The sequence below is a fragment of the Pseudomonas sp. S31 genome, from assembly GCF_016648105.1.
Taxonomy (GTDB): domain Bacteria; phylum Pseudomonadota; class Gammaproteobacteria; order Pseudomonadales; family Pseudomonadaceae; genus Aquipseudomonas.
Map to the genome: position 1 here is coordinate 113,648 of NZ_JACVVE010000001.1, position 230,686 is coordinate 344,333.

Below are 230,686 nucleotides of genomic sequence, written 5' to 3' on the forward strand. Positions count from 1 at the left end.
CTGGTGGTAGGCCAGCATCGCTTCCAGGTTGCGCGCCTCGGCAGCGATGCGGACCTGGCCCTTGCGTGCATCCGGGGTCAGGCTGAGCAGCGCCACGTCTTCCTGTGGCTGTGCTTCGAGCATGGCGAACAATTGCTGCCAGGGCCGTTGCAACTGCTGCGAGACGCTGCGCATCTGCGCCAGGCGCTCGGCCTGCTCGCGGCTGGCGGCGGTGCTTTGCGGCGCGGCGGTGGCCGGCCGGCGGCCGAGTTTCAGTTCGAGGCCGTGGACGCGGTCTTCGAGGGCGACCTGCTCGGCCTGGAGCTGCTGTTGCAGCACGATCAGCGCCACCAGCACGGCGCCGCTCAGGGCCAGCAGCGACCAGGCCAACGGGCCGCTGCGACGGGGCTGGAATTCCAGGTCGAGGCGGCGCATGTCAGGCCACCGCCCGCCACATGGCGCACAGCGGGTCGCTGTCGGCAGCCGGTTGGCACAGCTGCACCGCCGCCAGTTGCGCCACATCAGCGCGGCCTGGGGCATGCAGGTAGACCCGCGGCAGGCGCTCGCCGTAGAGCTCGCAAGTGCGCTCGATCAGCGCTTGCAAGGCCTGGTCGGTGTCTGCGCAACCCTGGGCCAGGACCTGCTGCCAGGCGCCGCCTGCCGCCAGCAGCAGCACGCTGCGGCGCGGTTCGGCGAGCACGAAGAGGAAGTCGCCCTGCTCCAGTTGCCCCGAGCAGCGGTTGTAGGCGGCCATCAAGTAGGGCTGCACCGAACGCAGGCGCAAGTGGCTTTGCCGGCCCAGGGCCTGCAGGCCATGCAGCAGCGCCTCGGGCAGCGCCGTGGCGATGCGCGCGGCACCGGCGGCCTCGGGCGAGAGCACGATGCGCCAGTCGTCCAGCGGCTGGCCGTAAAGGTTCTCGAAGCAGCCCCGGGCATAGGCGTCCAGCTCGCGCGGGTGGCCGATGGCGTCACTCCACGGCACCAGGCAGAAGCGGCTGTAGCGGGCCGACAGCAGGACCCGCAGTTGACCGCTGCGCACGGCATGTTCGGCCAGCAGCTCGGCGAGCGCCTGCAAGGCGGCCTCCCAGGCCGGTTGCGCGGTGTCGCCTGCGAACCCACGACTGCCTAGCCAGTGGTGTCGATGGTTGTGCCAGAGCCCCAGGCCGACGCCCTCGGCACCCAGTACGGCGCTGTACTTGTAAGCGCCACGATCAAGCGATAAATGTGACACGGTTGATCTCCTCAAGAGTGGTGCGGCCGTCACGGACCAGGTCCAGGGCCGAGGCACGCAGCAGGCGCAGGCCGCGCTGGCAGGCCAGCGACTTGATCTGCGACAGGGGGCGGCGTTCGACGATCATCTGCCGCAGGTCGTCGTCCAGGTGCAGCAGTTCGGCGATGGCGCTGCGCCCGCGATAGCCACTGCCGCGGCATTGGCCACAGCCCTGGGCGCGAACGAAGGTCCAGCCGGCCACCGCTTCACGGCTCAGGCCCGAGGCGGCCAGGGTGTCGTCATCGACCTCGCAGGGCGTGCAGCAGTGCGCACAGGCCAGGCGAATCAGGCGCTGGGCCAGCACGGCGTTGAGCGCCGAAACGAAGCTGTAGGGGTCGACCTGCATCTGGCTGAAGCGGCCGATCACATCGAACACGTTGTTGGCGTGGATCGTGGTGAACACCAGGTGACCGGTCAGGGCCGATTGCACGGCGATCTGCGCGGTGTCCGGGTCGCGGATCTCGCCGACCAGGATCTTGTCCGGGTCATGGCGCAGGATCGAGCGCAGGCCACGGGCGAAGGTCAGGCCCTTCTTCTCGTTGACCGGGATCTGCAGCACGCCGGGCAACTGGTACTCGACCGGGTCCTCGATGGTGATGATCTTGTCCACGCCGTGGTTGATCTCGCTGATCATGGCGTACAGGGTGGTGGTCTTGCCGCTGCCGGTGGGGCCGGTCACCAGGATCATGCCGTAGGGTTCGGCGGCCAGCCGGCGCAGGGCCTTGAGGGTTTCCTCGGCAAAGCCCAGGGCCTGCAGCTGGACGCCGCTGACACGGTCGGACAGATCCTGCTTGTCGAGTACCCGCAGCACCGCGTCCTCGCCGAAGATGCTGGGCATGATCGACACGCGGAAGTCGATCTGGCGGTCCCCCACGGCAACCTTGAAGCGGCCGTCCTGGGGCACGCGCTTTTCGCCGATGTCGAGTTCGGCCATGACCTTGATGCGCGAGATCACCTGGTCGGCGAAGGCGCTGCCACTGGCCTTGCCGGCACCGTTGAGCACGCCGTCGATGCGGTACTTGATGGTCAGGCCCTGGCCGGTCATGCCCAGGTGGATGTCACTGGCGTGCTGCTTGAGGGCGTCGTAGAGGGTCGAGTTCACCAGCTTGACCACGCGGCTCTGGTCTTCGCTGATGCTGGTCAGCGACAGGCGTTGCAGAGGGTCGCTCTCGTTGCCGGCCTCGGCCTCGTGGTCGAGGGCGTCGACGGCATGGAAGGTTTCTTCGTGGCGGGCCAGGAAGGTGGCGATGTCGGCGGCGTGGGCCAGGTACAACGGCGCGCCCTGCAGCACATCGTCGATCCAGGCCAGGCGGGCGTGGTCGAAGGGGTCGGCGAACACGCCGAGCACCTGCCCGCCCTGCTCGACCAGGATGAATTCGCGCTTCAGGCACTGGGCCAGGCTGACCCTGTCGAAGCATGGGCTGCTGCCCAGCAGTGCCTGGCTGTCCAGCACCGGGTAATGCAGGCTGGCGCCCAGGCGGCGGGTGAAGGTGTCGGGGGTATCGGCTGCCAGGCGTTCGAGGCAGTTGAGCAGGCGTTCGTCGGTGGCTTGCAGGCGGGCCTGGGCCAGCAGTTCACGCGGGTAGGCCGGGAGCTGCTGGGCCGCCACATTGCTTGCGAATACTTCGGACATGGCCTGCGACTCCGCTCAGGGGCGCGTCGCAGGCTGGCTCAGTCAGGGCTGCGGGCGCCGCTATTCCCCAGTGAGCAGTTGGTCGTCGTCGGGTCCAGGGGGGCTGGCGCCATTACGGCGGCGGTCGGCCAGGACCCAGCTACCATCGAACAACTGCAAGGGGAACGATTCGTTCCTGTTCTGGCGTCGTTCGACGTACCCTTCGGCCGGGGTGTCCGTGGCCCTGCGCTGGCGCTCGATGCCCATCAGGTCGAAGACTGCGCGGGCCAGTTCCGCCAAGGGGAACGGCTTGAACAGGACATGGCTCACACCCAGTTCCGCGGCCCGCTCACGGACCTCGGCGGTCGGGTGGGCGGTTATCAGCACGAAGTGGCACTGCCTGTTCCTGCGCACGGTCTCGAGGACCTGAAAGCCCTCCATGTCGGGCAAGCGATAATCCAGCACAATTACATCCGGTGTCAGGTTTTCAGCCTGGCTGATTCCACTGGCACCATCGTGGGCGACATGAACATCCAGGCCTTGCGCCTGCAGGTACGCTTGCAGGTTCTGCGCAAGGGTCTGTTCGTCATCGACTACCAATACTCTGTTCACCAAGGCCCACTCCCTAGTACTTCCCGGTTACCCGGTCTGCGAAGTGCTGCCTTGTACAGGCTTGAGCAGGCTTCGTGCCAGGCATGAATAGTCATCTTGCACCACTTGTAACGTGTTGATTCGCTTGCACTTACTCAAGTAGAAAGGAAATCCCCCAAAAACGGCGAGCGCTCGCTTCCCCCACTTCCGGGGAGATGATGGCACATTGCCAATTCGTTATTCCCCAGTAGTGGGGAAACCGCGTCACAGGGCTCAGTTGGCGATTTCCACTGTAGCGGATTCACGCAAACGTTGACGCACGGCCTTGCGGGCTTGCCCTTGCAATTGGCCGATGAGCGCGGCCCTGGCCACATCCAGGCCCTGTTCTGGTATGACAGAAGCGCTATCACTTTGGTTCTGCATTCCTTGCAACATTTCCCGATTGGCCTGATAGAAGGCCGCCACGTCCGCCTGCGTGGGCTCGACCACCTCGCTGAGCTGCGCATAGACCTGCTGGGCAGCCAGCTCGTGGCGAGTGTAGTCAGCGTACTCTGCCCGAGTGAAACCCGCTTGCGCCAGTCTTCGCTCGAAAATCGCCGGGCTGCCGAACGCGGCTTCCAACTGGCCGACCTGGGCCGAGACCTGGTCGTCGCTGATGGCAATGCCGCGGCGCTGGGCCTCCTGCCAGAGCAGTTCCTTGTCGATCAGCTCGTCCAGGGCCTGGTCGCGCAGGCGTTTATACAGCGTCGGGTTGCGGATGCTGGCCGGTGCCCGCCCCTGGGCGTCGAGGTATTCGCTGAAATAGCGCTCCAGGCGCAGCACGCCGATTTCCACGCCATTGACCCGCGCTGCAGCCACTTCATTGGCGCAACCGACGTTGGCCACCAACAGCAACAGGCACAGCATCAAGATACGCATGGCTAGCTCCATTCAGGGCGCGTCCGGCAACGGCCGGTACGGGGTGACGGATGTGAAACCTGGCCCAGGCAGCGACACGCTCACCACGTGGGCCCCGGCCAGCCCCTGGCGGCGACCAGGGCCGAAACCCAAGGCCGGGGTAAGGCCAGTGTCGATGTCGTGCAGGCCTTCGAGCGCGGCCACCAGGCGTTCACGGCTGGCATCACGGCCGATCTGCTTGAGCGCCTCGGTCAGCACGCGCAGGGCGCACAGGGTGTTGACCTGCAACGCCGCCTGGCGCCGGTCCAGCCCCTGGCGCTGCTGCACGGCAGCCAGGTTGGCCAGCCCCTGCTCGGTCCAGTCGCCGGGCACGTAGGGGTACGCCAGCAGGATTCGCTGCGACCATTGCTCCGCCAGCCCTCCCAGGGCCCCGGCCACTTGGCTGGAGGCTGCCAACAAGTAGGGCTCGCGGCCGGCTGCCTGCAGCGTCGCGGCCAGTTCGACGAAGGCCTGGGCATGCCCGAGGAAGACGATACCCGGGCTGTCGATGGCCTGGCCGTTGAAAGCTTCGACCGCAGCCACCGACCAGCCCTGCACTTGCAAGCCCTGGCGCACCTGTTCGGCGAGTGCGGCCTGCTCGGCGCCGGCGTAGACCACACGCAGCCCCTGGGGTGACAGGCCAAGGCCAGTGCGGGCGTAGGCCGCCAGGCTCAGCAGCTGGGTCGATAGTGCAGGCATGGGGTCGAAGATCTGCTTGCTGACGGCGCCCTGCGGCGCGCTGCCGACCAAGGGCACGTCGGTGCGTTCCAGCATCGCTGCCAGTCGCGTATCGAGCATCGGCGCCACCGGTGCCACCAACGCGAAGGCCTGCTGCTCCTGAATCAGGCGGTGCAAGGCCTGTTCGGCGCTGGCCGGGGTGTCGCCGGGGTCGAGCACCACCAGTTGCAGCCGGCGCCCATGGATACCGCCTTGCTGGTTGAGTTGGGCCAGGCCGTCTTCGAGCACTGCGCGCACCACCTGCCCGGCGCCGGCCAACGGGCCTTGGCTAGGCAGCAACGTGCCCAGACGCAACACGCCCTCCTCCACGCCCGGGTCGCGCTCGTCAGCCAGGCGCTTGAGGTAGGCGGTAAGGTTGCGCTGGTCGGCCAGGGTCAGATCGAACCGTGGCATGGCCGGGTCCAGGCGCTTGCCGGAGGGGTCGAGCCCTTGCTGGATGGCGCGGGCCAGGGTGCTGTCGGTGTAGGCGGGATAACGGCGGCCATTGACCTGCCGCTCGCCCTGCCCCTGCGCCAGGCGTTGCCAGTCGAGGCTCGGGGGACGCACGCCCCCTTCGGCGCGGCCGCGGCCGTCGCTGCCATGGCAGCTGGCGCAGGGCAGCACCGTGGCCGGCACGCTCATGTCGCTGGCGCCCACCCGGGCTTGCAGTTGCACGTCGCTGCTGGACACGCCTTCGCGGTACAGGCGCTTGCCGGCCTGTTCGTTGGCGGTCAGGTCCAGGGCAAAGACCGAGCCGTGGATCGCCAAGCAAAGGAAGGCTGCCGCCAACCTGAAATGGGTGCCCAGAATAGCCATGGCGACTACCGCCCCGCCAGGGGTTGGGTCAGCAACTGCATACGCTGGGCGATGGCCACGGGCGGTGCATCCGGGCGGATCTTGCTCCAGCGCTTGCCCGCAACGTCCCCGGCGATCAGCTGGGTCGAGTGCTGTTCGGGGCTCGGCAGGAACTGGCCGATGCGGCCCAGCACCAGGTCGACGTTGGCCTTGTCACCGGTGAGGAACAACCAGTTGGGGCCATCGACGCCCTGCTGCTCGGCAAACGCCTTGAGCACCGACGGGGTGTCGTTGAGCGGGTCGCTGCTGATCGACACGAACGTCACCTGGCCGGCCAGTGCCGGGCCCATCGCCTCGCGGACCTCGCGCAACTTGCGCGTGATCAGCGGGCAGGCGTCGGTGCAGTGGGTGAAAATCACGTTGAGCATGACCACCTTGTCCTTGAGCACATCGCTGTAGAAGCGCAACTCACGGCCGTTCTGGTCCTTGAGCAGGGTATCGGTGAACCAGGCCTGGGCATCGTGGGTGCCGCCGCCACTGGTGATGGCGGGCGGTGCCGGCTGTGGGCTCGGCGCGGCTTCGGAGCTGTGCCCGTCATGAGCGAAGGCCACCGAACTCAGGATCCACAGGCAGGCCACCAGGGCCAGCCAGTCGCTGCTGCGCATCGTGGTACGGCGGGTCACGCTGTTCATGGCTGCACCTCCTGCTGGTGTTCGACGATGGCGGTACTCTTGGCGTGCACTCGGCGGGCGCTGAGACGGTTGATTTCATCGACCAGCACCTTCGGGTCGGTGAAGCCGTAGTAGCGGGTCCAGTGGCCGCTACGCCCGTCTCCGACGAGAATCAGCGGCGGATGCTGGGTGAGGTCTGCGGTGAAGCTGCCGAGCCCCTTGAGCGTCTCGGTGATGGCATAGGGCGAGCCGGTCAGCCAGCTCCAGCCGGTCCCATGCTGGAAGGCCTTGGCATAGGCCTGCAAGCGCTTGGCGTCGTCGCGTTGCGGGTCGACGCTGATGGACACCAACTGGACCTCGCCCCCCACACGGCCACCCAGTCGTTGCTGGACCTTGCCCATGATCGACGAGACCACCGGGCAGACCGTGGTGCAGCTGGTATAGATGAAGCCCATCACCACCAGCCGGTCGCCCACCAGGTCTTTTTCCAGGCGCACCGGCATGCCGTCCTGGTCGAGCAGCGAGACATCGGCGAAGCGCACGCTGGCCTCTTCCTGGTGCAGCGCCGGCGGCTGCGACGCGGCGCCACCGTGGTCGTGTCCGGCGTGGGCCAGCGCCAGCTGGGCGGACAGCAGCAAGGGCAAGGTCAGGCTCAGGGACAGTCGCTTGCAGGCAGGCTTGATGTTCATCGCAGACTCCTGATTTCACTGGGGGCAGTGCCCTGGGCGGTGCTGGCAGCGGCCGGCAGGACACGCAGGCTGGTGTAGTTCTCTTCGGCGAACTTGCGCCCGAGCGAGGGCGATTGCACATGCAGGTACCAGGCGCCAGGGTCGGGCAAGCTCAACTGCGCCTGGTAGAGGCCGGCTTCCACTTCCACCAGTGGCAGGTCGCGCGGCATCGACGACGGCGCCAGGAAGTAGCGCAGGTGCAGGTCGCGCAGGCCCGCGCGCGGCCGGCCATCGTCGCCGACGATGCGTACCCGTGCGGTGAAGGCGCTGTGCTGTGCCTGGGGTTGGTCGATGCCAATGAACTCGGCGTGCGCGTTACGCCGGCTGGCCGCATCCGGGGCCACCGCCACGTCGGTGCTGAAGCAGTGGATGATCTGCGGCTGGTTGAGCAGAAAGGCCACGTCGAAGGTCCCGGCCGCCGGCATCTTCACTGTCGAGCCGTACACCCCAGGCGCCAGCTCGCGCAGGCTGCGGTCGACCACGAGCGCCGCGCGTGCCTGATGGCCGCGGTTGTTGTAGCCGGACATCGGCGCGTTCATGCCTTCGGCGTAGAAATAGGTGGTGTTGTCCACCGGGTTGACCACGAACACCGAGTTGTCGTCACGCGAGACCGAAAGCCCCTGGGCCAGCGGCAGATCGCCGGCCTGGCGCGGGGCGGCCGGGCCGGCCTCGAAGCCCTGGACGATCGGTTGGCGCCCTTCGCCCAGGCTGCCCAGGTTGATCATGCTGACCTTGGGTGATGCCAGGCCACGCACGTAGGCATAGCCCTTGGTGAAGGTCAGTTGGTAGGGCTCGGCCGCCACCGGAATACGATGGATCACCCGGTCGGTACTGGCATCGATGACCAATGCCTGGTTTTCCAGGGTATTGAGCACGATGCCGTAGCGCCCATCGCTGCTGAAGCGCATCGGCCCCAGGCCCTGCTCGGCCTTGACGATATGGCGCAGCTGATGGCTGCGGGCGTCGAGCACCCGCACCGTGCCCTCCCGGCCATCGGCCACGTATACCGCCTGGGACAGCGCCGAATAGGCCACCGACAACGGGTGTGGCCCCACCGGCACCGACTTCACCAGACGCATGTCGGGAATGTCGATGATGCTCAAGGTGCCGCTGTCGCGGTTGCTGACGAAGGCATAGCGCGAGTCGGCGCTGAAGGCGATCTCATGGTGCCCGCTGCCAGTGGCGAAGCTCTTGAGCAGGGTGCGCCCCGGCACATCGATCACCGTCACGCCGCTCTTGGCCGGATCGTCGCTGTTGTTGCCGACCCACAGTCGGTGCTGGTCCGGCTGCAAGGCGACGCGCAGCGGTTGCGCACCGGCGTCCAGGTCGGCCACGCGGGTGAAGGTCTCGGTATCGATCACCGCCACCTTGCCGCGCTCGGGAATCGACACGAACACCTGCTTGTCATCGCTGGTCGCCACCCAGTCCATCGGCTGGCCGGGCAGGTCGATGCGCGCCAGGGTGCTGGTGATACCCCCCACCGAGACCGTGGGGTCGATCACCGTCAGACTGGCGTCCTTGTTCAGTACCAACAGGAAGTAGCCATTGAGGTCCAGCATCGGCCGAGCGCCGATGCTGCTCTTGAGGAACAGCGCCACGCGAGCCTTGCAGCTCTGGTCGCGGGTGCTGCCCTGCGGCGCCGACTGTGCCGGGTCGATCCAGGCCCCAGGCGCCATGCCCGACAGCGGCTGGCCGCTGGCCTGGTCGCTGACCTTGAAGCGGATGTTGGCGAAGTCCCCCTCGCGCAACACCTCACCGGTCAAGGGCCGGGCCTCGAACTCCACGGTCAGTCCGTCCCGGCTGAGCCGGTGCAGGGCCTGAGGATCTTCAGGCTCCTGCAACAGCTCGCGCGGGTCGCACCAGAGCTTCTCGTAGGCCACCCCCAGGCCGATCAGCGCTACCCCCAACAACATCCCCAGGTACGCCGGGCGAGTCTTCTCGTTCATGCTCGCGTTCCCTCTTCCGTTACTGCGCCGCGGCGGTTGCCGGCGGTGCGTCATTGGTCACCCGCAGAATTCCCCACAGCCCCGAGAGGTTGCCGTAGGCGGCATAGTCGCGGAACAGGTAGTCCCCCGGTACCGCGTTGGCACCCCCGGCACTCGGCAGCATGAAGCTGAAGTGCGCCGCCGGCAGCACGCTTTCCTGGGCGCCGATGTACATGGCCATCGGGTTGTAGCCGAAGCGCACCGAGCCGATGCCAGGCAGGCCCATGGGGTAGCCATCGATGTCGTTCTTCTCGGCCTGGTAGTTGTGCAGCGGCCACAGGTGCCCGTCGAGCTGGTAGGTGATGCCGCGGCTGCCACCACTTGGCATCAGCACATGGCTGCGCACCGGCTGGCCAGGCTTGGCGTACAGCACCGGAGTTTGTGGATCGCCGCCCACCAGCGCGTTGCTGTAGGCCATATGGGCATTGGGCACATCGGCAAGGCCGAAGCCATCGGCATGGCCAAAGGGTGCATCGGGGGCTAGCCCGAAGCGCAGCCACAGCGGCTCGGTCTTGTAGTTGAGGGCCATGTTGCCGTTGTCCTTGGGATCGCCGGGCACACCATTGCCCTCGGTGGCGATCCCTTCCACCGGACGGCCATCGGCCCAACGCATGTTCATCGAGCGCTGCCAGACCGTCACCAGGTCGCGGTAGTCGGCTTGGCCGCTGACCTTGACCGTGGCCTGGGCACGGCTGGCGGTGTCCTCGGTCCAGGTCGCGGTTTGCGGCAGGATGCTCATGGCGCCGACCAGGCCTTTCTGCGGTTGCTTGATGACATCGGCAGGCGTCAGGTTGAGGCCACCGAACTCGATCGCCGTGGTGTTGATGTTGTCCACCGTGCGGCCCAGTTGCAGCACCGGCTTGCCTTCACGCTCCAAGTGCCCGGCGTAGTACTGGTACACCCGGCTCGGGTAGGCACCACTGTTACCCGCGCGCGGTGGCACGGTCTGCACGGGGTTGGCACCGACGTTGACGCCGTCGGACTTGGTGATGTCGTAGGCCAGCAACTGCGCATGCAGGCCCACATGGCTGGACGGGCGCATCAGGTTGTTGTTGAAGGCGGTGGAGCCTTCGCCATCGAAGCGATCGCGCTTGACCACGTTCTGCATGACCGCAGTGCTGGGCAGGTCCGGCATGACCATTGGCAGGCGGTTTTCCAGGGTGATGCTGACGCAATCACCGGCATTGGCGCGCAGTACCAAGGGCTCGACCGGCACGCCTGGCTTGAGCTTGCCGCTGATCGGGTCGAGGTCTGCCTTGCGCACGTACAGCACGGCCGTCGGGTCATGCAGTGGCGCGCTGTGGCCGCCGACGGTGAAGGTGGTGCCGTCCTCCTCGTCGACCACCGTTACCTGCGGGATGCTGGTCGCGCGGTTGTTGAACACCAACGTGCCACCGCTTGCCTTCAAGGGCCCACCCACGTGCTGGCCGACCCCGGCCGGGTCGCCAATGCTGACGCCGTTGCGGTTCTCGAGGATGTCGTTGGCCAGCGCGGCGACGATTTCGTAGCTGCGCTTGACCGTGGCACGGGTGCCGATGCCGTTGGGGTTGGCCGTGGTTTTCGGGCATATGCCGTCGAAATTCACGGTGTTGCGCATGGCCACCGGCTGCGGGTTGTTCGGCAGCGGGAACAGGTCGGCGCGCTGCGCGGTATAGTTGCGCATCACGCCCCAGATCCCGTTCCAGTAGCCTTCCAGGGCGGCGTCCATGGAGTACAGGTAGTCGCCGTTGGTGGCTGCCGAACTGGAAATCATCGACACCGGCGCCATGAAGCCCATCTGTTCGGAGATACCGATCATCTGCGACGCCTTCCAGCCCGAGTTGGAGCTGTTGCCGAAGCCAGAGCCATTCTGCAGCCACTTGACGCCATGCAAGGTAACGTTGTGCTCCTCTTCGTGGCCGCCGGCGTGCAGGCGCAGGCGCACGTTGTCCCCCGAGTAGGTTCGCAGCATCGGCGTGAAGGGGTCGCCGGGTTCGCTGCCGGCCTTGTTGATGTGGGGCGGGAACAGCGTGGTGCCGCCAGTCGGGCCGACCGCCGAGGTGATCGCCGAGGGTGCCAGGTTCATCGCCGGGATAGCACGGTCGGTACGGCTTTGCATCGCATAGCCCAGGTCCCCGCCCAAGCCGTCGGCCTGCATGCCGCGCTTGCCGTCCGGGCCGACCTTGTTCGGGTCGAACACGCGCAAGGCCAGCGGTTCGTTGCGGTAGTTGACGACGAACATGCCGGGGTCATCCACCGAAATCGCCTGCGGGCATGGCCGGGTTGGGCAACCTGGGCTGAGCCCGCCGCGCGACTCGACCACCGACTCGAGCAGGTTCGAGGCTTTCTGGCGCACGGGGGGGTTGATGGCGTAGCGGAAGCTGTCGGCGGTCGCCGGGTAAGCCTGGCCGTTGGGCACGCCATCGGGGCCGGCGCCCACGTAGACCCCCGCTTCGTATGCATGCTGGAAGTCGCTGTACTCCAGGAAGAACTCACGGTAGCTGTCATTCTTGCCATCGCCATCATGGTCGCCGGTCTTGATCACCGCTTGCCAGGAGGTAGGCCCGCCGTCGGCACGCAGTGCCGGGTTGTACAGCTGTTCGCCGGTCTCGGCGTGGTACCAGGTGGAGCCAGCGGGTTCGGCCAGCACGGTGGCGTACAGGCCCAGTTGCTGGTGAGTGGATGGGCCAAGGTGGTCATGGGTGAAGATGGTGCCCAGCCCCCGGTCGACGTTGTGCACGTTGACCAGCGGGTCGGCGAACCAACGTTGCATGGCGGTACGCGCACCCAACCAGTCGGCGCGGCCGAAGCGCCCGAAGTACGGGTGCTGCCTGGCCTTTGGACAGGCCGCCGTACCCTCGCGGCTGTCGCCTTCGCTGCAGCCATTGAAGGCACGAATGGCATGCACGCGTTCGACCACGCTGCCGGGCGAGAGGATACCGTCTTCGTAGTTCCAGCCGTTGGCCGAACCGTCGGCGGCGGTCAGGTCCCACTTGGGCAGGTGGATATGCTGGCCGATCACGTCGGTTGGGGTCCGCACCTGGTAGTCGTCCATTTCATAGAACGACGGGATCAGGTTGGTGTGGGTGTACATGGTGCAATCGAAGGTGTTCATGCGCATCACCAGTGGCTCTGGCGGACGCTGTTTGCTGATCACCGGCCAGGCGTCTTCCCAGAGCGCGATGATGCGGGCTTGCGGAAAGTGGTAGCCGACCTTGTTGTACACCGCGTCGAACTGGATGTTCGCGCCCTTGTAGATCCGTGGTCGATCGGCAGTGAAGGTGGAGGAACCGCGGAAGTTGATGCCAGTGAGGCTTTCACCACTGAAGAATTCGCCCGCACCCGAGCCTTGAGTCAGGCGTTTGCCGCGATCATCCATGCACGGTTCGTAATACGGGGCACCGGCAGTGGGCAACGCACCATTGGTGCGAAACGCCATGGGCACCGGTTGGCTGCCGGGGACCAAGGCATAGCTGGGGTGCTCGGCCTGGGCGTGGAACTGCATGGCCGCTTGTTCGACGTCGGTCCCCTCTTCGGGCAGGTAGATGGGCTTGGCCTTGTGCACCACCTTGGAGAAATCGAGCTTGGTGGTGGTGGTTTCGGCCTCGCCGCCAGCGGACACACCGTCCAGCGCGTGGCGACCCAGGCCGCCGTCCCAGCCATCGACCTGGTTCGGGTCGAGGTTGGCCCACAGGGCCTTGCCACTGTCCTTGAGCTGCCGGGCCAAGGCCGGATCGAGCATGTCCAGCGGCGGGGTCGGCGGACGGTTGCCGACACTGCTTTCCATGCCACCGATCCAGAACGGATAGCCTGGGTTCTTCAAGGAGCCGTCGGCGTTGCGGTTGCTTTCGCTGCGGTCGACCAGCGCCAGTGAGCCAACTGCCTTGGGTGCGGTGGATTCGCCTGGGTGATCGTCGTCCGCTTCCTCTGGGTCGTCATCGTCCTGCTGCGCGACTACGCGTTGATCGAGCTTGGGCACTACCACGACCTTGCCGGGCATCGGCGCCATGGCCTTGCCTGGCAGCGGCACGATGGCCGGAATCGGCGTACCGGCCACGATCTCACCATCGGGCAGTGCCCGCGCGCCGGCCGCCGGCTTGCCACTGCGCAGGGCGAAGGGTTGGCCATGGAAGCCGTTCTCGCCCTGCCCGCTGACCTCCAGCCGGGTCCCCTCCTCGAAGACATCGTGCACGCGCCACATGGCCCACATGCCTTGGGCGAAATGCGGGTAGAAATGGCAGTGATAGATGGCATCGCCGGCGACACGGTTGCGGTTGCCCGCACCACCGTTGGCGATTTCGTAGGTGTAGCCGATACCGGGGCCGATACCCTGGGCGTCGATGTAGTCGGAGTTGTCGTCGTTCGGGTTGAACAACCACTGGTGGCCGTGCAGGTGGAAGATATGTTGTTCGTGGCCGTTGTGGGTGTTGCGGAACTTGGTGAAGTCACCGATGTAGCTGTGGTGCACGTTGGCAGGTTCGGCCGGGTAGAGCGCCATGTTCGCCTTCACCCCGGTGGCGGAGGCTGGGGGCACCTCGCCCGGGCGAATGTGTTCGAGGCCGACGTTGGCGGGAACGTCGACCAAAGTACCGATATCGCCTACGGTATGGGCGCTCAGGAAGAACTCTTCGTAGGCGCACGACAGGCAATCATGCATGGGGCCGACGCCAAGGCGGTTGGCCACCACCTCCGCGCCCATCCCGCCGGAGCCGTAGTTGATCATGAACGAGTCGCGAGTCGGCTCGAGCACGTGCCCCATCACAGGGTCGGCCCAGTAGCCGGGAAATGCCTGGGTGGCGGCAACTTCATCGGCGAACTGCGAGGCGAAGTCGCGAAACGCCTCGAGCCGATTGGGCAATGCCGGGTTGCGCTTGTTGATGCTTTCCAGCGGATAGGTCGAGCGCGGGAAGCTGCCATCAGGGTTGGGGCCCATGACGACGGCATCGGTTTCACTATTGAGGATCTGGTTGCCATCGACCATGGCGATGATCGGCTTGCCCGCCTTGCCCTCGGCGATCCACGGCGCGGCCTGGGGGTAACGCGCCTGGTAGTCGATCACTGGCTGGCCGGTGGCGGTACGACCGGTGGTAGCCAGGCGCATTTCTTCTTCGGTGAGGGTGTTGCGGTAGGTGCGGCCACCCTTGGGCACCACGACCACCTGGCCGAACAAACCGTTGGCGACGTTGCCGGCCCCCCCCTGGCCACCGAAGGTCGCGCCCTGGCTGGTAGCAGCGAAAGCCCCTTCGCGCTCGGCATACAAGGTGTAGCTGCGGGTATTGCCTGGCGCTACCAGGAAGTTGCCATTGCGGCCGGTGTTGGCGGCGATGTCGCCGATGCTGTTGACCGCTTGCAGGCCATTGACCTGAAAGCCGACATGGCGATCGGTCACTTGTTCGTCAGCGACGAAGTGCTCACCGCCCTCGTTCTCGACCTCGGTTTCCAACCCCTCCTCTTCCTCGGTTTCGTTCTCTTCGTGATCCAGGCCGTGCTTGTTGGGGTTGGCCTGGTAGGCCAGCAGGTTGGTCAGGTTGACCGTAAGGCAGTCACCGGCGGCCACCCGCAGCACGATCGGCCGCGGCCGCTTGTCCGGACGCAAGGTGACCTTGCCCGGCATCGCGGCGCCGCCAATGCTCAACGGTACCTGCTTGTCGTCCACCACATCCTCGCGGAGGGCGAACATCATGCCGTTGGCGTTCTGCGCGCCAAGGCGGTTGAACATCAGAGGCTGGTCCAGCGCCACTACATCGGCCACCAGGGTGCGCTGGCACTGCACAGCCGCCTCGCTGGTAGCCTGCCAGCCCAGCAGGGCGAACATGAGTGACGTCAGGACGGGGCCTTTGTTCGGGGTCGACATGCTGCACCTCCGGGACGCAGGGAATATGCGAGGAGGTCAGCAAGGTGTGTGCCAGTTACTAAACACTCATAAAATCAGATAGTTACAGACCAAAACAAAACGAACTGGGGAGGATTCCCCAATGGGATTCCCCGAACAGGGGGGAGGATTGTCATTGCCAGTGGCCGGGCTTGGGAGTGTCCCGGCCTGTAGATCAGCGCCTGCAGCCACGCCGATGAACGTCAATGAAATATTTTGAACGTCCACGCGTGGCAAGCTTCAAAGCTTGATCCACGTCGCCCCTCGCACGGAGCCTGCCTTGACCCCACAGCCCTCCCCCCTGCGTACCAGCCCTGGAGCCCAGCGCATGAAAATGCCTTGCCGTGCACCTAACGCCAACGTGAAACTCGATTACGTCCGCGACACCCTGTTCGGCCCCGTGGCCCTGAGCGTGGAATGCCAGTGCCAGCTTGCCCCGGTGAACCTGCAAGGCCGTCCCGCGCTGCGTTTGCACATCTGTCCGCCTTTGCCAGACAAGGTCGACCGCGCCCATAGCGTCGCTTTCATCTTCGAAGGCTGCAGTTACCATGGTGTGGTACGTGATCGGGGGAAATGCGGCGATGGCGGGCTCAACTTGCTGCTCGAATTGCGATGAGTCGATGATCCTGTCGTGGTTCAACGTCCTGATACCTGAATACGTACGCCCGGCCAGCCTCGGCTGACCGGGCAGCGGCGACGTCAGGCGATGGCCTTGAGTGGCGCTGACTGGCTGGCCTGCATGGCATGCAGTTGCCCGACCAGGTTGACCAGGTCGCGGCAGCTGTTGAGGCTGTGCAGCGGTACACCGGCGAGGGTCACGCCCTCGTCGAGGTTGTTGCCCTGACCCAGGCGGATGGTCAGGGTGGCGCCGTCCAGGCAGCTGACTTCACAACGATCAGGCAGGCAGGCCTGTTCGATCATCTGCCGCATTTCCAGCATCGAAACTCCTATCAACGACATGGTATGACCCTCTCTGTACTGGATGGCCTATTGTGAGTGGTTACGCCTTTGTTCGGCGGAGTGCCAATTGATAATGCCCATGCCCAAGCGGCCGTCCATGCGCTTGAGCGATGATCGTGCGAAGAATCCCCTAGCACCTTAGTGGAAGAGGACTGCGCCCGGCGGGCGTTCGGTCGGGTCCCGGGACTTGGCGACGGGCGGTCAGTGCTCCGTCGCTGCCATCTGACCAAAGCGGCCGGCCTGGAAAGCCTCGAACGACTCGAGGATCTCCGCCTGGCTGTTCATCACGAACGGACCGTAGCCGACGATGGGCTCGTCGATGGGTTCGCCGCTGAGCAGCAACAGGCTGGAGTCCTGCACCCCTTCCAGCTCGACATCGGCGCCGTCGCGCTCCAGCAATACCAGGCTGGCCGGGCCGGCATCGCGCTCGGCATTGACCCGCACGCTACCGCACAGCACCACCAGGGCTGCGTTGCGCCCAGCCGCAACTGGCAGCTGCAGTTTCGCGCCCGCGTTCAGGCGCAGGTCCCAGACATCCATGGCGGTGAAGGTCCGAGCCGGGCCCTGGTGGCCCTCGTAGGCACCGGCGATCACCCGCAGGGTGCCGGCCCCCTGTGCCAGCGGCACCTGTGGAATGTCCGCCGAGAGCAGGGTCTGGTAGCCAGCCGCGGCACGTTTGTCTTGCGCCGGCAGGTTGACCCAGAGCTGCACCATTTCCAGCGTGCCCCCCGTGCGGGCAAAGGACGGTGCATGGAATTCCTCGTGGATGATGCCATTGGCGGCGGTCATCCACTGCACGTCACCGGGCCCGATCAGGCCGCCCGCGCCCGTAGAGTCGCGGTGTTCGAGCTCACCCTGGTAGACGATGGTCACCGTCTCGAATCCACGGTGCGGGTGCTCGCCCACGCCCCGGCGCTGGTGGGTGGGGCTGAAGTCGTGAGGGCCAGCGTAGTCGAGCAACAGGAACGGGCTGAGCTGGCTGGCCAGGTCGTCGTAGGTGAACAGGCTGCGCACCGGAAAGCCATCCCCGACCCAATGGGCGTGGGGGCTGCGGTGGATACCCAGGATCTTTTTCATGAGAAGTCTCCTCTCTTGGCTGGGTACCACCTTACCAATGCGGGCAATCAGCCGGTAGACGGCTCAAATGGCATGGATCGTTCCATCAGTAGAACAACAAGAGGCTTCGGGATGCAGAAAAGCCAGGACCTGCTCCGCCGCCGGGCCGGGTTGTTCCTGCATGAAGCAATGCCCGCCGGGCATCTCCAGCGTGCTCACGGCACCATTGAGCTGCGCCAGATGCTTCACCGATTGCGGCACGAACGGGTAGGTCTGCTCGCCATAGAGAATGCGCGTCGGTGTGCTGATGCTTTTCAGCGAGGCCCATAGCCGCGCCGGGAACGAGCTGAACACCTCCACCTCGCGACTCGGCCGACACTTGAGCACTACCCGCTCGCCGCAATCACCGATCGCATGTTCGATGTAGGCATGCAGGGCGGTTTCTGCCCACCCCTTGAAGATGCCCCGCCCTTGCAGCGAAGCCAAGGCGGCCTGGCGGTCCGGCCAATGGCTGCGCCGCCTTGCGGCCCCACGCGCCAGGCCATGGCGCCGATGCAGGCCGAGCAAACGGGCCGCGCCCATCACCCCGAGCATGCGCCTGCTGAACAGCACCGGGTCGAGCAATACCGCGCGGCGGAACAGCTGCGGCTCGCTGGCGACGATCAGGCTGGTGAGTACGCCGCCAAAACTGTGGCCCAGGGCGTACCGGTGAACCTCGCCATACTCGCCGCGCCCGGCCTCGAACGCCTCCACCGCCAACGCTGCGGTGCGATTCCAGCCACGAAACGGTCCGCCGTGGTCGCTGTCGCCATGGCCCTGGACATCGCTCAACCACAGGTCGAAATGCTCGGCCAGGCGCGCCAACAGCGGTTGGTAGGCCAGGCAGCAAAAGCCGTTGCCGTGCAAGAAATGCAGCAGCGGCTTGCCGCTGGCCGGCGAACGCCAGCCGCGCAAGGTGAAACCTTCAGAGCATTCGTGGGACCAGGGGATCAACTCCATCGGCAGTTGTACTCGACAGTTCAGGAAAGCCCCAATTCTACAAACAGCAGCGGGTCCAGCGGAATCACTGATTCAGGGCCATCAGGACATTGGCCAGCATCAGGTGACACGAAAGGGCGGATCAGCCCTGACAATTGCGGTAGATTAGCCGGCCGGATTCGCCGTTCCCATCCAAGGAAGCCCACCATGAGCCTGACCATCCGCCCAGCCGTACGCAGCGATGCCACGCAGATCCTCGCCTTCATCACCGAACTGGCCGACTACGAGCGCGCCCGTCATGAGGTGGTGGCCAGCATCGAGGACATCGAGCACAGCCTGTTCGACGAAGGCAGCACCGTGCACAGCCTGATCTGCGAACGCGATGGCCGGGCGATCGGCTTTGCCGTGTACTTCTACAGCTATTCGACCTGGCTGGGGCGCAATGGCATCTACCTGGAAGACCTGTACATCACCCCCGAACAACGGGGCGGCGGTGCTGGGCGCGACCTGTTGCGCCACATCGCCCGCGAGGCGGTGGAGAACCGCTGCGGCCGCCTGGAATGGAGCGTGCTGGACTGGAACGAACCGGCCATCGGCTTCTATCAGTCGCTGGGTGCCGAGGCGCAGGATGAGTGGGTGCGCTACCGGCTCGATGGCGACAAGCTGCTGGCGTTCGCCCAAGGGTGAGCGAGGTCGCTCAGCGTTTCACCCGCCGTTCATACGCCGCCAGCACGATGCGCTCGGACTGCACCAGGTAGTTCTCCAGCATGCGCGTGGCCTCCTCCGATCGCCCCTCTTCTACACAGCGCAGGATCGCCGCGTTCATGTCCAGGTACGGCAGGTGCAGGAACTCCGGGTCGTTGAGTACCCCGAACGCCAACCGCAGCTCGGCCGATATCTGCGAATAGAACACCAGCAACCGCGGGCTATCGGCCAACTCGACGATGGCCCGGTGAAACAGCATGTTGGCCGTCCCCACACCCACCCAGTCCTTCGCCTCACGCGCCTGCATGCCGGCGTCGACCGCCTCGCGCATGTTCAATGTGCCCGGATGCAGTGGAAAGCCCTGAGCGATGGCCTTGCACTCGATGAAGCGGCGTACGCGGTAGATGTCGATGATCGACGCCATGTCCGGTTCGGCCACGGTCACGCCGCGGTTGGGTTCGTGCTTGAGCAGGCCCTCGCGGGTCAGTACGCGGAACGCCTCGCGCAAGGTGTTACGGGAAATCTGCAGGGTCTCGGCCAGCGCCGCCTCGGACAGGCGCTGCCCTGGCACCAACTCGCCTTCGACCAGCATTCGGCGGATTTCCTGGGTAATGGATTCGCCCAGCGTGCGGGGAAGCGTGGCAGAAACGTCGGTCATGGGTAATCCAGAAGAAGGAGGACGCAAGGATATTCCCCGAGACCTCGTTACCTGGCAAGGCACAAAGCCGCGGCGTGCTTCATCAGGTAGCACGAATGAGTGGAAGTGTAACAATCCGGTGCATTATGCTCACCAATACAAAATAGATTGTTGAACAATCTAGGCCGCATGATTCATCGAATTGAAGCCTATTCTTGCTACATGGCATGGCACTTGCTCAGCGAAGTCATCTCTCATTGTAGGAATGCTGCTGTGACACAGACCGCTCTAGAGTTCAGCAAGGCCCGGCGATCGTCCCTGATCGCCGCGATCTTCATGATGGCCACCTCCGCCATCGGCCCGGGTTTCCTGACCCAGACCGCTACCTTCACCGCGACCCTGGGCGCTGCGTTCGCCTTCGGCATCCTTGCCTCGATCCTCATCGACTTCGTCGTGCAGTTGAACGTCTGGCGTATCGTCACCCTCACCCGCATGCGCGCCTCAGACCTGGCCAACGCGGCGATTCCCGGCAGTGGTTACGTGCTGGCGGTGCTGGTGATCTTCGGCGGCCTGGTGTTCAGCCTGGGCAACATCGCCGGCGCCGGTCTTGGCCTCAATGCGCTGATCGGCCTGGACCCGAAATGGGGGGGTGCGCTGAGCGCCCTGGTGGCCATCGGCATCTTCTCGTCGCACCGCGCCGGCGTGGCCATGGACCGCATCATGATCGTCCTCGGCACCCTGAAGATCAGCCTGATCGTGTTCGCGGCCTGTTCGACCCACCCGCCCCTGGGCGAGGCCTTGCGCCAGGCGGTATGGCCTGATTTCGTCGACTTCGCGGCGATCACCACCATCGTCGGCGGCACCGTGGGCGGCTATATCACCTATGCCGGCGCCCACCGCCTGCTGGACAAAGGCACCGTTGGCGTGGAAAACATCGACGTGGTGTCCAAGGCGGCCCTGACCGGCATCCTGGTTACCGGCATCGCGCGCTATGTGCTGTTCCTGGCCATCCTCGGCGTGGTCGCCAGCGGCGTGGTCATCGACGTCTCCGGCCAGGCTGCCAACCCGGCCGCCCAGGCATTCGGCGCCGCCGCCGGCCAGGCCGGGCTGATGGCCTTCGGCCTGGTACTGTGGGCCGCCGGGATCAGCAGCGTGATCGGCGCCTCGTACACCTCGATGTCGTTCATCACCGTGTTTTCCAAACGCATCACCGAGCGCACCCGCCACCTGGCGACCGTCGGTTTCATTCTGGTCGCACTGGCCGTATACCTGACAGCAGGCAAGCCGCCGGCAGCCCTGCTGGTGTTCGCCGGCGGCTTCAACGGCCTGATCCTGCCGCTGGGCCTGAGCATCTTCATGTACGTCGGCTGGCGCCGCTCCGACCTGATGGGCGGCTACCACTACCCGCGCTGGCTGCTGGTACTGGGCGTGCTGACCTGCCTGTTGTCGTGGTACATGGCATTCAAGTCGGCCGGTGCCATCTTCGCCTTCATCAACGCAGCCTGAGACTGCCACGGAGACCCTTTTCATGACTGCCATCGACCTCAACAGCGACCTCGGCGAAAGCTTCGGTGCCTGGAGCATGGGCGACGATTCGGCGATGCTCGAGATCGTCACCAGCGCCAACGTCGCCTGTGGTTTCCATGCCGGCGACCCCGCCGGTATCCTGCGTACCCTGGAGGCCGCAGCCGCCCGTGGCGTGGCCGTGGGTGCCCACGTGTCCTACCCCGACCTGGTCGGCTTCGGCCGCCGTAACATGAGCGTGCCCGCCGAACAGCTCAGCGCCGACGTGATCTACCAGATCGGTGCCCTGCAAGGCCTGGCGCGCAGCGTCGGGACCCAGGTGAGCTACGTCAAACCCCACGGCGCGCTGTACAACACCATCGCCGCCGACCCGGTCCAGGCCGCTGCGGTGATCCAGGGCGTGCTACGCATCGATCCGCAGCTCAAGCTGGTCTGCCTGGCCAACTCGCCGCTGATCGGCTGGGCCACCGAAGCAGGCCTTGCGTGTGTCGCGGAGGCCTTTGCCGACCGCGCCTATACCGCCCAGGGCACCCTGGTGTCGCGTGGCCGGCCCGGCGCCGTGCTGCACGACGTCGAGTTGATCGCCGAACGCATGCTGCGCCTGGTGCGCGATGGCGAGATCGAGGCCGAGGACGGCCAGGTCATCCGCCTGCAGGCCGACTCGATCTGCGTGCACGGCGATAGCCCCGATGCGGTCGGCATCGCCCGTACCGTCAGAAACCGCCTGCTCGAAGCCGGCACCACCCTTCGCGCATTCTCCTGAGGCCGACCATGAATCCATTCCAGCAAGCCCGCGAAGCCGCCGCTGCCGCCCGCGCCCGTTACCGTGACGGCCTGGTCTCCCCCACGGCCGGCCACGCCCCAGGCCTGACCCAGTGCAACATGATTTGCCTGCCGCGCGAGTGGGCCTACGACTTTTTGCTGTTCGCCCAGCGCAACCCGCAAGCCTGCCCGGTGCTGGACGTGACCGAGCCCGGCGATCACTCGACGTTCCTCGCCGCCGACGCCGACCTGCGCACCGACCTGCCGCTCTACCGCGTGTGGCGTGACGGCCAACTGGCCGAGGAAGTCAGCGATGCCCGCCAGCTGTGGGCCGAGCACGATGACCTGGTCAGCTTCCTGATCGGCTGCAGCTTCACCTTCGAGAACGACCTGCTCGAAGCCGGTATCGACGTGCGTCACATCAGCGAAGGCTGCAACGTGCCGATGTACCGCACCAACCGCGCCTGCCGGCCTGCCGGCCGCCTGCAAGGCAACATGGTGGTGTCGATGCGCCCGATCCCGGCCGACCGCGTGGCCGACGCCGCCAAGATCACCGGGCGCTACCCGGGCGTGCACGGCGCCCCGGTGCACGTCGGCGAGCCCGGCCTGCTCGGCATTGCCGATATCGCCCGCCCCGACTTCGGCGATGCGGTGACCCTCAAGCCGGGCGAGATCCCGGTGTTCTGGGCCTGTGGCGTGACCCCGCAGGCGGTGGTGATGGCATCGAAGGTACCGTTCGCGATTTCCCATGCGCCTGGCCACATGTTCATCACCGACGTTCCCGACAGCCATTACCACGTGTAGGAGTGGATCATGCGTTTCTATCCGGTCAGCCTGGATGCACTGTTGGTCGAGCTGGCGAACCTGGACGAGACCCTCGCCCTGTTCGATGCCCTGCAGCAGGCGCCCATCGCTGGCGTAGAAGATATCGTGCCCGCCGCCCGCACGCTGCTGGTGTACTTTCGCCCCAGTGCGCTCAGCCGCGAGGCGCTCGCCGCGCAGATTGCCGGGCGTGATGTCGGCGCCACGGCACGCCAGGCTGGCAAGCTCATCGAGATCCCGGTGCACTACGACGGCGAAGACCTCGACGACGTGGCGCGCGAACTGGGCATCGGCCGCGACGAAGTGATCCGCCGCCACACCGGCAGCGACTACAGCGTGGCCTTTTGCGGCTTCGCCCCCGGCTTTGCCTACCTCAGCGGCGGCGCCGGCTTCGTGGTCCCGCGGCGCAGCACACCGCGCACCCGCATTCCGGCTGGCGCGGTGGCGTTGGCCGGCGGCTTCAGCGGCATCTACCCGCAAGCCAGCCCCGGTGGCTGGCAGATCATTGGCGTGACCGCGACCCGTATGTGGGACCTCGACCGCGACGAGCCCGCCCTGTTGCAACCGGGCTACCGTGTGCGCTTCGTCGATGCCGGGCCGCAGGCCGCGGTGCAGGTCCAAGTGCCGGCTCCGGCCCTGCCGGTCGAACCGGCCGCTGACAATCACCTGGAGATCGTCTCGCCGGGCCTGCAGACCCTGTTCCAGGACCTCGGCCGCCCGGGCCGCGCTGGGCAAGGGGTATCGGCCTCCGGCGCGCTCGACCGCGGTGCGCTGCGTGCCGCCAACCGCGCCGTGGGCAACGACCCGGCCAGTGCCTGCCTGGAAGTGCTCATGGGTGGCCTGAGCTTCGTCTGCCGGGGCCACGCCGTGGCAGCCGTGACCGGTGCCACCAGCGTGGTCGAGGTGCGTACCCCCAGTGGCCAGGTGCTGCGCCCGGCCCTGTATGCGCCGTTCACCTTGCACGACGGTGACCAGGTCTGCGTCCAGGCGCCCAGCGCCGGGTTGCGCAACTACCTGGCCATTCGCGGTGGCTTCAGCGCTGCCCCGGTACTCGGCAGCCTGGCCACCGATACCCTCGCCCAGGTCGGCCCCAAGCCCCTGGCCGCAGGTGACCGCCTGGGTTTCAACGCGCGCGTCGGTGGCACCGCCGTATCGCTGGACGAACAGCCGGCCTTCGCCATGCCGCGCGCCGGCCAGGTCGTCACCCTCGACGTGGTGATGGGGCCGCGCAGCGACTGGTTCACGCCCGAGGCGCACACCGTGCTGGCCGAACAGCCATGGCAGGTGACGCCGCAATCCAACCGCATCGGTATTCGCCTGGCCGGCGAGCAACCGCTGCAACGCGCCATCGACGGTGAACTGCCCAGCGAAGGCACCAGCGTCGGCGCCATCCAGGTACCACCCAGCGGCCAGCCGGTGCTGTTCCTGGCCGACCACCCGCTGACCGGTGGCTATCCGGTGATTGGCGTGGTCGCTCCGTATCACCTGGACCTGGCCGGGCAGATCCCGGTCAACGCGCATATCCGCTTCAACCCGCTGGGCGCCTTCGAGCCCGTGCGGCCTGCCCATTCCGACGAGATCCAAGCCCGATGAAAAAGGTCCTGATTGCCAACCGTGGCGAAATCGCCGTGCGTATCGCCCGCGCCTGCCGTGACTATGGCGTCGCCAGCGTGGCGGTGTACGCCGACGCCGACATCGATGCCCTGCACGTGCGCCAGGCCGATGAAGCCTATGCACTGAATGGCCAGCGTCCGGCCGACAGCTACCTGAACATCGACAAGCTGCTGGCCGTGGCGGCCCGCGCCGGCGCCGATGCCGTGCACCCAGGCTACGGCTTCCTTTCCGAACGTGCCGATTTCGCCCGTGCCGTGCTGGCTGCCGGCCTGACCTGGATCGGCCCGAACCCCGACACCATCGACGCCCTGGGCGACAAGGTGCAGGCCCGACGTATCGCCCTCAAGGTCGGCGCGCCGCTGGTGGCCGGCACCGAAGACCCGGTCGAGGACGCCAGCGAAGTGCTGGCCTTCGCCGAGCAGCACGGCCTGCCGATCGCCATCAAGGCGGCCTTCGGTGGCGGTGGTCGCGGCCTCAAGGTGGCCTGGAAGCTCGATGAAGTCAGCGACCTGTACGCCTCTGCGGTGCGCGAAGCGGTCACCGCGTTTGGCCGTGGCGAGTGTTTCGTCGAACGCTTCCTCGACCGCCCGCGGCACATCGAGGCGCAGATCATCGCCGACCGTCATGGCCGCGTGGAGGTGGTCGGGACGCGCGACTGCTCGCTGCAGCGGCGCAACCAGAAACTCATCGAGGAAGCCCCGGCGCCGTACCTGGACGACGCCCTGCGCCAACGTATTCATGACTCGGCCCGTAACATCTGCGCCGAAGCCGGTTATGTCGGCGCCGGTACCGTCGAGTTCCTGCTGAGCAGCGATGGCACCCTGTCGTTCCTGGAGGTCAACACGCGCCTGCAGGTGGAGCACCCGGTGACCGAGGAAACCAGCGGCATCGACCTGGTCATCGAGCAGTTGCGCGTCGCCGATGGCCTGCCGCTGTCGTTCCAGGGCAGCCCTGCCCCGCGTGGCCACAGCTTCGAGTTTCGGATCAATGCCGAGGACGCTGGCAACGGCTTCCTGCCCACGCCGGGTGCCATCGAGGCGTTCCAGCCGCCGAGCGGCCCGGGTGTGCGCCTGGACACCGGCGTGGTCGAAGGTTCGCGGGTATCGCCCAACTTCGACTCGATGATCGCCAAGCTGATCGTCACCGGCGCCACCCGCGAGCAGGCCATTCGCCGCGCCCGTCGTGCCCTGGCCGAATTCCGCGTCGACGGCGTGGCCACCGTGCTTCCATTCCACCGGGCGGTGATGGATCACCCGGACTTCACGGCTGACGATACCTTCGCGGTGCACACCCGCTGGATCGAGACGGATTTCGCCGAACACGTGAGCATTGCCCCGCGCAGCGCCACCCTCGCGGATGCGGGCGTGCTGCGCACCTTCGTCGAGATCGATGGCAAGCGTCATGAGCTGGGCCTGCCGACCGGCCTGCTGGCAGGCATCAACCTCGGCGCCGCTGCGCCAGTGGCAGACACCCCAGCCGCCGCTGAAACCTTAGACGAGCATGCCGTGTTCACCCCCGTGGCTGGCAACCTGCACGCCTGGGTGGTGGAAGATGGCGCCAGCGTCGAAGCCGGCCAGGTCATCGCCGTGATGGAAGCGATGAAGATGGAAACCTCGATCCTGGCACCTCGCGCCGGCACCCTGCAGATCGCCGAGCAGCCGGGCAACTATCACGACGCCCGCGCCCGTATCGGCCGCATCGACTGATCCACCCCGCTTTACCTTGAAGTCACACGCGCACTCGGGCCTTCGCGCCCGAGGGGCCGCGTGCTGCCGGCATTCAGCCGCCGGCACCGTTGCGACCAAAACAAGAACGTTCTATCGACCCTCCTGCCAGTACCGGAGCATGCCAGGCATGTCGTCAAAAAAGACCCTTGCAACATTCAGTTCGTGCGCATTGCTGTTCCCCGTGGTGGCTTCGGCGGACTTTCTCGCCGACAGCACCGCCAACCTGGAATTGCGCAACTTCTACTTCAACCGCGACTTTCGTAACGGCCCACCCACCGCGCAGCGCCACTCGGCCGCCGAATGGGCCCAGGGCGCGCTGCTGCGCTTCACCTCCGGCTATACCGAAGGCACTGTCGGCTTCGGCCTCGATGCCTTGGGCATGTACGGATTCAAGCTCGACGGTGGCGATGGCTCGGGCGGCACCGGCCTGCTGCCGGCCGATCTGAGTTCCAACAATGGCCAGGGTTCGCAGGATGAGTACGCCAAGCTGGAGCTGACCGCCAAGGCGAAGGTGTCCCAGACGATCCTGAAGATCGGCTCGCTGGCCTTCCGCAACCCGGTGGCGCAGAGCAACGACACCCGCCTGCTGCCGTCCACCTTCGAAGGTGCGATGGTGACGTCCAGCGACATCGACAACCTGGCACTGCAAGCAGGCAAGCTGCGGCAGATCAAATTCAACAGTTCGTCGAACTACCAGGACTTCACCGGCAACCGCATTGGTGGCCAAAGCGATGACTTTCGCTTTGCCGGAGGCACCTACAGCTTCAGCAAGGGGCTGAGCACCAGCCTGTTCTACGGCAACCTGGAGGATGTGTACCGCCAGGTGTTCGCCGGTGTGGTCTATGAAGTGCCACTGGCCAAGGGGCAGTCGCTGAAGTTCGACCTGCGCTACGCGAAAAGCCAGGAGGACGGCAGCTTCCGCGACCTGGACAACCGCTCGGCCAACGGCCAGGTGGCCTACACCCTGGGCAGCCATACCTTCACCGCGGCCTACCAGCGCATGAGCGGCGACGATCCGTTCCCCTACATCGCCAACAGCGATCCGTTCCTGGTCAACTTCGTGCAGATCAACGACTTCGCCAACATCGACGAGCGTTCGTGGCAGTTACGCTATGACTACAACTTCGCGGCTATCGGATTGCCTGGGCTGACATTCATGACGCGGTACGTGAGCGGCGACAATGTGCAGGTCAACGGCGGGCACGCAGGCAAGGAATGGGAGCGCAATACCGATATCGGTTACACGGTGCAGAGCGGTGCCTTGAAGAACCTCGGGGTGAAAGTGCGCAACGCCACGGTGCGCTCGAACTTTGGCAATGACCTGGACGAAACGCGCTTGATCGTCAGCTACACCTGGGGGCTTTGGTAAGCGAGCGGCAGTGTCTGCTTCGCGGGTGAACCCGCTCCTCACAGAACAAACGCTAACCTATTGATTTGGCTAAAGCCCTGTGGGAACGGGCTTGCCCGCGAAAAGACACCGCGCTGCCTGGCACGGGCTACGCCCGTGTTCGCGGTAGTTGCTCCCATAGCGTGAGGCAGTCGGATCTGGGTGGCCGGAGCAGCACTACTGTTCGCCAGCCAACAATACTCCAACCCTGCTGGCCCTCTCCACGCCCGCTTCAGTAAAGGTGAAGGTCACGCTCTGGCCGCGGTAATCGCCGTCGGTGGGAAGCTCGCACACGTGGTTGTAGGTCTTTTTTTCCCACTCCAGCTTCACGTCAATCTTATCGAGTTTTTGGGTAGGGTCGCCGATGGTCAAGGTGAGCGAAGAGGCGCCGAAGCGCGCAATGAATGCCAAGGGCGCGTCAAAAATCAGTTTTACAACCCCGAGATCGACCACCTCTCCTGCTTTGAAGATCGCACCTGCAGCAACATCCTTTTTGCAGATGTACTGGGCCTGCTTAGTGCACACGAAAGTCGGTTTGACGACATCAGCCTCTCTCTTATGTATCGAATAAGCATAGGCATTGCCTCCGGACTTGGGATGGTTGATCCATAGTGAGAAGGTAGGGGCGCTCACCTCGTCAGCGGAAAGCGATTTATTGATTCCTCCCCAAGACCCGCGGGAGGTAGTCATTTCCATCGTCACACTCGCTGGCAGCAAAAACTCATACGCCAGGCCACCGTGTAAAACTCTAGTGAAATCCGACTGCGTCAACGTACCCGAATTTATGCTATTCGATCCGCTCTGATTCATACCCACCGCATACCCATCTTGCCAGCACTGATTAACGGTAGTGTGTACGCTGTACGTCGTGCCCGTTAGATCACCCGCCATGCCCAGGCAATACATTTCATTGGGTAACGTGATGATCGTCTTGTAAGATTCCTTGATGTTTTGCCGGGTCAGGATCATCGTTGCGACACCGTGGGAACCCTCGCTGATCACCCCAGAAAAATCATGACTTCCCCAGGCGCCTTGGCCCCACTCCACGAGTGGATAGTTAAACTTTGGAATTTTCTCCACGGTGCTACCCGGCAAATACTGCCAATGCCAAACAGGTTGGAGATTCTCATATTCCTTGCCATGGGTGTGCACGAAATAAGTGCCACATCCCATGTAATAGCCCATGAGATTCTCGCCGTTGCCGGTTTCTGTACCTACCGTCCGAGTAGACACGGTTTTACAGAACACAGCAAATCCCTCATTGATATGCGAAAGATAATCGTTGGTCCAGAAAGCACGCGTTCCTCGGAAGCTGGGCGAGGTCAAGACCTTGCCTGCGGCCAACGCTTTCAACTCTTCGAGCACATGAGGCTTGCTGGCGTTCTGGAGCAGGCCATCACACCACGTTGACCATCCAGAAATCCCCCCTTCATCCTGCCGCGCGATAGCCCTTCCAAGAGTATGAAAATCATACTTGCCCGCGTAAGCGAACCACCCAAGCCCCTCGGTAAGATGACCCTCGACTTGCCTCAGGCTTTCTGGCGTCAATGCGAGTACGCCTGTGAGCAAGCGATGCATCTTGAAGAATTTTGCGAGCAATACCTTACCGTACGTCCCGGGATACAACTGAGAGCAAACGTGCTCACCCATCCTTGGATTATGCTGGCTATAAGAAAAGTCTACCCTGATGCCCTCACCCTCGGCGGGGCCGGAGCGTGCCGAGAACTCCGTACACTGGGCCACCGCTCGCGATGCTGCATAGGCGTGAGCCAGATAGTGGCTTGCCTCAGGCCCCTTCCACCCCGCCAGGCTCCATAACAACTGGATATAGGCGAAGTCCGTCTGATTGGCACCACTGTGGCCCAAATCGACATTCGCGATACTCTCAATATAGGTGAGACTCTGCATGATCGCGGAGGATTGCCCCGCAGCTGCAAGAAGAATCAAGCACCGTCCGGTGCTCAACCCCAGCCCGAGTTCACGGTGCCACCAATTGGAGGTCGTATAATCGTTGCTCGTATAAAAGGCCAACGCAGCGCAGGCAGTGGCAAGATAAGCGCTGCGGTGCATCTCTTTCTCTTCCAAGCCCGCACTGGCCAACTTTCGCACCCGCTCAAGGTGCTCATACAATGGCGCTGTATTTTCTTTCGCTTCCGATGGCGGGTAATCGATATCTGCAAACTGTCCTCCTACGCAGCTATCGGCCCATTTCTGCAGGGTGGCTGAAGTTTCCCGAATGGATTCTTCGACAACCAATCTTCTGAACACAACTTCTGCATCGTGCGCCCAGATCGCGCCGTTGCTCTTTATTTGACCCGTTGCCAGAGTTACCCACCCATCACTGAGGCTCATCATCTTTCTCCACCATTGGTTGAGAATGTCAACTGCGCAAGATCCTCAGCCGGCCTGACGGCTGTCGGCAACTGGTAAAATTGCCAGTTGCACGCTATCGAAAACGGTCTTCCTCCATTGCTTTGTATTCCAACAGCCTGCTGGCAGTGCCAGGCACCTGACATTTTTGCCAGTTGTTCTAACTGTGCCCTGCCCTTATCAATGGTGCGTCCCTCACCTTGACGGAGTCGAGCCATGCCCATCAGCACATCTGCAAATGCTGTCACCAGCGACACACCCACCTGGCATCGTTGTCACGCGGGCGTTCCACTGAATGACAAGTGGAGCAAAATGGTACGGACTTTCGATGTGCATGACGGCATCACCGGCCTACCGCTACCGGGATCGCCCCTCTCGTTCATCTTTGGCGACCAGGATACCAAGGACAAGTGGCCTGCGTTGGTTCAGGCAAAACTCAAGGCCAGCGGCCTGGATGCCTACCTGCGCCTGGGCACTGAATCAGCGGTCGACGGGGACATCCAACAGGAAGGCACGGTCGACTTCTGGCAGATCGATCAACCATTGCGCGTGTTCATTGGCGGCTTTGAGGAAACCGAAAGGGCCGCACGCTGGTCATGTGCCTTGCGCGACGCCAGTGGCGCCGACATGACGCTGGCGCAAGCCTTGGAGGCATCGATCCAGCCGCCTACGGGCGGAAGTGGCAAATGCACCGTGCAATGTACTCTGCGGGACCAGGCCACCCGGCGCATCATTCGGCAGTGGAATTGCGAGTTGGCCTACGACGCTGCAGACAATCTGCTCGCTCGCATCGACACCCTCGCCAGCAGCATCGAAGCCAATATCCAGGTCAGGCATGCGGTTCATGACCACGGCAAAGCATTGAAGGCCAGGGGCAACATGGAAACCTGGACACTTCGATTGCCGACGGCCTTGGGCCTGGAGTTGACGCTGGCTAACGCACCGTCATTATGGACAGCTTGTCATTCGGGCATCCCCCTGAATGACAAGTGGAGCAAAATGGTACGGACTTTCGATGTGCATGACGGCCTCACCGGCCTACCGCTACCGGGATCGCCCCTCTCGTTCATCTTTGGCGACCAGGATACCAAGGACAAGTGGCCTGCGATGGTTCAGGCAAAACTCAAGGCCAGCGGTCTGGATGCCTATCTGCGCCTGGGCACTGAATCAGCGGTCGACGGGGACATCCAACAGGAAGGCACGGTCGACTTCTGGCAGATCGATCAACCATTGCGCGTGTTCATTGGCGGCTTTGAGGAAACCGAAAGGGCCGCACGCTGGTCATGTGCCTTGCGCGACGCCAGTGGCGCCGACATGACGCTGGCGCAAGCCATGGAGGCATCAATCCGGCCGCCTACGGGCGGAAGTGGCAAATGCACCGTGCAATGTACTCTGCGGGACCAGACTACCCAGGGCATCATTCGACAGTGGACTTGCGAATTGGCCTATGAGGCCTCAGACGATCCGCTCGCTCGCATCGGCACCCTCTCCAGCAGTATCGAAGCCAATATCCACGTCCGGCACGTCGTGCACGACTTTGGCAAGGCGCTGACATCCAAGAACGACAAGGCAAGTTGGACCCTGCAGTTGCCAGCAGACCTGCAACTGGAACTGACTCTGCATCCAGCCGGCACCGTCGCCACAGCCCCTCTCTACGAAGATCTGCCCGACATGACGGGCTTCGAGGATGACACCCTGGGGGCCGATGACTGTCTCTGGGCAAGCCGCACCTATGTGCTGGCGGACCGCGACCTGCTGGTGGGCGAGAAAATTCTTGCATGGGCTGTCGACCCAATCGATGGTCGCCTCCTGAAAAGCGTGACGGTGACGGGTACGGAGGAAAACCGAGCCCGCGCGGCCTGGCCAGCGGCGTTAGTGCGTGCGATTCAGGCCGATAAGACTTGGGTTGCACATTCAGTTCTGCTCCAAGCAGGCCATGTATCGCCGGATGCGGAACTTGCAGTTGCTGCCCAGTCCACATCCTCTACCCAGTTCGCAGCTTTCGACGTTGTCAAAAAAGCCACGGTGGACCGCCTATGGGCGTTCGATTCTCACTGCCGAGTGTTCAGTAACGCTCCCTTCAAGGCCAATCAGGTAGCTGCCGTGCGACTGCCGCAAGCGGCGCCAGCTGCTGGCGATCGGGTCTGTGTTCAAATCAGGCATCGAACCAGCCAGTGGCTGTACGAAAGCCACGTCTTTACTCCGCATCCGAAAGCTGACCAGGCTACATGGAGCGAGCCGCTGTGCGAATTCCTGAACACCCACAGTTCAATGCTGCGAGCCGGTCAGCTAGCGGCCGATGGCATTACCATTTCCCCAGGCAAAAACGACAACACGCTGTGGATCCCTCAGTTATCCGAATTGTCCGTTCATGTGGAGTCAATCGGTTGGCTCAAGCATGAGATTTTCACCCCGAGCACGGAGCTGACCACAGAGGTGGTGATCGCCGTGCACGATGACGTGACTGGCGCACCGCTGCCAGGTTCACCGTTTAAGTTCACCCCCTCAACTGAGTCTCAGTCTCTGGAAAATTGGCCCCCGGCACTGGCTGAGCAATTGGCGACCAGTGAGCTGGCCGAGTACCTGAAATTCGAGAAGACCAGTGCCGGACAATGGACCTGGTGGCGCGCAGGCGTGCCCCTGCGGATCTGGATGAATGCGCCGTTTGGCGCACCTGACGAGTGGGACGACTGGGGCCATGATGTCGACGAAGTGTTACGCCGGATGATTGAAAGTAAAGATGTCGAACTGGTCATTGAAAGCCACGACGCCCGGACAGGTTTACTTTGTCACCACTCGACCATCGCTCGAACTGCGCTCTCTTCGGACCCATCCGAGGAAAAAAAATTGGTCGAATTGAAGCGCTGTGTTGCGGAGCACTTGAAGGCCAATGGCATTTTTGGGGGGGCATCGTCGATTGGCAGCGGGCAAGGTAGCGGGCTGCCTCAGGGAGGATGCGGCGCAGGGGTGCCATTGGCACAGCTGGTGACAGCACTAACGGCAGACTCAACGAAGACTTCCGAGCTTGAAAAGCTTGAAATTATCGCTCCTAAGCACTTAGTCTCCGAACACATCAATACTCAACTTAAAGATGCAATATTCCGCCTAGGACTTTTTACATACACACCTTCAATAGGCACTGAAAGCTTTTTTAAAGCTGTAAGAGATTTTTTTACCGAATCATTCCCAAGAACTTGGAACACAACCGGCCTCGTCACACTCGAGGAAGCTAGAGCAGTTTTTCGCAAATCCTGGCACCTGTTATTTTGGCACGGACCCAAATGTCTCGATCTCTCAGATATAGCGGAGAGACTAGAAATCCTTAAAGAATTCACATCACAAAAATCGTCAAAGCACATTCCTGAAGACCAGCGCCTCTCTCTCGCCCAACAAAACACCCAAATAAGCATTAGACTAAAGGCGCACCTCACAGACCCGTACGATATACGTTTTATTAGACATGACACTGAGATTTCAGCCGCACGACAGGTGCAAGCCACTAACCGAATGGAAATAAGAAAGTACCTTCCCCCACACGCACATGTGAACTTCACGTCCGCCTCAATTGGCATACCCACAACAGAGCCAGTACCTAAGGCGCTGTCTATCTTGCTCGACGCAACCGCGGCTAGCCAAGGCTTTGGATTTATCTCGTGTCGTCCTGCCGAAGATGGTCTATCACTGGGCTTACATGCTTCTTTCGAAGCGGAACAGGACGGCACGACGGCAGGCATCAGGGTCGGGATCACGTCTTCAACCTCGCTGTGGGAGAAAATCCAAGCCTGTACAGCACATCAATACATTCCAACCACTCCGATCAGCAACGATACGCTCTGCGCCGACATGGCGAATACCCAAGGCTCAGCGTTGTTCGCCACGACGCCTTCACAACTGAGCGGTGTCTCTGCGCAAACGGGACTGTTCCACGCCCACTACCCTATTGCCACGCTCTGCGGCCTTTCTGGGAAAGGCCCGTCTATCGACCTCGGCCTCAACTATTCGCCACTGCGGGCCAATGAAAGTGGGCTGGGTGATGGCTGGGCATTCACCTTTTCTTCCTATGACAATCGCAGCCAGGTGCTGGCGCTGAGCAATGGAACAGTGGATGAACTGACCGCTAACGATATCAAGGTCCTGCTCGACCCCGCCCAGGGTTGCCTGACACGTGGGGGCTATACCATCAAGAACGCCGCAGGCAACTCCACGACACACAAGGCTGGCAGCCTCGAACAGGAGGTATACGCACTCACTGGACTCACCATCGAATAACTGAATGGCCGCCAAGAGACCCTGACACTCCCCCAAGATCGCGACGGGCTTGAAAGTGGCGTCGCTTACAAGAAGAAGATCACCGACAAGTTGAATGCGGCCATCAAAGCGGCTGATAAGGCCCTGGAAGGGTTAGCCGGTCCGCCCAGAGCTCTAGACCCTTTCGCGAGCATTTTCCAAGCTTTATTCATGCCATTGGCGATTCCAGACATCGTGAAAGAACAACTCAAAGCGGATAGCGACTCCGGCGTACTCCTCCGATCCGTTGCGACACTCATGAGCTCGACGGTAGCTGGCGTCGAGCTCATGAAGAAAGACCTGGAAAACCTAGCGCAAGTCAAAGAGGAAGGCAAAAAGCTAACTGAGCTGAAACGTAGACTTGAACTGCGTATCAAAGACATCGATCGCGAAGCGCTGACACTGGTAACCGAGAATATCGAGTCCCCTCAGGGCGGCACGCTGAAGCTGTCTTGGCAAGGCCTTAAGGGCCATGTGCGGCTTAAAGACATAAAAGATGGAAACAGGGTGCTGGTGCAAGTCAGGCACAGTGCTGACCCCGTACTAGAAGGGTCTATCGACAGTACGATCACTGTGTGGCCGGACACGCCGGAGTGTTTCGTCGTGAAGCTGGATATCACCAACTGCCTGCTCAGGACGCTGACCTACTCCAGCAGGCCCCAAGCGAACACTTTCGACAAGCGTGTTCACTTCAATTACGGCCTATCCCCCATCTTGGACTATGTGTTGATCGGCGTCGCCGAAGATGATGGTTCACTCGAGGTTGTCGATTACGAACACGGTCAACTAACAGCTCGTAAGGATAAGGAGCCCCGCTTCGAGTTATATAAATCATCGCCCCGCGTCGCATTGCACACGATCGTGCCCGGTGGCCATCAACCTAATGTGCACCACGCCTGGAAGTGGGAAGGCGGCCAATCTATCACTGCTGCCATCCGCTACCAGCACGCCCCCGTCGGCAGCGACCTGCAATACGTCCCGTTCACGCGGTGGGAGTGGTCGAGCAACGACAAGGGCCACCTGCAACTCCACCAACAGATCGACGAAATCCCCGGCGAACAGCGGCGCACCACGCGCCATGTCTATCAAACCGACAGCAGCGTGCCCTCACACCTGCGCCGCGCCCAGCAGACCAAACAGATCGTCACGTTGGAAGACCTGCGTGCCAGCAAACCCGCCGAGGAACAGCAGCCATGACCTCTACCACGAACAAAGCCAGCGCGCCTGAAACTGCCTTCACCGAAACCACGCGCATCTCCTACCGTGCCGGTGGCCTGGAACCCGTACTGCTCGTCACCGCTGACGGCTTGCATACCCGGCTCTGGTACTACGAAACCGACAAGCACCCACTGGATATCGACCCACTGGTCGAAGGTCTCACCTTGCAAAAGGCTCCCAGCGGCACCAACGCCACTACCGGTGCGTGCGGCAAGACGCTGGCCGATGCCGCCCAACTCACCTGCACTGAGCGCCCTGCAGCCGGCAAAGGCCTGCTGCCACTGTGCGCGCAATACCAATACCTGTTGCTCCCCGACGGCACCCGTCAAGCCCCGACACTGACGCTGTTCGGCTACGCCCTTTCACAGCGCGACGACCAAGGCACGTTGGTGCCCAACACCGTCCTGACCTTCGAGGGCCTCGAGGCGTTCGAAGACAGCGACACACTGGCGTTGAACGACGTGAAGCTGAAAAAGCTTGCGGGGCTATCAGTCGCTCTGGTGCAGGTCAACCACCAGCATCAGGCCAATGCAATCCGCAGCAGCGAGCGCATCGCCACACAGTGGTACCAGGACGACAACGCCCGCAACACGCAGACCGTGACGGAGGTCGTGGCCGCAGGCAAACAGACCGCCACCCACGAACTGCTGCGCACATCGCCCTATTCGACCGGCACGGCCACCTTGCAACGCCAAGTGCTGTCAGCCCGCACCGGTCGACTGCTGCGCGAGACCCAGCAGGACGGTGACGGCAAGCCGGTGGCGTTCATCTGCCATGAGTACGACAGCCTTGGCCGCGGCGTGCTTAGCACGACATACCGCTTCAGCGAAGCGGCCTTCACTTCTGGCGACGTATCGGGGCTCGAACCCGACCACACGCGAACCATCGGTTACGCCGAGTATGGCCACGGCAACCGGGTACGGGATTGCGATGCCCAGGGCCGTCACCAGCAATGCTATTACGATGGCTTGCAGCGCATCGTGCGCCGTGAACTGCAGCGCCTGCCGGGCAACGACCACAGTGCCGCCAATTACTGCGTGACCGAGCAGACCCACTGGGGCACCGACGGCCAGATTGCCATGCATGTGGCTTTCGACTACCTGCCGGGTGGATTGCGCATCGACGACATCAAGACACTGCCACAACGAAGCGAGGGCTGGTTCTGGCAAACGCATGGGCACGACACGCCGGTCACGGACGCTGAGCAGAACGAATCGCTCACCTCCCGCTCGACGCATGGCCTTTTCTCGAAAGGCGCGCTCACCACGCATCAGTCCACGCAAAACAACAACGCCGATGGTTCTGTAACGCTGGCCCACGAAGCTTGGGAAGGTGTGGAGCAGCCAGCATCGGGTCCTGCTATCAAGACTACGGAAACCATCAACAAGAAAGGCCAACGCGAGCGGTTGGTCGAGCAGATTCCGGGTTATGCCGCGAAAGAGCGGCAGTGGGATATCGGCTACGACGACCTCGGCCGCCAGGTCAGCGTCACCCGGCCAGACAAGTCGATCGTTTCATGGGCCTATCAAGGCTTGAACAACGTGCCAACCAGCGTCAGCGTGAAGCCATCGTCGACTGCAAAGGCAAAGGTTCTGGCCAGCCGGACGCTTGACGGCGGCGCCGTCGCCACGGTAATCAGGGGTAGCGACACGACCCAGACATTCAAGGCGCGACAAGGCGGTTGGGTGAAACCGGACGGCACAGCCGTCTACCGGGAGCCAAACGCTGACGGTAGCGTGTCCTGGTATGCCACAAGCGACGCGGGTACCACGACACCGCTGATGACGTTCAAGCTCTCCGCAGTATCGCAAGCCCTGCTTGCAGAGCGACCCAAGCAGGGTGACCAGCAGAGTCTGGTCACCAGTGAAACCTTGAAGCCCCTGCTGCTCGGCTCCTGGCACTACAACCGCACTGTACACGGTCGAAAGCAGCGTGAGGAAGGAGTGGCCTCTCTGCGTGGCAAGCTCTCAGGTGCCTGGAGCAGCGACGGCTTGGCCATGCAGGCCTGGGAGAATGCCCAAGGCTATCGCAGCCGCTTGCGCAGAGGGACGCTTGAGTACCGCTACCAGTACACCGCGTTGGGCCAGCTGGCCATGGTTTCGGTTGATGACATGCGCAGCGGCCAACGTCTGCAGGTGGACTACAGCTACGACGCGTTCGGTCGGGAGACCGAGCGCAGCTATCAATTGAACGGGCAGACCAAGGTGCGCTACATACAGACGTGGTCGGCCGGCAGCCAATTGCTGAGCAAGACCCTGTTCCGTGATGGCAGCCAGGTACGGAGCGAAACCTTCGTTTACAACACCAGCGTGACGGGCACCAGTGACGAGTTGCAGAAGTGGACGGTAGTGGCTGAAACCGGTGAAGAGGTCAAGGACGACGAAGGGTATGCCATCGAGGAGCAGAGCTACGAGTACGACGTGCTTGGCAGCCTGACCAAATGCACGTCCAAACGCAAGAAAGATGGAACGGTGGAAGACGTGGTCCGCACCTACACCTATGGCGACGAACAGCACCCGACGCGGCGCACCAAAGTCACCTGCGCTAACAAGACGATCAGGCTGACCTATGATCTGAACGGCAATCTGCTGACCAATGAGCTGGAACAAACCCTGGCCTATACCAACAGCGGCCGGCTCAGATCGGTGACAGCCAAAGGTGCGATAACGCCGCTGACCTACTACGAATATGACGAATATGACCGGCTGATCGCCCAATGGGACGCCGCCAGTAATCAGCGGCGCATTCTCAGCTACAGTGGCGACCGACTGAACGGCGAAACCTGGCTGAACAGTACGGGTAAAGTGCTCAAGCGCCAGTTATTGGACGATGAAGCGAGCCTCGCCGTGGCACTGAATGGTCAATGGCGTTTTGTACTCGGCGACCCACAAAACGGTGGCGGCGACGAATACTTATTCAAGGACGGCAACTGGGAGTACCAGTCCGTCGCCTTTACTCCGTGGGGCGAAACCCACCTAGCCAGCCTGAAGGCCCAGGGGGTGGGAGTGGGCTACAACGGCCAGCGGGTCGACCCGGTAACCGGCGGTTATCACCTGGGGGCCGGCTACCGGCTCTATGACCCCGTACACAAAGTGTTCTACCAACCCGACGATTGGAGCCCGCTGGGCGCTGGCGGCCTGAATGACCGCGCGTATTGCGCCAGTGGCGACCCGGTCAACTGGCACGACCCCAGCGGCCACATCATGCTCAACCGGCAAGCACAAGCCCACGCGCTGGCAAGGCTCGATGACGTCATCACAGCGCTCACACCCAACACGGAACAAGCGCCACCCGAGGCAGCCGGCCTCAAAGACTGGTTGATTTTTGGCGCCATCGTGATCATCGGTGCCATCGCGATCATCGCTTCGGCGGGCACGCTTGGCCCAGTTGTGGCAGGCGTGCTCTTGGCCGTTTTCGGAGCGGGGGCCGCAGTCACGGCCGCGGGCATGGCACTGAGACAGAAAGACCCTGAACTATCGGCAACGCTGGAGCCGATCGGGCAGGTGATGATGGCAGTGGCCAGTGCGCCGGCGATTGGCAGCCAGATGGCGACAGTTGCCAAATATGTGCTCTACGGCGCGACGCTGGCTTATGCAGGCCTTGAAATCGCGAGAGTCGCGGTGCAGAAAGATAATCCCGAGCTCGCCCAAAAATTGGGATGGGCCTCACTGGCTGTATCGCTCGTTTCAATGGTCTCGAGTCTACGCAGCGTCCAGCGCCTGTTCAGCAGAGTTGGACAAGCGCTACGTTCGCTGCGCGGGTCACTCAAATCTTTCCACTTCCGCGATCACATGAACCGCTCTCGTAGTTGGATGTACGCCCCAGGCAACACACAACGCCCGAGCTTCAACCAACGATTGGGCAAATTAACGATGCAGAAGCTGGGCATGCGCACCCCACAAAGGGTGAATGGCAGGATTGGCTACTATGCGGGAAACGATAAAGCGTCGGCCCTCCCGAGCACAAGCCAATCAAATACCGTTAATCAAATGCCAGGCAACGGGGCCAAGGGCAATTCATCTTTTCTATCTGGCACGTTAGAAACAGCGTGGAACTCTCTGATACGAGGACCGCACAATCTGCATACAGACCAGTTGCCAAATCGCACTGAACTGAGTTCAAGGCTTGGCGCCGCCAATAGCTCGCAACCCTTCAGCCAGGCAGTCGAAGTCGTCAACTCAAACTTGGCCTCCAACGCGGCTGCCGACATCTCCGCCGCAAAACTCGAACAGTACACACAACTGACCCGGGACGTAGACTCAGGGAGAATCAGTAATACCACTGCATTCTTTGCATCTTCAGGCGGCTGGGTAGGTGATAGTACTTCGTCGCGTAGTGATCGTCTGGTGGGGGCAGCATTCAACATCGCGGGCGCCGTGGTATCCGCTGGTTTGGAGGACAATGCCAGGAAGACGGGCAAGATATTTAGGTGAAACCCCAAATAGCGATTGACGTGTCGTACTGGTTAGCCTCCCGCTAACCAGTACGACCAGAACCGGCGCCACACGACTCGCGGGCCGCTGCAACCCTCAAGCTCTCACTGTGTCCCTGGCAACACCCACCCAACACATTGCCCCTGGCTCAACATCCGCGAACGCCCGACAACGCTCCAAGCCCCCGCCACTTGGCAGATGGCCACATGGCATGCCCCCTGCAACCGCATTGCCACACCTTCATTGGACTGGACTTAGCAATGCGTCTGAACACCCTCCCCCGCGCTTTCAAGGCCCTGAGTGCCGCCGGCCTGCTGGCCCTTACCTTTTCCTCCATCGCCCACGCCGAAACCGCGCCCAAGGAAGTGCGCCTGGACTACGCCTACTATTCGCCCGTGAGCCTGGTGCTCAAGCACTTCGGTTGGCTGGAACAAGCTCTGCCCGACTCCAAGGTCAGCTGGGTGTTCAGCCAGGGCAGCAACCGGTCGTTGGAATACCTCAACAGCGGCGGCGCCGACTTCGGCTCATCGGCCAGCCTCTCGGCCGTGCTGGCCCGCGCCAACGGCAGCCCGATCAAGTCGGTGTACGTGTACAGCCGTGCCGAATGGACCGCCCTGGTGGTGGCCAAGGACTCGCCGCTGAAAACCGTCGAAGACCTCAAGGGCAAGAAGATCGCCGCCACCAAGGGCACCGACCCCTACCTGTTCACCCTGCGCGCCCTGGAAAAGGCCGGCCTGAAGAAAGACGACGTGGAACTGCTGCACCTGCAGCACCCGGACGGGCGTACCGCGCTGGAAAAAGGCGACGTCGATGCCTGGGCCGGCCTCGACCCGCACATGGCCGCCAGCGAACTGCAGGCCGGTTCGCGCCTGCTGTACCGTAACAAGGACTTCAACAGCTACGGCGTGGTCAGCGTCACCGAAAGCTTCGCCAAGCAACACCCACAGACCATCGCCACGGTGATCAAAGCCTACGAGAAGGCCCGCCACTGGGCCGTCGCTCACCCCGACGAGTTCGCCAAGCTGCTGGCCGACGAATCCAAGCTGCCATTGGACGTGGCCAAGCTGCAACTGTCGCGCACCGACCTGTCCGCGCCCGCATTGACCGCCAAGGATGTGACCGCATCCAAGGCTGCAGCGCCGATCCTGGTATCCGAGGAGCTGGTCAAGCGCGGGGTCGACGTCAACCAGGTGATCGACCAACTGATCGACCCCACCTTTGGCCAGGCCAGTATCGAGTGATGAGCACTTCCAGCAAGACCCTCGTTGCCGGCGCCCCGCCGGCAACGGCCAAAACGAGCCAGTGGCCGCGCCGCCTCAAAGGCCTGGCGCTGCCACTGGCGTTGATTTTGCTGCTAGAAGCCGTGGTGCGCCTGGGTTGGATCGCCTCCTACCAGATGCCCGCGCCCAGCGAAGTGGCGCAGACCTTGGTGCAACTGGCCGATGGTGCCTTGTGGAAACACATCGGCGCGAGCCTGTCACGGGTGCTGGCCGGGTTCGCCATTGGCGCCCTGCTTGGCCTGTTGTTCGCCGCCTGGGTGGGGCTGAGCCGCGAAGCAGAGGCCTGGCTCGAACCCACCTTCGCCAGCCTGCGGGCGATCCCGAGCCTGGCCTGGGTGCCGCTGTTGCTGCTGTGGCTGGGCATCGGCGAGACCTCCAAGGTCACCTTGATCGCCATTGGCGCGTTCTTTCCGGTGTACCTCAACGGCGTGGCGGCGATCCGCAACATCGACCGCAAGCTGGTCGAAGTCGGCCGCATGTACGGCTTCGGGCCGCTGCGCCTGGCCCGCCGGATCCTGCTGCCAGCGGCCATTCCCGGCGTGTTCACCGGTTTGCGCAGCGCCTTGAGCCTGAGCTGGATGTTCCTCGTGGCGGCCGAGCTCATCGCCGCCACCCGTGGCCTGGGCTACCTGCTCAGCGATGGACGCGAGACCTCCCGGCCCGACCTGGTACTGGCGGCGATCATCGTCCTGGCGCTGCTGGGCAAACTCAGCGATGGCCTGCTGGCCGGGCTGGAACGGCGCTGGCTGGCCTGGCGCGACACCTTCGATGGCACGGACCAAGGAGCCTGAGCATGAACCAACCCCTGCGCGTCACCCCGCAAGCGGCGCCCCTGCTCGAGCTGCAGGTCGAGCGCAAGGCCTTCGGTGAGACCCCGGTACTCGGCCAGATCGACCTACGACTGCAACCGGGGGAAATCGTCAGCCTGCTAGGCCCCAGTGGTTGCGGCAAAAGCACGCTGCTGCGCCTGGTGGCCCAGCTCGACCGCGAATTCACCGGCACCCTGCGACGTCGCCCGGAGCAGGTCGGCTTCGTGTTCCAGGAGCCTCGGTTGATGCCGTGGCTGAACGTGGCCGACAACATCGGCTTCAGCCAGGACCAGGGCTACGACCCTGACCGCGTGGCCCGGCTGATCGACGAGGTGGGCCTGACGGGATTTGCCGACGCCCTGCCCAAAGCGCTGTCGGGCGGCATGGCGCAACGTGTGGCCATCGCCCGTGGGCTGTATGGCCAGCCGCAGTTGCTGCTGCTCGACGAACCCTTCAGCGCGGTGGATGCGTTCACCCGCTTCAAGCTCCAGGACCTGTTGCTGGAACTCGCCCGGCGACACCGCACGGCACTGCTGGTGGTGACCCACGACGTCGACGAGGCGCTGTACCTCAGCGACCGCGTGCTGGTGATCGGTAACCGCCCGGGCACTGTCTGCCGCGAGCTGCGGGTGGGCCTGCCGAGCCCGCGCGATCGGCGTGACGAGCGGCTCGGGCGCTTGCGCGCCGAGGCGCTCGAGGCACTGCACAGCGCCCGGGTGATTTGACCCTCAGCGCTTGCTCAAGGCCAGCCGGGCAGCGAACAGAACGAAGATCAGGCCGGTGGTGCGGTCCATCCACTGGATAACGCGCGGGCGCCGCAGCACACCAGCCAGGGGCTGGGTCGCGGCGATCAGGGCAATGGCCCAGAGCAGCCCGAGCGACACGTGGATGCCGACCAAGCCGAAGGTCCAGGCCACCAGCGGCTGGCCCTGGGGAATGAACTGCGGCAGGAACGACACGTAGAAGATCCCCACCTTGGGATTGAGCAGGTTGCCCAGCATGCCCTTGACGAACCAGTTGCTCCCCGCCCCGCCTGCGGCGACCGCCGGTGCCAACGACTGGCGCGGGCGCAGCAGCATGTTGACGCCGAGATAGGCCAGGTAACCGGCGCCGCAGTACTTCAGCACGTTGTAGGCCAACTCCGAGACCGCGATCAGCGCCCCCAGGCCAAACGCCACCGCCGCACCCCAGAGCAGGCAGCCCGCATTGATGCCCAGGGCCGCGCGCATGGCCTGCTGGCGAGTCTCCACCGCGGCAGTGCGCAGGATCAGCGCGGTGTCCAGGCCGGGGGTGAGCGTCAGTACGGTGGCAGCGAGGGTGAAGGCGATCAGGTTGTCGGCGATGGACATGTGCTCAGGTTCCCGGCAGGTCGATGCAGGCGATTATGCCGGGGCCGAGGCGGCAGGATCCAGCTGTACGCGTCGGCAGGCTCATTGCGGCCGGCGCATGACCATCAGCTTGCTGACCATGCGCTGGCAGACCTCTCCATGTTGGTTGAGGGTCAGGCACTCAGTGGTCACCATGCCGCGGTCCGGCTTGGAGCTGGAAGGCTGTATATCCAATATTTTGCAGACCACGTGCAAGCTGTCGTTGGGTCGGGTCGGGCGAGGCCACTGGATGTCGCCACCGGCGCCGATCACGCCGCTGCCAATGGGCACGCAACTGGTCAGCAGGCGCATGGTGATGGCGGCGGTATGCCAACCGCTGGCGGCCAAGCCCTTGAAGAAGGTATTTTGCGCGGCCGCGTCGTCCAAGTGGAAGGGCTGCGGGTCGAACTGGCGGGCAAAATCGATGATCTGCTGGGCATCGAGGGCGAACTCGCCGCTGGTGAAGGTCTGGCCTACGTGCAAATCGTCAAGGTAGATCGCGGTGCCAACGGACATGTCGTGCCTCTTCGAGTGGGGTCGTCGGCATTCAGGCTAGCGCAAAGTGCTGCCGGGTGGGGTCAATCGTTGGTGATGGGGCGCCTATGAGATCGCGCGCCGCGCGGGCGGCGCGCTCCACGCAACACTACAACTCTCAAGCCAAGCCCATACTTACAGCCGTGGCAGCCCGATCACTACCCGCAGCCCACCCTCAGCACCCGGCTGGGCAAAAATCTCGCCCTGGTGCAGGGCAATCGCCCGCTGGGCAATGGCCAGGCCGAGGCCGAAGCCGTCGGCGCCGGTGTCGCTACCGCGGTCGAAAGGCTCGAAAATGGCCTGCAAGCGGGCCGGATCCACACCCGGACCACAGTCACTGATACACACCTGCAAACGCTCACCGGCCTGCAACGTCGCCTCGACCCGCACCTCGGTCCCAGGCGCGGTATAGCGCACGGCGTTGCGAATGACGTTCTCGAAGGCCCGGTACAACAGCTCCTCATGGCCGTGGGTGAGGAATGGCCCCTGCGCCTGCAGCAGCACCCGGCACTGCTTGATCCCCGCCTCGAACCGCGCATCCTCGACGATCTGCGCCAGCAGCTCGACCACATCCAGCGCCACGCACGCCCCTTCACCCTGCTGCGCCTGAACACGCGCCAGGGTCAGCAACTGCTCGATCAGGTCGTCCATGCGCCGCGACTCGCGCTCGATACGCTCGAGCATCTCAGGCCGCTCCGGCTGCTGGCGCAACAAGCCGATGGCGGCGTGCAGACGAGTCAACGGCGAGCGCAGTTCGTGGGAGATATCGTGCAGCAGGTTCTGCTGCGCCTGGACCAGCGCCTTGAGCTGGCCAGCCATGCGGTCGCAGTCTTCGGCCAGGTCGACGATCTCGTCGCGGCGACGGCCCAGGCGTGGCCTGACGCGTACTTCGAAACGCCCTTGGGCGACCTGGGCCATGGCCGCACGCAACCAGGCCAGCGGGCGAGTCAGGTACAGGCTGCAGAGCAAGGCGAACAGCGCACTCATCAGCGTGCCGGTCACCAGTGGCCCCATGCCACGTGGTCGGGGTGCCTGGTCGACGCTGGTGGCCGCCGAAGCACGCAGGATCAGCGGTTGACCCTGGGCATCGAAGACGGCCTGTTCGAAACGCGCATGGCGCACGGCACGTCCCGCCAGCAAGCGCCCCTGCTCGTCATACAAACCGACCTGTACATCCGGGGCCTGCGGCGACACGTTGAGCAACTGCCGCCCGGCTTGCTCGCCATAGCGCTGCAGCATGTGCAACTCGGTGGCGAGCAGCGAGCGCAGCGCCGGGGTGTCGCCACGCAGCTCGTCAAGCATGAACGCCCCGGCCCCCACCAGGAAGGTCAGGCAGTTGGCCAGCCAGAAGGCCAGGAACAGCTTCCAGAACAGGCGCCGACGGATCATTCGACGATCAGCATGTAGCCCATGCCCCGCACGCTCTGGATCCAGCTGCTGCCATCGGCGCGTGGGCCTAGTTTCTGACGGATGCTGCTGACGTGCACATCGATGCGCCGGTCATAGCGGGTCAGGGGCCGGCCCAGGGCGTTGAGCGACAGGTCCTGCTTGCTCACCAGTTGCCCGGCATTGCGCGCCAGTGCCTCCAGCAAGCTGAACTCGGTTCCGGTCAGTTCCAGCCCGGTCGTGCCCCATTGGGCCTGGCGGCGGCCTGGCCAGAGTGTCAGCTGGCCGCTGCTGATCCGCTCGGGCACCAGGCTTTCCAGCACCACCTGCGGCTGCACCCGGCGCAGGATCGCCCGCAGCCGCGCCACCAGCTCGCCCGGCGAGCTGGGCTTGGGCACGTAGTCGTCGGCGCCCAGTTCCAGCCCGGCGATGCGGTCGATGTTGTCGCCACGCGCGGTCAGCAGGAGCACCGGCACCAGGCTGCGCGCACGAATACGCCGCAGCACCTCGATACCGGAGATGTCCGGCAGCATCACGTCCAGCACCACCAGTGAGTAGGCACCGCTCAGGGCCTGCATTTCGCCTTCCTCGCCGGTACCGACGGCGGTAGCCGCAAAACCCTCGCGGGCCAGGTAAAGGGCGAGCATTTCGGTGAGTTCGCGGTCGTCATCGACCAACAGCACGGGGGTCATGGTGGATTGGTTGCCAGTTTTTCGAAAGGCCAATGATCGCCCCCAGATGCGGGGCTGTCACCGCCGTCGACCGCAACTTTACACATCTTTACCCAGGGTTAACGGCGCCGTACACGGCCCGCCCTTATTCTCATCGCCCGCTTGCTGGCAGCCGCCGTGCGCCTTCGGTGACGCCTGTCACCTCCCCCACCCGCTCGTCTGGAACCCCCCATGAACTACCCGCGACTGTTGCTCTCCATCCTGCTGCTTAAAGCCTCCCTGGCCCAGGCCGAGTCGTTCAGGATCGCCGACATCCGCGTGAACGGCCTGCAGCGGGTGTCCGCCGGCAGCGTGTTCGGCGCCTTGCCCCTGAACGTGGGCGACCAGGCCGACGACAAGCGCCTGGTGGAGTCCACCCGCTCGCTGTTCAAGACCGGCTTCTTCCAGGACATCCAGCTCGACCGTGACGGCGACGTGCTGATCATCAACGTGGTCGAGCGCCCTTCAGTGTCGGGCATCGAGATCGAAGGCAACAAGGCGATCAGCACCGAAGACCTGATGAAAGGCCTGAAGCAATCGGGCCTGGCCGAAGGCGAGATCTTCCAGCGCGCCACCCTCGAAGGCGTGCGCAATGAATTGCAGCGCCAATACGTGGCCCAGGGCCGTTACTCGGCCGAGGTCGACGCCCAGGTGGTGCCGCAGCCACGCAACCGCGTCGCGTTGAAGATCAAGATCAACGAAGGCACCGTCGCCGCCATCCAGCACATCAACATCGTCGGCAACAACGTGTTCGACGACGATACCCTGGGCCAGCTGTTCGAACTGCACACCACCAATTGGCTGTCGTTCTTCAAGAACGACGACAAGTACGCCCGGGAAAAACTCTCCGGTGATCTGGAGCGCCTGCGTTCCTACTATCTGGACCGCGGCTACATCAACATGGACATCACCTCGACCCAGGTCTCGATCAGCCCGGACAAGAAGCATGTGTTCATCACCGTGAACATCAACGAGGGCGAGAAGTACACCGTCCGCGACGTGAAGCTGTCCGGCGACCTCAAGGTGCCGGAAGACCAGGTCCGTGCGTTGCTGCTGGTGCAGCCGGGCCAGGTGTTCTCGCGCAAGGTGATGACCAACACCTCCGACCTGATCACCCGCCGCCTGGGTAACGAGGGCTACACCTTCGCCAACGTCAACGGCGTGCCGCAGGCCAATGAACAGGATCATACCGTCGACATCATGTTCGTCGTCGACCCAGGCAAGCGAGCCTACGTCAACCGCATCAACTACCGCGGCAACACCAAGACCGAAGACGAAGTGCTGCGTCGCGAGATGCGCCAGATGGAAGGCGGCTGGGCCTCGACCTACCTGATCGACCAGTCCAAGACCCGCCTCGAGCGCCTGGGCTTCTTCAAGACGGTCAACGTCGAAACGCCGCAAGTCGCCGGTGTCGACGACCAGGTCGACGTCAACTACAGCGTCGAGGAACAGGCCTCCGGCTCGATCACCGCCAGCGTCGGCTTCGCCCAGAGCGCCGGCCTGATCCTCGGCGGCTCGATCAGCCAGAACAACTTCCTCGGCACGGGCAACAAGGTCTCCATCGGCCTGACCCGCTCGGAATACCAGACCAAGTACAACTTCGGCTTCACCGACCCCTACTTCACCGCCGATGGCGTGAGCCTGGGCTACAACGCCTTTTACAGCAGCACCGACTACAGCGATTACTACGACGACGGCGTGTCGTACTACGCCATCAACAGTTACGGCGCCGGCGTAAGCTTCGGCTACCCGATCAACGAAACCTCGCGCCTCAGCTTCGGCCTGACCTTGCAACACGACGACATCTCGCCGGGCACCTACAGCGCCGACGAGATCTACGACTTCATCGAGCGCGAGGGCGAGAGCTTCAACAACCTCAAGGCGTCGATCGGCTGGTCGGAATCGACCTTGAACAAGGGCGTGCTAGCCACCCGCGGCCACTCCCAGAGCCTGACGCTGATGGCGACCACGCCCGGCAGCGACCTGTCGTTCTACAAGATCGACTACAACGGCCAGACCTACCTGCCCGTGAGCAACGACACCAGCCTGCGCCTGCACACCAGCCTGGGCTACGGCAACGGCTACGGCTCGACCGACGGCCTGCCGTTCTACGAGAGCTACACCGCCGGCGGCCAGGGCTCGGTACGCGGCTTCAAGGACGGCACCCTCGGCCCACGCAGCACGCCGGCCACCGGTACCTACTCCAGCGCCGGGCAGGCCTACTACTCCGACCGCGACACCGATGTGCTGGGCGGCAACATCCTGATCACCGGCGGCGCGGAGTACATCTTCCCGATGCCGTTCATCAAGGACCAGAGCCAACTGCGCAGTTCGGTGTTCGTCGACGCGGGCAACGTCTATGCCGACACCTGCTACCTGTCCACTACCCAGGGCTGCGGCTCGGTGGACTTCACTCAGCTGGCAGTGTCGCTGGGCTTCGGGGTGACCTGGTACAGCCCGATGGGCCCGCTGAGCTTCAGCCTGGCGATGCCGATCAAAAAGCCGGAAAACGCAGAGACCCAGGTGTTCCAGTTCTCCTTGGGGCAGACATTCTAAGCAGCCCGGCCCTGTGTGGGCGCGAATTTACCCGCGAAGAAGACACCGCGTTGGATGGCACCGGCCATGCCGGTGTTCGCGGCGGTTCGGCGCCCCGATGAACCCGCTCCTACAAGGGTAGCGCGAGCCGCACAGGGTATTACCGGTTTTTACCCGCGCTTAACCCTCCTTGACCGTTGGCTCGCCTAATCTTGTAGCCATACGCAAACGCCATAGCAGAGACCCATCATGCCTCCATTCGCCCCCAACGTTCTGGCCACCGCGGTGCACGACGAGGTGCCCTTCTCGTTGCTCGACCTGGTGCAGCAGCGCCTCGCGAATCTGCTGGGCAGCGGCTACACCGTGGTGCTGGCCGGCAGCGGCGACGGGCTAACCGCCAACCAGTACCATCTGGCGATCCAGCACGGCCGCAGCGGGCTGTCGCTGGAAGACAACGGCCCGATCGGCCCAGGCACGGTCGAGTATCTGCTGGCCCTGGGCTGGCGCACCAAGGCCATGCTCGAATCGGAGACCTTCAAGCGCATGGGCGGTGATGACCCGACGCGCCTGGTCGCCTGGATCAGCGACCTGGATTGCCCCGAGACACTGAAGGCCAGTGCGCGCCAGCTGCAGGCTCAGAAGTCGTAACGCAGGTTCATCATCACGTTACGTGGCGCGCCATAGTGCGCGAAGCTCCCAGAAAACCCTGCGTAGTACTTCTCGTCGAACACGTTGTTCAGGTTGAGCGTGGTCGACAGGTGTTCGTTGAAGCGGTAGCGCGCCATCAGGTTGACCACGGTGTAGTCGTCCTGGCCGACCCAGGTGCCGTAGCGGCTGAAGTACAGCGAGTTGCTGGAGTTCCAGTTGACCCCGCCGCCCAGCGTCACGTTTTGCCAGTCGCCCGGCAGCTGGTAGGTGGTCCACAGGCGGAAGGTGTCCAGCGGCAGCTGGGTGGTCAGCCGGGTGCCCTCGGCGTCCTCGGTGCGTGAATGACTGTAGCCACCCTGCAGGTTCCAGCCTGGGGTGATCTCGCCGGCCAGCTCCATGTCGATGCCCTTGGTCTTGGCACCGCTGACGGCACGGTAGGCAGTCTCTTCCTCGCCGCCGTTGTTCTCGACGATACCGTCGGCTTCGGCAACGTTGTCTCGCTTGATCAGGTAGGCGGCGACGCTGGCATTGAGCCGGCCCTCGTAGAACTCACCCTTCCAGCCCATCTCGTAGTTCGTGCCAACCACCGGCTCGAGGATCTTGCCACTGCGGTCGCGGGCCGACTGCGGCTTGAAGATATCGGTGTAGCTGACGTAGACCGATTGCTCGGGAGTGAAGTCGTAGACCAGGCCAGCGTAGGGCGTGACCACGCCGCGCTCGGTCATGCGGTAGTCGGTCGGATCGCCGTTGGGCAGGCTGCGCAGGTAGTAGTGGTAGCGGTAGTTGCTGCCACGCGCACCGAGGATCAGGTGCAGGCTGTCGCTGAGGTTGAAGCGCCCGGCCACGAAGTAGCCGCTCTGCTGGGTGTCGACGTCGTAGTCCAGATTCGGCGTGTAGGTGTCCTTGTCCGGCTTGGGCAGTTCGTAGTCCCAGTTGTTGTAGTCGACCTGCACCGCACCGCCGGTGACCGCGTGGTGATGGTTGACGTAGTCGAGGTAGTTGCCCCCCAGGATCAACTCATGTTCGCGGCCGAACAGCTCGAACGGCCCCTGCAGGGTGGCATCGACGGCTTTCTGCCGCTGGGTGGCCCAGGAGTAGCTGCGGCCGATGGAGGCGATGCCTTCCGGGGAGATCGCCGAGTTGTTCGACGGCGCGGAGTACGCCCCGGTACGGGTGTCGCGGTCGACATCCATGTAGGTGGTGCCGACTTTCAACTGCCAGTCGCCGGCCAGTTGCTGCTCCAGGCCCAGGTTGTAGTTGGTGGTTTCGAAGCGATCTTCGTTCCAGCGCGCGCCGGCGCTCTTGGAGCGGGAGAAATCGGTCTGCTGGCCATTGTTGTAGATCAACGGCACGCCCTGGGCGCCCGTGGGCCGGTAGCGCTGGTGCTCGATGCTCACGCGCACCAGGGTGGTGTCGGTGAGGTCGGCTTCGAGCGCGCCATAGGCGATGTCGCGGTCCTGCTGGTACCAGTCCATGAACGAGTGGTTGGTCTGCTTGGCCGCCACCAGGCGCCCGCGCAGGGTATCGGCACTGTTCAACGGGCCGGACACGTCCGCCTCCAGGCGCTGGTAATTCCACGAGCCGAGGCCGCCTTGCACGTAGGCTTGCGGGGTATGGGTCGGGCGTTTGCGCACCACGTTGACCACGCCACTGGGGTCACCGGCGCCGGTCATCAAGCCGGTGGCGCCGCGCACCACCTCGACGCGGTCGTAGATCGCCATGTCCAGCAGGGTGCTGGGCATGGTGCGGGTCTGGTTTTCCTGGTAGGTGGTCACGCCGTCGAACTGATAGGTGTTCAGCGCGCTGCCACGCGAATAGATGTTGAAGCGCTCGCCGCCGTCCTGGGACATGGTGATGCCCGGCGTCTGCTTGAGCACGTCGGACATGCTGGTGAGCTGCTGGTCATCCATGAACTGGCGGGTGATTACGCTGATGCTTTGCGGGGTTTCGCGGATCGACAGGTTCATCTTGGTGGCGGTGCTGGTCACCCCGGTGGTGTAGGAGCCGGTGCCTTCGGTGGTCGCCCCCAGGCCGGCGGCATTGACGCTGGTGGCCCCCAGTTCCAGTGCGCCGCTTTCGCTGGTGCGCGGTATCAGCCGGTACTGGCCGCTACCGACCAGTACCGGTTGCAGCCCGGTGCCGGCCAACACGCTGGCCAATCCCTGCTCAACCGAGTATTGCCCTTGCAGGCCGGGGCTTCGCAGGCCGTGGGAAACCTGGGAGTCCACCGCCACCATCACGCCGGCCTGCTGGCCGAACTGGCCCAATACGCTATCGAGGCTACCCGCAGCGATGGCGTAGTGGCGCACACCGGCCTGTTCGGCACTGGCGGCCTGGGCCTGTAGCGGCATGTGCAAGGTGGCGACGGCCAGGCCCAGCATCAGGGAACGTACAGCGGTGGCAAGCGGGGTGAGGCGACAGTGCATCGGGACAGTCCTTGGCGAACAGTGGGAGGCAATACGCTGCTGATTCAGCGCTTTCTCCTGTCTTGATGCGTGACGAAGAAAAACCTGCCACCTGCCCTGAAAAAAATTTCAGGCCGGCAACACCGTCGCCCAGTAACCGAGCACGCGTTGCACGCGGATCGGCAGCACCTGGGTCAGCAAGTCCAGGCTGGCATCGGGCTGGTCGACCGAGAACGAACCGCTGACCAGAAGCCCAGCGACGCGCGGATCGCAGCGCAACAGGCCCGGCCGGTAGCGGTCCAGCTCCTGCAGCAACTGCCCCAGCGGCAGGCGCTCGGCCACCAGCAGGCCCTGGGTCCAGGCCGAAGCGCTGCTCGGCAGGGCCGCCAGCGCACCAGCGCCAGCACCATCGAAACGTTGCTGCCAACCCGCATCGAGTTCTGCGCGTGCACCTTGGCCGTAGTCGACCAGGACCTGGCCATCCAGCACCTGTACCAGCGTCGCGGTGGGCTGTTGCGCGACGATCAGGCGCGAAGCCCGCGCCGGACTGATCGACACCTGCGCCGTACGCAGGCTGAATCGTGCGCCCTGCCCGACTTCGAGCAGCACACGGCCGCGATTGAGGGTCAACACCTGGAGGCCGGCTAGCCGATCGTTGTCCAGAGCGCTGTGGGTGTCGAGTTGCAATGCCACCCCGCCATCCAGGCGCCAGGTGAGGCGTTGCCCAGTGGCAGTGGCAAAGTCGCTGAACAGGGTGGGCATGAAGCTGCGCTGGCTGGCGCCGAAACCGGCGAGCATCAGTACCCCGGCACCGGTCAGGCCACCCAGCACGGCTCGCCGGGAGACTTGGGTGCGCGCCTGCAACAAGCGCCGCGCCCGTGGCGCCGGCAGGCTGCAGGTGGCGTCACGCAGACCTTGGCCAAGCCCGGCCAGGCGCTGCCAGGCGCGCTCGTTGGCGGGGTTTTCCTGGCGCCATTGCAGACAAGCCAGCTGCTCGCCGTCACTGCTGGCGCCCGATTGCAGGCGCACCATCCACAGCATCGCCTGCTCCACCACTTCCGGGTCCAGGCGCGGTTCTTCCAGCGCGGCCTGCCTCATTCGCCGTAGACCTCCGCGTAGCAATGCCTGTAGGCCTTGAGCATGGCCTTCTGCACCACGTTTACCGTCAGCCCCTGGCGCTCGGCGATCTGCGCATAGGTCAGGCCATCGAGCTGCGACAGCAGGAACACCTCGCGCACCCGGCTCCCGAGCCCGTCGAGCACCCGGCCGATGGCATCCAGTGCCTCGAGCACGAGCAGACGGGTTTCCTCGCAAGGCTGATGATGCGGCTCGACGGCGGCCAGGCTTTCCAGGTAGGCGCGCTCCAGGGCCTGGCGGCGAAAATGCTGCAGGCACAAGCGGCTGGCGATCGTTCGCAGGTAGGCGCGGGGCTCATGCAGCGGCGCCGGCAACTCGCTGCGCAGCAGCCGCACGAAGGTGTCCTGGGCAATGTCCAGCGCCTGCTCGCGGTTGCCCAGCTGGCGCCGCAGCATGGTCACCACCCAACTGTGATGCTGCAGGTAGAGATCGCCGACGGCATGTCGGTTGGCTGGGGTCATCGCAAGGTCTCCGGAACCGGGCACAGGAAGGTGCTTATGATAATACTTATCATTTGGTTTCATCCAGCGTAGAACTGCGCTGGCGCTGACTTCGGGCCACGCAAGAGTCGCTCGCGCAAGAAAGAACGTTCTGCATCCGCTAATGTTCATGCAGTGGCGACCGGGTGGGATGGCGATGAAGATTCGCTGAACCAATCACCAGGCCCGCGCGTCCATCGCTAAATAGCAAGCGAGACCCCTTCATGGCGCATGACCAGGTTGCCGCCACCCTCGGCTATCTCAAGGCCAACCAACTACTGCTGACCACGGCCGAGTCCTGTACGGCTGGTTTCATGGTTGCCTTGCTGGCGGCCGAGCCCGGCACTGGGGAAGTGCTTGAAAGCGGATACGTGGTGTATTCGCCCAGCGCCAAGCAACGGCTGCTCGGGGTCAGCGAGGCGACCATCGAGCGCTACGGCCTGACCAGCGAAGCGGTGGCTTGGGAAATGGCCCGCGGCGCCCTCAAGGACAGCGCTGCGACGGTGGCCATCGCCACCACCGGCGTAGCGGGCCCTGCCCCGCAAGCCGGCATCGCCCCCGGCACGCTGTGTTTTGCCTGGGCCTTCGCGGGTGAGCCACTGGCTGTATTCACCCGCACCCAGCGGTTTTTCGGCGAACGCGACGAGGTCATGCGCCAGGGCGCGCTCTATGGTCTGTCGCGCCTGGCCCACTATCACCAGCGCTGGCTGCGTGGCGAGCGCGCCTAGGAGGCAGCCATGCATGACGATGAGTCCCGGCAGTACCCGGTCGAGGAAGACATGCCGATGCAGCGTCGGGTCTGGCGCTTCGAGCGCATCGGTTGGTACGTGCTGCTGCTGATCGTGTTGCTGGCGCTGGCCGGGGCGTTCGGCAACGGGCCGCTGAGCGAAGCCACGGCCGTCAGTGCCGACGGCCGGCTGCGGGTGGACTACCCACGCCTGAGCCGCGCAGGCACCACCGAGAGCCTGCGCATCACCGTCCATGGCACACCGGGGGAACCATTGCAGTTGCTGCTGGGCGGCTCGCTGCTGCGCGAGGCCAGCATCGAGACCCTGCAACCCGAACCACAGGCGTCGCTGTCACACGGCAAGTCGCTGTTGCTGGAGCTGGGCACCAGCGGCGATGGCATCGCCACGCTGTACCTGACCTTGCGCAGCGAGCACGTCGGCAGCCTGGAGGGCGTGGCAAGGATCGGCCCATCCAGCGCCGTGCGCTTCACCATCTTCCTCTACCCCTAGGAGCCCTCCATGGACTCGATCCTGCGCGCCGCAGGCATGTACCTGGCCCTGATGGTGCTGTTTCGCGTGGCTGGCCGGCGGTCGCTGGCCGACCTGACCACCTTCGACTTCGTGTTGTTGCTGATCATCGGTGAGGCCACCCAACAGGCGCTGCTGGGCGATGACTTTTCGTTCACCAACGCCATGCTGGTGATCGCCACGCTGATCGTGCTGGATGTCGGCCTGTCGCTGGCCAAGCTCAACTCCAAGCGCTTGGCCCGGCTGCTCGACGGCCATGCCACCCTGGTGGTCGAACAGGGGCGCTTTCTGCACCAGCGCATGCACCGTGCGCGCCTGACCGAAGACGACATCCTCGAATCGGCGCGCGATAGCCAAGGCATCGAGCGGGTCGAGCAGATCAAGTTCGCCATCGTCGAGCGCAACGGCAAGATTTCCATCATCCCGCAGGACTGAGCCTGCATTCGCACTCGAACTCTGGCGCCCGCGAACCGGTCGGAACTGGACACTATGGCTAGGAGGCAACCCGTGGACGACACTTCGATGGATGCAATACAACACGGCGAACCTCATCGTGACGCAGGCGGCTGGCTTGCCCTGGAGGCCTATGCAGCGCTAGGCGACGGGCGCTCGGTGGCGTTGATCGGCCTGGACGGTTCGATCGATTGGTGGTGCGTGCCGCACATGGATTCCCCACCCCTGTTCGACCGGATACTGGCACCACGCAGCGGCGGCTTCTTCGCCATCACCCCGCGCGAGCCCTTTACCGCCGAGCGCCGCTATCGGCCCGACAGCAATGTTCTCGAAACCCTGCTGATCACCGAGAGCGGCCGGGTCCGCCTGACCGAGTCGCTCAACAGTGGCCCAGCCGGACGTTTGCCCTGGGCGGAGCTGGCGCGGCGCATCGAGTGCCTGGAGGGGCATGTGGACCTGGACATCGCCATCGATTTCGGCACCCAGGCCGACACCGTCAGCCCCTACCTGGCAGCCAACGGCAATGGCTGCGTATTCCACGCCGGCGACATCCTGGGAATGTTCCTGCACGACGACCGCCTGCAGCTCGAACGCAAGGATGACATGGGCGTCAGGGCCGCCCTGAGGCTGGCACAAGGCGAGCGCAGCGTGATGGCGATGATCGCCGGGCGCAACGAACCGCTGGTGGTGCCGCCCCTGGAGCTGGTCGACCAACGTATCGACGGCTCCGACCGGGAATGGCGGCAGTGGTCGCAAAGCCTGGTCTACGACGGGCCGTACAAGACCTTCGTGGTGCGCAATGCCCTGGCCCTGAAGTTGCTGCTGTCGTCGCCCAGCGGCTCGATCATGGCAGCGGCCACCACTTCGCTGCCAGAGCGCATCGGCGGCCAGAAGAACTACGACTACCGCTTCGCCTGGGTGCGCGATGCCGGCTATACCATCGAGGCCTTCCTCGCCATCGGTGCGCAGCCCGAAGCCAAGGCCGCCTTCACCTGGTTGCTGCGACGCCTGGGCGAGCATGGCGCGCATGTGTTCTATACCCTGGACGGTGCCGTGGGGGACTGCACGCGGCCCATCGACCTGCCAGGCTACAAGAACTCCCCGCCAGTGGTCGGCAACGATGCCAGGGACCAGCTGCAGCATGGGGTGTTCGGCGACATCTTCGAAACTGCGCGCTGCTTCATCGACAGCGGCAACATCCTCGATGCACACAGCGCCGCGCTGCTGGCGAAGCTGGCCGACCAATGCGCCGATTGCTGGCGCCAGGCCGATGCCGGCATTTGGGAGCTGCCACAGACGCAGCACTACACCACATCCAAGATCAGCTGCTGGCAGGCCCTGAGCCGCGCCATCGAGCTGGCCGACGATGGGCACCTGCCAACCACCTGTCGCGAGCGCTGGGAGCGTGAGCGTCAACGGGTTCGCGACTGGATCGAACAGCATTGCTGGAGCGAGGCACACCAGGCCTACCTGTTCTACCCTGGCAGCGGTCGCGTGGATGCCTCCATCGCCCTCGCCGTGCGCTTCGGCTACCCCTCACGGGAGCGCCTGCGCAGCACCTTGGACGCCGTGCAGCGCGAGCTTGGCGCTGGTGCGTTCCATTACCGCTACAGCCAGGCCGCCGAGGAGGAAGGCTGCTTCCTGGCCTGCACCTTCTGGCTTATCGAAGCCTGGGCGTTGTTCGGCCAGCGTGAACGAGCAGAAAAGGCTCTGATGGAGGCAGTCGCCGGGCTGGCCCACGGCGTCGGTATCTACTCGGAAATGATCGACCCTGGCAACGGCCAGTACCTGGGCAACCTGCCCCAGGGTCTGTCGCATCTCGCGGCGCTGCGTGCAGCCCTGGCCATCGCCGGTCGGGGGCCCTCCCGCTGAAGCAAACCTGCGCGCCGGGATGCGGCGCGCAGGTAGCGGATCACTCGGTCGGCGACTCGGTGTTGACATAATCGGGCACATCGGCCAGAGGGAAGGTGCGGCGCTGCTCACGCTTGGGCAGGCTACGTTGCGGTAATGGCTCCAGGCGCTGTGGCTGGCCGCTTTCGAGCGCTTTTTCGATGGCCAGTACCACCCTCACATCGCGCCAGCCCTCCTCGCCGTCCGGTTCGGGGGCTCGGTCGCTGAGGATGCAGTCGGAGAAGTACGCCGTCTCTCCGGCGAACTGATCCACCACCGGGTTCACATGCACCCGCGTCTCGCCATCGAGGGTGGCGCGGTAGCTGATCGACACGCCTTCGCCATAGCCGAAGCACGGCGAGGCTTCGATCTCGCCCAATGTGCCCAATAGCTGAAAGCGCTCGGTATCCGGCAGGCTGTAGCTCAGGGTGAACTGCGCCAAGCGCTCGTCCGGAAAGCGCAGGCTCACCGTCACCGTGTCCCAGCTGTCCAACGGGCTGCCGGGGCTGCGCACGCCGACGGCGGACACTTCGATGGGCTCGGCATTGAATAGCTGGCGCACCATGTTCAGCGGGTAAGGCCCCATGTCCGGCACCGGGCCGGCGGCAAAGCCATTCTGGGTGCGATGATTGCTGGCCTTGACCGTCTGGGTGAAGGTCGAGGTGAACAGCCGAGGGTCGCCGAAGTTGCCGGCCTGGACCCGCCCGATCATGTCCAGCGTGCCCGGTTCGCTGTGCAGCCGGTAGGCGATCATCAACTTGGCACCGCTACGCTTGGCGGCTTCGATCATCGCCAGGCAATCGGCCTCGGTGGTGGCCATGGGCTTTTCCAGCAGCACATGGATCCCGGCCTCCAGGGCCGGCACCACGAACTCGCGATGGCGGAAGTTAGGGGTCGCGACATAGACCGCATCGATGTCACCCGAGGCCAGCAATGCCGGGTATTCGTCGTAGTCGTAGGCCTTCAGACCATAATGGCCGGCCAGCACACGGGCCTTTTCCGGATCACCGGTGACCAGCGCAGTCATCACCGAATTGTCGGTCTGGCCGACACCGGGCATGAACGCCCCCTGGGAAATCGACCCGCCGCCGACCACTGCATACCGTACCTTGCCTTGTGCGTTGGGCATTGACGCCTCCTCGTTCGTGGACAATTGCAAAACTCACAATGGAGTGGGCAAGCGCAGCCGTAGGAGGGTTCCATCTTTATTGGCAAAGGTGGCAGAGGGTAGCGGCTAGCGGACCGGACGTCGCTTGCTCCAGGCTGCCGGCAGAGGGCCTCGTTCGCCTGCCACGGGATCTTGTTCGGGCAGTGGCACCTGGGCGATGCGCATCAGGGTGCGGGCGTGGGAGCCTGAGCCAGGACGCAGGATCTCGTAGTCCTCCTGGCCATGGGGGTAGGCGCCGACCACCAGGAAATCATCGCTGTGCGCGACGCAGCGGTGGCCGGTGCCCGCGGGCAGCACCAGCACATCGCCCGCCTTGATCGTCAGGGTCTGGCCCGCCTGGCCGCCGAGCGTGACCCGGGCCTGCCCCCTGGCAACGCCGAGGGCTTCGTGGGCATTGGGGTGGAAATGGTGATAGTCGAAGATGCCCCCGCGCCATAACGGGCTCCAACCATGTTGCGAACACAGGGCCTCGAATTCCCCCGCCTTGTCTTGCGCCGCGCCAAGCCACGCCGGGTACAACAGGACCGGCAATGCGCTGTTGGGGGTGGCGCCGTCGTCACCGAAGTGCAGGGTTTGCACGGATTTTCCGGGAACCTGGGACATAGGCCTCTCCTTGCTTGCCAGTGAGTTAGGGTCTGTATGGCGGTTGGCAAGTCGGAAGCGGTGGCGGTTCCCTGTTTTTACATTGGCGGCAGGGCCAAACTGGCCGGCAGTTGCCCCTGTAGGAGCGGGTTTACCCGCGAAACAGCTACCTCGTTGGCTGGCACGGGCTTCGCCCGTGTTCGCGGGTGAACCCGCTCCTACAGGGGAATGCGCTGGCCTGTGGCTACGTAGGTAAAGGCGGTATCACTCGAACTCCAGGCTATACCCCACCCCATAAACCGACCGCAATGGATCCTGCCCCGGTGCGATCGCCGTGAGCTTGCGTCGCAGGTTCTTCACGTGGCTGTCCACTGTACGGTCCGCCACCACCCGGTGGTCCTGGTAGATATGGTTCATCAGCTGGTCGCGTGACAGTACCTGCCCAGGGCGGGCCGCCAGGGCGGCGAGCATGCGGAACTCCACGGGAGTGAGGTCCAGGGCTACGCCCTGGTAGCGTGCGTGAAAGGTGCGGGCATCCAGTTCAAGGCCTAACGTGGGCGCCTGCGCGCCGCTGCGGCGCAGCACCGCCTTGACCCGGGCGACCAGCTCGCGGGGCGAAAAGGGTTTGCAGATATAGTCGTCGGCGCCCAGCTCCAGGCCGAGCAAGCGGTCGATCTCGTCGACCCTGGCGGTCATCATGATCACCGGCATGTGGCTGAAACCGCGCAGCTCGCGGCAGATGTCCAGGCCATCGCGGCCCGGCAGCATCAGGTCGAGCAACAACAGGTCGTAGTGCTGCTGGCGGATCGCCGGGATCACGTCCAGGCCATCGGCCAGGTGCTCGGCCTGGTAGCCGCCAATACGCAGGTAATCGCCCACCAGCGCCGCCAGCTTGGGTTCGTCTTCCACCAGCAGAATTCGCGGCTGGGTCATTGATCGTCTCCTGCGACGGGAAGCGCCAGGGCCAGCAGCAGGCCGCCCATGGCTGAAGATTGCGCGGTGAGCTTGCCGCCATGCACCTCGGCGATACCGCGGCAGATCGCCAGACCCAGGCCGGTGCCGCCGCTGGCGCGGTTGCGCGAGCGTTCGGCGCGGTAGAAACGCTCGAACAGCCGCGCCAGCGACTCGGCATCGACACCCGGGGCGCTGTCTTCGCACTGCACCAGGATTTCGTCGCCGACCTGCAACGCCCGCAAGATCGTCTGCCCACCCCGGTCAGTGTAGCGCCGGCTGTTTTCCAACAGATTGTGCAGCAGCTGGTTGAGCCGCGATTCGTCACCCAACACCCACAAAGGCTGCCCAGGCAACTCCAGGTGCAGTTGCAGGCCGCGTTCGGCGAAGCTGGCGGCGAACGCCTCGGCCACCACCGGCAGCAGCACGCACAGGTCGATGCGATCGCGCCGGTAGGTAGGCCCGCCGACTTCCGCCAGCGACAGGTCGAACAGGTCGTCGACCAGCTTGCTCAACGACCCCACCTCGCCCTGCAACGAGCGCAGGGCCTGGCCATCGAGCGGGCGGATGCCGTCTTCCATGGCTTCCAGCTCGGCGCGCATCACCGCCAGCGGCGTGCGCAGTTCATGGGAAATATCGGCCATGAAGTCGCGGCGCATGCGCTCGTTGCTGGCCAGGGTCGCGGCCATGCGGTTGAAGTCGCCGGCCAGCTGCCCCGCCTCGTCTGCCGAGCGTACCGGCAGGTGGATGGCATAGTCGCCGGCGGCCAGCCGGTGGGTGGCACGGGCCACCTCGCGGATCGGCCGCAACAGCGCACGGCTGAGCCACCAGGCGATCACCGCCGTGGCCAGCAGGCAGGCCAGGCCGATCAGCAGGCTCGAACGCAGCTGGTTGAGCTGGAAACGCCGGTCGCCGACGCTGGCCACCGATTGCAACGGGGCCAGGGCCATCCAGCCCACCACCTGCCCCTGGTGGTGGATCGGGCGCAGCGTCATCTCTGCTTCGGGGGCCTGGTAGCCGATGATCGGCCGGCGCTCGGCGTCGAGCAGGGCAAAGCGCACGAAGGCACCGGTAAGGTCGGAAACCGTCAGCAGGCGCGGGTCGAAGGTCTTGTCCGGCGTGGCATCGTCAGGGCGCAGCAGCTCGAACCACTGGTCCTTGTCCTGGCGAATGAAGTCCCAGTTGCCATGCTGGGCATAGGCCTGCTCCACCCGCGGGACGATGCGTTCCATGCGCTCTTCGGCCTGCTGGTTGAGGTAGCCGAGAAAGCCATATTTCAAGCTCAGGTAGGCGGCGAACACCATGCCCAGCACGGCGAAGGTGCACACCGCGAGCATGGCGAGGAAGAACTTGCTGGAAAGGTTGATTCTCATGGCGGCGCCGGCGCTGCGAAATTGCCGACATTGAAGCGCGCCACTCCCCGGCTCGCAAGGCGCAGCGGGCAATCTCCACGCTTTCTGCACATTGCCTGCACAATTGCCGAGCACCCTGGCCACAGTCGTTCTCATGGCTTGGAGCCCTCGAATGCCCCTTTTATTCCAGACCCTGTTCCTTACCCGCTCGCCGTTGGCGCGCGGCTTGCTGCTGGGCGTCGGCCTGCTGGCCATGGCCGGTTGCCGCGAAGACACCCAGCCACCGTCCGCCCCTGTGCAGGAGGTGGCGGTGCTCACGGTGGGCAGCGAACCACTGGCCCTGAGCACCACCCTGCCCGGCCGCGCCACTGCCCACCTGATCGCTGAGATCCGCCCGCAGGTAGGCGGCATCATCCAGAAGCGCTTGTTCACCGAAGGTGACACGGTCAAGGCCGGCCAGGCGCTGTACCAGATCGATCCGAAGCCGTACGAGGCCACCCTGGCCCAGGCCGACGCCTCGGTCAATTCGGCCCGCGCCACGCTCAAGGCAGCCGAACTCAAGGCCAGGCGCGACGCCCAGCTGGTCAAGCTCGACGCGATCAGCGCCGAAGACAACGAAAGCGCCCAGGCCGCCCTCCTCGAAGCGCGCGCCAGCCTGCAATCGGCCCAGGCCAGCCAGCGCACGGCGAAGATCAACCTCGACTACACCCGCATCAACGCCCCAATCGCTGGCCGCACCGCCACGTCCTCGGTCACCCCAGGCGCCCTGGTCACGGCCGAGCAGACCACGGCGCTGACCACGGTTCAGCAGCTCGACCCGATCTACGTCGACTTCACCCAGCCCAGCGCCACCTTGCTGCGCCTCAAGCGCGAACTCGCCGAAGGCAAGCTGGCACCGGCGGCACAGAAGGATGCCACGCGCATCACCCTGCAGCTGGAAGACGGCAGCGCCTATGAGCACGAGGGCACGTTGACCTTCAACGGCGTCAGCGTGGACGAAAGCACCGGCAGCGTCACCTTGCGCGCCCTGGTGCCGAACCCGGATGGTCTGCTGCTGCCGGGCATGTACCTCAAGGCAAACCTGCAGGAGGGCGTGCAGCAAGGCGCGATCCTGGTGCCGCAGCAGGCCGTGAGCCGCGATGAGCGTGGCGGCGCCACCGCTCTGGTGGTGGTCGATGGCAAGGTCCAGCAACGCGAACTGACTCTCGACCGCGCCGTGGGCAACCGCTGGTGGGTCAGCAAGGGCCTGGCCGCAGGCGACCAGTTGATCGTCCAGGGCCTGCAGAAGGTGCAGGTCGGCCAACAGGTCCAGGTGCGCGACGCCAGCCTGGCCGCACACAACGACAGCCACTGAGGGCGCTCCGATGGCACGTTTCTTCATCGACCGGCCGATCTTCGCCTGGGTCATCGCGATCCTGGTGATGCTCGGCGGCGCCCTGGCGATCTTCAAGTTGCCGCTGGCGCAGTATCCCAACATCGCGCCGCCGCAGATCACCCTCAACGCCACCTACACTGGTGCCTCGGCCAAGACCATGGAAGACTCGGTCACCCAGGTCATCGAGCAGCAGATGACCGGCCTGGACGGCCTGACCTATATGTCGTCGAGCAGCAGTTCGGCCGGCAGCGCCACCATCACCCTGACCTTCGAGGCCGGCACCGACATCAATACTGCGCAGATGCTGGTGCAGACCAAGCTCGAACAGGCCAAGGCACGGCTGCCGGATACCGTGCAGCAGCAAGGCATCAAGATCCGCAACTCGGCCAGCGACTTCCTGATCATCGTCTCGCTGGTGTCGGACAACCCCAACGTCGGCGCCACCGACATCAGCGACTTCATCTCAAGTACCCTGTACGACCAGATCAGCCGGGTCACCGGTGTGGGTCAAGTGACCACCCTGGGCTCTAGCTACGCCATGCGCATCTGGCTCGACCCGGACAAGCTCAAGCAGTACTCGCTGATGCCCTCCGACGTCACCAGCGCGCTCGAAGCGCAGAACGTCGACACCTCCGCCGGCCAGCTCGGCGCCCTGCCCGCCCACACCGGCCAGCAGCTCAACGCCACCATCAGCGCGCGCAGCAAGCTGCAGACCACCGCGCAGTTTCGCGACGTGGTGCTCAAGCATGCCAGCTCCGGCGCGGTGGTGACCCTGGCCGACGTGGCCCAGGTCGAACTGGGCAGCGAAAGCTACGATGTGATCGCCGAGCACAACGGCCGGCCTTCCGGTGGCATGGCGGTGAGCCTGGCTACCGGCGCCAACGCCCTGGACGTGTCGGAAGCGGTGCAGGCCAAACTGGCCGAGCTGCAGCGTTTCTTCCCCAGCAATCTGCAATTGCGCACCGAGGTGGCGTACAACACCGCGCCATTCGTGAAGATCTCCATCGAGGAAGTGGTCAAGACGCTGTTCGAGGCCATCGCCCTGGTGGTGCTGATCATGTACCTGTTCATGCAGAACCTGCGCGCCACGTTGATCCCGGCGATCGCCGTGCCAGTGGTGTTGCTGGGCACCTTCGGGGTATTGGCGCTGCTGGGCTATTCGATCAACACCTTGACCATGTTCGGCATGGTGCTGGCCATCGGCCTGCTGGTGGACGATGCCATCGTGGTGGTGGAAAACGTCGAGCGCATCATCGCCGAGAAAGGCCTGCCGCCACGCGAGGCCACGCGCCAGTCGATGGGCGAGATCAGCGGCGCCCTGGTCGGCATCGCCGTGGTGCTGTCGGCGGTGTTCGTGCCAATGGCCTTCTTTGGCGGCTCCACCGGGGTCATCTATCGCCAGTTCTCGGTCACTCTGGTGGCGGCCATGACCCTGTCGGTGCTGGTGGCCATGACCCTCACCCCGGCGCTGTGCGCCACCCTGCTCAAGCCCGGCGCCGCCCACGGCGAGCCACGTGGCGGCTTCTTCGGCTGGTTCAACCGCCACTTCGAACGCACCGCGCAACGCTACCAGGGCGCAGTCGGCGCGGTACTGGCCAAGCCCCTGCGCAGCTTGCTGGTGTACGCGCTGGTACTCGGTGGCGTGGCGCTGATGTTCCACAAATTGCCGACTGCGTTTCTCCCCGAAGAGGACCAGGGCATGCTGATGATGCAGATGACCTTGCCAGTGGGCAGCACCGACGAGCGCCTGCAGGCGGTGACCCGCGAGGTGCAGGAATACATGCTGCAACAGCCGGAGGTCGCCTCGCTGCTGAGCGTACGCGGCCTGGGCAATGGCGGTAACGCGCAGAACGCCGGGCGTGGCTTCGTCAAGCTCAAGGACTGGAGCGAGCGCCAGGGCGAGCAACACAGCGCCGCCGCCGTGGCCCGCCGGGCCAACCAGGCGTTGTCGAAGATCCTCGACGCCAACGTCTTCGTGATCGCCCCACCCGCCATCCAGGGCCTGGGCCAGAGTTCGGGCTTCGACGTCCAGTTGCAGGACCTCGGCGGCCTGGGCCACGCACAATTGCTCAAGGCCCGCGACCAGTTCCTCGCGCTGGCCGCCAAGGACCCGCGCCTGGCCAATGTCCGCGCCCAGGGTTTGGAAGACACCCCGCAGCTCAACGTCGACATCGACGACCGCAAGGCCGGCGCCATGGGCGTGGCCGCCAGCGATATCAACGACACCCTGAGCACCGTCATGGGCGGCAGCTACGTCAACGATTTCCTCGATGCCGGGCGGGTGAAGAAGGTCTACCTGCAAGGCGCCGCCAGCAAGCGCATGCAGGCCGAGGACATCGGCGACTGGTACGTGCGCAACGACAGCGATGCCATGGTGCCGCTGTCGGTGTTCACCAGCAGCCACTGGACCACTGCCTCGCCACTGCTCGAGCGTTTCAACGGCTTCGGTTCCTACGAGCTGGTCGGCGAGCCGGCGTCGGGTGTGAGCTCGGGCGATGCCATGACGGCGGTCGAAGAAATCATGGCGCAATTGCCCGAAGGGATCGGCTACGCCTGGACCGGGCAGTCGTACCAGGAGCGCCTGGCCGGTAACCAGGCACCGCTGCTGTACGCCATTTCGATGCTGTTCGTATTCCTCTGCCTGGCAGCACTTTACGAAAGCTGGTCAGTGCCGTTCGCGGTGATGCTGGTGGTGCCGGTGGGCATACTCGGCGCCCTGCTGCTGACCGGCCTGCGCGGGCTGTCCAACGACGTGTACTTCCAGGTCGGACTTTTGACCACCGTGGGCCTGGCAGCGAAGAACGCGATCCTCATCGTCGAATTCGCCAAGGAAGGCTACGAACGTGGCCAGAGCCTGCTGGCGGCGACCCTGGAGGCCGTGCGCATCCGCCTGCGGCCGGTGCTGATGACCTCGCTGGCGTTCATCCTCGGCGTGCTGCCGCTGGCCCTGAGCAGCGGCGCCGGTGCCGGCGGGCGTCAGGCGATCGGCACCGGGGTATTGGGCGGCATGCTGGCCGCGACGCTGCTCGGTCTGTTCTTCATTCCCTTGTTCTATGTCCTGGTGCAACGCCTGGCGGCACGCCGCGGCAACCTCGAAGCACCGACCCCCGCTAGCGGAGAAGCCTGATGCGCCTGTCACCCCTTTACTTACTGTGTGCGCTGGCGCTGACCGGTTGTGTCAACCTGGCACCGGACTACCAGCAACCGGCGGCCCCGGTCGCCGAGCAGTGGCCGACCTACGCCAGCAGTGGCCAGCAGAGCGCCGATATCGCCTGGCAGTCGCTGTTCGTCGATACCCGCCTGCGCGAGACGGTGGCCCTGGCCCTGGCCAACAACCGCGACCTGCGGGTGGCGGCATTGAACGTCGAGTACCAGCGGGCGCAGTACCGCATCCAGCGGGCCGAGCTGTTCCCGGCGGTATCGGCCACGGCTGACGGCAGCCGCCAGCGCTCGGTGTCGAGCAGCAGTTCCGGGGTCAGCAGCCAGTACAGCGTGGGTCTCGGTGTGAGCAGCTATGAGCTGGACCTGTTCGGCCGCCTGGGCAACCTCAAGGACGCTGCCCTGGAAGATTACCTGGCGCTGGAACAGACCCGGCGCAGCACCCAGCTGAGCCTGGTGGCCGAGGTGGCCACCGCGTGGATGACCCTGGCCGCCGACCAGCAACTGCTGGCCCTGGCCAACGACACCTACGCCAGCCAGCAGAAAACCTACGCGCTGGTGCAGCAAAGCCACGCCCTGGGCGGCGAGTCCGGGCTGAGCCTGGCCCAGGCGCGCAGCACGGTGGAATCGGCGCGGGCCGATGCGGCCAACTACGCCAGCCAGGTCGAGCAGGACCGCAACGCCCTGGAGTTGCTGGTTGGTCAGCGCCTGGCAGACAAGCTGCTGCCCGACACTGCCAAGCTCGACACTACCGTGCTGGTGGGCGTGCCGGCGGGCCTGCCGTCGTCGCTGCTGCAGCGGCGGCCGGACGTGCTGGCCGCCGAGCATACGCTGAAGGCGGCGAATGCCGACATCGGCGCGGCACGCGCGGCGTTCTTCCCCAGCGTGACCCTGACCGCTACCGGGGGCAGCGCCAGCGGTGAGCTGTCCGGCTTGTTCAAGAGCGGCAGCAAGGCCTGGAGCTTCGCGCCCTCGATCAACCTGCCGATCTTCAACGCCGGCAGCAACCGCGCCAGCCTCGATGCAGCCAAGGTCACGCGCGAGATCGAAGTGGCAACCTACGAAAAGACCTTGCAGACCGCGTTCAGCGAAGTCGCCGATGCCTTGTCAGTAAGGGCGCATATCAACGAACGGCTCGACGCCCAGCGCAACCTGACCGAAGCGACGGACAAGGCCTACGCGCTGTCGTCGGCGCTGTACAAGCAAGGCTCGGAAAGCTTCCTGGAAGTGCTGGATGCACAGCGTTCGCTGTACTCGGCGCAGCAGTCGCTGATCAGCCTGGAATTGGCCGAGCAGGTGAACCGGGTGACCTTGTACAAGACCCTGGGAGGTGGCTGGCAAGGCTGATGCCAACCACCAATGCTGCAGATCGTGGGTTACTGTGACTCCGAGAACCGCTTCGGGTCCACCGGCAATGGCACGAACTCGGGGCCCTGCCCCGAAGGATGCCAGCGCACGTTGGCCACCCCGTAGCGCTCGGCCATGGGCCGGCTGACCTTCTTGATCTTGTGTTGCCCGAAGCGTGGGATGATGCCCACGCCAGCATCGCAGCTAGCCCAGTGCCACGCATCGGTGTTGTCCATGCGCTCGGAGCGCAGGATGAATGTCCGATACTCCCCATGAAGCTCGTATTCAATTACGTACAGGTTGGTTCCAGCCATCAGTGACTCCTCAGTCAGCACTCGCCTAATGGAGCCGTGCCGACCGGGAAAGATTCAATCGGATCGTCATGGGCCACCGTTTCCGCCTGATCGCCATGCCGCCGCAAGCGTTGTATCTGCACGCTAGCCTGCCAGGTTGATCAGGAAGGCCCTATGCTGAAAAGCAGCCACTGCCTTGGAGCCGACGATGCACGACCCTGAAAACGCCTTGCTGCAAAGCTGGCGACACAATGCCCAGGCGTGGATCGCCGCAGTGCGCGGCGGCGCCATCGAGAGCCGCCGGCAAGTCACCGACCAGGCCATGTTGCTGGCGATTCTCGGCCGCCAGCCCGAGCGGGTGCTCGATCTCGGCTGTGGCGAGGGTTGGTTGCTGCGGGCATTGGCCGAGCGCGGCATCGAGGCGAGCGGGGTGGACGGTGATGCCGCGCTGGTCGCTGCGGCCCAGGCGGCAGGTTCGCGCCAGGCGCTTCAAGCCAGCTACGCGCAGCTGGCCGAAGGCGAGCTGGACATCGGCAGCGGCTACGACCTGGTCTGCGCCAATTTCGCCCTGCTGCACCAGGACATCATTCCCCTGCTGGCCGCGATGAAAGCACGACTGCTGCCCAGCGGGGCGATGCTGATCCAGACCCTGCACCCTTGGAGCGTGGCGGATGGGGATTACCAGGATGGCTGGCGTCAGGAATCGTTTGCCGGCTTTCCCGGCGACTGGCAGCCGATGCCGTGGTACTTCCGCACCCTGGCCAGCTGGCTCAGCGCCCTGGACATGGCGGGGTTTCGCTTGCTGGGCCTGCAGGAACCGCAGCACCCGCAGAGCGCGGTACCGCAGTCGCTGCTGATGATCGCCGGTTGAACGTCAACGCTGGGCGGTGACCTTTTCCGATGGCGGGCTCAGGTGCAGTACTCGGTTGCGACCGCCTTCGGCCAGCAGGTAGCCGCCCCTGCCATCGGGCACGATAGCCTGCGGCGCCTTGAGGAACGACAACACCGTGTGCTGGCTGCCATCGGCATCGACCCGTACCAGGCGGGCGCGATGGGTATTGTCTTCGCTGATCCACAGGCCACGCTGGTCGCAGAGCAGGAAGGTGGGGTTGCGCAGGCCACTGACCACCACGGGGTCCTTGCCGTCGCCGGAAAGCGCACGCACCACGCCGCTGGCTTTTTCGGTGTACAGCAGCCGGCCATCGCCGCAGCGGGTGAGGCCTTCGGTTTCGCTCAGCCCCGAACGCAGCACGTCGAGCTGGCCGCTTTGCCAGTCATAGCGCAGCAGGCGGCCGTTGCCCTTGCGGTCCTCGATGGCGAACAGGTGATCGGCTTCGTTCCACAACCCTTGCACGCTATCGCCATCGAACAGGCGGGTGACCTGGCCACCACGGGACAGGCTCACCGGCGCATGGCCGCCTTCCTGACTGAACACCCATCCACCTGGCACCGCCACCATGCCGTCGGGCTTGGACAGGTTGCTCACCAGCACTACGCGATCGCCCTGTGCGGTGATCTTGAGGATGCTGCCGCGACCATCGTCGAGCTCGCGGCTGACGATCAGGCTGCCGTCGGGTTGGGGCAACAAGGACGCGGCCTTGTCCACCTTGCTGTGCAGCACCTCGACCTCCCAGCCAGCGGTGGCCTGGACTGGGTAGAACGTCTGCCAGGCGAAGAAGCCCAGGGTGGCGGCGAGCAAGCCAGCGGTGGTGGTCAGGGCGACGCGGACGCCGCGCCGGCGCAGGATGGGCATGTAGGGGCTCCTTGGTTGGCGCAGGGATCCTAGCAAGCTGATGTGAAAAAAATGTCGTGAACGGCCTCCACGCCTGGAAGTTGCTAGCGCGCTCACAGTACAGTCCTGTGATAAAACACAAAATGATATAAAGAGAACAAAACATTCTAACCAAATGGAATTAAAAAATTGAAAGCCAAGCGCCATCTCCTTAGGCTGAGGCTCTCTTTTTCTCGCCCCCAAGGAACTTCGTCCATGCCCTCCCGCGCCTTTTCTCCCCTGCGCCGCCTGCTCGTCGGCGGCCTGTTGGCCAGTGTCGCCAGCGCTCTGCTGCCCTGGTCCAGCGCCGTTGCCGACGAGGCCAAGACCCTGCGCATCGGCTACCAGAAATTCAATAGCATCAACATCCTCAAGGGCAGTGGCGCCCTGGAAAAGGCCTTGGCGCCACAGGGCGTGAAAGTCAGCTGGCATGAGTTCGCCGCCGGGCCACAGTTGCTCGAAGCTCTGAGCACCGGTGCCATCGACCTGGGCCATGCCGCCGACGCCCCCTCGGTGTTCGCCCAGGCGGCGGGAAAACCGGTCGTCTACCTGGCCGCCGAGCAGCCCTACCCGCGCGGCATAGGCCTGGTAGTGCGCGAGCAAGACCACCTCACCGGCGTGCAGGACCTCAAAGGCAAGCGCGTGGCCACCGGCCGTGGCTGGAATGCCCAGTACCTGCTGGCCGTGGCCCTGGAGCAGGCGAGCCTGAGCTACCAGGACATCACCCCGGCCTATGTCAATAACGCTGCCGACGCGGTGGCCGCCTTGCAATCGGGCAGCGTCCAGGCCGTGACCCTGTGGGACCCGTTCCTCGCCGCCGCCGAAAGCCAGTCTGGGCTGAAGAACCTGCGCGATGGCAGCGGGTTGTCGAACAACCGCACCTTCTACCTGTCCACCGCCGCCTTCGCCGACCACAACCGCGACCTGCTCAAGACCTTCTTCGGCGAACTGTCCAAGGTCAGCCAGTGGGCCAACGCCAAGCCCGCCGAGGTCGCTACCCTGCTGGCCCCGCAACTGGGGATCAACGCCGATGTGCTGGAAGTCGCCAGCGAGCGGCGCAACTACAACGCCGTGGCCATCACCCCGCAGATCGTCGCCGAGCAACAGAAGCTTGCCGACACCTTCCAGGGCTTGGGCCTGATCCCGCACAAGCTGCAAGTGGCCGATGCGGTCTACCCAGCCTCCGTTCTGCCCTGACAGGAGTTTGCCGGCAATGCCCCGCCCGATCCGCTTCAACGCTTTCAGCATGAACGCCGCCAGCCACCAGTCACCTGGCCTGTGGCGCCACCCGCGCAACACCAGCGTGGAATTCAACCGCCTGGACTACTGGACCGCTCTGGCCCGCCTGCTCGAGCGTGGGCGCTTCGATGCCCTGTTCATCGCCGACGTGCTGGGCATCTACGACGTCTATCAGGGCGGGCCCGAGGCAGCCCTGCGCGGCGGCGTGCAGGTGCCGGTCAATGATCCGCTGCTGCTGGTGCCGGCGATGGCCGGGGTGACCGAACACCTGGGCTTCGGCATCACCTTCTCGCTGACCTACGAACATCCGTACCCCTTCGCCCGGCGCATGTCCACGCTCGACCACCTGAGCAATGGCCGGGTGGGCTGGAACATCGTCACCGGCTACCTGGACAGCGCCGCCCGCAACCTCGGCCTGCCCCGCCAGCTGGGCCACGACCAACGCTACGACCTGGCCGAGGAGTACCTGGAGGTGCTGTACAAGCTCTGGGAAAAAAGCTGGGAGGACGACGCAGTGCTGCTCGAGCAAGAGACAGGCCGCTACATCGACCCCTCGCGGGTACACCCGATCGGCCATGTTGGCGAACACTTTCAGGTACCCGGCATGCACCTGTGCCAACCTTCACCGCAACGCACGCCGGTACTGTTCCAGGCCGGCGCCTCGGCCCGCGGCCAGCAGTTCGCCGCCCGCCACGCCGAATGCGTGTTCATCAGCGGGCCGACCCCCACGGTATTGCGCCGCTACGCCCAAGGCATCCGCCAGGCCAGCGAGGCGGCCGGACGTGGCGACCAGGAGATACTGATCTATGCCCAGGCGCTGCTGATCGTCGCCCCGACGCGCCAAGAAGCCGAAGCGCGTTTCGCCGAATACCGCCGCTACGTCGACCTTGACGCCGCCCTGGCGCTGCTCTCGGGCTGGACCGGCATCGACTTCGCCGGCCTGGACCCGGACGCCCCCATCGACTATGTGGAAAACGACGCTGGCCGCGCCGCCCTCGCGGCCTTCACCGCAGCGGATCCGAACCGCCGCTGGACGGTGCGCGAGGCCGCTGAGTTCATCGGCCTGGGTGGCCGTGGCCCGGTGCTGGTGGGCTCGCCGAGCGACATCGCCGATGAGTTGGAGCAATGGATCGAGCAGACGGGCATCGACGGTTTCAACCTGACCTACGCCGTGCAACCGGACGACCTGACGCAGGTCGTCGACCTGCTGGTGCCCGAGTTGCAACGGCGTGGCCGCTATCCCACCGAGTACCGCGACGGCACCTTGCGCCACAAGCTGTTCGGCCAGGGAGACCGGCTGCCGGAGATGCATGCAGGGCAGCAAGTCAGCATTCAGTAATCAAATACTCGGTATTTCAACATTTAATTTGTGGATGCCACGGGCAGGCTCTTATGCTGTCCGTACATCCCCTGCCCGCACCGGCCGGTGTGGTACCAGGCATGGGGAGAGAACAACAAGTCGAGATCGTCCATGTCGAACCATTCGTACTTCGCCCCCCACGGTGGGCACCCGGCTCAAACCGAGCTGCTGACTGACCGTGCCATGTTCACCGAAGCCTATGCCGTCATCCCCAAAGGAGTGATGCGTGACATCGTCACCAGCCACCTGCCGTTCTGGGACAAGATGCGCATGTGGGTCATCGCCCGCCCGCTGACCGGCTTCGCCGAGACCTTCTCCCAGTACATCGTCGAAGTCGCCCCGGAAGGCGGCAGCGAGCGCCCCGAGCTGGACCCGAACGCCGAAGCCGTGGTGTTCATCGTCGAAGGCGAACTGGACATCACCGTCGAAGGCAAGCACCACACCCTGGTACCGGGCGGCTATGCCTTCCTGGCGCCGGGCGCCGAGTGGAGCCTGCGCAACAACAGCAAGTCCAACGTCACCTTCCACTGGCTGCGCAAGCACTACCAGAAGGTCGAGGGCCTGGCTGCACCGGAGTCCTTCGTCACCCACCGCGACAACGCTACCGTCATCGAGATGCCGGGCACCGAAGGCCGTTGGGTCACCACCCGCTTCGTCGACATGGCCGATATGCGCCATGACATGCACGTCAACATCGTCACCTTCCAGCCGGGCGGCGTGATTCCGTTCGCCGAAACCCACGTGATGGAACACGGCCTCTACGTGCTCGAAGGCAAGGCGGTGTATCGCCTGAACCAGGACTGGGTGGAAGTGGAAGCCGGCGACTTCATGTGGTTGCGCGCCTTCTGCCCGCAAGCCTGCTACGCCGGCGGCCCAGGCAAGTTCAGCTACCTGCTGTACAAGGACGTCAACCGCCACGTGCACCTGACGCTCAATCCGCAGCGCTGATCGGCTTTGCGAGGGTACCCAAGCGGCTTGCCGCTTGGGTAACTTCAAGCCAGGTCAATCATTCGAAGCCGCATATTGGCTGGCTAAACAAGACCGGCGGTGGACTAGAGCTTTCTGATGCGTGGGCCGGTCGAGAGTTCGGTCGTTCAATCCCACTCGTCATCAGGCAAGCAGTATCCCTTGAGCGTTTCCCAGTAGCCTTCCGGGCAAGGCGGCAACTGTGCGTGCGCCAGTGGGGTCAGCGCTACCATTACCAACAATGTTATCCATCCAACAGATTTCATGCGTCGTTCCTTTCAGTGATGGGGACGCCTGCAAGGGGCTTGAGGTTTCCCAAGCGACTGCAGGCAATCTGAATGTACGCTGCGCCCCAGCGCTGGCGGGTTAGGCGAACCTTGCACAAGAGTTCTGAAACAGCTCCTTCGTGAGTAGGAACTCGGTCAGTTCACGGCCTGCAGGTAGCGCGCTTGCTACCCATCGCTGTCCATGGCACTGCTGACGTTTCTCGCGCATACTCGAAAAGTGCCATCACTGCGGTATTCGCCATGAACCGCTGCTTGCTGCTCTCTGCCTTTCTGCTCTCTTCGCTTGCCTACGCCGACGACTGGAACCTCGCCTACGACCGCGAAGGCATCCGTGTGTATCTGAGCGGCGTGGACGATTCGCCCTACCAGCAGTTTCGTGGCGTCAGTACGATCAAGGCCAGTGTGCGCACCCTGGTCGACCTCCAGGAAAACCTGCGGGTGGCCTGCAAATGGCTGTATGCCTGCGCGCAGATGCGCTTGGTGGAAGTCGATGGCGACAGCACCTGGGTGTACCTGACCACCGACCTGCCGTGGCCCACACTCCCCCGGGACATGATTCTCAAGGTCAGCACCGAGCGGCTGGATGACGGCACCCTGATCAGGCACCTGCAGGCCGAGCCGGCCAAGTTGCCCGAGCAGCCGGGGCTGATCCGCGTGCAGCACCTGAGCGGGACATGGATCATGAAGCCACTGGGCGAGCGGAAAACCGAAGTCACCTATCAGCTCAAGGCCGACCCGGCCGGGAACGTCCCCGGCTGGCTGGCCAATCGCTTCGTCGTCGACGCCCCGGTGGTGACCTTGCGAACCCTGCGCGCGGTGGCCGAGCGGCAACCGTGACGAGCCCCGCGCTCACCCTTCCGTCATGACGATTTTTCTGCCACTGTCTGCGCGCAGCGCGGACCAGCGCGTTGCGCCTTGCCAGGAAGTCGTATGAAAACACAAGAAAAAGGCCACACTCACAATGGCTATCGACGCATCATCCCGTCGATGACCGCGCTACTCGAGTTCGAGGCGGTTGCCCGTCTCAGCAGCTTCACCCTGGCCGCCCGCGAGCTGGGGGTGACCCAGGCGGCGGTGAGCAAGCAGGTCAAGCTGCTCGAGGAAAACCTCGGCGCCCAGTTGTTCCAGCGCCTGCATCGCGGCATCCGCCTGACCGGCGAGGGCCAGGCGCTGTTCGCGGTGATGTCCGAGTCGCTGCAGAACGTGGCGGCGGTGTTCGACCGCATCAGCGAAGGCAGCGGCGAACAGGAACTGGTGCTGAGCACCACTGCGACCTTCTCGCAACTGCGCGTGATGCCACGCCTGAGCAACCTGCGCGCCAGCATGCCCCATGTGCGCCTGCGCCTGGCCACGCAGATGTTCACCGGCGACCTGCGCCACCACGATGTCGACCTGCTGGTGCGCTATGGTAACGGCCGCTGGAAGGACGGCGAGGCGCTGCACCTGTTCGACGAGGAGATCTTCCCGGTGTGTTCACCGGCCTGGCTGGCTCGCAACGGCGTTCCCGCTTCGCTGGAAGCCCTGTACGGCGCCGACCTGCTCGATGCCGATGCCACCACCGAAGGCTGGATCACCTGGCCGACCTGGTTCCGTGAACTGGGCGAGCAGCCGCCGAAACTCCGCTATGGCCTGCGCTGCCACTTGTATACGGACACCATCCAGGCAGCGTTGCACGGGCATGGGGTAGCGCTGGGTTGGGGGCGGATGCTCGATCACCTGTTGGCGTCAGGCGAGCTGATACGCCTGACCGAACTCACGCTAAAACCGCGCGAAGCCTATTACCTGGTGGTGCCCCATGGGCGCGACATAACCCCGACCGTGCGCGGCCTGGTGGAGTGGCTGCGCGATTAGGTTCACGCAGCGAGGGAAACCAATGACGGCCCGGCCAGCGGGCCGCCCTGCGGGTTACTGCACGACCCCACAGGCCACGCGGGCGCCGCCGCCACCGAGTTTCTCGGGGTGATCGCTGTGGTTGTCGCCACCGGCATGGACCATCAGCGCATGCCCCTTGAAGTCCTCGGCCTTCAGGCGTGGCGCCAGTACCGGGTAGGTCGCTTTGCCATCGCTGCCGACATACAGCGCGGGCAGGTCCCCGCGATGGCCGCTGTCATCATAGGGGCCCTTGTGCGAGTTGGTCGAGTCCGGGTCCCAGTGCCCGCCTGCCGCACCCGCCGGTACGGCCTTGCCGTTCTCCTGGGCCGGGTCGCATGAGGCTTTCTGGTGCAGGTGGAAGCCATGCACGCCAGGTGGCAGGTCCTTCAGGTCGGGAGTGAGCAAGGTGCCGTACTTGTTCTGCTCGATGCTGATCGTCCCGATGGCCTTGCCGGGGCCGTCGGGCCCGGCCATCTTCAGCTCCACGGTCTGCGCGGCCTGAGCGAGGCCGGCGCTGGCCAGCAATGCGGTGAACACCACTGCTTTCATGTCGTATCTCCATGGCTTGGGGTTGGCGGGTGTCGTACCCACATAACAGCTGGGACCACACAGCATGCCAGCGATTCCCTCGCGCCACAGACTGAAACATTTCCCTATGGACGGGCCCCGGCAGATCAGATGCCACCAGCGGCCAGTAGTTGCTGCAGCACCTCGGCCAAGGCCTTGACCATGGTGTCGGCGGTGGGCCGATGGACGATGACGATTTCGTAACTGTCCACCTCCGGCAGCCCGTGCTCTACGCCCAGTACCCGATGTTCGCGGGTGGCTGCGCGTGGGGGTAACAGGCTGACCCCCATGCCATCTGCCACTGCAGCCTGGATGCCACTGAGGCTGGAGCTGGTGAAGCTGATGCGCCAGCGTCGGCCCATGCCTTCGATGGCGCTGATGATGTCATCGCGATACAAACCGCGTGGGGGGAAGGTCACGATGGGTACGGGATCGAGCTCGAAAGTCGGGCTGCTGGCGCTGTCGATCCATTGCAGGCGTTCTGGCCAGCAGGCCACGCCTTCGCGGCTGTTGCGCTTCTGCTTGAGCAGGATCAGGTCGAGTTCGCCATTGTCGTAGGCTTGGCTGAGATCGCGACACAGCCCGCTGGTGACCTCCAGCTTGACCTGTGGATGCAGGCGGCTGAAGGCTGACAAGGCATTGGTGGTGCGCCCGCCGACGAAATCTTCGGGCACGCCCAGGCGCACGGTGACGCCCACCATGGCCCCGGCGAGCGCTTCGAGCATCTGGTCGTTGAGGGCGAGCATGTGCCGGGCATAGCCGAGCAGGGTCTGCCCGGCGTCGGTCGGCAGCACGTCGCGGTTACCGCGTACCAGCAAACGGTGGCCCACCATGTCTTCCAGACGGCGTATCTTCTGGCTGATGGTCGATTGGGTGGAGTGCAAGCGTGCAGCGGCGGTGGTGAAGCTACCGCAATCGGCCACCACCACGATTGCACGCAGCAGGTCCAGGTCGAACAGGGCTCTATTCGATTTAACGCTATTGGACATCTTGGTATTTGGCTTATGAATGACGATTCAGCGTTTTTAACACGCTTTACCGCTTCTCCACAGCCAAATCCGCCGACACCTGCAAGCCAGAGCAGGGCTTACGCCACTTCCTCGTAGGGCAACCCGACATAGTTCTCGGCAATGTTGGTCAAACCCGCCTGCGACGACAGGAAGTACTCCCGATCCGCCTCCTGCATCTTCTGGTCCCAACCATCCTTGTGATCGCCGAAATCATGCAGCAGTTGGGTCATGAACCAGCTGAAACGCTCGCCCTTCCACACGCGACGCAAGGCCAACGGCGAATATTGCTCGAGCAGGTCGAGACGGCCCTCGCGATACACCTTGACCAGGATCCGGTACAGGTAGTTGACGTCGGAGGCCGCCAGGTTCAGGCCCTTGGCGCCAGTAGGCGGAACGATATGCGCCGCATCGCCGACCAGGAACAGATTGCCGTACTGCATCGGCTCGACCACCAGGCTGCGCAGCGGCGCGATGCTTTTTTCCAGCGACGGCCCGGTGACCAGCCGCTCGCCCACGTCCTCCGGCAAGCGCGCCTTGAGTTCGTCCCAGAAACGCTCGTCGGGCCAGGCCTCGACGCGGTCGTCCAGTGGCACCTGCAAGTAATAGCGACTGCGGGTGTTGGAGCGCTGGCTGCACAGCACGAAGCCACGCTCATGGTGCGCGTAGATCAGCTCGTGATTGACCGGCGGCGTGTCCGACAGCAGGCCCAGCCAGCCGAACGGGTAGATACGCTCGTACTGCTTGAGCACACCTTCGGGAATGCTCTGGCGCGATACGCCGTGGAAGCCATCGCACCCGGCGATATAGTCGCAATCCAGGCGATAGGTCTCGCCGTCCTTGTCGAAGGTGATATAGGGCTTCTCGCCTTTAAGCTCGTGGGGTTGCACGTTGCTGGCCGAGTAGAAGATCGGTGCACCGCTGGCCTCCCGCGCCTGCATCAGGTCACGGGTGACTTCGGTCTGGCCGTAGACCATGACCGTCTTGCCGCCGGTCAGGCCTTTCAGGTCCAGACGCTGACGGCGCCCGGCCACCAACAGTTCGACACCTTCATGGACCAGCCCTTCCTGGTCCATGCGGGCCGATACGCCAGCCTCGCGCAGCAGGTCGACGGTGCCCTGCTCGAGCACGCCGGCGCGGATGCGGCCAAGCACGTATTCGGCGCTCTGGCGCTCGAGGATCACCGTTTCGATCCCCGCCTTGTGCAGCAGCTGGCCAAGCAGCAGGCCGGACGGACCTGCACCGATGATTGCAACCTGAGTTTTCATTGTTGTTGTCTCGTTGTTTTGGCGATGCCGCCCAACCTCTGGCAGTGGCGGGCATCTGCTGATAGGGTTTGCCCTTGCATTTTTACTGGCAACCCCGGCCAATAAAGTGTGATATCCGATGCAAAAACTGCACTTTTACAAAAAACGTTCGATTAACGGACAGACAAGACACCATGAAATCCAGCTTACCCGGCGTGCCGCTGTTCCAGCTGTATGGCGAGAATCAGGCCTGGCCGAGCACCGACCTGCTGCACTGCGAGTCGATCCCGGCGCGTAGCCGCCTGCACCATTGGGAAATCAAGCCGCACCAGCATGCCGACTTGTGCCAGTTGCTGTACGTGCAGCGCGGCGAGGCGCAGGTGCAGATAGAAGGCGTGAATACGATCCTTCGCGAAGCTGCCATCCAGGTGGTGCCGCCCCTGGCCGTGCACGGGTTTCGCTTCAGCGCCGATATCGAAGGCTATGTGCTCACGTTCGGCCCGGCCCTGGTCGCCGACCTGGAACAGCGCCTCGGCACGCCACTGCAGGTGCTGACGACGCCCGGCTGCTATGCGTTGGGCAAGGACCGACGCTCGCTGCGCAGCCTGATCGAGACCCTGCAGCAGGAATACCAGGGCACGGCCCCGGCACGCGCGGCGATGCTCGAAGCCCTGGTAACGGCACTGATGGTGTGGATCAGCCGCCGCCAGCAATTGGGCCAGGCCCCGCGCAACCGCGACGAACGCGACCGCCAGCTGCTGGGCCAATACCTGCGCCTGGTCGAGGCGCACTATCGCGAGCACCTGAGCGTGGAGGCCTTTGCCGCGCGCCTGAACATCACCAGCCTGCAGCTCAACCAGCTGTGCCGGGCGCTGAGCGGCCAGACCGCGTTGCAGGTGATCCACCAACGTCTGCTGCTGGAGGCCCGGCGTAACCTGACTTACACCCAGATGAGCATCGGCCAGCTGTCCGACAACCTGGGTTTCAGCGACCCCACCTACTTCGCCCGGTTCTTCAAGCGCCTCAGTGGCCAGACGCCCAACCACTACCGTCGGGCGCAGCAGCCGGACTGAACCACAGGCCGCTGAAAGCGGCAGGCTCGGCCTCCACTTGACGTAAACGTCAACCTGCATTCAGGATAGTCGCATACCTTCCGTCGAGCGCCACCCATGAGCAGCCAGACCTACAGCATTTCCGACCTGTCCCGCGAGCTGGACATCACCACCCGGGCGATCCGTTTCTATGAGGAACAGGGCCTGCTCAGCCCTGAGCGGCGCGGCCTGGAACGTGTCTACTCGGCGCGGGACAAGGTCAGTCTGAAGCTGATCCTGCGCGGCAAGCGCATCGGGTTCTCGCTGGCCGAGTGCCGCGAACTGATCGAGCTGTACGACCCCAGCAGTGGCAACCTCAAGCAGCTCAACAGCATGCTGGGGAAAATCGCCGAACGTCGCAGCCAGCTCGAGCAGCAGATGCTCGACATCCACCAGATGCAGCTCGAACTCGACACCGCCCAGGAGCGCTGCGAACAGGCCCTGGCCGCCACCTTGAACAACAACCACACAGCCTGACCCGTCCCTGGAGCCTTGCCATGCCGTTGCCGAACAAAGTCCGCCTGGTCGAAGTGGGGCCACGCGATGGCCTACAGAACGAAGCCCAACCCATCAGCGTCGCCGACAAGGTACGCCTGGTCGACGACCTGAGTGCGGCGGGGCTGGGCTATATAGAAGTGGGCAGCTTCGTCTCGCCCAAGTGGGTACCGCAGATGGCCGGGTCCGCCGAGGTGTTCGCCGCCATCGAGCAGCACCCCGGCGTCACCTACGCGGCACTGGCGCCCAACCTGCGTGGCTTCGAGGATGCGCTGGCAGCCGGCGTGAAGGAAGTGGCGGTGTTCGCTGCAGCGTCCGAGGCGTTTTCCCAGCGCAACATCAATTGCTCGATCAGCGAAAGCCTCAAGCGGTTCGAACCGATCATGGACATGGCCCACAACCACGACGTACGCGTGCGCGGTTATGTTTCCTGCGTACTTGGCTGCCCTTACGAAGGCAAGATCAGCGCCGAGCAGGTAGCGCCGGTGGCGCAGGCCCTGCACGACATGGGCTGTTACGAGGTATCGCTGGGTGACACCATCGGCACCGGTACCGCCGGCGATACCCGTCGCCTGTTCGAAGTGGTGTCGGCCCGGGTACCGCGAGAGCAGTTGGCCGGGCACTTCCACGACACCTATGGCCAGGCCCTGGCCAACGTGTATGCCAGCCTGCTCGAAGGCATCGCCGTGTTCGACAGTTCGGTGGCGGGCCTGGGGGGCTGCCCCTATGCCAAGGGCGCCACCGGCAACATCGCCAGCGAGGATGTGGTGTACCTGCTGCAAGGGCTGGGTATCGAGACCGGGATCGACCTGGACCGGCTGATAGCTGCCGGCCAGCGCATCAGCGACGTGCTGGGGCGCGCCAATGGCTCGCGTGTGGCGCGGGCGCGCAGCGCGCACTGATTCACACGGCTGTCACACAGGTGTGGGTGGGAGTGTTACCGCCCCCGCCCATCGCCACAAAAAATCGGGTAACAGGGAAACAAATCGACAGAATTTCCCGACCTGGATTTTTCCACGAATCATCAAGTCATTGATTTTAAAGGGTTTTCAAAAGTTGGCACGGCACCTGCTATATCTTTGGTACAAGAACAACAAAAATGCGATACCCAATAAAAACAACAGGTAGCGGCTCTGACATAACAAGAACAACACGGCAGAGGCGTAGCAAGCAGATTTTTTTGGAGTCGACAGGTTTTCCAGGGGCTCGCCCCGCGGACTGACACAGAACAATAAAACTACCTTCAGGTAGCGACAGTCAGGACGGATCATTGGATGAAAACAGGTCAGCGCTCAAAAAAATACGTTTGCTCTTGACCCCGCATGGGGGTCGCTCGCGACACCGAGGCAGGCTGACAAAAACAACAAAAGGCCCGTCTCCAATAATAAGAAAAGAGCAGGCAACAACGCTTTGAGGGGAGCTTCGGCTCCCCTCAGTGCTTCCTGCCCTCCTCCTCCTCTTGCTTCTCTGCTTGCTCCTGCGCGTCCTGCGCCTCGATCTTCTCCACCAGCAACGGCATCGTCCCCAGCACCAACAGCGCCAGCACCGTGCTGATCAGCGCCGTGGCTTCACGCCCCATGCCTGCTGCCGTGCCGATCGCCGCCGTCATCCACAAGCCCGCCGCCGTGGTCAGGCCCTTGACGTGACTGGTGTCCTGGCCGTTGCCCTTGAGGATGGTGCCTGCGCCGAGAAAGCCGATACCGGCGACGATGCCCTGGATCACCCGGCTCAGCGCCTGGGCGTCGGCCCCGGCCATGCTCGGCGCCAGCACGAACAATGCCGCACCCAGCGACACCAGCATGTGGGTGCGCACGCCTGCCGACTTGCCCTTGTGCTCACGCTCGAAGCCCAGTACTGCGCCAAGTAACGCGGCCATCAGCAGGCGCACGAGGATCTGCGTGACTTCGCGTATATCGGCGATATCGGCGAACTCGGCCTCGATGGCTTGCCAGATCGACTCCCACCATGGGTCCATCGGAGGTCTCCTGCTGCGTTGGGTAAGCGGTTGACCGTTATTCTTCACTGTCTGTTCCGGCCTATTCGCGGCGGTTCGGCGCGAATAGGCCAGAACAGCCGATGCAGCAACCTGCCTGCTGCCGCGGTCTGAAGCTGTAACCGCCCCAGGAGGCCACGATCATGCCCATCGAAATCACCGGAACCACCTGCACCCTCATCGGCGACCACCTGCGCATCGAAGGCACCGGCCCGGAGATCGAAATCTTCACCGACGAACAACTGCGCATGTCGGTGGCGGTGCTGGCAGGTGAACGCATTCCGATCACCGAAGCCGAAGCCGATGCATTGACGGTCGCCGGGGCCAAGGATAGCCGTAAGCACCTGAAGGCCAGCACACCCGGCTCGGTCATCTGATACGGTCCAAATCACCCAACCTGCACCTGTATCGCAAACAGTTCAGGCGCCATACTGGGCCCACACCCTGGTCTGCCGAGCCCGTATGAAACGCTACGAACAATTTGCCGACGACATTGCCGAACTGATCCGCTCCGGGGTGCTCGGCCCCGGCCAGCGGTTGCCGTCGGTGCGTTACGCCAGCCAGACGCATCGGGTCAGCCCCTCCACGGTATTCCAGGCCTACTACCTGCTCGAGCGTCGTGGCCTGATTCGCGCGCGGCCGCGTTCGGGGTACTTCGTCAACGCCCATGCACCACGGCCGTTCCGCGAGCCTCAGGCCGAGCAGCCGCTCAGCGAATCGACCGACGTGGATGTCAGCGGCCTGGTGTTCTCGATCCTCGAGTCGATCAAGGACCCGAGCACAGTGCCGTTCGGCTCGGCCTTCCCCAGCCCGGAACTGTTCCCCCTGCAGCGCCTGTCACGTTCGCTGGCCAGCGCCAGCCGCGCCATGGACCCGCGCATGGTGGTCACCGACCTGTCGCCGGGCAACCCACAACTGCGCCGGCAGATCGCCCTGCGTTACATGGTTGGCGGGCTGATGCTGCCGATGGAGGAGTTGCTGATCACCAATGGCGCGCTCGAAGCCTTGAACTTGTGCCTGCAAGCGGTCACCGAACCCGGCGACCTGGTGGCGATCGAAGCCCCCGCGTTCTACGCCTGCCTGCAAGTACTGGAGCGCCTCAAGCTCAAGGCCGTCGAGATTCCGGTGCACCCTCGCGAAGGGATGGACCTGGGCGTTCTGGCGCAAACCCTGGAGAAGCACCCGGTCAAGGCGGTCTGGTGCATGACCAACTTCCAGAACCCGGTAGGCGCCAGCATGCCCGAGGCGAAGAAGCAGGCCTTGGTGGAAATGATCACACGCCACCAGGTGCCGCTGATCGAAGACGACGTGTATGCCGAGCTCTATTACGCCCAGCAGGCACCGAAACCGGCCAAGGCCTTCGATACCCAGGGCCTGGTGATGCATTGCGGGTCGTTCGCCAAGAGCCTGGCGCCCGGCTATCGGATCGGCTGGGTGGCCGCCGGGCGCTTCGCGCGCAAGATCGAACGGCTCAAGCTGATGACCTCGCTGTGTGCGTCAATGCCGGCCCAGGCCGCGATCGCGGACTACCTGCAACACGGTGGCTACGACCGCCACCTGCGCAAGCTGCGCTATGCCCTGGAAGGCCAGCAGGCCAACATGCTCGCGGCCATCACCCGCTATTTCCCGACACAGACGCGGGTCAGCCAACCTTCCGGCGGTTATTTTCTGTGGCTGGAGCTGCCTGAACAACTGGACGCGCTGAAATTGTTCCAGCTGGCCCTGGCCCAGGGCATCAGCATCGCCCCGGGGCCGATCTTTTCGGCGACCCAACGCTTTGGCAACTGCATCCGCCTGAATTACGGCGGCCCATGGAACGACAACGCCGAGAATGCCATGCAGACCTTGGGGCGGATCATCCGCTCGTTCTGACACTGCCTAGAATGCCGCATACCGGGCTCAAACCACCAAGCCTCTGGGCCAGAGGAATGGCGCGGAGCCAATACTCCCCTGAGACACGTACCGACTCAGCGCCCGCCGCCGAGGTCGATGAAACTGCCGGTGGAATACGAAGCCTTTTCCGACACCAGCCAGAGAATCGCCTCTGCCACCTCCTGGGGCTGGCCACCCCGGCCCATCGGCAGCCCCGGCTCGAGCTTGGCCACGCGATCGGCATCGCCGGACAGTGCATGGAAGCCGGTATGGATGTAGCCGGGCCGCACGCCATTGACCCGCACGCCCTCGCCCGCCACTTCCTTGGCCAGGCCAAGGGTGAAGGTGTCCAGCGCGCCCTTGGATGCCGCGTAGTCGACGTATTCGTTGGGCGAGCCCAGCCGCGCGGCCACCGAGGAAACGTTGACGATGGCACCACCCTGCCCACCATGGCGGCGCGACATGCGCAGCAAGGCGTGCTTGGCACAGAGCATCGGGCCAACGACATTGGTCTTCATGATTTTCAGCAAGCGGAACTCGGACATGCCCTCGACCCTGCTCTGCTGGCCGATGGTGCCGGCGTTGTTGACCAGTGCGGTGACCGGGCCGAGCTCCTGATCGACGCGCTGGAACAACTGGATCACTTCGTCCTCGACGCTGGCATCGGCACGCACCGCGATGGCCTCGGCGCCCAGTGCGCGCACCTGGGCCAAGATGCTCTCGGCGGCCTGGTCGTCGGCGTGGTAGTTGATGCAGATTCGGTAACCCTGGCGGGCCGCCAGCAGCGCCGTGGCCGCGCCGATGCCGCGGCTGGCACCGGTGATGACGATGACTTTCTCCATGGACCTACCCATCGCTGGTAACGGACCTTCGACAATAGGTGAAAAGCCGGCCCATGGGAATGTGGCTTTTGCCGGCCTGCGCGTCGCGCCCAGCTTGCAGGCCAGCTCACCCCACGTACGAACGGCCTCAGTGCCCGCCCGACCCGGCTGCCGCCTTGGCGGTGAACGGCGGTTTGGCGAACCAGACCAGGAGGATCAGGCCGGCGAACACCCAGGTCATCAGGGTGAAGTAGTCGACCGTGGACATCATGTACGCCTGCCCGTTGAGGATCTGCTCGAGCTTCGCATACCCCTCGGGCCCGGCCCCGCCCAGTTGCTCGAGGGAATGCCGGGTAGCCGGGTCGAACGTGCTGATGTGTTCGCTCAGGTAGGCGTGGTGCTGCTCGGCCCGGCGGATCCAGATCCAGGTCGTCAGGGAGGCTGCGAAGCTGCCGCCCAGGGTCCGCAGGAAAGTCGCCAGCCCAGAGCCATCGGCGATCTGGTGAGGCGGCAGGTCGGAGAGCAGGATGCTCAAGGTCGGCATGAAGAACAGCGCCACGCCGATCCCCATGAACAACTGCACCAGGGCGATGTGCTGGAAATCCACCTCGCTGGTGAACCCGGCGCGCATGAAGCAACTGCCGCCGATGGCAAGGAACGCCAGCCCCGCCAGGACCCGCAGGTCGAAACGGTGTGCGTACTTGCCCACGAATGGCGACATGAGCACTGGCAACAGGCCGATCGGCGCCACTGCCAGGCCTGCCCAGGTGGCGGTATAGCCCATTTGCGTCTGCAACCATTGCGGCAGGATCAGGTTGATCCCGAAAAAGCCCGCGTAACCGCCCACCAACACCATCGTGCCGATTCGGAAATTGCGATGCACGAACAACCGCAGGTTGACCACCGGATGGCGGTCGGTCAGCTCCCAGATGATGAAGATGGCCAGGAATACCACCGAGATCAAACTGCCGATGATGATGAACGACGATTCGAACCAGTCCAGGTCGTTGCCCTTGTCGAGCACCACCTGCAACGCCCCGACCCCGACGATCAGAGTCAGCAGCCCGATGTAGTCCATCGGTTGGCGGCTGGTGACCACTGGACGCGTGCGCATCTGCTGGCGCACCACCGCAGCGGCGAACAGGCCGATCGGCACGTTGATGAAGAAGATCCACGGCCAGCTGTAGCTGTCGGTGATCCAGCCCCCCAATATCGGCCCGGCAATCGGCGCCACCACCGTGACCATGGCCAGCAACGCCAGGGCCATGCCGCGCTTGGCCGGCGGGTACACCGCGATCAGCAAGGTCTGGGTCATCGGGTACAGCGGCCCCGCCACCACGCCCTGCAACACCCGGAAGCCGACCAGTTCCGGCATCGACTGGGCGATACCGCAAAGAAACGACGCCAGCACGAACAGCAAGGTCGCCCAGATGAACAGCTTGACCTCGCCGAACCTTCGGCTCAGCCAACCGGTAAGCGGCAAGGCGATGGCGTTGCTCACCGCGAACGAGGTGATCACCCAGGTGCCCTGCTCGTAGCTCACGCCCAGGTTGCCGGAAATGGTCGGCAAGGCCACGTTGGCGATGGTCGTGTCCAGCACCTGCATGAACGTTGCCAGGGACAACCCGATGGTGGTCAGCAACAGGCTCGGCGGGGTGAACTGGGCAGGCGCTTCCTTGCTCATCGCTGGGCCGTCTTGCCAGCGGCGCTGTTCATGTGGATCAGCCGCGCAATCAGTTCATCGGCCTCGACCAATTGGTGGTCGTACACCTGGGTGGTGAAGCTGGCCTGCTGCGGCGGCTGCTGTGCCAGGGTCGGGCCACTCTGGTCATGCAGGTCGACCTCGGTGATGGTCGACAGGCCGATGCGCAGCGGGTGGTCCTTGAGCTGATCGGGGTTGATGTGGATACGCACGGGCACGCGCTGGACGATCTTGATCCAGTTGCCGGTGGCGTTCTGCGCAGGCAACAGGGCGAAGGCGCTACCGGTACCGGCGCCCAGGCTATCGACCGTGCCGCTGTACTTGACCTCGCCGCCATAGAGGTCGGCGGTGATCTCCACCGGCTGGCCGATACGCATGTCGCGCAGCTGGGTTTCCTTGAAGTTGGCGTCGATCCACACCTGGTCCAGCGGGATCACTGCCATGGTCGCGGTGCCCGGCTGCAGGCGCTGTCCTAGCTGCACGGTGCGCTTGGCCACATATCCGGTGACCGGTGCCACCAGGGTGGTACGGGCGTGGTCGAGATAGGCCTGGCGCAGGTCGGCGGCGGCGGCCATGACCTCAGGGTGCGAGGAAATCTCGGTATCGTCGACCAACGCAGTGCTGGTGTTGAGCTCCTGACGGGCGCTGTTCACCGCCGCCTGGGCGACGGTGAGGTCGTCACGAGCGTGGGAGATTTCCTCGCCGGAGATCGCACCGCTCTCGGCCAGCACCTTGCGCCGGTTGTAGTTCTGCTGCGCCTTCTGCAGTTCGGCCTGGCGGGTCTGCAATTGCGCCTTCAGCGAGTCGACATTGCTGTACAGCCCGCGAACCTGGCGCACGGTCCGCGCCAGCTTGGCCTCGGCGGCCTGCAAGGCCACTTCGCTGTCGGCCGGGTCGAACCGCAGCAGCACCTGGCCGGCGTGCACCAGGTCGCCGTCATCGGCACCGATGCTGGTCACGGTGCCCGCCACCAGCGGGGTGATTTCCACCACGTTGCCGTTGACATAGGCATCGTCGGTACTCACCTGCCAGCGCCCGACCAGGGTGTACCAGGCCCAGGTACAGGCACCGGCAACGACCAGCAGCAACAGCAGGCCGAGCAGCCAGGCCTTGCGCTTGCGTGGCGAGCCCTGTTCGGAAGGATTCGGGGTGTCAGCGGGAGTGGCCATGATAATACCTTGGCTAGTACGTAACAGGGATCAACGATCGCCGAAGCGGCGGATCATCAGCGGGTCGCCGGCGTTCACCAGCAACTTGGTCAACAGGCTTTCGAGGGTGGCGAGCTCCTCGGGTTGCAGTACGCCGACCAGCTCGTTCATTGCCGCCGCACCGATCTCCGGCAGGCGATTGGCCACCCGCCGCCCTTCCTCGGTCAGCGCCAGGCGGACCTGGCGGCGGTCTTCGGCGCAGCGATCACGCAGAACCAGGCCCTTCTGCACCAGGCGGTCGAGCATGCGTGTCATCGAACCGCTGTCCAGGCCCAGGTAGCGGCACAGCTCGGCCGGCGTATCCACCTGGTACTGGGTGACGATGATCAGCACCTTGAACTGCGCGGCGGTGATGCCCTCGGACTCCAGGTGCGAGTCGAGAACACGGTCCTTGAGCAACGCAGCACGCCCCAGCAGCACGCCAATGGCACAGGTTTCGAAGTTTTCCGGGGTGAAGTGAGGCATCGGCAACGACTCGGACAATTGTGTGCAAATATTACTGCCTAGGCAGTGAATGTCAAAGCCTTGATTAGCAAGCTACGCAAATACCTCGCTGGCGGCCGCCGCACGGATTGGAATCACTCCCATTTCCGACGAAAAAACAGCCAACTGATAGTCATTCGCCATTACGACGTTTATCGATACACCCTTGCGAGGTTAGAATGCGCAAAACCCGGAGCCGCAATGAACCACGACCGCCTCAACAACAACCCCGACGATGCCGTCACCGATGCCGCCGCGCAGTGGTGCATGCGCCTGCACGCGGATGACTGCACGGCCGCCGAGCGCGAGGCGTTCGCGCATTGGCTCGCAGCCGATGCCAGGCACCGCGTCGAGTACGAGGCGATGCTGGAGATCTGGGACACCGCCGACCTGTTGCCGCGTACGGCCACGGTGGTCGAGTTCAACCCGCCGCGTGCGGTCGCCCGCGCGCGAAACTGGCGCCCTCTCGCCTCGGCGGCGGCCATCGCCCTGGCGGTCTTGCCCCTGGCTGGCTGGATGGGTTGGGAACAAGGCTGGCTGCCAAACCGTTACCAGCATTTCGAGGCTGGCGGCCAGCCGCAGACCGTGCAGCTGAGCGACGGCAGTATCGTCGAGCTGAACCTCAACACCGCGTTGAGCTTCCTCAACTACAAGGATCAGCGCAAGGTCACCCTCGACCACGGCGAGGCCTTCTTCAAGGTCACGCACGACAGCACGCACCCGTTCATCGTTCACGCCGGCACCGGCCAGACGCGGGTGACCGGTACCCAGTTCAACGTCTGGAAATACCAGGATCAGGTCAAGGTGACGCTGGTGGAAGGCTCGGTGCTGGTCAGCAGCACCGGCAGTGCCGGCGGCTATCGCCTGAGCCCGGGCATGCAGGCCAGCTACCATGCCGGCGACTTCGACCCGCAACTGGCCCAGAGCGACGACGACGGCAATAGCCTGGCCTGGCGCAGCGGCAAGCTGATCCTCGACAATCTCAGCCTCGACCAGGCCCTGCCAGTGATCAACCGCTACCTCGATGCACCGCTGTTGCTGGCCGACGAGGCCACCGGGCGCATTCGCATCAGCGGTGTCTACAACACCCGGGAAGTGGGCCGGCTGGTGGACAACCTGCCCAAGGTGCTACCGGTCTACCTGACCCGCAGCAACGACGGCAGTACCGTGCTCAACCGCATTTCCCCGCCGCCTGGCAAGGGTTGAACCGCTGCCCTACAACACCATCGCCGCCAGCCAGCCGAACGCCAGCAGCGGCAGGTTGTAATGGATGAAGGTCGGCACCACGGTGTCCCAGATGTGATGATGCTGCCCATCGACATTGAGCCCCGAGGTTGGCCCCAAGGTCGAGTCCGAAGCCGGTGAGCCGGCGTCCCCCAAGGCACCGGCGGTGCCGACGATGCACACCGTGGCCAGCGGGTCGAAGCCCAGTTGCACGCACAATGGCACGAAGATGGCGGCGAGGATCGGTACCGTCGAGAACGAAGAGCCGATGCCCATGGTAACCAGTAGCCCCACCAGCAGCATCAACAAGGCACCGACGGCCTGGCTGTGGCCGATCCACCGCGCTGCAGCCTCGACCAGGCTGTTGACCTCGCCGGTGGCTTTCATCACATCGGCGAAGCCGGAGGCGGCGATCATGATGAAGCCGATCATGGCCATCATCTTCATGCCTTCGGTGAACAGGTCGTCGGTGTCCTTCCAGCGCACGATGCCCGACAGCGAGAACACCAGAAACCCAACCATGGCGCCGACGATCATCGAGCCCAGCCACAGCTGGATGATGAACGCCAGGGCAATGGCCAGGCCGGCCACCAGGAGGGTCAGTGGGTTGTATGCCACGCTCACCTGCTCGACCTGCTCGATGCGGGCCAGGTCGTAGTCACGCTTGCGGCGGTAGCTGACGAATACTGCCAGCAACAGGCCGGCGAGCATGCCGGCCGCCGGGATGGCCATGGCGTGGGTGACATTGACCCCACTGATGTCGACTCCGGCACGGGCGACGTTGGCCAGCAGGATCTGGTTGAGGAAGATGTTACCGAAGCCCACCGGCAGGAACATGTACGGGGTGATCAGGCCGAAGGTGATCACGCAGGCCACCAGCCGCCGGTCGATGCGCAGGCGCGTCAGCACATACAGCAGCGGCGGCACCAGCAGCGGGATGAAGGCGATATGGATGGGCAGGACGTTCTGTGATGCAACGGCCACCACCAGCAGCAGGCCGATCAGCAACCATTTGACCCTGCCTCCCTCGGCATGGCCCTGGCGATCGATCATCTCCAGGGCGCGGTCGGCCAGCGCATGGGCCAGGCCGGATTTGGCGATGGCCACGGCGAAGGCGCCGAGCAAGGCGTAGGATAGCGCCACCGTAGCGCCGCCGCCGAGACCGCCATTGAAGGCCTTGAGCGTGCCCTCGATCCCCAATCCGCCCACCAGCCCACCGACCAGGGCGCCGATGATCAAAGCGATGACCACATGCACGCGTGAGAGGCTGAGGACCAGCATGATGCCGACGGCGGCGATCACTGCATTCATGGTTTGGCTTTCCTTGTTGCGACAGAAAAAAAGCGCGCACTCTGCAGGAGTGGGGGGTGGATGTCAAAGTAGCTGAGCGTGGCCGTGAAGCGGCGGCGCCCCTTGTGATTACTTAAAGTTAAAAAAAGCCCAGCCAAACACCAGCCAGGTGAAGCCTATCAGATTCAGCCAGAACGCAACCGATAGTCTTCGTTTTAAGTTTGCGGGGAACGCTTCCAATTCAGCCGTATCGATTGTTCCCGTGCATGAAATCAACCAAGGAAACCCCACGTAACCACTTATCGTGCAGACAACCAACCAACGCCACTTAAAACCTCCATCGCCCCAAGCGCTTTTGATAGATTCCAAATAAACATTACTGGTAATAGCCGAACACGCAACATCGTAGTCCTTTGTAAGCGTCGTATAGGCAGTCATCATAAACGCGGAAGTGGTCAAGATGAACGGTGTGATGAGGACAAATAGTTTAGCAGTCACTGACCATTGCGAAATATCAATCATTGGTGGCCTCGTAGAGCGTTTCGCCTGTCCACTCCCCGACTGCAGCACCAGCGTTACTACCTGCGAAGCCAGCTCCCCCCACCAAAACAATTCCGCACATCGGCGCCGCCAACCCCCTTGTGCCGATCGTCAACACGCTACACAAAGTACCCGATACAAGTGATGTGAGCGCTGCACCGGCACTCGCCCCTGCAACTCCGCCTGTAAAATTTCCCGCTTCGGTCAAGCGTATTTTCTTGCATTCTTCAGTCTCACCATAACGGCAAACTTCCTGCACCTTCAAATAAGACGACGCGCCACCCAGGCCAACAGCAGCGTAACCTCCATACTTGATATACTTACCGAGCTTAGCAACTCTCTCCAAGTGTGTGGCGTAGCCAGGAATCTGCCCCGGCGCACCGGCTTTGCTCCAATGGTGAACAAGGCTTTTGGTAGAAATATTCAAACTCTTTCTGAGTCGCTCGTAGCTTCCGAGATTCAATCGCTTGTTGAGGAATGCCGATCTCAGCTGTTTGTCCAGCGTCGCTAACAATTCACGTCGCTGAGCGAAGAACCCAGCACTATTCAGATGACCATGCTGCCGAAACTCCCGCTGATGCAGTTGCTCTATCTTCTTCAACGTCTCTTGGACCTGTTTAAGCCCCTGTTCCAGCCCATCCTTCCCCACACCCATTGACTGACTGGCATCACTGAGCAACCCGGCAATCTCCGCCTGGTGCCGCATCATGAAATCGGATTCGGCAAAATCGAGGGCAGCCAGGGCACGCCGTGCGTGCTCGGCAGCCGCCATCAGTTCACCCTCCTCGCGGGTGCAGGCATCTCCGTAGTCCGGGTCACCGATGACGAAGATCTCCCCAGCCTTGAAGCCATGTTCGAATGTGGGGTTCAGACGCCGCAGATACGAAATCGGCAGGGTGGAGTCGTATTCTGCGAGCTCCAGCAATACGTGCTGGAACGACATGCTCCGAGGCACTATGTAGAAACCTGGTTGCACAATACCGCGTGCCGATTCCATTCGCGCCAACGGGAGCTCGGGGCTCAGGCTGCCGCTGCCTGCCGCCAGCTGGTTAGAGCGGGCGACAATCGGCTGCCTGGCTGGAGGCATTTCACCCAGTGGCGCGACGACCCGATTGGTGCCCTCTGGGCAGCCGCAATTCACCAGGGCGCCATCAACGGCCACTGGCTGGCCATCGGAAATGAAATGCCATACCCCTTCCGCGACCCTGCCTTCCAGCCCGCATAACGGACAAGGGGTGGTCAGGTCTCCCTGCCTCAGTACCAGACGCCCCTCACAGATGTATCCCTCTCCTGTGGCGATGCAGACGGCCCCTGTGGTGGTGTGGTCACCGTCTACTGCCTGACCCAGACCGTCTATGTTGACGCGCATTGGCATGTTCCCTTTGCATGGATGGATGCCGGGAACCTAGCAGTTGCAGTGGGGTATTTAGTGCGGCGAACAGCAATTAGGAGTAGTCCTACAAATCATAAGGAACTGTCTTTCAGAACGAGGCGGATTTGAGGGCCTCTTCGCGGGTAAACCCGCTCCTACAGGTACACCGCCGAACTCGGAAACTCAGGAAATCCTGTAGGAGCGGGTTTACCCGCGAAGGGGCCAGCGAGGCAGCAAAATTAATACGTACGTACCAATAAAGTAGCCACCGCCGCCGCCGATACACAGGCAAGCCACCTTCCAATTCCAAGGGTCCACCCCATGCCTCTGCGCCAACTTTCCATCCAATGGAAGATCACGCTGCTCGCCGGCCTCTGCCTGGCCGGTATCGTCACCCTGCTCGTCGGCCTTTCGCTGTACCGCATGGACCACAGCTCCGACTTGGTCAAGGCGAGCAGTTCGCAGATGCTTTCCGAAGCAGCCCAGTCACGGATCGAGTCGCAAGGCCAGGTGCAGGCGCTGAACATCCGTCGCCAGTTCATGGATGCCTACCAGTACGGGGCTGGTTTCGCCCGGCAGGTGCTGTTCCTGCGCGAACAGGCGGAGAAACGCTTCATCGATGCCTTCGACCTGCGCGAGGACATGACTCGCCAGGTGCACGCCGCCCTGCAAGCCAACCCGGAGCTGCTTGGCCTGTCGCTGACCTTCGAGCGCAATGCCCTGGACAACAAAGACAGCCTGTTCGCCAACCAGGAAGCGCTTGGCAGCAACGAGACCGGTCGCTTCGCCCTGTATTGGTCGCAGCCTCACGCCGGCAAGCTGACCGCCATGGCGCTGCCCGAGCGCGACATGGCCAACACCGAGATCGGCGCGGGCGATCAACCTGCCAACGCCTGGTGGGCCTGCCCACGCGAGACCGCCAAGGTGTGCGTCACAGAGCCGTATTTCTACGACATCGAGGGCCAACGCGTACTGATGACCAGCATCGCGTTCCCGCTGGTAGCCGAGGGCAAGGTCATCGCCGTGCTCTCGGTCGACATCAATCTCAATAGTCTGCAGGCCTTGAGCCAGGAAGCCAGCCGCGGGTTGTACGAAGGCCGCACCACGGTGAGCATTCTCAGCCCGGCGGGCCTGCTTGCCGGCTACAGTGCCGATGCCAGCAAGCTGGCCCAACGCTTGGAACAGGTCGACCCGCGGCAGGGGGCCGAGCTGGTGCGCAAACTGGCCGAGGGCAAGCTGAGCATCACTCACGATCAGCAGCGGATGAAAGTGCTGGGCGCCTTCTCGCCGATCCCGGGCAGCAAGCCTTGGGGGGTGTTGCTGGATGTTCCGGAGGATGCCCTCACCGGCCCGGCCGACGCCCTCAAGCACGAACTCGATGAGCTGAACACCAGCGGCACCCTGCTCGAACTGGGCCTGGGCCTGGCTGCGGCGGTGCTCGGCCTGCTGATGATCTGGCTGATGGCCCGCGGCGTGACCCGGCCGATCCTCGGTGTGGCCGCCATGCTCAAGGACATCGCCAGCGGCGAAGGCGACCTGACCCGCCGCCTCGACTACACCAAGCAGGACGAACTGGGCGAGCTGGCCAGCTGGTTCAACCGCTTCCTCGACAAGCTGCAACCGACCATCGCCGAGGTCAAGCGTTCGGTACAGGATGCCCGTGGCACCGCCGACCGCTCATCGGCCATCGCCACCGAGACCAGCGCCGGCATGGAGCAGCAGTACCGTCAGGTCGACCAGGTGGCCACGGCGTCCAACGAGATGAGCGCCACCGCCCAGGACGTCGCCCGCAGTGCCGCTCAAGCCGCCCAGGCAGCCCGTGAAGCCGACCAGGCGACCCGCGAAGGCCTGGCGGTGATAGAACGCACCACCCGCAGCATCGACAGCCTGGCTGCGGAAATGGCCAATGCCATGGCCGAGGTGGAGGGCCTGGCGCACAACAGCGAGCGCATCGGCTCGGTGCTCGAGGTGATCCGCTCGATCGCCGAGCAGACCAACCTGCTGGCCCTCAACGCCGCCATCGAGGCGGCCCGTGCCGGTGAAGCCGGGCGCGGCTTCGCCGTGGTCGCCGACGAGGTGCGCAACCTGGCACGCCGCACCCAGGAATCGGTGGAGGAAACCCGCCAGGTCATCGAGACCCTGCAGAGCGGTACCCGCGAAGTGGTCGACGCGATGGACAACAGCCACCGCCAGGCCCAAGGCGGCGTCGAGCAGGTCGGCCAGGCGGTTAGCGCATTGCAGCGCATCGGCCAGGCCGTGACGGTGATCACCGACATGAACCTGCAGATCGCTTCGGCCGCCGAGGAGCAGAGCGCGGTGGCCGAGGAGATCAACAACAATGTCGCAACCATCCGCGATGTCACCGAGTCGCTGTCGGGCCAGGCCAACGAGTCGGCACGCGTCAGCCAGTCGCTGAACAGCCTGGCCAACCAACAGCAGGCGCTGATGGACCAGTTCCGCGTCTGATGCGTCCCGCGGGGCCCGCGCGGCCCCGCAACCCTCGTCGTCTACACTTTTTCGGACCGCAAGGATCCGCAAGCGACGAGGGCTCATGAAAACGATTCCCACCCTGCTGGCCGGCCTGCTGCTGGGCGTCGGCCTGGCCAGCACCGACACCGCCGCCTCGAAAGACCCAGCTGCCCCCATCCACTTCGGCGCCATCGGCTGGGAAAGCGGCGCCTTCACCACTGAAATCCTGCGCTTGATCGCCGAGCACGGCTACGGCTATGCAACCGACACTCTCCCCGGCAGCACCGTGAGCATGGAAGTCGCCCTCGCGCGCAACGATCTGCAAGTCATTGCCGAGGAATGGGCCGGACGCAGCCCCGCCTGGGTCAAGGCCGAGCAGGCCGGCCAGGTGTTCGCCCTGGGCGACACGGTGAAAAACGCCGAGGAAGGCTGGTGGGTGCCTACCTATGTGATCAAGGGCGACCCCGCCCGTGGCCTCAAGCCGCTTGCGCCCGAGCTGCGCAGCGTCGATGACCTCAAGCGCTACCCACAGGTGTTCCGTGACCCCGAATCGCCTGACAGGGGCCGCTTTCTCAACAGCCCGAGCGGCTGGACCTCGGAAACGGTCAACAGCCAGAAACTCAAGGCCTACGGGCTCGACGGCCTGTACAACAACTTTCGCAGCGGTTCCGGCGCCGCGCTGGATGCCGAGATCGCCTCCTCCATCCGCCGCGGCCAGCCGGTGCTGTTCTACTACTGGAGCCCTTCACCGTTGATCGGCCGCTACGACCTGATGCGCCTGGCAGAGCCTGCCTATGATGCCAAAGCCTGGGCCACCCTGATGGATGCCAGAAACCCGAACCCGCAGGGCAGCCAATCGCTGCCGGCAAAACTGTCGATCGGCGTGTCCAAGGCGTTTCGCGAGGGCTACCCAGACCTGGTGGCCGTGTTCGAGAACGTCGACCTGCCCATCGATCGCCTGAACAAGGCGTTGGCACAGATGAACGAAACCCGCCAACCACCGCGAGAAGCCGCGAAGGCCTTCCTGCGTGCCAACCCGGACGTGTGGAAGCCCTGGCTGCCGGCCGAGCACGCGGCCAAGGTGGAGGCCGGCCTATGAGTGGCGGCTTCCCCGAAGCCTTCACGTTGTCGTTTGCCGACACCATCAATGGCTGGGTCGACTGGCTGGTCGTGCACTATGGCGACCAGCTGCGCAGTGTCTCCGATCGGTTGCTGGCACTGCTGGTAGGCCTGGAAAACCTGCTGCGCCTGCTGCCCTGGTGGCTGCTGTTGCTGCTGGTCGGGCTGCTGGCCTGGCATGCCAGCCGCAGCCTCTTGCGCAGCATCGGGCTGGTCGCCTTGCTGGGATTCATCGGCACGCTCGGGCTGTGGGACAAGCTGTTGCAGACCTTGGCCCTGGTACTGGTGAGCACGGGTTTGTGCGTGCTGGTGGGCGTGCCACTGGGCATTCTCCTGGCCACCCGCCCGCTGGCCCGGCGCCTGGTGCTGCCGGTGCTGGACGTCATGCAGACCTTGCCGGCGTTCGTCTACCTGATCCCGGTGCTGATGCTGTTTGGCCTGGGCAAGGTGCCGGCGGTTTTCGCCACGCTCATCTACGCCCTGCCGCCACTGGTACGGCTGACCGAACTGGGCCTTGGGCAAATCGACCCATCACTGCTCAAGGCCGCCCACGGCCTTGGCGCCAATCGCTGGCAGCGCCTGCGCCGGGTAGCCTTGCCCCTGGCGTTGCCAAGTATCATGGCTGGGCTCAACCAGTCGGTGATGATGGCGCTGTCGATGGTGGTGGTGGCATCGATGATTGGCGCCCGCGGCCTGGGCGAAGATGTGCTGGCCGGCATCCAGACGCTCAACGTCGGCCAGGGCGTGGAGGCTGGGCTGGCGATCGTCGCGCTGGCCATGGTCATCGACCGCATCAGCCAGGCCTATGGCCGCACGCGGCACTGAGTCGTCAATCATGCCCGGGCAGGCCAAGTCGATTGCGTTTGGCTAGACTGTGATTCAGCCCACAGTTCGAGAGCTCGACCATGCGCCTGACGGGGATGGTGATCGGCTTGACCGCAGCCTTGCTGGCTACCCCCCTGGCCGCCGCCGAGACGGCCAAGGCGGCTGTCGCCGAAGACAAGGCCGAGGCCCTCGAGGAAAAGGTGGTGGAAGACGCCGCGCCACCCAAGCCGCGGGAAAAACTGACCACGGGCGAGGTGCACGCCGTGGACCCGGCTGGCCAGTCGCCGCTGGATGACAGCATCACCTGCCTGGCCCGGACCATCTACTGGGAAGCCAAGGGCGCCGACGACAAGGACATGGGCGCGGTGGCCAGCGTGGTGCTCAATCGGCTGGGGCACGACGGTTTCCCCGACACGGTCTGTGGTGTGGTCAAACAAGGCGTCGAGACCCGCGCGTGCCAATTTTCCTGGTGGTGCGACGGTCGCCCCGATCAGGTCGAGGAACCTCAGCGGTACGACATCGCCAAGGAGATCGCGCGCAAAGCGCTCAACCAGCAACTCAAGGACCCCACCGGGGGCGCCCTCTACTTCCACGACCGTCAGGTCCACCCGGACTGGACCAGGGCCTACCGCAAGACCGCCGAGACCCGCCACTTCATTTTCTACAAGCCGAACCAGGCCCTCGCCCGCTGATCCGCAACGCCAACGGAACAGCCAACCCCAGGCATGGTCGATGAAACAAGGCAGTGCGCCAGATAGCAACAAGAATGATTCAAAAAATGTCGCACTTTTCCTACCCTGGGTGGTCTACTCATGCTTTTGCCGCCAACACCCTTTGCCGGCCTTTCTTTTGCTTTGCACATGACCGGGGCCAAAAGCCACGGGCTTGTGTAGGATGAGCAGCGCACACCACGACGCTGCCAGTCATAGGGAGATCCACATGCGCGTCCTGTCATCCGTTGCCGCCTTGTCGGCAGGGCTGGTCGTCTCGACCGCGGCCCTGGCCATTACCGGCGAAGAGGCGCAACTGATCGATTCGATCAACGTCTACCGCAGCCAGGCCCAGCCCTGCGGCGGCGAAGCGTCGCTGGAACTGCCCCCGCTCAACAGTGACACCCGACTGGCCCTGTCGCCAGAGGGCACCCGTGACCTGCAGCAGGCCATGACCCGCGCCGCGTACCCGATGGTCAACGTCCAGGCCATCAGCCTGTCCGGCCCTCGCGACGCCCGCGCGGCCATGCATGCCATCGAGGAAAGCTTCTGCCAGGTGGTGCTCGACCCGCAATTCGTCGATATCGGCGTCAGCCAGGAAGGCCGCGACTGGCGCATCGTGCTGGCCCGCCCGCTGCTCAGCGGGCGCCTGGGCGACTGGCAGGCCGAGGGGCAGAAAGTGCTGCAAGAGGTCAACGCCGCACGCAAGGTCCCACGCCAATGCGGTGGCCAGCCGTTCGCCGCCGCCCCGGCCCTGACCTGGAACACCACCCTGGCCGGCGTGGCGGCCAACCACACCCGGGCCATGGCGAACCAGAACTTCTTCGACCATATCGACCACGACAACCGCACGCCGGGTGATCGCGCCGAGCTGGCCGGCTACCTGTACCAGCAGATCGGCGAGAACATCGCCGCCGGCCGCGACACCGCGCGCAAGGTGGTCGATGGCTGGCTGGCCAGCCCAGGCCACTGCGCCACCCTGATGAATCCTGATTACCGGGAAATGGGCGCTGCCTACGCAACCGACCCGAAAAGCGACGCAGGTATCTATTGGACCGGCCTGTTCGGTACGCCACAATGACCACGCCGGGCACTCGCCCGGTCTTCATTGGCCGTACATGACCGCAAAGGGCTGACCGCACATGGCACTCGACACCTGGCTCATCTACCTGCTCGCCAGCATTGGCTTGTCCCTCACCCCAGGCCCCAACAGCTTGCTGGCCCTGACCCACGGCGCGATCTACGGGGCGCGGCGCACGCTGTTCACCATCGCGGGCGGGATGATCGGCTTCAGTGCCCTGATCGCCCTGGCCATGTTCGGCCTGACCGCCCTGCTGCAAACCAGCGCCTCGGTGCTGACCGTCCTCAAGTGGGTGGGCGGCGCCTACCTGGTGTGGCTCGGTATCCAGCTGTGGCGCAGCCCCGCCCTGCACCTGGAAAGCACCGCGCAGGCGGCCCAGTTGAGCAATGCCGGGCTGCTACGCCAGGGCCTGCTGTCGGCCATGGCCAACCCCAAGGTCCTGCTGTTCTACGGTGCGTTCCTGCCACAGTTCATCGACCCGCAACGCGGCCTGCTGGTGCAGTTCGTGGTAATGGCGGCGACCTTCGCCGGCGTGGAATGCCTGGTCGAGTACCTGCTGGCACGCATGGCCTTCCGTATCCGGCCCTGGCTGGCCCGAGGTGGCAAGCGCTTCAACCGCTGCTGCGGCAGTCTTTTCGCGCTGATCGGGGTGGCGCTGCCGCTGGGGCGCTGAGCCTGCGGGAAGATGCTGGCCTTGTGCTCAGGCATCCGCCGAGGCAGGGTCAGCGCCAGCAGCAGGATGATCCCGAGCATGATCGCCGCCGCACCTATGCCCAGTATCCAAATCAGAGAACGGTCCTACAATCAGCGTGGACGGTCAAGGAGCGCGGCCGAGGGGCAACGCGTCCATAGTGGAATACCACCTTCCTAGTGAGCTTCCCAATGACACCCACCAACTTGCTGACTCCCCACCCCACCCGCGATCCCGCAGCCGCCGAATGGATCGACACCCTGCTGCAACGCCCCGGCCTGCGCATCGAGCGCATCATCTCTCATGGCCAGGCCAGTCCGCCCGGACTCTGGTACGACCAGCCCGAAGGCGAATGGATCCTCCTGCTCAGCGGCAGCGCTGGCCTGCGTTTCGACGGGGCCGAACACACCTGCCTGTTGGTCGCCGGTGATTGCCTCGACATCCCTGCCCACTGCCGTCATCGCGTCGAGTGGACTGCCCAGGATACCCCGACCGTGTGGCTGGCAGTGTTCTATGGCGGCGAAGCCCCCGACGCCTGAAACGCCTTCAACCACACGGTCCTCGGCCATCGAGTACGGCGATGGCCGCGCGGTCCATGGTCACTGCCGGCTACAGATTCTGACCACGCCGGGCCTGCATGTCGCTTGCCAGCAGACAGCGAGCCCTGTGATAGACAAAAGTCTAAGTCGTCCCACATACGCAATTGAATCCGTTCATGAACAAACGTGCATTTTTAGCCGCTTGATCTAGAGTTTTCAGTGCCTCTTGGTAAGTTCAACTCTGCGACAATCAGCCTCACAAGATTATGTACCAACTTGTTAATTAGCTTGCTAAGAGCTTAAACTGCGCCGATTCCACCTGCTGAGATTCCTGGCATGAACGAAACACAGCGCGCCTCTGGCGCCACCACTTTCATCCTGGCCGGCCTGGGCGTGATCATCGCCCTGCTTGGCCTTCTCCTCGCCGCCGGCGGCATCAAGCTCGCTGGCCTGGGCGGTTCCTGGTACTTCCTGATCGGCGGCCTGGCCATGGCCATTGCCGGCGTGCTGATTGCCCGACGCAAGCGTGCCGGGGCGTGGCTGTATGGCGTGTTCCTGCTCGGCACCGTCATCTGGGCACTGATCGACGCAGGTCTGGTGTTCTGGCCGCTGTTCTCGCGCCTGTTCATGTTCGCCGCCATCGGCATGGTCGTGGCCCTGGTCTACCCAATGCTGGCGCGTGCCAGCGGTGGCAGTGCCGGCCGTGGCGCCTATGGTCTGGCCGGTGTGCTGGCCGTGGCGCTGGTGATCGCCGCCGGCAACATGTTCGTCGCACACCCGAGCGTCGCGCCCAACGGCAAGGGCCCAGGCATGACCCCGGTCGAAGCCGGCAAGCAGCAAAAGGACTGGGCCCACTACGGCAACACCGAAGGTGGCAGCCGCTTCGCCGCGCTCGATCAGATCAACCGCGACAACGTCGACAAGCTCAAGGTGGCCTGGACCTACCACACCGGTGATGTCGCCATCAGTGACGGCAACGGTGCCGAAGACCAGCTGACCCCCCTGCAGATCGGCAGCAAGGTGTTCATCTGCACCCCGCACAACAACCTCATCGCCCTCGATGCCGACACCGGCAAGGAGCTGTGGAAGAACGAGATCAACGCCCAGTCCAAGGTCTGGCAGCGTTGCCGCGGCATGGCCTACTTCGACGCCACCACCGCCATTGCCCAGCCGACCCAGCCGAACAGCTCGCCGATCACCGGCGGTAGCGTGGCGGCCGGTGCCAACTGCCAGCGTCGCCTGCTGACCAACACCATCGACGGCCGCCTGATCGCCGTCGACGCGGACAACGGCGAGTTCTGCCAGGGCTTTGGCAACAATGGCCAAGTCGACCTCAAGGCGGGCCTGGGTGACGTACCCGACTCCTACTACCAGCTGTCTTCCGCGCCATTGATGGCCGGCACCACCGTGGTGGTCGGCGGCCGTGTCGCCGACAACGTCCAGACCGACATGCCAGGCGGTGTGATTCGTGGTTTCGATGTGATCACGGGGGCCATGAAATGGGCCTTCGACCCGGGCAACCCGGAAGACCGCAAAGCGCCAACCGACGGCAGCACCTATGTGCGCAGCACCCCCAATAGCTGGGCGCCGATGTCCTACGATCCGGACATGAACACCGTATTCCTGCCGATGGGCTCATCGTCCACCGACATCTATGGTGTCGAACGCAGCCAGCTCGACCACACCTACGGTGCCTCGGTACTGGCCCTGGACGCTACCACCGGCAACCAGAAGTGGGTGTTCCAGACCGTGCACAACGATCTCTGGGACTTCGACCTGCCCATGCAGCCGAGCCTGATCGACTTCACCAAGGACGACGGCAAGACCGTGCCTGCGGTAGTGATCGGCACCAAGGCCGGGCAGATCTACGTGCTCGACCGCGCCACCGGCAAGCCACTGACCCAGGTCGACGAGGTTCCGGTCAAGCCAAGCAATATCCCCAACGAGCCTTACTCCCCGACCCAGCCGAAATCGGTGGGCATGCCGCAGATCGGGGCGCAAACCCTGACCGAGTCGGACATGTGGGGCGCCACCCCGTACGATCAGTTGCTGTGCCGCATCGACTTCAAGAAGATGCGCTACGACGGCCTGTACACAGCGCCGGGCTCGGACCTGTCGTTGAGCTTCCCGGGTTCGCTGGGCGGCATGAACTGGGGCAGCATCTCCACTGACCCGGTACACGGCTTCATTTTCGTCAATGACATGCGCCTGGGCCTGTGGATCCAGATGATCCCGTCGCAGAACAAGGGTGACGCCGCCTCCGGTGGCGAGGCGCTGAATACCGGCATGGGCGCCGTGCCGCTCAAGGGCACGCCTTATGCCGTGAACAAGAACCGCTTCCTGTCGGTCGCCGGTATTCCTTGCCAGGCACCGCCATTCGGTACCCTGACCGCCGTCGACATGAAGACCCGCCAGATCGCCTGGCAGGTGCCGGTCGGTACCGTCGAAGACACCGGTCCACTGGGCATCCGCATGCACCTGCCGATCAAGATCGGCCTGCCGACCCTCGGCGGCACCCTGTCCACCCAAGGCGGCCTGGTATTCATCGCCGGCACCCAGGACTTCTACCTGCGCGCCTACGACAGCAGCAACGGTAACGAAATCTGGAAAGCCCGCCTGCCCGTCGGTAGCCAGGGTGGCCCGATGACCTACGTTTCGCCGAAGACCGGCAAACAGTATGTAGTGATCACCGCCGGCGGTGCGCGCCAGTCGACTGATCGTGGCGACTACGTGATTTCTTACGCTCTGCCGTAATACCGCGTCGCTCCGTTGGCGGGTGAACCCGCTCCCACAGGATCTACACTGCCCATGCTGATGGCGCAGTTCCTGTGGGGGCGGGTTCACCCGCGAACAGCCCCCAAGAACAACACGAGACATAGCAATGCCATCCGCTATCCGCATCACCCCTACCCTGCTGCTGGCCCTTGCCAGCACTTCTGCCCTGGCCGACGGCGACCTCATGAACCGCAGCACCATGACCGGTGACTGGGGCGGCCTGCGCCATCAGCTCGAAGAAGACGGCGTCAAGTTCACTGGCGACTACAGCGGTGAAACCGCCTACAACGCCCACGGCGGCTTGCACCGCTCGGCGCGCTATTCACAGAACCTCAAGCTTGGCGTGCAGTTCGACCTGTCGAAACTGTATGGCCTGGAGAACGGCGGCAAGGTCCAGCTGACCATCAACGACCGGCGCGGCAACAGCGCCTCCGAAGACCTGGTCGGCAACCGCCTGCCGATCCAGGAAAACTACGGTGGCCTCTACACCCGCCTGACCGAACTGAGCTACGAGCGCACCCTGTTCACCCCGGCGCTCAACGTCAAGCTTGGCTACATGGCCATGGGCAACGACCTCGGCGGCCTCGACAGCGGCATCCTGTGCAACTTCATGAACGCCGGGTTCTGCGGTCACCCGCTGAACATGTCCGGCGGCAGTGGCTGGACCAACTACCCCAACGCCCACTTGGGCGTGCGCGTGAAGTACGATCTTTCGCCGTCCTGGCAACTGCGCGTGGCAGCGTTCAACGTCGACCCCGAGAGCAACGGCAACTCCAGCCGCGCGTGGCACCTGGGGCCCAAGCACACCACCGGTACCGTGGTACCTGTGGAGCTGGTGTACAAGCTGCAGGGCGAGCTGCCGGGCGAGTACAAGCTGGGCTACTACTACGACAGCTCCGACGTGAAGCGCATCGGCAGCGACAAGCAAGTGTCCGGCCGCAGTGGCCACTACCTGTTGGTCGACCAGGCGGTGTGGAGCGACGATGCCTCGCCAGGTCGCAGCCTGCATGCCTTTGGCCAGTACTCGGCATCGAGCGAGGCGGCCTCGCCGTTCACCAAGTGGTACGGCGCTGGCGTGGTCCTGTACAAACCATTCGAAGGTCGCCCGCGCGATACCCTGGCCCTGGGCTATGGCCGCGCCGTGCCAAATCCACGCAGCCGTGACCTGCTGGAAGACGCCGCGCTCAATGCCGGCGAGCAGTTCCCCAACATCGACAGCGCCGAGCAGCTGATCGAACTGAGCTATGGCTACCAGGCCACACCGTGGCTGAACCTGCGCCCTGATGTGCAATACATCATCGAGCCGGGAGCCTTCTCCGGCCAGGACATCGACAATGCCCTGGTGGTCGGCCTGCAAGTCAAGGCCACCTTCTGACATCCGCAGGGCCGCGGTGCGGCCCTATCGCGGGCAACCGGTTCCTGCAGGGGCCGGTACCACCAAAACGCAAACTGGCAGCTGCCCCGCCCTCGGTCTTTACTGAACCCTTCTAATCTGGGGAAACACGACCGATGAGCAGCGCAACGGAAAGCAAACTCAATGTCTGGTCGCTCACCGCTCTGGTGGTGGGCTCGATGGTCGGTGCCGGGATCTTCTCCTTGCCGGCCACTTTCGGCCGCGCCACCGGCGGGCTCGGCGCGATCATCGCCTGGTGCATCGCTGGCGCCGGCATGCTCATGCTGGCATTCGTCTTCCAGACCCTGGCGCGTCGCAGGCCCGACCTGGACTCCGGCATCTACGCCTACGCCAATGCCGGCTTCGGCAGCTATCTGGGCTTCGCCTCGGCATTCGGCTTCTGGGCGGGCACCTGCATCGGCAACGTGTCCTATTTCATTCTGATCAAATCGACCCTCGGGGCGTTCTTCCCGGTGTTCGGTGATGGCAACACCGTGGTGGCCATTGCCGTGTCGTCGGTGCTGCTGTGGGGCTTTCACTTCCTGGTGCTGCGCGGCGTGCAGGGGGCGGCGGTGATCAATACCATCGCGACGGTGGCCAAGATGATCCCGATCCTGGTGTTCATCGTGGTCATCATCGCCGCCTTCGACAGCGACCTGTTCAGCCAGAACTTCTGGGGCAGCGCGGCCGCCGGCCCGGCGGCCGACCTTGCGCATCTGGACGACTACGGCCGGGTCGGCCATGCCGCCGTGGACATGGTTGCACCGAGCGAATCACTGTTCGACCAGGTGCGCAGCACCATGCTGGTCACGGTCTTCGTATTTCTCGGTATCGAAGGCGCCAGCGTCTATTCGCGTTATGCGCGCAATCGCCGCGACGTGGGCATCGCTACGGTGCTGGGCTTCATCGGTGTACTGTGCCTGCTGGTGCTGATCACCCTGCTCAGCTATGGCGTGATGCTGCGCCCGGAACTCGCCGGCCTGCGCCAGCCATCGATGGCGGGCGTGCTGGAAGCCATTGTCGGCCGCTGGGGCGCGATCTTCATCAGCATCGGGCTGATCATCTCGGTACTCGGCGCCTATCTGTCGTGGACCCTGCTGGCGGCCGAAGTGCTTTACTCTGCGGCCCACGACCAGGCCATGCCGACCTTCCTCACCCAGGAGAACGACCATCGGGTGCCGTCCTCGGCGCTATGGCTGACCACCTTGTTCGTCCAGCTGTTCCTGCTGCTCACCTGGTTCACCGAGTACGCCTTCACCCTTGCCCTGGAGCTCACCAGCTCGCTGACGCTGATCCCCTACCTGCTGGTTGCGGCCTATGGGCTGAAGTTGGCTGCAAACCGCGAAACCTACGAAAACGCACCCGGCGAGCGCAGCAAGGACCTGCTGATCGCCTTGCTGGCCACAGCCTACGCGGCACTGATGGTCTGGGCCGGCGGGCTGAAGTACCTGCTGCTGTCGGCACTGATCTACGGGCCAGGCACGCTGCTGTATATCAAGGCGCGCCGCGAACGGCAGCGCCAGGTGTTCAATGGCTTCGAGCGGGTGGTGTTCGGCGTGGTGCTGCTGGGCGCCCTGATCGCGCTGTATGGCCTGGTCAGCGGCGCGATCGGGATCTGACTGACGCGCGCCGCTCAGGCGCCCCGGAGGCAACCCGTCTCGCTGGTGAAATGGGCCAGAACGTCTTTACTTGTTGAGTAAGGTCTCCAGGAAGGTGTGCGCCTATGAAGATCGTAGTCACCAGTATCCTCGTCGACGACCAGGCCAAGGCCCTGGCTTTCTACCACTACGTGCTCGGTTTCGAGCCAAAGCATGATATCGCCATGGGCCAGCATCGCTGGCTGACCCTCACCTCACCCAAGGACCCTGACGGCGTCGAACTGCTGCTCGAGCCCGATGCGCACCCTGCGGCAAGGACCTACAAGGCAGCCTTGAAGCACGACGGCATACCAGCCGCCTCGTTTGGCGTGCGCGACATTCAGGCGGAGTACACGCGGCTGTGCAAGGCGGGCGTGAGGTTCACAAAGGAGCCCACCGCCCTTGGCCCGGTGACGATCGCAGTGTTCGACGACACCTGCGGCAACCTGATCCAGATCGCCCAGAAGCACTGAACATCGGCCTGTGGCAGGCCGCGGTTCGGTTCGCTACATTTGCAGCTGTTACCCGTGCGCCACGACAAGGAAAACAAATGCGCCACGAATTCAGCGAAGTCCTCAACGACCTGGTCGACTATTTCCTGCTTGGCGACATTCAGTTGCTCGACCACTTCAAGCACGAACATCACCTCCCCGACGACCTGGCCACCGAGTTCACCCATACCGACAGTGGTGACCGCGCGGTGCGCGAGGGTGTGGTGGTGCCCTTGGCCGGGATCGACAACCTGCCCTATCACATCATCTTCACCCTCGACGGCCACCCCCCCGCCCTGGGCGAACCCGGCAGCCGCCTGAAACACCATCGTACAGGGTACGTACTACGTATCGAGAACCGCGCCGTGATGCTGTACACCTGGCGCATCCTTCAGCACTTCACCAACAAGACCCTGGGCGATCTGTTGGCGCGCTACCAAGTGCCGGGAAGGCCGATCATCGAGCTGGACAACGGCTGGTACGATGTGGAGGTGCTCGCGGGCGCAGTGGTGCGTGACGGCTTGTACGAGCCGGCGTTCGAGTTCGTGCTGAACAAACGTTGGAGCCGGGGTGAGGCAGATGTGGATACCGGCTACGCGTTCAGCCTGCGCGGGTATTTCTTTTTATTCGGGCCCGACCGGCCCTCTCCGCCCCCACCCGCCGCGAAGAGGCCACTACCGGCTACCTCACCCTCACGCGTGGTTGATATCCCGATCCTTGGTCTCCGGCAGGAAGAAAATCCCCAACACGGCCGTCATCACCGCAATCACGATCGGATACCACAACCCGTAGTAGATATCACCAGTCGCCGCCACCATGGCAAATGCCACCGTCGGCAGGAAGCCACCGAACCAACCGTTACCGATGTGATACGGCAGCGACATGGAGGTATAGCGGATACGTGCCGGGAACAACTCCACCAGCCAGGCGGCGATCGGGCCATAGACCATGGTCACGTAGATCACCAACACGGTCAGCAGCAACAGCACCATCGGGTAGTGGATCTTCGCCGGGTCGGCCTTCTCTGGATACCCTGCTTCCTTGAGTGCGCCGCCCAGGGTGGCGGTGAAGGCATCGTTCTGCACCTTGAAGTCGGCCGCCGCCAGGCGGCTGCCATCGAAGCTCGGCAGCACCCGCTCACCAATGCGAATCTGCGTCAGGCTACCGGGTTCGGCTGCTTCGTTGGTGTAAGGAATCGCCCGTTTGGCCAACAGGCTCTTGGCGATGTCGCAAGAGCTGGTGAATTTGGCCTTGCCCACCGGATCGAACTGGAAGGCGCATTGGCCAGGGTCTGCCACCACTACCACCGGGTTCTGTTCCTGAGCCACGAACACGTTGGGGTTGCCGTACTCGGTCAGCGCCTTGAAGATCGGAAAGTAAGTGAGCGCGGCGATGATGCAGCCGGCCATGATGATCTTCTTGCGGCCGATACGGTCCGACAGGCTGCCGAAGAAGATGAAGAACGGAGTGCCGATCAGCAACGATCCGGCAATCAGCAGGTTGGCGGTCTGCGGGTCGATCTTGAGCGTCTGCAACAGGAAGAACAGCGCATAGAACTGCCCGGTGTACCACACCACCGCCTGACCGGCGGTGCCGCCCAGCAGCGACATGATCACCACCTTGAGGTTCTCCCAGCGGGCGAAGGACTCGGTCAGCGGCGCTTTGGACGCCTTGCCCTCGGCCTTCATCTTCAGGAACACCGGCGACTCGTTGAGCTGCATGCGGATGTACACCGAGATCGCCAGCAGCAGGATCGACAGCAGAAACGGAATGCGCCAGCCCCAGGCCTCGAAGGCCTCGGTGCCCATCGCCGTGCGGCAGGCGAGGATCACCAGCAGGGAGAGAAACAGGCCGAGTGTCGCGGTGGTCTGGATCCAGGCAGTGAAGAACCCTCGCCGCCCTTTGGGCGCATGCTCCGCCACGTAGGTGGCCGCGCCGCCGTACTCGCCGCCCAGCGCCAGCCCCTGGAGCAGACGCAGAGTGATGAGGATCACTGGCGCAGCCACGCCGATGGCCGCGTAGCTGGGCAGCAGCCCCACCACTGCAGTGGACAGGCCCATGATGACAATGGTGATCAGAAAGGTGTACTTGCGCCCGATCATGTCCCCCAGCCGGCCGAACACGATGGCACCGAACGGTCGTACGGCAAAGCCTGCGGCGAACGCCAGCAAGGCGAAGATGAACGAGGTGGTTTCATTGACCCCGGCGAAGAAGTGCTTGGCGATGATCGCCGCCAGCGAGCCGTACAGGTAGAAGTCGTACCATTCGAACACCGTGCCCAGGGACGAAGCAAAAATGACCTTGCGCTCCTCCTTGGTGATACCGCGTTGGGGCGCGCTACTGCCCGTGGATGCGCTGTCGAGAACCGCCATGGGATGCCTCCGTCGTGTCGTTATCGCAGGCCGGAGCACCTCATACCCATTCAACCGTCGTACCCGGGCCTCAGGGCTTGCCTCGGATCGAGACAAGGTATCTGAAGCATAATCGGCTTTGCCGGGATATCCACTGGCCAGTACGCGCGCTGACACGAACGGCGCCTTCACTGCAGGACCGTGGTTCACCCGCGAAGGCCGTAAAACCGATCAACCCAGCAAGCAAAACGCCTGAACGCCCTTCATTCGTTGACTCGACGCAACAGCCCGCTGCCTTCGTGCCGGGCGAGGATACGCAGGAGCTGGTCGACCAGGGCGCGCTCCGGCGCCTCCAGGTGGAAATGGTGCCCGCCCGGATGCCAGGACACCTTGGCCTGGCTTGGCAAGGCGCCTTGGCGTCGGGCGAAACCCGCCTCGGCGAACGCACCCTGGCGCCCCAGCATCAGGTACAGCGGGCAGCGGATCTGGCGCAGCAAGTCGCAGGCCTCGCGCTCGGTCAGTGGCATAGGCTCAGGCAGCACCAGGCGCGGATCGTGGCGCCAGCAATAGCCATCGCCCAGTTGTAACAGGTCGCGCAGGACCAGCAGCCGCGCGGCATCGTCCGACAACGCGTGGTCCAGGCGCGTGCGCCGCTGCCCGAGGGCAGCCTCAAGGTCATCGAATCGGCTGCCGTGGGCGTCGCTGAAGCCGTGCGCCTGGCTGCGTTGAACCATGCGCTTGAGCCGATAGGCCCGCGCCAGATGCTGCACACGGTCGTCGTCGGCCACGGTGAACGGCGCCCCCATGCCATCGAGGAAAGTCATGCTGGCGATACCGCTGGTCATCGCCGCCAGCAACGACGCGATACCGGTACCCATGCCATGGGCCAATACATGGAATTGCGTCAGGCCCAGGCTGTCGGTAACGGCCAGCATGTCTTCGGCATGTTCCCAAAGGTAGTAGCCACTGTCGTGGCGTCGGTGATCGGAGCGCCCATGACCGACCAGGTCGGGGGCCACAACGAAACAGCCATCGAGCATCGGCGCCAGGCGCTCGAACGAGGCGGCGTTGTCCAGCCAGCCATGCAAGGCCAATAGCGGAATACCGTCTTCCGGGCCCCAGGTGCGTACGGCCACCTCGATACCATTCAAATCCAGCAGATGGTCCCTGGGACCGAGCCGCGAGTGCATACGCTTTCTCCCTGGCGTGCGCCTGGCGCCCGCGCGTCAGGCTGGCAACCTACAGTGGCGCGGCCAGCCGGGCTACGCTGGCCCGACACCGACCGTCACATGCGCGTCACCGACCCCGGCAACTGCAACTACCTGGCTACCACCCTGCCCCGAGCGGGTCGCGCTCAAATAGGCGCTCCATTGACCAAGGAGTGTCCTATGCCCCTGCCATTGCACCACGCACAGATCGTGCGCACCCTACCCGCCTGGAGTAAAGCGCTGAATCCCAAGCACGTTCCCATGCTGCTTGGCAGCCTGCGTGCGGAATACCTCGATGCCCAAGGCCAACCCCGTGCCTGGTTCAGCCAGGCCAGCGCCGCGCAGCAAGCGGCATTGCGCAGCGTCATCGGCCAACGCAACGATCGACGCCAGGCCTTGCAGGCCGCGCTCACCCCGCTCAAAGGCATCGTCGAGTATTGCGAGCCGTTGCTACAAGCGCGCCTGGGCAAGGCCATCGAGGTCAACCAGGCCTGCCTCGTCCAGCAGCCCTACGAGGTGAAGAAACCCATCGATAACCTGACGCCGCTGGGGTCGCAGCCACCACGCGAGCGGCAACCGCTGGTGCCCACGGGTCAGGCGCGAGTGCGCACGCTGCTGGAAGCGGCTCTGCACAACTTCAGCGGTGAAAACGACATTCGCCCCTTCGACCGACTGCAGCGCAGCGCGACGGACATCCAACCACCACCGGGTCTGAGCTTGCCTGCGTTCGTCGGGCACTGCCGCCAGCTCGACCTTGGCCAGGCCTACCAAAACCACCTGGAAAGCGTGTTCGACCAGCCGCAGTCTGGCCTCGAAGCCCTGTGGGCCAACGCCCAAGGGGCCGAGCTGCGTGTGCAGGCGCATATCGCCAGCCTGCGCGACCACCTCAGCGAGGTCGGCCTGGCGGCAATCGACCAGCTCTGCGCAGGCCACTCCGCGCCCCGCTATGGCCAGCACGCGCTTCGCTGCTGGCGCCTGAGCCTGGAATCGATCCCACTGCACGAGTTGCTGCTGATAGGGCCCGAAGACGGCAACAGTGCGAGCCCCGTCATCATCTACCTACCCGGCGGCGAGGACGGCAGCTTGCGTGAGTATGCTTCGCGTGCAGAGGCGGCTCGCACGCTGCGCCAACAGCTTGCCAATGCTACTTTCCGCCGACAAGTCACCGCCCTGGCGCCACAGCCATTACAGGCCACCCTGGAGCGAGCCCTGCGCAACAGGCTGTTCGACAAGCCCAGCACTGCCGAGGGGTTGAGGGCCAAGGCCCATATCGAGTTCTCCGCCACCGACCTGCCCCCGCAGCCCTGGCAGCAACTGCACACCCTGCATGTGCAGCGACTCAAGGGCGATGCCAGGACCATTGCCGTGCCCACCGCCGATGTCGATGCCAAAGTGCGTATGGAGCGCCTGGAGCACTGGCTGGATATCGGCCTGACGGTGCTCAATGTCGCTGCGATGTTCGTCCCGGCACTGAACCCATTGATGCTAGCCATCGGCGCTGCGCAGCTCATGGGCAGCGTGTTCCATGGCATCGAGGCCTGGGAGGACGACGACAACGCCCAGGCGCTGGCCCAGGTCGAATCGATCCTGCTCAACCTGGCGACTGTCGCGGCACTGGCGGGCTCCGGTGTCGTCCTCAAGCAGTCAGGCTTCGTCGATGCGATGAGCAGCGTCTGGGACGCCGGCAAGGAGCGGCTGTGGTCCGCCAGTTTGAAGGCCTATCGTAGTGGCCGCACGCTCGCCGGCAGCGCCCTGCCCGATGCCCAGGGCCTTTATGGCCCTGGCGATCGACGCCTGCTACGGATCGAAGGCGAGGTCTTCGAAGTGCAAGAAGCCCCGGATGGGCAATGGCGACTCCAGGCCTCAGGTTCAGCCTATGCCCCCCGCCTGCGCAGCAATGGCCAGGGCGCCTGGCGCCTCAGCGAGGAAACCCCGCTGGACTGGAGCGATCATCAATTGCTGCGGCGTTTCGGGCCGATCAGCGAACCGCTCGACGAAGCCGACCTGGACTTTGCCCTGCGCTGCACCGCCACCGACGCCGACATCCTGCGCTACGCCCACATCAACGACCAGCCACCTCCGGCGCTTTTGGCCGATGTGCTGATACGCCTGGGCTGCGACCGCGAGGCAGGCGCGATCATCGACGCCGTGCGCCATGGCACACCCTTGGCAGCCTACAAGCACTATGCCCTGGCGCAGTTGCCACAGCTGCCCGGCTGGCCCGAAGACTACGTGCTCAAGGTGTTCGAAGGCCCCGAGCCATGGGGCCGCTCGGCCCAGTACGGGGTTCCTGGCTCACGCGCCCATGCGCAGGTGGTGGTCACACTGAGCGATGTGGAGAGCGGTAACTTGAGCAAAGTGGTCCTCGAACAGCTTGACCAGCCATCACTCGCTCGGTTACGCGGCGACGCCAACGAGTTCAATGCCCGCGACCTGGACGCAATGCTCGCCGAGCATCTACAAGCCCGGCGCGACGACCTGTTCGCCAGCTTGTACCAGCAACGCCAGCCGCCGCTTGGCGCCGACCAGGCCTTGCTCGTTCGCCTATACCCAGGCCTGCCAGCCCAGGCGGCAGTCGAACTTCACGCCAACGCAACCGCCGCCGAACGCCTGCGTCTGGACGCAGGTCGGGTTCCGCTGCACATCGGCGAGGAGGCCCGCCTGATGCAAGCGCGGGCACGCCTTGATCGTGCCTTGGTCGGGCTCTATCGACCGCGGCTGGCCAACGCCGATACGGCCCAACTGCGCCAAGCCCTGCTTGTCGACCAGCCTGGGGCAACGCCCGAGACGCTGCTCCAGGCCGCCGTGGGCGACCGTCAACGCAGCGCCACTTCGATCGGGCAGCAATCTCCCAGGCCTGGCTTCCGCTCACCGATGCGTCTGAGTGACGGGCGCGTGGGCTACCCGCTGAGTGGACGCCCACGCTGGTTCGAGCGGCTGCGCAACAGCGTGCGCAACGTACCCGACGAGCGCGCCCAAGCGCTGTACCCAAGCCTCACGCCTTCACAACGCACGGCACTGCTCGACCGCCTGCGCGAGCGTGGCGACATCGGCGAGCAGTTGACCGCCCTGGAGCGCGAGCAGCAGACCCTCGATGCCAGCCTGCTGGCCTGGGAACAGGCCGCCGACGAACCACAACGCGCCCAGCGTCGTGCCTTGCGCGAGCAACTGAATCGGGCCTGGCGCATGGAGGGTGATGGCCAAGCCAGCAACAGCGCCGTCGAACTGCGCCTGGACAACCTGTACCGCTTGCCCGAGCAACTGCCAGCCCGCTTCGATCACGTCACCTCGCTGTCGGTGCACGGGCGTGAGCTGAGAGTCTTCCCGAGCGGGTTTCTCCAGAGCTTTCCGTCACTGACCCGGCTGCGGATGAGTTTCGTCAGCGAGGAGTTCGAGCCAGATGCCTTGTTCCACGCTCTGCGCGACACCCCACAGCTGCGCGAACTCAGCCTGCGCAGAAACCTCCTGACCGAACTTTCCGCCGACGCGCGCCAGGCGCTGGCGCAGTTGCGCCAGCTCCGCCGTCTCGACCTCAGCCGCAACGCTCTGCGCCTGACACTCGCTGATGTGGAACTGCTGGCCAGCCTGCCGCTGGAACACCTGCACCTGGGCAGCAATCAGATCGTGCTGGACCCGGCCATGGCGGCGCGCCTGGGCCAGATGACCCGGCTGCACAGCCTGGACCTGTCGTTCAACCCCGAACTCGGTGAGCCGCCGCAAATGTCCGGCCTGCTGCAGCTGCTGTCGATCAATCTCAACGAGTGTGGGTTGACCCAGTGGCCGACAAGCCTCGGCGAGCTGATGACCAATCCCGAGGCGCAACTGCGGATCATCGAGCTGAGCGACAACCACATTACCGATATCGCTGAACTCGATAGCCTGCTGGCTTCACCTTACTTCAACACGCAGGGAGAGACCGGACGTGCCCAGCCCTGGAACTTCGAATTCAACTTCAATCCGCTGCAGGCACGCACCAGGCAACGGCTCAGGGCCATCGGCGTCGGCGTTGAACAAGCCGAGCATTTTCTGGCCGACGACGCTGCGGTCGACTGGCGCGACTACGCAACGGACACGCAAGCACAGACTTGGCGTGACTTGTTCGACGACGAAGCCAACACCGCCTTGCGCGAGGTGATCGAGCGTCTGGGCCGTTCGGCACAAGCACGAGGCAACCCACAGAGGCTGGCGAACCAGGTCTGGCGGCTGCTGACCCAGGCCAGCGAGGACACCCGGCTGCGTACTCGCCTGAACGACGTCGCCGGTGAGTTTCCGGCCACCTGCGGCGATGCCGGGGCCGACGGTTTCAGCACCTTGGAGATGGAAGCGCTGGCCTACAAGGAAAGCACCACTGACGAGGTGTATGGGCCGTACCTGTTCAACGTCTATCAACGCCTGTTCCGCCGCGAGCAGGTCAATGTGATGGCCAGCCGCATCCACGACGCCCGCGCTGCCCGTCAGGCGGCCTACCAGCGCTGGCTGGACCAGCCCAGCGAGCTGGGCAGCGCGATGCCCGAGCTGCCCCCGCTGGATGTCCTGGATGACCTGACGTTGGAAGAGCTTGAGCACGGCATGGTGGACGAAATCGAAATTCGCCTGGCCTTGCGCCAGGCCTTGGCCAGCGCTCTGGAGTTTCCCGAGCCGAGCCAGGACATGCTCTACCGGCAAACCGCACAAGTCTCACGGGTGGTCGAAGACAACGTGGCAGAAGCGGTTCGCCTGATCGACGACAACGCCAAGGCGCGCCGTCGCTGGATTGCCCACCAACCCAGCTGGATGCGTTTTCTCGAACAGCGCTTCGCGACACGTTTCGAGGCCGTCAAGGCTGAGTGGAGCGATGCCCAGGAGTACCTGGATCACTGCGCGGACCGGAGCAACGAGCCCCCCACCCGCCTTACTCCAAGGATCGCCGCGCAGTTGCAGCGATTGCTGAATCGCGCGCCAACGGATGGCAGTGGTCGGCCCCAGCGCGTGGAGCTGAACTCCAGTCGCTACGACGAGTTGTCCCGTGCCATCGCCCGCGATCGCCAGACCGCCCTCGATGATCTCTATCTGCAACTGACCGGCGAGCAGGACCCCAACCGCTGACCCGGCTACTGGCCGCGCAAGTCCTCGAAAAAGGCTTGGCGGCCATCCACCTGGCTCGATGCGCGAGGCGCGCCCTGCGCCTCGCTGTTGGCCGCCTCCACATGCCAGTAGCAATGGCTGACCGCGCGGGTCACCGCGACGTAGGCCAGGCGCTGCACCTCTTCCTTCTGCGCCGTGTCGAACGGCTGGGCATCGCCGGCCCGGCCCAGGCCGGCAAGGCGATAGACCTGGTTCTTGTAGGGCGAGCTGGTCAAGTACTGGCAATCGCCGAGCATGAACACCGCGTCGGCCTGCAGGCCCTTGGCGCTGTGGTAAGTCAGCTGACGCAGACGGCGCTGGTCGGCCGGCAGCAAAGCCTCGGCCTGCAGCACGCTTTGCAGATGATCATTCATCAGCGCTTTGTCACTGCCCTTGCGGTACAGCATCATCACCGACTCGCCGCGCTGGTAGTGCTCGACCAGCGTCTGGCCGAGTGCGGCCTCGTCTCGTTCGAACACCCGCACCGGCACCCCTGGCAACCGCGCAGCCGGCCCGCTGGCCCTGGCCTTCTTGCCGGCGATCGACGGCGTGCCCTTGACCAGGTATTCGGCGGCGTCGATCACCTGCTGCTGGCAGCGGTAGTTGTCGACCAGCATCACCCGGGTATTGGCCGGCGACGGGAAGGCCTTGGCGAACTCCATGAAGTACTTGGGCGAACTACCGCGCCAACCGTAGATCGACTGCCAGTCGTCACCCACGCACATCAGCGAGGAATGCTGCGCGTTACGCCCGACGTGCAGGGTCGGGCCTCGGCGGCGGATTTCCACGAGGCTGGCACGCAGCCAGCTGACGATCTGCGGTGAAACGTCCTGGAACTCGTCGATCATCAGGTGCGCCAGCGGTCGCAACAGCGGGTCGGGCAATAGCTGCAGGTTCTCCGGGTTGTTCTCGCCGAACAGGGCGAACATGCGGTTGTAGCTCATCACCGGCGGCGACAGCCCCAGCAGGTGTGCCTCCAGCGCCTTCCAGAACAACGCCAGGGCCTCGAAGAACAGTGCATCGCTGTCGCCGGAGGGGAAGCTCATGCCAGCGACGCCGGTATTCACGTCCAGGCCGAGGTTCTCGATGAAATTGGCCGCCGCGACGAAGGCATCGAGCAACGGCGCTGGAGCCAGCTCGCCCTTGACCTTGTACTCGAAGCCGGGCCCGGCCACCGCATCGCCCGCCAGGGAAGCGGCCAGGCGCCGAGCCATGGCGTAGTTGTCGAGCCAGATCAACGGTTTGTCGCAGAATGCCTGCAACAGGGTACGTTTGACCGCCCACTCGGCACGCACGGCAAGCTTGGCGCCAGGGCGCTGGTACTGCGCGCCTTGCGCTGGATCGAAGCCCAGCACCACCCAAGCGTCGGTGCCTTCCAGGCGACCATGGACGTGGAAGCGGCTGCCCCGGATCTCGACCGTCTCGCGGCAAGGCTCGATGCCTTTGATCGGCCAGGCGCCTGCGGCGAACCACAGGTCTTCGATCACGTCGCATAGCTCTTCATCGCGCTGGGCCGCCAACTGGGTCACCTGTACACGCTTCTGCACATCGGGGTGGTCCGGGTCCAGCGGTTTGAGCTGCAGGGCCTCGCGGCGCAAGGTGGTGATGATCTCGGCGAAACGCGGGTTTGCCTGCAGCAGGTCACGGTAGCAGAGGTTGAGCTGCTGGCGCTGGGCATCGTTCAGGCGCAGGTCGAACGGGTTGCTCTCGCCCTCCGCTTCGCGCCCGGCAGGCAGCTCGTTGCCCAGGGTCTCGAAGGCCCGCACCTGGCCGAAGCCCGGCAGGCTGCGTACCAGCGGCAGGATGCGCGAGTGAAAGGTTCGCACCAGCTCACGGGCCTGGGGCGGTGGCAGGTTGAGCTGCCACAGGGCGAAGACCTGCACCAGGCGTTTGATGAAGTCCTTGCGCGACTCGCGGGTGAAGGTCACCACGGTCATCGCATCGAGCTCATAGCCCAGGTAGTGACGCAGCAGGAGGATGCGCAGCACCAGCGAGGTCGACTTGCCCGCGCCCGCCCCGGCCACCACGCAGGTGGACGGCGTATCGCTGAAAATCAGCTTCCATTGCGCTGCACTGGGCTGGGCTTCAGCAGGCAGGCGCTGGGCCACATCGGCCTTGAAGCGTTTTTTCAGCTCCGCTGACAGCGGCAGGCGCCAATCGTCGAACAGATTGTCGTCGCAACCCGGCACGGCGGCAGCCTCCGGGCGCGTATCACGGATCACCAACACCTGGCGCCCGGCTTCATAGCCCTCGACCCGCCCTTGCTCCAGCCCCTCGCGCAGGCCGTCGGCGTGGCCGCTGCGCTGGCCACTGACATGGCCGAGGAACCAGGAGTCGCGATGCTGCGCCTGCAAGTGGGTCAGGCCTCGGCCCAGCTGGCGCGCGGCAAAGCGGCGCAACCAAGGCAACTGGGCAGGCGGGGTCAATTCTGCAGGGGATTGGGGATGCTCGTGAGCCACGGTCACTCCGGTGAATATCAAGACAGCGGGCATGTTCGCCCCATCGGCAGAAAATCACCAGCTAATGCTTGCATATCAGTGCATTAGGTGACGAAACGAAAGCATATGGCGAGATTAATTAATCTATTAGCTCGATCTATTTAAGCCGAAATTTACGCTTATTTTCGATCTTTCCTTGGCGTATCATGGCCTCATTCCACTGATTGAGGAGCACGATCATGCTGCAACTGCGACCGTTCGAAAAACTCGGCCATGCCAATCACGGCTGGCTCGATGCCCACCACCATTTCTCGTTCGCCGAGTACTACGACCCGGCACGCATGCACTGGGGCAACCTGCGCGTGTGGAACGATGACCTGATCGCCGCTGGCAGTGGCTTCCCGCCGCACCCGCACCGTGACATGGAAATCATCACCTATGTGCGCGAAGGCGCCATTACCCACGAGGACAGCCTGGGCAACAAGGGCCGTACCGAGGCCGGCGACGTGCAGGTGATGAGTGCCGGGACCGGCATCGTGCACAGCGAGTACAACCTGGAGAAGGTCGATACACGGATCTTCCAGATCTGGATCGTACCTGAGCGAGTGGGCGATGCGCCGAGCTGGGGTACCCGCCCCTTCCCCAAAGGCGAACGTGGCGAAGGCTTCGTGACCCTGGCCAGCGGCCGCACCGGCGATGAACAGAGCCTGCGTATTCGGACCGATGCGCGCCTGGTCGCCGCTACCCTGCGCGCTGGCGAAAGCGCCGAATACCGCTTCGATGCCGGACGCCGAGGTTATCTGGTGCCCGCCAAGGGGCTTGTCGAGGTGAACGGCCTGCAGGCCAAAGCCCGCGATGGCGTGGCGATCGAGCAGGAAGCGGTGTTGCGGGTGACGGCGCTCGAGGACAGCGAGATCGTGTTGGTCGACGTGGCTTGAGGCATCGGTCAAGGAGCTGCTGCGCAGCCCGATCGCGGCACAAGGCCGCTCCTACACGGCATCAGGACCGCGCTACGTGTAGGAGCGGCCTTGTGCCGCGATCGGGCCGCAAAGCGGCCCCAACGGTCGATCAAGCGATCGCGGCGTCGACCAGTACCTGCGCCTCTTCCACCAGGCGCTGCAGGTGCGCCTCGTCGACGAAGCTCTCGGCATAGATCTTGTAGATGTCCTCGGTGCCCGAAGGTCGTGCGGCGAACCAGCCATTGGCGGTCATCACCTTCAGCCCGCCAATCGCCTGGCCGTTGCCTGGCGCGTGGCTGAGGATCTGCTCGATCGGCTCGCCAGCCAGTTGCGTCGACTGGACCTGCTCGGGCGACAGCTTGCTCAACAGCGCCTTCTGCCGCGCATCGGCCTTGGCCTCGACACGCGTTGCGTGGGGCTTGCCCAGTACGTCGGTCAGGTCGGCATAGGCCTGGCTCGGGTTGCGCCCGGTGCGCGCTGTCATTTCCGCAGCCAGCAGCGCCGGGATCAGGCCATCCTTGTCGGTGGCCCATACCGAGCCGTCCATGCGCAGGAACGACGCCCCGGCGCTCTCCTCACCCCCAAAGCCCAGCGCGCCGTCGAACAGCCCCTGAGCGAAGAACTTGAAGCCCACCGGCACTTCGTACAGGTCACGGCCCAGGCGTGCCGTGACGCGGTCGATCAGGCCACTGGACACCACGGTCTTGCCCACTGCGGCGTCGCTGCGCCATTGCGGACGATGGCGGAACAGGTAGTCGATGGCCACGGCCAGGTAGTTGTTGGGTTGCAGCAGGCCGTCGGCGGTGACGATGCCGTGGCGGTCGTGGTCCGGGTCGCAGGCGAACGCCACATCGAAGCGCTCGCGCAGGCCGATCAGGCCCTGCATGGCGTAGGGTGAGGATGGGTCCATACGGATCTGCCCGTCCCAGTCGACGCACATGAAACGGAAGGTCGGATCGACCTCGGTGTTCACCACTTCCAGGTTCAGCTGGTAGCGCTCGGCGATCGCCGACCAGTAGCGCACGCCCGCACCGCCCAATGGGTCGACGCCCAGGCGCAGGTTGGCGGCGCGGATCACTTCGAAGTCGATGACATTCTGCAGGTCGTCGACGTAATGACCGATGTAGTCGTGACGCTCGGTGGTGGGCGCCTTAAGGGCCTGGGCGTGGTCCATGCGCTGGACGCCGTCCAGGTTGGCGGCCAGCAGCTCGTTGGCCTTGGCTTCGATCCACTTGGTCACATCGCTGTCGGCTGGGCCGCCATTGGGCGGGTTGTACTTGAAACCACCGCTTTGTGGCGGGTTGTGCGACGGGGTGATGACGATACCGTCGGCCAGGCCCTGGTCACGGTCGCGGTTGTAGCAGAGGATGGCGTGGGACACCGCCGGGGTCGGCGTGTACTCGTCGTCCTTGGACAGCATCACCCGCACGCCGTTGGCGGCCAGCACCTGCAGCGCGCTGGCGGCGGCTGGCGCAGACAACGCATGGGTGTCGGTGCCGATGAAGATCGGGCCGTCGATGCCCTTCTCCCGGCGGTACAGGCAAATGGCCTGGGTGATGGCCAGCACATGATATTCGTTGAAGCTCAGCTCCAGCGATGTGCCCCGGTGCCCCGAGGTGCCGAAGGCCACGCGCTGGGCCGCCACGGCGGCGTCTGGCCGGCCGGTGTAGTAAGCGGTGAGCAGGCGGGGAATATCGACCAGCACGCTGGCCGGAGCCGGCTTGCCTGCCAAAGGACTGAGCGTCATGCAAAAACCTCGAGTTCAACGAATGTAGGTGTTGGAACACGCAGTGTACTGGGAGTTGCAGCGGCGTGCGATGGGCCGCGCCTGGCATTTTGCCAATGCAAGGCGCAGCTTACTGAACCTGCCACCAGGCCGGGAACATCTGTTGCACCCGCGCGTCGGCGAACCGCTCGTCGATCAGCACCAGCACTCCGCGATCCTGGTCACCGCGGATCACTCTCCCCGCGGCCTGGATCACCTTGCGCACACCAGGGTACAGGTAGGCGTAGTCGAAGCCGGCGCCGAACTGCCGGCCCAGGCGTTGCTTGAACTGCTCATTGACCGGATTGACCTGGGGCAGCCCCAGCGTGGCCACGAAGGCGCCGATCAGGCGCGTGCCCGGCAGGTCCACACCCTCGCCGAAGGCTCCGCCCAGCACGGCGAAGCCGACACCCTCGCCGTCGGCCACGAAGCGCGCGAGAAAGGCCTGACGCGCCGCTTCGTCCATGCCTGGCGCCTGGGCCCACGTGGGAATGCCCGGATGCCGCTCGGCCAGCAGCGCCGCCACCTGCTGCAAGTACTCGAAGCTGCTGAAGAACGCCAGGTAGTTGCCCGCCTGGCGCAGGTACTGCGCGGCGATCAACTCGACGATCGGTGCCAGTGAAGCCTGGCGCTCGCGGTAACGGGTCGATACCTGGCTGGCGATGCGCACCTCCAGCTGCTCGGCGCGAAACGGTGCCGCCACTTCCAGCCATGCCGTGTCGGCAGGCATGCCCAGCAGGTCGGCATAGAAGCGCCGCGGGCTCAGGGTCGCGGAGAACAGCGTCACGCTGCGCGCCGCCTGCATGCGCGGCGCCAACAGCCGCGCCGGGTTGACGTTGCGCAGGCACAAGGTGGCCAGACGCCGCTTGCGACCTCCCTCGCGCTGGCTGATATCGAACAGGAAATGCTCGTCGAACAGCTCCGCTACCCGGCTGAACTGCAATGCCTGGTAGAAGAACTGCAAGACCTGCCCATCCACCTCGGCGGGTGTTTCGTTGAGCCGCGCCTGGATCAGGCCGATGCACTGCTGCAAGGCCCGCAGGAAGGCCTCCGGCACGTGTTCGCTGGCCTGGTACGGGCCGCGCTGCTCCTTGTACAGCGCGTTCCACTGGCGGTTGAGCCGATCCAGGGCACTGACCAGCCCCTGCGGCTTGCTTTGCCGCAAAGCGAGCAACTGGCCCTGGTCGAGGCTGGCGCTGTACATGCCACGCCCGCGCTCGACCAGGTTGTGCGCCTCGTCCACCAGCACCGCTACCCGCCATTGGTTGGCCTGGGCCAGGCCGAACAGCAAGGCATGGGCGTCGAAGTAGTAGTTGTAGTCAGCCACCAGCACATCGACCCAGCGGGCCATCTCCTGCCCCAGGTAGTAGGGGCAGACCTGGTGTGCCAGCGCGACCTCGCGCAGGCCTGCGCGGTCGAGCATGGGCTGTTGCGCGGCCGCCTCGCGCGCGGCGGGCAAGCGGTCGTAGAAGCCTTGGGCCAGCGGGCATGACTCACCGTGGCAGGCCTTGTCGGGATGCTCGCAGGCCTTGTCGCGGGCGATCAGTTCCAGCGTACGCAGCGCAGGTTGCGGCGTAGCATCGGTGATCTGGCGCAGGGCATCGAGGGCCAGTGCCCGGCCCGGGGTCTTGGCGGTGAGGAAGAACACCTTGTCGAGCCCCTGCGGGACCATGGCCTTGAGCAGCGGGAACAGCGTCCCCAGGGTCTTGCCGATACCGGTACTGGCCTGGGCCATCAGGCAACGGCCGGTGCTCACCGCCTTGTACAGGGTCTCGGCCAGTTGCCGCTGGCCCTGGCGAAACTGCGGATAGGGGAAGCCCAAGGCCTGCAGCGCGCCGTTGCGTGCAGCAAGGCGTTGCTCCTGGGCCTGCGCCCAGCCGAGAAAGCGCTGGCACTGGGCGTGGAAGAACACCTCCAGTTCGCCGGCGCCGTACGCTTGGCTGATCAGCGTCTGGGCATCGTTGTCGACATCCAGGTAAACCAGCGCCACCTCGATGCTCGGCAAGCCCCGGGCCTGGCACATCAGCCAGGCGTAGACCTTGGCCTGGGCCCAGTGCAACTGCCGGTGGTTGGGCGGCTGACGGGCGAGGTCGCCGCGGTAGGTCTTGATTTCCTCCAGGCGATTGGCGACCGGATCGTAGCCATCGGCACGACCACGGACCTTCAAGCCCTGGTACTCACCCTCCAGAGCGATTTCCGCCTGGTACTGCGCGCCTCTCCTGGCCACCACCCGGCGATGGCCCTCCATGCCCTCCTGGGCGGTGGGCGACGGGGTGAAACGCAAGTCGAGGTCACCGACCTTGGCGCTGAACTCGCACAGGGCGCGCACGGCCACGCGGTAACTCATGCCGCCTCGCTCCAGCGTACATGACAGACCGCAACCGCCAGGCCCTGCTCACGGCAGAAATCCAGCCAGCGCAGCTGGTTGTCCTGCAGACGGTCACCCGGCCCCTTGACCTCGACCATGCGGTAGGTGCCGTGCTCCGGCCAGAACTGGATGAGGTCGGGCATGCCGGCGCGGTTGCTGCGGATGTCTTGCAGCAGGCGCAGGAAGCACTGTTTCAGTTGTGCCGCCGGCAGGCAGGCCAGCGCCTGCTCGAGCAAGTCTTCGCTGAGCGACGGCCAGAACACGAACGGCGATTGCAGACCGTGCTTGGCCGCATAGCAGTCGCGCATGGCCTGGCGGTAGCTGCCATCGTCCAGGCGCGCGAAGCAGGCGTCGAACAACGCGGCGCGGCGCAACTGGAAGTCACTGTCGTGCAAGTCTTGGGGAGCGGCCTGGAAGGGATGGAAGAACGCCCCCGGCACCGGGGCGAAGATGGCTTCCCAGCACAACAGGCCGAACAGGCTGTTGAACAGCGTGTTCTCCACGTAATGCGCCTCACCACCGGCCTCGGCCAGGTGAAGGCGCACGGCCTCCTCGACACCCAGTGCGGCGTGCTCACGGGGCAACTCCAGCTCGATCAGTTCCAGCGGCGGGCTGCGCCGACGGCGTTGCGCTGGCCCACCAAGCTTGCGCGCCAGGCGTGGCAGCATACGTTCCAGCGCCTGGACTTCGAGGGCGTTGGCCGGCGCGGCGGCCAGTTGCAAGGCCAAGGCATGGGCTTGCGGCCAGCGCTCGCAGCGCTCCAATACCCGCACCTGGCGGATGCGCGCCTGGGCATGGCTGCAGTCGGCGTACAACGCCAAGGCCTGGTCCCACTCGCCCTGGCGCTCGCACTGCTGGCCGAGGGCAAACAGCAGACGCGCATGGCGGCGGGCGAGCCAGGGGTTGTCGCTGCGCAGCCCGTGCAAGGTGGCGAGGATCTGCCTCGGCGCCTCACCTTGCTCGAGGCCCTCGGCACACTGGTGCAGGGCCATGGCCAGGTCGACTTCCTGGCGGTGGCGCAAGGCCCGCGAGTCGTCGCTGAACGTCACTTGTTCAAAGCGCAGCAGGCCCAGGTCGGTGAGCACGAACTCCGACCAGTCCTGATACAGATTGCCGAAGAACAACAGGCGCATGCGGTCGCATAGAGCCTGCCGGTGCCACTGCACGATGGCCACGGGCGCCGCCGGAAACCATTGCGCCAGGGGCCTGGCGTCGAGCGCCAAGGGCTCGAGCTGGGCCAGCATCTCGCGCTTGCTGGCCCGCGGCTTGGCCAGGTAGTCGGCAAAGCAGCCGGCCAATTCGTCCTTGCGCAGCAGGTGGAACAACTGGGCCAGGCTCAGTTGCTCGGGCTCGGCCACCCAGCCCAGCGCCAACAAGGGCTGCAAGACCTGTTCGGGGGCACCGATCTCGGCATACGCCAGGCGATCGAGGCGAAACAGCTCGCCCTTGCGCATGACCATGCGCACCATCAGGGCCTGGGCGGGCTGCTCGAGCTGGGCGAATTGCTGCAGGAAGGCCAGTTCCTGCACGTCGAGCAGGTCGGCATAACGGTGTTCGACCCACGCCAGTACCTGGCGGAAATTGTGCAGGTAATAGAACGGGTCATCGACAGAGTGAGCGATCACGGCGAGGTCAGCTTGCGAGATTTGCCACTGGTTATACATACAGACCCAGGTGCTGGCAAGCGGGATGGATCAACGGTCGAGCGCTAGCGCTCCCCACCCGGTTCGAGCACCGATGCCAAGCGCTGCAGGGCGGCCTGCAACGAGGCTGGTTGCCGATCGAGCCAGACCACGGCCAGCCACTGAGCATGGTGCCCCTGGGCGCTGAACCTGGCACCGGGGATGGCCTGCAGCGTCGAGCCCACCAGTGCCGCCACCGCCTGGCGAACGGCGGTGGCGTCAGCCAGGCGGATCCATACCGCGCCCCCACCCTCGGGTTCCACGAACGCCATATGCTGCCCGCAGTGCGCCCTGAGCTGTTGGCACAGCAAGCCCGTGGCCCCTTGCATCTCCCCACGCCAACGGCGCAGGTGGGCATCGGCCTCGCCCTTGGCCAACAGACAGGCCAGCGCATGCTGGCGCACTGGCGCAAGCTCGAAGCAGCGCCGATCGAACGCACGGGCGACCTCGGCATGGCGACTCAACACATAGGCATAGGGTGCCTCGGCCCCCACCGTGGCTGCCAAGGAGCCCAGCACCAGCAGCCAGCTCGGGTTGACCAGGTCGCGCAGGCGCACCATAGGCGGGGTGTTGAAGCAACGCTCGCTGTCCAGGTCGTTCTCCAGCACCCACACGGGGTGCTCGGCGAGCAGCCCGGCAATCGCTCGCTGCTCGTCCTCGGCCAGCACGCGCCCCTGCGGCATACCCAGGCAAGAGGGCAACACCACGGCGTGCACCGGCTCGCTGAGGAGCAACCGGGCCATCGCCGCCAGGTCCACCTGCCCAGACGCCGCGCAGGGGACCTCGAGCACCCGCACGCCCATGTCGTGCAATACAGTCAACAGCCGCCAGCAACACGGCGATGTAACCAACGCCGTGCGGCCAGTAAGACCGATGGCGGCCAGCAACGTTGCCAGAACCGCCTGCACATCTGGCCCGAGGTGGACATCCTCGGCACGCCAGGTGTGCCGGGACGAACGGATATAGCGCTTGGCCACCACTGCGCGCAGCCGCTCCGCCCCCACATTCGCGGCCGAGCCCGAGTACTGTGCGCTCAGGCGTGTCAAACGCCGCTCATGGCGGTGCAGCGCATGCTCGAGACACGAGTCCTCGGGCATGCTCGCTCCCTGCCCCAGCAAAACCGGCAAGGCCGCCCCCCGCCGCCCTTCCGCGTCATCACCGGCGCGTACGAAATAGCCACGTTTGGGCACCGAGACCACCCGACCTTCATGCTCCAGCAGGCCATAGGCGCTCTGTACCGTGGCCAGTGACACGCGCAGGCTCCGGGCCAGCACCCGCAGCGAGGGCAAGCGCAACTGGCCACTGCGCGGTGCACCTTCGATCAGATCGTGCAGATAGCGATAGACGACCTGATAGGCGAATTTTCCCGGCGTCGAGCGGCCCATCAACGCTTGGCCTCGGCGCTCGGCCGCAGCACCAAGCTGGAGTCGCGTCGCGACAGGATTTCCATCAGCTTGCGCACCCCGAGTGGCACGCGACCGTCGAAGATCGCCCGCAACTCCATGAGCGGCAAGCCACTGACGTTGACCAGCCAGTCCTTCACCGCCTCCGGACAGGGTTGCCCTTGCAGGGCCCGAAACAGATAAGGGAGGGCCACCAGCATGTCGGGATGTCGGCATTCGAGAAACGCCTCGAGCATTCGCCCGCGGTTGACGAATGGCCGGAACAGCAGGCAACCGACATGGGCAGGCTCCAGCCCATAGGCGTTGGGATAACGCGCCAGCAGTGCCCGTGCAGCCTGCAGAGGCTCAGCGAGTCCGGCGAGACTCAGTGGTTGCAGTGGGTCGACCGACAGAGCACAGCGGTGTTGCAGGTCGTCCATTCGGCTCAACCCCATGGGATCGAGGAAGGCGGCCATTGGCGAGCAGTCCAGCGCCGTCTCGCCCGAACACTCGAGCATGACGTCGAGCAGGCTCTCGTCACGCAGATGGTTCAGCAGATCGTCGAGGTTGAGGCTGCACAACGGCATCTGTTTGTCGGCGCTCACCTTGACTGGCGGATGAGGTGGATCCAGCGGCGCCTCGGCGATCGCGCTCAACTGGCTCAGGCCGCCCATCAGAGCAGCCACGCACTTCTGCACGGCCTGCGCACCGTGGGCGTCCGCCTGGCGCAGCAGCCTGCGCGCCCAAGCCAGGTAACGCCGGCGCAGGTGTTCAGGCAAGGCCGTGACCACTGCATCGACAGGCGCGTCGGTGTCCTCGACGACCCGGTATACGGCGGCCGCCAGCTCCAGATGCAGGCGGCTACCCAGCAAGGCCTGGCAGTGGTTGTCACGCAGGTGGCCGAACAGCAACAGCGACCGACGGTGCACAACCCAGTCATCGGCGTGAAACGGCGTGCGGCAATCGAACGGCACCGCTTCGGCACCTTCGATGATCTGCAACTGCACACGGGGGTCATCGGCCATGAACAGGGCATTGAAACAGCGCTCGTGCTGCTGCATCACGGCGGTACCGGCCCCTGGCAGACAGGCCACCAGCACCCGCAACTGAAAGGTGTGCGGCGCACGCAGGGCAATGCACAACTGGGCTGCACGCAGCACTGCCAGCAGCCTGGCACTGCGCCTGTCGTTGCCGTGCACCACCAGCAGGCGGAACGTGCCGATGTGATCGGGGCCCCCTGCCGACACCAGCAAACGCTGCACGAGCAATTGCATCGAGGCCCGCTGCGCCGGGGACATGTGCCCCATCAAGCGGTCGAGCACTTGCTCGTAGATGAAGTTCATGGACTGTTCGTGCGTTATTGTCATTGGGCCACCTCGCCAACTTTCGTTCGTTCACCTCGGCCCTTGCCAACAACACCGACACAGAGCATCCAAGCAAAGAAACTTCCTACAAATATTTAAGGAACCTGTAAGAGATAAAACATCGTCATCAGATTGATAAGTCCCCCATCGCTGGTCGGCCAGGCACCGCAGAAACACGGCGCCGGCATGCCAGGCGCAAAGGCTTGACCGAATATCATCGGGCCATTATCGAGCGTTATCGAAAGAATAAAAGATACAGATAAAAGTAAAAAAGCCATGCACCCAACAAGGAAAGCCACCTTGCGTTCAATATCAAGTTCTGATCAAGCGAAAAAGTGTTCCAACAGATGACTCAGATCAACTATCGATCAATAAGAATTGTAGGAAATTGCACTTTCAACCTGTAGGAATTGGAGACATCTTTATGGATTGGCGGGTGAGTTGTAGGGTCGCGTAGATCGCGATGCGCCGCCCGGCAGGCGCGCGGTCTCATAGGCACCCCATCACTACCGGCGAACTCCGCCGGACAATCCACCAACCACAAAAAAGCCCAGGCCATAAGCCCGGGCTTGTCGAAAACCATCCTGCTATCGCTGGCTACGGCTTGGCGAGATCCAACACGATCCGTCCGCCGCAAGGGCACTCATCCATGTAGCGGTGCGCCTCGACCACCTGGCTGAACGGGTAGACCTTGATGATCTGCGGCGTCAGCAACTGGTCCGCGGTGAACTGGTTGATGTCACGCAGAGCCCGGTGCAACGCCACCTGATCCTGGCTGATGCCCAGCTCCGGCTTGCCGGTGAAATTGCTGACACAGTGCACATGGAACTGGATGTTCTTCTGGAATGCCGCACAGGCCGGGAACGGCGTCTGGTTGCCGCCCTGCAAGCCATACAGCACCAGGCTGCCCCGTGGCGCCAGGACATCGCCGAGCAACGACATCTGCGGCCCGCCCATGCCATCGAGAACCATGTCGACGCCACGGCCGCCGGTGTACTTGCCGATCTGCAGCAGCAGGTCCTGCTCCTCGGTCACGATCACCTTGTCGGCGCCCAGGCCCAGCAGGTACTCGCGCTGCTCGGGCTCCTTGGTGGCGGCGAACACGGTCAGGCCCAGGGCCTTGCCCAATTGCACGAAGGCCGGCCCGGCGCAGTGGCTGGCATCGGTCACCAGCGCGGTCTGCCCGGACTTGGCCCGCGCCAGGTCGACGTAGGCGAAATAGGCGATCAGCAGCGGCGTGTAGTGCACGCTGGCCTCGATCGGCGTCAGCAGGTCGGGATAACGGGTGATGGCCGTGCGCGGCAGCACGATGACATCGCCATACACCGGGTGTTCGTTGGGGCTGGTGGCCGGGAAGCTGGCGACCCGGTCGCCCACCGCGATATCCTCGACGCCCTCGCCAACCGCCATGACCACCCCGGCCATCTCATGGCCGATCCCGGCCGGCAGGCGGGCCTGGGACGGCGCCAGATTCTGCCGCCAGAGCACGTCGTACCAGCTGACGCCGATGGCTTCGACGCGGATCTGCAGCTCGCCGGCAGCGGGCGTCGGTTCGGCCTGCTCCTCTAGACGGAGCACGTCGGCCGCGCCGAACTTGTGGAACCGGATGATGCGGGACATCGCATACCTCGCCTGTGTGAATCTGGTATTACCACGAACTTTATCCGGGCTTTGCCCGTTAGACCATCAGCAGCCATTAATAGTCGACATGCTTATGATCGATAGGCCCCGAGCACATCGTTGCCCGGAAACCGGTGCAGGGTACCAGCCTTTGGCCTTAAGATTCACCCCTGCCCCACTTTAGGCGAAGTGCACCGATGAATCGAAACGACCTGCGTCGCGTAGACCTCAACCTGCTGATCGTGTTCGAAACCCTGATGCATGAGCGCAGCGTGACCCGTGCTGCCGAAAAACTCTTCCTCGGCCAGCCGGCGATCAGCGCAGCCTTGTCGCGCCTGCGCAACCTGTTCGACGACCCGCTGTTCGTGCGCACAGGCCGCAGCATGGAACCCTCGGCCCGTGCCCATGAAATCTTCGCCCTGCTGTCACCGGCGCTGGATTCGATTTCCACTGCGGTCAGCCGCGCCGCCGAGTTCGACCCGGCGACCAGCAACGCGGTATTTCGTATCGGCCTGTCGGACGACGCCGAGTTCGCCCTGCTGCCGCAACTGCTCAAGCGCATCCGCGCCGAAGCGCCGGGCATCGTGCTGGTGGTGCGACGGGTCAACTACCTGTTGATGCCGACGCTGCTGGCCTCGGGTGAGATCTCGGTGGGCGTCAGCTATACCAGTGAACTGCCAGCCAACGCCAAGCGCAAGGTACTGCGCCGGAGCAAGCCCAAGCTGCTGCGCGCCGACAGCATGCCGGGGAGCATCAGCCTGGACGACTTCTGTGCCCGGCCACATGCGCTGGTCTCGTTTGCCGGGGATCTGTCCGGGTTCATCGACGAGGCGCTCGAAGAGATCGGCCGCAAGCGCCATGTGGTGCTGGCGGTGCCGCAGTTCAATGGGTTGGGGAGTTTGCTCGCGGGGACCGACATCGTCGCCACCGTGCCGGACTATACGGCGGACGTGCTGACGGCTGCCGGCGGGTTGCGGGCTGAGGACTTGCCGATGGAAGTGCGTAGCTTCGAGTTGCACATGGCATGGCGGGGGGCGCAGGATAATGATCCGGCGGAGCGGTGGTTGCGGTCGCGGATACAGATGTTCTTTGGGGATCCCGATAGCTTGTGACTGAATTTCACCGAGATCCATAAACCCCAATAAAATCAGTATTTATTCTGGATTCAAGTCCAAGACCCTCCGTCGCACTCCAGTCATTTCCTACGCGCCTGCGGGTACATTTTTAGCAAGGGATGCCTGGCTATTTCAGACCATCGCTAGCGAGCCGCTACCAGTCAATCGTAACGGCTCGACCGCAAGGGTTGCGACACAGGTAATGACCCGCGACGCCCAATCGACAGCGTTAGTGTTCGCCGGCCAGCGCATGTGCGCCCGCCACCGCGATCGGGTCATCGTGGGCACCGACCGGGGTGCTCACGCCCACCGCACCGATCACCTTGCCCTCTACCAGGATCGGCTGGCCGCCGGCCAGGGTGGTGATGTCCAGTGCCAGCAGCGACGGATGACCGTCGTTGACACGATTTTCAAAGTTCACGCTGGGGGCGCCAAACAGGGCCGACGCCTTGGCCTTGCGCATGGCAAGGTCCGCACTGATGGCGGTGGCGCCATCCATGCGACGGACCACGATGGGATAGCCGGCGTTGTCGACCACGGCGATCGAACCTACCCAGCCCTGTTGCTTGGCATACTGGTCGGCGGCCTGGGCGATGCGCTCGGCGGCGGCCAGGTCCAGTTGCCTGGTCGAAGGCAGCGCAACCTTGTCGGCGGCCTCGGCGGCACCGGCGACGCCCAGGACGAGCACGGCGGACAGCAGGAATCTTACGGACATGAGGTTCTCCTGATGATGTAGCGAAAGCGCCCGGCATGCCGGGCACGTGACTGAAGGGCTTCAGCGCAACTTGGCCACTTGCGCGGCGGTGACCTGCACCTGGGAGTTACCGAACTGCTTGAACAAGAAGGTGCTCAAGGTCGCCAACTGGGCATCGCTCAGGTTGGCGAAGCCAGGCATGAACACTTCCTGGTCATCGACCTTGCGGTGCACGCCGCGCAGCAATACCGACACCAGGTTGGTCGGTTCGGCTGCGCCCAGCACGCTATTGCCGAACAGCCGTGGGTATTCGCCCACGCCCTTGCCGGTGACCGCATGGCAGGTGGCGCAGTTGGCGTTGAACATTACCTCGCCGCCCAACGCGTCGCTGTCCGGGTCGTATTGCGGATGTCTGGCGCGCAGCGTGGTGGTGCCGGTGTAGGCCTGGCCCTGGCCGGTGCGGGCCGGCGCGCTGCTCGGGGTGCCACTGACGGGCAGGTCCCGCAGGTAGGTGACCATGGCATGCAGGTCGGCGTCGGGCAGGTGGTTCAGGCTATTTTCCACCGCTTCGGCCATGGGGCCAGCAGCGTTGGCCTTGCCGTGCACCGCACCGGTCTTGAGGTAGGTGAACAGCTCCTCAGCGCTCCAACTGCCGATACCACTCTGGCCGCTGCTGATATCGTAGGCCTTCCACGTCCCCAGGTCGCCACCACCGAGGTTCGGATGGCTCAGGCCCTGGATGAAGTTACGCGGGGTGTGGCATTCGCCACAGTGCTCCAGGCTCTGTACCAGATAGGCGCCGCGGTTCCATTCATCGCTCTTGCCGGCCACCGGCAACTGGCGGCCAGCCTGGAAGTTCATGACGTTCCAAAAGGCCATGGCCCAACGCTGGTTGAATGGAAACGCCATGGTGTTTTCCGGCGGCTTGCTATCGATCGGCTCGATCGTGCGCAGGTAGGCGACCAGTGCCAGCGCGTCGTCGTCGGACATGCCGGTGTACGAGGTGTACGGCATGGCAGGGTACAGGCGCCGGCCGTGCTGGGAGATCCCGTTGCGCACGGAGCCGACGATCTCGGCGTCGGTGAAGGTGCCGATGCCGTTGACCGGGTCCTGGGTGATGTTGGTCGAGTACAGCTTGCCGAACGGCGTATCGAAGGCCATGCCGCCGGCGAAAGGTTTGCTCGCCTCGGAGGTGTGGCAGGCCACGCAGTCCGAGGCCAGAGCCACGGCGCGGCCGCGTTCGACCAACGCCGCGTTGTCCTGCCCGGGCTTGGCTATCGGCATGTCGATCTGCGATTGTTTCCAGATCACGCTGCCGGCGCCGACACCCACGGCGACCGCCACGGCAAGGCCGGTCCAGACCAGCGCGCGCCAGCGAGCGCGGGCTTTTGTCGATCCTGTCTTGGTCATCTTGCGTAGGTCCTCACACCGAAGCCTTGATGATGCTGTCGGCGGCCAGCAGCGACAGCGCCACCCCGGTCAGCGTCGAGTTGACCAGCGCAGCGGTCGGCATCACGCCGGTGCCGCCGAAGTACAGGTTCTCGTGGTCGTGGGCCTGGGCCAGCTTGTTGCACACCGAAGTGTGCGGGTCGCTGCCCATGCTCAAGGTGCCGGTGATGTGCTGGCTGTTGGTGTACTGGCCACGCTCGGAGAACTTCACCTCGGTGCCGCCGGAGGCCTTCACGCAGTCGGCGAAGTGCTCGCGACAGACGTCATAGCCACGGTGCACGTACTCGGGGAAGCGGTAGTGGATCTCCATCCTGGGGATGCCCCAGGCGTCCTTCTGATCGCTCAGGACGATACGGTTCTCCGGGTCTGGCAGCATCTCGAACATCGATTTGAGTAGCACGAAGCGTTCGCCGTCGCGCTTGATCTTCTCGTTCAGCTCCTTGCCGTAGTAACCCTGGGCCAGGTACTTCTCGGTCAGGTAACGGGTCGGGTTGTCGTTATGCACGTCGATGCGCAAGGCCGAACGCTCGCTGCGGAAAGCACCATCGCGGGTGTTGTTGATGCTGCCCGGGCACATCGGGCCACGACCGACGTACAGTGGCTCGTCCGCCAGGTATTCCACGGCGCTGGCCGGGTGGTCCATCAGGCGGCGACCGACCTGGTCGGTGGCGTTGGCCACGCCGTTGGGGTTGCGCTCATCCTTGGACATCAATAGGACCTTGACGCTTTCCATGGCATTGGCAGTGAGCAGGAAGTGCTTGCCGGTAACCCGGTGGACTTCTTTGTTCTGGTCGATGAAGTGGGCGGCGACGATGCGGTTGCCCTCCCCGGTCTCGAGCTTGAACACCACCGCGTTGCTGATCAGGTTCAGCCCCAGACCTTGGGCGCGGCGCACCGACATGCTGCCGTTGTACTGGGCACCGATCGGGCAGATCGGCATGCAGTTGTTGTTACCGCAGCAGGCCGGGCGATCGTCGTAGGTGGTGCTGTTGCGCGCCTGTGGGCCAGGCAGCAGTTCCAGGCCGACCGACTCGTAGCGCTGGCGCAGGCGCTCGAAGGCGTAGGGCAGAGGCAGGACGTCCATGGGGTACGGCATCGAGCGCGGCGAGCCGTAGTCACCGGCCAACGCACCGCCACCAGAAACCCCCATCTCGATCTCCGCTTCGCAGTAGTAGGGCTCGAGGTCGTCGTAGCCGATCGGCCAGTCGACCGACTGGCCGTACAGGGACTGCATGCGGAAATCGTTGGGGATCAGGCGCCAGGCCTGGCCCGCCCAGTGCCAGGTGGTACCGCCCACGCCGCGGATGTATTGCGCGGTGTAGGGGGCCGGGCCCTTCTGGATCAGGTAGCCGTTGTCGTGGGGAACGAAGTTCGGATGGGGTGCCCATGGCATCATCGGGTATGGCGCCATGTGGTTGTTCTTGTAGGCGCCATTGCGGTAGTTGGACACCAGCATGCCCTGATCCAACGGTGCGCCGGCTTCGAGCATCAGCACCGACAGGCCCTTGCGCAACAGCTTGACGGCAGCGGCGCCACCAGCGGCACCGGCACCGATGATGACCACATCGGCCGACATTGGGGAGGAATTCGAATCAGGCATGGCGTTCAGTATCTTTTTGCAGTGCGTAGGCAGGAGGATCGACCCAGAAGTTCGGACTTCCGGTGCAGTAGCTCGGGGGCTCGACGAAATCGGACACCGCCTGGTAGGCCACCACGCTCTCGAAAGCGACGCACTCACGCGTCCCTTCTGCGTCGTCGACGGTGCCCAGGTACAGCGCAGTGTTCAGGCGCAGGAACAGGCTCTTGAGGTCCGGGCTTTTGCTGGTCAGCAATTGCAGCCGCTCGGCGGGAGTATCCAAGGCGGACAGTTCGGGTAACGCTGCCAGCAACTTCTCGGCCAACTGGTCGAGGCCTGGAAGTGTCAGCTGAAGTTTCTGGTGCACGAGGTTGACCAGTTCGCGATCGACGCCGATCTGGCCGGAAAGTTGATCAGCCAGGGATACGAAAGGGACCGGAGCAGCAGGGATATCGAGTGCGCCGCCAGCCGCCAGGGCCTTGGGCAAAAGTGTGGGCGCACCCAGTGCCAGCAACATTGCGCCGGCGCCGCTGGAGACAAAGAAATCTCGTCTACTGAGCATGGGAAGTTCCTATGAATGAAAAGCTGCCCAAGCGGAATCGGCACATGCCCCTCCTGCTGAGCGGCGCCACCGTAGCATATGTTACTAAATATGTAGTTAATTTTTTAAGCACTGAAACGCGCCGTCTAGAGCGGCACGAACGCATCAGAATTAGACCTAAGGCGGATGGTTATCGAATGGAAAACGGGTTAATGAAAAGGGGCTTCGAGCGTGGTGCACAAGGCACTGCGCATCCACGCCAGCGTACTTTGCACGCTCGATAACCGCACACTTTCGTGTGGGTCGCCCCTCGAACAACCCCTACCCAGGCTAAAAATACGCTCGACGGCCGTTCAACCAGGCCCGGGTTACCCGTGCCGCCGCTTGCAGCCGCTGTTCTGCGGGCAGCCGGGCTGATGGCACTTCGACGCTCAAGCATAGGTCTGCGGGCAAGGCCGCGAGCAACTGCGCCAACGGCAGGTGCCCTTCACCTGGCAGCAAGCGGCCCTCGCGCGCTTCCTGGATGATCAACTCGTCTGCCGGCGCCTGCAGCGGTGCATCACATAACTGCGCGGCTCGCAAAAGACGTGGATCCAGCTGGGCGATATCAGCCACGTGTCCACCCGAGCGGAACAGATGCAAGGCGTCGACCAGCACGGCGCCATTGCCCTGCCCCGCCGCAGTCACCACTGCGACGGCCTGCTGCAGGTTCGCCACCGGCCGCCAACGCATGAATTCCAGATCCACCCGCAAGCCATGGCAGCGCGCCAGTTCACACAATGCCGCGAAATTGCCGGTCAACCGCGCGACATCCTCGTCATCGCCAGACACGGTCAGACTCACGGCCCCCAGCTCGGCACCAGCGGCCAACAGCGCTTCGTAGTCATCGACTCGTGTCTGCGCCGTCAACGAAACGAACTCGATGTCCGCGACACGCACCCCTTCTCCCGTCAGCACAGTCCGCAGTTCCCGCAGCCCCTGGCTACCGGCCGCGAGCGGATAGGCCAGCGCCCCTGGCAGCACCGGGTGCAGGCGTAATCCCACCGCGCTGAAGCCGGCGCGGCCCGCCTCGCGTACCAACTTCACCGGCGCCAGATCCAGCGCCGTCAGGTGCGCCACGCCCGGGCCATTCAATAGGTGGCCCTCCCCCCGCTGAGGTCGAACACGAAGCCCGTAGTGAAGCTGCACTCGGGCCCGGCGATCCAGCTGACCATGTTGGCGATCTCCTCGGCCTTGAGGAAGCGCCCCATAGGAATCTTGGCCTTGCTCGCGGCAATATGCTCGGCGGTCATCTCGGCCATCAGCGGTGTCTCGACCATGGCCGGTGCCACGCAGTTCAGCAGCACACCGTCCTGCGCCAGCTCCTTGGCCGCCGCCTTGGTGAAGGCGATGACCCCGGCCTTGGCCGCCGAATAGGCGCAAATGTATTGCACCCCATCCTTGCCGGCCATGGAGGCGATATTGACGATGCGCCCATAGCCACGTTCGCGCATGTGCGGTATAGCGGTACGGCAGCAATAGAACACACCGTTCAGGTCGATGGCGATGACTTTGTCCCAAGCCTCCGGCGGGTACTCCCACGATGCCACTACCGGGCCATTGATACCGGCGTTGTTGACCAGGATCTGTACTTGCCCCAGGCGCGCCAGCGCTTGGGCGAATGCCGCTTCCACCGAGGCCAGCGACGACACATCGACCGCCTGGCGTAGCACTGGTTCGAAGCCATTCTCGGCGGCGTCCCAGTCGTCGACGGCGAGGTCCCAGATCACTACCTGGGCGCCAGCGGCATGCAGCCGCTGGGCGATCGCCAGGCCGATGCCACGCATGCCACCGGTCACGATCGCGGTCTGGCCTTGCAAGTACTGGCTCATTGTTTAGCTCCATTTTCGACAGAAGGGATATCCGGCAAACGACGCAGGTCGCTGACCATGAACAGGTAGCACAGCGCACCGAGCACGGTGATCGACGACACGAACGCCAGGGCCCAGACGAACGAGCCGGTCAGCGAAACGATGACGCCGATGGTCAACGGGGTGACGATGCCCGCCGCGTTGGCGAACAGGTTGAACAGGCCACCACTGAGGCCCAGCAAACCTTTGGGTGCGATATCGGAAACGATCATCCAGGCCAGCGCCGACATGCCCTGGGCGAAGTAAGCGACGCACAGGATGGCGATGACCAGTGTGTCGGACTCGACATAGTTGGCCAGCACGATCACCGAAGCGGTGAGCAGTCCGGCGATCACCGGCAGCTTGCGCGCCACGTTCAGCGAATAACCACGGCGCAGCAAGGCGTCGGACAGCCAGCCACCGACCAGCGTACCCAGCGAGGCGGCAATGAAAGGCAACACCGCCACCCAGCCGACCTTGAGCCAAGGCATGTGCCGCTCGGTCACGAGGTAGGTGGGGAACCAGGTCAGGAAGAACACGTTGGTGGAGTTACAGGCGAACTGGCCCAGGCAAATGCCCAGCATGTTACGGTGCTTGAGCAATGCCGGGATCTGCGACCAGCGGAACACCGTGGCTTTCTGTCCACCGTCAACCACCCCACCACCGGCGGCGATGTAGTCGAGTTCGGCCTGGTTGGCCGTGGTCGACTGGTGTGGCTCATGGTACTTGCGCCACCACAGCAGGCCATAGACGATGCCCAGCAAACCAACGGCCAGCAGCAGGAATCGCCAGCCATAGGCATGCAGCACCCAGAACAGCAGTGGCGTCAGAAATGCCAACCCAGTGTACTCGGCGAAGGTATAGATACCCGTCGCCCTGGCCCGCTCGCTCTGCGGGAACCAGGTGGCTACCACCCGGCTGTTGGTGGGGAAGCACGGAGCTTCGGTCGCCCCCACCAGAAAACGCATCCCCAGCAACGACAGAAAGCCCTGCGCCAGCCCCTGCAGGCCAGTGAACAACGACCACAAGGTCAGCGCCAGCCAATAGGTGAGCTTGGTACCCAGCCGGTCGATCAGGATGCCGCCCGGTATCTGCGCGGCGGCGTAGGTCCACGAGAAGGCGGAGAAGATCACCCCCATCATCGCCGCGTTCAAGCCCAGGTCGGCACTGATGCTGGGCGCAGCAATGCCCATCACACTGCGGTCGAGGTAGTTGATCATGGTGCCACCGGAAATCAGCGCCAGGATCATGAAGCGGGTACGGGTACGTTGCTGCACGCGCGCCGGGGTATCGAACCTCCCGAGGCTGGCATTCTGGTCAGTATTCATGACGGGTGCTCTCTTGTTATTGGAATGGCAAAAACGGGGTCAGGCGAACCCGAACAGTCGGCGTGGCGTGTCCCACATCACCGAACGCCGCAACTGGGCATCCGGCATCAGGCGTTCGGCCAGTTTCAGCAGCGGGCCGTAATCCACTCGTGAGCGCTGGCGAATGAACGGCCAGTCCGACCCCCAGACACAGGCCTGCGGGCCAAAAGCTTCGAGCAGGGCATGAACGTAGACACTGCTCTGCTCCAGCAGCGCATCTTGCGCAGCGAACTTCTGCATGCCCGACAACTTCACGCTGGCACGGCCACTGTCGGCCAGGCGCAGCAATGCCTGGAAACCGGGCTGCTGCACCCCGGCCGCCACATCCGGGCGACCGCAATGGTCGATCAGCAAGCGCGCGCGCGAGCCTTGCAGCAGCCCGCGCAGCTCCAACAACTGGTCTTCGCACACCTGGATCTGGGCGAACAGGTCGAGTTCGGCGAGCTTGCCGAACAGCCCATCGGCCTGTCTGAGGCTGGCCACCCCGTACAACGCCGGGTTGAAGGCGATACCGACCACCCCTTGGGCCTGCAGCGCTGACAGCGCGTCAAGGCCGATATCCGGCTCGACCACTGCCACGCCCTTGAAGCGCCCCTGCCCGGTCGCCAGGGCGTGCAGCAGGCAACGGTTGTCGGTGTGGTAGCCGCTATTGGGCCCCACCAGCACGGCATGCTGCACGCCGTAAGCCTCCATCACCCGCGTGAACTGCTGCTGCGTGGCGACTTCCTGGCCGCAAGGCGCGTAAGGCGCGTTGGGGTGGTAGGGGAAACGTGCGGGATCAAACAGATGGTTATGGCAATCGATCTTCGGTTCATCAAAGATGTTCACGCAGCACTCCTGTCAAGCGCCACTGCGCTTGCCTGCAGATCTTGTTATTGTTCGCCGCAAGGGCGATCGAGCTGGGTTCAAGATACTGCCTGGCCGATGTTGACGCTCATACCCAGATAGCGCAGACCATAACCGAAGGTAATAGATATGTTGCCTGCTAACGAAGGCGCGGACACCAGCCCGATGGTGTTCAAACTGCGGCACATGGAAGTGTTCCGTGCGGTCATGCTGACCGGATCGATCAGCGCGGCGGCCAAGCTGCTGTATGTGTCGCAGCCGGCCGTGAGCAAACTGATCCAGTACATCGAAGGGCGCCTGGCCTACCGCCTGTTCGAGCGCATCAACAACCGTCTGGTGCCGACGGCCGAGGCCCAGGTGCTGTTCCGTGAAGTCGAACGGGTGTACCAGGCGGCGCTGGAGGTCAACGAATGCGCCCTGTCGCTGGGTGGCGGCGAGCACCGCAAACTGCGCATCTCCTGCAGTGCGTCGCTATCGACGGTGGTCATCCCGATCGCCCTGGCTCAGCTCAAGCGTGAGTCGCCCTCGCTGAACATCGAATGGCAGACTTCACTGATGGGCGAGATGCCCAACCAGATTCTGTCGAAGAAAGTCGACCTGTCGATCGCCGCCCTGCCGGTGGTGCACGACCACCTGCATTCGCAGGCGTTCATGCGTGGGCGCATGGTGGTGATCATGCCACCCGATCACCGCCTCGCCGGGCATGCCCCGCTGACCTTACGGCAACTGGAAGGCTATCCCTTGCTGCTGTTCCGGCCCGACATGCCGTTCGGCAAGCTACTGGCCGGACACATCGAGCGCCGCGGCCTGCAACTGGTGTCGCTGTTGTCGTTCACCAATGCCAACGAGGCCGTGGCCCTGGTCAAGCAAGGCATGGGCATCAGCTTGATCGACGAATTCGTGGCGCAGGACAGCGGCCTGGCGGTGGTGCCCCTGGCGGACGAGATCCACTTCGACGTCAGCTTCGTCTACTCGCGCTTCGAGCCGCCATCGCATGCAGCCCTGCACCTGATGCAGGTGTTGCAGGCCCAAGCGCAGCGGCTGGGAAGGGCCATTCCAAAATGACATTCCCAAATGAAACCTTGAGGTTGCAACGCTGGGCCGCAGCGGCCACGGTATCTGAAACGCAAACAGACCCGTCGTGAGCGCTTCCTGGCCGAGATGGAGCAGCACGACAGTCGGCAAGTGATCAGCCTTCGCGAAGAGCCTCAACCGCCTTGTGTATTCGGGCATGCGGTGATTGACGACCTGCAAAACCAATATCGATCTCCTTCAACGTGAGTTGCTGAAAGCGTACCTCCAACTCAGGAAGAGGTCGTCCCTGAAAAGCATGCTGCTGAACATCCCTCATCAGGCTGCGACTGAATGGATTACCGTCAGCGAACTCGCACAACGTCAGGGTCTGTTCGACTCGCGTCATACCCCACGTTCTGAGTGGTGCTCAGCGACTCGATGATCGATTTCCATGACTCCTCGCTGGTCGCCAGCTTGAGCACGTCCTCCCGCCCATTAAAATGCCGCTTGATGAACGCCTGCTTGGAGTCGGTGAAGTAATTCAGCACCAGGCGCAACGCCTCAGCCATCTCCTTTAGCGCCACTTCCGCATATTCACGCATCACATGAACCTGAATGAGCTTCTCGCGGTAGTGCTCGTCGAGTCGCAAGTAGTCCTCCTTGAGGAAGGTCTTGCGCTTGTCTTCCTTCTTGACCTCGATGGTCATAGCCCAGCGCATGACCGTCATGCCGTGGTTGAGGGTCAAAATGTCCTGCCGATGCAAATAGAGCAGGACATGCTCAATCACCTTGCGGCGCCTGTTAGGCGGGATCAGATGCGGCAGTTCGAGGTCACTTTCGATCACCCGGAGCAATTCGCCAAAACTCGTTTCGACCAGCAGATCCGCGCCACGCAATCCTGCCGGTAGCTTACCGACCAACAGTTCCAGGAACTTGCTCGCCAATACGCGCCGCACGTCACCAAAGCCAACGATCTTCGCCAAGGAATGACCACCCTTTCAGATCCTGCCAACCGCCCTGTTTGGTTCGCTCGTTCCCTCCAGGGAACACCTTGAATTCAATGCCCAGGCTTTCCCTGAAGTGGCTCTGGATGTCCGCAAGCACATCGGGCTTGGCCGTCGCGGTAAAACAGCCGATCTGCGCGCCAGGATGGCCAATACGTGCTGGCCACGCATACCGGCCAGCACAATGTCGTGCTGAAGACTCTCCCCTGGCCGCTCGTAACGAAAATCCGGGAAGCCAAAAAGGATGCGTCTCTTGCAGCAATTGCGGAACCAGCATTTTGAGCTCGGGTACAGATACCGGAGACTGCCCAGTCAAGGATGCGAAGAAGACTCCCAGGTCTCCCTTCATACTCGGCGCTAGCAACGCCTGATAGCAGAGAAGCTCCATCTGGTTGGTCTCGTTCAACTGCGTGAAGGCCTGGCGTTGATCCTGAAAAAGAACCAACGTCGAGCGGCAGTCGGACAACGGCGAGTTCAGGCTGTCACGGATAAGCTTGTAATCCTAGATCAGCCGGTGATACGGGTTTTGTGGGAACGCCAGTGGCGACAGACGCAACGTGTCGATGACCGGCAGAGCATGCAAAGCCATGCCGGGCACATGTTCGCGCAGGATAGGCAGATCGTGGTCGATAACATTGTGGCCGAGTACGAAGCTAGCCCCTTCAGACAGTGCATCCAACAACTGCAAGGCCAGGGACGGGTTTCCAGAAACCTTCATCTCCAGCTGCGCCCCCGAGTCAGGCCGAAGGGCACCGACTATCATGATTCGGGCAGGTTCATTGTTCTTGGGCGGCAACACCTCAAGATCGAAAATCAGGCCTTGGGGTTGAGAAAGAGGCTGCATCAAGCGGGCATTTCCTGCTCAGCTATTGCGACAATCATCATTCAACGCATGAACGATGGAAGTGATGGGCATCATCATGCCATCAAGCACCGACAAGAGATATCTAGATGCACTTCTATGATTGCACTGCACCAAAGGTCGCACCTTGCACTACATGCAACAAGCCATGTTTCTTGCACTACTGATCTGCACACAGGGCACAAATCTCGATAGATGCCGGGCTGAGATCGATCAGGCAACGAGCCTGGCAATCAAGGGTGAACACAACACCATGAGCACCCCGCTGAAGATCATCGTCAGGCTGGCAACGGCCCCCTCCTCACGCCCCAACCCCCGCGCGACGCTCAGCCCGAACCCGTGGGCGGCACTGCCCAACGGCGCCCCTTTGGCAAACCGGGTGCGTAACGGGATCAGGGTGAGCACCACTTCCCCGAGGACGATGCCGAACAGGCCGGTGATGACCACGAACACGCCGGTCAGCTGAGCCGTGCCCCCGAGGTGGGCGGTGGACTCCAGGGCGAAAGGCGTGGACACCGAGCGCGACAGCAGGCTGCGGGTGATCTGCTCATCGAGGCTCAGTGCCCTGGCCACGAGCAGCGTGGCCCACACCGAGACGACGATGCTCACGACACTGCCGGCGACCAGCGCCATCCAGTACTGGCGGATGATCCTGCGGTTCTGGTAGATCGGCAGCGCGAAAGCGACGGTCGCGGGGCCAAGCAGCCAGACCAGCCACTGGGTATCCTTGAAGTACATCGGGTAACTGGTCGATGTGCCTTGTACCAAGGCAATCAACAGGATCGAGGTGGGGATCGCCGGGGTCAGCCAGGGGCGCTGATGCCGCTTGTAGACCGCTTGATTACCGTAGAACACGGCGATGGTCGCGAACAGGAAGAACAGCGAAGCGATGGAATCTTTCATGGTTATCGATCGCCGCCGAGCAGCGCCCGCTCCTTGCGTACTTGCAGCACTTTCCTGAAATGCTGCTTGCGGATCAGTTGGCAAACCCCCTCGACGACCAGCGCGGTGACCAGCATCACCGCCAGGAAGCCCGTGCCGATGGCGACGAACAATTTGATGCCCACGGTTTCGAACAGGTCCTTGTACTGCACCACTGACACCACCAACGGGATGAAGTAGAGCAGCATGTTGGCCAGGATCAGTTCCGCGCCGCCTTCGATCCAGCGGGGCTTGACCAGCCCGGTCAACAGCAGCACCACCAACATGGCCAGGCCCAGGATCCCGCCGGAGACCGGCAGGTCGAGCATCGACGCCGCTCGGTCGGCCACGTACCAAAGCAGTATCAACAACAGTACCTGGCTGCCTGACCTGAGCCACTGCCCGCGGCGGGCAAGGCCGGGCAAAGGAGATGAAGAGGACATCGTGGGGGGGAGTTCCTGAGTTAGGCTGAATGGTTTAAGTCCATACTATCCAGTGCACTTTAAAAGAAAAAATGAATTAAAATTATCAAAATCATTCAATAATGGAATGCACATGGATATCCGAGCCCTGCGCTACTACGTGGAGGTGGTGAACCAGAAGAGTTTCACCAAGGCGGCGGCGCACCTTCACCTGACCCAGCCGACCGTGAGCAAGATGGTGCAACTGCTGGAGCAAGGTTTCGGCGTCACCCTGCTGGCGCGGGAAGGCAAGCGCTTCACCGTCACCGATGCCGGGCAGATCGTCTATCAGCGCGCCCGGGAGATCCTGGCCCTGCAGGACCGGATGGTGCTCGAGGTCAGCGACCTGCAGAAGATCGAGCGCGGCGTGCTGCGGATGGGCCTGTCGCCCTCCACCCACTCGATACTGGCGCCCGTGCTTGCCGCCTACCACACGCTCTACCCGAACATCGAGCTCAAGCTTTTCGAGATCGGCAGCAATGCCACCCTGAGTTACTTGCGCGACGGTGCGTTGGAGCTGGGCACCCTGCTGGACTTCTCCGGTGCCGACGACCTGTGGCAGGAGTTCGACTCGCTGCCGCTGTTCATCTCCCCGTTGTGCCTGTTGGCCCCCAAGGACTCACCCTGGCAAGGACGCACCCAGGTGGCGCTCAACGAGCTGTCGGAAAGCGAGTTCATTCTCTATGGCGATTCCTTCGCTCTAAACGACCTGGTCACCAATGCTTGCAACGAGGCCGGCTTCACCCCCCGTGTGAGCGGGCGCAGCGGCCAGTGGGACTTCATGGCGTCACTGGTGAATCTGGGCGTCGGCGTGACGCTGCTGCCCAAGGTCTTCTGCGACACCCTGGATGCCGACAGCTTCACCATCGCCCGGATCCAGTCGCCCGCATTGATCTGGAAGGTATCACTGGCATGGCGCCGTGACGGCCAGCTTTCTTTCGCCGCCAAAGCCTGGCTGGAGCTGGCACGCCGGTTGTTGGCCACGCCCGGGGAATGGGTCGAGGACGTCTTCGGCCCCTGAAGCTGCCGGGCGAGCCCCGGCAGCCTCATTGCCACTATTTCAGGGTAATGGTGGTATTGACCCCGTCGTTGACGGTCTTGTCAGCGGCAGGTCACGGTCTTGACTGCGCGCCTCACCCACCAGCACCACCACCGGTGTCGTTGACGCCGGAGAAGAGATGAGGCCGATCCGTATATGCAATCGCCGGCAACACTACACGACAAATACGACCCGACGGGTAGACTCGCCCTCCCTGCTTTTCTCGACTTCGTTCAACGGGACGGCAACCGCATCCACTTTCATGTTGCCTGGCTTTATAGCCTCCAATAAATGCCCCACGACCTTCACCAAATCCTCGGTCGAGACACTTCCCAACCCACTGCCAAGCATCTCCAGACCAGAACTGCGGAAAACCCCGGGGTTCATGGGCAAGCTCGCGCCAGCGATCGCGCCAATATTGACGAAGCGCAGACGGGGCGCGGCCGCGCCACTGCCATACCCCGCCAGTGCATTCAAGATGCAGGCCGCCGGCTCGCCCCAGAGGTAGTCCAGAACGATGTCGATGCCTGCCCCCTGGATTTCCTCGCGCAGCAAGGCTGTCAATTGCTCAGCCGGCTGATCGAGGCCAATGAACGTATTCGCCCCCAGCGCACGCAATTCTTCCTCCACCGCCGGATTGCGTGCAGTGGCCACGATCCGCGAAGCGCCCAAGTGCTTGGCGACCTGAATAGCCAAACGCCCAGACGCACCCGCGGCGCCGTTGATCAATACACGCTCGCCTGGCTTGAAACCGGCACGCGCCTGCAAAGCGGCCCAGGACGACATCCCCGGGTTAGCGATCGCAGCTGCGGTGATGTCATCGATGTCATCGGGTACAGCGACACAGTGGCGTGCGTCCACTGCAACGAACTCTGCCATGGCACCGATGGGGGCGCGCGGAAAAGCGAAGTACACGCGGGTGCCGTCCTCGAGCAGGCCGACGCCGTCCGCGCCTGGTACCAACGGCAATGTCTTGCCGCTACTGTAGTGCTTGCCACTTGCCTGTGCGCGCACCAACTGGCTGAGCGCAGCGGCACGAACCCGCACCAGCACCTCGCCCGGCCTGGGCTGCGGGGTATCGATCTCACCGTAGCGCGGGGGCTGGTCGAAGGCATGTACGATGGCTGCTTTCATAAAACTCACTCCATGGATCATTGAGGCTGGCGTGCTTCACGCATGCCAGCAACGGTACCAGCCATCCTGCTCACTGATGCGCAGCTCGGTCTGGTAAAGACGGGATAAAGACGCGCTGTCGAGCACTTCGCGCTTGGGCCCGTCGGCGACGATAGCGCCCCGGTCGAGCAGGACCACACGCTCAATCTCCGGAATGATCTCATCAATATGATGGGTGGTGATGATCATCGAGTGTTCTGGGCCACAGAACGTGCGTAGCAGCTTGAGCATGCCCAGGCTCGCGCCCATGTCCAGGCCGTTGGCCGGCTCGTCGAGGATCAGCGCCTGGGGCTGGTGGACCAGCGCGCGGGCCAGCAATAGGCGGCGCTTCTGGCCAGTGGAGAGGCGCTGGAACATAGTGCGCTCGTGCTGGGCCATCTCCACCACGCCAAGCAGCTCGCGTGGAATCTGGATAGCCGTTACACCCACCAAGGCGCCGATCAGCGACTTGCCTTCATTATCAACGCTGCCGCAGGAGATGGGCCCCTGCGGCGTCGGCGGCCTATACCTGTGCAGCCAGTGGTTGCTTCTGCTGTGGTACTCCGCCCCTGGCCTGTGGAATGCAAAGGTCGCGACCCAGCGCATCCAGCAGCTGCGGCAGCTCGCCCAGGTCGCTGACCCCGCCGTAGAGGTAGAAGTCCGGACGTACCAGCACGGCCTGCAATCCGGCCTCATCGAAGAAGCGATGATACTTGCCGGACAGGTCACGGCAGGTGCCCGGCGCACCGTCACGGCTCAGCCGCACGTTCTTCACCTGCAGGTGTTCGAGCAAAGCTTTGTGTGACGGGCTCAAGCCAGTCAATGGATCGCTGCCGATGCTCAGCAAGTGGAAGCCGCGACCGAACACATCGTCGTAGCGCTGGTTACTGCCATCGTGCTCGATCTCACCATGTACACCCAGGCAGCCGGCAGATCCGGCCGGGCTACCGCTGGGCAGCTCCTTGAACACTGCACCACCGCTCAGGCCGGGGAACGGCGGCAATGGTGGCACCTCTCCGGCAAGAAACGCAGCATCGCGCTCGGTCGCCTTTTGCGGGTCGGCCACGCAGACCACCTTGCCCATCTCCACCGAGGCATCGATCACAGCCCGGATCTGCGGCTTGCGCTCCAGGGTGTAGCTGTCCAGCAAGCTGTCGGTGCACAAGCCCTTGAAGATGAGGTCGAGGCGCCAGGAAAGGTTCCAGGCGTCGCGAATCCCCGAGCACATCCCCTGCCCCATGAAAGGCGGCATCAGGTGCGCGGCGTCGCCGGCCAGCAGCACTCGGCCATGGCGCCAGGTCTGGGCGATGCGCGAGCGGAACTGATAGACGGCATGACGCACCAGGGTGGCGGTATCCGGGCTGACCCAGGGCGCGAGCAACGCCCAGACTTTGTCTTCGCTTTGCAGGTCGTCCAGGGTTTCGTGCGGCAGGCGCATGAACTCCCAACGGCGATAGCCTGGCCCGCCAGGCACCATGGTGGTCGGCCGCGCCGGGTTGCACCACTGGCCAATGTCCGGCACATCCAGTTGCACGCCTGGCTTGGGTTGCAGGTCGACTACCAGCCAGTCTTCCTGGAAGCCCAGATCCTGCCACTCGATGCCGCATTGGCGGCGGATCAGGCTGTTGGCGCCATCGGCACCGATCACATAGCGTGCCTTGACCTGGCGTTCCTCGCTGGGTTGCGCCTGGCCATCGCGCTGGGTTCGCTGCATACGCAGCTCGCAACCGTGGCTGTCCTGGTCCAGCGTCAGTACTTCCCAGCCTTGGTGCACCTCGACGTTGCCAATGCTCTTGGCGGTACGGTCGAGAATGGCCTCCAGACCTGGTTGATTGAACAGGTAACCGAAGGGGCCGTCGCTGATCGACTCGGCGGACCAGTCGATTTCCACCAGCACCTTCCAGTCGGCATTGAACCACTGATAGCAAGCCGATGGCTGGGAGATCTTCTGCAGTTCGTCTTCCAGCCCCATCATGCGAAAGACACGACGGATCTCGTGGTCGTGGAACACCGCGCGCGGCAGTGGATAAAGGGATTGCCAGCGTTCGTACACGGCAACGTCATAACCCATGCGCCCCAGGAGGATGGCGAGGGTCTGCCCGACAGGGCCGTAACCGACGATGGCTACATCATGGATCTTGTTTTCGTTCATCTGTGCTGACCTGAAACCGGGTGGGTTTAGGCAAGCCGCTCCCCGCCTTCCTGGCGACCAGGATGAAGTCGTTGATATACGACGCCCCCCATGCGCTGCTCATCGTGTTGTTGATGTCGCTGATGCTCACCTGCAGCGCACGGGCCTTTTCTTTATCGATGACGATCTGATACTGCGGCTCATCGTTCATGCCATTGGGACGAACGTTGGCCAGCACCGGGTCGGCTGCAGCGAGCTGCAGGAACTGGTCGCGTGCAGCGATCAACTTCTCATGCCCCAGGCCCACGCGGTCCTGCAGATAGAAATCGAAGCCCATGGCATTGCCCAGTTCCAGGATCGCTGGCGGGACAATGGCGATCACGGTGCCATCCTTGATCCGCGAGGCTCGCGCCTGCAGGCGCTGGGCCAGGGCGAAGATGGTGGTGTCATCGGCGCCCACGCGTTCCTCCCACGGCTTGAGCCCGATGAACAGCATTCCCGAACTTTGGCCCCGGCCGGCAAAGTTGAAGCCGTTCACCGTGTACGCGGAGTCGATCAGCCCGCTTTCTTCCTGAAGCAGGTAGTCACGGACCTCGTTAAGCACCACTTGCGTGCGTGCCGCGCTGGTGTTGGTCGGCATCTGGACCTGAACGAACATCGTGCCCTGATCCTCACCGGGCAAAAATGCCGTCGGGATCTTGGGGAACAACCAGCCGAGCGCCACCACGATCAGGGCGTAAACCCCCATCGCGATGACTGGCTCAGCGAGGAAGACAAGCTGAGCAAGCGCAAATTCATGCCCTGCGTGTCCCGCGCCAACTGCAGCCGCCTGGTCGTAGACCTCTGAAACAGGAAACAGCACATGACCGTATTCAAGCCGATCGAGACCTACGCCGACGCAGGCCAGGGCCACACCTACAAGAACAGCCGCGAAGCTGTGCTGCGCCTGCCCTTCCCGTATCCGGAAGACCAGTACATGTACTCGATGAACGTCGAGCCCCACGTGCCGTTCGGCACAGGCGCGCTGCGCGGGCAGTTCGACATCGACGAGCACTACATCTCCGAATGCCACCACCGTGCGCACACCCTCGACAGCCAGCCGGGCGTGCACTACGCCGCCCTGCCGCACATGATGGAAGCCCAGTGGGACCTGCTGGAGCTGCTGATGGAATCGTACTCGCGCGACTACCCCGAGCACTTCACCCTGGAGAAACAAGGCAGCCAATGGCACTGGATCAACCGCCCGCTGCAGATCGACCAGACCTTCACCTTCGGCGACGCCAGCACCCTGCCAATGGAGCCGATGGAATACATCACCCGCCAGGCCCAGGGCGAGTTCATTCTGCTCGAAGAGCGTGACGACACCCTGGTGATGGGCGCCGGCATGGCCACCCAGCGCGCCGACTATTCGCTGCGTTTCAACCTCGGCATGAGCTTCATGGAGTTTCACGGCCCGGTGCCCAAACTGCATGAAATGGGCATCCTGCAACGGGCGCTGAAGTTCCTCCTGCGCCTGCGCCCAGGCCACCCGGTGCGCCGCACCAACTGGTCGATCACCGTCAACCCGCGCCTGGAAACCTCCGCCGAGACCCTGCCTGACTGGGCCCCGGAACGCACCACCGTGACCGCCGAAAACGCCGGCGAGCTGGTCAACCTGCGCATCGAACTGCAACCGCTGCATCGCCTGCCGCGCAGCAACGCCGTGCTGTTCCCGGTGCGCACCTATCTGATCAGCCTGCAAGAGCTGGCCGAATTCGCACCGCAGTGGGCCAAGCGCATGCACCGGGTAATCCGCGACCTGGACCAGGAACTGGTCGACTACAAGGGCTTCACCCGCTACCGCGATGCCATGGTCAGCTGGCTGTCGCAGTACGACGACGGCACCCCGGTCGACGAAAGCCAGCAGTAACCCGTACGATTTGCAACTCAACGAAGCCCAGGCCGGGCTGCTGATGTCGGCCGAGTTCGGCTTCACCATGCTCGCCTCCCTGCTGGTCGCCCCGTTCATGGGCCGCGCACCTCGGCGTACCTTGGCGCTGGCCGGTACCCTCCTGGCGATTGCCGCCAACCTGATCAGCGCCAATGTCGACAGCCTCTATGCACTTGCAGCAGTACGCTGTATTGCGGGTATTGGCGCCGGCCTGGCGCTGGCCTGCGGCAACGCCGCCGTGTCCAGCGCCAAGCACCCGGACCGGGTCGCTGGGCATATGAACGTGCTGTCGGTGGTGCTGATGATCGTGGTGATGCTGGGTTACGCCAAGGTCATGGCCGCTCAAGGCCTGCACGGCCTGTACTACGCGATGGCGGCGACCATGGCGGTGATGCTGCTGGCCATACCGGCGATGGTGCAGCGCGCACCGGTTGCCGAACCTTCCCCCCAGGCGCCAGCCGGCCAACCAGGGGCAGGCAATATCCTGCTGAGCCTGCCAGCGATCTGCATGATGCTGGCGATGTTGGTGTTCCAGGCCCGCGACACCATGGGCTGGGCTTTCGTCGAGCGGATCGGCACCATGGTCGGCTACAGCGGCGATGAACTGGGGGCGCTGTTGTCGTTCCAGTCGTTCGTCGGCCTGATCGGGCCACTGATCGCAGCCATGGTCGGCAAGCGTTTCGGCATGAGCACGCCAGTGATCCTGGCGATTCTGCTGACCGGCGCAACCAGCCTCAGCTACGTGCTGGGCGAGCACTCCAAGACCCTCTACACCGCCGGGGTGATGACCATCTGCATCACCTACTTCTACGCCCTCAGCTACCTCACCGGGCTGGCTGCAGCGCTGGACCGCGAGGGCCGCGTGGTGGCTGCCGCCGGCAGCTTCCTCAGCCTCGGGTTGGCGGTGGGCCCAGCCATTTCCGGCGGGTTGATTGCGGTGGGTGGTTTCACCCTGGCAGCCTGGGGCATCGCGGTCACTGTGGTGCTAACCCTGCTACTGGTAGCTGTACCCCTGGCGAGTATCCGGCGTCAGCACGGCTCGATGCCATCGAACCTGGCCAGGCAGGCAACTGCTGATGGCTCCGTTGCGAGCTGAATGAATGAGGCTGTGGCAGGGAGGTACGACGTGCCTCCCTTGCGCGAACCAATCGATAGGAGTGGTAATGGCAAGCCAATTCGAGAATCAAGCAAAACGCTGGTCAATTCTACTGAGCGTGCTGGCAAACCGCGCGCTAGCCTTCTGATAGTCGATCAAATCGCGCCTCGGTCACGATCAAGAGTGGCTCTGATCTAGCACACCCGCCGTCCGCCCGATGGGCAGCGGCGATTAAACGATCGAAAAGGGCCGATCAGCGCACCACGGCCCTTGCTGGAGGTAACCCGAGGTTCAGGGCTGCTGGGCCGTGCGCGCAGCGTCTTCCTTGAACATGTCGGCGATGGTGTCTTTGTGCGCGGCGTAGTACTGCGCGACGACTTCATCGGCCGAGGTTGCCCGCGCCTGTTTCATCATCGTTTCCAGGTCTTTCACTGGCAGGGTGAAGTGCGCGAAGAAGTTGGCCACCTCAGGGAAGTCCCGGCTGAAGCCCTTACGGCCGACCGCATGGATCTGCTCAGCTTTGCCGAACACTTCCTTGGGGTCATCCAGGTAGCGCAACGACCAGGTGGAGAACATCCAGTGAGGGCTCCAGGCGTTCAACAGCGTCCACTGGTCACGCTTGAGATTGCGCTCGAACTCGTTGAGCATGCCGGTCTCAGAGGAAGCGACAAGCTTGTAACCTTCCAGCTTGTAGGCTTCGATTGCCCGGGTGGCGGTCTTGTATTGGCCATTACCCACTTCGGAGGTGAGAATCTTGCCCGCCAGTTTTTCCTTGACCTCGGGTTTGTTCAAGTCTTCGATGCTGGCGACTTCACTGACGGGAATGCTGGTCGGCACCGCCAGCCCCAGCCGCCCTTCGTAGAGCACGCCGAGGTCTTCGAGTTTATTCTTGTACTTCTCCCAGAATGGCTTGTGGCTGTAGGTCAGCCACGCCATGGGAATAATGTCGACCTTGCCGGCCGAGAGCGCTTGGAACTGAATACCGATATCAGCCATCACCAGTTTCACGGGTTGTTTCAGCTGATCTTCCAGTGCAAGTTTGGCAAGTTTCGTGGTGATTTCAGCATCGGCCCAGTTGACCCAGCCAACCACGATAGGTCTGGTTCCTTCTGCGTGGCTAACGGTACTGGTGACGGCCAAGGCCAGGCCGGCCAGCAACAGGCGGGCTCTATTGAGACCCTGTTTGATCGTGATCATCGGACATCTCCATTCTTGTAGTCTTATTTCTGGCAGATTTGATGATTAAGCAAAGGCTGGCTTATTGGCTTTGTAGGTTTCGACCCAGCCGGTGCATAGGGTGAAGCAGAAGGTGCTCCTGAGGGTGGTAAAGGCTTCCAGACCGGCTGCTCATGGCGATTGAGGCGGTGATCGCTTGATGAGGCGGCAACTGAATTTATCCAAGGTCAGGGGGGCTGGGTATCGAATAAAAAATAAGCCTGTCATTAAAAAAATTTAAGCCACACACCTGGGTCGCGAATCGCTATGCCAACGGCGGCATGGCATTTGACAAGGTCCAGGCAAGCTCGCCTAATGCGCCCAAGGGCTACCGAAATGCGGTATTTCGGTCATCTCTGCCAAGAGGAAAGTGTCGTGCGCCATCTGGACCTTGCGTTGCTCTACAGCTTCAAGATAATCGCCGAGTGCAAGAACATTTCGGTTGCCTCGCAGCGCCTGAACAAGACCCAAGGGGCAGTCAGCATCCAGCTGAAAAAACTCGAGGAGCTGGTAGGCCAACGGCTGATCGAGCGCGGGCACCAGGTTGCCGTGTTGACCCGTCACGGCGAAAACATGCTGCAGTACGCACGCAAGATGCTCGCCCTCAGCGACGAGGCGCTGGATTTTTTCATAAAGGGGGAAGTCTGCGGCAGCATCAGGTTCGGCATTCCCGATGACTACGCTGGCGCCTTCCTGCCTCCGGTGCTCAAGGAGTTCACGCAACGGTATCCGAAGGTCAACCTCAAGATTCGCAACGACATCAGCCACAACCTGTTCACTGCACTAGAGGAAGGCGAACTCGACCTGGCATTGGTCACCCAACGCGTTGCCGATGGTCATGGCGAGATATTGCGCTGTGACCACCTGCAATGGGTCAGCGCAGCCGGGTTCAAGGTGGACACCAACGTACCGATCCCACTGGCACTCTATCCCCACGGCTGCGGCTATCGACGGCAAATCCTTTCTGCGCTCAGTGGCTGCCAGCTCGACTACGATATTGCGTTTGAATGCACGGGGGTAGCGGGCGTGCAGCTAGCAGTGGACAGTGGCCTGGCAATTGCGGCCACTTCAGCCCCTCTGACCAAACCGACCTGGCAGATTCTGGATGGCCCGGCCAATGGGCTGCCTGCGCTGGGGAATGTGACCATCGAACTGCGTCAGCACCCTGGCGAATGCAATCCTGCAGTGGCGTTTTTCGCCGACGAACTCCGCAGGCATGTGCCGGCGTAGCGACTCACCCGTGGCCACGGCCTGCCGAGCCTGACGAGGACACCCAGGCCGTGGCTTCGAGGATCTCAGAATACCGAGCTATAGTCGCCCAGCTCGACCTGGATGGACTTGATGCGCGTGTACTGAGCCAGCGAAGCGATGCCATTTTCTCGACCGACCCCCGACTGTTTATAGCCCCCAACCGGCATCTGTGCGGGCGACTCGCCCCATGCATTGATCCAGCAGATACCCGCCTCGAGCTGGTGAATCACCCGGTGCGCCCTCGCCAGGTTTTCGCTGACCACACCAGCGGCGAGGCCGTACTCGGTATCGTTGGCACGGCGGATCACTTCTTCTTCGGTGTCGTAGGTGAGGATGCTCATGACTGGGCCGAATATTTCCTCACGCACAATGACCATGTCGTCATGGCAATCGGTGAACACGGTAGGCGCTACGTATGCGCCCTTGGCAAATGCACCCTCCTCCAGGCGGCTGCCACCGCAGAGCAAGCGTGCGCCCTCGGCCTTGCCTTGCTCGATATGAGCCAGCACGCTTTCCATGTGCTGGAAGCTCACCAGCGGGCCGAAGTTGGTGTTTTCATCGACCGGATCGCCAACTCGGATACGCGCGACGCGCTCGACGATCTTCGCCTCGAATGCAGCCTGCAGCGCCGCAGGCACGAAGACCCGGGTACCGTTGGTGCAGACCTGACCCGAACTGTAGAAGTTGGCCATCATCGCGATGTCAGCCGCCTTGTCGAGGTCGGCATCGCTGAAGATGAGCAGCGGCGACTTGCCGCCCAGTTCCATGGTCACTTCCTTGAGGGTGGATGCCGATGCACTGGCCATGACTTGCTTGCCTGTGCTGGTACCGCCGGTGAAGGAGATTTTCTCGATAGCCGGGTGCTCGGTAAGGGCGGTGCCGATTTCTCGTCCGCTGCCGGTAAGCACGTTGAACACTCCGGCCGGCAGCCCTGCCTCGGTGAAGATTTCCGCCAGTTTCAAGGTGGTCAGCGAGGTGACCTCGCTCGGCTTGAAAATCATCGCGTTGCCGGCCGCCAGCGCTGGGGCGGATTTCCACAGGGCGATCTGGATCGGGTAGTTCCAAGCACCGATACCTGCTGTGACGCCCAACGGCTCGCGTCGGGTGTAGACGAACGAGGTATCGCGCAGCGGGATCTGCTCACCCTCGATGGCCACGGCAAGGCCGGCGTAATATTCGAGCACGTCGGCGCCGGTGACGATATCGACATGCCGCGTCTCAGAATACGCTTTGCCGGTGTCGAGGGTCTCCAGCATGGCCAGTTCGTCATTGCGCTCGCGCAGGATCTCGACCGCGCGGCGCAGCACGCGGGAGCGCTGCATGGCAGTCATCGCCGCCCAGACCTTCTGCCCACGTCGAGCACTTTCGACCGCACGTTCGACGTCCGCTACGCCCGCGCGTTGTACCCGGGCAATCACCTCCCCCGTTGCCGGATTGATGGCTTCGAAAGTGGCCCCAGTGCTGGCGTCCACATACCCACCGTCGATGTAGAGTTTCTGTGTACCTAGTGCTTGCATGAATGTCTCCTAGCGGTTTTGACAACGATCTGCGAAGTGGCCCCCAACGCTGTGTGGGGCCGGCCGATCACAGCGCAGCAGCCTCTTCCAGGCTCAGCGACTTTGTTTCAGGGGCATACATCCACGTCACCAGCAAACCGATCAAGGTGATGAACGCAGCCGCATACATGGTGTTGGCGACGCCGATGCTGTTCAGTGACATCGGTACCAGGTAGGTGCCGGCAGCAGCCCCCACGCGGGAAAACGAGGTACCGATCCCGACAGCGACCGAGCGCATCTCAATGGGGAAGATTTCGTTGGGGTAAACCAGGGTCAGCACCTGGGCACCGCCGATGAACAAGGCATACAACGAGAAGAACATCAGGATCAGGTTGCCGCTGCTGGAGCTAAATGCGCCCAAGCCCAGCAACGCCAGGCCGGAAAACGTGAAACTGAACAGCAGCAGGCTCCTGCGGCCCAGCACATTGATCAGGCGCATCGCCAGGTAACACCCGGCCACGAAGAACAGGGTAATGGCGATGGAGCCGATGGAGCTGTAGTCCCCGGTAAGGTTGAGCGCAGCAAGCACCTTGGGGGCGAATGCGTACACGGCGAACACCGGAATGATCCCGCAGGTCCAGAACATGACCACGAAGAACATCCGTTTGCCATAGCCCGAACGCAATAGGCTGCTCAATGGCAGTTTCTCGCGCGCATCCTGTTTCGGCAGGTTGGCCGTGGAGAAATCGGGCCCGTAGATATGCTTGATGACCGCATCGGCTTGCGCGGTGCGGCCTTTGCTCAGCAACCAGCCCGGCGATTCGTGGGTGCCCAGGCGCATCACGAAGAGCATGGCGCCCAGCACCGCGCTGCTGGCCAGGGTGTACTTCCAGCCCTCGGGGTGGCCGCTGCGCAGGATCACCTCGCCCACCACGTAGGCCAGGGCGGCGCCAATGAACCAGAGCAACGCCAGGGCCGCCAGGCGCGGGCCACGCAATTGCCTGGGCAACAACTCGACCAGTAGCGAGGATGCCACCGGATATTCGAAGCCGACTGCGATACCGATCAGCAGCCGCAACACGAAGGTCAGAGCAGCGGAGTCCGTCCACATATGCCCCAGCGAAGCCACCACGAACAGCGCCGGCGCTACCAGGAACATGCAGCGCCGGCCCAGCAGGTCTGTCAGCCAACCACCGATGAAACCACCCAGGAAAATACCTATCAGGGCAGAGGCGGCAATCATCCCCTCCCAGAACGCATCCAGTTGCAGTGTCGATGACATCTGCAACATTACCACGCCGACGATACTCAGCACATAACCTGCCACCAGTGAGCCTGACCAGGCCCGGAGCGTCAGTAGCTGGTGAAAGCGGCTCAGTGATACATCTTCGATCGAAACAGTATTGTTGTTCATCTGTTTTTCCTTGGGCAGCGCGCTGCGGGCGATCGAATAGACGGCCGCCGACACCGCCCTTCACTACGTGGGGCAGTCATAGAAACGTCGAGATGAGCGGCTGCGAAGGAGCAGCGCTCATGGACTTTTTATATGGAAGTTAGAAACAAGCCGTCAGTAACTTGCAGCTCTCGCGCACGCAGCGCCGCTCCCCCAATCCACCAGGCTGAATGAACGGCAACCCCTCTGGCTTGGGTGTTACAGATACTGGTAGCGATTGACGATCGCAGAAGCGATGGCCCAGTCACCGTCAACGCCTTTACGGATGGTCACATGGGTCCCCGGGGCGATCGCCACCGGTGGGTTGGTCGGGCTGTGGATCACGGCTTCACCGCTTTGCACGATGAACTGCACATCCTGATCGTATTGATAGACAAAACGATCGGTGTTACCGCTTTCCCAAAGTTCCCAGTTCTGGCAGCTTGCCAACTCGTCCGATGTTGCCTGACGCTTGGTAATAGTGGTCATTTCAATATTCCCGATTATCTCTGGACGCCGAGTCAGGCGATGGCTTTCTGTTTGGCCACTTGAACCTGGCTGTAATAAGGCAGCGCTTCTGGTTGCAGCGCAGGCTTGCCCAACAGCAGGTCGCTGGCTTTTTCAGCCAGCATGATCGTTGCCGCGTTGATGTTGGCGCTCGGTACCGTCGGGAATACCGAAGCATCGATCACCCGCAGGTTTTCCACACCGCGCACGCGCAACTGGCTGTCGACCACGGCCATCGAGTCGTTGTCACTACCCATCTTGCAGGTACCGCAGGGGTGGTAGGCGCTCGCTGCATCTTCACGGATGAACTCATCCAGCGCCTTGCCCGAGCGGATGTGCTTGCCCGGCGTGTCTTCGTGGTAGTTGTAGCGCTTGAACGCCGCCTGTTCGGAAAACTCGATGCCCAGGCGCATCGACTCGCGCATCACGCGCCAGTCTTCTTCGGTGGCCATGTAGTTGGGGTCGATGCGCAGCGGGTCGGACACCTTGTTGCTGCGCAGGCGCACATTGCCGCGGCTGGTCGGGCGCATCGGGCCCACGCCGATGCGGTAGCCGTAGGTGGTGCTCACCGGGATCCAGTTCTTGTCGAAGAACACCGGGAAAAAGTGGAACTGGATGTCCGGATGCGGCGTGGTCGGTGCACTGTTGAGGAATGCACCGACGTGACATTGGTTGACCGAGGCCACGCCCTTCTTGAAGCCGAACCACTGCATGCCCGCCCACAACATGCGGTGCGGTTGCAGCTCCTTGTTCAGCGACACCGGCTCTTTGGTCTCGATCTGGATGTGGCATTCCAGGTGGTCCTGCAGGTTCTCGCCCACCCCAGGCAGGTTTACCTTGGTGGCGATGCCGTGCTCGCGCAGGTGATCGGCCGGGCCGATGCCCGACAGCATCAGCATCTGCGCCGAACCAAACACGCCGCAGCTAACGATGGTTTCGCGGCGGGAGCGGACCTCGACCAGGCGTCCCTTGTACATCACCCTAAAACCGGTGGCCTGCTTGCCTTCGAAGTTGATCTTCTGCACCTCGCAACCCAGCCAGATGGTCAATTTGGGGTGCTCGCCCATGCTGTGGATATAGCCGTAGGCGGTACTGTTGCGGATGCCGTCGCGCACGCTCATCTCGAAGCGCGAGACGCCTTCCTGGCGGTAGCCATTGACGTCTTCGGTAAGGGGGAAACCCGCCTGCTGCCCGGCTTCGAGGAAGGCGGCGTTGAGCGGGCTGAGCTGCTCCTGGCGCTGCGCGCGAATCGGCCCGTCGTGACCACGGTGCACACCCCCGATCTTGCTGCTTTCGATCTTTTTGAAGTACGGCGCGCAGTCGGCCCAGCTCCAGCCGGTGGCGCCGGCATCCTGCCAGGCGTCGTAGTCCATGGGGTGGCCGCGCAGCCAGGTCATGCCGTTGATCGAGGACGAGCCGCCGAGCACGCGGCCACGGGGCTGCTGGATCTGACGGTTGTTGAGGTGCTTCTGCTCCTCGGTGTAGTACCACCAGTTGTACTTCGAGGTCGGCTTGAAAGCCGAGCGCAGCCCGGCGGGCATGCGGATGATCCAGGATTTGTCGGAGGGGCCGACTTCGAGGAGCAACACTTCGAACCCGGCATCCGACAGCCGACGAGCCAGCACGCAACCTGCAGAACCGGCACCTGCGATTACATAATCAAACTCAACCTTCAATTGATAATCTCCACCACGCTCAACCTGAGCATTACTGAACAGTCACGGGTGAGCAGGCTCACGCGACGGTTTGTCGCATGGAATCTATCCAAGGTTGTGAAGCAGCGGTATCGAATAAAAAACAAGGCCGACATAAAAAAAATTAATGCCAAAAGCCGCGAGGCCATTCACCGGCAGGGTGAATGACCTCGCAGACCAGGCCGAACCGCTGAACCCTTCAGAGCTCCACAACAACCCGCCCTCTCACCCCACCGGCGAGCAATTCATGGGCCAGTTGCCCGACCTCATCCAGGCCGATCTTGCGGGTGATCTGGTTGAGTTGCGCAGGATCGACGAGTTGCGCCAGCCGCTCCCATGCCTTCAACCGGTGCTCGCGCGGACGCATGACACTGTCGATGCCTACAAGCGTCACCCCACGCAGGATGAACGGCGCCACAGTGGCCGGGAAATCCATGCCTTGGGCAAGACCACAGGCAGCCACCACGCCGCCATATTGGGTGGAGGCGCAGGCGTTGACCAGCGTGTGGCTGCCGACCGAGTCGATAACGCCTGCCCAGCGCTCTTTGGCCAGAGGCTTGCCAGGACTGCTCAGCTCCGCCCGATCGATGATTTCCGAAGCCCCGAGCGACCTGAGGTATTCCGCCTCCTGAGTGCGCCCGGTACTCGCCACAACCTCATAACCAAGCCGGTTCAACAGCAGGATGGCGAAACTGCCTACGCCACCGTTGGCGCCGGTAACGAGAATCGGGCCATCCTTGGGCACGATCCGATTGCGCTCCAGTGCCGCAATGCACAGCATCGCCGTGTAGCCGGCCGTGCCGATTGCCATCGCCTGCTCGGCGGTAAAACCGCCAGGAATCGGAATCAGCCAGTCGCCGTTCACACGTGCCCGGGAAGCCAAGCCACCCCAGTGGGTTTCACCGACACCCCAGCCATTGAGCAACACTCGGTCACCTGGGGCAAAGCTGGGGTTGTCGCTGTGCTCCACGATGCCGGCGAAATCAATCCCAGGCACCATCGGGAACTTGCGTACCACCGGCCCCTTGCCCGTGATGGCCAAAGCGTCCTTGTAATTCAAGGTGCTGTATTGAACCTTGACGGTCACATCTCCGGCCGGCAACGCGCTGTCATCGAGTTCCTGCAGCGTTGTCGCGTAGCCAGCATCATCTTTGTCGATGACCAATGCCTTGAACATCACAGCCTCCTTAGGGGCGAGCTTGGGCCAGGGAGAGGAATGCATCGCGAGCCAAGTCCAGCGCCGCTCGGGACTTATCGAGCTTGGCGTAGAGCACCGCGCCTTCCCAGGCATTCCAGAAGAATTTACTCAATGCGGCGGTATCAGCGTCCGGGCTGATTTCGCCGATGCTTTTGGCTTCGTCCAGGCAGTCCTGGATTTTCCTGCACCAGCTATCGAGCACGTCACGAAGAACGATTCGATAATTCTCATCCAGGGCTGCGAGCTCCTGGCCGAGGTTGCCGACCAGGCAGCCGCGCTTGAAGTCGTATTTCGCAAGGCTCTCTCCGGCAGCGTCCGTCCAACTGCGGATACGATCCAGCGGCGTCTGCTCCTGGTTCAGCAGATACTTTTCGAGCTTCCTGATGAAGTAGTCCGAGTAGGTCTGGATCACCTCGAGGGTGTAGATGTCCTTGCTTTTGAAGTAGTAGTAGAACGACCCTTTCGGTACACCGGCAGCCTTGACGATCTCGTCCAGCGGCGTGTTGTAGAAACCCTTCTCGGTAAGGATCGCCACACCAATGCGGATCAGCTCCGCACGCTTGCCATTGTTGCGTTGGGCCTGCTGTTCAGATGCAGCGGCGTCGGTTGAAGCCCGGTCTGGTTGAGTCATCGACGGTAGTTCCTATCCTGGCTTTCGTGACAGTAGTGGGCGCATTGCAAGCAGGCCCAGTACAGGGCCAGGCAGCAAGAGCCAAGAAACGTTGCTGGCCATGAGTTCGTACAGGCCAGTCGTAGCGAAGATCGCACAGGCTGAGATGAAGAAGCCCAGGCTGTTTTGAATGGTCAGCGCACCGCCAACCTGATCGGCTGGGCAAGCCTGGACCGACAAGGCCGAGAACTGCGGGGAATCAGCGACGACTGCCATCCCCCAGATCAGCAGCACCATGAGCTGGATTTCAGTGCCCAGCTGCGCAACGAATGGGTAGACAAGGCACATGGCCCCTGAGACAGCCAGTGCGATGAACGCGACATAGCCACTCCCGACGTAACGTGAGAGGCGACCTCCCACAACGCAACCAATCGCGCCTACGGCGATGACGACGAATGACCACAGGGCAATTCGCCCCGGCGCATCGCCGGCGCCCTGGAGTGCATGCAGTACCAACAACGGCGTCAGCGTCCAGAACGCATAGAGTTCCCACATGTGACCGAAGTAGCCCAATGCGGCAGCCCGGAATCTGCGGATCCTGAAAACGCCCAGCACGGCACCGAGCTCAATGATTGCTGAAGCCTTGCGTCGTGCATGAGGGCCCTCACCCAGCAACCCGACCATCACTGACGCCAACAGGGCCAGGACCGAGGATGCCAAAACCAGCAGCTGGTAATCCAAATCAGGCAGGTAGGCCCTGAGGGCATGCGTCGACGACGTGCCGAGGGTCAGCATGGCCACCAACAACGCCAAGCTCTGAGCGGCACGATCAGGCGCCCACGTCACCAGCAGCTTCATACCCAGCGGATAGATCCCTGCCAGGGCGATACCCACGCCCAGCCGAAGAATCACCGCAGAGACCACCCCATCGCTGAATACCGCGAACAGCCCGTTGAACACGGCCCCAGCGACAGCGCAGTAGCAGAACAGTCTTGCGGCGCTGTATTTGTCGGCCATCCCGGTCAGCGCGGAAATCAACGTACCCAGGATGAAGCCGATCTGGACTGCGTTGGTGAGAATGCCGATATCGAAGGCGCCAAGGTTCCAGGCCCGCTGCAACTCATGCATCGCACCATTGGCACTGAACCACAGGGACGTACCAAAGAGCTGAGCCATGGCAATCGTGAGGATGGCCCTGCTCGCCTTGAAAGAGGAAGCCTCTGGAGCTTCGAGCGTATGCGTTTCCAATACAGGCCCCGCTTGATTCTTGTTGTGGTCGAGGGTGCCGAGACCGACCTCGAAGGCGGTCTCGCGTCTTGTCACCATAGCCGAAAAAAACTTGTAGTCAACCGGTCAACTATTTGTCGACCCAGCACTAGACAACCAGTCAACTACTAGCTATACCTTGATCGCCGGACTGATCAGTGACGCCAGAACAACAATAAATAATCGGCCCTGGGTCGATGGAGGCTGCTATGCCCAAGTCAAATCTGAGCGCAATCAATGCAAGGCCAACCGCGCTGTTCTCCATCGGAGTCAAGCGGTTCACACGGATGTGTGTCCTAATCGTCGAGAAAGCCGTTCCTGATCCATTCGTTATCGCCATCCTGCTTACCCTGCTGACTGCCGTACTGGCATTCGTGTTCGCCCCTGCCGCCTCGGTCGGGCAAGTCGTGACGAGCTGGTACGACGGGGTGTTCAAGATCGCCAGCTTCGCTTTCCTGGTCGCCCTGACGCTGGTCACGGGCCATGCGCTGTCGACCTCCCGCCCCATCTCGAGGCTGCTGAAGCATTTCGCTTCGCTACCCAGAACTGCCGCGGGTGCGATGACGCTGACGTTCTTCGTGTCCATGGTGGCCGGGCTGTTGAACTGGGCCGTGGGGCTGGTGGTCGCTGGCCTTTTTGCCCGAGAAGTGGCGAAGCGCGTTCACGTCGATTTCGCCTGGCTGGTCGCTGCGTCGTACGCCGGCTGGTCGTTCTATGTGTGCGGCATGTCCAGTTCGATCGCGCTTGTAAGTGCTACGTCTGGCTCGCCGATGAACATCATCGAATCGGTCACAGGCAAGGTTTTGCCCATGAGTGAGTTCCTCGGTTCTCCGCTCAACTTCGTGCCCCTGATCTTGCTCGCGATCCTGCTTCCGATGATTCTGCGGGTGATGATGCCGCCTGCTGACCAGGTAGTGGCTGCAGACCCGGAAAAGCTGATCGAAGAAGACACCGTCGAAACCGAAACGGCACCGGACACCCTGGCTGGCCGTATGGATCACAGCGTCTGGATCAGCATGATCCTGCTCGTGGCCGGCGTCGGTTACATTGGGCTGAAGCTGTTCGAGGGCACGCTGAAGATGGACTTGAACATGCTTGTCCTGGTGTTCCTGCTGTCCGGCATGGCGCTTCATCGGACCCCTAAAGCGTATCTTCGCGCCGTGGAGAACGCGGCGCGTATCGCAGGCCCGATCCTGCTGCAGTTTCCTCTGTACGGCGGAATCATGGGGATCATGTCCGCGACAGGCTTGGCCGACGTCGTGTCGAAATGGTTCATCACGTTCTCGACCACCGAGACGCTACCCTTCTGGTCATATGCCTCTTCGGTGCTGATCAGCCTGTTCGTACCTAGCGCCGGTGGCCACTGGATCGTCCAGGCACCGTTCGTAGTCCCCGCCGCCGAACACCTTGGCGTTCACCAGTCGGCTGTCGCCATTGCCGTAGCCCTGGGGGAAGGCGCGGCCAACATGATCCAGCCGATGTGGGTAATCCCGCTGCTGGCGATAGCCAGGGTGGGGATGGGACGCGTGATGGGTTTCACCGTCATCATCTTCTTCGCGATGTTCGCCGTGATGGGAACTTCGATGCTGGTTCTAAGCCTCTGAATCGTAGCCGGAGACAATAAGAATATGAGCTCATCACTGAACTTGGGCGAACTGATTTCCAATGCGTGCAGCCGTGCACCCCGCGCTGTTGCCATCGAAACGGACGATGCTGCGGTAGATCGCACAGGCCTGCTGATTCAGGCGCGATCGGTGGCGTCCAGGCTGCAAGCCGCCGGGGCATGCGAGAACGAACCGATCCACGTTCGTGTTTCCAACCTGCCGAGCGACTTCGCGGCGGTACTCGGGGTTTGGCTTGCCGGCTGTGTGGCAGTGCCCATCCACCGCACCACGCCACTGTCAGCTTGCGAAGCGATCCAGGCTAAAACCAAGGCCCGGTTTCAGCTGGATGCCGGCGAGTGCTCAATCGACTCGTCGGCGATCCTGACCCGCCTGCGTATCGAAGCGCCAGAGCCTCGCTTGCAGTTGGAGGGTGCGGCATTCGTGCTATTCACCTCAGGCTCCACTGGCAGCCCCAAGGGCGTGATCATCGGTCACCACGCGTTTGCCATGAAGCTCATGGCAATCGATTCGATGACGCATTTCAAAGCCGGTGAACGGACACTTCTGGTGTTGAACATCACCTTCGTATTTGGCATCTGGATGTCATTGCTGACGCTGATCAGTGGCGGAACGCTGGTGATCACCAAGAAGCTGGGTTCGGCAGAACTGGTAGATCGGCTTCATCATCACCCGATTGACCGAGTCGGAGTGGTACCGACGATGCTGCGGGGGATCTTGGCGCTGATCACACAAGGCCATGACATGAAGCCTTGCGCGTGCCTGCGACAAATCTTCACGGGCGGAGAACAGCTCAGCGAGAGCCTGGCCGAACAGGTCGAAGGCGTTTTCCCGAATGCCGACCTGATCAACATCTACGGCCTGACCGAGACACTGAGCTGCGATTTCTTCCAGCACTCCAGCTTCAGGCGAGTGAAGCCTTACGCCTTGGGCCTTCCCGCAAGCGGCGTCAGCTATCGCATTGTCGACGAACTGGGCGCACCGATAGCGCCAGGTCAACAGGGCGAGCTACAGATTCGAAGCCCATACCTGATGGTCGGCTACCTCGACGACCCAGACCTCACCGCCTCGGCACACAGCGACGGCTACTTCAGAACGGGCGACCTCGCCTTCATCAATACGGACGGGGACATCCAGTTTCGCGGACGCCAGAAAGAAATCATCGTTCGAGGAGGAAACAAGGTCACGCCGATGGAGATCGAGCAAGCCGTGGTGATGTTCCCTGGCATTACCTCGGCAATGGCGACTGGCGTCGAAGACGCCCTTCTAGGGGAAAAGATCCACGTATTGATCGTGCCCTCCTCCACCGCTTCGCTGGACTTCGAGCGCCTGCAGGCGTTTCTCGCCGGGAGGCTGGAGAAATACAAGATCCCGGACGCGTTCTATACCGCCGAGTGCGTACCCGTGGGGCGCACTGGCAAGGCTGACAGGCGCGAACTGAAAGTCATGATCACCACCGGGCTGCTGGTTCCGGCCTCGGTCAAGCAAAGCGGGAGAACCCTGGCATGAGTAACTTTGAAACCCTGCGCTATGAGGTAGAGGGCGGCATCGCACATGTGATGCTCGACCGCCCGGAAAGGCTGAATGCCCTGGGAAAAGCGGCACTGGACGAGATCAATGTCGCCATGGACCTGGCCGAAGAGGACTCGGCAGTCAAGGCCATCATCATCAGCGGCAATGGCAAGGCTTTCTCTTCAGGATTCGATCTGAAAGAGCAAATGCAAGCCCGCCCGGAAGGTGCAGCAGCCTGGCGTCAGATTCTCGCAAGGGACTTTTCCACGACCATGCGTTTCTGGGATTGTCCGAAACCCACCATTGCCGCTGTTCATGGCGCATGCCTTGCAGGAGCGTTTGAAATCGCGCTGGCCTGTGACATCACCATCGCTTGCGAGGACGCCACGTTCGGCGAACCAGAGCTGAAATTCGGCGCGGGTATCGTGACGATGTTGCTGCCTTGGATGATCGGACCCAAGCAGGCCAAGGAGATCATCTTGTGCGGGGTGGATGATATCCCTGCAGACGAAGCCAGGCGCCTGGGTATCGTCAACAGGGTCGTGCCGAACGGCAAGCATCTGGAAGAAGCCATCAAGGTCGCACATACCATTGCAGTCATCGATCCGGCCCTGATGAAGGCGACCAAGAAGGCCATCAACTTGAGCGTCGAGGCGATGGGTCTCAAAGGGGCGCTCCAGCAGGCGCTGGACATCGACCATGCCATCGAATCGAAAGGTTCTCCGGATAAGCGAGCGTTCATGGACATCGCCCGCGAAGGTGGACTCAAGGCGGCCCTGGCCTGGCGAAACCAGCGATTTCGAGGGCCACGCGCATCCCTGCTGCCGAGCGACTCGCTGCCTGACTCTCTGGGCTCGGCTAACGACACATTTCAGGCGATGGTCCTGCGCAAAGGCGCGGACGGATTCACCTCCAACCTCGAGCAGCTGACGTTTGCCGACCTGCCCGAAGAAGACACCCTGGTGCAGCTTGAATACTCAACGCTGAACTACAAGGACGCGCTGGCGATTACGGGCTCAGGCCCCATCGTGAAAAGTTGGCCCCTGGTTTCCGGCATCGATTTCGCCGGCACCGTGGTGGAGACCTCCCACCCGCGACTCAAGCCTGGGCAGAAGGTTGTACTGACCGGCTGGGGGGTGGGTGAGAAGCATTGGGGCGGCCACAGCCAGTACCAGAGGGTCAAGGGCGACTGGCTCGTTCCGCTGCCTGCGAACCTCAGTACCAAGCAGGCCATGATGTTTGGCACCGCCGGCCTCACCGGGATGTTGTGCGTCAACGCACTACGTGATGCCGGCGTCCGACCAGAGGCCGGGCCGATTCTGGTGACCGGCGCCGCTGGCGGAGTGGGCAGCGTCGCGATAGCGATACTCTCGCACCTCGGCTATTCGGTGACAGCGCTGATCAATCACCCCGAGAAAGCGGACTATGTTCGGGCACTCGGGGCCACGCAAGTGATCGATGATGCGGCCTGGGCGGATCAGCGCAAAGCGCTGGAGTCGCAGTGCTGGGCAGGCGCCATCGATGCCGTAGGATCCGGCGTGCTCGCTCGGGTCCTGTCGCAGATGAATTATGGCGGAGTGGTAGCGGCGTGCGGGCTGGCGGGCGGCTCGGACTTGCCCACCTCGGTGATGCCGTTCATCTTGCGGGGCGTTCGGCTGATCGGGGTGGATTCGGTCTCGATCGACTACGAGGCCCGTTTGAAAGCCTGGTCTGATGCAATCGATTCGATGCCAACCCATCTGCTCGAGATGATCAGCGCAAAAGTGCTGCCCCTGGTGAATCTGAAAACCTCGGCAGAAGCGATGCTGGCCGGGAAACTATCCGGACGCATCGTCATCGACGTGAATGCACAGTCTCGCGTGAACGAAGAGACGCCAAGACCTCAGCGCTCGATCCTGACTGCCGTCAAAGGTTGAGCCAGGGTATCAGCGAAGCCTGGCACACCGCGCGCCAGGCTTGGCTTTTGAAAAAGACGAACAGATCACGGATGGTCGGAAAGGCGCTCCACGATCCAGTCAATGAACAATCGCACACGAGCATTCAATTGCTTGTTTGGCGGGTAGATGACAGAGATTGGAATTGTGGTGTTGGTATGGTCTGCAAGGATTGGGACTAGCGTCCCGGCTTCAAGCAGCCGAGCAACTACAGCGGCATGGGTCTGCCCTATACCGAGCCCGTTGACGAGCATGCTGATGTGGCTCGCACTGTCGTTCGCTGCAACGTCGTAGCGGGAGATGAGCTGCTCTGCACCTCGCTTTCGGAAACGCAAAGGCCATACCTCGCCGTTTGCGGCACTGAAATAGCCTACCAGCCGATGATCGTCCAGATCAGCGGGAGAGCACGGTGTACCGTAATGCTCTAGGTATCCAGGGCTTGCACACGTCACCAGTTGGTCCTTGAACAGCGTCTTGGCGACCAGCGATGAATCGGCCAACTGCCCGGCGCGGATCACGCAGTCGACGCCCTCCTCGATCAGGTTGACCGGACGGTCGCTGATGCCCAGTGCCAGCTGGATATGCGGGTGGCGATCCCTGAACTCGCTCAGTACCGGGAGCAAAATGAACTGAGCCAGCGACGAGTGCAAATCGACACGAAGCCGCCCTCGTGATGCGGCGCCCATGTCACGCAGGTGCATCTCTGCCTCGTCCAGCCGAGCCACCAGTTGGCTGACCTTCCGGTAGTACTCGGCACCCTCCATCGTCAACGTGACGGCGCGAGTGGTCCTCTGCAAGAGCTTGGTTCCCAGATGCTGCTCGAGCTCCTGCAGGGCTTTGCTCACAGACGAGCGGGGCATGCCCAAGTGCGCGGCCGCCTTGGTGAACGAACGCGTCTCGACGATTCGTTGGAAAGCGCGAATTGCAGTCAGATGATCCATGGGGGGATTGTATTGGCTGCACAGCTATTGTCCACAGCTGTGAATTATGTAGTCGGATTTCGGTGGCTTATCTTGCTCGCCAGGCGCGATAACCTGTGGTCAATCTTATTCGGAGTTCCCAGATGACCGAGCTTACTCACACTCACGCCGATCTACTTCAGCAACGCTACGGCAACCAGCTGAAACCTGAGAAAATCATCATGACCCCGGTAGTCGAAGCCATGCTGCGTCACAAGTCCGTGCGGACTTTCCTGCCGGACGCACTGCCTGAAGGTGCTATCGAAACGTTGGTCGCGGCCGCGCAGTCGGCATCGACATCCTCAGCGCTGAACCAATGGAGCCTGGTAGCGGTAACGGATGTGGCCCTGAAGAACGAAATCCATGACACCGTTGCTCGGGAAGTGAAGGTTGATCGCATCCCCTGGATCCTCGAAGCCCCGGCGCTGCTCCTGTGGGTCGCGGACGCGTCCCGCTCGGCAGGCATTACCCGTGATCTTGGTGACGAGCCGTTGGTACTGGACTACCTGGACTCGTTCCTGATGGCATCTGTCGACGCTTCGCTTGCTGCGCAAAATGCAGCGCTGGCAGCCGAGTCGATGGGGCTGGGTATCGTCTTCCTGGGCGTGATGCGAAATATCGCAAAAGAGCTGGCAACGATGATCAACCTGCCTGACCACGCCTTCGTAAGCTTCGGCATGGCCTTGGGCCGTCCTGACGCTGAGCGTACCAGCGCTATTCGCCCGCGCCCCGCTCAGCCAGTGGTTCTGCACTACAATCGTTACAATCAGGAAGGCTACTGCGACTACGTGGAAGATTACGAACAGGCGGTCAGTGAGTTCCGCACCCAGCAGAACATGGCAGCGAAAACCTGGAAGGGAGCCCTGCACAACTCCATGACCAGCATGCAATACCTGGGTGGCCGCAAGGCGTTGCACGAGATGGTTGTAGAGAAGGGTTTCAAGCTTCTTTGAAGAGATCGCGCAGGTAGCCCCAGGGGTAGATACCCCGCTCATGCCCATCGCTGAACACCAGCTGCACACCGTAACCCTGCGCCACCACACACTCGACGCGAACGTCCTCCATCACCAGCGACACCCTCCCCTGCAAGCGTGCCGCTCGGCACTGCGAGCAGGGGCAGGCGCCACGCAACCGCGCATGGCTGATGACCCCCTCGACATCCGCCCACTGCAAGGCCAATTGCCCAGTACTGCGGTGGTTGCGGATCTTGCTGGGGGCCTTCATCAGGCCGCCCCACGCAATTGCGCCAAGGCGATGCGCACCGCCTTGCGCACTTCCGGGTCGCTGTCGGCCTCGGCCGCCTGCAGCGCCAACAAGGCACCGCCCTGGCCCAACTCGCCAAGCGCCAGAGCGGCCTCCTTGCGCAGATTAGCGATGCCATGCTGGAGCAATTCGGCCAACGGGCCCAACGCAGCGGCATGGCGTAGGCGGCCCAGGGAGCGGGCGGCGCGCAAGCGCACCTGCCAGAAGTCGTCGCCCAGTGCTTCGACCAAGGCCGTGCCGGCGTTCTCATGACCCACCTTGCCCAACGTCGTAGCGGCTTCCTCGCGCACCTGCCAGGCGGGGTCATGCAATGCGCCAACCAATGCCGGCAGAACGGTGAGGTCGCGCGCCAGGCCCAAAGCGCCAATTGCTGCACGGCGCACCTCGGTGTCGGGTTCGTGCTCAGCGAGCTTCGCCAGAGCGGGCAGCGCAGGCTCATGCTTGAGCCAGCCGAGAATACCAACGGCCTCGCGTCGAACCGCAGGGTCCTGGTCCTCCAGCGCCAGCAAGGCAGGTCTCGCTGCATCCTCCATGCGCAGCTCACGCAACGCACGCAAGGCACTGGCACGGACGAAAGCATCGGCATGGCCGGCCCACGGTAGGATCAACTCACCGGCTTTCAGGCTCTTGAGTTCGCTGAGGCTTTGCGCAGCAGCCAGGCGCACCGCGTCGGCACTATCGACCAGCGCGGCGCACAAGGCCTGTACCACCTCAGGTTCCTCCCAGGCTTCCAGCAGGCGCGCGGCCTCGGCACGCACTTCCTCGGCGCCATCGACCAACAGGGCATCGGTCAACCACGGCAAGGCGTCGGGGTCTTCCAGGTCGGCCAGCTCGATCAAGGCGATGCGCCGCACACCCGCGTCGCCGGCTTCGAGGCGTGGCAGCAGTTGGGTGATTTCCGGATTGTCGGTGCTTCGTTCGGTCATAGCGCGATCCTTAACGGTGGATAGTCGGAGGCTGGCAGGCCTAGCGGTGTCAGACGCGGTAGTTCGCGGCCTTCTTCATGGCTCAGCAAGGCCAGGCAATGGCGTTTCAGATGGGTGAACTCAGGGCTGGTCAGCAAGCCGGAACGACGCGGGCGCGCAAAGTCCAGGCGCAGGTCCTCGATGAAACGACCGGGGCGTGGGCTCATCACCAGGATGCGGTCGGCCAGGAACAGGGCTTCGTCGATATCGTGGGTGACGAATACCACGGTGGTGCGGATGCGTGACCAGATATCCAGCAACAGCTCCTGCATGCGCGAACGGGTTTGCGCATCCAGGGCGCCGAAAGGTTCGTCCATTAGCAGCAGGCGCGGGCGATTGATCAGCACGCGGGCGATCTCGGCACGCTGCTGCATGCCCCCGGACAACTGGCTGGGCCAGCGCTCGGTGAAATCGGCCAAACCCACCAGCTGCAACATCTCGCGTGCCTGCTGGCGGCGCTCGGCCTTGCCCAGCCCCTGCATCTTCAAGCCGAAGGCGACGTTGTCGAGGATACTGCGCCAGGGCAGCAAGGTATGGTGCTGGAACACCATGCCGCGCTGCGGCGACGGCCCGGCAATGGCCTGGCCATCCACGCTCAGCTCGCCACTGCTGGGCACCAGATGCCCGGCCAGGGCACCGAGCAAGGTCGATTTGCCACAGCCGGACGGCCCCAGGATGCAGACGAACTCCCCCGGTTCCACCTTGAAACTCAGGCGTTGCACTGCCTCGAACGCCTCATGGCCGTGCCCCAACCGAATCGACAGGCCATGCCCATCGATTCGCCCAGGCACCTGCTGATTACGCTTCATCAACCGGCCCTCCGCACACGATACCAGGGCGTAGCCAGTGCTCCGAGGCGTTTGACCAGCGCACTGCTGCCCATGCCCAACACGCCGATCAACAACATGCCGACGATGATGTCCGGGTAGTTCTGCAAGGTGTACGACTCCCAGGTGTAGTAACCGATGCCGAACTGCCCGGCGATCATCTCGGCCGTGACCAGGCAGAACCACGAGGTGCCCATGCCGATAGCCAGGCCGGTGACGATGCTCGGCAACGCCCCGGGCAGTATCACTTCGCGCAGGATCGCCCAGCGCCCGGCACCGAGGCTGCGCGCCGAGGCCACCAGCCGCGGGTCGACGGCCTCCGCGCCATGCACGGTGTTGAGCAGGATCGGAAACAACGCACCGGTGAAGGTGATGAACACCATCGACAGTTCAGACGACGGAAACATCAGTATCGCCAGCGGGATCCACGCTACCGCCGGAATCGGGCGCAGCACTTCGAGTGGCGGCAGCAGAATATCCTCGGCCCATTTCGAGCGGCCGATCAGCAGCCCCAAGGCCACGCCAAGCAATGCCGCCGCCGCATAACCTGCAAACACACGCGACAGGCTGCTGCCCAGGTGCGCCAGCAGGGTGCTGGCGGTCAGCAACTGCCAGGCTGCGTCCAGCACCGCTTGCGGTGTGGGAACATAGGTGAAGGTCAGCAAGCCGAGGTCCAGCTTGCCGCTGGCCGCCACCTGCCAAAACAGCAGGCAAGCCAGCAGCGAAACCAGGCGCACGGGCCAACGCTTGAAGTCGCGGGTCATGTCGGTGCCTCCGGATCAGCGCTGGGCGACCAGTTTCTGGTTGGCACTGACGAAGTCCAGCGCTTCACCGCCATGGGCCTTGGCGTACTGCTCGGCCTGGTCCTTGAGCAGGAATGCAGCCAGCTCGCCCTTGGCGTTGCGCACGAACCAGGCCTGGTTGGCGAGCAGCTTGATGCCGCTGTCGGCAGCCTGGGCATAGATCGCACGGATGTCCTTGCCTTCCTGCTCCAACTGGGCCAGTGCGCCCAGTGCGGCTTCCGGGGAAGCGTAATGGCGTACCTTGTCTTCACCGCGCACCCAGATCTGCGCCAGGCGGCTGAAGTCGGTGATCGGCTTGCCAGTGAGCGCGTCGTTGGCCTTGAGTGGCAGTGGGTCGTAGTTCTTCAGCGCCGTGTCGTAGTCCAGGCCGGCCTGCTCGAAGGCCGCGCGGATGAACTGGTCGTCGATGAACTGGTCGGTGTCGAGGACACGGTCGGTCTTCTTCAGCAACTTCAACGTCGCAATGGATGTGGCCACCGCCTGGCGATATTCAGGCTTCCAGGTCAGGTCGCGGGTCTGCAGGCCGAGCGGGCCGTGGAACAGGTAATTGACCTCGGCCTCGATGCCAGTGACTTTCTCGATCAGCTCGCTGTACTTCTCCGGTTCGGTAGCGATCAGGCGGTCGGCTTCAAGACTGGCGCGCAGGTAGGCGGTGACCACTTCGGGGTACTTCTTCGCATAATCGGCATCGACCAGGGCGCCATGGAACGTCGGCGCGTTGGCCTGGGCACCGTCGTAGATCTTGCGAGCAAAGCCACGATTGGGGAACAGCTCGGCGAACGGCACGAAGTCGGCGTGGGCTTCGATACGGTTGCTGCGCAAGGCGGAGCCCGCGATTTCCGGGGCCTGGGCGATGATCCGCACATCCTTCTGCGGATCCCAGCCCTGGGCTGCCATGGCGCGTAGCAGCATGCCGTGGGCAGTGGAGGCGAACGGTACGGAGATCGTCTTGCCCTTGAGTTCGGCCAGCGATTGCACTTTCGAGGCTGCCGGTACGACGATGCCGTTGCCGCTGCCATGGACACTGCCAGACAGCACGCTGATGAACACGCTACGCTTGCCGGCATCCAGGTGCGCAACGCCGTTGAACGAACCGGGGAAGTCGGCCATGGCGCCGAAGTCGAGCTTGCCGGCGACCATCTCGTTGGTCAGCGGCGCACCGCTGGTGAAGTTCTTCCACTCGACCTGGTAGTGGGCATCCTTGTACTTGCCGTCGTGCGGCAGGTATTTGTCGAGCAGACCCAGTTCACGGATCAACAGCCCGCCAGTGGCGCAGTTGATCGTGGTGTCCTGGGTGCCGATTGCAATGCGTATGGTTTCGGCGCTGGCATTCAGGCCAGTGAGCGCCAGCGCAAGGCTGGCCACGGTTGCTACAAGGCGCATGGGTGTTTCCCCTCGAATCGTTTTGAGTTCTGGAATCGTCTCCGCCGCCCGGCTTGGGTGGTGGGAAACGAGGGGCAGTGCAGGAAGGTGCGTCCGGTGGCTCGCCGGATGGCAGGGATGAATCAGCGCAGCAGGTACGGGATGTCGACCTTGACGGCGCCAGTGGGGCAGTCTTTCTCGCAGGGCATGCAGTACCAGCACTCGTCGAACGCCATGTAGGCCTTTTGCGTGGCCGGGTTGATCGCCAGCAGGTCCATCGGGCAGACCTCGACGCACACAGTGCAGCCTTTTTCGGCAATGCACTTGTCTTCATCGATGGTTACCGGTGCGCTGCTGCGAAAGAAGATTTCCTGCGGTTGGTGGGCCATTTCACGGGGTCCTTGGGGGCCTTCTTGGGCACCCTGTTCTAGTGGTTGACACATTGCCCTGTGGGGCTTGCCCGGCGGGTGATGTTTCGCTCAGGCGGCACTGGCGTTTACCCGCAACCGATCGTAGGCAGTCTGCTCTTCGGCATCCAGTTCGATCAGATAGGGCTCGACCGCTTTCTTGAAACTGGTCATTTCACCGTTTTCGCCTTTTTTCAGATGGCAATGGCAGAACCATTCGCCATCGTTGCGCTCGGGAAAGTCCACTCGGTGGTGGTATAGGCCCCAACGGCTCTCCTCGCGGAACAACGAGGCGCGCGCCGCCATCTCGGCGCAGTCGCGTATCACCGACACCTCCATGGCACGCATCAGCTCATGCGGGTTGCTGGCTTTCATCTGGTCGAGATCACGTGCGATCTCGGCAAAGCGCGACAGGCCGATTTCCATCTTCTTGGTCACCTTCGGCGGCTGCAGGTAATCGTTCACCATGCGCCGCAGCTTGTACTCCACCTGCGCCGGTGGCAGCCCATGCTCACGCTGCAACGGGGCGAACACCCGTTCGCGCTCACGCTCGACCTGAGTACGGTCAACCTCGGCAAATTCGCGCCCGACCACGTACTGCGCCGCGTTGACGCCGGCGAACCAGCCATAGGTGAAGGCCCCGAGCATGTAGTTGTGCGGTACCGCGGCCATGTCACCAGCGGCATACAGGCCTTTGACACTCGTCTCGGCCTTCTCGTTGACCCACACCCCCGAGGCTGAATGCCCCGAGCAGAAGCCGATCTCGGAGATGTGCATCTCGACCATGTGCTGGCGATAGTCGGTGCCACGCCCGGCATGGAACTGGCCACGGCTGGGGCGCTCGTTGCTGTGCAGGATCTCTTCGATGTTCTGGATGGTTTCCTCGGCCAGGTGGTCGAGCTTGAGGAACACCGGACCGTTGCCACCTTCGAGCTCCTGATGGAATTCCCACATCATCTGCCCACTCCAGTAGTCGCACTCGATGAAGCGCTCGCCCTTGCTGTTGGCGGTGTAGCCGCCCAACGGGCCAGTCACGTAGGCGCAGGCCGGGCCGTTGTAGTCCTTGATCAGCGGGTTGATCTGGAAGCACTCCAGGTTGGCCAGCTCGGCCCCGGCGTGGTAGGCCATGGCATAGCCGTCACCGGCGTTGGTCGGGTTCTCGTAGGTACCCATCAAGTAGCCCGACGACGGCAGCCCCAGACGCCCAGCGGCACCACAGGCGAGGATCACCGCCTTGGCCCGTACCACCCGAAATTCGCCACTCCGGCAGTCGAAACCAAGCACGCCAGCCGCGGCGCCTTCGCCGTCCAGCAGCACACGGGTGCAGACCATGCGGTTGCTGATCTCGACCCTGGCACGCTTGAGCTGACGATACAGCACCTTCTTGATGTCATGGCCTTCCGGCATGGGCAACACATAGGCGCCCATGTGATGGACCTTCTTCACCGCATAATCGCCGGTCTCGTCCTTTTCGAACTTCACGCCCCAGCGGTCGAGTTGCTCGATGGTCTCGAAGCTGTGGGTGGCGTAGGCATGCACAGTGGCCTGGTTGACGATGCCGTCATTGGCTACGGTGATTTCCTTGGTGTACTGCCCGGGCGTAGCATGGCCGGGGATGATGGCATTGTTCAGACCGTCCATGCCCATGCTGATGGCGCCACTGCGCTTGACGTTGGCCTTGTCCAGCAGCAGCACGCGCAGATGCTTGTCGTGCTCCTTGGCCTTGATCGCCGCCATCGGCCCGGCAGTGCCGCCGCCGATGACGATGATGTCGTAGTCCTGGGTCTCGATGCTCATGCCTTGCTCCCCTTCTGGCGGTCGATGCGCAGGCGGTACTGGAAGGCATCGCCGCGGTAGTACAAGTGTTCGAAGTCCAGCGGCGTGCCGTCGGCGGCGTGGGTCAGGCGTTCGATGCGCATGATCGGCGCGCCCTCCTCCACGTCCAGCGCCTGGGTCAGATCGCTGTCGGCCAGCACCGCGTCGATGGCCAGGTCAGCGCGCCCCAGGGCTATACCGCAGTCATTTTCCAGCAGCAGAAAGATGTCGCGGGTAACCAGGTCGGCCTTTTCCAGCTTTTCGCCGACGACCTTGGGCAGCCAGGTCAGCTCCAAGGACACCGGCTCGCGGTTGATCAGCCGTACCCGGCGGATCTCGGTGACCAGGCTGCCCTCTTCGACCTGCAGCCGCGTCGCCACCAGGGCGTTGGCCGGCACATGGCGAAAACTGCGCAGGCGGTTGATCACCTCATAACCCATCTGTGTCATCGACTCGCCCAGGCCCTGCAAAGTGCTGACGTTCTGGAACGCCTTGGGCTTGGCGACGAAGGTGCCTTTGCCATGGATCTTGAAGATCAGCCCTTCCTTCTGCAGGTCGCCCAACGCCTGGCGTACTGTGATGCGGCTGACATCGAAAGCCCTACCCAGCTCGCTTTCCGAGGGCATGCGTCTATGCGGTGGGTACGTGCCGTCGAGGATGCGCTCGCGCAACAGTTCCTTGAGCTGGGTGTAGAGCGGTATCGGGGACAGGGGTAGCAATTGGGCCATGATTCTCTTCGCTGACTTGTCATAACAAGTTGTGACCAGATCATAGAGGGCATAAGAACCAGCATGGAAATACTGAAATCGCATATGGATAGATGGATTTGTCTGGGCGCTCCAGGCCTGGCGTTCAGACTAACGGCTACCTCTGCGCCGCCTCTCTCAACATCTCCCCCGCCAGCAACCGAAACCGCTGGGTCAGCAAGTTTTCAGGACGGTCGGCTGAAAGCAGCAGGTAGGTATAAAAGCGCAGTTCCGGCTTGAACGGGCGGATATCGATGCCGGTATGCAGATACTCGGTAGCCACCAGCGGGCTGACGACGCTGACGCCCAGGCCCAGGCCGACCAGTGAGCAGACGGTGGCGGCGTGGGTGGCATCCAGGTTGAGCACGCGCGGGTCTTCTTCGGCGAACAGCCGATCGAGCCGCGTACGCGAGCCATCGGTGTGGGAAAGCGAAATGAATTCCTCGCCCTTGAGGTCAGCCGGCGTCACCGCCTCCAAGCTGCCGAGGCGATGGCCCTTGGGGAAGATGCACACTCCGGGCACGTCGCAGATGATCTCGGACTGCACACCGGCCATGTCTTCGGCCACATAGGACACCAGGCACACGTCGCAGAAACGCGTGGCCGCCCAGTGGGCAACGTTCGGCGAGTCATTGGTGTGGATAGAGATATGCACGTGCGGGTTCTGCTGGCGAAAGCGCTGGATGATGGCCGGCAGCAAGCCATGTGTCAGCGAGGGCACGGCGCCTATGCGCAACCGCCCGGTGCCACCGCGCTTGAGGTTCTGGGCGGAGGTTTCCAGGCTCTGCAGGCCAATGAACGCACGCTCCACATCGGTGAAGAACTGTGCGCCTTCATCGGTAGGCACCAATCGCCCGCCCACGCGCTCGAACAGCTTGAAACCATTGCTCCGTTCGAGCTGCCCGATCAGCCGACTGACGTTCGGTTGCGAGGTGTGCAACGCCTGGGCGGCAGCGGTCATGGAGCCGCTGAGCATCACCGCGCGAAAGGTCTCGATCTGCTTGAAGTTCATGGCCATATCATTTCTGCATGAGTGAATGATGTATTGTCATTTGATTGCATGACGCAGAGATTTTATAACTAGACCCACATCGACGTCTGCCCCTGCGCAACCCGATGCCAACCGAGCGTATACCGGCAAAATCAAAACAAAACCGGTGCTCCAGCCCCATTTCAGTTCTGCCCTTGTACTCATCGTTTCGTCGCACGCCAGTGCGGCGACGCAGCCAGGTAATCAGGAGGCATCATGTCGTTCTCGTATAAAAAACTAAGCGCTGCACTGGCCCTGTCATGCATGTCGTTGGCTGCGGTATGCACCGCTCAAGCTGGCGACTTGCCTGGCGTTCCGGCAGCTATCAAAGAGGCGGACCACCTACGTGCCGGCGTGCGTTGCGATCAGCCACCCTACGGCTACCAAGACGAAAAGGGCGATTTCGCCGGCGTCGAAGTCGAAATGGCAAAACAAGTCTCGTTGTGGGCCCTGGGCTCCAAGGACAAGGTCAGCTTCACCTGCGTGACCGCCGAAAACCGCGTGCCGCAACTGCTCGGCCGCAAGGTGGACTTTCTGATCGCCACCCTTGGTGTCACACCGGAACGTCAACGCGTGATCGACTTCACCACGCCCTACCGCTGGGGCGCGAGTGATGTGGTGGTCAAGAAAGACAGCCCGGTGCAGAAGATCTCCGACCTCAAGGGCAAGACGCTCGCCACGCTCAAGGGCTCGGTGCAGGCCAAGTGGTTCGAGGACCACATGCCCGATGTGAAGACGCTGCGCATGAACAGCGCGGCCGACGCGTTGCAGGCTTTCCGCCAGGGCCGTGCCGACGCCTACACCCACGACGCCGCCACGCTGGTGGTGGTCGCCGACAATGACAAGGACGCCCGCCGAATCGGCGAACCGTTCCAGATCTCCGATGCCGCCATTGGCGTGCGCAAGAACGACGAACAGTGGCGCGACTACCTGACTGCCGCAGTGCTGCGCATGCGCGAAGAGCATCTGTTCCGCGGCTGGGTCGAGCAATTCGTACCCGCAAACATCCAAAGCTACTACATCAGCGTCTTCGAGCAGGCCAAACCTGCCGAAACGCTCTGATCGGCCGCCGTCATGAGTTTCGATATCCATTACTTGATGGCGCAATGGCCAGCCTTGCTCGACGGCGTGCTGATGACGCTGCGGATAACGGCGCTGGCCATCCTGCTCTCATTGTTGATCGGTGTGCTGGGCGGTGCGGTGCGGGTCATGAAGGTGCCGGTGCTGTCGCAGGTCGTGGCGTTGTATGTGGAGTTGATCCGCAACACACCGATCCTGGTGCAGTTGTTCTTCATCTTCTACGGCCTCCCAGCCGTGGGGCTGGGGCTGTCGCTGTTCTGGTCCGGGGTGTTGTGCCTGTCGCTGTGGGCCGGGGCTTACCAGATCGAGAACATCCGTGGTGGCCTGGCCACCGTGGAGCGCGGCATGCGTGAGGCCAGCCTGGCGCTCAGCCTCAAGCCGGTGCAGTACTTCGCCCTGGTGGCCCTGCCGATCGCCTTTCGCACCAGCCTGCCAGCGATGCTCAATACCGCGATCTCGCTGCTGAAGAACTCGTCGTACTTGCAGGCCATCGGCCTGGCGGAGTTGACCTTCGTGGCCGTGGACCGCATTGCCACGGATTTCCGCGCCATCGAGATGTTCACCGCCATCTGCGTCATGTACCTGGTGCTGGTGGGTGTGCTCGCGCTGTTGACAGCCCGCCTTTCGGCCCGCTTGCAACGACCTTTCCTGCAGTGAGGCGACCATGAACTTCATTCTCGAAAACTGGAGCTTCGTTTCCAAAGGGTTGTTGATGACCCTGCGCCTGGCGCTGGTGGTGCTGCTGTTCACCACGTTGATCTCGGCAGTGCTCGGTGTGCTCGCCACCGTCAAGAACCGCGCGCTGTGGTGGACGATCCATGCCTACGTGGAGCTGTTCCGCTCCATCCCGCTGATCGTCAACGTGTTCTTCATCTTCTTCGGGGCGCCGATGTTCGGTGTCGATCTGAGCCCGTTCGCCGCAGTCACCGTCGGCTTGACCCTGTGGGGCAGCGCCAACGGTATCGAGATCGTGCGCGGCGGCCTGGAGTCGGTCTCCCGCCATCAGTGGAAAAGCGCCTGGGCCTTGGGTCTGCGCCCTTGGCAGATCTACCTGCACGTCATCGTGCCGCAGTCGATGAAAGCCATTCTGCCGGCCTATACCGGGTTGCTGACGATCCTGGTGCAAGCCACTTCGTTGGGAGCGCTGGTAGGTGTGGGCGAGTTCCTCAAGGTCGGCCAGATCATCATCGAACGCGAAACCGTCATGACCGGTGTCAGCCCGGCATTCACGGTCTACGGCGTGGTGTTGCTGGTGTACTTCGTCATCTGCTCGGCGCTGACCTGGCTGAGTCGCTACCTCGAACGTCGTCTGGGTCGCCCGGCGGTACGTACTTCTATTGGAGAGATTCCCGAATGCAAGAATCCAAAGTCAGTCGGCGCCTGAAAGAAAGCACCGCACCGCAAGTCAATGAGTACATCTATCGCCCGCGCCTGGAAGGCTTCGCCAGTGGTTTCGGCAACCTTGGCGACGTCAACAAGGCGCACATCCTGATGCTCGCCGAACAGGGCCTGATTCGAGGCGAGCACGCCAGTGTACTGGCCAAAGGCGTACTGGACATGGAGCAGGCCGGCCCGGACGCAGTGGAACTGGACCCATCCCGCGAAGATGCCTATTTCAACTACGAAGCGCATCTGATCGAGCAGATTGGTGCCGACATCGGCGGCCGCCTGCACACCGGTCGCAGCCGTAACGACATTCTTGCCACGCTGGATCGCCTGCGTTGCCGCGATCTGTTGATGGACCTGATCGACGAGTTGATGAATGTACGGGCAACGGCCATCCGCTGCGCCGAAATGTACGCCGAAGTGGTGATGCCCGGTTACACGCACCTGCAACCCGCGCAACCGATCACCTACGGCTACTACCTGAGCGCGGTGGAACAGGCGCTGGAACGGGACACCAAGCGCCTGATCCAGACCCTGGATTCGATGAACCAGTGCCCACTCGGCGCAGCCGCCTTCGCCGGTACGCCCTTCGATATCGACCGCTCGCGCACCGCCGAACTGCTCGGCTTCGACGGCTACCTGGACAACGCGCTGGATGCCATCGGCTCACGGGACTTCCTGCTCGAAAGCCTGTCGCACCTGAGCAACCTGGCGGTGTTCTGGAGCCGCGTCGCGCAAGACTACTTCGTGTGGAGCACCCATGAGTTCAACCTCATCGACTTCCCTGACAGTGTCGCTGCCACGTCCAGCATCATGCCGCAGAAGAAGAACCCGACCGTGCTGGAATATCTCAAGGGCCGTAGCGGGCACATCGTCGGCCTGATGATGGGTGCGAGCGTCACCATCAAAGGCACCAACTTCTCGCACACCGGCGATGGCAACCGCGAAGGCACCCGTGGTTTCTGGGAGGCCGCCGAAGAAAGCCTGCGCTGCCTGAAACTGCTGGACCTGGTGCTGCAGACCGCGACGCCGAACATCGACCTGGCGGTACGCCGTGCCGCGCAAGACTTCTCGACGGCCACGGGCCTGGCTGACTTGATGGTGCGCGAAGTGGACCTGTCGTTCCGCGAAGCTCACCACGTGGTCGGCGGCGTTGTACGCCTGGCGATGGATCAAGGCCTGCTGGCGAACCAGATCACCGCGCAGATGATCGATGCCTGCGCGATCGAGCAACTGGGCCACGCGCTGAACCTGCCCGAACAGAAAGTCCGCGAATGCCTGGACCCGGTCAGCAACGTGCAAGGGCGCACCTCCGCTGGCGGCCCGTCGCTAAGCTCACTCAAGCCAAGCCTGGCGCGGGCCAGCGCGCGGCTGACGGTCGAACGTGCCGCCAGCCAAGCGCGCCGCGAGCGTCTGAGCGCGGCTCACCTCAACCTGCAAGCCCTGACCCGGGCACAGGCGGGCCTATGAGCACGATCCTAACAGTGCGCGGCCTGCATAAAAGCTTCGGGCAGCACGAGGTGGTAAAGGGCGTGGACATGGATGTTCGCCAGGGTGAAGTGGTGGTCATCATCGGCCCCAGCGGCTCCGGCAAGTCCACCTTCATTCGCTGCCTGAACAGCTTGGAGGAACCGTCATTGGGCACAGTGGTGATCGGCAACGGCGACTCGGTCAACGCAGGCGACCACAAGGCCCTGGCGAAGCTGCGGGAAGACGTGGGGATGGTGTTCCAGGACTACACGCTGTTTCCGCACATGACGGTGTTGGCGAACATGATGCTCGCCCCGGTGAAGCTCAAGCGCTCGACCAAACCAGAAGCACAGGCCCATGCCCTGGCGTTGCTGGATCGGGTTGGCCTGCGCCACAAGGCCGAGCATTATCCGGCAGAGTTGTCCGGCGGCCAGCAACAGCGGGTGGCGATCGTTCGCGCATTGGCGATGAAGCCCAGATTGCTGCTGTTCGACGAGCCCACCTCCGCGCTGGACCCAGAAACCGTCGGCGATGTGCTGAACGTGATGAAGGGCTTGGCTGCCGAGGGCATGACCATGATCGTCGTGACACACGAAATGGGTTTCGCCCGGGAGGTCGCCGACCGCGTGGTGTTCTTCGACGGCGGCAAGATCATCGAAATGGGCCCGCCGTCCGAAGTGTTCACCGCACCTGAGCAAGCGCGCACCCGGCAGTTCCTGGAAAGCGTCCTGCACTGATCCGACTGCACGTTCACATCTTTTTCCCACACCTGGCGTGCCCGCCGTCATCGGCACGGCGCGCCTGTGCTCCGGCAAGGAGTTTCAAATGACTGAAGCGATCCGCAAGCCCCTGGACTCACTCGGCACACAGACCATGGTGCAGATGGAAAACGTCAACAAATGGTACGGCACTTTCCAGGTACTCAAGCACATCAACCTGACCGTGCATCAAGGCGAACGCATCGTGTTATGCGGCCCGTCGGGTTCGGGCAAATCGACGACCATTCGCTGCCTGAATCGCCTTGAAGAGCACCAGCAAGGCCGGATCCTGGTCGAAGGCACAGAGTTGACCAGTGACGTCCGCCAGATCGAGAGCATCCGCCGCGAAATCGGCATGGTGTTCCAGCATTTCAACCTGTTCCCGCACCTGACCATTTTGCAGAACTGCACGCTCGCCCCGATCTGGGCACGCAAGATGTCACGTCGCCAGGCTGAAGAAGTGGCGATGCATTATCTGGAGCGCGTGCGCATTCCGGAGCAGGCGCACAAATTCCCCGGTCAACTGTCTGGTGGCCAGCAACAGCGCGTCGCGATCGCCCGGGCGCTGTGCATGAAGCCCAAGATCATGCTGTTCGATGAACCGACCTCGGCGCTGGATCCGGAAATGGTCAAGGAAGTGCTCGACACCATGGTCAGCCTTGCCGAAGACGGCATGACCATGCTGTGCGTGACGCATGAAATGGGCTTCGCTCGTACGGTGGCGCACCGGGTGGTTTTCATGGACCAGGGAGAAATCGTCGAGCAGGCCACGCCGGCGGCGTTCTTTGATAACCCGCAGAATGAACGGAGTCGGTTGTTCTTGAGTCAGGTGCTGCATTGAGCTGCGAACACGCTGACGCCCAGCGCCCGGTGAGACCGGGAGCCGGGTATTGGTGTGTCATCGAACCCTGAGACTCGCCCATCACCTCATCGCTGTTACGTCATGAACATGACTAAAGGCGCTGTGAAATCAATTCAGTTCCACTCAAACAGCTCGCTCCCTAAGATACGTCTCAATTGTAGAGACTATGAATATTCGAGTGAGCGACCTGATCATGACAACTAGAGATGTCGAATTTTCCATCGAGCGCATCCGCTTCGACGAAAACTACCGCCCCTCGGAAAACACCCGGATCACCACCAACTTCGCGAATCTGGCCAGGGGCGAAAGTCGCCAGGAAAACCTGCGCAACACACTCCGCATGATTGACAACCGCTTCAATGCGCTGGCGCATTGGGACAATCCCAACGGGGACCGTTATCACGTCGAACTCGAGATCGTCTCGGTCGGGATGAGTATTGATGCCGGGCGCCGCGATAGCAGTCTGCCGCTGATCGAAATACTAAAGACGAATATCGTTGATCGAAAGTCGGGCGAACGCACCGCGGGCATGGTCGGGAATAACTTTTCCTCCTACGTTCGGGATTACGACTTCAGCGTATTGCTGCTGGGGCACAACAAGGACAAAGCAGTCTTCAGCACGCCCGAACACTTTGGTGAGCTGCATGGAAAGTTGTTCAAATGCTTCGTCAATTCAGAGACCTACAAGGCGCACTTCGACAAAGCCCCGGTAATCTGCCTGAGCGTGTCGAGCAGCAAGACCTACCATCGAACGGAAAACCAGCACCCGATCCTTGGCGTCGAATACCAGCAGGACGAATATTCGCTGACCGATGAATATTTCGCGAAGATGGGCCTTGAAGTTCGTTATTTCATGCCGCCGAACAGTGTCGCGCCGTTGGCATTCTATTTCTCCGGCGACTTGTTGACGGACTACACCCCTCTCGAGCTGATCAGCACCATCAGCACCATGGATACTTTCCAGAAAATCTATCGCCCCGAGATCTACAACGCCAATTCAGCAGCCGGGCAGTGCTACCAGCCAAGCCTGCAACACGCGGACTATTCATTGACGCGCATTGTTTACGATCGCGAGGAACGAAGCCGCTTGGCGATCGAACAGGGAAAGTTTGTCGAAGAGCACTTCATCAAGCCCTATCACGCTGTGCTTGAACAATGGTCCGCCCAGTACGCTGCCTGACTGCCCAGAAATACAAGGTTATCCCTCATGAATAAACTGCTTCCTACCTCCACCGCCGGCAGCCTGCCCAAACCCTCCTGGCTGGCCCAACCTGAAACACTCTGGTCCCCCTGGAAGTTGCAGGACGAAGCATTGCTCGAAGGCAAGCAGGATGCCCTGCGCCTGGCGTTGCAAGAGCAGCAACACGCGGGCATCGATATCGTCAGTGATGGCGAACAAACCCGCCAGCACTTCGTCACCACCTTCATCGAACATCTCAGCGGCGTCGATTTCGAGAAGCGTGAAACCGTACGCATCCGTGATCGCTACGACGCGAGCGTGCCGACGGTGGTCGGTGCCGTCGCCCGTCAGAAACCCGTGTTCGTCGAGGACGCCAGGTTCCTGCGCCAGCAGACCCAGCAGCCGATCAAATGGGCCTTGCCGGGCCCGATGACCATGATCGACACGCTCTACGACAGCCATTACAAAAGCCGCGAGAAACTGGCCTGGGAATTTGCCAAGATCCTCAACCAGGAGGCCCGTGAGCTGGAAGCGGCCGGCGTCGACATCATCCAGTTCGATGAGCCCGCCTTCAATGTGTTCTTCGACGAAGTGAATGACTGGGGCGTCGCCACCCTGGAACGTGCCATCGAAGGCCTCAAGTGTGAAACCGCCGTGCACATCTGTTATGGCTACGGCATCAAGGCCAACACCGACTGGAAGAAGACCCTCGGGTCCGAGTGGCGCCAATACGAGGAAGCCTTCCCCAAATTGCAGAAGTCCAGCATCGATATCGTCTCGCTGGAATGCCACAACTCGCACGTGCCAATGAACCTGATCGAGCTTATCCGTGGCAAGAAAGTGATGGTCGGCGCCATCGATGTCGCCAACCATGCCATCGAAACCCCCGAGGAAGTGGCCAGCACCCTGCGCAAAGCGCTGCAGTTCGTCGATGCCGACAAGCTCTATCCGTGCACCAACTGCGGCATGGCTCCCCTGCCGCGTCAGGTGGCCAGAGGCAAGCTGAATGCCTTGAGCGCCGGTGCAGAAATCGTTCGCCGAGAACTCTTGGCCCGTTGAAGGCGCCTCGCCGTCAGGAACCCAATCTCACAAGGACAATACAACCTTGCCGCGCTCGGCGCGGCTTGAGTGCCTGCCTTCTACCTATGATCGACTTGAGACACCTGCGCACCCTCCATGCCTTGCGTGAAACGGACAGCCTGCCTGAGGCCGCGCAATTCCTGCACCTGACCCAGTCGGCGCTGTCGCACCAGTTCCGCGAGTTGGAAAATCGCCTGGGCATGCCGGTATTCGTCCGCAAGTCCAAACCCGTGCAGTTCACCACCGCCGGGCTCAAGCTGCTGCAACTGGCCGACCAGGTGCTGCCCTTGATTCGCACGACCGAGCGCAACCTGAGCAAGCTGGCAGGCGGCTCGGCCGAACGCCTGCACATCGCGATCGAGTGCCACAGCTGTTACCAGTGGTTGATGCCCTCGCTGGACGAGTTTCGCAGCGCTTGGCCCGACGTGGAGCTGGACCTGGCCTCGGGATTGTCTTTCGCCCCGCTGCCCGCTCTGGAGCGCGGCGACCTCGATCTGGTGGTGACGTCCGACCCGGTGGACCTGCCGGGCATTACCTATGTACCGCTGTTCGGCTATGAGGCACTGCTGGCCATCGACAAGCATCACGCACTGCGCGAAAAACCGTACCTAGACCCGGCCGACCTCGCCAGCCAGACCCTCATCACCTACCCCATCGAGCGCAACCGCCTGGATATCTTCCGTGGCTTCCTCGACCCGGCCGACATCGAGCCGGCCCAGGTGCGAACGGCGGAGATGACGGTGATGATGATGCAACTGGTTGCCAGCGGCCGTGGCGTCTGCTGCCTGCCGAACTGGGCCGTGCACGAGTACACCTCCCGAGGCTACGTGATCGCCAAGCGCCTGGGTGAGCAAGGGCTGCAGGCCACCCTGTACGCAGCGGTGCGCAGCGACATGCTGGAAATGCCGTATATGAGCGATTTCCTGCTCACGGCGAAAGACATCTCCTTTACCACCCTGCAAGGCGTGAATGCAGTCTCGAGCTTGGTTCTCTAGGCTCTCAGGGGCAGCTGTAGCTTAGGCAATTTTCTTGTGCAGCCGCTGCCGGCCCCCAGGCTCCAATGGGAGGACCTGCCTCCACACGTTTGAAACTTTCCCGTCCCGGGCCCAGTCAAGACGCCTATCGATCACAGGACGGGAGAAAGCAATGACCAGCACGGTAGGCGACTTTCTGGTGGAGCGCTTGTATCAATGGGGGGTACGGCGCATCTTTGGCTACCCAGGCGACGGGATCAACGGTGTATTCGGTGCACTGAGCCGGGCCGAGGGCAAGATCGAGTTCATCCAGGCCCGCCACGAGGAGATGGCCGCCTTCATGGCCAGTGCCCACGCCAAGTTCACCGGCGAACTCGGCGTGTGCATCGCCACTTCCGGCCCGGGTGCTTCGCACCTGCTGACCGGCCTGTACGATGCACGCATGGACCACCAGCCCGTCCTGGCCATTGTCGGACAGCAAGCGCGCGCAGCGCTCGGCGGGCACTACCAGCAGGAGTTGGACCTGCTGTCGATGTTCAAGGACGTCGCAGGCGCGTTCGTCCAGCAGGCGTCGACGCCAGAGCAGGTGCGCCATCTGCTCGATCGTGCAGTGCGCACCGCCGTCGGCGAGCGCCGGGTCACCGCCATCATCCTGCCCAACGACCTTCAGGACCTGCCGTACGACGAGCCACCCAGGGCTCACGGCACGCTGCATTCCGGCGTCGGCTACAGCAAGCCCAGGGTGGTGCCCTTCGACACCGATCTGCAGCGCGCCGCCGAGGTGCTGAACGCCGGACGCAAGGTGGCGATACTGGTCGGGGCCGGGGCCCTGGGGGCGACCGAGCAGGTCATCGCGGTTGCCGAAAAACTCGGCGCGGGCGTCGCCAAGGCGCTGTTGGGCAAGGCCGTACTGCCGGACGATCTGCCCTGGGTCACCGGCTCGATCGGCCTGCTCGGCACCGAACCCAGCTACCAGCTGATGAGCGAGTGCGACACCTTGTTGATGATCGGCTCCGGCTTCCCCTATGCCGAATTCCTGCCCAAGGAAGGTCAGGCCCGCGGTGTGCAGATCGACCTGCAACCAGACATGCTCAGCCTGCGCTACCCGATGGAAGTCAACCTGGTCGGCGACGCCAGGGAAACCCTGCAAGCCCTGTTGCCGTTACTCGAGCACAAGCCCGAGCGGCGCTGGCGCGACAAGATCGAACGCTGGCGGACAGATTGGGACAAGACCCTGGAGAAACGCGCGCTGGCCTCGGCCGATCCGATCAACCCACAGCGCGTGGTACACGAGCTCTCCCCTCGCCTGCCCGACCAAGCCATCGTCACCAGTGACTCGGGGTCGTGCGCCAACTGGTTCGCTCGCGACCTGCAGATCCGCCAGGGCATGCAATGCTCGTTGTCCGGTGGGCTGGCCAGCATGGGCGCCGCCGTGCCCTATGCCATCGCGGCGAAGTTCGCCCATCCGCAGCGTGCGGTGGTGGCCCTGGTGGGTGACGGAGCGATGCAGATGAATAACCTGGCCGAGTTGATCACCGTAGCCAAGTACTGGCGCCAGTGGGACAACCCCCAGTGGATCTGTGCGGTGTTCAACAATGAGGACCTCAACCAGGTCACCTGGGAGCAACGGGTGATGGAGGGCGATCCGAAGTTCGAGGCCTCGCAGTCGATCCCCGACGTGCCCTATCACCTGTTCGCCATTTCCATCGGCCTGCAAGGCATCTACGTCGAGCGCGAGGAAGATGTCGCCGGCGCCTGGGAACGTGCGTTGTCGGCCGATCGGCCGGTGTTGATCGAATTCAAGACCGACCCTGATACGCCGCCTTTGCCACCGCACATCAAACTCGAGCAGGCCAGGAAATTTGCCAGCACCTTGCTCAAGGGCGACCCGAATCAAGCCGGGATCCTCGCACAAACTGCCAAGCAGGTGCTTGGCTCGGTGCTGCCGGGTAAGAAATGAGAAATGGATGGAAGCCCACCCTGTCAGATCTACAGAGAACGGAGACTAACCGATGAATGCGAAACTGAACGGCAAGCGCGTGGCGTTTCTGGTCACCGATGGCTTTGAACAAGTCGAGTTGACCGGCCCGCGTGACGCCTTGGAAAAGAACGGCGCCGTGGTCGACATCCTGGCCGACAAGGAAGGGACTGTGCGCGGCTGGAATCACGACAAGCCTGCCGACGAATTTACCGTGGACGCAACGTTCGACAGTGCCCAACTCGATCTCTACGACGCCATCGTGCTCCCTGGCGGCGTACAGAACTCCGACACCATTCGGCTGATACCCGGCGCCCAGAAGCTGGTGAAAAGTCATGACTCTGCCGGCAGGCCGCTGGCGGTGATTTGCCACGGCGCCTGGTTGCTGGTCTCGACCGGCTTGGCCCAAGGCAAGCGGATGACCAGCTACAAGACCTTGCAGGACGATATCCGCAACGCAGGGGGCAACTGGGTGGACGAAGAAGTGGTGGTGGATGGCAACCTGATCAGCAGCCGTCAACCGGACGATATCCCGGCCTTCAACGAGCAGCTGATCAAGGCGCTGGCTGGCTGACCTTCACAGCGGAGCCTGGCCCCCGGCACCTATGTGTATGCCCACCGGGGGCCGCAACTGTCAGGCCAGTTGGATGAACACCGAATAGCTACCCAAGAGTACCCAGAACACCAGGAAGATCCACGGCGTCCGTAGCGAGAACAGCAGAGATTTTCGATGACCTGCCCGGGAAGTTTCTGCTTCGCAGAACAGCGGCGACTCGTCATAGGCCAACCCCATCATCGGCTCGCTGCGCAGCAGATGGCTTTGCTTGAGTTGCCAGTGATCGATGATCTTGTAGGCCGCCCGGATGCCAGGCCAGGCATTGAGTGAGCTCAGCACCCCCAGCAGGGTCAGAAACGCCGGCACGATCAAGGTGAACATCTCGCCCCACCCTTGATTGAGGTTGCCCATGGACGAGACGAAGGCGATGACCAGGAACGACTGAGCAGCCAGATAGGCGTCGGTGCGATTGGCCAGGATGCTGGTTTCGTACTGGATTTCACGCCGGTAGAAATCCAGCCGTTCCTTGGGAGAGCCGAACATCTTGGCATTGTGTTCACTGATTTCATGCTCCGGCGTCGCTGGGGTGATGATTCGTGGCACCTGTTCCTCCTGCAGTCAGGCTCCGGGCAAGATGAAAGCGAGGAGCTCAGTGCGGTAGAACGGGTGATGCAGGGCAAAATTCAATCCGTTTTCGCCGCACACCGCTCGTCGTGACGACAGCGCATCGAAACCAACCCACAGCGACGGCCCCCTTCAAACAGGTATGAGCGTTCTCAACTGAAGGAGCTTCTACCGTGCGAGACTTCCCTACTCCCCCATTCCCTTCACAGCCTCAAGATGTTCCCGGTTCACAACGCAAGATGGACCCCTATCCGGATTGCGGTGAGCAGTCGTACACCGGCCACGATCGCCTCGCGGGCAAGATCGCGCTGATCACCGGTGCCGACAGCGGTATTGGCCGGGCTGTCGCCATCGCCTACGCACGCGAGGGTGCCGATGTGGCTATCGCCTACCTCGACGAACATGAAGACGCACAAGAAACCGCGCGTTGGGTCGAAGCCGCTGGCCGGCAGTGCCTGCTGCTACCTGGAGACCTTGCGCAGAAACAGCATTGCTACGACATCGTCGACAAGACCGTCGAGCACTTCGGTCGTATCGACATCCTGGTCAACAACGCGGCGTTCCAGATGGCCCATGAAACCCTGGAAGAGATCGACGACGACGAATGGGTGAAAACCTTCGATACCAATATCACCGCGATTTTCCGCATCTGCCAGGCGGCATTGCCTTCCATGCCGAAGGGCAGTTCGATCATCAATACCAGCTCGGTGAACTCCGACGATCCATCTCCCAGCTTGTTGGCCTACGCTGCCACCAAGGGTGCCATCGCCAACTTCACCGCAGGCTTGGCCCAGTTGCTGGGCAAGAAAGGCATTCGGGTCAACAGCGTGGCACCTGGCCCCATCTGGACGCCCCTGATTCCATCGACCATGCCCGATGAGGCAGTCAAGAACTTCGGTTCCAGCTACCCCATGGGCCGTCCTGGGCAACCGGTGGAAGTCGCGCCGATCTACGTGCTGTTGGGTTCCGACGAGGCCAGCTACATCAGTGGGTCACGTTATGCGGTGACCGGTGGCAAACCCATTCTGTGATCCGAGGAGGCTCGCCAGGCGGCGAGCCTCCCCACTGCTTCAGCGATCGCTGCCCGAGTCTTTGCGAGGCTGATGGTCACGTCCCGACCGATCACCGTACCCAGATGGCCTGGCGCTGGTCGATGGCGGGAACGGCTTCCTGGTCGCGTCGGGCTGTTAGCCATTGCCGCATCTGGCCGGTATCGAATATCTGCCCTTCCTCCATCATCACCAGGATCAGCGCCTGGGACATTCGATAATGCCCGCACTGCGAGCACTGCCGCTCTTCCCAGCCATGGATGCACTCGACGGATTCAGCCTGGCCTGCGCAAATCAGACAACTCATGTAACCCCCTTCTTGTTCTTTTTCACCGGAGCATGGGGTGAATGGTGACGCAAGGACGCGATCATCGCTCAACATGAGATTTCCGTGCCAACACTAAATTCCGTCTATTTCACCTGCCGATTATCGACCCTATGAACCCTGCATCCGACCGACCACTCCATCTTTCATATCTGGCGGCGTGAGTAAGTACTTCAAGACGTAGTTTGACTGGGGCTGATCGTCCTGCAGGTGGTTCCATGCCTGATGAACCTCAGGGGCTGGAAAAAGAATACAGGTGCCAGTCTCCAGTCCTGACCTGGGTGGCCGGATTGCACCCTACCCGCTCAAGGTAGGGCCCCGGTCTTTAGCAGGCTCCGCCTAACGCACCACCGCCAATAGGCTCGCCGCATCGCTGAGCTCGAACTTACCGGGTGCTTCGACTGCCACATGGGTGACGATCAAGTCGTCCACCACCATGGCGTAACGCCGTGAACGACGCCCCAGCCCACGCCCCGAAAGATCCTGAATCAGACCCAGGGCTTCACTGAACTCGCCATTGCCATCGCCGATCATCCTGACCGTGTCGCCCACCTGCAGGCTGTTGCCCCAGGCGTTCATGACGAAAGCATCATTGACCGAAATGCAGAGGACTTCGTCGACGCCAGCCTCAGCCAACGCTTGTGCCGAAGCCACGTAGCCAGGGACGTGCTGCTCGGAGCAAGTGGGCGTGAACGCACCCGGCAAGCCGAATATCACCACTTTCTTCTGCTTGCAGCGCTCGCGAATGGAGAAGGCGCTCGGGCCGATCGCGCAGACGCCTTCGTCGTTGTTGTATTCGTACAGCGTGACATCGGGCAGTTGATCGCCAGCTTTGATCATCGTTGTGTCCTGAAATAAGGAGGGGTCGCGCCTGCTAGAATGCAGGATTCCAGCGACCGATGGGAGCCTGGCGACAACCACTGAGTCGATCCCGGGCAGGCTCGTTGATGACTGCATCCGCCTCAAGCGATATCCTTGCGTCACGCAATCAACCTCAAAGCAGTGAATTGAACGATGGGTTTTGAACAACTAGCCGAGCTACGTGACCGCCTGCGGGCTGAAAAACAACAGGCAAAGACCGATAGCGCGCCCCCAGCCAAGCGCAAGCCCGCTCAGCAGGCGAAGCCGCGGGAACGCGACCCGGCGGTGGAAGCGATCTGGCCATTGCAGAAGCATTTTCCATTGGCCTTCCCTGTCAACCCGGCGCCCAAGGTTCCACTCAAGGAGGGCATTTTCAAGGATGCCGAGCAACACCTGGAGCTGCTTGGCATCACCCGAGAACAGCTCAAGCTGGGCATTTCTACCTGGTGCCGCGGTACCCGGTACTGGGCAAGCATGGTGGAGAATGCGCCGCGCCTGGACCTGAACGGCCAAGCTGCCGGCACGGTTACCGCGGCTCAGGCCTTGCATGCCAAGCAGCAGGCGGCACGGCAGCGTCGCCCAGACCGTAAACAGCGCGCCAAGAAAACCTCGGCGGCTGCACCGGCAAACGTCACCGACGCCCCACTGGAACAGGTTACAGAGTAAATCCAGAGGCCCTGAGCACTCAGGGCCTTGACACCTACCCCTCCTCCCCGCCCCACCGTCACCTGCTACAACCTTCCCCACTCCGCGAATCTCCCGTGCACCCTCATTGCTCAAGGGCGGCTCCCCTGCATCCTCGATCTAGGCCATTGCGTCATTCGTGCTTTCTTGCCAGTGCACAGAGGCAGATTGACGCACCCCAAAAACCGATCATACAATCTGTATACACACTGTATTCTTTATGAAAAGCAATGCAGTGCATCGATCGGCCGGGCGCGGCCCTGCCGTCGGTCGACCCTGGAGGCACGACTTCACAGTCGCCAGCGCTACCAAACACCTTTGACTGAGATGGATGCAAATGGCAGTTACACGCAGGAATGTTCTTATTGGAGCCGGGGTTGGTGCCGGTGTCGTCGCGGCGGGTGGCGCAACCGCGCTGCTCAATGACGGTATCCCGGCCGACCCGTCCTCGCTGGTACGCGTCGACGCGTTGCCGCGTGACGATTCGTCCCCAGGCTGGTTCCACACCAGTCGCGTACGCCAACCGAAAGCCCCTCTGGTCGGCGATGACCAGGCGCCCTGGGTGGTGATCGGTGGCGGCTTCACCGGCTTGGCCGCTGCCCGCCAACTGGCCCTGAACTTCCCGCAGGATCGCGTGATCCTGGTCGAAGCGCAGCAGGTCGGCTTCGGCACCTCCGGCCGTAACGCCGGCTTCCTGATCGATGTCCCCCACGACATCGGTGCGCCGGACTACATCGGCGACAAGACCAATGCCAAGAACATCCTGCACCTGAACCAGCGTGGCCAGGGTATCCTTCGCGACCTGGTCGCCGAGCACAACATCGTCGATGCCCACCTGCGCCATTCCGGCAAGTACCAGGCAGCCATCGAGGACAAGGGCATCGCCGTGCTCAATGCCTACCGTGGCGGCCTGGAAGCCCTGGGCGAGAAGGTCGAGCTGATCGAAGGCAACGAGCTGAAAGACCACATCGGCACCTCGTTCTACCGCAAGGCGCTGTACACCCCTGGCACCATGCTGGTCCAGCCTTCGGCGCTGGTAAAAGGCCTGGCCGACAGCCTGCCGGAAAACGTCGTGCTATACGAAGACACCCCGATCACCGCTGTCGACTACGGCCAGAAAATCGTGCTGCATCACCCGACCGGGCGTATCACCGCCGACAAGTTGATTCTCGGCAACAACCACTTCGGTCAACATTTCGGCTTCCTGGAAAACCGCATGTTGCCGATCTTCACCTACGGCAGCCTGACCCGCCCGCTGACCCCGGCCGAGCAAGCCAGCATCGGTGGTCACGAGTTCTGGGGCGTGATCCCGGCCGACCCGTTCGGCAGCACCCTGCGCCGCACCCACGACAACCGCATCCTGGTACGCAACAGCTTCAGCTTCAACCCTGACGGCCGCTCCAAGGATGGCTACACCGACAAGGTCCGCGTCGCTCACCGCCAGTCGTTCGAGCGCCGCTTCCCGACCCTCACCGATGTACAGTTCGAACACACCTGGGGCGGTGGCCTGGGGATGACCCGCAACGGCGCCGGCTTCTTCGGTGAACTGCGTCCTAACGTCTACGGCGCGCTGGCGTGCAACGGCCTGGGTACCGTGCGCGGTACCGCCACCGGCACCCTGCTGGCCAACATGCTGGCAGGCAAGATGGAGCCCCTGACCGAGTTCCTGCTGTCTGCGCCGAAGCCCAACTGGAATCCGCCACAACCGATGCTGTCGATGGGGGTGAACTTCACCCTGCGCACCGGCCAGGCGAAAGCCGGGCTCGAAGCCTGACCCCTGCAGGCTGGCGCCCGCGCGCCAGCCTGCCCTCATTTGCCGTTCGACGAATCCGATACATCGACGGTGGAGAACATCATGGGAATTTTTGATTGGAAACACTGGATCGTCGTTTTGGTCGTCGTGGTCCTGCTCTTCGGCACCAAGAAGCTGAAGAACCTCGGCGGCGACCTGGGTGAGTCGATCAAGAGCTTTCGCAAAGCCATGAACGATCAAGAGCACTCGCCAACCACAGCGCCGGTGTCAGCGGGACAGGTGTCTCAACCGCAGAGCAACGCACATCAGCGGCAAGGCCACACCCTCGACCGCCAGGCCTAATGGCCCAAAGCGCCGCGAACGCACGTGAACGACGGATGACTGCCAAGCGCCGAGGCTCTGGCAAACCTCAGCCATGCCCCATGCGGCTCGACCCACTCACGCCCTGCTGGGCATTGCGCAGGGTGCATTCGCACTCCGCTTCGGCGCGAGTCGCGACGTTGAGGTTCACGCGGACCTTGTCGCGCGTATCGTAGAGGTCATAACCCGCACCCGGTCCACTGGGGAAGCCGATGCGTCGGGGAAACAGCTCTTTCTCCAAGGGTACGGCGGGCACCACCACGAAGCGTGTCTGCATGATCATCCCTCTTCGGCAGCGTTTAAGTATTAGTCTTAATATTTAAAAGCTTCAAGAAAACTCATGATCGAGCGCTGGAGGTCCCAGGAGCAGATGTGACGAAATGTGAAAAAATTGTCGAAATGTGATGCGTATCTGAGTTAGATTCTCATTCAGATTTCCAAACACATTCCGTTACCATTTCCCTAGGAATTTCTCCTTGAAACGTCACATCCCTGCCAGCCTGCTGCTAGTCGGCGCCTGCAGCGCCCTGCCCCTCGCCCATGCCGCCGATGACCTGACACTGCCCGCCACCGAGATCGTCAGCACCAACGAAAGCGTCGATGGCGTCAGCCAGGGATATGAAGGCAAGGCCTCGTCCACCACCACCAAGTTGGGCCTGACCGACAAGCAGACGCCCCAGGCGGTGACCACCATCACCCGCCAGCAGTTGGACGATTTCAAGATCAACGGCATCAAGGACGCTTTGCGCGCAGCGCCATCGGTCACTGTCGAGCAGACCGAATCCGACCGTACCGAATTCACCTCCCGCGGTTTCGATATCAACACTTTCGAATTTGACGGCATGGGCATGCCCTTCACCGGTACCGTGCTGGTGGGCGAGCTGGACCTGGCGGAGTACGAGCAGGTCGACATCCTGCACGGCGCCAACGGGCTGATGAGCGGCGCCGGCAACCCATCCGCCACGGTCAACTTCGTGCGCAAGCGCCCGACCGACACCTTCCAGGCCCAGGTCGGCACCAGTGTCGGCTCATGGGACAACCGCCGCATCGACGTCGATGTGTCCGGGCCGCTGACCGACAGCGGCAATGTGCGTGGTCGCTTCATCTACGCCCACGACAAGGGCAATTCGTGGATGGACCGCTACAGCCACGAGCGCAACATCGCCGCCGGCCTGCTGGCCTTCGACGTGACCGATGCCGACACCGTGACCGTGGGCTTCTCCCAGCACAACAGCGATTCCAACGGCAGCACCTGGGGCAACCTGCCGCTGGCCGACAGCTCAGGCAACCCTATCCACTACAGCAGCCGCAGCAGCAACATCGGCCAGCCTTGGACCTACTGGAACCTGCACACCCAGCGGGCCTTCGTCGAACTCAAGCATGACTTTGGCAACGACTGGAACGCCACGATTACCGCGTCCGGCGTGCAGGAGAAGCAGAATACCAACATGCTCTACGTGGGTTCGGTCGACGGTGACGACGCCGATGCCTACGCCAACCACACCAGCACCGAAGCTCATCAGTTGCTGGGCGAGGCCAAGGTGCAAGGCCCGTTCAGCCTGTTCGGTCGCGAGCATGAGCTGACCTTCGGCGCCGCGTATGGCCGGACCCATCTGAAGGGCCACGAATACGACGAAGATCTTGCTAACTTCAGCGAGTTCCACACCTCTTGGTCGGGCGTCCTGGCAGGCAACACGCCAATGCCATCGTTCGGTGTCACCAGCGAGGACTTGTCGCAGAACTTCCAGGACACCCAGAAGAGCCTGTTCGCCGGTGCCCGCTTCAGCCTGGCCGACGACTTGCACTGGATCGCCGGTGCACGCATCCTCAGCGCCGACGGCAAGGGTGAAAGCTATGGTGCCGACCACTCCACCCGCGAGCACGGCAAGGTAACGCCCTACACCGGCCTGGTCTACGACCTGAACGATGCGTGGAGCGTGTACGGCAGTTGGACCAAGATCTACGCCCCGCAATACAACGTCGCCGATGCAAATGACAAGCCGCTCGATCCCCTCGAAGGCAAGAGCATGGAAGTCGGCCTCAAAGGCAGCGTGATGGACGAGCGCCTACACGTGACCGCCGCAGTGTTCAAAACCGAGCAACGCAACGTGGCCGTGGCTGCGGACTTTGTGAACGGTCGCCAACAGTACACGGCCGACGAGTTCAAGAGCCACGGCGTAGAGCTGCAAGCCACCGGCGAAGTGATGCCGGGCCTGGACCTGCTGGCTGGCTACACCTACGTGCGCATCGACAACGATGATGGCGACCGCGCGCGCAAATACGTACCGTCCCACGCCTTGCGCGGCATGGTTACCTACCGCCTGCCGGCCCTGCCGCAGATGAAGGTCGGTGCCCGCGTCAGCTGGCAGACCAAGGTGGAAAACGACGACAACAGCGCCATCAAGCAGAACGCCTATGGCCTGGTCGACCTGATGACCAGCTACGACATCGACAGCAACTGGAGCACGTCGCTGAACCTGAACAACGTCACCGACCGCAAGTACCTGCTGTCGCTGTACAACAACGCCACCACCGCCAGCTATGGCGCACCGCGTAACCTGACGGCCTCGGTGACCTGGAAGTACTGATCCAACCTCAGCCCCGCGCAAACGGGGCTGAAACTCTTCGCGGATAAACCCGCTCAACACCCCGGTGTAGGAGCGGCCTTGCGCCGCGAAGGGGCGCAACGCGGCCCCAGGATCTTTGCGACACCGCTGGAACCCTGGGGCCGCTATGCGGCCCATCGCGGCACGAGGCCGCTCCTACAGCCGAGACGAAAAGCCCTCCAGACGCTGCAATGCCCCTTCAGCCCAGGTAATCCTCTACCCACTTCACCCAGCAATCGGCGCCAATCTTCACCAACGCATCGTTGAAGTCGTAGTGCGGGTTGTGCACCGAGCAGCCATGAAACTCGCCCGTGCCATTGCCGAGCATGAAGTAACAGCCCGGCCGCGCCTGCAGCATGTAGGCGAAGTCCTCCGTCCCCATGACCTTCTTCGGCATCCTGGCCAGCAATGCCCCCTCGGCGAACAACGGCCGAAGGCTCTCACGCAGCAGCTCGCTTTCATGCTCGCTGTTGCACAACGCTGGCGCCAGCTGGGTGAACTGGACATCGATGTCCACGCCGAAGCTCTGCGCATGGCCACTGGCCAACGCTTCGATGCGGCTGTTGATCTTCTGCTGGGTTTCGGCCGTGTCGGTGCGCACGCTCAGCAGCATGCAGGCCTCGTCGGGGATGATGTTGTAGACGGTACCGGCCTGGATCATGCCGATGCTGATGACCGCATATTCCTCGACGCTCAGGTTGCGCGACTTGATGGTCTGGATGCCACTGATCAGGCTGTTCAAGGCCATCACCGGGTCCACCGAAAGCTCCGGCATCGCACCATGCCCGCCCTTGCCAGTGATGCGGATGCTGACTCGCTCGGAAGAGGCCATGGTCGGCCCGGCCTGGACCACGCAGGTGCCCACCGGCATGCCGGGCATGTTGTGCAGCGCATACACCGAGTCACACGGGAAGCGCTCGAACAGGTCGTCGTCGATCATCGCCTTGGCCCCGGCCAGCCCTTCTTCGTCGGGCTGGAAGATCACGTTCAGCGTGCCATTGAAGTTGCGTGTGGCCGCCAGTCGCGCAGCGGCCGCCAGCAGGATCGCGGTGTGCCCGTCATGGCCACAGGCATGCATGCGGCCGGGGATCTTGCTGGCATGGGCGAAGGGGTTCTTCTCGCTCATGGGCAGCGCGTCCATGTCGGCGCGCAAGCCGATGCTGCGCGGGCTTTCGCCCACCTTCAACACCCCGACCACGCCATGCCCGCCCACATTGCGGTGCACTTCAAAGCCGAACGACTGGAGCTGGTCGGCAACCAGCGCCGCGGTATCCGGGGTGTCGCCACCCAGCTCCGGGGCGGCATGGATCTGCCGGCGGAGGGTGACGAACGTGTCCAGTTCCGCTACCGGTGGCTGTGGTTGATTGCTCTGGAAAGTACCCATCTCACGCGCATCCTTTGTTTTCAGGGAAAGACTTGAGGCAAGCCAGGCTGACAATGCCCCCAGCCAAGAGGAAATAGGCCGGTGCCAGCGGGGTGCCCAGCGCGGCAATCAGCCAGGTCGCGACCAGCGGCGAAAAGCCGCCGAAAATCGTCACACCCAAGCTGTAGCTGACCGAGGTGCCAAATGAGCGCCGGGCTTTTGGAAAGCCTTCCATGATCAATGCGAAGAAGGCACCGGCACCGATGCAGGTCGGCAGGATCAACACGGCCACGCACATCATCGCCAGGCCCAGGTGCTGCACCTGCCCGAGCAGGTGGAACACCGGCAGGGTCAGGACCACCGGCGTGGCGACCGTCCACACCAGCAGGCGCTTCCTGAGCTGGTACTTGTCGGCGAACCGCCCTGCCAACGGGCAGATGATCGCCATGCAGCCGCTGCTGATGCAGGCGATCGCCATCGCGCTGCCCGCTGGGTAATGTAAGGCGGTGGTCAGGTAGGTGGGCATGTAGAACACGAACAGGTACATGCCGATGGTCGAGCTGGCCATCAGGCCGATGCCTTGCGCGATGCGCTTGAGCAGTTCGCCATCCAGCTTCTGCTGGCCCTCCTGCGCTGGCGCAGCCTCATGGGTTTCCGGCAAGCGCGTACGAATGTACCAACCGACCGGGCCGATCAGCAGCCCGAAGATGAACGGGATGCGCCAGCCCCAGCTCTCCAGCGCAGCGGGCTCGAGCACCTGGCTGAGACTGAAACCGAAGCCGGCGCCCACCAGCGCCGCATAGCCCTGGCTGGCAGCCTGCCAACTGACGCTCTGGCAACGCTTGCGGACCGAACTGGACTCCATCAGGAACACCGACGCGGTACCGATCTCGCCACCCGCCGACATACCCTGGATCAAGCGGCCGGCCACCAGCAGCAACGTGGCAAAAATACCGATCTGCGAATACGTAGGTGCGAAGGCGATCAGCGCAGTGCCCAAGGTCATCAGGCCGATGGTCAGGCTCAGCGCCGCCTTGCGTCCATGCCGGTCGGCGTAGCGACCAATGACCATCGCCCCGACCGGGCGCATCAGGAAGCCGACGCCAAAGGTGGCCAGCGACATCAACAGCGACGCCATCGCCGAGTCGGAAGGAAAGAAATGCTTGCCGATCAGCACAGCGAAGAAGCTGTAGATCGTGAAGTCGTACATTTCCAGTGCATTGCCCAGCGAGCAGGCAATCAGGGTCTTGCGCGAGGAAGAGGCCTGCACGGCGCACTGCGGGCTCGTCTGCATGATTGGCGGTGCGGGTAGCGGTCTAGTCATTGTTATCTCCGATGGCAAATCACGGCTTGCAGCGACTATCAGCCAATCGGGCAGCCAACACACTTGCAGTTTCGGCATGCGATTAACCAAGGGTTAATTGACCGCTGTCGTCGTTGGCCGATCTGCCCTGAGATGGCGCGCAGTTTGCCCTGCACCCGCGGACTGCCTCATCAGCGAGCACGCGCAGCGGCCCAGGAACACCGCCGAACTGGAATTTTCATGCCGGCCAGAGGGGTCTATGGCGGCCATTGCCTTTCCGATAAATGTCGCGGCAGGGGTCGATTAACCAAACGGCATGGCATGACCAAATAAGCAATCACGCTGAAACCTGCCGTTCACCGACGCTAGTGCCACCACATCACCGTGCTGGCCTGGAGTCGTGAATGAACACTCGCACTACGTCGTTGCTGTTGATGATCCAAGGGGCTTGCCTTGCCGCGCAGGCACAGGCCGAGGGCTTTCCGACCCTCAATCGGATTGCGCCGGGTTTTGGTTATTACGGGGTCGACCCAGGGTTCGATGACAAATTCGCGGTCTATGGGACCGTGGACGCCTTCGCCAGTTATCACGACTCACAGCACCATTCGGGCTACCGGCTGGCTGGGGGCGGCGCCTGGACCAACAAGGTCGGGCTGTACGCACGGAAGAATCTGGACTCCGACACCGTGCTGGAGCTCGACGTCGAGGAAGGCTTCAACGTCAACGGCAAAGCCCTGGAAGGGACCTGGGACACCTTCGGCACCCTGCGCCTGGCCACGCTCGCCCTGCGCTCACGTACCCTGGGCAAGCTCGAGTTTGGCAAAACCTACAGCATGAGCACGCCCACCTACGCCGACCCGTTCCTGGCCGTCTACGGCTCACCCTATACCTACCTGGCCATACCCGCCGCCGGCAAGGGCGCCTACTACCTGGACCTGCGCCCCAAGCACACCCTGGCCTACACCAGCCCGAACCTGAACGGCTTCAGCCTCGGCACCGCGTTGAGCTTCGGTTTCGACGACGCCGCCAGCCAGGGCCGCACCCTGCGTGGCGGCGGCGCGAAACTGCAGTACCGCAACAGTCGGGTCATGCTGCTGGCCTCCTACAACCTGTACTACAGCGACCCGTGGGACGATGGCGGCGTCTCGCGCCAGACCGCCAACCACTACAAGAGCCTGTCGGCGTTCTACGATTTCGGCCCTCTGGCCACCAGCCTGACCTGGCAGCGCCAGGACGTCGACCAGGCAGGTACACCCAGTACCACGCTGTACACCTTCGGCCTGATGGCTCCGGTCGGCGAGCTGGACGTGCTGCGCCTGGCCGTGATGCAACGGCAGGTCAGCGCACGCGACAAGGACGCCCTGGGCGTGATGATCGGCTATGACCACTTCCTGACCCCGCGCTGGGCCGTGTATGGCCGGCTCGGCATGATCGCCAACCAGCGCGCCTCTTCGGTCACCTACGCCGGCACCCCGCTGGACCAGGTCGGCGACGACCCAAGCAACGTTTCCCTAGGCATGTACTACCACTTCTGACGGAGTGGGATGGGTTTGCTTGAGCACTTGCCCGCGCAAGCTGTGGAACAACTCCTGAGCGGGCGAAGTGAGGCTGTAGCGGTCGATGCAGACCAGGTTGATCGGGTAGTCCGGGATCAACTCCTGCACCGGCATGGCCACGTACTCACAATCGACACCGAAGGTGAAGCCCTGGTCGACGGCCAGCTCGCTGATGGTCATCAACGATTCGGTGTTCTTCAATAGCTTGAGGGCCATCATCACCGAGGTGCACTCGACGGTATTCTGCGGCACCCGCAAGCCGTTGACCTCGAACAGCTGGTGAAACTGCGAAGCCTGGTCGGACAGCTCGTCCAGGCTGATCCAGTTGGCGTATTGCAAGGTACGCAGCGACTGGGAGAACTTCTGCTGGTTGGAGGCGTGGCAGATCACCCGCCCCTTGATGCTACCCAGCGCTTCCCAGTCCAGGTTCAGGCGGCTCAGCGGTTGCTGCGACGTGATGGCGAAATCCAGGCTGCCATCGCGCAGGCGCTGCAGGATCTGGCTGGGCCGCAGGTCGGTGATGGTGATCTTGACCCGTGGGTATTTGCGCCGGAAGGCCAGGATGCTCTCGTCGACGCCGTCGAGCATCGCCGTCAGTGATGTGACCCCGATCGACACCGCGCCCAGTGCGGCGTCCTGGATGCTCGCCGCTTCGATCTGCAGGCGACGGATACTCTCCACCACCAGGTTGGCATGGCGAATCACGCGCTTGCCTTCCTCGGTCAGGGCCATGCCTTTGTGCGAGCGCTGCAACAAGGCAAAGCCAACTTCACGCTCCAGGTCCTTGATCGACCGGCTCAGCGCGGGCTGGGTGATATGCAACTGTTTGGAGGCCTCAAGGATGCTGCCTGCGTTATGGATGGCGACCAGCGCCTTGAGTTGGTGAAGTTTCAACCGTCTGTACCTTGTTGTTAGCGGGCGGTTTGCTGCTGCGTGCACATTAAACTGCAAAAACAAGGCCTGGCGCCGGTAAAAATCGAGCACGGGCACTACAGCAGGATCCCGTCCCCACCCTGCCCGTTTGCTCGAAGGTTACGGCAACGGCCGGCGTTGAGCGCCTCGCTGGCAGCCTGGTCTAACGACTTGGCACTCCCGGACAAGACAGCAACCAGCCTTGAAGGGCCCAATGGCTGCACCGGCGCAAGACCGCTACCCACCACCAGAACCCGTTTTGTTCCCTCTGATTTGGAGTACTGCCATGACCCTCACCGCCATCCAGCAAGGCATGCAATTGAGCGACCTCGAAGCCTGGGGCAGCGTTGCCGACCTGGGCTCGACCATTCTCGAAGGCGAAGTGAAAGCCTTTGGTCGACTGACCCACGGCGCGCCAACCGACGCGGTCAGCAGTGGCTACTTCGGCGCCACCCGCGGCAAGTTCCGCATGACCTACCCGTTCGACGAACAGGCAACGGTCGTCACCGGCGAGGTCCAACTGACCGACGAGTCCACTGGCCTGGCCACCCGCTACAAAGCCGGTGACAGCTGGTTCGTGACCAAGGGCACGCCGGTGCTGTGGGAGGTTGTGAGCGAGTCGTTCGTCAAGCATTACCTGGCTGTTGCTTGAGCATCCGAAGCCCAAAAGCCGGCCCGAGGACCGAGGTGTACTGGGATGCGTTAAGGCCGCAAGACCCGTTGATCGTTCAGCCCTCGCGAGGTATCTGCAGCGGCTTCCCGGGCATTCGAGCCACCGGGTCGCCGCTTTCCCACCCACCTCCCAAGGCGCTCATCAGACCAATGCGCGCCTCCAACTGCCGGGTCTGCAGATCCTGCAGCCGGCGCCGCTCCTGCAATGCATCGAGCTGCGCGGTCAATACGTCCAGCAGGCTGACTGCCCCTTGCCGATAGCTCTGCAAGGCAATCTGCTCGGCGCCCCCTGCCGCGCCAGCCGCCAGCCGCACATCGGTGGCCTCCCGCGCCAGGTCGCGCACCTGCGCCAGGCTATCCTCGACCTCGCGCACGGCCAGCAATACCTTGCCGTGATAGGCCGCTGCCGCGGCCTCGAACTCGGCCTGGGTCCTGCGCTCGTCGGCAGAACGACGACCGCCGTCGAACACCGGTAGCTGCAGCACCGGGCCGACCGCCCAGTAGCGGTTGGCAGCGGCCAGCAAGTTGCCGCTGCCCTGGGTCTGTCCACCCAGCAGTCCGACCAGACTGAAATCGGGGTACCAGGCGGCACGGGCCACGCCGATGTCAGCGTTGGCGGCGAACACCCGGCGCTCCGCTGCGGCCACATCGGGCCTACGCAGCAGCAACTTGCCCGGTAGCTCGGCGGGCACCAGGGGCTGGTTGAGCGGCGTCGGGTCCGGCGCCAAGGCGAACTCGCCCGGCAAGCTGCCCACCAGCTCGGCGATGGCATGCTCTGCCAGGGTTCGCTGGGCGATCACATCGTCCACCGCCGCCTTGGCCTCCGACAACCTGGCCGTGGCCCGCTCGAGGTCGAGCTCGGAGGCGATGTTGCCGGTGTAGCGGTCCTGGATCAACGCCAGCAGGCGGGTACGGTCGAGCACCGCGCTATCGAGCAGTTGACGCTGGGCATCCAGGCCACGGGCACGGACGTACAGTACCGCCAGTTGCCGTTGCAGGCTCAGGCGCGCGGCAGCCAGATCATCCGCCGACGCCTGCGCCGTGGCGTCACCGGCAGCGATCTGGTTGCGCAGCCGCCCCCACAGGTCGAGGTCGAAATTCAGGCTCAAGCCTGCTGTGTCGCTGTCGTAGATTGACGGCTGGGTATCGCCGCGCAACGGCCGCCGGTCCGATTGCCGCTGGCGTAGCGGCGTCGCGCTGGCGCTGGCCTGCGGCCAGAGCCCGCCGTGCAGGCCCTGGGCATAGGCGCTGGCGGCCTCGTAGTGAGCCAACGCGGCGGCCAGCGTTGGGTTCGAGGATGCCAGTCGCGCCTGCAGTGCATCGAGGCGCGGGTCATCGAACAGAGTCCACCATTGCGTGGGCAGTTGCGAGTCTGCGCCAACCTGCTGCCACGCCCCTATCCGCTCGCCATAGTGAGCCGGCAGCTCCACCACCGGTGCGGTGTAGTGCGGGGCCAGCGAACAACCTTGCAAGGCCAGGCACAGCACCAGGCCAAAACGCCTAGACCGAGGGCGCATGCGCACCTCCCGAGGTGACGCTGCGCACTGCGTCGTTGTCGCGCAAGGCATCGGGCGGGTTGTCCACCACCTCGTCGCGCAGGCCCAGCCCGCGGTCGACGATCAGCGTGCTGCCCAGGTCCTGGGCGATATGGATACTGCGCAAGTGGGCGCGGCTCTGCGCGTCGAGCACTGCCACCTGCGGACCCTGGGCCCTGAAGATCAAGGCGCTGGACGGGATGCTCACGGCCTGCGGGTCGGCCCGCAAGGTGATGCGCGCACTGGCATAGTCGCCCGGTAACAAGGCTGCGGCGGCGTTGTCCACGGCGTACTGGGCCAGCAACGTGCCCGAGCCCTGGTCGACCGCCGTGGACGTGCCCAGCAACGTTGCCGGGTAATGCTGGCCGGGGCGCTCCGGTACCGACAGCTGCACCTGCATGCCGGGCAGGATCTGGCTGGCGTAGTTCTGTGGCACTGGCACGTACAGGCGCAGGCGGCGGGTATCGGCGATGTCGAACAGCGAGGTGGCGTTGTCGCTGTCAGCCTTGATCAGTTGGCCAATCTGCGCATGACGGGCGGTGATGGTACCGGTGAACGGGGCGCGAATGATCTTGTACGCGGCCAGGTCCTGCAGGCGTGCATAGTCCGCCTCGGCGGCCTGGGCATCGGCGCTTGCCACGGCGGCGGCGGCCACCTTTTCGTCGACTTCCTGGCGCGACACCGAATGGCTGGCAAACAGGTGCTGCCAGCGCTGCGCCGTACTGCGCGCCAGCGTGGCGCTGGCCTGGTGCTGTGCCAGGCGCGCCTTGGCCTGGGCCAGTTGCTGGTCGAGTTCGGGGCTGTCGATTTCGGCCAGTGGCTGGCCGGCCTGGACCAAGGCGCCGATGTCGACCTGCCAGTGCTTCAGGTAGCCACTGACCCGCGCATTGACCCGTGCCATGTTCCAGGCCTGCAGATGGGCGGGCAGGCTCAAGGTCTGTCCCGCCGCATTCATCATCGGGCTGATGGTCACCACGGCAGGAGTCGCGCGGCTTTCGGTCCATGCCTGGACCTGCGCGGCCTGGCGCTGCCGCGTATGCACGCCGAACGCCACGACCAAGGCGGCCAGGCACAAGCCGGCGCCCCCCATGAGCATCAAGCGCCGGCGATCAGGGACAGAATGGCTAGGCATGCAGGTTTTCTCCAACGACAGCGTGAGGGGTTGAGCGGCGGTGGGCCAGGCTGAACACCACCGGTACGAACAGCAGGGTCGCGGTGGTGGCGACGATCAGGCCACCGATCACCGCCCGCCCCAGCGGCGCGTTCTGCTCCTGGGACAAGGCCAGCGGCAACATGCCGATGATCATCGCCAGGGCGGTCATCAGCACCGGCCGGAAGCGGGTGAAGCCCGCCTCCATCGCAGCTTTGACAGCATCGCCGTGCACAGCCAGGCGCTCGCGACAGAAGCTCACCACCAGCACCGAGTTGGCGGTGGCCACGCCCATGCACAGGATGGCGCCCGTCAGCGCCGGCACCGACAGCGTGGTCCCCGTGACGAACAGCATCCAGACGATTCCGGCCAGCGCGGCGGGCAGCGCGGTGATGATGACGAACGGGTCCACCCAGGACTGGAAGTTGACCACGATCAGCAGGTAGATCAGCACCACGGCGCCCAGCAGGCCCAGGCCTAGGCCGTGGAAGGCTTCGTGCAGCGCGGTGATCTGGCCATGCAGGCTGACGGTCGCACCTTTCGGGCGCAATTGCGCAGTGTCGTCGATGACGTGCTGGATATCCGCGGCGATACCGCCCAGGTCGCGGCCCTGGACATTGGCATACAGGTCCAGGGTCGGCGTGATGTTGTAGTGGCTGACCACATCGGCGGTGTTGGTGCGCGCCAGGTTGGCGATACCGCCGAGTATGGCGGTGCGGCCATTGCTGCCGGTGATCGGCAGCGTTTCCAATTGGTCGATACTGCTCATGCGGTATTGCGGCGTGGCGCCGACCACCGAATAGGAAACGCCATTGGCAGGGTTGAGCCAGTAGGTCGGTGCAGTTTGCGAAGTACCGGCCAACGAGGCGCCCAGGCTCGCGGTGACGTCGCGTTCGGTGATGCCCAGTTCGGCCGCCCGCTTGCGGTCGACATTGACCTGCAGCGAGGGGTAGCTCTGCGACTGCTGCAGGCGCAAGTCGGCGATGCCCGGGATGTGCTGCAGGCGGCGCATCAGCTCGGCAGCGTAGGCGCGGTTGGCGCCATCGTTGGGGCCGGAGATCTTCACGTCCAGCGGCGCCGGCGAGCCGAAGTTGAGGATCTGGCTGCTGATATCCGCCGGCAGGAAGGCGAAGGTGGTGCCGGGGAAGCTGTCCGGCAGCACTTCGCGCAGCCGCTTGACGTAGTCGGCGGTCGGGCCATGGCCGGGCTTGAGCGAGACCTGGATGTCGCCATCCTGCGGCCCGACCGTGCCGCTGGTGTTGTAGGCCATGTCGATGCCACTGATGGGCAGGCCGATGTTGTCGATGATCGAGTCCACCTCCTCGGCCGGCAGTACCTCGCGAATGCGACTTTCGATACGGTCGAAGGCCGCTGCGCTTTCCTCGATGCGCGTGCCCAGCGGCAAGCGCACATGCAAGGCCATCGCCCCGGCGTCGGTCTCGGGGAAGAAGTCCTCACCCAGTGTGGGCAGCAGCGCGAAGCTGGCCAGCACGCAGGTCAGGAAGCCGAGCAGGAAGCGCCGGCGCTTGCCGAGTGCCAGCTCCAGCACGCCCTGGTAGCCATCACGCAGCCGCGAAAAGCCCGCCTCGAAGCCGGCCTGCAGGCGCACCAGCGGGTTGCCCGCCTTGTCGCCTTCGTGGTGGTTGAGGTACGCGTCCTCCGGATGCCGGCCCTCGCCCTGCTCCACCCGGTGTGGTTTGAGCAGGAACATGGCCAGGGTCGGCACCAAGGTACGCGAAAGAATAAAAGAGCTCCCCATGGCGAACATCACTGCCAATGCCATGGGCCGGAACAGGTATCCAGCGATGCCCTGGAGCATGAACATCGGAACAAACACAACGCAGATGCACAACAAGGCCACGAACGCAGGGCCGACGATCTGCCTGGCGCCATCGAGGATCGCCTGCCTGACCGACTTGCCCTGCTCCAGGTGCCAGTTGATGTTTTCGATGGTTACCGTCGCGTCGTCGACCAGGATGCCCACCGCCAACGCCAGGCCTCCCAGGGTCATCACGTTCAAGGTTTGCCCGCTGACCGCCAGCAAGGCGATGGCCGACAGCACGGCAAGCGGAATCGAGGCGGCGATGATCAGCGTCGAACGCCAGCTGCCGAGGAACAACAGGATCATCGCGCTGGTCAGCAAGGCGGCGATGATGCCTTCGCGGGCGACACTGCCGACCGACTCCTTGACCACACTCGAGGCATCGCCCAGCAGCGAGGTCTTGAGCTCCGGCGGTAGCGTTTCATCGATCCGCGGCAGCATGCGGCGGATGCCGTCGACGATCGACAGGGTCGAGTTGCTGCCGTTCTTCAGCGCCGGCATCAGCACCGCCCGGCGGCCATCGACGCGCACGATGTTGGTTTGCGGCGGCGCGCCATCGCGCACGTGGGCCACCTGCCCGACAGTGATCTGCGCGCCATCGACGACCTTGACCGGCAGCTCATTGAGCTGGTCGATGGCGGTCGGGCTGTTGTTCAGCAGCACGGTGAACTCATTGCGGCCGATCTTCGCCGTGCCCACCGGAATGATCTGGTTCTGTGCGGCCAACGCGTTGGCTACATCCTCCGCGGACAAGCCCTTGGCGGCCAGCGCTTGTGGGTCCAGGTCAAGGGTGATCTGGCGCTGCTTGCCACCCATGGGCGTCGGCATCGACAGCCCAGGCACCGAGGTCAACGGCAGGCGAATGCTGTTCTGCACCAGGTCGCGGATCCGCGCCTCGGACAAGGTCGGGCTGGAGAAGGCCATCTGCAGGATGGGTACGGTCGAGGCGCTGTAGTTGAGGATCAACGGCGGCGTGATACCGGCCGGCATCTGCTTGAGCACGGTCTGCGAAACCGCGGTGACCTGGGCGTTGGCCGTGCGGATATCGACACTGGGTTGGAAGAAGATCTTGACGATGCCCATGCCTGGCAACGACTGCGACTCGATGTGCTCGATGTCGTTGACCGTGGTACTCAATGCCCGTTCGTAGGTGTAGATCACCCGGCCCGACATGGCATCGGGCGCCAGCCCCGCGTATTGCCAGACCACGGCAATAACCGGTATGCCGATATCCGGAAAAACATCGCTTGGGGTTCTGACGGCCGCCAAGGGCCCGACGATGCAAATCACGATGGCCAGCACCAGGAAAGTGTATGGCTTGTGCAATGCGGTTTTGACCAGACCGAGCATGCCGAGTCTCCGGAATTTGAATCGGCGCAGTCTTCCACGGCCTTCCCAGTTCGTCGGTTAAACCTCCATTAAAGTAATTTAAGAAAAACCGCGCGGCATATTCACTTGAAGCGAAGCGGCTGGCTGGCATCCTATGCGAATCATTCGCAGCTGCAATCAAAGGGGACGTTCATGGGGGGCAAGATGCGCACTAAATGGGGTTTGGTCATTCCACTGCTGGGAGTGCTCGGGGCCCTTGCAGGCTGTGCCGGGCCTATGCCAAAGGCCAGTCCCGACGAGGCCTGGGTAAGCCTGCGAGAAGAGCCGACGACCACCCTGATGGCGGAGACGCTCGATGGCAAGCGGTTGAGCGATGGGCGTTTCTTCGAAGTGCCTGCGGGCAAGCACAAGTTGGGGGCGACGCTGTTCGTCGAGGGCGACGGTGACAGTAATGGCGAGATTTGCAATGCCGCCGTCACCTATAACAAGTTCAAGGCGGGCGGGCATTACACTCTGGTGGAAAGTAGTTTAGGGCAGACGTATACGATCACACTTTACAATCTGGCAAATAAACAACTTGCCCAAACTTCGGATACCAGTTGCATGACGGGTTGAGTTTGATGTCGCGGGTACTACCAATGCGATTATTGTATTGCCTGGGCTGACCTCTTCGCGGGTAAACCCGCTCCTACAGCGAGCCTGTGTGAGCGGGTTTATCCACGAAGAGGACACCGCGCCAAGGCCTGCTGGCCTACAGACTTTTTTCACCTGCGCACCGCTTCACCACAGCCCCGCCGCTAAGGCGCAGCTCCCTCGATTGCGGTTGGCTCAGGACGTCAGCGCTTGCGCCTGCTGCCGCACGGGTGCTGTATAGCGATGCGGCTGCTGCCAGGCCAGGGTTTCCTGGACATCGACAGCGGCGTCCAGCACCTTCTGCGTCCAGCTCTTGTCCTTCGGGCAGACCACGACAACGCGGAAGCCATGGTCCGCGCCTTCGGCACGCACACCGTCGGAATCGTCGACATGCAGGTCGATATCGAACGCCGATGGCAGCTTGGAAGGCGCATTGACCATGCCCCGCTGCGCCAGCGCATGGGCATGACGGTCGCTGTTGACCACGCCATCGACGCGAATGCCATAGAGCATCAACCAACGGCGGATATAGGCCGGGGTGCGCCCGGACGAGGTGTAGATCCACACGCTGAAACCCTGGCGGCGCAGGTCGCGGATCAACGAGCGGGTGCCGACCCGCAGGGGCTCGCCCAGCCAGCGGTGGACGAACGCGGGCAGCTTGCTGCCCTCGGCGTCGCTGTGTTCCGGCAGGCAGGCGAGCGTGTCATCGATGTCGAAGGAAATGCGCATCTTCGGGCGCGAGAAAGTACGACCCAGGGTCTGCCACGCCTGCTGCGTGGAAGGTCGCCATTGATTGAGCAACGGATAGCGGGCCATCAGTGGCTCCCCTGGTAGATAGGTTGTGGTGTGCCCGCGAGGAAGAACGCCTTGGGGTCAGGCGCCTGCGCTTCGAGGAAGGCGGCGTATTTCTTCTTGATCTTGGGCAGTTCGTACAAGGCCTTGACGCCATGCTTGGCGGAGTTGCGAATCACCGAGGACGGGTTGAAATAGCCCTCGGCGTTGTCCAGCGACAGCACGAACGGCGGCAGCCCGGCACGCATCAGCAGGTAGCTGACGATCAGCGAGCCGGTTCGATTGTTGCCTTCGATGAACAACTGCGGTTTGCTCAGAATTCGCACGTACACCCCTGCCGCTCGCTTCCACACCGAATCGCTGCGGTACGAGCAGTACCAGTTGTACAGGTCCTTGATGCCGCCTTCGACATTGTTGAAGAAGTGCGCCTCGGTCGCCGCCAGATGCGCGGCGAACTCCAGCCGGCGGGCCGGGTCACGTCCGCACAACACCGTGGCATTGAGCTCCAGCATCAGGTTCACCTGCTGCAGCTCGAACAGGTCGATGCCCCGCGCCACGTAGTCGTCTATCAGCGCATAGCCCTCGACCACATTCAACAACACCTCGTCGGTGAACGGATCACGCGGTTCGGTGAAGTGCTGGCTGAGCTCGGCGAAACGGCTCTGCACCTCACGCAGTGCGCGTTCTACCGCGGACAGATCAAGACGACGCGTTGCAGGCATGAATGGTCCCGAAACAAACTGAAAAGAGAAAAACGTCCCAACCGGCATACGCCTCAGCTGAACTTGCCGCTGATGTAGTCGCTGGTGAGCTGCTCGCGCGGATTCTCGAAGATCTGCGTGGTCGCACCCATCTCGACCAGGTAGCCGGTACGGGTACCCTGGGAAATGTCGACCGAGAAGAACGCGGTGGTGTCTGCTACGCGGATCGCCTGCTGCATGTTGTGGGTCACCAGGGCGATGGTGTAGTCCTTCTTCAACTCGACCATCAGCTCTTCGACGCGGCGGGTAGCGATCGGGTCGAGCGCCGAGCATGGCTCGTCGAGCAGCAGCACTTCCGGCTCGGTGGCGATGGCGCGGGCGATGCACAGGCGCTGTTGCTGGCCACCGGACAGCGACAGGCCGCTGACCTTGAGCTTGTCCTTGACTTCATCCCACAGCGCGGCACCTTGCAGGGCATGCTTGACGCGGTCGCCCAGGTCCCCTTTGTAGCGGTTCAGGCGCAAGCCGAAAGCGACGTTGTCGAAGATGCTCATCGAGAACGGGTTGGGCTGCTGGAACACCATGCCGATGTAGCGGCGCACCACCACCGGATCGACGCCCTTGCCATACACGTCCTGGCCAAGGAAGTGCACGTGGCCTTCGAAGCGGAAGCCCTTCACCAGGTCGTTCATGCGGTTCAGGCTACGCAGCACGGTACTCTTGCCGCAGCCGGAAGGGCCGATGAAGCCGGTGATCTTGTTCTTCTCGATCGGCACGTGGCTGTCGCGCACGGCCATGAAGTTGCCGTAGAAGATCTTGTCGAGTTTGCAGTCCATGACCACAGGTGTTTGGCTGACCATCGGAGCGGCTCGCTGCGCAGTGGATACGTTCAAGTTCAGATGCTCCCTGTCTTAGTACTTGGGCTTGCCAAAGATGCGGCTGACGATGTTTACCACCAGCACGATCATCACCAGCACCAGCGAGGCCGCCCAGGCGAGCTCCAGCTGATTGTCGAAAGGCATGCCAGAGAAGTTGTAGATAAGTACGGCAAGCGAGGCCGTGGGGTTCATGACCGCCAGGCTGCCGTCATGGTAGATCCAGTAGTTGCTGAACAATGCGGTGAACAGCAGCGGTGCGGTTTCGCCCGCAGCGCGTGCCACGGCCAGCATGACGCCGGTGAGGATCGCCGGCATGCCGGTCGGCAGGACGATCTTCCAGATCACCTGGGCGCGGGTGCAACCCATGCCGTAGGCGGCGTCCTTCATGATCTTGGGCACCATCTTCATGGCTTCCTCGGCGGTCAGCACGACGATCGGCAGCATCAGCACAGCCAGGGCCACGCCACCAGCTGGGGCCGAGTAGGTACCGGTGGTCATCACCACCAGGGCATAGGCGAACACACCGGCGAGAATCGATGGCAGGCCAGTGAGCATCTTCGCGGCAAAGCGCGAGGCGTTGGCCAGCTTGCTGTCCGGGCCGAGTTCAGCGAGGAACACCGCTGCCAGGATACCGACCGGTACCGCGATCGCCGCAGCGATGCCGACCATGACGAAGGTACCTGCCATGGCGTTGCCGAAACCGCCGCCCATTTCGAAGCCGGTGGGTGGCAGCTCGGTGAACACTTCGAGGTTCAGCCGCGCACCACCTCGGGTGATCAGCATGTACAGCACGGAAACCAGCGGCACGCTGGCCAGCAGCGCGACGGCCCAGGCCATGGTGGTCAGGATCAGGCTGCGCAGGGCACGCCCTTCGAACCTGCGCTGCAGGCTGGGCAAGGCAACGGAGGGGGTGGTGAGGTCGGTCATCATTTGTTACCCCGCTGGGCGTAGAGCATGATCAACGAGCCGAAGACGTTCACCAGCAAGGTGATGAACATCAGAACCAGCGCCGCGTACATCAGGATTTCAACCTCGTTCGGCCCGGCTTCCGGGAAGTTCAGCGCCAGCAACGCTGCCAGCGTATTGGCCGGGGCGAACAAGGAGATGGAAAGGGTGTTGGCATTGCCGACCAGCATCGCCAAGGCCATGGTTTCACCCAGCGCACGGCCCAGGCCGAGCACCAGGGAGCCGAAGATACCGGTCGCCGCCGAGGGCACCATGACCTTGAGGATGGCTTCCCAGTGCGTGGTGCCCATGCCATAGGCGGCTTGCTTGGTTTTCATCGGCACGCTGGTCAACGCATCCTGGGAAACTGCGGCGATGGTCGGCAGGATCATGATCGCCAGCACCAACGCCGCCGGGAGCAGCCCGGGGCCACTGAGGGAGGTGCCGAAGAAGGGAATCCAGCCCAGCTCGCTGTTGAGCCAAGTGGTCAGCGGGCGGATCGCCGGGATGACCACGTAGATGCCCCACAGGCCGTAGACGACGCTGGGAATGGCGGCCAGCAGCTCGACGATGGTGCGAAACACCGCCGCAAGCTTGGCTGGCAGAAAATCCTGGGTGAGGAAGATCGCCATGCTGACACCGAAGAAACCGGCGATCAGCAACGCGATGAGGGCGCTGTAGAGGGTGCCCCAGATCGCCGGCAAAATACCGTACTTGCCTTGGTTGACGTCCCAGACGGTGCCGAACAGCACGTCGAAACCGTGCTTTTCCATACCAGGAAGCGCCTTGCGGCCTACTTCAAAGACCAGCGCGAAGACCAGCGCAAGCACCAGCGCCACGCCGATGCGGGCAAGCGCACGGAAGGTGCGATCAACCAGAAAGTCCTTGGCGGACGGCGGCTGGCACGCTGAGTCTGGATTGTCCGGTATGGCGAAAGGTGTGTTCATGGGCTATTTCCGGGACTGGGGTCAAAGGCGCCCGGCGCGGCTGTCACGCACGCCGGGAGCGGTCGGGCATGTGTTACTGAATGTTCTGAGCGGCTTTGCGAACTTCAGCGACAACCGACGGCGGCAGCGGGATGTAGCCCATCGAGTCGGCGATCTTCTGGCCTTCGGTCAGGCTGTACTCGACCATTTCACGCATGGCCTTGGCTTTGGCCGGGTTACCGTTGTCCTTGCGGAAGATCATCCAGGTGTAGGTGGTGATCGGGTACGACTTGGCACCGTCCGGATCAGGCAGCCAGGCCACCAGGTTTTCCGGCATCTTCACCGCCGCCAGGGCCTCGGCACCGCTTTCGGCGTTCGGCACCACGTATTGGCCAGCCTTGTTCTGCAGCTCGGCGAAGTCGACCTTGGCCAGCTTGGCGAAGCCGTATTCGATGTAGCCGATGGCACCCGGGGTCTGGCGCACGGTGGCGGTGACGCCATCGTTTTTCGGCGACTTGATGAACTTGTCGGTGGCAGGCCAGTTGACGGTGTTGCCCTCACCCAGTGCTTCCTTGAAAGCCGGGTTGATGGTCGACAGGTGCTTGGTGAAGACCGCGGTGGTACCGCTGGAGTCGGCACGCACGACCACGGTGATCGGGGTGTCAGGCAGTTTCAGGTCCGGGTTGGCGGCGACGATCTGCGGATCGTTCCACTGGGTGATCTTGCCCAGGAAGATGTTGGAGTACACATCGCGCGGCAGTTTCAGACCTTTCGGGTTGCCCGGCAGGTTGTAGGCCAGGACGATTTCGCCGGCGGTCATCGGCAGCAGTTGCACGCCTTCGCCGACCTTGGCGATTTCGTCGTCTTTCATGGCCGAGTCGCTGGCGGCGAAATCGACGGTCTTGTTCAGGAAGTCCTGAACGCCCGCGCCACTCCCTTTGGACTGGTAGTCAACGGTGACACCGGCGGTGTTCTTGCTGAAATCCTTGAACCAGGTGAGGTAGATCGGTGCTGGGAAGCTGGCGCCGGAGCCGGTCAGGCGAACGTTCTCGGCGGCGAAGGCGCCCGAGGCACAGAGAGAGACCGAGACGGCGAGTGCAGCAGACTTCATCAGGCGTATCATCGAAAGAGCTCCATGTGTTGGCCGGAGCACTTTGCAATAGCTATGTTACAGCTGTGTGACGATTCAGTGGCACAGGGCTCAATCACGCTACTTTCCGACTAACACCTTCTATGAAGCCCACACAGCACATGGCCTCCAGCACGGCCTGAATGTCCAGATCTACCGGCATGCGCAGCGAGGTTTCATACATCGAAGCTGGAAAATGAGCGCTTGTAACAATACCCTGCCAGCACAGCAATCCGGTTACGAGCAGAATCATGTCAGGGATTACACCGTTTCAAAGCCCACGTTGGATGCGTGACCTCGTCCGCTTCTTGCCACTGAAAAGCCAATTCGTCCTGTCGGGCAACATCCGCGACCTCCAGGCCTGCGAGGTCGCGCCCGGCATGGTCACGGCCCAAGGTTTCAACCAGACCCTGTGCGACGCCCTGCTCGATGGCGGCTATGCCCATGTACTGGCCTGGGACCCGGTGGCCGGCTTTCGCGTGCTCGGCAAACCCGGCAGCGACCCCGCGTCGGGCCAGGCGCTGCTCCAGGAACTTGGCCTGAACCCGGTGAACGGCGCCGCGCCAGCAGGCATCGACCTGCTCGCCGCCACCCTGCAACGGCTGTTGAGCCGCAGCGACGCCCCGGTCGCCCTGATCATCGACTTCGCCTCGCGCCTGGCGGTGCGCAACGACGCCCTGAGCGCCGCTGAGCACCAATTGTTCACCCAGGCCCTGGTGCACGCCCACCAGGCCCGCAGCCGGCCACAGCCGCAAACCCGCAAGCCGTTCTTCAACACCCTGCTGTGGCTGGTGGAAAAGGAAGGCGACCTGCCGGACTGGCTGCTGGTCGATAATCCACGGATCCGCCACATCCCGGTGTCCAAGCCTGACCAGCTGGCCCGCCGCGCCCTGGCCCCGGCCCTGCTCAAAGGGCTCGCCGGTGGCCAGGAAGCGACCCAGGAGGCCATCGACCACGCCGTGGACGCCTTCGTGCAGAACACCGAAGGCCTGCTGCTGCTCGACCTCAGCGCCATCGCGCAACTGGCGCGGGTCGAAGGCGTGGCCATGGCGCAGATCGCCGATGCCGTGCGCCGCTATAAAGTGGGCGTGACCGAAGACCCCTGGCTGCGCATCGATCGCCAGCGTATCCGCCAGGGCGACGCGCTGGTGCACCAGCGCGTCAAGGGCCAGGACCACGCCGTCACCCACATGCTCGACATCGTCAAGCGAGCGATGACCGGCGTCGGTGCCAGCCGCAAGGGCAACCGCCCGCGTGGCGTGGCCTTCCTGGCCGGCCCGACCGGGGTGGGCAAGACCGAGCTGGCCAAGACCATCACCAGCCTGCTGTTCGGCGACGAAAGCGCCTATATTCGCTTCGACATGTCGGAGTTCAGTGCCGAGCATGCCGACCAGCGCCTGATCGGTGCCCCGCCCGGCTATGTCGGCTACGACGTCGGCGGCGAGCTGACCAACGCGATTCGCGAGAAACCCTTCAGCGTGGTGCTGTTCGATGAGATCGAGAAAGCCCACCCGCGCATCCTCGACAAGTTCCTGCAGATTCTCGACGACGGCGTGCTGACCTCCGGCCGCGGCGATCGGGTGTATTTTTCCGAGGCGCTGATCGTGTTCACCTCCAACCTGGGCATCTACCGCTTGGGCGATAACGGCGAGCGCGTGGCCAACGTGCTGCCTGGCGAGGCCTACGAACAGGTGCGGGAAAAGGTCCACAACGAAATCGACCGGCATTTCAAGCTGGTGCTCAACCGCCCGGAAATCCTCAATCGCATCGGCGAGAACGTCATCGTCTTCGACTTCATTCGTGAGGACGTCGGCCAGCAGATCTTCGAGCAGATGGTCGATGGCACCTTCAACGATCTGCACCAGCAGGGCCTGCACGTGACCCTCGCTACGCCGGCGCGCCAGGCGCTGCATGCCCTGTGCCTGCGCGACCTGTCCAATGGCGGCCGCGGCATCCGCAACCAGCTCGAGGCGCATTTGCTCAACCCCCTGGCGCGGGCCTTGTTCGACCAGGACGCTCAACCGGGCGAGCACTTCGCGATCAGCGACCTGGGCGCTGGCGGGCTGACCCTGGAACGCCGCTGACCATGGAACTGAGCCTGTCCCGCGTGCACTTCCCGGTGACCACCCTCGGCCCGGGGCGGCGCCTGGGCATCTGGTTCCAGGGCTGCAGCATCCGCTGCCCGGGCTGCATTTCCGCCGACACCTGGGGGCCCGGGCAGCGCCGCCTGGGCATCGCGCAATTACTGGAGCAACTGGCGCCCTGGCTGGCCGAGGCCGACGGCATCACCGTTTCCGGCGGCGAGCCGTTCGACCAGTTCCCTGCCTTGCTCGCCTTGCTCCAGGGGCTGCGCCAGGCGAGCCCACTGGACATCCTGGTGTATAGCGGCCATTCGCTCGAGCGTCTGCAACCCCAACTACGCGAGGCCGAAGGCCTGATCGACGGGTTGATCAGCGACCCCTTCGAGGAACACCACCCACAAACCCTGGCGCTGCGCGGCAGCGACAACCAGCGCCTGAGCCTGCTGACCCCGCTCGGCCACGCCCGCCTGGCCAGCTACCAGCGCCCCTTGCAACCCGCCGACAAGGCCCTCGACCTGATGTTCGACGAGAACGGCAGCGTCTGGATGGCGGGGATCCCCCAACGTGATGACCTGCTGCGCCTGCGTGACCTGCTGAGCGCGCAAGGCCACCAGGTCCGCACCAGTGCGCACCGCCACTGACTGGAATTCACCGATGATCCGCTTCTGCCCCAACTGCAACACCGCGCGCCCGGTCCAGGAGATGTTCTGCGAAGGCACCCTCGACCAACACCCGTGCAACTGGGACCTGGCCGGCGAGCCGATCCATGCCGACGGCTGGCGGCCACAGGTCGTCCATACCCAGGAAGATCTCCCGCAAGCCCCTTCTGCCCCAGAGCCCGCAAGCGTCTGCGAAAACGGCCACGCCATGGAGCCAGGCGACCTCATGTGCCTGCAGTGCGATGCAGCGCCCGCCCCGGCTGCACCGGCCAACGGTGCGGATGCGCCGGCCGACGCTGCGCCTGCGGACGCTGAAACGCTGATCGAAGGTTGGTCGTTGATCCGCCAGATCAGCAACACCGACGGCGTCCGTGAGCGTTACCTGGCCGTGCACCAGGAAACCCTCCGCCAGGCCGTGCTCACCCTTTACCGCCCAGGCGCCGAACCCGACCCTGCGGTGTACGACGTGATCCGCCGACTGCCCCGCGACCACGTACCCGAGATCATCGCCACCGGTCGCTGGGATGGCCGTGCCTTCGAAGTGATCGAAGAGCTGACCGGCGGCAGCCTGGCCGACCTCGGTGGGGTGATCCGTGAAACCCACAGCGTGCGCCATGTGCTGCGCGAACTGGGCCAGGCGCTGCACGCCTTCAACGAAGCCGGCCTGCGCCACCGCGACCTGCGCCCGGCGAGCTTGCTGGTGCGTGCCCATGAGCCGCTCGACCTGGTGATCAGCGGCTTCGGCTCGGCACGCCTGTCGGAGTTCGACCTGGACATCGTCTCGCCCCTGGAGACCAGCCGCTACATGGCCCCCGAAGCCATCGCCGGTGGCGTGGCGGCCGCCTCGGATTGGTGGAGCCTGGGCATGATCCTGCTCGAACAGCTGACCGACGGCGCCTGTTTCGAGGGCATCCATGCCAATGCGTTTCTGATCCACGTGCTGGCCAATGGCGTACCGATCCCCGACACCCTCGACCCGCAGTTGAACCTGCTGTTGCGCGGCTTGCTCGCACGCGACCGCCACCAGCGCTGGCAATGGCCCGAGGTCGAGGCCTGGCTGGACGGGCGCCCGGTGCAGGCGCCGGCCTCGGCCTTCGCCGAACGTGACGACGGCGAAGGCGCCACCTTGCAGTTGGGCCAGACGCGCTACCACAAGCCAGCGGTGTTCGCCCTGGCCGCCGCGCACGCCGAGCATTGGCCGCAAGCGCTGGACCACCTGCTGCGCGGCGTCATCGTCACCTGGGCGGAGCAGCTCGGCCTGCCGGCACCGTTGCTCGCCGGCCTGCGCCAGGTGGTGCAGCACGAAGGGCTGGAGGACGACTTCCGCCTGATGCTCGCGCTGAAACTGCTCAATCCGGAAATCCCGCTGATCCACCGCGGCGATATCGTCACCCCCGGCTGGTTGCTGGAGCACCCGCTTGAAGGCTATCGGCTGATCAGCGGTTCGGTGCCCGATCTGCTCGAGCAACTGCAGACCGACAACTGGCTGTCGCGCCTGAAGTTGCGTGCCGAACAGGTGCGCCAGCGCGCCCTGCACCAGCAGATCGAACTGGTCGAGGAGACCCTGCGTGTATACCTGCTGTCGACCTCGCGAGCCAAGCTGAGCAGCGAATGGCAAGCACGCCAGCGCCTGCTGCCAGACACCGAGCACACGGGGCTGCTGGCCCTGGCCGAGCGCCGGGTGATCGCCGAGGAAGACCTGATCGTGCTGCTCAGCGCATCGATCAGCCAGTTCCGCTCGGTCGAGTCGATCATCGAGGAGGCCGCCGAGCTGGCCAGCAGCGTCGAGGTCGGCTGGTTCGACAGGGAGCAAGCCACCGCGCTGCTGCAGCACCCGCGCCAGGACCTGTACCACAGCGTCGACGAACGCATACGCGGCTTCGCCCGCAGCGGTGTCGACGCGGTGGATGCCTGGGCCGAACAGTTCCGCCTGGAGCGGCGCATGCCGCTGGCCCAGGCCCTGGTCCTGCTGGCCATTCCGGCCAGCCAGTGGCTGGAGCCACAAAAGCAGCAGTACGTGGCGCAGATCCTCGAGTTCTTCGAGAAGAAAGTGGTGACGGCGGTGATGCGCGGCCCGTTGGTGCGCATGAGCATCGGCAAGACCACCGCCCGGGTCGACCTCAATGAACTGCACAGCGAACGCCACCCGGCCGGTGCCTTGCTCGACCACTTGTTGCAGCGCAACGAACGGGCCGTGAACCTCGACCCGGAATGCTTCCAGGCCACGCCGCAGATCGCCTCGCGCCTGAACGCACTGTATCGGCAGAGCGCGCTGTACAAGCGCGACACCGGTATCGACGGGCTGTACCTGGGCTTCCCCTTCCTGCTCAGCCGCGACCCACGCGGCACCACGCGCACGCGCATCATTCCCTTGCTGTTGTGGCCGGTGAAGCTGTTGCTGGAAGTGGGCAGCCGTGGCCTGGCCGCCCTGGCCTTCGACAACGAACGCGAAGAGGTGCGGCTGAACCCGGCGCTGGAAAGCGTGCTCGGCGCCGAAGCCTGCAAGCGCTGGCGCAAGACCGCCGATGAGTTGCTTCAACGCTCGTCGATTCGGGCCAGCGACGTGATGGACGCCTTCGGCATGCTCGCCACGGCGCGTTCGCGCAGCCTGGTCGGCCTGCCAGCCAACAGCGTGGAAGTCGCCCCCTACCAGGACGAACTGGCCTGCGCCGCCGTGTTGTTCCACGTCACCTTCATGGGCCAGGCCATCGGCGAGGACCTGCGCCAGCTGAAATCCCTATCCCCCGCTGGCAGCGGGCTGGAAACCGCACTGCGCCTGCGCGACGACGACCAGGCGCAGGCCATGGCCGCGCCTGCCGAGCTGCAACGCTACTTCACCGTCGCCAGCGACCCGTCCCAGGAAGCCGCCGTGCTGCAAGCCCGCCAGGGCCCCGGCCTGCTGGTCGAGGGCCCGCCGGGCACCGGCAAGAGCCAGACCATCGTCAACATGGTCGCCGACGCCATCGGCCGCCAGCGCAGCCTGCTCATCGTCTGCCAGAAGCACGCGGCGCTGGAGGTGGTGTACAAGCGCCTGGTGGCCGAAGGGCTGGGCCAGCGCATCGTCATGCTCAACGACGTCAACCGCGACCGCGAACCGATCATCCGCAGCATTCGCGAGCAGTTGGAGACCCTGTTCATCGGCGCCGATGAAGGCCAGGGCCTGCTCCGCCAGCGCGAACAGACAGCGACGCGCATCGAGACCCTCGAAGGCGAGCTCGACCGTTTCCACCAGAGCCTGCACCGCCCGGACCCAGCCATCGGCTTGAGCTACCGACGTCTGCTGGGTGAACTGATCGCCCTCGAAGACGGGCCAGCGCCACTGGAATTCCCCGCGTTGCGCCAACGCCTGGCCACGCTGGACGTCGCCAGCCTGACGCGCCTGGAAGAAACCTGCGCACCGCTGATCCAGCTGTGGCTGCCAGCCCGCTACGAAGGCAGCCCGCTGGCGCAGTTGCGGCCCTTCGCCAGCGACCGCTCGACCCTGCAGGCCTTTACCGACACGCTCCAGGCCTTCAGCCAGGCCGAACTGCAGCGCCAGGCCACCCTGCAAGCGCACCCGGCCAGCTTCGAGATCGACGACCCGGCGCCATTGCGTGCCTGGATCGCGGCGCACGTGGCCACCCTGCTCGGCCTGAGCCCGGAGCAACGTTCGCGCCTGGCCCGCTGGCTACCGCTGTTCCGCACCCAGGACGGCGAATCGATGCCTCGCGGCGAGGCGATGCTCGACCAACTGCGGCAACTGCAGCAGCAACTCGCGCAACTGCCCGAGGACCATTATCGAGCGGCGCTGTCACCCGCCTTGAGCCTGATCGACAGCAAGCCACTGCGCGACCTGGAACGGGCCTGCGCCCGAGTCATGGCGGCACGCTCCTGGCTGGCCCGGCTCAGCCCGTTGCACCTGCTCAGGCGCAGGCGCCTGCAGGGTTTCCTCGAGGCCCAGGGCGAAACCCGTTTGGAACACGCCCTGCCGGAACTGCGCGCTGCCATCGATCTGGAGCAGCAATGGCGCCCCCTGCGCGCCGAACTCTCGAAGCTCCACCAAGCCCTGGCACTGGACGCCATCGCCGCGCAGGCCGGCTTGGACATGAGCACCACGGTCAACACCGATCTGCGCCAGTTGCTGGAAATCCAAGCGCTGGCCCAAGCCCTGGCGCAGTCGCCACGGGCACGCCAGGCTGACGACGCCATACTCACCGGTGACAAGCAGCATCTCGAAGCCCTGCTCGGCGACCTGGATGCCTCGCTGCTGCGCCAAGGCGTGCGCCAATCCAGCCTCGACCAGCTCAAGTGGCTCGACGATTGGCTCGGCGACGAGCTGGCGGGGCAGTTGCGCCACGCCGTGGAGCACAACCTGAGCAATGAACTGGCGCTCGCCAGGCTACACGAGGCGCTGCCCTGCCTGGCGGCCTACCAGGGCTTCCGCGCCCGTGCCGGGCAGCTCGCCGAACAGGATCTGGCACTGCTGGCCCTGCTGCGCCAGCGCCAGGCCGAGCTTGACGCCCTGCCTGCCGAGCAGCTCGACGCCGCCGTGCGCCGCCTGCTCAACCGCGAAGCGCGGCTGGGCTGGAAGCACCGTATCGAACAGGCCAACCCTGAGCTGCTGTTCAGCCAGCAGGAAACCCAGGCCAAGGTCGCCAGCCTGGCCGAGGCCGATACGCGCATGCGCGAACTCAATCGCCAATTGCTGGCCACCGGCATCGACCCGGCGCGCCTGGGCAGCCGCAAGCAGTGGGAAGACGTGACCCGGCTCACCGGCAAGCGCTCGCGCCGGCTGCGCGAATTTCTCGAACTGGGCGGCCCGCTGGGGCTGATGGCGCTGCGCCCGGTGTGGCTGATGAACCCGGACGTCGCCAGCCGCGTGCTGCCGCTGAAGAACGGCCTGTTCGACACGGTGATCTACGACGAGGCTTCGCAGATGCCGGTGGAGTTCGCTCTACCGACCCTGTTCCGCGGCCAGGTCACGGTGGTCAGCGGCGACGAGAAGCAGATGCCGCCGACCGCGTTCTTCTCCAGCCGCGTCGAGAGCGACGAGGCCGAGCTGTTCGATGGCGACGAGCCGGATGAAGATGCCGACGAAGAACAACGCGAAGCCTTCGAAGACACCTGGAACCGCCGTGAGATCAAGGACTGCCCCGACCTGCTGCAACTGGCGCGCAACGCCCTGCCCAGCACCACGCTGCAGATCCACTACCGTTCGGCCTACCGCGAACTGATCGGTTTCTCCAACGCCTCCTTCTACGGCAATCGCCTGAATGTGCCGGTGCGTCATCCCCAGGCGAACATCCGCCAGCTCAAACCCTTGGAGTTGATCCAGGTCGACGGCCTCTACCAGAACCAGAGCAACGCTGCCGAAGCCGAGCGTGTGGTGCAGTACCTGCACGCCCTCTGGCAGCGCCCCTACGACCAGCGCCCCTCGGTGGGCGTGGTGACCTTCAACCGCAAGCAGGCCGAGCTGATCGAGGAGCACCTGGAAGCGCGGGCCGCCGAGGACGAGGCCTTCCGCGCCGCATTCGCCCAGGAGCGCGAACGCAGCGAGGACGGCGAGGACATGTCGGTGTTCGTCAAGAACGTCGAGAACGTGCAAGGTGACGAACGCGACGTGATCGTGTTCTCCTCGACCTTCGGCCGCAACGGTCAGGGCACCTTCCGCCGCAACTTCGGCGTGCTCGGCCAGACCGGCGGTGAGCGCCGCCTGAACGTGGCGGTGACCCGTGCTCGGCGCAAGGTGGTGATGATCACCTCGATGCCGATTGCCGATATCTCGGACATGCTCAACACCCAACGTGCCCCGGTCAGCCCACGTGACTACCTGCAAGGCTACCTGGAGTACGCCCGGGCCCTGTGCGCCGGCGAGTTCGACTACACCGGCAAGCTGCTCGGCCGCCTGCAGACCGATCGCAGCACCTTGGCGCATGGCCACGACCAGGGCCGCGACGGCTTCGCCAGGATCGTTGGCGCGTTCATCGCCTCCCTGGGTTGGCAGGCTGCCCCCGCCAGCGAGGGTGATGCGTTTGGCCTGGACTTCGCCATCGAGCACCCCGATACCGGCACCTATGCCATCGGCATCGAATGCGACGCGCCGAGCCACGCCCTGCTCCAACGCGCCCGGGCACGGGAGATCTGGCGGCCTTCGGTACTGCGCCGGGCGATCCCGCACCTCCATCGCGTCTCGTCGCAGGCCTGGTACCACGATGGCGACAACGAACGCACCCGCCTGCGCGCCGCCATCGAGCGCGCCATGCAGGCCGAACGGCCGGCACAAGCTGCCGCCACGTCCAACGACACGGAGACCTGCCAATGAGTGGCCCGAAAGTGGTGCGCATCGTCACCCGCGAAGAAATCATCGCCTTGTGCGAAGGCCATTTGCGTCGCCTGGAACAGGCCGTGGTGCGCTGGGAAACCGAGGCCGACAGGCTTGGCCAGCTCACCGAGCAGGAGCGCACGGCCACGCGCGCACGCCAGGAGCGCCTGCGCGCGCTGCTCGCCCAGGACGCGATGCGCGAGTTGCAAAAGGCCGTGCCTATCGAGATCGAGCACCTGCAGCGCGACCTGTTGGCCCGAGAGGAACGCGCGGTGCTGAAGGCAGCCGCCCAACGTCAGCAGCAGCGCCGCCTGCAGGAAAACGCCAGCCTGCTGCTCAAGGCCCTGGCCAGCCGCCCGGACACCCCGCAGGAAGTACTGCAGGCCCTGACCCAGTTGGCCAACGGCGCCGCACTGGCCAACGGCGAACAGCTGCTGGCCCAGGGCTTCGCCCAATTGAGCAGCGGCACCGAGCCGCAACCCCTTGGCCAGGAGCAACGCGAACTGGCCCAGAGGCTCAAGGGCGATGCGCCCGCAGTCGACCTGGAACAGTGGCTGGCTGCAAACGCGCAAGCGACACGCGACCCTCGCCTGCAGCAGATCGACCGGCACATCGCCGAGCTGCAACTGCTGCAGGGCGAAGCTTGCGCGGAGCCGTTCGTGCAGGCCTTGGCAAGGGCCGAGGCGCAGATACAGGTGCAACAGCGCAACCTGTTGCTCGACAGCCTGGTGATCGAACTGGCCAGCGGTACCCGCGACTTCCAGCAAAGGCGCGACACGCTGGCCAAGTTGCAGGGCCTGGCCAGCGAGCTGCAAACCCACGCAGCAGAAGGACACGAGACGCTGCTCGCGCAGGTGGGCCAGTGCACGACTGCCAGCAGCCTGGCCGAGCTGGACGAACTGACCGGCCGCTGCGAAGCGATCCTGACGGCCCACGTGCACGCCCAAGCCGCCCTCGCCCGTCGCCAAGCCATGCTCCAGGGCCTGGCCCAACTCGGCTACGAAGTGCGCGAAGGCATGACCACCGCCTGGGCCGAGTCGGGCAAGGTGGTGCTACGCAAGCCGTCCACCCCGGGCTATGGCGTGGAATTGGGCGGCAAGGCTGACAATGGCCGCCTGCAAGTGCGCGCCGTGGCGTTGAGCGCGGACCGTGACAAGCAGCGGGACCAGGATATCGAGACGATCTGGTGCAGCGAGTTCGCGCGGTTGCAAGCGCTGTTGCAGGACGGTGGCGGCGAACTGCTGATCGAGCGGGCGCTCGGGGTGGGAGAGGTGCCGCTCAAGGAGGTCGGCGAGGTATACGACGAGCAGGCGGCATCTGTCGCCAGGCAGCGGACGCTGTAGTCCTTCCTTTCGCCGGTAGATGTGCAGCGCGGCGCTCGATATCCGCCGCGCTGCACACCCTCAGGCGGATGGCCCTTTCCTACCCCACCGACTTCAACTGCGGCCGCCCTTCCAGGCGCTCCAGCATGGTCGCGCAATACCAATCGTCGAACTGGCACACACCATTCTCGGCATTCTCCGAAAACGGGCCGGGCTCGTAAGCCGGCGAAGACACCCCTGCATGGGTGCCTTCCACCAAGCGACGGTCCTGGTCGTTGGTAGCCAGCCAGACCTTGGTCAGGCGGTCGAGGTCATAGTCGACACCTTCGACCGCCGACTCCGGTACCAGCCACTTGGTGGTGACCAGGGTTTCGCCCGGGCCGATCGGCAGCACACGGAAGCTCAAGGCGTGGTCGCCGAGGAAGTGGTTCCAGGTCGACGGGTAGTTGAAGTACAACAGCGCGCCGATATCGGCCTCGCCGCTCTTGTCCAGGCGCCCGGCCACGGCCGGCTTGCCGTCCATGGTGTAGCTCACGGCGCCGGCGGACAGCGGGATACGGGTCATGCGGAAGCGGCCGAGGGGGTCCATGACCAGGCGGCTAGGCATGCCAGCTTTTTCGCAGCGGGTCCAGTGCGCCACCAGTTCGGGATCGTCGTCACCGCCAACGCCAGCGACCGAAAGGTTCTCCACGAACGAATTGAGCAGCTCGGGATGGGTGCCGTCGCAGTGGTAGCACTCACGGTTGTTCTCGAACACCAGCTTCCAGTTGCCCTTCTCGATCAGGTTCGACTCGAAGGCGACCTTGCAGTTTTCCAGGGCGTGCGGGGCGATGAAAGGGCTCACTGCGGCGCGGAAGCTGGAAAAGTCCGGGGCCTTTTCCGCCACGCAGACGTAGATGTAGGTATGCACCACCTCGACGTGAACCGTCTTGAGGTTGTACTGGCTGCGGTCGAATTCCGCACCCATGTTGCCGGCGTAGATCAGGTTGCCATCGAGCTCGAACGTCCACTTGTGATACGGGCAGACCAGCTTGGCGACCTTGCCGCTGGCGTGCTCGCAGACCTTGGCGCCGCGGTGCCGGCAGGCATTGTGGAAGGCCCGCACCTCACCGTCCTTGCCGCGCACCACGGCCACCGGGTAGTCGCCGATCTGCAGGGTGAAGTACTGGCCCGCCTTGGGGATCTCGAAGGTATGCCCGGCGAACACCCAGTCCTTGTGCCAGATCTGCTCCAGATCCTGGCGGTAGACGTCCGGGTCGAGGTAGAGCTGGCGTGGCAATACGTGACGCGGCTTGCGCTGCTGGATCAGGCTGATGACGGATTCGTTGCTGTTCATTGTTATCCTCCAGGCACCTCAGGCTCATGCAACCCGGTGCGAATGACTTACCCATTGTTCTTGTAATGTGCCGCGCTCGATGGCGCCGCTACACGTTCCACCAACCGAACTTCGACATCACCCAATCACGCACGCGGCCGCAGGCCTCGCTGTGCTCGGTGTTCTCCCTGCAGGCGAGGTAGTGCAGGCTGTTGCGCAGCGTGACCTGCTCGCGCACCGGCTTGACCAGTTGCCCGCTTTCCACCATGTGCCCCACCAGTTGGTTCCAACCCAGCGCGACGCCTTGATGGGCAAGCACCATGTTGATGATGAGGTTGTAATCGTTGGCCTGGAAAAGCGCCGGACCAGCGGAGTCCCGCCCTTCGATATCGACGTTCTGGAACGCCAGCCAGACGCTCCAGTCGACATGCTCGGCCACCCCGGAGCGGCCAAACGGGCTCAGGTCCAGCAATGCGCTGTCGCGTAATCCGTGCAAATCGGCAATTGCCGGGTGGCGGCCCAGGTACTCCGGAGTACAAACCGGATAAATAATGTCGTGGCACAACGGATAAACCGTATAGCCTTTTCCGACGTTGGCGAACTTGGAAATAACAATATCCGGCTCAACGCCGGGTTCTTTGCTCTGAAAGTTATGCGTGGTTATCAGGTTCAGTGCAATATCTGCATGTTTCCTGCGAAACTCCTGGATGTGTGTCGATAACCACAATGCAGAGAACGCCGGGGAGCAGGCCATGGTCAGCATGTGTTTGGCCGTCGGCGAGTTGCGAATACGTTCGGCGGCCTGGGCGATGTTGACGAACGAGATCTGCGAAGCATCGAAGAACACCGCGCCGGCAGCCGTCAGTTCCACGGTTCGCCCGACGCGCTCGAACAACGGCGCATCGAGGTAGGTTTCCAGCTCGCGCACCTGCCGGCTGATCGCCGCCTGTGACACGCACAACGCCTCTGCGGCGCGGGTGAAGCTGGCGTACTTGGCCGCTGCGACGAAGGCCTTGACCGCCCTGAGCGATGGCATTCTGAGCAGCAAGGTGTCTGGATCTACGTGCCGTTGCAACATGAGTTGTTGTTGTCCTGATGCCATTGCAGACGTGGATGACACTCATCCTACGCAACAGCCGAAAAGTTGCACCTGCACAAAAATTACATCTCGCTTAACTTCAGGTTATGCGAAAAATGCACTGAACTTCGGCCGCGCGCGAGACGCACCTGTCGATAACGCAGGGTTATCCAAAAAAGTCCGCAAAAGTCGCTGGACCCTGATTCAACGCGCCCCTATATTGACGCTGCGCCACCGACCCCAAACGCGTTCTTTAATGAGCGCTGTTATTTATTCGTCGATCAAGCATTTGGGCTTGGGCTACAAGGTGCCCCATGAAAATAACTACAAGAGAATTCAACCGTACGTTCGCGGACCGTAACCTGGGTTTCATCAGCCAGGCACGCGTCGGCAACAAGCCATCCCGGGTAGGCTTCCTCCTGCTCGAGAACTTCTCGTTACCCTGTTTCACCCAGGCCCTGGACGTGCTGGTCACCGCCAACCTGATCTCGCCTGGCGCCGTGAGGGTGCATACGTTCAGCCACAACCACACGGAAGTGATGAGCGACCTGGGTATTCCCATCCGCCCCGACACGCCGCTGACCGATATTCGCCTGTCCGACCTCGACCTGATGGTCATCTGCGGGGGATTGCGGGCGACTCGGACCGTGCCGGGCTGGTTGTCGCTTTTGCTGAAGAAGATCGCCAAGCTTCCCATCGCCCTCGGCGGCCTGTGGAACGGCGCCTGGTACCTGGGCGCTGCGGGGTTGCTGGACGGTTACCGCTGTGCCATCCACGCCGAACAGCGCACTGCCCTGGCCGAGCGTGCGCCTTACGCCAATGTGAGCCACGATCCGTTGGTGTTCGACCGCAACCGCATGACGTCGGCCACGCCCAACGGCGCCTTCGAGATGATGATCCGCTGGCTTGGCTTTGGTTCGAGCCCGCAGCTGGCCGACGCGGTGCTCGACACCCTGGATGCCGACCAGAGCAAGTTCCGCAGTATCCAGAAGCCCCAGCAACCCAAGGTGAGCAAGGCGCTGCGCGAAGTGATCGCGCTGATGGAAGCCAACTTGGAGGAGCCACTGAGCCCGGAGCAGATTTCCACGGTGGTCGCGCTGTCGACCCGGCAGATCCAGCGGCTGTTCAAGGACCAGCTCAACACCACGCCGCAGAAGTACTACTTCCAGCTCAGGATCACCGAAGCCCGTCGGCTGATCCAGAACTCCGACGCCTCGATCTTCGACGTGTCGATTGCCTGTGGGTTCGTCTCGTGCACGCACTTCAGTCGCTCGTACAGCGCGTTCTTCGGCCACCCACCGTCGAAAGAGGTGCGTTACGAGATCTAGCCCAGTGCCCGGGGTTCGCCCCGGCCTGGCAGCACATCAGAACAATTACAAAACCATCACCCACTGGACGTTTGTCGAGGGGTTTCGACCGCGAGCAGGTTTTCGCGGCGTCGCGCTGCCATGGTCAAGAATTGCTATATCAGGAGACAACAATGACAAGTCCTCATATTTCGGTAGAAGACGTACCGCTCAACAACTTTCATCGATTGCTCACGCTGCGCTCTGGCGGTGGCTCGTTCGTCGACGGCTATGTACTGAGCATCATCGGCGTCGCCCTGGCCCACCTCTCGACCTCGCTGGCGCTGAGCAGCTTCTGGGAAGGCCTGATCGCCGCGTCGGCCTTGATCGGCATTTTCTTCGGCGGTTTCCTGGGGGGTTGGTTGACCGACCGCCTGGGCCGCAAGCGCTTGTTCTTCGTTGGCCCGACCCTGTTCATTCTCGCCTCCGTCGCGCAGTTCTGGGCTGAAACCGCTGAAGCGATCTTCGTCCTGCGCCTGATCATCGGCATTGCCGTCGGCATCGAGTACCCGGTGGCCACTTCGCTGCTCGTGGAGTTCATGCCCAAGCAGTACCGTGGCCCGCGCCTGGCGATGCTGACCATCCTCTGGTTCGCGGGCGCCGCAGCGGCCTACATCGTCGGCGAGCTGGTGTTGCGCAATGGCGGCGACGAGGCCTGGCGCTGGGTGCTGGCCAGTTCGGCGGTCATCGGCCTGGCGCTGCTACTGGTGCGCGTCGGTACCCCGGAGTCGCCCCGCTGGCTGCTGAGCAAGGGCCGCGATGCCGAAGCCGAGCAGGTCATCAAGGGCGTGTACGGCAATGACTTCTCCCTGCGCAACCTGCCCGAGGAAAGCCCCAACTACAAGATCAACGTGTGGAGCCTGATCTACTCCGGCTATGCCAAGCGCATGCTATTCATCATCGTGTTCTGGACCTGCTGCATCATCCCGCTGTTCGCGGTGTATGCCTTTGCCCCGAAGGTCCTCGCCGCGATGAACGTCAAAGGCGACAGCGCGTCGATCGGCTCGGTGCTGATCACCTTGTTCTTCGTCGCCGGCTGTATCGCGGCGACCCGGCTGATCAATGTCATCGGGCGGCGCAACCTGTTGCTCTACAGCTTCGCGGTGTCCGGCATGGCGCTGCTGTGCCTGGGCGCCTCGAACGGTCAGGCGGGGTTGTGGATCCTGCTGTTCTTCGCGGTCTATGCGCTGTTCATCGGCGGTGCGCAAGTGCTCACGCTGGTCTACCCCAACGAGATCTTCCCGACTGAAATCCGGGCGTTCGCGGTGGGGATCGGTACCTCGATATCGCGGATCGGCGCTGCGGTGGGCACGTACCTGGTGCCGGTTTCGCTGGAGTCGCTGGGGATCGCGCAGACGATGTACGTGGCGGCGGGGATCACCTTCTTTGGTTTGTTGCTGTCGTGGATGCTGGCGCCGGAAACCCGGTCGCTGAACCTTCAACAGGCGGCTTCGTTGGGGTGATGTGACACCTGATCCGGCCCTTTCGCGGGTAAACCCGCTACATTTCCACCTGCGTGCCCAACTCGATCACCCGGTTCAACGGCAGCTGGAAGTACTTCAGGTTGCTGTTGGCATTCTTCAGCAGAAAGGCGAACAGGTGCTCTCGCCAACGCGCCATGCCCATGCGTTTGCTGGCGATCACGGTTTCGCGGCTGAGGAAGTAGGTGGTGCGCATCGGGCCGAAATCCAGGTCGGCACGCTGGCAGCGGCTCAGTGCCAGGGGCACGTCGGGTTCTTCCATGAAGCCGAAATGCAAGCTCACGCGGAAGAAGCCCTCACCAAAGGCCTCGACCTCACAACGCCGCTCGGCGCTGACCCGCGGCTCGTCGGCGAACACCACGGTCAACAGCACCACCTGCTCGTGCAACACCTGGTTGTGCAGCAGGTTGTGCAGCAACGCGTGGGGCACTGCGTCGGGCCTCGCGGTCAGGAACACCGCGGTACCACTGACCCGGTGCGGCGGCTGGGCCTGGAGGCTGGTGATGAACGACTCCAGTGGCAGCGCGGTTTCGTCCAGGCGCTCGACGATGATGCGCCGCCCGCGTTTCCAGGTGGTCATCATCACGAACAGTACCACCCCGGCGATCACCGGAAACGCGCCACCCTGGACGATCTTCGGCGCATTGGCGGCGAAAAACAGGCTGTCCACCAGCAGAAAGCCCAGCAGCAGCGGCACGGCCAGCCAGCGCGGCGCCCTCCACAGCAGCAGTACCACCGCCGAGGCCAGCAGCGTGGTGATCAGCATCGTGCCGGTCACCGCCACGCCATAGGCTGCCGCGAGCGCGCCGGATGATTCGAAGCCGAGCACCAGTAGCACCACACCCAGCATCAACGCCCAGTTGACCATGCCGATGTAGATCTGCCCCTGCTCCTCGCTGGACGTGTGCTGGATGAACATGCGCGGCACGTAACCCAGCTGGATGGCCTGGCGGGTCAGGGAGAAGGCGCCGGAAATCACCGCCTGGGAGGCGATGATGGTCGCCAGCGTGGCCAGGCCGACCATCGGCAGCAAGGCCCAGTCGGGCGCCAGGAGGTAGAACGGGTTACGCACCGCTTGCGGGTTGTCGAGGATCAGCGCGCCCTGGCCGAAGTAGTTCAGTACCAGCCCTGGCAGCACCAGCAGGAACCAGGCCCGGGCGATCGGCTTGCGGCCGAAGTGGCCCATGTCGGCGTACAACGCCTCAGCGCCGGTCAATGCCAGCACCACGGCACCGAGGATGGCCACGCCCATGCCGGGATGAACGACGAAGAACCTCACCGCCCACACCGGGTTGAGCGCCTGGAGCACCTCCGGACGCTGGACGATGCCATGGATACCCAGCGCCCCAAGCACCAGGAACCACAGCACCATGATCGGCCCGAACAGCTTGCCGATCCGTGCGGTGCCGTGCTTCTGGATCAGGAACAGCGCCACCAGCAACACCACGGCCAGCGGCACGACCCAGTGATCGATGCCGTCGAAGGCCAGCTGCAGGCCCTCTACTGCCGACAGCACCGAGACCGCCGGGGTGATCATGCTGTCGCCGTAGAACAGCGCGGCGCCGAACAGGCCGAGCAGCACCAGGACCTTGCCCAGGCGCTGGTGCCGGGCCGCAGCGCGATGCGCCAGTGCGGTCAGGGCCATGATCCCGCCCTCGCCCTTGTTGTCGGCACGCAGGATGAACAGCACGTACTTGATCGACACCACCCACAGCAGCGACCACACCACCAGTGACAACACGCCAAGCACACCGGCGGCGTTGGCCTGGACGCCGTAGTGGCCGGCGAAGACTTCCTTGAGGGTGTAGAGGGGGCTGGTGCCGATATCGCCGTACACCACGCCTACGGCAGCGACGAGCATGCCGATAGAGCAAGTGTGGGAAGGCTCGGAATGGCTTGCGGCGACGGCGGACTGGCTCACGACAGGGTTCCTCTGGACGGGAGAGGCAGTATCCACAGCCGCAGGCTGGCTAGGTGTAAAGAGTGCGTAAAAAAGACTTTGCGCCTGAGACGCCCCCACGCTGAAACCGATGCTGTACTTGTGGGAGATCACCCAGCCGTGCGGGCTGCGCAGTCGCGCAGAGAACAAGGGGGCTGTGGGAGCGGCGGTTCGCCGCTGCGACTTGCCCCGCGAAGAGGCCTGGCCTGTTATCTCAGGGCTCGAAGCCTTCGACGATGATCACCTCGGCCTTGGCCACGCCCTGGCGATGAGTGCACGCTTCCTGATACAGCGCCGACCGATAACAGGCCACGGCCTGCTCATAGGAATCGAATTCGATCACCACGCTGCGCTGTGGCGTCGACCGCCCTTCCATCGCCTCGCTTCTTCCGCCCCGGGCCAGGAAGCGGCCGCCGAAAGCCTTGAATGCAGCCGGTGCGCGCTGGGTGTACTGCTGGTACTGCTCGAGGTCGGTCACATCGACGTGGGCGATCCAATAGGCTTTCATCCGCTGCTCTCCTGGGATGGGGATATTTGTGTATGATGGTATACCACAAAAACCACCCCACCACAGTGAGCGTGCAGCATGGCTTTCAACAGCATCGAAGAACTTCTCGAAGATTACCGGCAGGGCAAGATGGTGCTGTTGGTGGACGACGAGGACCGGGAAAACGAAGGCGACCTGTTGATCGCCGCCGAGCGCTGTGACGCCCAGGCCATCAACTTCATGGCCCGCGAGGCGCGCGGCCTGATCTGCCTGACGCTGACCGACGAGCACTGTCAGCGCCTGGGTCTCGAGCAGATGGTGCCGGCCAACGGCAGCGTGTTCAGCACCGCCTTCACCGTGTCGATCGAGGCGGCCAGCGGCGTGACAACTGGCATTTCCGCCGCAGACCGGGCCCGTACCGTGGCTGCGGCCATGGCCCCCGATGCCCGCCCGGAAGACCTGGTCCAGCCCGGCCACATCTTTCCCCTGCGTGCCCGTGAAGGCGGCGTGCTGACCCGCGCAGGCCACACCGAGGCCGGTTGCGACCTGGCACGCCTGGCCGGCTTCACGCCCGCCTCGGTGATCGTCGAGGTGCTCAACGACGACGGCACCATGGCCCGGCGCCCGGACCTGGAAGTCTTCGCCGCCCAGCACGGCATCAAGATCGGCACCATCGCCGACCTGATCCACTATCGCCTGAGCACCGAGCAGACCATCAAGCGCATCGGCGAACGCGAGCTGCCGACCGTGCACGGGACCTTCCGCCTGGTCACCTATGAGGACCGCATCGAAGGCGGCGTGCACATGGCCATGGTGATGGGCGATATCCGCCGAGAGCAACCGACCCTGGTGCGCGTGCATGTGATCGATCCGCTACGCGACCTGGTCGGCGCCGAATATGCCGGCCCGGCCAACTGGACCCTTTGGGCGGCACTGCAGAAGGTGGCCGAGGAAGGGGCCGGCGTGGTGGTGATCCTGGCCAACCACGAGTCCTCCCAGGCCCTGTTGGAGCGGGTTCCGCAACTGACCCAGCCGGTACGCCCCTACCAGCGCGGGCAATCGAAGGTGTATTCGGAAGTGGGCACCGGGGCGCAGATCCTCCAGGACCTGGGCGTGGGCAAGCTGCGCCACCTCGGGCCGCCGCTGAAGTATGCGGGGTTGGCGGGCTACGAACTGGAAGTGGTGCAGAGCATCCCGTTCGAATCGGGGATGGTGGGCTGAATCCGACGGGATGGCATCACGCTATCCCTGTAGGAGCGGGTTTACCCGCGAATGCGTCGGTGAATTCACCATCGTATTCGCGGGTAAACCCGCTCCTACAGGAATGCTGTAGCCG

183 protein-coding genes and 5 pseudogenes (1 of these 188 only partly in view) are annotated in these 230,686 nt (G+C 63.5%); 86 read left to right on the forward strand and 102 right to left on the reverse strand.

Features of this window, described 5'->3' with window-relative positions:
• From IAE37_RS00495 to mnxG, 10 genes are all read right to left on the reverse strand, one after another.
• A protein-coding gene (locus IAE37_RS00495) for a pilus assembly protein (RefSeq protein ID WP_201167222.1) crosses the window boundary here: on the reverse strand, positions 1 to 414 show its 5' portion. Its footprint begins 129 nt before the window's first position; 414 of the gene's 543 nt are visible here — the first part of the coding sequence; it begins with the start codon at positions 412 to 414; the stop codon falls past the left edge of the window.
• Position 415: 1 nt separating this feature from the next.
• A complete protein-coding gene (locus IAE37_RS00500) occupies positions 416 to 1,210 on the reverse strand; it encodes a hypothetical protein (protein ID WP_201167224.1) in 795 nt (264 codons plus the stop codon).
• The gene (locus tag IAE37_RS00505) at positions 1,191 to 2,882 is read right to left on the reverse strand and encodes a GspE/PulE family protein (RefSeq protein WP_201167226.1); all 1,692 of its coding nucleotides are present in this window, start codon (positions 2,880 to 2,882) and stop codon (positions 1,191 to 1,193) included. Before IAE37_RS00505 ends, IAE37_RS00500 begins: the two co-directional genes overlap by 20 nt.
• 60 nt (positions 2,883 to 2,942) lie before the next feature.
• The gene (locus tag IAE37_RS00510; protein ID WP_201167228.1) at positions 2,943 to 3,476 is read right to left on the reverse strand and encodes a response regulator; all 534 of its coding nucleotides are present in this window, start codon (positions 3,474 to 3,476) and stop codon (positions 2,943 to 2,945) included.
• A gap of 249 nt (positions 3,477 to 3,725) precedes the next feature.
• The gene (locus tag IAE37_RS00515; RefSeq protein ID WP_201167230.1) at positions 3,726 to 4,370 is read right to left on the reverse strand and encodes a SurA N-terminal domain-containing protein; all 645 of its coding nucleotides are present in this window, start codon (positions 4,368 to 4,370) and stop codon (positions 3,726 to 3,728) included.
• Positions 4,371 to 4,382: 12 nt separating this feature from the next.
• The gene (locus IAE37_RS00520; protein WP_201167232.1) at positions 4,383 to 5,921 is read right to left on the reverse strand and encodes a cytochrome c/ABC transporter substrate-binding protein; all 1,539 of its coding nucleotides are present in this window, start codon (positions 5,919 to 5,921) and stop codon (positions 4,383 to 4,385) included.
• Positions 5,922 to 5,926: 5 nt separating this feature from the next.
• Positions 5,927 to 6,592, reverse strand: coding sequence for an SCO family protein (locus IAE37_RS00525; RefSeq protein WP_201167234.1), 666 nt, complete (start codon positions 6,590 to 6,592; stop codon positions 5,927 to 5,929).
• A complete protein-coding gene (locus tag IAE37_RS00530; protein ID WP_201167236.1) occupies positions 6,589 to 7,260 on the reverse strand; it encodes an SCO family protein in 672 nt (223 codons plus the stop codon). Before IAE37_RS00530 ends, IAE37_RS00525 begins: the two co-directional genes overlap by 4 nt.
• On the reverse strand, positions 7,257 to 9,245 hold the full coding sequence (locus tag IAE37_RS00535) for a cytochrome D1 domain-containing protein (RefSeq protein WP_201167238.1): 1,989 nt from the start codon (positions 9,243 to 9,245) through the stop codon (positions 7,257 to 7,259). The genes IAE37_RS00530 and IAE37_RS00535 overlap by 4 nt, the downstream gene beginning before the upstream one ends.
• 19 nt (positions 9,246 to 9,264) lie before the next feature.
• On the reverse strand, positions 9,265 to 15,117 hold the full coding sequence (gene mnxG, locus IAE37_RS00540) for a manganese-oxidizing multicopper oxidase MnxG (protein ID WP_201167240.1): 5,853 nt from the start codon (positions 15,115 to 15,117) through the stop codon (positions 9,265 to 9,267).
• Positions 15,118 to 15,463: 346 nt separating this feature from the next.
• Between mnxG and IAE37_RS00545 the strand changes: the two genes are divergently transcribed.
• Positions 15,464 to 15,751: a hypothetical protein gene (locus IAE37_RS00545; RefSeq protein ID WP_201167242.1), complete on the forward strand. Its 288-nt coding sequence runs from the start codon at positions 15,464 to 15,466 to the stop codon at positions 15,749 to 15,751.
• Between the two features lie 83 nt (positions 15,752 to 15,834).
• Here the strand turns inward: IAE37_RS00545 and IAE37_RS00550 are convergent, their stop codons facing one another.
• The 3 genes from IAE37_RS00550 to IAE37_RS00560 all read right to left on the reverse strand — a co-directional run bounded on the left by IAE37_RS00550 (position 15,835) and on the right by IAE37_RS00560 (position 18,150).
• Positions 15,835 to 16,095 carry a DUF1652 domain-containing protein gene (locus tag IAE37_RS00550; RefSeq protein WP_201167247.1) on the reverse strand — a complete coding sequence of 87 codons (261 nt, stop codon included), beginning with the start codon at positions 16,093 to 16,095 and terminating at the stop codon, positions 15,835 to 15,837.
• A gap of 201 nt (positions 16,096 to 16,296) precedes the next feature.
• Positions 16,297 to 17,172, reverse strand: coding sequence for a pirin family protein (locus IAE37_RS00555; RefSeq protein WP_201167248.1), 876 nt, complete (start codon positions 17,170 to 17,172; stop codon positions 16,297 to 16,299).
• A 63-nt stretch (positions 17,173 to 17,235) separates the two neighbouring features.
• Positions 17,236 to 18,150, reverse strand: coding sequence for an alpha/beta fold hydrolase (locus IAE37_RS00560; protein ID WP_201167249.1), 915 nt, complete (start codon positions 18,148 to 18,150; stop codon positions 17,236 to 17,238).
• A 186-nt stretch (positions 18,151 to 18,336) separates the two neighbouring features.
• Here IAE37_RS00560 and IAE37_RS00565 point away from each other — a divergent pair, with 186 nt between their 5' ends.
• Positions 18,337 to 18,816 carry a GNAT family N-acetyltransferase gene (locus IAE37_RS00565; RefSeq protein ID WP_201167251.1) on the forward strand — a complete coding sequence of 160 codons (480 nt, stop codon included), beginning with the start codon at positions 18,337 to 18,339 and terminating at the stop codon, positions 18,814 to 18,816.
• A 10-nt stretch (positions 18,817 to 18,826) separates the two neighbouring features.
• On the opposite strand, the gene IAE37_RS00570 is transcribed toward IAE37_RS00565, so the two are convergent.
• A complete protein-coding gene (locus IAE37_RS00570; RefSeq protein ID WP_201167253.1) occupies positions 18,827 to 19,492 on the reverse strand; it encodes a GntR family transcriptional regulator in 666 nt (221 codons plus the stop codon).
• Positions 19,493 to 19,744: 252 nt separating this feature from the next.
• On the opposite strand from IAE37_RS00570, the gene IAE37_RS00575 reads away from it, so the two are divergent.
• From IAE37_RS00575 to IAE37_RS00600, 6 genes are all read left to right on the forward strand, one after another.
• On the forward strand, positions 19,745 to 20,977 hold the full coding sequence (locus IAE37_RS00575) for an NRAMP family divalent metal transporter (RefSeq protein WP_201167255.1): 1,233 nt from the start codon (positions 19,745 to 19,747) through the stop codon (positions 20,975 to 20,977).
• Positions 20,978 to 20,999: 22 nt separating this feature from the next.
• Entirely contained in the window at positions 21,000 to 21,758 is a 759-nt protein-coding gene (locus IAE37_RS00580) for a LamB/YcsF family protein (protein WP_201167257.1), read from the forward strand.
• Positions 21,759 to 21,766: 8 nt separating this feature from the next.
• Positions 21,767 to 22,561 (forward strand): putative hydro-lyase, encoded by a 795-nt coding sequence (locus tag IAE37_RS00585; protein ID WP_201167259.1) that lies wholly within the window; start codon positions 21,767 to 21,769, stop codon positions 22,559 to 22,561.
• A 9-nt stretch (positions 22,562 to 22,570) separates the two neighbouring features.
• On the forward strand, positions 22,571 to 24,172 hold the full coding sequence (locus IAE37_RS00590) for a carboxyltransferase domain-containing protein (RefSeq protein ID WP_201167265.1): 1,602 nt from the start codon (positions 22,571 to 22,573) through the stop codon (positions 24,170 to 24,172).
• A complete protein-coding gene (locus IAE37_RS00595) occupies positions 24,169 to 25,899 on the forward strand; it encodes an acetyl/propionyl/methylcrotonyl-CoA carboxylase subunit alpha (RefSeq protein ID WP_201167268.1) in 1,731 nt (576 codons plus the stop codon). Before IAE37_RS00590 ends, IAE37_RS00595 begins: the two co-directional genes overlap by 4 nt.
• 148 nt (positions 25,900 to 26,047) lie before the next feature.
• The gene (locus IAE37_RS00600) at positions 26,048 to 27,289 is read left to right on the forward strand and encodes an OprD family porin (RefSeq protein WP_201167272.1); all 1,242 of its coding nucleotides are present in this window, start codon (positions 26,048 to 26,050) and stop codon (positions 27,287 to 27,289) included.
• 195 nt (positions 27,290 to 27,484) lie between these two features.
• On the opposite strand, the gene IAE37_RS00605 is transcribed toward IAE37_RS00600, so the two are convergent.
• The gene (locus IAE37_RS00605; RefSeq protein WP_201167275.1) at positions 27,485 to 29,659 is read right to left on the reverse strand and encodes a polysaccharide lyase family 8 super-sandwich domain-containing protein; all 2,175 of its coding nucleotides are present in this window, start codon (positions 29,657 to 29,659) and stop codon (positions 27,485 to 27,487) included.
• A gap of 234 nt (positions 29,660 to 29,893) precedes the next feature.
• Here IAE37_RS00605 and IAE37_RS00610 point away from each other — a divergent pair, with 234 nt between their 5' ends.
• The 6 genes from IAE37_RS00610 to IAE37_RS00635 all read left to right on the forward strand — a co-directional run bounded on the left by IAE37_RS00610 (position 29,894) and on the right by IAE37_RS00635 (position 42,429).
• Positions 29,894 to 33,946: a hypothetical protein gene (locus IAE37_RS00610; RefSeq protein ID WP_201167278.1), complete on the forward strand. Its 4,053-nt coding sequence runs from the start codon at positions 29,894 to 29,896 to the stop codon at positions 33,944 to 33,946.
• A gap of 306 nt (positions 33,947 to 34,252) precedes the next feature.
• On the forward strand, positions 34,253 to 35,161 hold the full coding sequence (locus tag IAE37_RS00615) for a hypothetical protein (RefSeq protein WP_201167281.1): 909 nt from the start codon (positions 34,253 to 34,255) through the stop codon (positions 35,159 to 35,161).
• Positions 35,158 to 39,615, forward strand: coding sequence for an RHS repeat-associated core domain-containing protein (locus tag IAE37_RS00620; RefSeq protein ID WP_201167284.1), 4,458 nt, complete (start codon positions 35,158 to 35,160; stop codon positions 39,613 to 39,615). Before IAE37_RS00615 ends, IAE37_RS00620 begins: the two co-directional genes overlap by 4 nt.
• A 260-nt stretch (positions 39,616 to 39,875) precedes the next feature.
• Positions 39,876 to 40,856: an aliphatic sulfonate ABC transporter substrate-binding protein gene (locus IAE37_RS00625; protein WP_201167286.1), complete on the forward strand. Its 981-nt coding sequence runs from the start codon at positions 39,876 to 39,878 to the stop codon at positions 40,854 to 40,856.
• Entirely contained in the window at positions 40,856 to 41,686 is an 831-nt protein-coding gene (locus IAE37_RS00630) for an ABC transporter permease (protein ID WP_201167289.1), read from the forward strand. Before IAE37_RS00625 ends, IAE37_RS00630 begins: the two co-directional genes overlap by 1 nt.
• 2 nt (positions 41,687 to 41,688) lie before the next feature.
• A complete protein-coding gene (locus IAE37_RS00635) occupies positions 41,689 to 42,429 on the forward strand; it encodes an ABC transporter ATP-binding protein (RefSeq protein ID WP_201167292.1) in 741 nt (246 codons plus the stop codon).
• A gap of 3 nt (positions 42,430 to 42,432) precedes the next feature.
• Here the strand turns inward: IAE37_RS00635 and IAE37_RS00640 are convergent, their stop codons facing one another.
• The 4 genes from IAE37_RS00640 to IAE37_RS00655 form a co-directional block, all read right to left on the reverse strand.
• Positions 42,433 to 43,053 (reverse strand): LysE family translocator, encoded by a 621-nt coding sequence (locus IAE37_RS00640; protein ID WP_201167295.1) that lies wholly within the window; start codon positions 43,051 to 43,053, stop codon positions 42,433 to 42,435.
• A gap of 81 nt (positions 43,054 to 43,134) precedes the next feature.
• On the reverse strand, positions 43,135 to 43,587 hold the full coding sequence (locus IAE37_RS00645) for a MaoC family dehydratase (RefSeq protein ID WP_201167298.1): 453 nt from the start codon (positions 43,585 to 43,587) through the stop codon (positions 43,135 to 43,137).
• 153 nt (positions 43,588 to 43,740) lie between these two features.
• Positions 43,741 to 44,994 carry a HAMP domain-containing sensor histidine kinase gene (locus tag IAE37_RS00650; protein WP_201167300.1) on the reverse strand — a complete coding sequence of 418 codons (1,254 nt, stop codon included), beginning with the start codon at positions 44,992 to 44,994 and terminating at the stop codon, positions 43,741 to 43,743.
• Positions 44,991 to 45,683 (reverse strand): response regulator transcription factor, encoded by a 693-nt coding sequence (locus tag IAE37_RS00655; protein WP_201167303.1) that lies wholly within the window; start codon positions 45,681 to 45,683, stop codon positions 44,991 to 44,993. The genes IAE37_RS00650 and IAE37_RS00655 overlap by 4 nt, the downstream gene beginning before the upstream one ends.
• 210 nt (positions 45,684 to 45,893) lie before the next feature.
• On the opposite strand from IAE37_RS00655, the gene bamA reads away from it, so the two are divergent.
• Together bamA and IAE37_RS00665 are read left to right on the forward strand one after the other, a co-directional pair.
• Positions 45,894 to 48,257 carry an outer membrane protein assembly factor BamA gene (bamA, locus tag IAE37_RS00660; protein ID WP_201167308.1) on the forward strand — a complete coding sequence of 788 codons (2,364 nt, stop codon included), beginning with the start codon at positions 45,894 to 45,896 and terminating at the stop codon, positions 48,255 to 48,257.
• A 228-nt stretch (positions 48,258 to 48,485) separates the two neighbouring features.
• Positions 48,486 to 48,884, forward strand: coding sequence for a hypothetical protein (locus IAE37_RS00665; protein WP_201167310.1), 399 nt, complete (start codon positions 48,486 to 48,488; stop codon positions 48,882 to 48,884).
• Here the strand turns inward: IAE37_RS00665 and IAE37_RS00670 are convergent.
• The 3 genes from IAE37_RS00670 to IAE37_RS00680 all read right to left on the reverse strand — a co-directional run bounded on the left by IAE37_RS00670 (position 48,872) and on the right by IAE37_RS00680 (position 52,887).
• Entirely contained in the window at positions 48,872 to 51,310 is a 2,439-nt protein-coding gene (locus IAE37_RS00670; RefSeq protein ID WP_201167312.1) for a TonB-dependent siderophore receptor, read from the reverse strand. The two genes, IAE37_RS00665 and IAE37_RS00670, sit on opposite strands and share 13 nt — an antisense overlap.
• A gap of 108 nt (positions 51,311 to 51,418) precedes the next feature.
• Entirely contained in the window at positions 51,419 to 52,387 is a 969-nt protein-coding gene (locus IAE37_RS00675) for a DUF4880 domain-containing protein (RefSeq protein WP_201167314.1), read from the reverse strand.
• Positions 52,384 to 52,887 (reverse strand): sigma-70 family RNA polymerase sigma factor, encoded by a 504-nt coding sequence (locus IAE37_RS00680; RefSeq protein WP_201167315.1) that lies wholly within the window; start codon positions 52,885 to 52,887, stop codon positions 52,384 to 52,386. The genes IAE37_RS00675 and IAE37_RS00680 overlap by 4 nt, the downstream gene beginning before the upstream one ends.
• A 242-nt stretch (positions 52,888 to 53,129) precedes the next feature.
• Here IAE37_RS00680 and IAE37_RS00685 point away from each other — a divergent pair, with 242 nt between their 5' ends.
• The 4 genes from IAE37_RS00685 (at position 53,130) to IAE37_RS00700 (ending at position 56,486) form a co-directional block, all read left to right on the forward strand.
• Positions 53,130 to 53,633, forward strand: coding sequence for a CinA family protein (locus tag IAE37_RS00685; protein ID WP_201167317.1), 504 nt, complete (start codon positions 53,130 to 53,132; stop codon positions 53,631 to 53,633).
• A 9-nt stretch (positions 53,634 to 53,642) separates the two neighbouring features.
• Positions 53,643 to 54,143 (forward strand): hypothetical protein, encoded by a 501-nt coding sequence (locus tag IAE37_RS00690; protein ID WP_201167319.1) that lies wholly within the window; start codon positions 53,643 to 53,645, stop codon positions 54,141 to 54,143.
• A 9-nt stretch (positions 54,144 to 54,152) separates the two neighbouring features.
• Positions 54,153 to 54,596 carry a DUF421 domain-containing protein gene (locus IAE37_RS00695; protein ID WP_201167321.1) on the forward strand — a complete coding sequence of 148 codons (444 nt, stop codon included), beginning with the start codon at positions 54,153 to 54,155 and terminating at the stop codon, positions 54,594 to 54,596.
• Between the two features lie 87 nt (positions 54,597 to 54,683).
• A complete protein-coding gene (locus IAE37_RS00700; protein ID WP_201168476.1) occupies positions 54,684 to 56,486 on the forward strand; it encodes a glycoside hydrolase family 15 protein in 1,803 nt (600 codons plus the stop codon).
• 40 nt (positions 56,487 to 56,526) lie between these two features.
• On the opposite strand, the gene IAE37_RS00705 is transcribed toward IAE37_RS00700, so the two are convergent.
• From IAE37_RS00705 to IAE37_RS00720, 4 genes are all read right to left on the reverse strand, one after another.
• A complete protein-coding gene (locus tag IAE37_RS00705) occupies positions 56,527 to 57,633 on the reverse strand; it encodes a Gfo/Idh/MocA family protein (protein WP_201167323.1) in 1,107 nt (368 codons plus the stop codon).
• Between the two features lie 105 nt (positions 57,634 to 57,738).
• Positions 57,739 to 58,275: a cupin domain-containing protein gene (locus IAE37_RS00710; RefSeq protein WP_201167326.1), complete on the reverse strand. Its 537-nt coding sequence runs from the start codon at positions 58,273 to 58,275 to the stop codon at positions 57,739 to 57,741.
• Between the two features lie 243 nt (positions 58,276 to 58,518).
• Complete coding sequence (locus IAE37_RS00715) at positions 58,519 to 59,187, reverse strand: response regulator (RefSeq protein WP_201167329.1); 669 nt, start codon at positions 59,185 to 59,187, stop codon at positions 58,519 to 58,521.
• A complete protein-coding gene (locus IAE37_RS00720) occupies positions 59,184 to 60,578 on the reverse strand; it encodes an ATP-binding protein (protein WP_201167332.1) in 1,395 nt (464 codons plus the stop codon). The genes IAE37_RS00715 and IAE37_RS00720 overlap by 4 nt, the downstream gene beginning before the upstream one ends.
• A gap of 151 nt (positions 60,579 to 60,729) precedes the next feature.
• Here IAE37_RS00720 and IAE37_RS00725 point away from each other — a divergent pair, with 151 nt between their 5' ends.
• From IAE37_RS00725 to IAE37_RS00735, 3 genes are read left to right on the forward strand one after another with little or no spacing between them, the layout of a single operon-like run.
• Positions 60,730 to 61,911 carry an efflux RND transporter periplasmic adaptor subunit gene (locus IAE37_RS00725; RefSeq protein WP_201167335.1) on the forward strand — a complete coding sequence of 394 codons (1,182 nt, stop codon included), beginning with the start codon at positions 60,730 to 60,732 and terminating at the stop codon, positions 61,909 to 61,911.
• 10 nt (positions 61,912 to 61,921) lie between these two features.
• Positions 61,922 to 65,059, forward strand: a complete 3,138-nt coding sequence (locus IAE37_RS00730) for an efflux RND transporter permease subunit (RefSeq protein WP_201167338.1) — start codon at positions 61,922 to 61,924, stop codon at positions 65,057 to 65,059.
• Entirely contained in the window at positions 65,059 to 66,438 is a 1,380-nt protein-coding gene (locus tag IAE37_RS00735) for an efflux transporter outer membrane subunit (protein ID WP_201167341.1), read from the forward strand. Before IAE37_RS00730 ends, IAE37_RS00735 begins: the two co-directional genes overlap by 1 nt.
• A 29-nt stretch (positions 66,439 to 66,467) precedes the next feature.
• Here IAE37_RS00735 and IAE37_RS00740 read toward each other — a convergent pair whose 3' ends face one another.
• Positions 66,468 to 66,752 carry a DUF6555 family protein gene (locus IAE37_RS00740; RefSeq protein WP_201167344.1) on the reverse strand — a complete coding sequence of 95 codons (285 nt, stop codon included), beginning with the start codon at positions 66,750 to 66,752 and terminating at the stop codon, positions 66,468 to 66,470.
• A gap of 187 nt (positions 66,753 to 66,939) precedes the next feature.
• Between IAE37_RS00740 and IAE37_RS00745 the strand changes: the two genes are divergently transcribed.
• A complete protein-coding gene (locus IAE37_RS00745; protein ID WP_201167347.1) occupies positions 66,940 to 67,602 on the forward strand; it encodes a class I SAM-dependent methyltransferase in 663 nt (220 codons plus the stop codon).
• A gap of 3 nt (positions 67,603 to 67,605) precedes the next feature.
• Here IAE37_RS00745 and IAE37_RS00750 read toward each other — a convergent pair whose 3' ends face one another.
• Positions 67,606 to 68,484 carry a hypothetical protein gene (locus tag IAE37_RS00750; RefSeq protein ID WP_201167349.1) on the reverse strand — a complete coding sequence of 293 codons (879 nt, stop codon included), beginning with the start codon at positions 68,482 to 68,484 and terminating at the stop codon, positions 67,606 to 67,608.
• Between the two features lie 234 nt (positions 68,485 to 68,718).
• Here IAE37_RS00750 and IAE37_RS00755 point away from each other — a divergent pair, with 234 nt between their 5' ends.
• The 5 genes from IAE37_RS00755 to IAE37_RS00775 all read left to right on the forward strand — a co-directional run bounded on the left by IAE37_RS00755 (position 68,719) and on the right by IAE37_RS00775 (position 74,205).
• The gene (locus IAE37_RS00755) at positions 68,719 to 69,699 is read left to right on the forward strand and encodes an aliphatic sulfonate ABC transporter substrate-binding protein (protein ID WP_201167350.1); all 981 of its coding nucleotides are present in this window, start codon (positions 68,719 to 68,721) and stop codon (positions 69,697 to 69,699) included.
• A 16-nt stretch (positions 69,700 to 69,715) separates the two neighbouring features.
• Positions 69,716 to 71,080: an LLM class flavin-dependent oxidoreductase gene (locus tag IAE37_RS00760; protein ID WP_201167352.1), complete on the forward strand. Its 1,365-nt coding sequence runs from the start codon at positions 69,716 to 69,718 to the stop codon at positions 71,078 to 71,080.
• Positions 71,081 to 71,212: 132 nt separating this feature from the next.
• Positions 71,213 to 72,049 carry a bifunctional allantoicase/(S)-ureidoglycine aminohydrolase gene (locus IAE37_RS00765; RefSeq protein WP_136914321.1) on the forward strand — a complete coding sequence of 279 codons (837 nt, stop codon included), beginning with the start codon at positions 71,213 to 71,215 and terminating at the stop codon, positions 72,047 to 72,049.
• 545 nt (positions 72,050 to 72,594) lie between these two features.
• On the forward strand, positions 72,595 to 73,191 hold the full coding sequence (locus IAE37_RS00770) for an START domain-containing protein (RefSeq protein WP_201167354.1): 597 nt from the start codon (positions 72,595 to 72,597) through the stop codon (positions 73,189 to 73,191).
• A 93-nt stretch (positions 73,192 to 73,284) separates the two neighbouring features.
• A complete protein-coding gene (locus IAE37_RS00775) occupies positions 73,285 to 74,205 on the forward strand; it encodes a LysR substrate-binding domain-containing protein (RefSeq protein WP_201167356.1) in 921 nt (306 codons plus the stop codon).
• 54 nt (positions 74,206 to 74,259) lie between these two features.
• Here the strand turns inward: IAE37_RS00775 and sodC are convergent, their stop codons facing one another.
• The 3 genes from sodC to pobA form a co-directional block, all read right to left on the reverse strand.
• The gene (gene sodC, locus IAE37_RS00780; protein ID WP_201167358.1) at positions 74,260 to 74,775 is read right to left on the reverse strand and encodes a superoxide dismutase family protein; all 516 of its coding nucleotides are present in this window, start codon (positions 74,773 to 74,775) and stop codon (positions 74,260 to 74,262) included.
• A gap of 125 nt (positions 74,776 to 74,900) precedes the next feature.
• On the reverse strand, positions 74,901 to 75,782 hold the full coding sequence (locus IAE37_RS00785; protein WP_201167360.1) for a LysR substrate-binding domain-containing protein: 882 nt from the start codon (positions 75,780 to 75,782) through the stop codon (positions 74,901 to 74,903).
• Between the two features lie 98 nt (positions 75,783 to 75,880).
• Positions 75,881 to 77,068 carry a 4-hydroxybenzoate 3-monooxygenase gene (gene pobA / locus IAE37_RS00790; protein ID WP_201167362.1) on the reverse strand — a complete coding sequence of 396 codons (1,188 nt, stop codon included), beginning with the start codon at positions 77,066 to 77,068 and terminating at the stop codon, positions 75,881 to 75,883.
• 173 nt (positions 77,069 to 77,241) lie between these two features.
• On the opposite strand from pobA, the gene IAE37_RS00795 reads away from it, so the two are divergent.
• From IAE37_RS00795 to IAE37_RS00805, 3 genes are all read left to right on the forward strand, one after another.
• Positions 77,242 to 78,120 carry a helix-turn-helix domain-containing protein gene (locus IAE37_RS00795; protein WP_201167365.1) on the forward strand — a complete coding sequence of 293 codons (879 nt, stop codon included), beginning with the start codon at positions 77,242 to 77,244 and terminating at the stop codon, positions 78,118 to 78,120.
• A gap of 96 nt (positions 78,121 to 78,216) precedes the next feature.
• Positions 78,217 to 78,615, forward strand: a complete 399-nt coding sequence (locus IAE37_RS00800; protein WP_201167368.1) for a MerR family transcriptional regulator — start codon at positions 78,217 to 78,219, stop codon at positions 78,613 to 78,615.
• A 20-nt stretch (positions 78,616 to 78,635) separates the two neighbouring features.
• Positions 78,636 to 79,535 (forward strand): hydroxymethylglutaryl-CoA lyase, encoded by a 900-nt coding sequence (locus IAE37_RS00805; RefSeq protein ID WP_201167371.1) that lies wholly within the window; start codon positions 78,636 to 78,638, stop codon positions 79,533 to 79,535.
• A gap of 530 nt (positions 79,536 to 80,065) precedes the next feature.
• Here the strand turns inward: IAE37_RS00805 and IAE37_RS00810 are convergent.
• On the reverse strand, positions 80,066 to 80,608 hold the full coding sequence (locus IAE37_RS00810; RefSeq protein WP_201167374.1) for an MgtC/SapB family protein: 543 nt from the start codon (positions 80,606 to 80,608) through the stop codon (positions 80,066 to 80,068).
• A 161-nt stretch (positions 80,609 to 80,769) separates the two neighbouring features.
• Between IAE37_RS00810 and IAE37_RS00815 the strand changes: the two genes are divergently transcribed.
• Together IAE37_RS00815 and mapR are read left to right on the forward strand one after the other, a co-directional pair.
• A complete protein-coding gene (locus IAE37_RS00815) occupies positions 80,770 to 81,003 on the forward strand; it encodes a DUF3203 family protein (RefSeq protein ID WP_201167376.1) in 234 nt (77 codons plus the stop codon).
• 85 nt (positions 81,004 to 81,088) lie between these two features.
• On the forward strand, positions 81,089 to 82,498 hold the full coding sequence (mapR, locus tag IAE37_RS00820; RefSeq protein WP_201167378.1) for a GntR family transcriptional regulator MpaR: 1,410 nt from the start codon (positions 81,089 to 81,091) through the stop codon (positions 82,496 to 82,498).
• A 95-nt stretch (positions 82,499 to 82,593) separates the two neighbouring features.
• Here the strand turns inward: mapR and IAE37_RS00825 are convergent, their stop codons facing one another.
• The 4 genes from IAE37_RS00825 to IAE37_RS00840 all read right to left on the reverse strand — a co-directional run bounded on the left by IAE37_RS00825 (position 82,594) and on the right by IAE37_RS00840 (position 86,694).
• Complete coding sequence (locus tag IAE37_RS00825) at positions 82,594 to 83,340, reverse strand: SDR family oxidoreductase (protein WP_201167380.1); 747 nt, start codon at positions 83,338 to 83,340, stop codon at positions 82,594 to 82,596.
• Between the two features lie 127 nt (positions 83,341 to 83,467).
• Complete coding sequence (locus IAE37_RS00830) at positions 83,468 to 85,003, reverse strand: DHA2 family efflux MFS transporter permease subunit (RefSeq protein ID WP_201167391.1); 1,536 nt, start codon at positions 85,001 to 85,003, stop codon at positions 83,468 to 83,470.
• Positions 85,000 to 86,190 carry an HlyD family secretion protein gene (locus tag IAE37_RS00835; RefSeq protein ID WP_201167395.1) on the reverse strand — a complete coding sequence of 397 codons (1,191 nt, stop codon included), beginning with the start codon at positions 86,188 to 86,190 and terminating at the stop codon, positions 85,000 to 85,002. The genes IAE37_RS00830 and IAE37_RS00835 overlap by 4 nt, the downstream gene beginning before the upstream one ends.
• Before the next feature lie 30 nt (positions 86,191 to 86,220).
• Entirely contained in the window at positions 86,221 to 86,694 is a 474-nt protein-coding gene (locus IAE37_RS00840; RefSeq protein ID WP_201167397.1) for a MarR family winged helix-turn-helix transcriptional regulator, read from the reverse strand.
• Positions 86,695 to 86,913: 219 nt separating this feature from the next.
• Here IAE37_RS00840 and IAE37_RS00845 point away from each other — a divergent pair, with 219 nt between their 5' ends.
• On the forward strand, positions 86,914 to 87,918 hold the full coding sequence (locus IAE37_RS00845; protein ID WP_201167399.1) for a FecR family protein: 1,005 nt from the start codon (positions 86,914 to 86,916) through the stop codon (positions 87,916 to 87,918).
• 9 nt (positions 87,919 to 87,927) lie between these two features.
• Here the strand turns inward: IAE37_RS00845 and IAE37_RS00850 are convergent, their stop codons facing one another.
• The 3 genes from IAE37_RS00850 to IAE37_RS00860 form a co-directional block, all read right to left on the reverse strand.
• Positions 87,928 to 89,247 (reverse strand): Na+/H+ antiporter family protein, encoded by a 1,320-nt coding sequence (locus IAE37_RS00850; protein WP_201167401.1) that lies wholly within the window; start codon positions 89,245 to 89,247, stop codon positions 87,928 to 87,930.
• A gap of 108 nt (positions 89,248 to 89,355) precedes the next feature.
• Complete coding sequence (locus IAE37_RS00855; protein WP_201167403.1) at positions 89,356 to 89,748, reverse strand: hypothetical protein; 393 nt, start codon at positions 89,746 to 89,748, stop codon at positions 89,356 to 89,358.
• Entirely contained in the window at positions 89,741 to 91,135 is a 1,395-nt protein-coding gene (locus IAE37_RS00860) for a PAAR domain-containing protein (RefSeq protein WP_201167405.1), read from the reverse strand. Before IAE37_RS00860 ends, IAE37_RS00855 begins: the two co-directional genes overlap by 8 nt.
• Before the next feature lie 645 nt (positions 91,136 to 91,780).
• Here IAE37_RS00860 and IAE37_RS29115 point away from each other — a divergent pair.
• The 13 genes and pseudogenes from IAE37_RS29115 to IAE37_RS28690 all read left to right on the forward strand — a co-directional run.
• Positions 91,781 to 92,746: pseudogene (locus IAE37_RS29115) on the forward strand (PDC sensor domain-containing protein); the annotation flags it as partial.
• A gap of 102 nt (positions 92,747 to 92,848) precedes the next feature.
• A complete protein-coding gene (locus IAE37_RS29120) occupies positions 92,849 to 93,604 on the forward strand; it encodes a methyl-accepting chemotaxis protein (RefSeq protein ID WP_442967753.1) in 756 nt (251 codons plus the stop codon).
• Positions 93,605 to 93,689: 85 nt separating this feature from the next.
• Positions 93,690 to 94,706 (forward strand): ABC transporter substrate-binding protein, encoded by a 1,017-nt coding sequence (locus IAE37_RS00870; protein WP_201167411.1) that lies wholly within the window; start codon positions 93,690 to 93,692, stop codon positions 94,704 to 94,706.
• Positions 94,703 to 95,551 (forward strand): ABC transporter permease, encoded by an 849-nt coding sequence (locus tag IAE37_RS00875; RefSeq protein ID WP_201167413.1) that lies wholly within the window; start codon positions 94,703 to 94,705, stop codon positions 95,549 to 95,551. Before IAE37_RS00870 ends, IAE37_RS00875 begins: the two co-directional genes overlap by 4 nt.
• 80 nt (positions 95,552 to 95,631) lie before the next feature.
• Positions 95,632 to 96,243 carry a cell wall hydrolase gene (locus IAE37_RS00880; protein WP_201167415.1) on the forward strand — a complete coding sequence of 204 codons (612 nt, stop codon included), beginning with the start codon at positions 95,632 to 95,634 and terminating at the stop codon, positions 96,241 to 96,243.
• Positions 96,244 to 96,490: 247 nt separating this feature from the next.
• Positions 96,491 to 97,342, forward strand: coding sequence for a CAP domain-containing protein (locus IAE37_RS00885; protein WP_201167417.1), 852 nt, complete (start codon positions 96,491 to 96,493; stop codon positions 97,340 to 97,342).
• 61 nt (positions 97,343 to 97,403) lie between these two features.
• A complete protein-coding gene (locus IAE37_RS00890) occupies positions 97,404 to 98,015 on the forward strand; it encodes a LysE family translocator (protein ID WP_201167432.1) in 612 nt (203 codons plus the stop codon).
• A 209-nt stretch (positions 98,016 to 98,224) separates the two neighbouring features.
• Entirely contained in the window at positions 98,225 to 98,572 is a 348-nt protein-coding gene (locus IAE37_RS00895; RefSeq protein ID WP_201167434.1) for a cupin domain-containing protein, read from the forward strand.
• Between the two features lie 336 nt (positions 98,573 to 98,908).
• The gene (locus tag IAE37_RS00900) at positions 98,909 to 101,326 is read left to right on the forward strand and encodes a glucose/quinate/shikimate family membrane-bound PQQ-dependent dehydrogenase (protein ID WP_201167436.1); all 2,418 of its coding nucleotides are present in this window, start codon (positions 98,909 to 98,911) and stop codon (positions 101,324 to 101,326) included.
• Between the two features lie 127 nt (positions 101,327 to 101,453).
• Positions 101,454 to 102,722, forward strand: coding sequence for a carbohydrate porin (locus IAE37_RS00905; RefSeq protein ID WP_201167438.1), 1,269 nt, complete (start codon positions 101,454 to 101,456; stop codon positions 102,720 to 102,722).
• Between the two features lie 134 nt (positions 102,723 to 102,856).
• Entirely contained in the window at positions 102,857 to 104,359 is a 1,503-nt protein-coding gene (locus IAE37_RS00910) for a basic amino acid/polyamine antiporter (RefSeq protein WP_201167440.1), read from the forward strand.
• 104 nt (positions 104,360 to 104,463) lie between these two features.
• The gene (locus IAE37_RS00915; RefSeq protein WP_201167443.1) at positions 104,464 to 104,850 is read left to right on the forward strand and encodes a VOC family protein; all 387 of its coding nucleotides are present in this window, start codon (positions 104,464 to 104,466) and stop codon (positions 104,848 to 104,850) included.
• Between the two features lie 77 nt (positions 104,851 to 104,927).
• Positions 104,928 to 105,488, forward strand: a pseudogene (locus IAE37_RS28690) (hypothetical protein); the annotation flags it as partial.
• A 72-nt stretch (positions 105,489 to 105,560) separates the two neighbouring features.
• Here the strand turns inward: IAE37_RS28690 and IAE37_RS00920 are convergent.
• Together IAE37_RS00920 and IAE37_RS00925 are read right to left on the reverse strand one after the other, a co-directional pair.
• Positions 105,561 to 107,240 carry an MFS transporter gene (locus IAE37_RS00920; RefSeq protein WP_201167445.1) on the reverse strand — a complete coding sequence of 560 codons (1,680 nt, stop codon included), beginning with the start codon at positions 107,238 to 107,240 and terminating at the stop codon, positions 105,561 to 105,563.
• Positions 107,241 to 107,482: 242 nt separating this feature from the next.
• Positions 107,483 to 108,409, reverse strand: a complete 927-nt coding sequence (locus IAE37_RS00925) for an alpha/beta fold hydrolase (RefSeq protein WP_201167448.1) — start codon at positions 108,407 to 108,409, stop codon at positions 107,483 to 107,485.
• Between the two features lie 198 nt (positions 108,410 to 108,607).
• Between IAE37_RS00925 and IAE37_RS00930 the strand changes: the two genes are divergently transcribed.
• On the forward strand, positions 108,608 to 113,512 hold the full coding sequence (locus IAE37_RS00930) for a dermonecrotic toxin domain-containing protein (protein WP_201167450.1): 4,905 nt from the start codon (positions 108,608 to 108,610) through the stop codon (positions 113,510 to 113,512).
• A 5-nt stretch (positions 113,513 to 113,517) separates the two neighbouring features.
• On the opposite strand, the gene IAE37_RS00935 is transcribed toward IAE37_RS00930, so the two are convergent.
• A complete protein-coding gene (locus tag IAE37_RS00935) occupies positions 113,518 to 116,022 on the reverse strand; it encodes a UvrD-helicase domain-containing protein (RefSeq protein WP_201167453.1) in 2,505 nt (834 codons plus the stop codon).
• 185 nt (positions 116,023 to 116,207) lie between these two features.
• Here IAE37_RS00935 and IAE37_RS00940 point away from each other — a divergent pair, with 185 nt between their 5' ends.
• Complete coding sequence (locus IAE37_RS00940; protein ID WP_201167455.1) at positions 116,208 to 116,906, forward strand: pirin family protein; 699 nt, start codon at positions 116,208 to 116,210, stop codon at positions 116,904 to 116,906.
• Between the two features lie 130 nt (positions 116,907 to 117,036).
• Here IAE37_RS00940 and pgm read toward each other — a convergent pair whose 3' ends face one another.
• From pgm to IAE37_RS00970, 6 genes are all read right to left on the reverse strand, one after another.
• The gene (gene pgm / locus IAE37_RS00945) at positions 117,037 to 118,674 is read right to left on the reverse strand and encodes a phosphoglucomutase (alpha-D-glucose-1,6-bisphosphate-dependent) (protein ID WP_201167457.1); all 1,638 of its coding nucleotides are present in this window, start codon (positions 118,672 to 118,674) and stop codon (positions 117,037 to 117,039) included.
• Positions 118,675 to 118,783: 109 nt separating this feature from the next.
• A complete protein-coding gene (locus IAE37_RS00950) occupies positions 118,784 to 121,039 on the reverse strand; it encodes an ATP-dependent DNA helicase (protein ID WP_201167459.1) in 2,256 nt (751 codons plus the stop codon).
• Positions 121,036 to 122,685 carry a VRR-NUC domain-containing protein gene (locus IAE37_RS00955; RefSeq protein WP_201167461.1) on the reverse strand — a complete coding sequence of 550 codons (1,650 nt, stop codon included), beginning with the start codon at positions 122,683 to 122,685 and terminating at the stop codon, positions 121,036 to 121,038. Before IAE37_RS00955 ends, IAE37_RS00950 begins: the two co-directional genes overlap by 4 nt.
• Before the next feature lie 83 nt (positions 122,686 to 122,768).
• Positions 122,769 to 124,127, reverse strand: coding sequence for an aminotransferase class I/II-fold pyridoxal phosphate-dependent enzyme (locus IAE37_RS00960; RefSeq protein WP_201167467.1), 1,359 nt, complete (start codon positions 124,125 to 124,127; stop codon positions 122,769 to 122,771).
• Positions 124,127 to 125,491, reverse strand: coding sequence for a hypothetical protein (locus tag IAE37_RS00965; protein ID WP_201167470.1), 1,365 nt, complete (start codon positions 125,489 to 125,491; stop codon positions 124,127 to 124,129). Before IAE37_RS00965 ends, IAE37_RS00960 begins: the two co-directional genes overlap by 1 nt.
• Before the next feature lie 594 nt (positions 125,492 to 126,085).
• On the reverse strand, positions 126,086 to 127,108 hold the full coding sequence (locus IAE37_RS00970) for a zinc-dependent alcohol dehydrogenase family protein (RefSeq protein ID WP_201167472.1): 1,023 nt from the start codon (positions 127,106 to 127,108) through the stop codon (positions 126,086 to 126,088).
• A 197-nt stretch (positions 127,109 to 127,305) separates the two neighbouring features.
• On the opposite strand from IAE37_RS00970, the gene IAE37_RS00975 reads away from it, so the two are divergent.
• Positions 127,306 to 128,220 (forward strand): LysR family transcriptional regulator, encoded by a 915-nt coding sequence (locus tag IAE37_RS00975; RefSeq protein WP_236409713.1) that lies wholly within the window; start codon positions 127,306 to 127,308, stop codon positions 128,218 to 128,220.
• A gap of 232 nt (positions 128,221 to 128,452) precedes the next feature.
• Here IAE37_RS00975 and IAE37_RS00980 read toward each other — a convergent pair whose 3' ends face one another.
• The 8 genes from IAE37_RS00980 to IAE37_RS01015 all read right to left on the reverse strand — a co-directional run bounded on the left by IAE37_RS00980 (position 128,453) and on the right by IAE37_RS01015 (position 136,567).
• Entirely contained in the window at positions 128,453 to 128,938 is a 486-nt protein-coding gene (locus IAE37_RS00980; RefSeq protein WP_201167476.1) for a GlcG/HbpS family heme-binding protein, read from the reverse strand.
• A gap of 60 nt (positions 128,939 to 128,998) precedes the next feature.
• Positions 128,999 to 130,327 (reverse strand): cytochrome c, encoded by a 1,329-nt coding sequence (locus IAE37_RS00985; protein ID WP_201167479.1) that lies wholly within the window; start codon positions 130,325 to 130,327, stop codon positions 128,999 to 129,001.
• 13 nt (positions 130,328 to 130,340) lie between these two features.
• Complete coding sequence (locus IAE37_RS00990) at positions 130,341 to 131,966, reverse strand: GMC family oxidoreductase (RefSeq protein ID WP_236409714.1); 1,626 nt, start codon at positions 131,964 to 131,966, stop codon at positions 130,341 to 130,343.
• Entirely contained in the window at positions 131,959 to 132,504 is a 546-nt protein-coding gene (locus IAE37_RS00995) for a sugar dehydrogenase complex small subunit (RefSeq protein ID WP_201167482.1), read from the reverse strand. The genes IAE37_RS00990 and IAE37_RS00995 overlap by 8 nt, the downstream gene beginning before the upstream one ends.
• A 309-nt stretch (positions 132,505 to 132,813) precedes the next feature.
• Positions 132,814 to 133,617, reverse strand: a complete 804-nt coding sequence (locus IAE37_RS01000) for a sugar phosphate isomerase/epimerase family protein (protein WP_201167485.1) — start codon at positions 133,615 to 133,617, stop codon at positions 132,814 to 132,816.
• Positions 133,614 to 134,354 carry an SDR family NAD(P)-dependent oxidoreductase gene (locus tag IAE37_RS01005; protein ID WP_201167489.1) on the reverse strand — a complete coding sequence of 247 codons (741 nt, stop codon included), beginning with the start codon at positions 134,352 to 134,354 and terminating at the stop codon, positions 133,614 to 133,616. The genes IAE37_RS01000 and IAE37_RS01005 overlap by 4 nt, the downstream gene beginning before the upstream one ends.
• Positions 134,351 to 135,700 carry an MFS transporter gene (locus IAE37_RS01010; RefSeq protein WP_201167492.1) on the reverse strand — a complete coding sequence of 450 codons (1,350 nt, stop codon included), beginning with the start codon at positions 135,698 to 135,700 and terminating at the stop codon, positions 134,351 to 134,353. Before IAE37_RS01010 ends, IAE37_RS01005 begins: the two co-directional genes overlap by 4 nt.
• A 39-nt stretch (positions 135,701 to 135,739) precedes the next feature.
• Positions 135,740 to 136,567: an amidohydrolase family protein gene (locus IAE37_RS01015; protein ID WP_201167495.1), complete on the reverse strand. Its 828-nt coding sequence runs from the start codon at positions 136,565 to 136,567 to the stop codon at positions 135,740 to 135,742.
• A gap of 147 nt (positions 136,568 to 136,714) precedes the next feature.
• On the opposite strand from IAE37_RS01015, the gene IAE37_RS01020 reads away from it, so the two are divergent.
• Complete coding sequence (locus IAE37_RS01020) at positions 136,715 to 137,650, forward strand: LysR family transcriptional regulator (protein ID WP_201167499.1); 936 nt, start codon at positions 136,715 to 136,717, stop codon at positions 137,648 to 137,650.
• 359 nt (positions 137,651 to 138,009) lie between these two features.
• On the opposite strand, the pseudogene IAE37_RS01025 reads toward IAE37_RS01020, so the two are convergent.
• The 3 genes and pseudogenes from IAE37_RS01025 to IAE37_RS01035 all read right to left on the reverse strand — a co-directional run.
• Positions 138,010 to 139,447 (reverse strand): annotated as a pseudogene (locus IAE37_RS01025) (hypothetical protein); the annotation flags it as partial.
• A gap of 231 nt (positions 139,448 to 139,678) precedes the next feature.
• Positions 139,679 to 140,368, reverse strand: a complete 690-nt coding sequence (locus IAE37_RS01030; protein ID WP_201167501.1) for an LrgB family protein — start codon at positions 140,366 to 140,368, stop codon at positions 139,679 to 139,681.
• A gap of 2 nt (positions 140,369 to 140,370) precedes the next feature.
• Positions 140,371 to 140,754, reverse strand: coding sequence for a CidA/LrgA family protein (locus IAE37_RS01035; protein WP_201167504.1), 384 nt, complete (start codon positions 140,752 to 140,754; stop codon positions 140,371 to 140,373).
• A gap of 187 nt (positions 140,755 to 140,941) precedes the next feature.
• Between IAE37_RS01035 and IAE37_RS01040 the strand changes: the two genes are divergently transcribed.
• The gene (locus IAE37_RS01040) at positions 140,942 to 141,868 is read left to right on the forward strand and encodes a LysR family transcriptional regulator (protein ID WP_201167507.1); all 927 of its coding nucleotides are present in this window, start codon (positions 140,942 to 140,944) and stop codon (positions 141,866 to 141,868) included.
• Positions 141,869 to 142,060: 192 nt separating this feature from the next.
• Here the strand turns inward: IAE37_RS01040 and IAE37_RS01045 are convergent, their stop codons facing one another.
• From IAE37_RS01045 to IAE37_RS01060, 4 genes and pseudogenes are all read right to left on the reverse strand, one after another.
• Entirely contained in the window at positions 142,061 to 143,020 is a 960-nt protein-coding gene (locus tag IAE37_RS01045) for a quinone oxidoreductase family protein (RefSeq protein WP_201167510.1), read from the reverse strand.
• A gap of 36 nt (positions 143,021 to 143,056) precedes the next feature.
• Positions 143,057 to 143,461: pseudogene (locus IAE37_RS01050) on the reverse strand (ATP-binding cassette domain-containing protein); the annotation flags it as partial.
• A 100-nt stretch (positions 143,462 to 143,561) separates the two neighbouring features.
• The gene (gene mhpA, locus IAE37_RS01055) at positions 143,562 to 145,190 is read right to left on the reverse strand and encodes a bifunctional 3-(3-hydroxy-phenyl)propionate/3-hydroxycinnamic acid hydroxylase MhpA (protein ID WP_201167513.1); all 1,629 of its coding nucleotides are present in this window, start codon (positions 145,188 to 145,190) and stop codon (positions 143,562 to 143,564) included.
• Positions 145,191 to 145,251: 61 nt separating this feature from the next.
• Positions 145,252 to 145,908: pseudogene (locus IAE37_RS01060) on the reverse strand (efflux RND transporter permease subunit); the annotation flags it as partial.
• Between the two features lie 123 nt (positions 145,909 to 146,031).
• On the opposite strand from IAE37_RS01060, the gene IAE37_RS01065 reads away from it, so the two are divergent.
• Both IAE37_RS01065 and IAE37_RS01070 read left to right on the forward strand, forming a co-directional pair.
• Positions 146,032 to 147,078 (forward strand): heme-dependent oxidative N-demethylase family protein, encoded by a 1,047-nt coding sequence (locus IAE37_RS01065; RefSeq protein WP_201167516.1) that lies wholly within the window; start codon positions 146,032 to 146,034, stop codon positions 147,076 to 147,078.
• A 10-nt stretch (positions 147,079 to 147,088) separates the two neighbouring features.
• Positions 147,089 to 148,195: an MFS transporter gene (locus IAE37_RS01070; protein ID WP_236409716.1), complete on the forward strand. Its 1,107-nt coding sequence runs from the start codon at positions 147,089 to 147,091 to the stop codon at positions 148,193 to 148,195.
• A 291-nt stretch (positions 148,196 to 148,486) separates the two neighbouring features.
• Here the strand turns inward: IAE37_RS01070 and IAE37_RS01075 are convergent, their stop codons facing one another.
• Complete coding sequence (locus IAE37_RS01075) at positions 148,487 to 149,392, reverse strand: glycine betaine ABC transporter substrate-binding protein (RefSeq protein ID WP_201167520.1); 906 nt, start codon at positions 149,390 to 149,392, stop codon at positions 148,487 to 148,489.
• Between the two features lie 393 nt (positions 149,393 to 149,785).
• Here IAE37_RS01075 and IAE37_RS01080 point away from each other — a divergent pair, with 393 nt between their 5' ends.
• Entirely contained in the window at positions 149,786 to 150,640 is an 855-nt protein-coding gene (locus IAE37_RS01080; RefSeq protein ID WP_201167523.1) for a LysR substrate-binding domain-containing protein, read from the forward strand.
• A 65-nt stretch (positions 150,641 to 150,705) separates the two neighbouring features.
• Here the strand turns inward: IAE37_RS01080 and betB are convergent, their stop codons facing one another.
• From betB to IAE37_RS01115, 7 genes are all read right to left on the reverse strand, one after another.
• A complete protein-coding gene (gene betB, locus IAE37_RS01085) occupies positions 150,706 to 152,178 on the reverse strand; it encodes a betaine-aldehyde dehydrogenase (protein WP_201167531.1) in 1,473 nt (490 codons plus the stop codon).
• Between the two features lie 67 nt (positions 152,179 to 152,245).
• Entirely contained in the window at positions 152,246 to 153,571 is a 1,326-nt protein-coding gene (locus IAE37_RS01090; RefSeq protein WP_201167533.1) for an MFS transporter, read from the reverse strand.
• Positions 153,572 to 153,808: 237 nt separating this feature from the next.
• Positions 153,809 to 154,078, reverse strand: a complete 270-nt coding sequence (locus tag IAE37_RS01095; protein WP_201167537.1) for a hypothetical protein — start codon at positions 154,076 to 154,078, stop codon at positions 153,809 to 153,811.
• Positions 154,079 to 154,110: 32 nt separating this feature from the next.
• On the reverse strand, positions 154,111 to 155,772 hold the full coding sequence (locus IAE37_RS01100; RefSeq protein WP_201167539.1) for a choline dehydrogenase: 1,662 nt from the start codon (positions 155,770 to 155,772) through the stop codon (positions 154,111 to 154,113).
• Positions 155,773 to 155,989: 217 nt separating this feature from the next.
• A complete protein-coding gene (gene acuI, locus IAE37_RS01105) occupies positions 155,990 to 156,967 on the reverse strand; it encodes an acrylyl-CoA reductase (NADPH) (RefSeq protein ID WP_201167541.1) in 978 nt (325 codons plus the stop codon).
• Positions 156,968 to 156,977: 10 nt separating this feature from the next.
• Positions 156,978 to 157,619, reverse strand: a complete 642-nt coding sequence (locus tag IAE37_RS01110) for a TetR/AcrR family transcriptional regulator (protein ID WP_201167542.1) — start codon at positions 157,617 to 157,619, stop codon at positions 156,978 to 156,980.
• Between the two features lie 12 nt (positions 157,620 to 157,631).
• Entirely contained in the window at positions 157,632 to 158,924 is a 1,293-nt protein-coding gene (locus tag IAE37_RS01115; protein WP_201167543.1) for an MFS transporter, read from the reverse strand.
• Positions 158,925 to 159,073: 149 nt separating this feature from the next.
• Here IAE37_RS01115 and IAE37_RS01120 point away from each other — a divergent pair, with 149 nt between their 5' ends.
• Genes IAE37_RS01120 through IAE37_RS01130 form a run of 3 tightly spaced genes read left to right on the forward strand, consistent with a single transcriptional unit; the run spans position 159,074 to position 163,914 of the window.
• On the forward strand, positions 159,074 to 160,468 hold the full coding sequence (locus IAE37_RS01120) for a TIGR00366 family protein (protein WP_201167544.1): 1,395 nt from the start codon (positions 159,074 to 159,076) through the stop codon (positions 160,466 to 160,468).
• Between the two features lie 24 nt (positions 160,469 to 160,492).
• A complete protein-coding gene (locus tag IAE37_RS01125) occupies positions 160,493 to 161,995 on the forward strand; it encodes a class I adenylate-forming enzyme family protein (RefSeq protein WP_201167545.1) in 1,503 nt (500 codons plus the stop codon).
• On the forward strand, positions 161,992 to 163,914 hold the full coding sequence (locus IAE37_RS01130; RefSeq protein ID WP_201167552.1) for an acrylyl-CoA reductase family protein: 1,923 nt from the start codon (positions 161,992 to 161,994) through the stop codon (positions 163,912 to 163,914). The genes IAE37_RS01125 and IAE37_RS01130 overlap by 4 nt, the downstream gene beginning before the upstream one ends.
• A gap of 65 nt (positions 163,915 to 163,979) precedes the next feature.
• On the opposite strand, the gene IAE37_RS01135 is transcribed toward IAE37_RS01130, so the two are convergent.
• A complete protein-coding gene (locus IAE37_RS01135; protein WP_201167555.1) occupies positions 163,980 to 164,873 on the reverse strand; it encodes a LysR family transcriptional regulator in 894 nt (297 codons plus the stop codon).
• A 122-nt stretch (positions 164,874 to 164,995) separates the two neighbouring features.
• On the opposite strand from IAE37_RS01135, the gene IAE37_RS01140 reads away from it, so the two are divergent.
• A complete protein-coding gene (locus IAE37_RS01140) occupies positions 164,996 to 165,844 on the forward strand; it encodes a nitroreductase family protein (RefSeq protein WP_201167562.1) in 849 nt (282 codons plus the stop codon).
• Here the strand turns inward: IAE37_RS01140 and IAE37_RS01145 are convergent.
• The 9 genes from IAE37_RS01145 to IAE37_RS01185 all read right to left on the reverse strand — a co-directional run bounded on the left by IAE37_RS01145 (position 165,831) and on the right by IAE37_RS01185 (position 174,091).
• On the reverse strand, positions 165,831 to 166,115 hold the full coding sequence (locus IAE37_RS01145; RefSeq protein ID WP_201167566.1) for a DUF971 domain-containing protein: 285 nt from the start codon (positions 166,113 to 166,115) through the stop codon (positions 165,831 to 165,833). The genes IAE37_RS01140 and IAE37_RS01145 overlap by 14 nt on opposite strands.
• Entirely contained in the window at positions 166,115 to 167,080 is a 966-nt protein-coding gene (locus tag IAE37_RS01150; protein ID WP_201167569.1) for a HEAT repeat domain-containing protein, read from the reverse strand. Before IAE37_RS01150 ends, IAE37_RS01145 begins: the two co-directional genes overlap by 1 nt.
• On the reverse strand, positions 167,077 to 167,928 hold the full coding sequence (locus IAE37_RS01155) for an ABC transporter ATP-binding protein (RefSeq protein WP_201167571.1): 852 nt from the start codon (positions 167,926 to 167,928) through the stop codon (positions 167,077 to 167,079). Before IAE37_RS01155 ends, IAE37_RS01150 begins: the two co-directional genes overlap by 4 nt.
• Entirely contained in the window at positions 167,928 to 168,710 is a 783-nt protein-coding gene (locus IAE37_RS01160) for an ABC transporter permease (protein WP_201167574.1), read from the reverse strand. Before IAE37_RS01160 ends, IAE37_RS01155 begins: the two co-directional genes overlap by 1 nt.
• Before the next feature lie 15 nt (positions 168,711 to 168,725).
• A complete protein-coding gene (locus IAE37_RS01165; RefSeq protein ID WP_201167578.1) occupies positions 168,726 to 170,132 on the reverse strand; it encodes an ABC transporter substrate-binding protein in 1,407 nt (468 codons plus the stop codon).
• A gap of 122 nt (positions 170,133 to 170,254) precedes the next feature.
• Positions 170,255 to 170,500: a 4Fe-4S dicluster domain-containing protein gene (locus IAE37_RS01170; RefSeq protein WP_201167581.1), complete on the reverse strand. Its 246-nt coding sequence runs from the start codon at positions 170,498 to 170,500 to the stop codon at positions 170,255 to 170,257.
• Positions 170,501 to 170,590: 90 nt separating this feature from the next.
• Positions 170,591 to 172,315, reverse strand: coding sequence for a fumarate reductase/succinate dehydrogenase flavoprotein subunit (locus tag IAE37_RS01175; protein WP_201167596.1), 1,725 nt, complete (start codon positions 172,313 to 172,315; stop codon positions 170,591 to 170,593).
• Positions 172,312 to 173,061: a GntR family transcriptional regulator gene (locus IAE37_RS01180; protein WP_201167598.1), complete on the reverse strand. Its 750-nt coding sequence runs from the start codon at positions 173,059 to 173,061 to the stop codon at positions 172,312 to 172,314. Before IAE37_RS01180 ends, IAE37_RS01175 begins: the two co-directional genes overlap by 4 nt.
• 136 nt (positions 173,062 to 173,197) lie before the next feature.
• Positions 173,198 to 174,091 (reverse strand): LysR substrate-binding domain-containing protein, encoded by an 894-nt coding sequence (locus tag IAE37_RS01185; protein ID WP_201167601.1) that lies wholly within the window; start codon positions 174,089 to 174,091, stop codon positions 173,198 to 173,200.
• 234 nt (positions 174,092 to 174,325) lie between these two features.
• Between IAE37_RS01185 and IAE37_RS01190 the strand changes: the two genes are divergently transcribed.
• The 11 genes from IAE37_RS01190 (at position 174,326) to IAE37_RS01240 (ending at position 185,451) form a co-directional block, all read left to right on the forward strand.
• Complete coding sequence (locus IAE37_RS01190) at positions 174,326 to 175,171, forward strand: transporter substrate-binding domain-containing protein (protein ID WP_201167603.1); 846 nt, start codon at positions 174,326 to 174,328, stop codon at positions 175,169 to 175,171.
• A gap of 12 nt (positions 175,172 to 175,183) precedes the next feature.
• Positions 175,184 to 175,846 (forward strand): amino acid ABC transporter permease, encoded by a 663-nt coding sequence (locus IAE37_RS01195; protein WP_201167605.1) that lies wholly within the window; start codon positions 175,184 to 175,186, stop codon positions 175,844 to 175,846.
• A gap of 7 nt (positions 175,847 to 175,853) precedes the next feature.
• A complete protein-coding gene (locus tag IAE37_RS01200) occupies positions 175,854 to 176,573 on the forward strand; it encodes an amino acid ABC transporter permease (RefSeq protein ID WP_201167607.1) in 720 nt (239 codons plus the stop codon).
• Positions 176,543 to 178,045 carry an argininosuccinate lyase gene (argH, locus tag IAE37_RS01205; RefSeq protein ID WP_201167609.1) on the forward strand — a complete coding sequence of 501 codons (1,503 nt, stop codon included), beginning with the start codon at positions 176,543 to 176,545 and terminating at the stop codon, positions 178,043 to 178,045. The genes IAE37_RS01200 and argH overlap by 31 nt, the downstream gene beginning before the upstream one ends.
• A complete protein-coding gene (locus IAE37_RS01210) occupies positions 178,042 to 178,782 on the forward strand; it encodes an amino acid ABC transporter ATP-binding protein (protein WP_236409717.1) in 741 nt (246 codons plus the stop codon). Before argH ends, IAE37_RS01210 begins: the two co-directional genes overlap by 4 nt.
• A gap of 88 nt (positions 178,783 to 178,870) precedes the next feature.
• Positions 178,871 to 179,644 carry an amino acid ABC transporter ATP-binding protein gene (locus IAE37_RS01215; RefSeq protein ID WP_201168485.1) on the forward strand — a complete coding sequence of 258 codons (774 nt, stop codon included), beginning with the start codon at positions 178,871 to 178,873 and terminating at the stop codon, positions 179,642 to 179,644.
• Between the two features lie 214 nt (positions 179,645 to 179,858).
• The gene (locus IAE37_RS01220; RefSeq protein ID WP_201168488.1) at positions 179,859 to 180,845 is read left to right on the forward strand and encodes a DUF1852 domain-containing protein; all 987 of its coding nucleotides are present in this window, start codon (positions 179,859 to 179,861) and stop codon (positions 180,843 to 180,845) included.
• A gap of 27 nt (positions 180,846 to 180,872) precedes the next feature.
• On the forward strand, positions 180,873 to 181,904 hold the full coding sequence (locus IAE37_RS01225; protein WP_201167618.1) for a methionine synthase: 1,032 nt from the start codon (positions 180,873 to 180,875) through the stop codon (positions 181,902 to 181,904).
• A gap of 86 nt (positions 181,905 to 181,990) precedes the next feature.
• The gene (locus IAE37_RS01230) at positions 181,991 to 182,920 is read left to right on the forward strand and encodes a LysR family transcriptional regulator (protein WP_201167621.1); all 930 of its coding nucleotides are present in this window, start codon (positions 181,991 to 181,993) and stop codon (positions 182,918 to 182,920) included.
• A gap of 151 nt (positions 182,921 to 183,071) precedes the next feature.
• Positions 183,072 to 184,859 carry a thiamine pyrophosphate-requiring protein gene (locus tag IAE37_RS01235; protein ID WP_201167627.1) on the forward strand — a complete coding sequence of 596 codons (1,788 nt, stop codon included), beginning with the start codon at positions 183,072 to 183,074 and terminating at the stop codon, positions 184,857 to 184,859.
• 52 nt (positions 184,860 to 184,911) lie between these two features.
• Positions 184,912 to 185,451 carry a type 1 glutamine amidotransferase domain-containing protein gene (locus tag IAE37_RS01240; RefSeq protein ID WP_201167628.1) on the forward strand — a complete coding sequence of 180 codons (540 nt, stop codon included), beginning with the start codon at positions 184,912 to 184,914 and terminating at the stop codon, positions 185,449 to 185,451.
• A gap of 60 nt (positions 185,452 to 185,511) precedes the next feature.
• On the opposite strand, the gene IAE37_RS01245 is transcribed toward IAE37_RS01240, so the two are convergent.
• Positions 185,512 to 186,036, reverse strand: a complete 525-nt coding sequence (locus IAE37_RS01245) for a hypothetical protein (protein WP_201167629.1) — start codon at positions 186,034 to 186,036, stop codon at positions 185,512 to 185,514.
• 194 nt (positions 186,037 to 186,230) lie between these two features.
• Here IAE37_RS01245 and IAE37_RS01250 point away from each other — a divergent pair, with 194 nt between their 5' ends.
• Positions 186,231 to 187,088, forward strand: a complete 858-nt coding sequence (locus tag IAE37_RS01250) for an SDR family oxidoreductase (protein ID WP_201167632.1) — start codon at positions 186,231 to 186,233, stop codon at positions 187,086 to 187,088.
• 91 nt (positions 187,089 to 187,179) lie between these two features.
• Here the strand turns inward: IAE37_RS01250 and IAE37_RS01255 are convergent, their stop codons facing one another.
• Together IAE37_RS01255 and IAE37_RS01260 are read right to left on the reverse strand one after the other, a co-directional pair.
• On the reverse strand, positions 187,180 to 187,413 hold the full coding sequence (locus tag IAE37_RS01255) for a hypothetical protein (protein WP_201168562.1): 234 nt from the start codon (positions 187,411 to 187,413) through the stop codon (positions 187,180 to 187,182).
• A 357-nt stretch (positions 187,414 to 187,770) separates the two neighbouring features.
• Positions 187,771 to 188,271, reverse strand: a complete 501-nt coding sequence (locus IAE37_RS01260; RefSeq protein WP_201167633.1) for a peroxiredoxin — start codon at positions 188,269 to 188,271, stop codon at positions 187,771 to 187,773.
• Between the two features lie 174 nt (positions 188,272 to 188,445).
• Between IAE37_RS01260 and IAE37_RS01265 the strand changes: the two genes are divergently transcribed.
• The 3 genes from IAE37_RS01265 (at position 188,446) to IAE37_RS01275 (ending at position 191,071) form a co-directional block, all read left to right on the forward strand.
• Complete coding sequence (locus tag IAE37_RS01265) at positions 188,446 to 188,958, forward strand: ProQ/FinO family protein (protein ID WP_201167635.1); 513 nt, start codon at positions 188,446 to 188,448, stop codon at positions 188,956 to 188,958.
• 469 nt (positions 188,959 to 189,427) lie between these two features.
• Positions 189,428 to 190,750: an NAD(P)/FAD-dependent oxidoreductase gene (locus IAE37_RS01270; RefSeq protein WP_201168491.1), complete on the forward strand. Its 1,323-nt coding sequence runs from the start codon at positions 189,428 to 189,430 to the stop codon at positions 190,748 to 190,750.
• Positions 190,751 to 190,831: 81 nt separating this feature from the next.
• Positions 190,832 to 191,071 (forward strand): twin-arginine translocase TatA/TatE family subunit, encoded by a 240-nt coding sequence (locus IAE37_RS01275; protein WP_201167637.1) that lies wholly within the window; start codon positions 190,832 to 190,834, stop codon positions 191,069 to 191,071.
• Between the two features lie 67 nt (positions 191,072 to 191,138).
• On the opposite strand, the gene IAE37_RS01280 is transcribed toward IAE37_RS01275, so the two are convergent.
• Entirely contained in the window at positions 191,139 to 191,372 is a 234-nt protein-coding gene (locus tag IAE37_RS01280; RefSeq protein ID WP_201167639.1) for a hypothetical protein, read from the reverse strand.
• A gap of 193 nt (positions 191,373 to 191,565) precedes the next feature.
• Here IAE37_RS01280 and IAE37_RS01285 point away from each other — a divergent pair, with 193 nt between their 5' ends.
• Positions 191,566 to 193,677, forward strand: a complete 2,112-nt coding sequence (locus IAE37_RS01285; protein ID WP_236409719.1) for a TonB-dependent siderophore receptor — start codon at positions 191,566 to 191,568, stop codon at positions 193,675 to 193,677.
• 217 nt (positions 193,678 to 193,894) lie between these two features.
• On the opposite strand, the gene IAE37_RS01290 is transcribed toward IAE37_RS01285, so the two are convergent.
• Both IAE37_RS01290 and IAE37_RS01295 read right to left on the reverse strand, forming a co-directional pair.
• A complete protein-coding gene (locus IAE37_RS01290) occupies positions 193,895 to 195,079 on the reverse strand; it encodes a M20 aminoacylase family protein (RefSeq protein WP_201167642.1) in 1,185 nt (394 codons plus the stop codon).
• Between the two features lies 1 nt (position 195,080).
• Positions 195,081 to 196,382 carry an MFS transporter gene (locus IAE37_RS01295; RefSeq protein ID WP_201167645.1) on the reverse strand — a complete coding sequence of 434 codons (1,302 nt, stop codon included), beginning with the start codon at positions 196,380 to 196,382 and terminating at the stop codon, positions 195,081 to 195,083.
• Between the two features lie 383 nt (positions 196,383 to 196,765).
• Here IAE37_RS01295 and IAE37_RS01300 point away from each other — a divergent pair, with 383 nt between their 5' ends.
• The gene (locus IAE37_RS01300; RefSeq protein WP_201167648.1) at positions 196,766 to 197,896 is read left to right on the forward strand and encodes a porin; all 1,131 of its coding nucleotides are present in this window, start codon (positions 196,766 to 196,768) and stop codon (positions 197,894 to 197,896) included.
• Here the strand turns inward: IAE37_RS01300 and IAE37_RS01305 are convergent.
• Positions 197,873 to 198,811, reverse strand: coding sequence for a LysR family transcriptional regulator (locus tag IAE37_RS01305; RefSeq protein ID WP_201167651.1), 939 nt, complete (start codon positions 198,809 to 198,811; stop codon positions 197,873 to 197,875). The genes IAE37_RS01300 and IAE37_RS01305 overlap by 24 nt on opposite strands.
• Before the next feature lie 304 nt (positions 198,812 to 199,115).
• On the opposite strand from IAE37_RS01305, the gene IAE37_RS01310 reads away from it, so the two are divergent.
• A complete protein-coding gene (locus IAE37_RS01310) occupies positions 199,116 to 199,481 on the forward strand; it encodes a cupin domain-containing protein (RefSeq protein ID WP_201167654.1) in 366 nt (121 codons plus the stop codon).
• A gap of 76 nt (positions 199,482 to 199,557) precedes the next feature.
• Here IAE37_RS01310 and IAE37_RS01315 read toward each other — a convergent pair whose 3' ends face one another.
• Genes IAE37_RS01315 through IAE37_RS01325 form a run of 3 tightly spaced genes read right to left on the reverse strand, consistent with a single transcriptional unit; the run spans position 199,558 to position 205,358 of the window.
• Complete coding sequence (locus tag IAE37_RS01315; RefSeq protein WP_201167656.1) at positions 199,558 to 201,018, reverse strand: efflux transporter outer membrane subunit; 1,461 nt, start codon at positions 201,016 to 201,018, stop codon at positions 199,558 to 199,560.
• On the reverse strand, positions 201,002 to 202,168 hold the full coding sequence (locus tag IAE37_RS01320; protein WP_201167659.1) for an efflux RND transporter periplasmic adaptor subunit: 1,167 nt from the start codon (positions 202,166 to 202,168) through the stop codon (positions 201,002 to 201,004). The genes IAE37_RS01315 and IAE37_RS01320 overlap by 17 nt, the downstream gene beginning before the upstream one ends.
• Entirely contained in the window at positions 202,161 to 205,358 is a 3,198-nt protein-coding gene (locus IAE37_RS01325; protein ID WP_201167661.1) for an efflux RND transporter permease subunit, read from the reverse strand. The genes IAE37_RS01320 and IAE37_RS01325 overlap by 8 nt, the downstream gene beginning before the upstream one ends.
• Positions 205,359 to 205,529: 171 nt before the next feature.
• On the opposite strand from IAE37_RS01325, the gene IAE37_RS01330 reads away from it, so the two are divergent.
• Complete coding sequence (locus tag IAE37_RS01330) at positions 205,530 to 205,952, forward strand: PA0061/PA0062 family lipoprotein (protein WP_442967750.1); 423 nt, start codon at positions 205,530 to 205,532, stop codon at positions 205,950 to 205,952.
• A gap of 213 nt (positions 205,953 to 206,165) precedes the next feature.
• On the opposite strand, the gene IAE37_RS01335 is transcribed toward IAE37_RS01330, so the two are convergent.
• The 7 genes from IAE37_RS01335 to IAE37_RS01365 form a co-directional block, all read right to left on the reverse strand.
• Entirely contained in the window at positions 206,166 to 206,699 is a 534-nt protein-coding gene (locus IAE37_RS01335) for a hypothetical protein (RefSeq protein WP_236409743.1), read from the reverse strand.
• 86 nt (positions 206,700 to 206,785) lie between these two features.
• The gene (locus tag IAE37_RS01340) at positions 206,786 to 207,484 is read right to left on the reverse strand and encodes a hypothetical protein (protein ID WP_201167669.1); all 699 of its coding nucleotides are present in this window, start codon (positions 207,482 to 207,484) and stop codon (positions 206,786 to 206,788) included.
• Between the two features lie 53 nt (positions 207,485 to 207,537).
• Positions 207,538 to 208,323 carry a phosphate ABC transporter ATP-binding protein PstB gene (gene pstB / locus IAE37_RS01345; protein WP_442967754.1) on the reverse strand — a complete coding sequence of 262 codons (786 nt, stop codon included), beginning with the start codon at positions 208,321 to 208,323 and terminating at the stop codon, positions 207,538 to 207,540.
• 51 nt (positions 208,324 to 208,374) lie between these two features.
• Entirely contained in the window at positions 208,375 to 209,268 is an 894-nt protein-coding gene (gene pstA, locus IAE37_RS01350; RefSeq protein WP_201167673.1) for a phosphate ABC transporter permease PstA, read from the reverse strand.
• On the reverse strand, positions 209,268 to 210,233 hold the full coding sequence (gene pstC, locus IAE37_RS01355; protein ID WP_201167675.1) for a phosphate ABC transporter permease subunit PstC: 966 nt from the start codon (positions 210,231 to 210,233) through the stop codon (positions 209,268 to 209,270). Before pstC ends, pstA begins: the two co-directional genes overlap by 1 nt.
• A gap of 73 nt (positions 210,234 to 210,306) precedes the next feature.
• On the reverse strand, positions 210,307 to 211,335 hold the full coding sequence (pstS, locus tag IAE37_RS01360; protein ID WP_201167677.1) for a phosphate ABC transporter substrate-binding protein PstS: 1,029 nt from the start codon (positions 211,333 to 211,335) through the stop codon (positions 210,307 to 210,309).
• A gap of 82 nt (positions 211,336 to 211,417) precedes the next feature.
• Positions 211,418 to 211,594, reverse strand: a complete 177-nt coding sequence (locus tag IAE37_RS01365) for a hypothetical protein (protein WP_201167679.1) — start codon at positions 211,592 to 211,594, stop codon at positions 211,418 to 211,420.
• On the opposite strand from IAE37_RS01365, the gene IAE37_RS01370 reads away from it, so the two are divergent.
• Genes IAE37_RS01370 through IAE37_RS01385 form a run of 4 tightly spaced genes read left to right on the forward strand, consistent with a single transcriptional unit; the run spans position 211,593 to position 221,725 of the window.
• Positions 211,593 to 213,425 (forward strand): AAA family ATPase, encoded by a 1,833-nt coding sequence (locus IAE37_RS01370; RefSeq protein WP_201167681.1) that lies wholly within the window; start codon positions 211,593 to 211,595, stop codon positions 213,423 to 213,425. The genes IAE37_RS01365 and IAE37_RS01370 overlap by 2 nt on opposite strands.
• A gap of 2 nt (positions 213,426 to 213,427) precedes the next feature.
• Complete coding sequence (locus tag IAE37_RS01375; protein WP_201167683.1) at positions 213,428 to 214,063, forward strand: 4Fe-4S single cluster domain-containing protein; 636 nt, start codon at positions 213,428 to 213,430, stop codon at positions 214,061 to 214,063.
• Positions 214,064 to 214,076: 13 nt separating this feature from the next.
• Entirely contained in the window at positions 214,077 to 220,382 is a 6,306-nt protein-coding gene (locus IAE37_RS01380) for an AAA domain-containing protein (RefSeq protein ID WP_201168505.1), read from the forward strand.
• On the forward strand, positions 220,379 to 221,725 hold the full coding sequence (locus IAE37_RS01385; RefSeq protein WP_201167685.1) for a hypothetical protein: 1,347 nt from the start codon (positions 220,379 to 220,381) through the stop codon (positions 221,723 to 221,725). Before IAE37_RS01380 ends, IAE37_RS01385 begins: the two co-directional genes overlap by 4 nt.
• A 79-nt stretch (positions 221,726 to 221,804) precedes the next feature.
• Here the strand turns inward: IAE37_RS01385 and IAE37_RS01390 are convergent, their stop codons facing one another.
• Entirely contained in the window at positions 221,805 to 223,040 is a 1,236-nt protein-coding gene (locus tag IAE37_RS01390; RefSeq protein WP_201167687.1) for an aromatic ring-hydroxylating oxygenase subunit alpha, read from the reverse strand.
• An 88-nt stretch (positions 223,041 to 223,128) separates the two neighbouring features.
• The gene (locus IAE37_RS01395) at positions 223,129 to 224,094 is read right to left on the reverse strand and encodes a LysR family transcriptional regulator (protein ID WP_201168508.1); all 966 of its coding nucleotides are present in this window, start codon (positions 224,092 to 224,094) and stop codon (positions 223,129 to 223,131) included.
• Between the two features lie 317 nt (positions 224,095 to 224,411).
• On the opposite strand from IAE37_RS01395, the gene IAE37_RS01400 reads away from it, so the two are divergent.
• Together IAE37_RS01400 and IAE37_RS01405 are read left to right on the forward strand one after the other, a co-directional pair.
• Positions 224,412 to 225,425 (forward strand): GlxA family transcriptional regulator, encoded by a 1,014-nt coding sequence (locus tag IAE37_RS01400; protein ID WP_201167690.1) that lies wholly within the window; start codon positions 224,412 to 224,414, stop codon positions 225,423 to 225,425.
• Positions 225,426 to 225,577: 152 nt separating this feature from the next.
• A complete protein-coding gene (locus tag IAE37_RS01405) occupies positions 225,578 to 226,906 on the forward strand; it encodes an MFS transporter (protein WP_201167692.1) in 1,329 nt (442 codons plus the stop codon).
• A 37-nt stretch (positions 226,907 to 226,943) separates the two neighbouring features.
• On the opposite strand, the gene IAE37_RS01410 is transcribed toward IAE37_RS01405, so the two are convergent.
• A complete protein-coding gene (locus IAE37_RS01410; protein WP_201168511.1) occupies positions 226,944 to 228,785 on the reverse strand; it encodes a potassium transporter Kup in 1,842 nt (613 codons plus the stop codon).
• Between the two features lie 292 nt (positions 228,786 to 229,077).
• Complete coding sequence (locus IAE37_RS01415) at positions 229,078 to 229,371, reverse strand: DUF1330 domain-containing protein (protein ID WP_201167695.1); 294 nt, start codon at positions 229,369 to 229,371, stop codon at positions 229,078 to 229,080.
• A gap of 78 nt (positions 229,372 to 229,449) precedes the next feature.
• On the opposite strand from IAE37_RS01415, the gene ribBA reads away from it, so the two are divergent.
• On the forward strand, positions 229,450 to 230,571 hold the full coding sequence (gene ribBA / locus IAE37_RS01420; protein WP_201167698.1) for a bifunctional 3,4-dihydroxy-2-butanone-4-phosphate synthase/GTP cyclohydrolase II: 1,122 nt from the start codon (positions 229,450 to 229,452) through the stop codon (positions 230,569 to 230,571).
• Positions 230,572 to 230,686: the final 115 nt, after the last annotated feature.

What these genes read in the sequence shown, in the direction of transcription:
- IAE37_RS00505 (WP_201167226.1), bottom strand. Translation starts at nt 2,882, where the DNA reads ATGTCCGAAGTATTCGCAAGCAATGTGGCGGCCCAGCAGCTCCCGGCC.
- IAE37_RS00515 (WP_201167230.1), bottom strand. Translation starts at nt 4,370, where the DNA reads ATGCGTATCTTGATGCTGTGCCTGTTGCTGTTGGTGGCCAACGTCGGT.
- IAE37_RS00520 (WP_201167232.1), bottom strand. Translation starts at nt 5,921, where the DNA reads ATGGCTATTCTGGGCACCCATTTCAGGTTGGCGGCAGCCTTCCTTTGC.
- IAE37_RS00525 (WP_201167234.1), bottom strand. Translation starts at nt 6,592, where the DNA reads ATGAACAGCGTGACCCGCCGTACCACGATGCGCAGCAGCGACTGGCTG.
- IAE37_RS00530 (WP_201167236.1), bottom strand. Translation starts at nt 7,260, where the DNA reads ATGAACATCAAGCCTGCCTGCAAGCGACTGTCCCTGAGCCTGACCTTG.
- IAE37_RS00535 (WP_201167238.1), bottom strand. Translation starts at nt 9,245, where the DNA reads ATGAACGAGAAGACTCGCCCGGCGTACCTGGGGATGTTGTTGGGGGTA.
- mnxG (WP_201167240.1), bottom strand. Translation starts at nt 15,117, where the DNA reads ATGTCGACCCCGAACAAAGGCCCCGTCCTGACGTCACTCATGTTCGCC.
- IAE37_RS00545 (WP_201167242.1), top strand. Translation starts at nt 15,464, where the DNA reads ATGAAAATGCCTTGCCGTGCACCTAACGCCAACGTGAAACTCGATTAC.
- IAE37_RS00550 (WP_201167247.1), bottom strand. Translation starts at nt 16,095, where the DNA reads ATGTCGTTGATAGGAGTTTCGATGCTGGAAATGCGGCAGATGATCGAA.
- IAE37_RS00555 (WP_201167248.1), bottom strand. Translation starts at nt 17,172, where the DNA reads ATGAAAAAGATCCTGGGTATCCACCGCAGCCCCCACGCCCATTGGGTC.
- IAE37_RS00560 (WP_201167249.1), bottom strand. Translation starts at nt 18,150, where the DNA reads ATGGAGTTGATCCCCTGGTCCCACGAATGCTCTGAAGGTTTCACCTTG.
- IAE37_RS00565 (WP_201167251.1), top strand. Translation starts at nt 18,337, where the DNA reads ATGAGCCTGACCATCCGCCCAGCCGTACGCAGCGATGCCACGCAGATC.
- IAE37_RS00570 (WP_201167253.1), bottom strand. Translation starts at nt 19,492, where the DNA reads ATGACCGACGTTTCTGCCACGCTTCCCCGCACGCTGGGCGAATCCATT.
- IAE37_RS00580 (WP_201167257.1), top strand. Translation starts at nt 21,000, where the DNA reads ATGACTGCCATCGACCTCAACAGCGACCTCGGCGAAAGCTTCGGTGCC.
- IAE37_RS00585 (WP_201167259.1), top strand. Translation starts at nt 21,767, where the DNA reads ATGAATCCATTCCAGCAAGCCCGCGAAGCCGCCGCTGCCGCCCGCGCC.
- IAE37_RS00590 (WP_201167265.1), top strand. Translation starts at nt 22,571, where the DNA reads ATGCGTTTCTATCCGGTCAGCCTGGATGCACTGTTGGTCGAGCTGGCG.
- IAE37_RS00595 (WP_201167268.1), top strand. Translation starts at nt 24,169, where the DNA reads ATGAAAAAGGTCCTGATTGCCAACCGTGGCGAAATCGCCGTGCGTATC.
- IAE37_RS00600 (WP_201167272.1), top strand. Translation starts at nt 26,048, where the DNA reads ATGTCGTCAAAAAAGACCCTTGCAACATTCAGTTCGTGCGCATTGCTG.
- IAE37_RS00605 (WP_201167275.1), bottom strand. Translation starts at nt 29,659, where the DNA reads ATGAGCCTCAGTGATGGGTGGGTAACTCTGGCAACGGGTCAAATAAAG.
- IAE37_RS00610 (WP_201167278.1), top strand. Translation starts at nt 29,894, where the DNA reads ATGCCCATCAGCACATCTGCAAATGCTGTCACCAGCGACACACCCACC.
- IAE37_RS00615 (WP_201167281.1), top strand. Translation starts at nt 34,253, where the DNA reads ATGAAGAAAGACCTGGAAAACCTAGCGCAAGTCAAAGAGGAAGGCAAA.
- IAE37_RS00620 (WP_201167284.1), top strand. Translation starts at nt 35,158, where the DNA reads ATGACCTCTACCACGAACAAAGCCAGCGCGCCTGAAACTGCCTTCACC.
- IAE37_RS00625 (WP_201167286.1), top strand. Translation starts at nt 39,876, where the DNA reads ATGCGTCTGAACACCCTCCCCCGCGCTTTCAAGGCCCTGAGTGCCGCC.
- IAE37_RS00630 (WP_201167289.1), top strand. Translation starts at nt 40,856, where the DNA reads ATGAGCACTTCCAGCAAGACCCTCGTTGCCGGCGCCCCGCCGGCAACG.
- IAE37_RS00635 (WP_201167292.1), top strand. Translation starts at nt 41,689, where the DNA reads ATGAACCAACCCCTGCGCGTCACCCCGCAAGCGGCGCCCCTGCTCGAG.
- IAE37_RS00640 (WP_201167295.1), bottom strand. Translation starts at nt 43,053, where the DNA reads ATGTCCATCGCCGACAACCTGATCGCCTTCACCCTCGCTGCCACCGTA.
- IAE37_RS00645 (WP_201167298.1), bottom strand. Translation starts at nt 43,587, where the DNA reads ATGTCCGTTGGCACCGCGATCTACCTTGACGATTTGCACGTAGGCCAG.
- IAE37_RS00650 (WP_201167300.1), bottom strand. Translation starts at nt 44,994, where the DNA reads ATGATCCGTCGGCGCCTGTTCTGGAAGCTGTTCCTGGCCTTCTGGCTG.
- IAE37_RS00655 (WP_201167303.1), bottom strand. Translation starts at nt 45,683, where the DNA reads ATGACCCCCGTGCTGTTGGTCGATGACGACCGCGAACTCACCGAAATG.
- bamA (WP_201167308.1), top strand. Translation starts at nt 45,894, where the DNA reads ATGAACTACCCGCGACTGTTGCTCTCCATCCTGCTGCTTAAAGCCTCC.
- IAE37_RS00665 (WP_201167310.1), top strand. Translation starts at nt 48,486, where the DNA reads ATGCCTCCATTCGCCCCCAACGTTCTGGCCACCGCGGTGCACGACGAG.
- IAE37_RS00670 (WP_201167312.1), bottom strand. Translation starts at nt 51,310, where the DNA reads ATGCACTGTCGCCTCACCCCGCTTGCCACCGCTGTACGTTCCCTGATG.
- IAE37_RS00675 (WP_201167314.1), bottom strand. Translation starts at nt 52,387, where the DNA reads ATGAGGCAGGCCGCGCTGGAAGAACCGCGCCTGGACCCGGAAGTGGTG.
- IAE37_RS00680 (WP_201167315.1), bottom strand. Translation starts at nt 52,887, where the DNA reads ATGACCCCAGCCAACCGACATGCCGTCGGCGATCTCTACCTGCAGCAT.
- IAE37_RS00685 (WP_201167317.1), top strand. Translation starts at nt 53,130, where the DNA reads ATGGCGCATGACCAGGTTGCCGCCACCCTCGGCTATCTCAAGGCCAAC.
- IAE37_RS00690 (WP_201167319.1), top strand. Translation starts at nt 53,643, where the DNA reads ATGCATGACGATGAGTCCCGGCAGTACCCGGTCGAGGAAGACATGCCG.
- IAE37_RS00695 (WP_201167321.1), top strand. Translation starts at nt 54,153, where the DNA reads ATGGACTCGATCCTGCGCGCCGCAGGCATGTACCTGGCCCTGATGGTG.
- IAE37_RS00700 (WP_201168476.1), top strand. Translation starts at nt 54,684, where the DNA reads ATGGATGCAATACAACACGGCGAACCTCATCGTGACGCAGGCGGCTGG.
- IAE37_RS00705 (WP_201167323.1), bottom strand. Translation starts at nt 57,633, where the DNA reads ATGCCCAACGCACAAGGCAAGGTACGGTATGCAGTGGTCGGCGGCGGG.
- IAE37_RS00710 (WP_201167326.1), bottom strand. Translation starts at nt 58,275, where the DNA reads ATGTCCCAGGTTCCCGGAAAATCCGTGCAAACCCTGCACTTCGGTGAC.
- IAE37_RS00715 (WP_201167329.1), bottom strand. Translation starts at nt 59,187, where the DNA reads ATGACCCAGCCGCGAATTCTGCTGGTGGAAGACGAACCCAAGCTGGCG.
- IAE37_RS00720 (WP_201167332.1), bottom strand. Translation starts at nt 60,578, where the DNA reads ATGAGAATCAACCTTTCCAGCAAGTTCTTCCTCGCCATGCTCGCGGTG.
- IAE37_RS00725 (WP_201167335.1), top strand. Translation starts at nt 60,730, where the DNA reads ATGCCCCTTTTATTCCAGACCCTGTTCCTTACCCGCTCGCCGTTGGCG.
- IAE37_RS00730 (WP_201167338.1), top strand. Translation starts at nt 61,922, where the DNA reads ATGGCACGTTTCTTCATCGACCGGCCGATCTTCGCCTGGGTCATCGCG.
- IAE37_RS00735 (WP_201167341.1), top strand. Translation starts at nt 65,059, where the DNA reads ATGCGCCTGTCACCCCTTTACTTACTGTGTGCGCTGGCGCTGACCGGT.
- IAE37_RS00740 (WP_201167344.1), bottom strand. Translation starts at nt 66,752, where the DNA reads ATGGCTGGAACCAACCTGTACGTAATTGAATACGAGCTTCATGGGGAG.
- IAE37_RS00745 (WP_201167347.1), top strand. Translation starts at nt 66,940, where the DNA reads ATGCACGACCCTGAAAACGCCTTGCTGCAAAGCTGGCGACACAATGCC.
- IAE37_RS00750 (WP_201167349.1), bottom strand. Translation starts at nt 68,484, where the DNA reads ATGCCCATCCTGCGCCGGCGCGGCGTCCGCGTCGCCCTGACCACCACC.
- IAE37_RS00755 (WP_201167350.1), top strand. Translation starts at nt 68,719, where the DNA reads ATGCCCTCCCGCGCCTTTTCTCCCCTGCGCCGCCTGCTCGTCGGCGGC.
- IAE37_RS00760 (WP_201167352.1), top strand. Translation starts at nt 69,716, where the DNA reads ATGCCCCGCCCGATCCGCTTCAACGCTTTCAGCATGAACGCCGCCAGC.
- IAE37_RS00765 (WP_136914321.1), top strand. Translation starts at nt 71,213, where the DNA reads ATGTCGAACCATTCGTACTTCGCCCCCCACGGTGGGCACCCGGCTCAA.
- IAE37_RS00770 (WP_201167354.1), top strand. Translation starts at nt 72,595, where the DNA reads ATGAACCGCTGCTTGCTGCTCTCTGCCTTTCTGCTCTCTTCGCTTGCC.
- IAE37_RS00775 (WP_201167356.1), top strand. Translation starts at nt 73,285, where the DNA reads ATGAAAACACAAGAAAAAGGCCACACTCACAATGGCTATCGACGCATC.
- sodC (WP_201167358.1), bottom strand. Translation starts at nt 74,775, where the DNA reads ATGAAAGCAGTGGTGTTCACCGCATTGCTGGCCAGCGCCGGCCTCGCT.
- IAE37_RS00785 (WP_201167360.1), bottom strand. Translation starts at nt 75,782, where the DNA reads ATGTCCAATAGCGTTAAATCGAATAGAGCCCTGTTCGACCTGGACCTG.
- pobA (WP_201167362.1), bottom strand. Translation starts at nt 77,068, where the DNA reads ATGAAAACTCAGGTTGCAATCATCGGTGCAGGTCCGTCCGGCCTGCTG.
- IAE37_RS00795 (WP_201167365.1), top strand. Translation starts at nt 77,242, where the DNA reads ATGAAATCCAGCTTACCCGGCGTGCCGCTGTTCCAGCTGTATGGCGAG.
- IAE37_RS00800 (WP_201167368.1), top strand. Translation starts at nt 78,217, where the DNA reads ATGAGCAGCCAGACCTACAGCATTTCCGACCTGTCCCGCGAGCTGGAC.
- IAE37_RS00805 (WP_201167371.1), top strand. Translation starts at nt 78,636, where the DNA reads ATGCCGTTGCCGAACAAAGTCCGCCTGGTCGAAGTGGGGCCACGCGAT.
- IAE37_RS00810 (WP_201167374.1), bottom strand. Translation starts at nt 80,608, where the DNA reads ATGGACCCATGGTGGGAGTCGATCTGGCAAGCCATCGAGGCCGAGTTC.
- IAE37_RS00815 (WP_201167376.1), top strand. Translation starts at nt 80,770, where the DNA reads ATGCCCATCGAAATCACCGGAACCACCTGCACCCTCATCGGCGACCAC.
- mapR (WP_201167378.1), top strand. Translation starts at nt 81,089, where the DNA reads ATGAAACGCTACGAACAATTTGCCGACGACATTGCCGAACTGATCCGC.
- IAE37_RS00825 (WP_201167380.1), bottom strand. Translation starts at nt 83,340, where the DNA reads ATGGAGAAAGTCATCGTCATCACCGGTGCCAGCCGCGGCATCGGCGCG.
- IAE37_RS00830 (WP_201167391.1), bottom strand. Translation starts at nt 85,003, where the DNA reads ATGAGCAAGGAAGCGCCTGCCCAGTTCACCCCGCCGAGCCTGTTGCTG.
- IAE37_RS00835 (WP_201167395.1), bottom strand. Translation starts at nt 86,190, where the DNA reads ATGGCCACTCCCGCTGACACCCCGAATCCTTCCGAACAGGGCTCGCCA.
- IAE37_RS00840 (WP_201167397.1), bottom strand. Translation starts at nt 86,694, where the DNA reads ATGCCTCACTTCACCCCGGAAAACTTCGAAACCTGTGCCATTGGCGTG.
- IAE37_RS00845 (WP_201167399.1), top strand. Translation starts at nt 86,914, where the DNA reads ATGAACCACGACCGCCTCAACAACAACCCCGACGATGCCGTCACCGAT.
- IAE37_RS00850 (WP_201167401.1), bottom strand. Translation starts at nt 89,247, where the DNA reads ATGAATGCAGTGATCGCCGCCGTCGGCATCATGCTGGTCCTCAGCCTC.
- IAE37_RS00855 (WP_201167403.1), bottom strand. Translation starts at nt 89,748, where the DNA reads ATGATTGATATTTCGCAATGGTCAGTGACTGCTAAACTATTTGTCCTC.
- IAE37_RS00860 (WP_201167405.1), bottom strand. Translation starts at nt 91,135, where the DNA reads ATGCGCGTCAACATAGACGGTCTGGGTCAGGCAGTAGACGGTGACCAC.
- IAE37_RS29120 (WP_442967753.1), top strand. Translation starts at nt 92,849, where the DNA reads ATGGAGCAGCAGTACCGTCAGGTCGACCAGGTGGCCACGGCGTCCAAC.
- IAE37_RS00870 (WP_201167411.1), top strand. Translation starts at nt 93,690, where the DNA reads ATGAAAACGATTCCCACCCTGCTGGCCGGCCTGCTGCTGGGCGTCGGC.
- IAE37_RS00875 (WP_201167413.1), top strand. Translation starts at nt 94,703, where the DNA reads ATGAGTGGCGGCTTCCCCGAAGCCTTCACGTTGTCGTTTGCCGACACC.
- IAE37_RS00880 (WP_201167415.1), top strand. Translation starts at nt 95,632, where the DNA reads ATGCGCCTGACGGGGATGGTGATCGGCTTGACCGCAGCCTTGCTGGCT.
- IAE37_RS00885 (WP_201167417.1), top strand. Translation starts at nt 96,491, where the DNA reads ATGCGCGTCCTGTCATCCGTTGCCGCCTTGTCGGCAGGGCTGGTCGTC.
- IAE37_RS00890 (WP_201167432.1), top strand. Translation starts at nt 97,404, where the DNA reads ATGGCACTCGACACCTGGCTCATCTACCTGCTCGCCAGCATTGGCTTG.
- IAE37_RS00895 (WP_201167434.1), top strand. Translation starts at nt 98,225, where the DNA reads ATGACACCCACCAACTTGCTGACTCCCCACCCCACCCGCGATCCCGCA.
- IAE37_RS00900 (WP_201167436.1), top strand. Translation starts at nt 98,909, where the DNA reads ATGAACGAAACACAGCGCGCCTCTGGCGCCACCACTTTCATCCTGGCC.
- IAE37_RS00905 (WP_201167438.1), top strand. Translation starts at nt 101,454, where the DNA reads ATGCCATCCGCTATCCGCATCACCCCTACCCTGCTGCTGGCCCTTGCC.
- IAE37_RS00910 (WP_201167440.1), top strand. Translation starts at nt 102,857, where the DNA reads ATGAGCAGCGCAACGGAAAGCAAACTCAATGTCTGGTCGCTCACCGCT.
- IAE37_RS00915 (WP_201167443.1), top strand. Translation starts at nt 104,464, where the DNA reads ATGAAGATCGTAGTCACCAGTATCCTCGTCGACGACCAGGCCAAGGCC.
- IAE37_RS00920 (WP_201167445.1), bottom strand. Translation starts at nt 107,240, where the DNA reads ATGGCGGTTCTCGACAGCGCATCCACGGGCAGTAGCGCGCCCCAACGC.
- IAE37_RS00925 (WP_201167448.1), bottom strand. Translation starts at nt 108,409, where the DNA reads ATGCACTCGCGGCTCGGTCCCAGGGACCATCTGCTGGATTTGAATGGT.
- IAE37_RS00930 (WP_201167450.1), top strand. Translation starts at nt 108,608, where the DNA reads ATGCCCCTGCCATTGCACCACGCACAGATCGTGCGCACCCTACCCGCC.
- IAE37_RS00935 (WP_201167453.1), bottom strand. Translation starts at nt 116,022, where the DNA reads ATGCCCGCTGTCTTGATATTCACCGGAGTGACCGTGGCTCACGAGCAT.
- IAE37_RS00940 (WP_201167455.1), top strand. Translation starts at nt 116,208, where the DNA reads ATGCTGCAACTGCGACCGTTCGAAAAACTCGGCCATGCCAATCACGGC.
- pgm (WP_201167457.1), bottom strand. Translation starts at nt 118,674, where the DNA reads ATGACGCTCAGTCCTTTGGCAGGCAAGCCGGCTCCGGCCAGCGTGCTG.
- IAE37_RS00950 (WP_201167459.1), bottom strand. Translation starts at nt 121,039, where the DNA reads ATGAGTTACCGCGTGGCCGTGCGCGCCCTGTGCGAGTTCAGCGCCAAG.
- IAE37_RS00960 (WP_201167467.1), bottom strand. Translation starts at nt 124,127, where the DNA reads ATGGGCCGCTCGACGCCGGGAAAATTCGCCTATCAGGTCGTCTATCGC.
- IAE37_RS00965 (WP_201167470.1), bottom strand. Translation starts at nt 125,491, where the DNA reads ATGACAATAACGCACGAACAGTCCATGAACTTCATCTACGAGCAAGTG.
- IAE37_RS00970 (WP_201167472.1), bottom strand. Translation starts at nt 127,108, where the DNA reads ATGTCCCGCATCATCCGGTTCCACAAGTTCGGCGCGGCCGACGTGCTC.
- IAE37_RS00975 (WP_236409713.1), top strand. Translation starts at nt 127,306, where the DNA reads ATGAATCGAAACGACCTGCGTCGCGTAGACCTCAACCTGCTGATCGTG.
- IAE37_RS00980 (WP_201167476.1), bottom strand. Translation starts at nt 128,938, where the DNA reads ATGTCCGTAAGATTCCTGCTGTCCGCCGTGCTCGTCCTGGGCGTCGCC.
- IAE37_RS00985 (WP_201167479.1), bottom strand. Translation starts at nt 130,327, where the DNA reads ATGACCAAGACAGGATCGACAAAAGCCCGCGCTCGCTGGCGCGCGCTG.
- IAE37_RS00990 (WP_236409714.1), bottom strand. Translation starts at nt 131,966, where the DNA reads ATGCCTGATTCGAATTCCTCCCCAATGTCGGCCGATGTGGTCATCATC.
- IAE37_RS00995 (WP_201167482.1), bottom strand. Translation starts at nt 132,504, where the DNA reads ATGCTCAGTAGACGAGATTTCTTTGTCTCCAGCGGCGCCGGCGCAATG.
- IAE37_RS01005 (WP_201167489.1), bottom strand. Translation starts at nt 134,354, where the DNA reads ATGAGCCAGTACTTGCAAGGCCAGACCGCGATCGTGACCGGTGGCATG.
- IAE37_RS01010 (WP_201167492.1), bottom strand. Translation starts at nt 135,700, where the DNA reads ATGAATACTGACCAGAATGCCAGCCTCGGGAGGTTCGATACCCCGGCG.
- IAE37_RS01020 (WP_201167499.1), top strand. Translation starts at nt 136,715, where the DNA reads ATGTTGCCTGCTAACGAAGGCGCGGACACCAGCCCGATGGTGTTCAAA.
- IAE37_RS01030 (WP_201167501.1), bottom strand. Translation starts at nt 140,368, where the DNA reads ATGAAAGATTCCATCGCTTCGCTGTTCTTCCTGTTCGCGACCATCGCC.
- IAE37_RS01040 (WP_201167507.1), top strand. Translation starts at nt 140,942, where the DNA reads ATGGATATCCGAGCCCTGCGCTACTACGTGGAGGTGGTGAACCAGAAG.
- IAE37_RS01045 (WP_201167510.1), bottom strand. Translation starts at nt 143,020, where the DNA reads ATGAAAGCAGCCATCGTACATGCCTTCGACCAGCCCCCGCGCTACGGT.
- mhpA (WP_201167513.1), bottom strand. Translation starts at nt 145,190, where the DNA reads ATGAACGAAAACAAGATCCATGATGTAGCCATCGTCGGTTACGGCCCT.
- IAE37_RS01065 (WP_201167516.1), top strand. Translation starts at nt 146,032, where the DNA reads ATGACCGTATTCAAGCCGATCGAGACCTACGCCGACGCAGGCCAGGGC.
- IAE37_RS01075 (WP_201167520.1), bottom strand. Translation starts at nt 149,392, where the DNA reads ATGATCACGATCAAACAGGGTCTCAATAGAGCCCGCCTGTTGCTGGCC.
- betB (WP_201167531.1), bottom strand. Translation starts at nt 152,178, where the DNA reads ATGCAAGCACTAGGTACACAGAAACTCTACATCGACGGTGGGTATGTG.
- IAE37_RS01090 (WP_201167533.1), bottom strand. Translation starts at nt 153,571, where the DNA reads ATGAACAACAATACTGTTTCGATCGAAGATGTATCACTGAGCCGCTTT.
- IAE37_RS01095 (WP_201167537.1), bottom strand. Translation starts at nt 154,078, where the DNA reads ATGACCACTATTACCAAGCGTCAGGCAACATCGGACGAGTTGGCAAGC.
- acuI (WP_201167541.1), bottom strand. Translation starts at nt 156,967, where the DNA reads ATGTTCAAGGCATTGGTCATCGACAAAGATGATGCTGGCTACGCGACA.
- IAE37_RS01110 (WP_201167542.1), bottom strand. Translation starts at nt 157,619, where the DNA reads ATGACTCAACCAGACCGGGCTTCAACCGACGCCGCTGCATCTGAACAG.
- IAE37_RS01115 (WP_201167543.1), bottom strand. Translation starts at nt 158,924, where the DNA reads ATGGTGACAAGACGCGAGACCGCCTTCGAGGTCGGTCTCGGCACCCTC.
- IAE37_RS01120 (WP_201167544.1), top strand. Translation starts at nt 159,074, where the DNA reads ATGCCCAAGTCAAATCTGAGCGCAATCAATGCAAGGCCAACCGCGCTG.
- IAE37_RS01125 (WP_201167545.1), top strand. Translation starts at nt 160,493, where the DNA reads ATGAGCTCATCACTGAACTTGGGCGAACTGATTTCCAATGCGTGCAGC.
- IAE37_RS01130 (WP_201167552.1), top strand. Translation starts at nt 161,992, where the DNA reads ATGAGTAACTTTGAAACCCTGCGCTATGAGGTAGAGGGCGGCATCGCA.
- IAE37_RS01135 (WP_201167555.1), bottom strand. Translation starts at nt 164,873, where the DNA reads ATGGATCATCTGACTGCAATTCGCGCTTTCCAACGAATCGTCGAGACG.
- IAE37_RS01140 (WP_201167562.1), top strand. Translation starts at nt 164,996, where the DNA reads ATGACCGAGCTTACTCACACTCACGCCGATCTACTTCAGCAACGCTAC.
- IAE37_RS01145 (WP_201167566.1), bottom strand. Translation starts at nt 166,115, where the DNA reads ATGAAGGCCCCCAGCAAGATCCGCAACCACCGCAGTACTGGGCAATTG.
- IAE37_RS01150 (WP_201167569.1), bottom strand. Translation starts at nt 167,080, where the DNA reads ATGACCGAACGAAGCACCGACAATCCGGAAATCACCCAACTGCTGCCA.
- IAE37_RS01155 (WP_201167571.1), bottom strand. Translation starts at nt 167,928, where the DNA reads ATGAAGCGTAATCAGCAGGTGCCTGGGCGAATCGATGGGCATGGCCTG.
- IAE37_RS01160 (WP_201167574.1), bottom strand. Translation starts at nt 168,710, where the DNA reads ATGACCCGCGACTTCAAGCGTTGGCCCGTGCGCCTGGTTTCGCTGCTG.
- IAE37_RS01165 (WP_201167578.1), bottom strand. Translation starts at nt 170,132, where the DNA reads ATGCGCCTTGTAGCAACCGTGGCCAGCCTTGCGCTGGCGCTCACTGGC.
- IAE37_RS01170 (WP_201167581.1), bottom strand. Translation starts at nt 170,500, where the DNA reads ATGGCCCACCAACCGCAGGAAATCTTCTTTCGCAGCAGCGCACCGGTA.
- IAE37_RS01175 (WP_201167596.1), bottom strand. Translation starts at nt 172,315, where the DNA reads ATGAGCATCGAGACCCAGGACTACGACATCATCGTCATCGGCGGCGGC.
- IAE37_RS01180 (WP_201167598.1), bottom strand. Translation starts at nt 173,061, where the DNA reads ATGGCCCAATTGCTACCCCTGTCCCCGATACCGCTCTACACCCAGCTC.
- IAE37_RS01185 (WP_201167601.1), bottom strand. Translation starts at nt 174,091, where the DNA reads ATGAACTTCAAGCAGATCGAGACCTTTCGCGCGGTGATGCTCAGCGGC.
- IAE37_RS01190 (WP_201167603.1), top strand. Translation starts at nt 174,326, where the DNA reads ATGTCGTTCTCGTATAAAAAACTAAGCGCTGCACTGGCCCTGTCATGC.
- IAE37_RS01195 (WP_201167605.1), top strand. Translation starts at nt 175,184, where the DNA reads ATGAGTTTCGATATCCATTACTTGATGGCGCAATGGCCAGCCTTGCTC.
- IAE37_RS01200 (WP_201167607.1), top strand. Translation starts at nt 175,854, where the DNA reads ATGAACTTCATTCTCGAAAACTGGAGCTTCGTTTCCAAAGGGTTGTTG.
- argH (WP_201167609.1), top strand. Translation starts at nt 176,543, where the DNA reads ATGCAAGAATCCAAAGTCAGTCGGCGCCTGAAAGAAAGCACCGCACCG.
- IAE37_RS01210 (WP_236409717.1), top strand. Translation starts at nt 178,042, where the DNA reads ATGAGCACGATCCTAACAGTGCGCGGCCTGCATAAAAGCTTCGGGCAG.
- IAE37_RS01215 (WP_201168485.1), top strand. Translation starts at nt 178,871, where the DNA reads ATGACTGAAGCGATCCGCAAGCCCCTGGACTCACTCGGCACACAGACC.
- IAE37_RS01220 (WP_201168488.1), top strand. Translation starts at nt 179,859, where the DNA reads ATGACAACTAGAGATGTCGAATTTTCCATCGAGCGCATCCGCTTCGAC.
- IAE37_RS01225 (WP_201167618.1), top strand. Translation starts at nt 180,873, where the DNA reads ATGAATAAACTGCTTCCTACCTCCACCGCCGGCAGCCTGCCCAAACCC.
- IAE37_RS01230 (WP_201167621.1), top strand. Translation starts at nt 181,991, where the DNA reads ATGATCGACTTGAGACACCTGCGCACCCTCCATGCCTTGCGTGAAACG.
- IAE37_RS01235 (WP_201167627.1), top strand. Translation starts at nt 183,072, where the DNA reads ATGACCAGCACGGTAGGCGACTTTCTGGTGGAGCGCTTGTATCAATGG.
- IAE37_RS01240 (WP_201167628.1), top strand. Translation starts at nt 184,912, where the DNA reads ATGAATGCGAAACTGAACGGCAAGCGCGTGGCGTTTCTGGTCACCGAT.
- IAE37_RS01255 (WP_201168562.1), bottom strand. Translation starts at nt 187,413, where the DNA reads ATGAGTTGTCTGATTTGCGCAGGCCAGGCTGAATCCGTCGAGTGCATC.
- IAE37_RS01260 (WP_201167633.1), bottom strand. Translation starts at nt 188,271, where the DNA reads ATGATCAAAGCTGGCGATCAACTGCCCGATGTCACGCTGTACGAATAC.
- IAE37_RS01265 (WP_201167635.1), top strand. Translation starts at nt 188,446, where the DNA reads ATGGGTTTTGAACAACTAGCCGAGCTACGTGACCGCCTGCGGGCTGAA.
- IAE37_RS01275 (WP_201167637.1), top strand. Translation starts at nt 190,832, where the DNA reads ATGGGAATTTTTGATTGGAAACACTGGATCGTCGTTTTGGTCGTCGTG.
- IAE37_RS01280 (WP_201167639.1), bottom strand. Translation starts at nt 191,372, where the DNA reads ATGATCATGCAGACACGCTTCGTGGTGGTGCCCGCCGTACCCTTGGAG.
- IAE37_RS01290 (WP_201167642.1), bottom strand. Translation starts at nt 195,079, where the DNA reads ATGGGTACTTTCCAGAGCAATCAACCACAGCCACCGGTAGCGGAACTG.
- IAE37_RS01295 (WP_201167645.1), bottom strand. Translation starts at nt 196,382, where the DNA reads ATGACTAGACCGCTACCCGCACCGCCAATCATGCAGACGAGCCCGCAG.
- IAE37_RS01300 (WP_201167648.1), top strand. Translation starts at nt 196,766, where the DNA reads ATGAACACTCGCACTACGTCGTTGCTGTTGATGATCCAAGGGGCTTGC.
- IAE37_RS01310 (WP_201167654.1), top strand. Translation starts at nt 199,116, where the DNA reads ATGACCCTCACCGCCATCCAGCAAGGCATGCAATTGAGCGACCTCGAA.
- IAE37_RS01315 (WP_201167656.1), bottom strand. Translation starts at nt 201,018, where the DNA reads ATGCGCCCTCGGTCTAGGCGTTTTGGCCTGGTGCTGTGCCTGGCCTTG.
- IAE37_RS01320 (WP_201167659.1), bottom strand. Translation starts at nt 202,168, where the DNA reads ATGCCTAGCCATTCTGTCCCTGATCGCCGGCGCTTGATGCTCATGGGG.
- IAE37_RS01325 (WP_201167661.1), bottom strand. Translation starts at nt 205,358, where the DNA reads ATGCTCGGTCTGGTCAAAACCGCATTGCACAAGCCATACACTTTCCTG.
- IAE37_RS01330 (WP_442967750.1), top strand. Translation starts at nt 205,530, where the DNA reads ATGGGGGGCAAGATGCGCACTAAATGGGGTTTGGTCATTCCACTGCTG.
- IAE37_RS01335 (WP_236409743.1), bottom strand. Translation starts at nt 206,699, where the DNA reads ATGCGCATTTCCTTCGACATCGATGACACGCTCGCCTGCCTGCCGGAA.
- IAE37_RS01340 (WP_201167669.1), bottom strand. Translation starts at nt 207,484, where the DNA reads ATGCCTGCAACGCGTCGTCTTGATCTGTCCGCGGTAGAACGCGCACTG.
- pstB (WP_442967754.1), bottom strand. Translation starts at nt 208,323, where the DNA reads ATGGTCAGCCAAACACCTGTGGTCATGGACTGCAAACTCGACAAGATC.
- pstA (WP_201167673.1), bottom strand. Translation starts at nt 209,268, where the DNA reads ATGACCGACCTCACCACCCCCTCCGTTGCCTTGCCCAGCCTGCAGCGC.
- pstC (WP_201167675.1), bottom strand. Translation starts at nt 210,233, where the DNA reads ATGAACACACCTTTCGCCATACCGGACAATCCAGACTCAGCGTGCCAG.
- pstS (WP_201167677.1), bottom strand. Translation starts at nt 211,335, where the DNA reads ATGATACGCCTGATGAAGTCTGCTGCACTCGCCGTCTCGGTCTCTCTC.
- IAE37_RS01370 (WP_201167681.1), top strand. Translation starts at nt 211,593, where the DNA reads ATGTCAGGGATTACACCGTTTCAAAGCCCACGTTGGATGCGTGACCTC.
- IAE37_RS01365 (WP_201167679.1), bottom strand. Translation starts at nt 211,594, where the DNA reads ATGATTCTGCTCGTAACCGGATTGCTGTGCTGGCAGGGTATTGTTACA.
- IAE37_RS01375 (WP_201167683.1), top strand. Translation starts at nt 213,428, where the DNA reads ATGGAACTGAGCCTGTCCCGCGTGCACTTCCCGGTGACCACCCTCGGC.
- IAE37_RS01380 (WP_201168505.1), top strand. Translation starts at nt 214,077, where the DNA reads ATGATCCGCTTCTGCCCCAACTGCAACACCGCGCGCCCGGTCCAGGAG.
- IAE37_RS01385 (WP_201167685.1), top strand. Translation starts at nt 220,379, where the DNA reads ATGAGTGGCCCGAAAGTGGTGCGCATCGTCACCCGCGAAGAAATCATC.
- IAE37_RS01390 (WP_201167687.1), bottom strand. Translation starts at nt 223,040, where the DNA reads ATGAACAGCAACGAATCCGTCATCAGCCTGATCCAGCAGCGCAAGCCG.
- IAE37_RS01400 (WP_201167690.1), top strand. Translation starts at nt 224,412, where the DNA reads ATGAAAATAACTACAAGAGAATTCAACCGTACGTTCGCGGACCGTAAC.
- IAE37_RS01405 (WP_201167692.1), top strand. Translation starts at nt 225,578, where the DNA reads ATGACAAGTCCTCATATTTCGGTAGAAGACGTACCGCTCAACAACTTT.
- IAE37_RS01410 (WP_201168511.1), bottom strand. Translation starts at nt 228,785, where the DNA reads ATGCTCGTCGCTGCCGTAGGCGTGGTGTACGGCGATATCGGCACCAGC.
- IAE37_RS01415 (WP_201167695.1), bottom strand. Translation starts at nt 229,371, where the DNA reads ATGAAAGCCTATTGGATCGCCCACGTCGATGTGACCGACCTCGAGCAG.
- ribBA (WP_201167698.1), top strand. Translation starts at nt 229,450, where the DNA reads ATGGCTTTCAACAGCATCGAAGAACTTCTCGAAGATTACCGGCAGGGC.